General features: G+C 54.3%; 206 protein-coding genes, 1 tRNA gene, 1 other RNA gene and 1 pseudogene (1 of these 209 running past the window's edge). 84 read left to right on the top strand and 125 right to left on the bottom strand.

The features are described 5' to 3' along the window. Positions 1-142: 142 nt before the first annotated feature. Together E3E37_RS07925 and glmM are read left to right on the top strand one after the other, a co-directional pair. On the top strand, positions 143-553 hold the full coding sequence (locus E3E37_RS07925) for a UPF0146 family protein (RefSeq protein ID WP_167716250.1): 411 nt from the start codon (positions 143-145) through the stop codon (positions 551-553). Between the two features lie 13 nt (positions 554-566). Next, entirely contained in the window at positions 567-1,931 is a 1,365-nt protein-coding gene (gene glmM / locus E3E37_RS07920; RefSeq protein WP_167716248.1) for a phosphoglucosamine mutase, read from the top strand. A gap of 17 nt (positions 1,932-1,948) precedes the next feature. Here the strand turns inward: glmM and E3E37_RS07915 are convergent, their stop codons facing one another. Further along, positions 1,949-2,170, bottom strand: a complete 222-nt coding sequence (locus E3E37_RS07915; RefSeq protein WP_088865679.1) for a hypothetical protein — start codon at positions 2,168-2,170, stop codon at positions 1,949-1,951. A gap of 9 nt (positions 2,171-2,179) precedes the next feature. Then, positions 2,180-2,995, bottom strand: coding sequence for an MBL fold metallo-hydrolase (locus E3E37_RS07910; protein WP_167716246.1), 816 nt, complete (start codon positions 2,993-2,995; stop codon positions 2,180-2,182). Between the two features lie 115 nt (positions 2,996-3,110). Here E3E37_RS07910 and E3E37_RS07905 point away from each other — a divergent pair, with 115 nt between their 5' ends. The 3 genes from E3E37_RS07905 to E3E37_RS07895 all read left to right on the top strand — a co-directional run bounded on the left by E3E37_RS07905 (position 3,111) and on the right by E3E37_RS07895 (position 6,502). Beyond that, positions 3,111-4,376, top strand: a complete 1,266-nt coding sequence (locus tag E3E37_RS07905; RefSeq protein ID WP_206204074.1) for a M20 family metallo-hydrolase — start codon at positions 3,111-3,113, stop codon at positions 4,374-4,376. A gap of 81 nt (positions 4,377-4,457) precedes the next feature. Then, positions 4,458-5,729 carry a serpin family protein gene (locus tag E3E37_RS07900; protein ID WP_167716244.1) on the top strand — a complete coding sequence of 424 codons (1,272 nt, stop codon included), beginning with the start codon at positions 4,458-4,460 and terminating at the stop codon, positions 5,727-5,729. 29 nt (positions 5,730-5,758) lie between these two features. After that, positions 5,759-6,502, top strand: coding sequence for an RlmF-related methyltransferase (locus E3E37_RS07895; protein ID WP_167716241.1), 744 nt, complete (start codon positions 5,759-5,761; stop codon positions 6,500-6,502). A 4-nt stretch (positions 6,503-6,506) separates the two neighbouring features. On the opposite strand, the gene E3E37_RS07890 is transcribed toward E3E37_RS07895, so the two are convergent. The 7 genes from E3E37_RS07890 to E3E37_RS07860 form a co-directional block, all read right to left on the bottom strand. Continuing rightward, the gene (locus tag E3E37_RS07890) at positions 6,507-6,740 is read right to left on the bottom strand and encodes a lipoyl domain-containing protein (protein WP_167716239.1); all 234 of its coding nucleotides are present in this window, start codon (positions 6,738-6,740) and stop codon (positions 6,507-6,509) included. An 8-nt stretch (positions 6,741-6,748) separates the two neighbouring features. Continuing rightward, positions 6,749-7,753: an alpha-ketoacid dehydrogenase subunit beta gene (locus E3E37_RS07885; RefSeq protein ID WP_167716237.1), complete on the bottom strand. Its 1,005-nt coding sequence runs from the start codon at positions 7,751-7,753 to the stop codon at positions 6,749-6,751. Between the two features lies 1 nt (position 7,754). Next, the gene (locus tag E3E37_RS07880) at positions 7,755-8,759 is read right to left on the bottom strand and encodes a thiamine pyrophosphate-dependent dehydrogenase E1 component subunit alpha (RefSeq protein ID WP_167716235.1); all 1,005 of its coding nucleotides are present in this window, start codon (positions 8,757-8,759) and stop codon (positions 7,755-7,757) included. 62 nt (positions 8,760-8,821) lie between these two features. Then, positions 8,822-9,265, bottom strand: coding sequence for an OsmC family protein (locus E3E37_RS07875; protein WP_240921936.1), 444 nt, complete (start codon positions 9,263-9,265; stop codon positions 8,822-8,824). Next, a complete protein-coding gene (locus tag E3E37_RS07870; RefSeq protein ID WP_167716233.1) occupies positions 9,265-9,567 on the bottom strand; it encodes a DUF6506 family protein in 303 nt (100 codons plus the stop codon). The genes E3E37_RS07875 and E3E37_RS07870 overlap by 1 nt, the downstream gene beginning before the upstream one ends. Before the next feature lie 24 nt (positions 9,568-9,591). After that, positions 9,592-10,575, bottom strand: a complete 984-nt coding sequence (locus E3E37_RS07865) for an alpha-ketoacid dehydrogenase subunit beta (protein WP_206204043.1) — start codon at positions 10,573-10,575, stop codon at positions 9,592-9,594. After that, complete coding sequence (locus E3E37_RS07860) at positions 10,563-11,567, bottom strand: thiamine pyrophosphate-dependent dehydrogenase E1 component subunit alpha (protein ID WP_167716231.1); 1,005 nt, start codon at positions 11,565-11,567, stop codon at positions 10,563-10,565. The genes E3E37_RS07865 and E3E37_RS07860 overlap by 13 nt, the downstream gene beginning before the upstream one ends. 161 nt (positions 11,568-11,728) lie before the next feature. On the opposite strand from E3E37_RS07860, the gene E3E37_RS07855 reads away from it, so the two are divergent. From E3E37_RS07855 to E3E37_RS07845, 3 genes are read left to right on the top strand one after another with little or no spacing between them, the layout of a single operon-like run. Continuing rightward, positions 11,729-11,974, top strand: coding sequence for a biotin/lipoyl-containing protein (locus E3E37_RS07855; protein ID WP_167716229.1), 246 nt, complete (start codon positions 11,729-11,731; stop codon positions 11,972-11,974). Positions 11,975-11,978: 4 nt separating this feature from the next. Further along, complete coding sequence (locus E3E37_RS07850) at positions 11,979-12,797, top strand: dihydrolipoamide acetyltransferase family protein (RefSeq protein WP_167716227.1); 819 nt, start codon at positions 11,979-11,981, stop codon at positions 12,795-12,797. A gap of 11 nt (positions 12,798-12,808) precedes the next feature. Further along, complete coding sequence (locus E3E37_RS07845; RefSeq protein ID WP_167716224.1) at positions 12,809-13,789, top strand: ATP-NAD kinase family protein; 981 nt, start codon at positions 12,809-12,811, stop codon at positions 13,787-13,789. Here E3E37_RS07845 and E3E37_RS07840 read toward each other — a convergent pair. Together E3E37_RS07840 and E3E37_RS07835 are read right to left on the bottom strand one after the other, a co-directional pair. Beyond that, positions 13,752-14,588 carry a biotin/lipoate A/B protein ligase family protein gene (locus tag E3E37_RS07840; RefSeq protein WP_167716223.1) on the bottom strand — a complete coding sequence of 279 codons (837 nt, stop codon included), beginning with the start codon at positions 14,586-14,588 and terminating at the stop codon, positions 13,752-13,754. The two genes, E3E37_RS07845 and E3E37_RS07840, sit on opposite strands and share 38 nt — an antisense overlap. 142 nt (positions 14,589-14,730) lie before the next feature. Then, positions 14,731-15,921 carry a class I SAM-dependent rRNA methyltransferase gene (locus tag E3E37_RS07835; RefSeq protein ID WP_167716221.1) on the bottom strand — a complete coding sequence of 397 codons (1,191 nt, stop codon included), beginning with the start codon at positions 15,919-15,921 and terminating at the stop codon, positions 14,731-14,733. 70 nt (positions 15,922-15,991) lie between these two features. Here E3E37_RS07835 and E3E37_RS07830 point away from each other — a divergent pair, with 70 nt between their 5' ends. Next, positions 15,992-16,300, top strand: coding sequence for a DUF5748 family protein (locus tag E3E37_RS07830; RefSeq protein ID WP_167716219.1), 309 nt, complete (start codon positions 15,992-15,994; stop codon positions 16,298-16,300). 8 nt (positions 16,301-16,308) lie between these two features. Here E3E37_RS07830 and E3E37_RS07825 read toward each other — a convergent pair whose 3' ends face one another. The 3 genes from E3E37_RS07825 to E3E37_RS07815 all read right to left on the bottom strand — a co-directional run bounded on the left by E3E37_RS07825 (position 16,309) and on the right by E3E37_RS07815 (position 19,399). Next, positions 16,309-17,436, bottom strand: coding sequence for a tripartite tricarboxylate transporter permease (locus E3E37_RS07825; RefSeq protein WP_167716217.1), 1,128 nt, complete (start codon positions 17,434-17,436; stop codon positions 16,309-16,311). Beyond that, the gene (locus E3E37_RS07820; protein ID WP_167716215.1) at positions 17,418-18,584 is read right to left on the bottom strand and encodes a hypothetical protein; all 1,167 of its coding nucleotides are present in this window, start codon (positions 18,582-18,584) and stop codon (positions 17,418-17,420) included. Before E3E37_RS07820 ends, E3E37_RS07825 begins: the two co-directional genes overlap by 19 nt. A 65-nt stretch (positions 18,585-18,649) precedes the next feature. Next, positions 18,650-19,399 carry an ATPase domain-containing protein gene (locus tag E3E37_RS07815; protein WP_088865670.1) on the bottom strand — a complete coding sequence of 250 codons (750 nt, stop codon included), beginning with the start codon at positions 19,397-19,399 and terminating at the stop codon, positions 18,650-18,652. Between the two features lie 277 nt (positions 19,400-19,676). On the opposite strand from E3E37_RS07815, the gene priL reads away from it, so the two are divergent. The 3 genes from priL to E3E37_RS07800 are packed head-to-tail and all read left to right on the top strand — an operon-like array spanning position 19,677 to position 22,772. Beyond that, on the top strand, positions 19,677-20,894 hold the full coding sequence (priL, locus tag E3E37_RS07810; RefSeq protein ID WP_167716212.1) for a DNA primase large subunit PriL: 1,218 nt from the start codon (positions 19,677-19,679) through the stop codon (positions 20,892-20,894). Then, positions 20,887-21,927, top strand: a complete 1,041-nt coding sequence (gene priS / locus E3E37_RS07805) for a DNA primase catalytic subunit PriS (protein ID WP_088865668.1) — start codon at positions 20,887-20,889, stop codon at positions 21,925-21,927. Before priL ends, priS begins: the two co-directional genes overlap by 8 nt. Next, positions 21,924-22,772 carry a DMT family transporter gene (locus E3E37_RS07800; protein ID WP_371731702.1) on the top strand — a complete coding sequence of 283 codons (849 nt, stop codon included), beginning with the start codon at positions 21,924-21,926 and terminating at the stop codon, positions 22,770-22,772. Before priS ends, E3E37_RS07800 begins: the two co-directional genes overlap by 4 nt. Here E3E37_RS07800 and rnpB read toward each other — a convergent pair. The 4 genes from rnpB to E3E37_RS07780 all read right to left on the bottom strand — a co-directional run bounded on the left by rnpB (position 22,758) and on the right by E3E37_RS07780 (position 25,461). Continuing rightward, an RNA gene (gene rnpB / locus E3E37_RS07795) (RNase P RNA component) lies at positions 22,758-23,079 on the bottom strand. The genes E3E37_RS07800 and rnpB overlap by 15 nt on opposite strands. 40 nt (positions 23,080-23,119) lie before the next feature. After that, the gene (locus E3E37_RS07790; RefSeq protein ID WP_167716210.1) at positions 23,120-24,730 is read right to left on the bottom strand and encodes a hypothetical protein; all 1,611 of its coding nucleotides are present in this window, start codon (positions 24,728-24,730) and stop codon (positions 23,120-23,122) included. Positions 24,731-24,772: 42 nt separating this feature from the next. Continuing rightward, positions 24,773-25,048 carry a hypothetical protein gene (locus tag E3E37_RS07785; RefSeq protein ID WP_167716208.1) on the bottom strand — a complete coding sequence of 92 codons (276 nt, stop codon included), beginning with the start codon at positions 25,046-25,048 and terminating at the stop codon, positions 24,773-24,775. Between the two features lie 5 nt (positions 25,049-25,053). Further along, positions 25,054-25,461, bottom strand: a complete 408-nt coding sequence (locus E3E37_RS07780; protein ID WP_088865664.1) for a DUF61 family protein — start codon at positions 25,459-25,461, stop codon at positions 25,054-25,056. A gap of 220 nt (positions 25,462-25,681) precedes the next feature. On the opposite strand from E3E37_RS07780, the gene glnA reads away from it, so the two are divergent. Beyond that, a complete protein-coding gene (gene glnA, locus E3E37_RS07775; RefSeq protein ID WP_167716206.1) occupies positions 25,682-27,013 on the top strand; it encodes a type I glutamate--ammonia ligase in 1,332 nt (443 codons plus the stop codon). Here the strand turns inward: glnA and E3E37_RS07770 are convergent. The 8 genes from E3E37_RS07770 to E3E37_RS07735 form a co-directional block, all read right to left on the bottom strand. Further along, positions 27,010-27,894, bottom strand: coding sequence for a DMT family transporter (locus tag E3E37_RS07770; RefSeq protein WP_167716204.1), 885 nt, complete (start codon positions 27,892-27,894; stop codon positions 27,010-27,012). The two genes, glnA and E3E37_RS07770, sit on opposite strands and share 4 nt — an antisense overlap. Positions 27,895-27,903: 9 nt before the next feature. Continuing rightward, positions 27,904-28,665 (bottom strand): NAD+ synthase, encoded by a 762-nt coding sequence (locus tag E3E37_RS07765; RefSeq protein WP_167716202.1) that lies wholly within the window; start codon positions 28,663-28,665, stop codon positions 27,904-27,906. Beyond that, positions 28,662-29,144: a hypothetical protein gene (locus tag E3E37_RS07760; protein WP_232460715.1), complete on the bottom strand. Its 483-nt coding sequence runs from the start codon at positions 29,142-29,144 to the stop codon at positions 28,662-28,664. Before E3E37_RS07760 ends, E3E37_RS07765 begins: the two co-directional genes overlap by 4 nt. Before the next feature lie 25 nt (positions 29,145-29,169). After that, a complete protein-coding gene (locus E3E37_RS07755) occupies positions 29,170-30,177 on the bottom strand; it encodes an ABC transporter ATP-binding protein (RefSeq protein ID WP_088865659.1) in 1,008 nt (335 codons plus the stop codon). Positions 30,178-30,187: 10 nt separating this feature from the next. Beyond that, positions 30,188-31,147, bottom strand: coding sequence for an ABC transporter ATP-binding protein (locus E3E37_RS07750; RefSeq protein ID WP_088865658.1), 960 nt, complete (start codon positions 31,145-31,147; stop codon positions 30,188-30,190). Between the two features lie 10 nt (positions 31,148-31,157). Further along, positions 31,158-32,618 carry an ABC transporter permease gene (locus E3E37_RS07745; protein WP_088865657.1) on the bottom strand — a complete coding sequence of 487 codons (1,461 nt, stop codon included), beginning with the start codon at positions 32,616-32,618 and terminating at the stop codon, positions 31,158-31,160. Positions 32,619-32,629: 11 nt separating this feature from the next. Further along, the gene (locus tag E3E37_RS07740) at positions 32,630-33,685 is read right to left on the bottom strand and encodes an ABC transporter permease (protein ID WP_088865656.1); all 1,056 of its coding nucleotides are present in this window, start codon (positions 33,683-33,685) and stop codon (positions 32,630-32,632) included. Positions 33,686-33,867: 182 nt separating this feature from the next. Next, positions 33,868-36,288, bottom strand: a complete 2,421-nt coding sequence (locus tag E3E37_RS07735) for an ABC transporter substrate-binding protein (protein WP_232460714.1) — start codon at positions 36,286-36,288, stop codon at positions 33,868-33,870. Positions 36,289-36,682: 394 nt separating this feature from the next. Here E3E37_RS07735 and E3E37_RS07730 point away from each other — a divergent pair, with 394 nt between their 5' ends. The 7 genes from E3E37_RS07730 to E3E37_RS07700 all read left to right on the top strand — a co-directional run bounded on the left by E3E37_RS07730 (position 36,683) and on the right by E3E37_RS07700 (position 43,591). Continuing rightward, the gene (locus E3E37_RS07730; protein WP_167716200.1) at positions 36,683-37,915 is read left to right on the top strand and encodes a dihydroorotase; all 1,233 of its coding nucleotides are present in this window, start codon (positions 36,683-36,685) and stop codon (positions 37,913-37,915) included. Further along, positions 37,893-38,594, top strand: coding sequence for a dihydroorotate dehydrogenase electron transfer subunit (locus E3E37_RS07725; protein ID WP_088865653.1), 702 nt, complete (start codon positions 37,893-37,895; stop codon positions 38,592-38,594). Before E3E37_RS07730 ends, E3E37_RS07725 begins: the two co-directional genes overlap by 23 nt. Positions 38,595-38,641: 47 nt before the next feature. Continuing rightward, positions 38,642-39,547 carry a radical SAM protein gene (locus E3E37_RS07720; protein WP_167716198.1) on the top strand — a complete coding sequence of 302 codons (906 nt, stop codon included), beginning with the start codon at positions 38,642-38,644 and terminating at the stop codon, positions 39,545-39,547. Positions 39,548-39,587: 40 nt separating this feature from the next. Beyond that, positions 39,588-40,271 (top strand): hypothetical protein, encoded by a 684-nt coding sequence (locus E3E37_RS07715; protein ID WP_167716196.1) that lies wholly within the window; start codon positions 39,588-39,590, stop codon positions 40,269-40,271. A 32-nt stretch (positions 40,272-40,303) separates the two neighbouring features. Continuing rightward, the gene (locus E3E37_RS07710) at positions 40,304-41,128 is read left to right on the top strand and encodes a 7-cyano-7-deazaguanine synthase (protein ID WP_167716194.1); all 825 of its coding nucleotides are present in this window, start codon (positions 40,304-40,306) and stop codon (positions 41,126-41,128) included. Between the two features lie 142 nt (positions 41,129-41,270). Further along, positions 41,271-42,338, top strand: coding sequence for an ABC transporter permease (locus tag E3E37_RS07705; RefSeq protein WP_167716192.1), 1,068 nt, complete (start codon positions 41,271-41,273; stop codon positions 42,336-42,338). Beyond that, positions 42,335-43,591, top strand: a complete 1,257-nt coding sequence (locus E3E37_RS07700; RefSeq protein WP_167716190.1) for an ABC transporter permease — start codon at positions 42,335-42,337, stop codon at positions 43,589-43,591. The genes E3E37_RS07705 and E3E37_RS07700 overlap by 4 nt, the downstream gene beginning before the upstream one ends. On the opposite strand, the gene E3E37_RS07695 is transcribed toward E3E37_RS07700, so the two are convergent. The 15 genes from E3E37_RS07695 to E3E37_RS07625 form a co-directional block, all read right to left on the bottom strand. After that, positions 43,580-44,761: an ABC transporter permease gene (locus E3E37_RS07695; RefSeq protein WP_167716188.1), complete on the bottom strand. Its 1,182-nt coding sequence runs from the start codon at positions 44,759-44,761 to the stop codon at positions 43,580-43,582. The genes E3E37_RS07700 and E3E37_RS07695 overlap by 12 nt on opposite strands. Then, a complete protein-coding gene (locus E3E37_RS07690; RefSeq protein ID WP_167716186.1) occupies positions 44,758-45,777 on the bottom strand; it encodes an ABC transporter permease subunit in 1,020 nt (339 codons plus the stop codon). Before E3E37_RS07690 ends, E3E37_RS07695 begins: the two co-directional genes overlap by 4 nt. A 139-nt stretch (positions 45,778-45,916) precedes the next feature. Continuing rightward, positions 45,917-47,140 carry a DHHA1 domain-containing protein gene (locus tag E3E37_RS07685; protein WP_167716184.1) on the bottom strand — a complete coding sequence of 408 codons (1,224 nt, stop codon included), beginning with the start codon at positions 47,138-47,140 and terminating at the stop codon, positions 45,917-45,919. Positions 47,141-47,188: 48 nt separating this feature from the next. Beyond that, a complete protein-coding gene (locus E3E37_RS07680) occupies positions 47,189-47,842 on the bottom strand; it encodes a V-type ATP synthase subunit D (protein WP_088865644.1) in 654 nt (217 codons plus the stop codon). Between the two features lie 27 nt (positions 47,843-47,869). Beyond that, complete coding sequence (locus E3E37_RS07675; protein ID WP_088865643.1) at positions 47,870-49,261, bottom strand: ATP synthase subunit B; 1,392 nt, start codon at positions 49,259-49,261, stop codon at positions 47,870-47,872. 5 nt (positions 49,262-49,266) lie between these two features. After that, positions 49,267-51,024 (bottom strand): ATP synthase subunit A, encoded by a 1,758-nt coding sequence (locus tag E3E37_RS07670; protein ID WP_088865642.1) that lies wholly within the window; start codon positions 51,022-51,024, stop codon positions 49,267-49,269. Positions 51,025-51,030: 6 nt separating this feature from the next. Then, positions 51,031-51,339 (bottom strand): V-type ATP synthase subunit F, encoded by a 309-nt coding sequence (locus E3E37_RS07665; RefSeq protein WP_167716182.1) that lies wholly within the window; start codon positions 51,337-51,339, stop codon positions 51,031-51,033. Then, the gene (locus tag E3E37_RS07660; RefSeq protein WP_167716180.1) at positions 51,336-52,436 is read right to left on the bottom strand and encodes a V-type ATP synthase subunit C; all 1,101 of its coding nucleotides are present in this window, start codon (positions 52,434-52,436) and stop codon (positions 51,336-51,338) included. The genes E3E37_RS07665 and E3E37_RS07660 overlap by 4 nt, the downstream gene beginning before the upstream one ends. A gap of 5 nt (positions 52,437-52,441) precedes the next feature. Then, positions 52,442-53,053: a V-type ATP synthase subunit E gene (locus tag E3E37_RS07655; protein WP_167716179.1), complete on the bottom strand. Its 612-nt coding sequence runs from the start codon at positions 53,051-53,053 to the stop codon at positions 52,442-52,444. Positions 53,054-53,093: 40 nt separating this feature from the next. Then, complete coding sequence (locus E3E37_RS07650; protein ID WP_088181426.1) at positions 53,094-53,582, bottom strand: V-type ATP synthase subunit K; 489 nt, start codon at positions 53,580-53,582, stop codon at positions 53,094-53,096. Positions 53,583-53,597: 15 nt separating this feature from the next. Next, the gene (locus E3E37_RS07645; protein WP_167716177.1) at positions 53,598-55,574 is read right to left on the bottom strand and encodes a V-type ATP synthase subunit I; all 1,977 of its coding nucleotides are present in this window, start codon (positions 55,572-55,574) and stop codon (positions 53,598-53,600) included. Between the two features lies 1 nt (position 55,575). Beyond that, the gene (locus tag E3E37_RS07640) at positions 55,576-55,887 is read right to left on the bottom strand and encodes a V-type ATP synthase subunit H (protein WP_088865637.1); all 312 of its coding nucleotides are present in this window, start codon (positions 55,885-55,887) and stop codon (positions 55,576-55,578) included. A 145-nt stretch (positions 55,888-56,032) separates the two neighbouring features. Further along, positions 56,033-56,725: a TrkA family potassium uptake protein gene (locus E3E37_RS07635; protein ID WP_167716175.1), complete on the bottom strand. Its 693-nt coding sequence runs from the start codon at positions 56,723-56,725 to the stop codon at positions 56,033-56,035. Next, a complete protein-coding gene (locus E3E37_RS07630; RefSeq protein WP_167716174.1) occupies positions 56,725-58,248 on the bottom strand; it encodes a preprotein translocase subunit SecD in 1,524 nt (507 codons plus the stop codon). Before E3E37_RS07630 ends, E3E37_RS07635 begins: the two co-directional genes overlap by 1 nt. Further along, entirely contained in the window at positions 58,245-59,150 is a 906-nt protein-coding gene (locus E3E37_RS07625; protein ID WP_167716172.1) for a protein translocase subunit SecF, read from the bottom strand. Before E3E37_RS07625 ends, E3E37_RS07630 begins: the two co-directional genes overlap by 4 nt. Positions 59,151-59,481: 331 nt before the next feature. On the opposite strand from E3E37_RS07625, the gene speD reads away from it, so the two are divergent. Next, entirely contained in the window at positions 59,482-59,904 is a 423-nt protein-coding gene (gene speD / locus E3E37_RS07620) for an adenosylmethionine decarboxylase (RefSeq protein ID WP_167716433.1), read from the top strand. A 76-nt stretch (positions 59,905-59,980) separates the two neighbouring features. Then, a complete protein-coding gene (locus E3E37_RS07615; protein WP_167716170.1) occupies positions 59,981-61,672 on the top strand; it encodes a DUF262 domain-containing protein in 1,692 nt (563 codons plus the stop codon). Here the strand turns inward: E3E37_RS07615 and E3E37_RS07610 are convergent, their stop codons facing one another. From E3E37_RS07610 to E3E37_RS07590, 5 genes are all read right to left on the bottom strand, one after another. Continuing rightward, positions 61,673-62,218 (bottom strand): hypothetical protein, encoded by a 546-nt coding sequence (locus E3E37_RS07610; RefSeq protein ID WP_088865632.1) that lies wholly within the window; start codon positions 62,216-62,218, stop codon positions 61,673-61,675. A gap of 19 nt (positions 62,219-62,237) precedes the next feature. After that, positions 62,238-62,984, bottom strand: a complete 747-nt coding sequence (locus E3E37_RS07605; protein ID WP_088865631.1) for a KaiC domain-containing protein — start codon at positions 62,982-62,984, stop codon at positions 62,238-62,240. 112 nt (positions 62,985-63,096) lie between these two features. Then, positions 63,097-63,600, bottom strand: a complete 504-nt coding sequence (locus E3E37_RS07600; RefSeq protein ID WP_088865630.1) for a PUA domain-containing protein — start codon at positions 63,598-63,600, stop codon at positions 63,097-63,099. Positions 63,601-63,645: 45 nt separating this feature from the next. Next, positions 63,646-64,218 carry a hypothetical protein gene (locus tag E3E37_RS07595; protein WP_167716168.1) on the bottom strand — a complete coding sequence of 191 codons (573 nt, stop codon included), beginning with the start codon at positions 64,216-64,218 and terminating at the stop codon, positions 63,646-63,648. Positions 64,219-64,245: 27 nt separating this feature from the next. Continuing rightward, complete coding sequence (locus tag E3E37_RS07590; RefSeq protein ID WP_167716165.1) at positions 64,246-64,761, bottom strand: YkgJ family cysteine cluster protein; 516 nt, start codon at positions 64,759-64,761, stop codon at positions 64,246-64,248. A 124-nt stretch (positions 64,762-64,885) separates the two neighbouring features. Here E3E37_RS07590 and E3E37_RS07585 point away from each other — a divergent pair, with 124 nt between their 5' ends. Then, on the top strand, positions 64,886-65,530 hold the full coding sequence (locus E3E37_RS07585) for an HdeD family acid-resistance protein (protein ID WP_088865627.1): 645 nt from the start codon (positions 64,886-64,888) through the stop codon (positions 65,528-65,530). A 7-nt stretch (positions 65,531-65,537) separates the two neighbouring features. Here the strand turns inward: E3E37_RS07585 and E3E37_RS07580 are convergent, their stop codons facing one another. After that, positions 65,538-66,065: a hypothetical protein gene (locus tag E3E37_RS07580; protein WP_167716163.1), complete on the bottom strand. Its 528-nt coding sequence runs from the start codon at positions 66,063-66,065 to the stop codon at positions 65,538-65,540. Positions 66,066-66,069: 4 nt separating this feature from the next. Next, positions 66,070-66,639 carry a hypothetical protein gene (locus E3E37_RS07575; RefSeq protein WP_371731701.1) on the bottom strand — a complete coding sequence of 190 codons (570 nt, stop codon included), beginning with the start codon at positions 66,637-66,639 and terminating at the stop codon, positions 66,070-66,072. A 144-nt stretch (positions 66,640-66,783) separates the two neighbouring features. Here E3E37_RS07575 and E3E37_RS07570 point away from each other — a divergent pair, with 144 nt between their 5' ends. Next, the gene (locus tag E3E37_RS07570; protein WP_167716161.1) at positions 66,784-67,341 is read left to right on the top strand and encodes an HdeD family acid-resistance protein; all 558 of its coding nucleotides are present in this window, start codon (positions 66,784-66,786) and stop codon (positions 67,339-67,341) included. 5 nt (positions 67,342-67,346) lie between these two features. Then, a complete protein-coding gene (locus tag E3E37_RS07565; protein ID WP_167716429.1) occupies positions 67,347-68,114 on the top strand; it encodes a TrkA C-terminal domain-containing protein in 768 nt (255 codons plus the stop codon). On the opposite strand, the gene E3E37_RS07560 is transcribed toward E3E37_RS07565, so the two are convergent. Continuing rightward, positions 68,111-69,883 (bottom strand): tRNA uridine(34) 5-carboxymethylaminomethyl modification radical SAM/GNAT enzyme Elp3, encoded by a 1,773-nt coding sequence (locus tag E3E37_RS07560; RefSeq protein WP_167716427.1) that lies wholly within the window; start codon positions 69,881-69,883, stop codon positions 68,111-68,113. The two genes, E3E37_RS07565 and E3E37_RS07560, sit on opposite strands and share 4 nt — an antisense overlap. 101 nt (positions 69,884-69,984) lie before the next feature. Between E3E37_RS07560 and E3E37_RS07555 the strand changes: the two genes are divergently transcribed. Continuing rightward, the gene (locus E3E37_RS07555) at positions 69,985-70,737 is read left to right on the top strand and encodes a Nif3-like dinuclear metal center hexameric protein (protein WP_167716159.1); all 753 of its coding nucleotides are present in this window, start codon (positions 69,985-69,987) and stop codon (positions 70,735-70,737) included. On the opposite strand, the gene E3E37_RS07550 is transcribed toward E3E37_RS07555, so the two are convergent. The 10 genes from E3E37_RS07550 to E3E37_RS07505 all read right to left on the bottom strand — a co-directional run bounded on the left by E3E37_RS07550 (position 70,724) and on the right by E3E37_RS07505 (position 79,233). Beyond that, a complete protein-coding gene (locus E3E37_RS07550) occupies positions 70,724-71,089 on the bottom strand; it encodes a hypothetical protein (RefSeq protein WP_371731699.1) in 366 nt (121 codons plus the stop codon). The genes E3E37_RS07555 and E3E37_RS07550 overlap by 14 nt on opposite strands. A gap of 16 nt (positions 71,090-71,105) precedes the next feature. Next, positions 71,106-73,847, bottom strand: coding sequence for an alanine--tRNA ligase (gene alaS, locus E3E37_RS07545; protein WP_167716157.1), 2,742 nt, complete (start codon positions 73,845-73,847; stop codon positions 71,106-71,108). A gap of 65 nt (positions 73,848-73,912) precedes the next feature. Beyond that, a complete protein-coding gene (locus E3E37_RS07540) occupies positions 73,913-74,947 on the bottom strand; it encodes a DUF5305 family protein (RefSeq protein ID WP_167716154.1) in 1,035 nt (344 codons plus the stop codon). Further along, positions 74,928-75,857 carry a signal peptidase I gene (locus E3E37_RS07535; protein WP_167716152.1) on the bottom strand — a complete coding sequence of 310 codons (930 nt, stop codon included), beginning with the start codon at positions 75,855-75,857 and terminating at the stop codon, positions 74,928-74,930. The genes E3E37_RS07540 and E3E37_RS07535 overlap by 20 nt, the downstream gene beginning before the upstream one ends. Before the next feature lie 3 nt (positions 75,858-75,860). Then, positions 75,861-76,463 (bottom strand): SipW-dependent-type signal peptide-containing protein, encoded by a 603-nt coding sequence (locus E3E37_RS07530; RefSeq protein WP_088865618.1) that lies wholly within the window; start codon positions 76,461-76,463, stop codon positions 75,861-75,863. A gap of 1 nt (position 76,464) precedes the next feature. Beyond that, positions 76,465-76,803, bottom strand: coding sequence for a hypothetical protein (locus tag E3E37_RS07525; RefSeq protein WP_088865617.1), 339 nt, complete (start codon positions 76,801-76,803; stop codon positions 76,465-76,467). Between the two features lie 12 nt (positions 76,804-76,815). After that, entirely contained in the window at positions 76,816-77,571 is a 756-nt protein-coding gene (locus E3E37_RS07520; protein ID WP_167716150.1) for a hypothetical protein, read from the bottom strand. 34 nt (positions 77,572-77,605) lie between these two features. After that, entirely contained in the window at positions 77,606-78,187 is a 582-nt protein-coding gene (locus tag E3E37_RS07515; protein WP_167716148.1) for a SipW-dependent-type signal peptide-containing protein, read from the bottom strand. Between the two features lie 152 nt (positions 78,188-78,339). Beyond that, positions 78,340-78,615 (bottom strand): winged helix-turn-helix domain-containing protein, encoded by a 276-nt coding sequence (locus E3E37_RS07510; protein ID WP_167716146.1) that lies wholly within the window; start codon positions 78,613-78,615, stop codon positions 78,340-78,342. 351 nt (positions 78,616-78,966) lie between these two features. Continuing rightward, positions 78,967-79,233 carry a hypothetical protein gene (locus E3E37_RS07505; protein WP_088865613.1) on the bottom strand — a complete coding sequence of 89 codons (267 nt, stop codon included), beginning with the start codon at positions 79,231-79,233 and terminating at the stop codon, positions 78,967-78,969. Positions 79,234-79,485: 252 nt separating this feature from the next. On the opposite strand from E3E37_RS07505, the gene E3E37_RS07500 reads away from it, so the two are divergent. The 8 genes from E3E37_RS07500 to E3E37_RS07470 all read left to right on the top strand — a co-directional run bounded on the left by E3E37_RS07500 (position 79,486) and on the right by E3E37_RS07470 (position 87,457). After that, positions 79,486-81,036, top strand: coding sequence for a sodium:alanine symporter family protein (locus E3E37_RS07500; protein WP_088865612.1), 1,551 nt, complete (start codon positions 79,486-79,488; stop codon positions 81,034-81,036). A 42-nt stretch (positions 81,037-81,078) separates the two neighbouring features. Continuing rightward, a complete protein-coding gene (locus E3E37_RS07495) occupies positions 81,079-82,461 on the top strand; it encodes an acetyl ornithine aminotransferase family protein (protein ID WP_167716144.1) in 1,383 nt (460 codons plus the stop codon). Positions 82,462-82,540: 79 nt separating this feature from the next. Continuing rightward, complete coding sequence (locus E3E37_RS11730) at positions 82,541-82,663, top strand: hypothetical protein (RefSeq protein WP_256366115.1); 123 nt, start codon at positions 82,541-82,543, stop codon at positions 82,661-82,663. Positions 82,664-82,842: 179 nt separating this feature from the next. Further along, positions 82,843-85,731, top strand: a complete 2,889-nt coding sequence (locus tag E3E37_RS07490; RefSeq protein ID WP_167716142.1) for a hypothetical protein — start codon at positions 82,843-82,845, stop codon at positions 85,729-85,731. A gap of 12 nt (positions 85,732-85,743) precedes the next feature. Next, positions 85,744-86,040, top strand: a complete 297-nt coding sequence (locus E3E37_RS07485; protein ID WP_167716140.1) for a hypothetical protein — start codon at positions 85,744-85,746, stop codon at positions 86,038-86,040. Positions 86,041-86,141: 101 nt separating this feature from the next. After that, positions 86,142-86,375 (top strand): hypothetical protein, encoded by a 234-nt coding sequence (locus E3E37_RS07480; protein ID WP_167716138.1) that lies wholly within the window; start codon positions 86,142-86,144, stop codon positions 86,373-86,375. A gap of 39 nt (positions 86,376-86,414) precedes the next feature. Beyond that, positions 86,415-86,942 (top strand): hypothetical protein, encoded by a 528-nt coding sequence (locus E3E37_RS07475; RefSeq protein WP_167716136.1) that lies wholly within the window; start codon positions 86,415-86,417, stop codon positions 86,940-86,942. A 248-nt stretch (positions 86,943-87,190) separates the two neighbouring features. Continuing rightward, complete coding sequence (locus E3E37_RS07470) at positions 87,191-87,457, top strand: hypothetical protein (protein WP_167716135.1); 267 nt, start codon at positions 87,191-87,193, stop codon at positions 87,455-87,457. Between the two features lie 366 nt (positions 87,458-87,823). On the opposite strand, the gene hisS is transcribed toward E3E37_RS07470, so the two are convergent. The 5 genes from hisS to E3E37_RS07445 all read right to left on the bottom strand — a co-directional run bounded on the left by hisS (position 87,824) and on the right by E3E37_RS07445 (position 92,714). After that, positions 87,824-89,137, bottom strand: coding sequence for a histidine--tRNA ligase (gene hisS, locus E3E37_RS07465; RefSeq protein ID WP_167716133.1), 1,314 nt, complete (start codon positions 89,135-89,137; stop codon positions 87,824-87,826). A gap of 66 nt (positions 89,138-89,203) precedes the next feature. After that, entirely contained in the window at positions 89,204-89,818 is a 615-nt protein-coding gene (locus E3E37_RS07460) for a MarC family protein (protein WP_088865594.1), read from the bottom strand. 51 nt (positions 89,819-89,869) lie between these two features. Beyond that, positions 89,870-90,994: a cation:proton antiporter gene (locus E3E37_RS07455; protein ID WP_167716131.1), complete on the bottom strand. Its 1,125-nt coding sequence runs from the start codon at positions 90,992-90,994 to the stop codon at positions 89,870-89,872. A 1-nt stretch (position 90,995) separates the two neighbouring features. Continuing rightward, the gene (locus tag E3E37_RS07450) at positions 90,996-92,138 is read right to left on the bottom strand and encodes a cation:proton antiporter (protein ID WP_167716423.1); all 1,143 of its coding nucleotides are present in this window, start codon (positions 92,136-92,138) and stop codon (positions 90,996-90,998) included. Between the two features lie 30 nt (positions 92,139-92,168). After that, complete coding sequence (locus E3E37_RS07445) at positions 92,169-92,714, bottom strand: HPP family protein (RefSeq protein ID WP_371731698.1); 546 nt, start codon at positions 92,712-92,714, stop codon at positions 92,169-92,171. Between the two features lie 157 nt (positions 92,715-92,871). On the opposite strand from E3E37_RS07445, the gene E3E37_RS07440 reads away from it, so the two are divergent. The 4 genes from E3E37_RS07440 to E3E37_RS07425 all read left to right on the top strand — a co-directional run bounded on the left by E3E37_RS07440 (position 92,872) and on the right by E3E37_RS07425 (position 96,609). Beyond that, entirely contained in the window at positions 92,872-94,326 is a 1,455-nt protein-coding gene (locus E3E37_RS07440) for an NAD(P)/FAD-dependent oxidoreductase (protein ID WP_167716419.1), read from the top strand. Positions 94,327-94,402: 76 nt separating this feature from the next. Continuing rightward, on the top strand, positions 94,403-95,011 hold the full coding sequence (locus E3E37_RS07435) for a DUF257 family protein (protein WP_167716129.1): 609 nt from the start codon (positions 94,403-94,405) through the stop codon (positions 95,009-95,011). Continuing rightward, on the top strand, positions 94,998-95,609 hold the full coding sequence (locus E3E37_RS07430; protein WP_167716127.1) for a DUF257 family protein: 612 nt from the start codon (positions 94,998-95,000) through the stop codon (positions 95,607-95,609). The genes E3E37_RS07435 and E3E37_RS07430 overlap by 14 nt, the downstream gene beginning before the upstream one ends. Before the next feature lie 64 nt (positions 95,610-95,673). Further along, positions 95,674-96,609 (top strand): TIGR00269 family protein, encoded by a 936-nt coding sequence (locus E3E37_RS07425; RefSeq protein WP_167716417.1) that lies wholly within the window; start codon positions 95,674-95,676, stop codon positions 96,607-96,609. Positions 96,610-96,657: 48 nt separating this feature from the next. Here E3E37_RS07425 and E3E37_RS07420 read toward each other — a convergent pair whose 3' ends face one another. Beyond that, positions 96,658-98,616 (bottom strand): alpha-amylase/4-alpha-glucanotransferase domain-containing protein, encoded by a 1,959-nt coding sequence (locus E3E37_RS07420; RefSeq protein ID WP_167716415.1) that lies wholly within the window; start codon positions 98,614-98,616, stop codon positions 96,658-96,660. Between the two features lie 127 nt (positions 98,617-98,743). Here E3E37_RS07420 and E3E37_RS07415 point away from each other — a divergent pair, with 127 nt between their 5' ends. Beyond that, positions 98,744-101,383 carry a CARDB domain-containing protein gene (locus E3E37_RS07415; RefSeq protein WP_371731697.1) on the top strand — a complete coding sequence of 880 codons (2,640 nt, stop codon included), beginning with the start codon at positions 98,744-98,746 and terminating at the stop codon, positions 101,381-101,383. Positions 101,384-101,415: 32 nt separating this feature from the next. Here the strand turns inward: E3E37_RS07415 and E3E37_RS07410 are convergent, their stop codons facing one another. Next, positions 101,416-102,069, bottom strand: a complete 654-nt coding sequence (locus E3E37_RS07410; protein WP_167716125.1) for a diacylglycerol/polyprenol kinase family protein — start codon at positions 102,067-102,069, stop codon at positions 101,416-101,418. After that, positions 102,041-102,739: an HAD family hydrolase gene (locus E3E37_RS07405; RefSeq protein ID WP_088865586.1), complete on the bottom strand. Its 699-nt coding sequence runs from the start codon at positions 102,737-102,739 to the stop codon at positions 102,041-102,043. The genes E3E37_RS07410 and E3E37_RS07405 overlap by 29 nt, the downstream gene beginning before the upstream one ends. Positions 102,740-102,813: 74 nt before the next feature. Between E3E37_RS07405 and E3E37_RS07400 the strand changes: the two genes are divergently transcribed. From E3E37_RS07400 to E3E37_RS07385, 4 genes are read left to right on the top strand one after another with little or no spacing between them, the layout of a single operon-like run. Next, positions 102,814-103,065, top strand: a complete 252-nt coding sequence (locus tag E3E37_RS07400) for a DUF131 domain-containing protein (RefSeq protein WP_167716124.1) — start codon at positions 102,814-102,816, stop codon at positions 103,063-103,065. A gap of 1 nt (position 103,066) precedes the next feature. After that, on the top strand, positions 103,067-104,242 hold the full coding sequence (locus E3E37_RS07395) for a cation:proton antiporter (RefSeq protein WP_167716122.1): 1,176 nt from the start codon (positions 103,067-103,069) through the stop codon (positions 104,240-104,242). A gap of 37 nt (positions 104,243-104,279) precedes the next feature. Further along, complete coding sequence (gene mfnA, locus E3E37_RS07390) at positions 104,280-105,434, top strand: tyrosine decarboxylase MfnA (RefSeq protein WP_167716120.1); 1,155 nt, start codon at positions 104,280-104,282, stop codon at positions 105,432-105,434. 24 nt (positions 105,435-105,458) lie between these two features. Continuing rightward, positions 105,459-106,823, top strand: a complete 1,365-nt coding sequence (locus tag E3E37_RS07385) for an ATP-binding protein (protein ID WP_167716119.1) — start codon at positions 105,459-105,461, stop codon at positions 106,821-106,823. Here the strand turns inward: E3E37_RS07385 and E3E37_RS07380 are convergent. From E3E37_RS07380 to E3E37_RS07345, 8 genes are all read right to left on the bottom strand, one after another. Next, complete coding sequence (locus E3E37_RS07380) at positions 106,813-107,673, bottom strand: cation diffusion facilitator family transporter (RefSeq protein ID WP_088865581.1); 861 nt, start codon at positions 107,671-107,673, stop codon at positions 106,813-106,815. The two genes, E3E37_RS07385 and E3E37_RS07380, sit on opposite strands and share 11 nt — an antisense overlap. Before the next feature lie 240 nt (positions 107,674-107,913). After that, complete coding sequence (gene glmA, locus E3E37_RS07375; RefSeq protein ID WP_167716411.1) at positions 107,914-110,262, bottom strand: exo-beta-D-glucosaminidase; 2,349 nt, start codon at positions 110,260-110,262, stop codon at positions 107,914-107,916. Positions 110,263-110,267: 5 nt separating this feature from the next. Further along, complete coding sequence (glmD, locus tag E3E37_RS07370; protein WP_167716118.1) at positions 110,268-111,248, bottom strand: glucosamine-6-phosphate deaminase; 981 nt, start codon at positions 111,246-111,248, stop codon at positions 110,268-110,270. Next, positions 111,249-112,214, bottom strand: coding sequence for an ABC transporter ATP-binding protein (locus tag E3E37_RS07365; protein ID WP_167716117.1), 966 nt, complete (start codon positions 112,212-112,214; stop codon positions 111,249-111,251). Next, the gene (locus E3E37_RS07360; RefSeq protein WP_167716115.1) at positions 112,211-113,176 is read right to left on the bottom strand and encodes an ABC transporter ATP-binding protein; all 966 of its coding nucleotides are present in this window, start codon (positions 113,174-113,176) and stop codon (positions 112,211-112,213) included. The genes E3E37_RS07365 and E3E37_RS07360 overlap by 4 nt, the downstream gene beginning before the upstream one ends. A gap of 1 nt (position 113,177) precedes the next feature. After that, entirely contained in the window at positions 113,178-114,116 is a 939-nt protein-coding gene (locus tag E3E37_RS07355) for an ABC transporter permease (RefSeq protein ID WP_167716113.1), read from the bottom strand. Between the two features lie 2 nt (positions 114,117-114,118). Then, entirely contained in the window at positions 114,119-115,111 is a 993-nt protein-coding gene (locus E3E37_RS07350; RefSeq protein ID WP_088865576.1) for an ABC transporter permease, read from the bottom strand. Positions 115,112-115,155: 44 nt separating this feature from the next. Next, positions 115,156-116,973 (bottom strand): ABC transporter substrate-binding protein, encoded by a 1,818-nt coding sequence (locus tag E3E37_RS07345; RefSeq protein WP_088865575.1) that lies wholly within the window; start codon positions 116,971-116,973, stop codon positions 115,156-115,158. 207 nt (positions 116,974-117,180) lie between these two features. Between E3E37_RS07345 and bgaS the strand changes: the two genes are divergently transcribed. From bgaS to E3E37_RS07330, 3 genes are read left to right on the top strand one after another with little or no spacing between them, the layout of a single operon-like run. Then, complete coding sequence (bgaS, locus tag E3E37_RS07340; protein WP_167716111.1) at positions 117,181-118,653, top strand: beta-galactosidase BgaS; 1,473 nt, start codon at positions 117,181-117,183, stop codon at positions 118,651-118,653. Continuing rightward, positions 118,634-118,843 carry a hypothetical protein gene (locus tag E3E37_RS07335; RefSeq protein WP_088865573.1) on the top strand — a complete coding sequence of 70 codons (210 nt, stop codon included), beginning with the start codon at positions 118,634-118,636 and terminating at the stop codon, positions 118,841-118,843. The genes bgaS and E3E37_RS07335 overlap by 20 nt, the downstream gene beginning before the upstream one ends. Before the next feature lie 3 nt (positions 118,844-118,846). Next, positions 118,847-119,296 carry a type II toxin-antitoxin system VapC family toxin gene (locus tag E3E37_RS07330; protein WP_088865572.1) on the top strand — a complete coding sequence of 150 codons (450 nt, stop codon included), beginning with the start codon at positions 118,847-118,849 and terminating at the stop codon, positions 119,294-119,296. Here E3E37_RS07330 and E3E37_RS07325 read toward each other — a convergent pair. Next, complete coding sequence (locus tag E3E37_RS07325; protein ID WP_167716410.1) at positions 119,293-120,093, bottom strand: PIG-L deacetylase family protein; 801 nt, start codon at positions 120,091-120,093, stop codon at positions 119,293-119,295. The genes E3E37_RS07330 and E3E37_RS07325 overlap by 4 nt on opposite strands. 125 nt (positions 120,094-120,218) lie before the next feature. Here E3E37_RS07325 and E3E37_RS07320 point away from each other — a divergent pair, with 125 nt between their 5' ends. Then, positions 120,219-121,454 (top strand): flippase, encoded by a 1,236-nt coding sequence (locus E3E37_RS07320; protein WP_167716408.1) that lies wholly within the window; start codon positions 120,219-120,221, stop codon positions 121,452-121,454. Here the strand turns inward: E3E37_RS07320 and E3E37_RS07315 are convergent. The 3 genes from E3E37_RS07315 to E3E37_RS07305 all read right to left on the bottom strand — a co-directional run bounded on the left by E3E37_RS07315 (position 121,400) and on the right by E3E37_RS07305 (position 124,590). After that, the gene (locus tag E3E37_RS07315; protein ID WP_167716108.1) at positions 121,400-122,266 is read right to left on the bottom strand and encodes a bifunctional 2-polyprenyl-6-hydroxyphenol methylase/3-demethylubiquinol 3-O-methyltransferase UbiG; all 867 of its coding nucleotides are present in this window, start codon (positions 122,264-122,266) and stop codon (positions 121,400-121,402) included. The genes E3E37_RS07320 and E3E37_RS07315 overlap by 55 nt on opposite strands. Then, entirely contained in the window at positions 122,259-123,401 is a 1,143-nt protein-coding gene (locus E3E37_RS07310) for a glycosyltransferase (protein WP_167716106.1), read from the bottom strand. Before E3E37_RS07310 ends, E3E37_RS07315 begins: the two co-directional genes overlap by 8 nt. A gap of 280 nt (positions 123,402-123,681) precedes the next feature. Next, entirely contained in the window at positions 123,682-124,590 is a 909-nt protein-coding gene (locus E3E37_RS07305) for a glycosyltransferase family 2 protein (RefSeq protein ID WP_240921935.1), read from the bottom strand. Positions 124,591-124,659: 69 nt separating this feature from the next. Between E3E37_RS07305 and E3E37_RS07300 the strand changes: the two genes are divergently transcribed. The 4 genes from E3E37_RS07300 to E3E37_RS07285 are packed head-to-tail and all read left to right on the top strand — an operon-like array spanning position 124,660 to position 128,896. After that, positions 124,660-125,943, top strand: coding sequence for a UDP-glucose/GDP-mannose dehydrogenase family protein (locus E3E37_RS07300; protein ID WP_167716102.1), 1,284 nt, complete (start codon positions 124,660-124,662; stop codon positions 125,941-125,943). Beyond that, positions 125,940-126,818, top strand: coding sequence for a UTP--glucose-1-phosphate uridylyltransferase GalU (gene galU, locus E3E37_RS07295; protein WP_167716100.1), 879 nt, complete (start codon positions 125,940-125,942; stop codon positions 126,816-126,818). The genes E3E37_RS07300 and galU overlap by 4 nt, the downstream gene beginning before the upstream one ends. Further along, positions 126,811-127,713 (top strand): glycosyltransferase, encoded by a 903-nt coding sequence (locus tag E3E37_RS07290; protein ID WP_167716098.1) that lies wholly within the window; start codon positions 126,811-126,813, stop codon positions 127,711-127,713. The genes galU and E3E37_RS07290 overlap by 8 nt, the downstream gene beginning before the upstream one ends. Positions 127,714-127,762: 49 nt before the next feature. Next, the gene (locus E3E37_RS07285) at positions 127,763-128,896 is read left to right on the top strand and encodes a site-2 protease family protein (RefSeq protein ID WP_088865557.1); all 1,134 of its coding nucleotides are present in this window, start codon (positions 127,763-127,765) and stop codon (positions 128,894-128,896) included. On the opposite strand, the gene E3E37_RS07280 is transcribed toward E3E37_RS07285, so the two are convergent. Continuing rightward, on the bottom strand, positions 128,897-129,655 hold the full coding sequence (locus E3E37_RS07280) for a hypothetical protein (RefSeq protein ID WP_088865556.1): 759 nt from the start codon (positions 129,653-129,655) through the stop codon (positions 128,897-128,899). A gap of 69 nt (positions 129,656-129,724) precedes the next feature. Between E3E37_RS07280 and E3E37_RS07275 the strand changes: the two genes are divergently transcribed. From E3E37_RS07275 to E3E37_RS07255, 5 genes are read left to right on the top strand one after another with little or no spacing between them, the layout of a single operon-like run. Next, complete coding sequence (locus E3E37_RS07275; RefSeq protein WP_167716405.1) at positions 129,725-130,696, top strand: TIGR00269 family protein; 972 nt, start codon at positions 129,725-129,727, stop codon at positions 130,694-130,696. 41 nt (positions 130,697-130,737) lie between these two features. Next, positions 130,738-130,938, top strand: coding sequence for a TIGR04140 family protein (locus E3E37_RS07270; protein ID WP_167716096.1), 201 nt, complete (start codon positions 130,738-130,740; stop codon positions 130,936-130,938). A gap of 9 nt (positions 130,939-130,947) precedes the next feature. Then, positions 130,948-131,592: a lysostaphin resistance A-like protein gene (locus E3E37_RS07265; protein WP_371731694.1), complete on the top strand. Its 645-nt coding sequence runs from the start codon at positions 130,948-130,950 to the stop codon at positions 131,590-131,592. A gap of 31 nt (positions 131,593-131,623) precedes the next feature. Beyond that, positions 131,624-132,238: a hypothetical protein gene (locus tag E3E37_RS07260; RefSeq protein WP_167716094.1), complete on the top strand. Its 615-nt coding sequence runs from the start codon at positions 131,624-131,626 to the stop codon at positions 132,236-132,238. Positions 132,239-132,242: 4 nt separating this feature from the next. Beyond that, the gene (locus tag E3E37_RS07255) at positions 132,243-132,551 is read left to right on the top strand and encodes a transcriptional regulator (RefSeq protein WP_167716092.1); all 309 of its coding nucleotides are present in this window, start codon (positions 132,243-132,245) and stop codon (positions 132,549-132,551) included. On the opposite strand, the gene E3E37_RS07250 is transcribed toward E3E37_RS07255, so the two are convergent. The 3 genes from E3E37_RS07250 to pcp are packed head-to-tail and all read right to left on the bottom strand — an operon-like array spanning position 132,532 to position 135,829. Further along, a complete protein-coding gene (locus tag E3E37_RS07250) occupies positions 132,532-133,146 on the bottom strand; it encodes a hypothetical protein (RefSeq protein ID WP_167716089.1) in 615 nt (204 codons plus the stop codon). The genes E3E37_RS07255 and E3E37_RS07250 overlap by 20 nt on opposite strands. A 25-nt stretch (positions 133,147-133,171) precedes the next feature. Beyond that, positions 133,172-135,214, bottom strand: coding sequence for a DUF460 domain-containing protein (locus tag E3E37_RS07245; RefSeq protein ID WP_167716087.1), 2,043 nt, complete (start codon positions 135,212-135,214; stop codon positions 133,172-133,174). Between the two features lie 12 nt (positions 135,215-135,226). Then, complete coding sequence (gene pcp / locus E3E37_RS07240) at positions 135,227-135,829, bottom strand: pyroglutamyl-peptidase I (protein ID WP_167716085.1); 603 nt, start codon at positions 135,827-135,829, stop codon at positions 135,227-135,229. Between the two features lie 60 nt (positions 135,830-135,889). Here pcp and E3E37_RS07235 point away from each other — a divergent pair, with 60 nt between their 5' ends. Beyond that, on the top strand, positions 135,890-137,002 hold the full coding sequence (locus E3E37_RS07235; protein ID WP_167716083.1) for an NAD(P)/FAD-dependent oxidoreductase: 1,113 nt from the start codon (positions 135,890-135,892) through the stop codon (positions 137,000-137,002). A 9-nt stretch (positions 137,003-137,011) separates the two neighbouring features. Beyond that, complete coding sequence (locus E3E37_RS07230; protein ID WP_167716081.1) at positions 137,012-137,359, top strand: ASCH domain-containing protein; 348 nt, start codon at positions 137,012-137,014, stop codon at positions 137,357-137,359. Here E3E37_RS07230 and E3E37_RS07225 read toward each other — a convergent pair. The 3 genes from E3E37_RS07225 to E3E37_RS07215 all read right to left on the bottom strand — a co-directional run bounded on the left by E3E37_RS07225 (position 137,352) and on the right by E3E37_RS07215 (position 139,492). Then, complete coding sequence (locus E3E37_RS07225; RefSeq protein WP_167716079.1) at positions 137,352-137,720, bottom strand: type II toxin-antitoxin system VapC family toxin; 369 nt, start codon at positions 137,718-137,720, stop codon at positions 137,352-137,354. The genes E3E37_RS07230 and E3E37_RS07225 overlap by 8 nt on opposite strands. Continuing rightward, positions 137,690-137,929, bottom strand: a complete 240-nt coding sequence (locus E3E37_RS07220) for an antitoxin VapB family protein (RefSeq protein WP_167716077.1) — start codon at positions 137,927-137,929, stop codon at positions 137,690-137,692. Before E3E37_RS07220 ends, E3E37_RS07225 begins: the two co-directional genes overlap by 31 nt. A 69-nt stretch (positions 137,930-137,998) precedes the next feature. Then, positions 137,999-139,492 (bottom strand): carboxypeptidase M32, encoded by a 1,494-nt coding sequence (locus tag E3E37_RS07215; protein ID WP_167716075.1) that lies wholly within the window; start codon positions 139,490-139,492, stop codon positions 137,999-138,001. A 156-nt stretch (positions 139,493-139,648) separates the two neighbouring features. On the opposite strand from E3E37_RS07215, the gene E3E37_RS07210 reads away from it, so the two are divergent. Then, positions 139,649-140,482 carry a carbohydrate kinase family protein gene (locus E3E37_RS07210; RefSeq protein WP_167716402.1) on the top strand — a complete coding sequence of 278 codons (834 nt, stop codon included), beginning with the start codon at positions 139,649-139,651 and terminating at the stop codon, positions 140,480-140,482. Here E3E37_RS07210 and E3E37_RS07205 read toward each other — a convergent pair. From E3E37_RS07205 to E3E37_RS07185, 5 genes are all read right to left on the bottom strand, one after another. Beyond that, positions 140,479-140,901, bottom strand: a complete 423-nt coding sequence (locus tag E3E37_RS07205) for a hypothetical protein (RefSeq protein ID WP_167716072.1) — start codon at positions 140,899-140,901, stop codon at positions 140,479-140,481. The genes E3E37_RS07210 and E3E37_RS07205 overlap by 4 nt on opposite strands. After that, on the bottom strand, positions 140,898-142,124 hold the full coding sequence (locus tag E3E37_RS07200; RefSeq protein ID WP_167716400.1) for a DUF58 domain-containing protein: 1,227 nt from the start codon (positions 142,122-142,124) through the stop codon (positions 140,898-140,900). The genes E3E37_RS07205 and E3E37_RS07200 overlap by 4 nt, the downstream gene beginning before the upstream one ends. A gap of 78 nt (positions 142,125-142,202) precedes the next feature. Then, complete coding sequence (locus tag E3E37_RS07195) at positions 142,203-143,156, bottom strand: MoxR family ATPase (protein WP_167716070.1); 954 nt, start codon at positions 143,154-143,156, stop codon at positions 142,203-142,205. Then, positions 143,125-143,577, bottom strand: coding sequence for a hypothetical protein (locus tag E3E37_RS07190; protein WP_167716068.1), 453 nt, complete (start codon positions 143,575-143,577; stop codon positions 143,125-143,127). Before E3E37_RS07190 ends, E3E37_RS07195 begins: the two co-directional genes overlap by 32 nt. Then, complete coding sequence (locus E3E37_RS07185) at positions 143,567-144,418, bottom strand: DUF4129 domain-containing protein (protein WP_167716066.1); 852 nt, start codon at positions 144,416-144,418, stop codon at positions 143,567-143,569. The genes E3E37_RS07190 and E3E37_RS07185 overlap by 11 nt, the downstream gene beginning before the upstream one ends. A gap of 69 nt (positions 144,419-144,487) precedes the next feature. Here E3E37_RS07185 and E3E37_RS07180 point away from each other — a divergent pair, with 69 nt between their 5' ends. Together E3E37_RS07180 and E3E37_RS07175 are read left to right on the top strand one after the other, a co-directional pair. After that, positions 144,488-144,982 (top strand): DUF2118 family protein, encoded by a 495-nt coding sequence (locus E3E37_RS07180; RefSeq protein WP_167716398.1) that lies wholly within the window; start codon positions 144,488-144,490, stop codon positions 144,980-144,982. 79 nt (positions 144,983-145,061) lie between these two features. Further along, positions 145,062-145,556, top strand: a complete 495-nt coding sequence (locus E3E37_RS07175; RefSeq protein ID WP_088865540.1) for a peptidylprolyl isomerase — start codon at positions 145,062-145,064, stop codon at positions 145,554-145,556. Here E3E37_RS07175 and E3E37_RS07170 read toward each other — a convergent pair. From E3E37_RS07170 to E3E37_RS07150, 5 genes are read right to left on the bottom strand one after another with little or no spacing between them, the layout of a single operon-like run. After that, a complete protein-coding gene (locus tag E3E37_RS07170; protein WP_206204042.1) occupies positions 145,533-146,435 on the bottom strand; it encodes a type II secretion system F family protein in 903 nt (300 codons plus the stop codon). The genes E3E37_RS07175 and E3E37_RS07170 overlap by 24 nt on opposite strands. A 5-nt stretch (positions 146,436-146,440) precedes the next feature. After that, positions 146,441-147,505 carry a type II secretion system F family protein gene (locus tag E3E37_RS07165; protein WP_088865538.1) on the bottom strand — a complete coding sequence of 355 codons (1,065 nt, stop codon included), beginning with the start codon at positions 147,503-147,505 and terminating at the stop codon, positions 146,441-146,443. A gap of 11 nt (positions 147,506-147,516) precedes the next feature. Beyond that, positions 147,517-149,382 carry a CpaF family protein gene (locus E3E37_RS07160; RefSeq protein WP_167716062.1) on the bottom strand — a complete coding sequence of 622 codons (1,866 nt, stop codon included), beginning with the start codon at positions 149,380-149,382 and terminating at the stop codon, positions 147,517-147,519. A gap of 6 nt (positions 149,383-149,388) precedes the next feature. After that, positions 149,389-150,369, bottom strand: a complete 981-nt coding sequence (locus E3E37_RS07155; RefSeq protein ID WP_167716061.1) for a hypothetical protein — start codon at positions 150,367-150,369, stop codon at positions 149,389-149,391. A 10-nt stretch (positions 150,370-150,379) separates the two neighbouring features. Further along, positions 150,380-151,816 (bottom strand): DUF515 domain-containing protein, encoded by a 1,437-nt coding sequence (locus E3E37_RS07150; protein ID WP_088865535.1) that lies wholly within the window; start codon positions 151,814-151,816, stop codon positions 150,380-150,382. A gap of 92 nt (positions 151,817-151,908) precedes the next feature. Between E3E37_RS07150 and E3E37_RS07145 the strand changes: the two genes are divergently transcribed. From E3E37_RS07145 to trm14, 3 genes are read left to right on the top strand one after another with little or no spacing between them, the layout of a single operon-like run. Continuing rightward, positions 151,909-152,250, top strand: a complete 342-nt coding sequence (locus E3E37_RS07145; protein WP_088865534.1) for a TIGR04076 family protein — start codon at positions 151,909-151,911, stop codon at positions 152,248-152,250. Then, positions 152,198-153,271: a GTPase gene (locus E3E37_RS07140; protein ID WP_167716059.1), complete on the top strand. Its 1,074-nt coding sequence runs from the start codon at positions 152,198-152,200 to the stop codon at positions 153,269-153,271. The genes E3E37_RS07145 and E3E37_RS07140 overlap by 53 nt, the downstream gene beginning before the upstream one ends. Positions 153,272-153,276: 5 nt before the next feature. Continuing rightward, on the top strand, positions 153,277-154,374 hold the full coding sequence (gene trm14 / locus E3E37_RS07135) for a tRNA (guanine(6)-N2)-methyltransferase (RefSeq protein WP_167716057.1): 1,098 nt from the start codon (positions 153,277-153,279) through the stop codon (positions 154,372-154,374). Positions 154,375-154,400: 26 nt separating this feature from the next. Here the strand turns inward: trm14 and E3E37_RS07130 are convergent, their stop codons facing one another. The 5 genes from E3E37_RS07130 to E3E37_RS07110 form a co-directional block, all read right to left on the bottom strand. Beyond that, positions 154,401-154,919, bottom strand: a complete 519-nt coding sequence (locus E3E37_RS07130) for a cell division protein (protein WP_240921934.1) — start codon at positions 154,917-154,919, stop codon at positions 154,401-154,403. 4 nt (positions 154,920-154,923) lie between these two features. After that, the gene (locus E3E37_RS07125; RefSeq protein WP_167716054.1) at positions 154,924-156,675 is read right to left on the bottom strand and encodes an OPT family oligopeptide transporter; all 1,752 of its coding nucleotides are present in this window, start codon (positions 156,673-156,675) and stop codon (positions 154,924-154,926) included. A gap of 349 nt (positions 156,676-157,024) precedes the next feature. After that, positions 157,025-157,216 (bottom strand): hypothetical protein, encoded by a 192-nt coding sequence (locus E3E37_RS07120; RefSeq protein ID WP_167716052.1) that lies wholly within the window; start codon positions 157,214-157,216, stop codon positions 157,025-157,027. A 163-nt stretch (positions 157,217-157,379) separates the two neighbouring features. Continuing rightward, positions 157,380-157,727, bottom strand: coding sequence for a hypothetical protein (locus E3E37_RS07115; RefSeq protein WP_088865528.1), 348 nt, complete (start codon positions 157,725-157,727; stop codon positions 157,380-157,382). A 45-nt stretch (positions 157,728-157,772) separates the two neighbouring features. After that, complete coding sequence (locus E3E37_RS07110) at positions 157,773-158,450, bottom strand: fumarylacetoacetate hydrolase family protein (RefSeq protein ID WP_167716050.1); 678 nt, start codon at positions 158,448-158,450, stop codon at positions 157,773-157,775. A gap of 95 nt (positions 158,451-158,545) precedes the next feature. Here E3E37_RS07110 and E3E37_RS07105 point away from each other — a divergent pair, with 95 nt between their 5' ends. Continuing rightward, positions 158,546-159,505 (top strand): hypothetical protein, encoded by a 960-nt coding sequence (locus tag E3E37_RS07105; protein WP_167716394.1) that lies wholly within the window; start codon positions 158,546-158,548, stop codon positions 159,503-159,505. Here the strand turns inward: E3E37_RS07105 and E3E37_RS07100 are convergent. Both E3E37_RS07100 and E3E37_RS07095 read right to left on the bottom strand, forming a co-directional pair. Next, the gene (locus tag E3E37_RS07100; RefSeq protein WP_167716048.1) at positions 159,498-160,649 is read right to left on the bottom strand and encodes a tryptophan--tRNA ligase; all 1,152 of its coding nucleotides are present in this window, start codon (positions 160,647-160,649) and stop codon (positions 159,498-159,500) included. The two genes, E3E37_RS07105 and E3E37_RS07100, sit on opposite strands and share 8 nt — an antisense overlap. 120 nt (positions 160,650-160,769) lie before the next feature. Then, positions 160,770-162,179, bottom strand: coding sequence for an acetate--CoA ligase family protein (locus tag E3E37_RS07095; RefSeq protein WP_088865523.1), 1,410 nt, complete (start codon positions 162,177-162,179; stop codon positions 160,770-160,772). 202 nt (positions 162,180-162,381) lie between these two features. Here E3E37_RS07095 and E3E37_RS07090 point away from each other — a divergent pair, with 202 nt between their 5' ends. The 5 genes from E3E37_RS07090 to E3E37_RS07070 all read left to right on the top strand — a co-directional run bounded on the left by E3E37_RS07090 (position 162,382) and on the right by E3E37_RS07070 (position 166,259). Then, the gene (locus E3E37_RS07090) at positions 162,382-162,957 is read left to right on the top strand and encodes a winged helix-turn-helix domain-containing protein (protein WP_088865522.1); all 576 of its coding nucleotides are present in this window, start codon (positions 162,382-162,384) and stop codon (positions 162,955-162,957) included. 24 nt (positions 162,958-162,981) lie between these two features. Next, positions 162,982-163,287: a DUF211 domain-containing protein gene (locus E3E37_RS07085; protein ID WP_014788876.1), complete on the top strand. Its 306-nt coding sequence runs from the start codon at positions 162,982-162,984 to the stop codon at positions 163,285-163,287. After that, positions 163,288-163,845 (top strand): winged helix-turn-helix domain-containing protein, encoded by a 558-nt coding sequence (locus tag E3E37_RS07080; RefSeq protein WP_167716046.1) that lies wholly within the window; start codon positions 163,288-163,290, stop codon positions 163,843-163,845. A gap of 149 nt (positions 163,846-163,994) precedes the next feature. Then, a complete protein-coding gene (locus E3E37_RS07075) occupies positions 163,995-165,368 on the top strand; it encodes an alpha-amylase (protein WP_167716044.1) in 1,374 nt (457 codons plus the stop codon). A gap of 162 nt (positions 165,369-165,530) precedes the next feature. Next, complete coding sequence (locus E3E37_RS07070) at positions 165,531-166,259, top strand: TasA family protein (RefSeq protein WP_167716042.1); 729 nt, start codon at positions 165,531-165,533, stop codon at positions 166,257-166,259. Positions 166,260-166,300: 41 nt separating this feature from the next. Here E3E37_RS07070 and E3E37_RS07065 read toward each other — a convergent pair whose 3' ends face one another. From E3E37_RS07065 to E3E37_RS07050, 4 genes are read right to left on the bottom strand one after another with little or no spacing between them, the layout of a single operon-like run. After that, positions 166,301-167,743 (bottom strand): NAD(P)H-hydrate dehydratase, encoded by a 1,443-nt coding sequence (locus tag E3E37_RS07065; RefSeq protein WP_167716392.1) that lies wholly within the window; start codon positions 167,741-167,743, stop codon positions 166,301-166,303. 25 nt (positions 167,744-167,768) lie between these two features. After that, on the bottom strand, positions 167,769-168,470 hold the full coding sequence (locus tag E3E37_RS07060) for a hypothetical protein (RefSeq protein WP_167716040.1): 702 nt from the start codon (positions 168,468-168,470) through the stop codon (positions 167,769-167,771). Continuing rightward, positions 168,460-168,723 (bottom strand): hypothetical protein, encoded by a 264-nt coding sequence (locus tag E3E37_RS07055; RefSeq protein WP_167716038.1) that lies wholly within the window; start codon positions 168,721-168,723, stop codon positions 168,460-168,462. Before E3E37_RS07055 ends, E3E37_RS07060 begins: the two co-directional genes overlap by 11 nt. A gap of 55 nt (positions 168,724-168,778) precedes the next feature. Continuing rightward, positions 168,779-169,330 carry a [protein ADP-ribosylglutamate] hydrolase gene (locus tag E3E37_RS07050; RefSeq protein ID WP_167716391.1) on the bottom strand — a complete coding sequence of 184 codons (552 nt, stop codon included), beginning with the start codon at positions 169,328-169,330 and terminating at the stop codon, positions 168,779-168,781. A 137-nt stretch (positions 169,331-169,467) separates the two neighbouring features. Here E3E37_RS07050 and E3E37_RS07045 point away from each other — a divergent pair, with 137 nt between their 5' ends. Further along, positions 169,468-170,259: a hypothetical protein gene (locus tag E3E37_RS07045; protein ID WP_167716037.1), complete on the top strand. Its 792-nt coding sequence runs from the start codon at positions 169,468-169,470 to the stop codon at positions 170,257-170,259. Between the two features lies 1 nt (position 170,260). Here E3E37_RS07045 and E3E37_RS07040 read toward each other — a convergent pair whose 3' ends face one another. From E3E37_RS07040 to E3E37_RS07025, 4 genes are all read right to left on the bottom strand, one after another. After that, complete coding sequence (locus E3E37_RS07040) at positions 170,261-171,535, bottom strand: amidohydrolase family protein (RefSeq protein WP_167716388.1); 1,275 nt, start codon at positions 171,533-171,535, stop codon at positions 170,261-170,263. A 70-nt stretch (positions 171,536-171,605) separates the two neighbouring features. Next, positions 171,606-172,073 (bottom strand): thermonuclease family protein, encoded by a 468-nt coding sequence (locus E3E37_RS07035; protein ID WP_371731693.1) that lies wholly within the window; start codon positions 172,071-172,073, stop codon positions 171,606-171,608. A 90-nt stretch (positions 172,074-172,163) separates the two neighbouring features. Further along, positions 172,164-172,937: an S-methyl-5'-thioadenosine phosphorylase gene (locus tag E3E37_RS07030; RefSeq protein ID WP_167716384.1), complete on the bottom strand. Its 774-nt coding sequence runs from the start codon at positions 172,935-172,937 to the stop codon at positions 172,164-172,166. A gap of 67 nt (positions 172,938-173,004) precedes the next feature. Continuing rightward, complete coding sequence (locus E3E37_RS07025; protein WP_167716035.1) at positions 173,005-173,373, bottom strand: hypothetical protein; 369 nt, start codon at positions 173,371-173,373, stop codon at positions 173,005-173,007. A 376-nt stretch (positions 173,374-173,749) separates the two neighbouring features. On the opposite strand from E3E37_RS07025, the gene E3E37_RS07020 reads away from it, so the two are divergent. Together E3E37_RS07020 and E3E37_RS07015 are read left to right on the top strand one after the other, a co-directional pair. Further along, on the top strand, positions 173,750-174,478 hold the full coding sequence (locus E3E37_RS07020; RefSeq protein ID WP_088865509.1) for a proteasome assembly chaperone family protein: 729 nt from the start codon (positions 173,750-173,752) through the stop codon (positions 174,476-174,478). 9 nt (positions 174,479-174,487) lie between these two features. Further along, on the top strand, positions 174,488-174,868 hold the full coding sequence (locus E3E37_RS07015; protein WP_088865508.1) for a DUF473 domain-containing protein: 381 nt from the start codon (positions 174,488-174,490) through the stop codon (positions 174,866-174,868). Here the strand turns inward: E3E37_RS07015 and nucS are convergent. The 3 genes from nucS to E3E37_RS07000 form a co-directional block, all read right to left on the bottom strand. Further along, positions 174,865-175,617 carry an endonuclease NucS gene (nucS, locus tag E3E37_RS07010; protein WP_088865507.1) on the bottom strand — a complete coding sequence of 251 codons (753 nt, stop codon included), beginning with the start codon at positions 175,615-175,617 and terminating at the stop codon, positions 174,865-174,867. The two genes, E3E37_RS07015 and nucS, sit on opposite strands and share 4 nt — an antisense overlap. A gap of 35 nt (positions 175,618-175,652) precedes the next feature. Next, the gene (gene radA / locus E3E37_RS07005) at positions 175,653-176,717 is read right to left on the bottom strand and encodes a DNA repair and recombination protein RadA (RefSeq protein ID WP_088865506.1); all 1,065 of its coding nucleotides are present in this window, start codon (positions 176,715-176,717) and stop codon (positions 175,653-175,655) included. 187 nt (positions 176,718-176,904) lie between these two features. Then, positions 176,905-177,921, bottom strand: coding sequence for a TrkA family potassium uptake protein (locus E3E37_RS07000; RefSeq protein ID WP_167716382.1), 1,017 nt, complete (start codon positions 177,919-177,921; stop codon positions 176,905-176,907). Between the two features lie 686 nt (positions 177,922-178,607). Here E3E37_RS07000 and E3E37_RS06995 point away from each other — a divergent pair. From E3E37_RS06995 to E3E37_RS06970, 6 genes are all read left to right on the top strand, one after another. Beyond that, positions 178,608-179,231 (top strand): DNA-binding protein, encoded by a 624-nt coding sequence (locus tag E3E37_RS06995; RefSeq protein WP_167716380.1) that lies wholly within the window; start codon positions 178,608-178,610, stop codon positions 179,229-179,231. 146 nt (positions 179,232-179,377) lie between these two features. Further along, entirely contained in the window at positions 179,378-179,989 is a 612-nt protein-coding gene (locus E3E37_RS06990; protein ID WP_167716032.1) for a DNA-binding protein, read from the top strand. A gap of 278 nt (positions 179,990-180,267) precedes the next feature. After that, positions 180,268-181,515 (top strand): ORC1-type DNA replication protein, encoded by a 1,248-nt coding sequence (locus E3E37_RS06985; protein ID WP_088865501.1) that lies wholly within the window; start codon positions 180,268-180,270, stop codon positions 181,513-181,515. Further along, entirely contained in the window at positions 181,515-183,623 is a 2,109-nt protein-coding gene (locus E3E37_RS06980; RefSeq protein WP_167716030.1) for a DNA-directed DNA polymerase II small subunit, read from the top strand. Before E3E37_RS06985 ends, E3E37_RS06980 begins: the two co-directional genes overlap by 1 nt. Next, positions 183,624-187,523: a DNA-directed DNA polymerase II large subunit gene (locus E3E37_RS06975; RefSeq protein ID WP_167716028.1), complete on the top strand. Its 3,900-nt coding sequence runs from the start codon at positions 183,624-183,626 to the stop codon at positions 187,521-187,523. Between the two features lie 49 nt (positions 187,524-187,572). Continuing rightward, entirely contained in the window at positions 187,573-188,259 is a 687-nt protein-coding gene (locus tag E3E37_RS06970; RefSeq protein ID WP_167716378.1) for a hypothetical protein, read from the top strand. 687 nt (positions 188,260-188,946) lie between these two features. On the opposite strand, the gene E3E37_RS06965 is transcribed toward E3E37_RS06970, so the two are convergent. From E3E37_RS06965 to coaD, 3 genes and pseudogenes are all read right to left on the bottom strand, one after another. After that, positions 188,947-189,022 (bottom strand) — tRNA-Gln (locus E3E37_RS06965). 72 nt (positions 189,023-189,094) lie between these two features. After that, a complete protein-coding gene (tpiA, locus tag E3E37_RS06960; RefSeq protein WP_167716375.1) occupies positions 189,095-189,775 on the bottom strand; it encodes a triose-phosphate isomerase in 681 nt (226 codons plus the stop codon). Between the two features lie 70 nt (positions 189,776-189,845). Further along, positions 189,846-190,310, bottom strand: a pseudogene (gene coaD, locus E3E37_RS06955) (phosphopantetheine adenylyltransferase); the annotation flags it as partial. A 71-nt stretch (positions 190,311-190,381) separates the two neighbouring features. Here coaD and E3E37_RS06950 point away from each other — a divergent pair. From E3E37_RS06950 to E3E37_RS06930, 5 genes are read left to right on the top strand one after another with little or no spacing between them, the layout of a single operon-like run. After that, positions 190,382-191,581: a hypothetical protein gene (locus tag E3E37_RS06950; RefSeq protein ID WP_167716026.1), complete on the top strand. Its 1,200-nt coding sequence runs from the start codon at positions 190,382-190,384 to the stop codon at positions 191,579-191,581. Next, a complete protein-coding gene (locus E3E37_RS06945) occupies positions 191,582-192,898 on the top strand; it encodes an acetate--CoA ligase family protein (RefSeq protein ID WP_167716024.1) in 1,317 nt (438 codons plus the stop codon). 47 nt (positions 192,899-192,945) lie between these two features. Next, a complete protein-coding gene (locus E3E37_RS06940) occupies positions 192,946-193,467 on the top strand; it encodes a flavin reductase family protein (RefSeq protein WP_088865490.1) in 522 nt (173 codons plus the stop codon). A 39-nt stretch (positions 193,468-193,506) separates the two neighbouring features. Then, the gene (locus E3E37_RS06935) at positions 193,507-194,484 is read left to right on the top strand and encodes a bifunctional N(6)-L-threonylcarbamoyladenine synthase/serine/threonine protein kinase (protein ID WP_167716022.1); all 978 of its coding nucleotides are present in this window, start codon (positions 193,507-193,509) and stop codon (positions 194,482-194,484) included. Continuing rightward, complete coding sequence (locus E3E37_RS06930) at positions 194,475-195,263, top strand: DUF835 domain-containing protein (protein ID WP_088865488.1); 789 nt, start codon at positions 194,475-194,477, stop codon at positions 195,261-195,263. Before E3E37_RS06935 ends, E3E37_RS06930 begins: the two co-directional genes overlap by 10 nt. Here E3E37_RS06930 and E3E37_RS06925 read toward each other — a convergent pair. The 8 genes in view from E3E37_RS06925 to E3E37_RS06890 are tightly spaced (at most 50 nt apart) and all read right to left on the bottom strand, a layout consistent with a single transcriptional unit that may run on beyond the window. Then, entirely contained in the window at positions 195,247-196,083 is an 837-nt protein-coding gene (locus E3E37_RS06925) for an NAD(+) kinase (protein ID WP_088865487.1), read from the bottom strand. The genes E3E37_RS06930 and E3E37_RS06925 overlap by 17 nt on opposite strands. After that, positions 196,080-197,159 (bottom strand): lysylphosphatidylglycerol synthase transmembrane domain-containing protein, encoded by a 1,080-nt coding sequence (locus E3E37_RS06920; protein ID WP_167716020.1) that lies wholly within the window; start codon positions 197,157-197,159, stop codon positions 196,080-196,082. Before E3E37_RS06920 ends, E3E37_RS06925 begins: the two co-directional genes overlap by 4 nt. Before the next feature lie 20 nt (positions 197,160-197,179). Beyond that, the gene (locus E3E37_RS06915; protein ID WP_167716018.1) at positions 197,180-198,238 is read right to left on the bottom strand and encodes a lysylphosphatidylglycerol synthase transmembrane domain-containing protein; all 1,059 of its coding nucleotides are present in this window, start codon (positions 198,236-198,238) and stop codon (positions 197,180-197,182) included. A gap of 2 nt (positions 198,239-198,240) precedes the next feature. Continuing rightward, a complete protein-coding gene (locus E3E37_RS06910; protein ID WP_167716016.1) occupies positions 198,241-199,398 on the bottom strand; it encodes an RsmB/NOP family class I SAM-dependent RNA methyltransferase in 1,158 nt (385 codons plus the stop codon). A 9-nt stretch (positions 199,399-199,407) separates the two neighbouring features. Further along, positions 199,408-199,926, bottom strand: a complete 519-nt coding sequence (locus E3E37_RS06905) for a DUF3201 domain-containing protein (protein ID WP_167716373.1) — start codon at positions 199,924-199,926, stop codon at positions 199,408-199,410. 42 nt (positions 199,927-199,968) lie between these two features. Continuing rightward, a complete protein-coding gene (locus E3E37_RS06900; RefSeq protein ID WP_240921932.1) occupies positions 199,969-200,889 on the bottom strand; it encodes an LEA type 2 family protein in 921 nt (306 codons plus the stop codon). 50 nt (positions 200,890-200,939) lie between these two features. Beyond that, positions 200,940-203,309 (bottom strand): COG1361 S-layer family protein, encoded by a 2,370-nt coding sequence (locus E3E37_RS06895; RefSeq protein WP_167716014.1) that lies wholly within the window; start codon positions 203,307-203,309, stop codon positions 200,940-200,942. Then, positions 203,306-203,696 carry the 3' portion of a hydrophobe/amphiphile efflux-3 (HAE3) family transporter gene (locus E3E37_RS06890; RefSeq protein WP_167716011.1) on the bottom strand. The gene runs 1,877 nt beyond the window's last position, so only the last 391 of its 2,268 coding nucleotides appear in the window; its start codon lies off the right edge, out of view; it ends in the stop codon at positions 203,306-203,308. The genes E3E37_RS06895 and E3E37_RS06890 overlap by 4 nt, the downstream gene beginning before the upstream one ends.

Genomic DNA, 203,696 nt, shown 5'->3' with positions numbered 1-203,696 from the left:
AGCATTCAGGTCGGAATCAAAAGTCAGGGAAGGTCAAGAAGTCGACGTCGTCTTCGACATGCGGAAAGCCCACACCTTCGAAAAGAAAAACGGAAAGGCAATATTCTGAAGCTTTTTAAACCCCCTTTCCCCATTTTCTCCCATGCCACTCGAGGACTTCGCCGAGTTTCTGGCCAGGGAGGTTCCAAGGGGAAAGATAGTCGAACTGGGCATAGGCTTCCAGTTCAAGGTCGCGCTCAAACTGAAAAGCCTGGGCTACGACGTTCTGGCCATCGACTGGAACCCCGAGTCTGTTGAACGGGCAAGGGAGCTGGGCGTAGAGGCGGTGCGAGACGACCTATTCAGCCCGAGGCTCGAACTTTACAGAAACGCCCGCGCGCTCTACTCAGTCAGGCCAACGCCCGAGATAGTGCAGCCCATCCTCGAACTGGGACGGAAGCTGGGCGTTCCAGTTTACATCCTTCCGCTGACGGGGGATAGCATGCCCAGGGGGATGAGGCTGGTTAACCACCGCGGACTGGCGATATACGTTTATAACCCCCGCACCAAATAGTTCCGGTGGTGACATGAGGCTCTTCGGTACCGCTGGAATTAGGGGCACCCTCTGGGAAAAGGTCACTCCCGAGCTCGCGATGGACGTAGGAAAGGCAATGGGGACTTACATCGAGGGAGAGAGCATCGTGGTCGCGAGGGACGGGAGAACTTCAAGCGTGATGCTCAAGAACGCCCTCATCGCGGGGCTCCTCTCGACCGGGAAGGAGGTTCTCGACGCGGATTTAATCCCGACGCCAGCCCTGGCCTGGGCGACGAGAGAGCACGGCGACGGCGGGGTTATGATAACGGCCAGCCACAACCCGCCGATCGACAACGGGATAAAGGTCTTCAACGGCGATGGAACCGAGTTCTACGTCGAGCAGGAGGGGGAGCTGGAGGAGCTCGTCTTCTCCGGAAACTTCAGGAAGGCCAAATGGAACGAGATAAAGACGGTGAAGTCCCTCGATGTCATAGATGACTACATCGGGGCTGTTCTCGACTTCGTGAACCACGAGACGGGCTTAAAGGTCCTCTACGACGGCGCCAACGGTGCCGGGAGCGTTCTGGCTCCTTACCTCCTGCGCGAGATGGGGGCGAAGGTCATAAGCGTGAACGCCCACGTGGACGGCCACTTCCCGGGAAGGAAGCCCGAGCCTCGCTACGAGAACATAGCCTACCTCGGAGAGCTCGTGAGGGAGCTGGGCGTTGATATTGCCATAGCGCAGGACGGCGACGCGGACAGGATAGCGGTCTTCGATGAGAGGGGCAACTACCTCAACGAGGACACCGTCATAGCGCTCTTCGCCAAGCTCTATACCGAGGAACACGGGGGCGGAACGGTTGTCGTTTCGATAGACACGGGCTCGAGGATAGACTACGTCGTCGAGAAGGCCGGCGGAAGGGTGGTGAGGATTCCCCTCGGCCAGCCCCACGACGGAATAAAGAAATACAGGGCCATCTTCGCCGCCGAGCCCTGGAAGCTTGTCCACCCGAAGTTCGGGCCCTGGATAGACAGCTTCGTGACGATGGGGCTCCTGCTCAGACTCATCGACGAGGAAGGCAAGTCCCTCTCGGAGATAGTGAAGGAGAACATCCCCGAGTTCCACCTGACGAAGAAGAACGTCCCCTGCCCGGACGAGTTCAAGGGGGCGGTAATGGAGAGAGCGTACAGGGCCCTTGAGGAGAAGCTGGGAAGCGAGACCCGGGAAGTTCTGACGATTTCCGGCTTCCGCTTCAACCTGAAGGACGGCTCGTGGGTTCTCGTGAGGCCGAGCGGGACGGAGCCGAAGATTCGCGTTGTTGTTGAAGCTCCCAGTGAGAAGAGACGCGACGAGCTCTTCGAGCTGGCCTACGGAACGGTCAAAAAGGCCGTTGAAGAAGTCATGAAGAAGGGCTGAGCCGCCATTTTCCACTTTTAGACCGCAACCCCTAGAAGCCAGCCGGCCGTTCCGATGAGGAAAATCAGCCCAAAATCCCTGAGAAGAATCGGGAGTTCGGGCCTCCGTCCGGTTACGGTTAGATAGAACCAGTAAACGAGCAGGGGAACGAGAAGACCGAGCGACAGACCGGATTTTCCAAGAAAAACGTTGAAGATAAAGGAAAAAGTCAGGATGAAGGCGAGAACCCCTCTGCCCATGAAACCACCTCAGACGAATCTTGCGGGCCTAAGCGTCCTGACAGCTATCTCGTTCTTTTCCACCATGACCTTGAAGCCCTCCTTGGCCACGTAGGTCTTCACTCCCGTTACCGTCTCGATGTATTTAGCCTCCTTGTAGGGGTTCGCGAAGTGCATCTTCATTCCGATGTGGCTCATCACTAGGGCATCGGGTTTATGCTCCATGTTCTTGAGCATCATAACGACGTCGTCTGTGCTCAGATGATAGGGAATGCCCATATCCCTGGGCCTCGTTACGGCCGCGATTATCAGCCTCGAACCGTCGTGCCACTCCAGGAGTTCATCGAAGTAGGCCGTGTCGGGGATGTACGATATATCCCCGTAGCGGGTCTTCATGCGAAACCCTATGGTGGTCGGATCGGAGTGAACCGTTGGGGTTATTACGAACTCCTCCTCCCCGATTGCTATCTTGCTCCCTGGTTCGGGAATGTGGATGCTCTCAAGGACATCCATGTGGTACTTGCTGACTGCGGGAGTGTGGGTCTCATCGCCGTAGACGACGCTCTTTGATGCGATGAGCATGCCGCGCTTCTTGAGTGCACCACCCGTCATGGCCTCGATCAAAACTTCGACGTCGTTGCAGTGGTCAACGTGCCTGTGTGAGACGAATATGGCATCGAGCTTTCTGGGGTCGAGCTTGTAGCGCCAGGAGCGAACCAGCGCACCCGGACCGGGGTCAACGTAGATGTTCCTGCTGGCGCGTATGTGAAAGCCACCGGTGGAGCGGAACTGCGTTATGGTTATGAACCTGCCGCCGCCGCTGCCTAGGAAGGTTATCTCAATCACCAATACACCCCCGGTTTCTTTTGCAGACGTAGGGGTATCACAGTGAGGGTATATAAGGCATTTGGGATGCAAAAACCGTTTAAGATGCCCACCAATAAAATCTATGGTGGTTGTGATGTCGAATCTCGAAAGAATCTCGAAGGAAATCGAGAACCTCCAGGACGAGATGGTCGAGACGCTCGTCGAACTGATTAAAATCCCGGCCATAAGCCCTGACTACGGCTACGAGGGCGAATACGACAAGGCCCAGAAGCTGCTTGAGATAATAAAGGACTGGCCCTTCGACAAAGTTGAGGTCTACAACGCGCCGGACGAGAGGGCCAAGAACGGTGTCAGGCCGAGCATTTTAGCGTACTACTACGGTGAGAAGGGCGAAGAAAGTCCGAGGCTCTGGATACTCACCCACATCGACGTTGTACCGCCCGGAGATTTAAGCAAGTGGACGGTCACGGAGCCGTTTAAGCCGGTCGTCAAGGACGGAAAGGTCTACGGGCGCGGAAGCGAGGACAACGGACAGAGTCTCGTGGCTTCACTTTACGCGGTAAAAGCTATGATGAACCTCGGGATAAGGCCGAAGAGGACGGTAATCCTCGCCTTCGTCAGCGATGAAGAGACCGGGAGCAAGTACGGCGTCGAGTGGCTGATGAAAGAACACCCGGAGCTGTTCAGGAAGGACGACCTGGTTTTAGTCCCGGACGGGGGAAACGAAGACGGAACCTTCATTGAGGTGGCTGAGAAGAGCATCCTCTGGCTCAGGGTGAAGGTCAGGGGTAGGCAGGTTCACGCCAGCATGCCGGACAAGGGTTTAAACGCCCACCGTGTGGCTCTGGACTTCGCCTACCACCTCGACAGAGTGCTCCACGAGAAGTACGGTGAGAGGGACGAACTCTTCGACCCGCCGGAGAGCACCTTCGAGCCGACGATGGTCAAAAACCCGGCCGACAGCCCGAACATAGCGCCCGGCGAGCACGAGGTCGTCTTTGACTGCAGGATTCTGCCGAGGTACAGCATAGACGATATCCTGAAAGACGCCGAGAGGCTTGCCGAGGAGATCAAGGAGAAGTACAGGAAGGAGTTCAATGGAAAAGTCCTGCCGGAGATTGAATTCGAGGTTCTTCAGCGTATGGACGCTCCAGAGCCGACGGACCCGAACAGCGAGATAGTTCTCCTGCTCAAGGAGGCCATCAGGAGGCTTCGCGGAAAGGAGGCGAAGGTCGGCGGAATAGGGGGCGGAACCTTCGCGGCCTACTTCAGGAAGCTCGGAATCCCGGCGGTTGTCTGGGCGACGCTCGACGAGACCGCCCACCAGCCCAACGAGTACGCCTGGATAAAGAACATGGTCAATGACGCGAAGGTCATGGCGGCTTTAGCCCTTCTCTAATCCCCCCTTTTGTTTCAAATCCGTTTGAATCGAACGACAGACGTTTATATTCTCCCGCCGAAAGTAATCGTGGTGAACTTCATGAGGCGTTTCGTATCGGTCCTTATCGTCATAATGGTAATCACCTCGGGGTGCATAGCCGGGGGAAAGGGAACCCCAACCGCTCCGGAGAGTTCCCCTGCCGAAACCTCGCATCCAACGAACAGCGACGTTTTGAACCCGGTTCAGACTGATGAGGCCATGAACGTCGTCAGCGCCAGCAACCTCTTTGGCACCGAACTGTATCTGAAGCTCTCAGGGGAGAAGGGAAACGTCCTCATATCCCCATTCAGCGTTTTCACGGCGCTGGCGATGGCATATGAAGGGGCCAGAGGAGAAACCGCGAAGGAAATGGGCCTGGTCCTCCATCTGCCGGCGAACGATTCCAAACGGAGGGAGGCCTTCAGGACACTCCTGCTCAACATGGAGAGGCTGGGGGGCATAAAACTCACCGTGGCAAACGCCCTCTGGGTTCAGAGAGGCTATCCCGTTAGGAAGGACTACGTTGATGTTATCCGTAGGTACTACCTTGGAGAGGCAAGGGAACTCGACTTCCAGAACGACCCAGAGAGTGCGGAGAGGATCATCAACGAATGGGTGAGAGAGGAAACCAACGGAAAGATTGAGAACATAGTGGGCAACCTCGACCCCCTGACGAGGCTGGTAATAACGAACGCGGTCTATTTCAGGGCCAACTGGTCGAGCAGGTTCAGACCGGAGGACACACGGAACGAGAGATTCACGCTCCCCTCCGGAGAAAAAATCACCGTGCCCATGATGCACCAGCTTGGAGAGTTCAACTACACGGAAACCGAGGAAGTGCAGGTTCTTGAGATGCCCTACGAGGACTCCAGCTTCTCCATGGTGATAATTCTGCCCAGAAAAATGGATGGGCTGAGCGGGGTGGAGAGGAGCTTAAGCCCGGCCTTTATCGGAAACCTCCTTGAGAAACTGCACCCCGAGAACGTCAGCGTCGCTATTCCCAAATTCGAGTTCAGGGAAAGCTACCCGCTAAGCGACGTCCTCAGGGAGATGGGCATTAGGAGCGCGTTCACAGACAACGCGAACTTCTCGGGCATCTCAGAAAAGCCAATTGCAATCAGCGACATCCGCCACAAGACCTTCATCAGCGTCGCCGAGAACGGCACCGAGGCGGCGGCCGCGACGGCAGTGACGTTCACTGTCGTTTCTGTCCGGGAAGAGGGGCAGGAGTACAAGGTCTTCAGGGCAGACCATCCCTTCCTGTTCCTCATAGTGGACAGGGAGAGCGGGCTGGTACTCTTCCTCGGGAGGCTCGAAGACCCGAGGGGTTGAACTTTTAAGCCCCTCACCCAACCCTTTTCATGCCCACATGGAAGGACGGAAAGCTCGGACTGCCCGTGAGGGAAGCCGTTAAGCTCTTCCCCGAGCTTGAGCGATACCTTGATGAACGCGGCAGGCTCGACTTCTCGAACAGGGAAGCGAGGATACTCTACAACAGAGCGATAGCGAAGGCCGTTTTTGGGCTGGACATAGAGTACCACCCGCACGGGCTGGTGACTACTCCGGTTTCGCGTTACATCTTTCTCAAGACCTTTCTCAGGGGAGGCGAGAGGGTTCTGGAGATTGGAACCGGACACACTGCAATGATGGCACTCATGGCGGCGAAGCTCTTCAACTGCGACGTCACCGCGACGGAGCTCGACGGGGAGTTCTTTGAGTACGCGAGGAAGAACATCGAGAGGAACAGAGCTGGAGTTAAGCTCATCAGGAGCAACAGCGGGATAATTCGAGGTGTGATCCCGGAGGGAGAGTTTTTCGACGTGATCTTTTCTGCCCCTCCCTACTACGAGGAGCCGACGAAGGGCGTTCTGACCGAGCTTGAAGGCGTCGGTGGGGGAAAACACGGCGAGGGCTTTTCAGTTAGGCTCATCGAGGAGGCGCTGGACTATTTAAAGCCGGGCGGAAGGGTGGCCCTCTTCCTTCCCGACAAGGGGCCGCTGATAGAGGCCGTGGAAGAGAAGGGAAAGGAACTGGGCTACTCCGTCAGGGACGTACGCTTTAAGGTGGGGACAAGGTGGAGGCACAGTTTGATACTGAAAAAATGAAAGGTCAGGTCACGATGAGCCCTATGACCTGCCCCTGCGCCACCTCCTCATTCTCCTTAACCAGAATCTTAAGCTTCCCTCTCGCCGGGGCCTTAACGTGCATGGTGACCTTCTCTATCATGACTTCCGCTATCTCCTCGCCCTCTTCGACGGAATCGCCGTCGTTCTTGTACCAGCTCAGCAGGACGCCGGTTTTATCCTCCTTCGTCGTCCGGGGTACCTTGACCTCTACCTCCATTCTGCCGCTCACCCGACCATGTCCTTCACTGTCCCCACTATCTTCTCCCTGTCGGGCAGGACAAACCTCTCCAGTACCCTGCTGTAGGGAACAGGAACGTCCGGATAGGCTATCCTTCTCGGAAGGGCCTTGAGCTCGTTTCCTATCCTTTCGACGACGGTGGTTATTATCTCACCACTCATTCCGTAGCTCATGTAGTCCTCATCCACGACGAGAAGCCTCCCAGTTTTCCTGACAGAGTTTATGAGGGTCTCCCTATCGAGGGGAACGAGGGTCCTCAGGTCAATGACCTCCGCACTTATTCCGCTCTTCTCAAGCTCTTCCGCGGCCCACAGGGCCTCATAGACTGTTCTTGATACAGTTGCTATCGTAACGTCGTCACCTTCCCTCACGATTTTCGCCTCCCCTAGGGGGACGGTGTAGGGCTCTTCGGGCACTTCAACCGCGGCTTCGTCCGGGGAGGGCATCCATCCGAGTCCCATCAGCCCCTTGTGGAAGAAGTACATGACGGGGTTATCGTCCCTTATAGAGGATATCATCAGCCCTTTGGCGTCGTAGGAGTTGGAAGGGATGACTATCTTGAGTCCCGGGACGTGGGCAAACAGACCGTAGAGGCACTGGGAGTGCTGGGCCGCGTCGCTGTAGCCCCCGCCGATAGCGGTCGTTATAACTATGGGCATCCTGACCTGCCCGCCGGACATGTAGTGCGCCTTGGCGATGTGGTTGTATATCTGGTCCATCGCCACGCCGAAGAAGTCCACGAACATCAGCTCGACTATCGGCCTCATACCCTTCGATGCGGCTCCAAGGGCGGCGCCTATGAAAGCCGACTCGCTTATGGGAGTGTCTCTGACCCTTTCGGGGCCGAACTTCTCAAGTAGACCGTTTGTGGCCCCAAAGATTCCGCCGTAGGCTCCTATGTCCTCACCCATAACGAAGACGTTCTCGTCACGCTCCATCTCCTGAGCTATTGCCTCCGCTATCGCCTTGTACATGGGGAGCTTTCTCGCCATCTCACTCACCCCCTGCAAAAACGCCCCTTAGGGCCTCTTCTGGTTCGGGATACGGGCTGTTAAGGGCGAAGTCTATGGCTTCCTGAACTTCCTTCTCGTTCTGCTCCTCGATTCTCGCCAGTTCCTCCTCAGTGGCGATTCCCTTCTCAAGGAGCAGTTTCCTGAAGTTGGCCAGGGGATCTTTCTCCTTCGCCAGTTCGAAGTCCTCCTTTGGACGGTATAGCTGGGGATCCCCTTCGAAGTGCCCTCTGAGCCTGTAGGTTCTAACCTCTATGAGGCTCGGCCCCTCCCCGCGTCTGGCTCTCTCAACGGCCTCCTTGGCGACTTCATAGACGGCTATAACGTCGGCACCGTCGACACTAACCCCAGGGATGCCGTAGGCCTTGGCCCTTTCGCTGTTCTTTGCCACGGCGGTTGATTTGTCCTTTGGAACCGAGATAGCCCAGCCGTTGTCCTCTATCAGGAATATAACCGGCAGCTTCCAGACCGCCGCGAGGTTGAGGGCCTCGTGGAAAGTCCCCTGATTGGCCGCTCCGTCACCGCCAACGGCAACTGCCACGTAGTCCTCGCCCTTCAGTTTGGCAGCGATGCCAACTCCAACGGCCTGGGGAAAGCTCGCACCGACTATACCACTGCAGCTGAAGTTTTTGGCGGCATCAAATAGGTGCATGTGTCCGCCCTTGCCTCCGGAGAGACCGGTAGCCTTGCCGAATATCTCAGCAGTCATTCTCTTCAGGTCAACACCCTTGGCTATTGCAAAGTGGTGGGCCCTGTGGGTTCCTATAACAGCGTCCTCATCCTTCAGGTGTATGCAGACACCAACCGCAGCGGACTCCTGTCCCGAGGAGAGATGAAGCTCTCCCGGAATCGGGCCGGCAGATATGTCGAAGCGCGGACTCTTTCCCTCATAGTACCACTTGGCCAGGGTCTCCTCGTACGTTCTAATCTTATGCATCGCCCCGTATATCTCCAGCAGGGTTTCCTTTGGTATTTCCTCAACTTCCATTCTCCCACCTGCCTTTTCCGTTTGTTTGACTGGAGTGATTCAATCAGCAAAAAAAGAAAGTCTCACTCCTTCAGCACTATACGCAGGGGAGTTGCGTTTTTCAGGTTGTCAGTGACCGGACAGCGCTCCTCCACTTCCCTCAAAAGTTCCTCGATTTTCTCCTTAGGGGCATCAGCCTCCAGATAAACCGAGACCGTCACCTCGGTGAAGCCCGCACGTCCCTCTTTCGAGATGCCCTGAAACTTCGCGGGATCCAGTTTTCCGGTGATGGCCAGATCAAGGGCCTTCACGGGTATCCCCTTCTCCCCCGCGACCCCCCTGATGGTGACGTTCAGACAGCCAGCCAATGCCACGAGGAGGTATTCAACGGGATTTGGGCCCTCATCCGTTCCACCTATCTCTGCCGGCTCATCAACGATGACATCGAACTCCCTGACCTTCGCGAGCAGCTTCGTGTCAGATAGGGACTTCCCGGTTACGTAGAACGTCCACTCATCCAAGGCCATCACCCGAAGATACTGTCTCCGCTCTTTCCCTCCAGACCGGGATGGATGTCGAACCTCACGGCTCCCACGGGAACCTTTCCTCCAACGGCCTCAACGACCCTGGCCACACCGAGGTGACCGAAGCCCCCACACAGCTCTATCGCGGCAATCCCATCTTCCACGAGCTTTTTCGCGACTTCGCAGGCCTCATCGTAGTTTTTGACACCGACAACGTGAAGCTCCACCATTGGAGTCCGGATGACGGCTTTGTGCTCCCCCGGATTCGCTTCAGGTGTGACGAACATGAAGGCGGCCTTAAGCATGTTTTCACCTCCAAAAATGAGAGGTCAGATAACCTCCCTGACTGCGCTCTCTATTCTCTCCGTGCATGGTATCCACTCGTTTTCAAGGGCCGGGCTGAAGGGCACAGGGGTTGCTGGGGGCGTTATTATCTTAATCGGAGCTTTTAGGTGCTCAAAGGCCCTGCTGGCGGCGAGTGCAGCTATGTCGGTGGCAAAGCTCGCCCTTGGATAGCCCTCGTCAACGACTACCAGCCTTCCGGTCTTCTTTATGGAGTTCAGGATCGTCTCGGTGTCCAAGGGCACGAGCGACCTCGGATCAACAACCTCGACACTTATACCCTCTTCCGCGAGCTTCTCCGCCACTTCTAGGGCCCTGTGAACCATAGCTGCCGTTGCAACTATTGTCGCGTCCTTTCCTTCCCTCTTCACGTCTGCCTCTCCAAGTGGTATGGAATAAGGCTCCTCCGGAACAGGACCCTTAACCGCGTAAAGTCCCTTGTGCTCTATGAAAACAACCGGGTCGTCATCCTCTATCGCCGAGATCAGCAGTCCTTTGGCGTCATAGGGGGTGGAGGGCATGACAACTTTAAGACCCGGCACGTGGATGAAGAGTGCATGAAGCGACTGGGAGTGCTGTGCGGCGGCCGAAAAGCCGGCTCCACAAGTTGTTCTGAGAACCAGTGGTATCCTCGCTTTCCCGCCGAACATGTACCTCATCTTTGCGGCTTGGTTGTATATCTGGTCGTAGGCGACTCCAAGGAAGTCTATGAACATAAGCTCCACAACGGGTCTCAGCAGTCCAGTAGCCGCAGCCCCAACTGCAGTACCTATGAAGCCACTCTCCGCTATCGGTGTATCCCTGACCCTCTCCGGCCCGTACTTCTCGTAAAGTCCAGCGGTAACCCTGTATATCCCTCCATAGAGTCCGACGTCTTCGCCCATTACGACGACCTTTTCATTCTTCCCCATTTCGTAGTCCAGCGCCTCGTTGAGTGCCTGAGCGAAGGTTATCTCCCTCACCACTGCCATACGAGCACCCCCTTGGTGGGCGTGGAGAAGACATCCTCAAGGAGTTCCTCCCCCGACGGCCATGGGCTTTCCTCTGCAAACTTTACAGCCTCCTCAATCTCCTTCCGAGCCTTCTCCCAGATTGCATCGAGCTCTTCCCTTGTGGTTATCCCCTTGGCCAGGAGTTTTTCCTCGAAGAGCTTTATCGGGTCTTTGTTCTCCTTCCACCATTCGATTTCCTCCTTTGACCTGTAGACCTGTGGGTCGCCCTCAAAATGTCCCCTGAACCTGTAGGTCTTGGCTTCTATCAGGGTTGGCCCCTCACCCCTTCTGGCGCGTTCGATGGCTTCCTTAGCCACCTCATAGACTGCCAGAACATCCTGCCCGTCAACACTCACACCGGGAATTCCATAGGCTTTGGCCCTCTCGGCCACGCTCTTTATCGTCTGCTGTTTCTCGTAGGAGAGGGATATCTGGTACTGGTTGTTCTCACAGACGAATACAACGGGCAGCTTCCAGATGGCCGCGAGGTTTATCCCCTCATGGAAGTTCTGCTGGTTCGAGGCACCGTCACCGAAGAAGGCAACGGCGACGTTATCGAGGCCGTTGAGCTTTATGCCCAGGCCCGCACCGACCGCGTGGGGAATGCCACCCCCAACTATGCCGTTGGCTCCCAGCTCACCGACGTCAAGGTCGGCTATGTGCATTGAACCGCCCTTTCCCTTTCCGCTTCCGGTCTTCTTTCCGAATAGCTCGGCCATAGAGGCCTTGATATCCCCTCCCTTGGCTATGTAGTGGCCGTGCCCCCTGTGGGTGCTCGTTATGAAGTCCTCCCTCCGGAGATTGGCCATCACACCAACGGCGACGGCCTCTTCCCCGACGTATAGATGTACGAAGCCGGGTATCTTGCCCTGGGCAAAGAGCTCTGCAACTCTTTCTTCATGCACTCTAATCCTCACCATAGTTTCATACATCCACAGCAGGGTTTCCTTTGGTATTTCCTCAACTGGCATGGCATCTCCTCTCCCAAAACTTAGATTACTCATCAGGTTATTTTTAAGAAGAGATTCGAACACTATACTAATGAAAAAACCCCTATATACGTATTTCGCAAGTATTATATAGGTTAATCCAGTTATTGCCCTTGTAATTTGTGAAGTTGGGAGGCAATAGCATGAAGAAAGTAAAAGTGATAATGCCAAAACTCGGGATGACCATGAAGAAGGGGGAGATAGTGGAATGGAAAAAGAAAGCAGGGGATCATGTCAGAAAAGGGGAGGTCATCGCGATAGTTCAGTCCGAGAAGCTAACCGGTGAAATAGAGGCACCGGAAGACGGCCGTCTGGCCGAGATACTCCACGACGTTGGTGCGGAAGTGCCCGTTGGGGAGGTCATAGCAATAATAGAGGCGGAAGAGTGATCGCATGACGGACGAAGAGGTCAGGCTGATAGCGGAGCAGTACGAAATAGACCTCTCGAAGCTTGAAGGCTCAGGACCGGATGGCGAGGTGACGATAGAAGACCTCGAGAGATACATCAAGGAGCACTTCTACCCAAAGGTTCTGCGGGAGGTCAAACTCATTGGGATAAGAAAAGTGATAGCTGAAAGGCTTTCTGAGAGCTATCGAGAAGCAGTTCACGTCACCATCAACATGGATGTTGAAATGGATCGGCTCATTGACGTGAGGAAAGAACTGACCGGAAAGCTCGGGAGAAAGCCGTCCTACACGGTACTCATGCTGAAGTGCATAGCAATGGCAATCAGAGACTTTATAGATATGAACGCAGTTATTGAAGGGGATAAGATAACGATTTACAAGGATATAAACATAAACCTGGCCATTGACAGCCCTGTAGGACTGATAACCCCCGTGATCAGAAACGTTGATGAGAAAAGCCTTGAGGAACTTCTTGATGAGTACTTTAATCTCATGGAGAGAACAAAAAAAGGTCTTCTGAAGGAAAAGGACTTCATTGGGGGAACATTTACGGTCACTAACCTAGGGATGTTAGGGGTCGACTCGTTCACCCCGATAATAAACCCACCTCAGGTGGCGATTCTAGGCCTAAACAGAATAGCCGAAAGGCCTGTTGTGAAAGACGGGGAGATAAAACCGGCCATGATCATGACCCTGTCCCTGAGCTTTGACCACAGAGCTATAGACGGAGCTCCCGCCGCAAGGTTCCTGGGGCGGGTAAAGCATTACCTGGAAAACCCCGAAGAAGTATTCGGAGGCCTGTGAAGGGCTGAAAAATGAAGAGGGGCGTCGTTGGGATAATAGCCAACCCAGAGTCCGGAAGGGATATACGGCGACTGGTCGCCCACGCCAGCGTCTTCGACAACATGGAGAAGGTCAGCATAGTCGAGAGGCTCCTCCTGATACTCCAGGAACTGGGCGTAAAGAGAGTAATCGGAATGCCCGAAACCTTCGGAATAATTCCGGGAGCAAAGCGAGCCGTTGAGGAACACCTCAACATCGAAGTCGATCTGATTGACATGAAGATATTTGGGGACTGGCGCGACACATACAAAGCGACCGAAATCCTCAGAGAGGAAGCCTCGGCCATAGTGGTAATAGGCGGCGACGGAACCAACAGGATAGTGGCGAAGGCCTGCGGTGATACTCCAATAATGCCCATCTCCACCGGAACCAACAACGTTTTTCCGTACATGATTGAGGCCACGATAGCAGGGGAAGCTGTGGCAGCGATAGCGACCGGGGTTGTAGCGCCGGATGAAGGAACCTACAGGACGAAGAGGATAGAGCTCTTTGAAAACGGCAAGCTGAGGGATATAGCCCTCATAGATGCGGCCGCAACGACCCATTCCTTTGTCGGCTCAAAGGCCGTGTGGAAGCCGGAGTATCTCAGGGAACTCGTTGTTACCAGATGCTCCCCCTCCAACATAGGTCTCAGTTCCATCGCAGGAGTTCTGAAGGAGGTGAGAGAAGAGGACGATTTCGGCTTGTACCTGGAGATAGGAGACGGCAGACCAGTTAAGGCCCCAATAGCGCCGGGCGTTTTCAAACGGGTTCATATCGGGGGGGTCAGAGAAATAGCCATTGAGGAAGAAGTCGCGATACACACTAGTCCCACCCTCTTTGCCCTTGATGGTGAGAGAGAGGTTGAGATGAGCGGCAAAATAACCGCCAAGCTCACGAGGAGAGGTCCAAGGGTTATAGACTACCGAAAAACCCTCAGACTCGCGGCGGAGAGGGGCTTCTTTGAGGGTTAGAAACCCAGCTCCTTAGTTCTTTCTCTATGCCCTCCTCAATACTTCTTAGGTGATAAGAGGGAAGCCGGAGGTTCCACTCATCGCGGGAGTACTTGAACCCGTGGAGAATCTCAGCGGCGTTAAGCTCCTCTTCCATCGGCTCATCCATGTAAAATTTCTCTGAAAGTACCTCAGAATATCCGCGTACTAAAGCGTCCATGACGTCTCCTGCATCAATGCTATCAGTGAACTCGGAGAGGTTTGCCACGAGATACTTCACGGGGTCAACGGAGGGCTTGAGTCTCTCCGGAACCCTGAGCAGGCCCCGGAGCATTCCTAAATCGGCATCAAACAGAATGGAACCATGCAGGAAGAGAACCCCCCATCTGATGCTTGCAGCGGTTCCTGAAACCTTTCTTCCGCCCACGACAACGTCATTCGCGTTCCTCAGGTATGGAGAGAAGCCTAGGGATTCAAGTGCGGCAAGTGTACCCCGGAGGATGGTGCCGTAGAGATACGATACCGGGAACTCAACGTCCTTCTTAATGACAACGGAATAGTTCACGCAACCCCTGTCAAGGTACACCGTACCCCCGCCCGTAAAGCGTCTGATTATCGGAACGCCTTTCCTACCGGCAAGGTCAAGATCGACGTCCTCCTCGGCACTTCTGAAGTATCCCAAAACGACAGAACGTGAAGTCCTCCAGAGACGGAGGGTGTCCGGAATCATGTCCTTTGCACGTAACCTGGCCAGGGCCTCCTCAAAGGCCAGGTCAAATTCAGGGTCACAGCTATCGAACATGACGACTCTGAGAGCCATGATAGATAATTCTCAATGGACGCTATAAAGTTGGGGGTGGAAAAAGCCTTAATGGTGAGCCCCCAATTTTTAATGGCCGCAATGAGGAGAAAGCACCTCCTCTGAGCCGGCGTACATGCTGAGACGCCCACGGACTGAGCGGCTATTTCATATCCTCCACGTAGAGGAAGAGCGCCTTGAGGTACTCCGTGTCCTTCGAGGCCATGAGTATCGGGTGGTCCGGCGCCTGAGTCCTGTAGGGCTCAAGCATCTTAAGGAACTTCCCGGCCTTGGCCGCTGCTGCAATAACCATGTCCTTGAAGGCCTGCATGTCCACGTGCTGGGAGCAGGAGGCGGTCACGAGTATCCCACCCTCTTTGACGAGCTGTAAGCCGGCGTAGTTCACGTTGAAGTAGGCGCGAAGGCCCCGCTTTAGGTCCTTCTCGTGCTGGACGAAGGCGGGGGGATCGAGGATGACGATGTCAAACTTCTCGCCGCGCTTTATCATCTCCTCCATAACCGGGAAGGCGGAGCCGACGGTGTACCTCATCCTGTCCTCAACGCCGTTGAGCTTGGCGTTCTCCTTCACCATGTTGATTGCCCAGGGAGACTTGTCAACGGCCACGACCTCTTCCGCCCCGGCGACGGCGGCGTGAATGGCGAAGCCACCTGTGTATGTGAAAACATCAAGAACCCTCATTCCCGGCCTGACGTACTTCTCAAGGGCTATCCTGTTCTCCCTCTGGTCGAGGAAGAAGCCCGTCTTCTGTCCGCGCATGTCAACGATGAACTTGGCCTTTCCTTCCTCGATTATTGTGCGATACTTCTCCTTGCCGAGGAGGACGCGCTCTATCTCGGGTAGGCCCTCCCTCCTCCTTGAGCGCCCGGTGTTCTTCTCGAAGACGGTCTCTATCTCTGGCTCGGCCTCCATTATGGCCTCGGCAACGTCGAGCTTGAACCTCTCCATCCCGACGCTCGATATCTGGAGTGATGCTATCTCGTTGAAGCGGTCAACTATGAGGCCAGGAAGGTAGTCGGCCTCGCCGTAGACCATGCGGTAGGCCTTATCGTAGCCGAGAACCTTCTTGCGGTACTCGTTGGCCTTCCTAATCCTCTCGCGAAAGAGCTCCTTGTTTATCTCCGTCTCGCGGTCCTTGGTGACTAGCCTGATCATGATGTTGGAGTTCGGGTTCACAAAGCCCTTTCCAAGGAACTTGCCCCCGCGGGTATAGACCTCAACTATATCTCCAGGCTCGAACTCACCCTCCGTTCTCACGACGCCCTTCTTGAAGACTATCATCGCGCCCTTTCCTATGGCTCTCGCCGCCTGAGCGTCAACTACCACCTTTGCCATCTCTCACCACCGGTTGAAGTTCGGCGATAGGTATATAACCCTTAGCGTCCTATATTATGCCGGTGATTCTATGCACTTCGAGGTAGTGAAAGAGTTTCTCGAGGAAATAGGGGCGGACTGGATAGAGATTGACGGCGAAATCCACCTGGAGCCGGAGGTCTTCTACGAGGTCTGGAAATACGTGGGCCAGCCAGACCTCGGCATGTACACGATTGAAGACGAGGTCGTGGAGCCCGGTTCTTACGATCCGCCCGAGAAGAAGTACGTAAGCACGAAGAAGATTCGAGTCAAGAAGGCGTACTTCACGACGCTGGACGGCAAGAGGATAGTGACGGACTACAGCGAGCTCCAGAGGATTCTGAAGGAGAAATCCCCCTGATTCTCTTCTTATCCGATTATTATTTGGAGCATCAGCACTCCCATGCAGTTCGTTCTTTTGACTCCTAAGGCCACAGCGAGCAGTCCTATCATCGCTCCCCCCGTGAGGACGAGGAGTCCTAGGAAGCCGTCAAAATACAGGGACAGGAGTACAAGGATGGCCACAACCGCACCGTTCAGGAACCTGTAGGGTACACGGTTCAGTGCACCGAGTATAGTGGCCGCCAGCAGTTCACCGTAGCTAAGAACGAGGAGGGAAACGAACAGGGCCGCCAGGGCGTAGTACGGGAGGAAACCCCTGGGGTCCGATTCCATCAAAGCCACGATGCCGTTTCTTATCCTCCCGGTTTCCAGAAAGTTCATGAAGGAGAACAGGAAATTGGCGGTGTTGACGGAAAAGACCACCACAAGGAACGAGCGCTCGTCACGGGAAAGAAAGGAACCTATGAGGGCCGCCTGGGAAGCGGTAAACGCTGGAACCAGCGAAGCTATCATCCCCAGAAGGGTCCCTAGGAAGGAGAAGCCCAGGAAACGTTTTGGGTTCATCCTGATCTCTCCATCCTCCTTCGAAATGTTTGAGGTCCCTTCAACGAAAGCCATTAAAAGCACGGGCAGACCAAAGAGCCCCGTGAAGAGGTGATAGTACGGCTGATCCAAAGGGAGCCGAAAAGTGAGGACTCCAAGGATTCCCGCGAGGAAGAACACCAGCGCTGCATAGAGTTTCTTCAAACCCTTCTCCGTGAGGATTAAGAGGAGGGCCAGTAAGCATACGACTGCCCTTCCGGTTCCTGGAGTGTAAGCACCGGCCAGCACTGGATAGATGGGGGAGAGAAGAATCACCATGAGAACCGCCAGAAAGCTCGCCCACAGCGCTATTCTGATGACCTCCATGGCCCTTCCGCGGAGGACGAGCCTGTGTGCCGGAAGTATGCCAAGGGCTGTCCCCTCATCTGGAACGCCGAAGAATGCAGAGGGAACGACGTCGAGGAAGGTGTGCGTCAGGCCCATCGAAAAGAGCAACAGGTTCCCGCTTACTCCTTCCATTGCCAGGAAAGCGCCCAGCGTGTTCACGTGGATTCCGGGGAATATACCGCTGAAAGTCCCTGCGAGGATTCCGCTCAGCAGTTCCCCGAGCAAACATCACCACCCGATTGAATCTCAAAGGCGGGCATGTCTCTATAGGTTGTGAAGAACCCGTAGGCGGTGACCGTCTGGTTTGGGCTCAGAGAAACGTTGAGGGACTTTCTCAGCTTTAGGAGAACCCAGCAGTTGCCGTTTGTGAGGTTCGCCAGCCCAAAGCCGTTCCTGTAAATCCTCACCCAAGTCACTGCCCCATTGACCCTGGCGAATGCTCCCTCGGAAAAGGCACATATTTCGTTCGGCAGTTTTTCCCTGGGCTTTATGACGTCACACTTCAGGCAGTAGAGGGAAGACTTCCTCCTGACGGCCTCAAAGTGAATCACGTCACCAGCTCTCGCCCGAAAGTTGGTGAGTTTCAATTCGGTGCAGTCCAGCTTTAGGGAGCTGCCAGCTCTTACTACAGTGCAGTTTCCCGTTGCGATGTCCCCGATGGATGCCTCCGAAACCGGAACCCTTCTAGCGTGGCCCTTTACAACAACGTCCTCGGCTGAATCAACGATGAGGGAGAGCTTTGAGTAGAACCTGACTACCCCAACCACCCTCACAAGCTGTCCGGCTTCGAGATGCGTTCCATACGGAAGGTAAAGAACTATCTCCTCACTCCCGTTCCAGAGCACGGTTCTCGAACCGCTGTAAATCACAGCCCCCTCAACGACCCAGGGCATTCCATCGCTGGGTTCCCTGGGAAAGCCCAGAACCCTGTACTCCAGGGGATAGAACATATTCCGGTACCAGATGCCCCTGACCCTTACAGTTATCCTCTTTTCCACGGGGAGAGCGGTTGCAAGCCTCACCCTCTCCGGCGTCAGCAGGTAAAACCCGGATGATGGCCAGTAGGCACCCTCCACGGTGGACATGGGAAAGCCCGGTTCGGCCGGCTCTATCCGAGCGTTTCTGAGTTTTGCTCCGGATGTCGTGTTGTACATTCTCCCCACCGCCCGGTAAACCTTTCCAACCTGAAGGGATGCATATACACCCACCGTGCTCCGTCCGTCGCTCAGGAGCGAGAATGAATCCGAGGAATACACGCAGACCCCTGTGAACTCGTCGAGATTCTCGGTTGTGGCTCCTAGGTGGGCCATTACCAGCAGAACCACTACCGAGCCAATCAAGAGAACAACTACCAATCTTTTATTTGTCACCATGTTTAATAGTAATAACGGAACCTTAAAAATCTTACCCTATTGAGGGTAGGGGAGAAAGAAGAAGATCAGTAAACCTCGCCGCTCGGGTAGACCACGATGCCCTCCTCGTTTATCTCGAAGGGGTACTTCTTCATGGAGTGCTTGGTCTCGCGCATCTTCCTGATTAGGAGGTAGCGCTTCAGCTCAACCTCCTTCTCAACGAAGTCCAGAAGGACAACGCCCCTTGCTATGTACTCCTCCATTCCGTAGCGGCTTATTCTACCCCTACTGGGATCGGGAGCCTCAGTGGTTAGTATGGACGTGACACCCATCTCAAGGAGTATTGTGTTGAGCTGGAGAAGAACTTCCCTTATCTTGCTTTCTTCCTGAAGTCTGAAGGCTATGGAGGGAATCGAGTCTATAACCAGCCTCTTGGCGTTTATCGCCTTGACGACGCGGTATATGTAGCGGAGAAAGTCCTCGGCGTTGAGGTTGCCCTCAAGGACGTACTGCTCCTCAGAGGGTAGCCCGACCACGGCGCTAACGCCATCCACTATGGCTATCATCCTCTCCCTCTCGTACTTTTCAAGGTCCCATCCGAAGGCCAGCATCTCCCTTCTAAGGTCCTGTGCCCTCTCCTCAAGGGTGACTATGACTCCGGGTTCATTATACTCAGAGGCCCCTTTGTAGACGAACTGAACCCCAAAAGTAGTCTTACCGCTTCCTGTTGGTCCTGTAACCAAGACTGTCGTCCCCGCGGGAAAACCGCCTTCGATTAAATCGTCAAAACCAGGGATACCGCTTTTCACTCTTTTGACAGTGTATTTCATGACCATCCAAATCACCCGTGAAATCTTTACGAACTCTCTCTTTTGTCTAATATAACATCTGGAACCAAAGAGATATAAAACTTTTGGGGTGCGAGTGGCCACTCACGTTTAAATGAATATATCACGGGGATTGTTCGGGAGTTCACGCTATTTGGGACAGCAAACGCCACAAATGACCCTCCAGAGGGTTTTTGAAGAATTCAGCCAAGCAAGGTACAAGATCACCAACCACCATGGAAACCGTTTTATGTCCCCACCCCGACTATCAGTAAGAGGTGAAGTCATGCTCGATCCCTTTGGAGATGAAGCCAAGCGGCTCGTCAGGGAGGAGTTCGGTGGAATAAACGAACTGCTCTCAATCATTCCCTCATACGTGGGAATAGACCAGGCCATAGAGAGGGTATCATGGATTAAATCTGGCGAGATCCCTGAGGAGATTCTCAAACTTGGAGACGTTCAGGATCTGCTGACGTTCTACGCCCTCCTGGGTGCTCTCGCGTTCTCACCCTACGGCATAGAAATGGAACTCGTGAAAGAAAGCAACGCAAGGATATACTCCGAGAGACTCAGAAGGGCAGGGAGAATAGAGGGAACATCGATTGCCCTGGAGAGCGTGAGTAGAAACGAGATACCCATCAGGGACAGAACCATACTTGAGAGAACCCACCACCAAGAACTCCCGCCAGTGGAGAGGGAGAGGCTAAGACTGAAGTATAAGATACCCCTGGGAAAACTGCTCGAACTGTGGGACGGGAGCCTCAAGGAGGTGTACATCAGAAAGGGATACGCCTACCTCACGGAGGAACAGGGGTTGAGGCTCTGGGAGAGGTCCTTTGAGAGGAACTTTGAACGGGCTGTGAACCTGCTCTACGAGGTGCGGGATGAGCTTCCGGAGTACTACCTCAGGCTCTACGAGAGACTCGGAGAGATTGCAAGGGAGCACTTCAAGGAAAGGCTCGAAAGGATGGGCTCGGCGGAGGCGCAACCCCTGCGCTTCGACCTGTTCCCGCCGTGCGTCAAAATCGCTCTCGGCGGGGTCCCGGCTGGACTCAGGAACTATGCGATAACGGTTCTCCTCACGAGCTTTCTGAGTTACGCGAGACTGTGCCCCAACCCGCCCAGGAGGGACGTCAGAATAAGGGACTGCGTGAGTGACCTGAGCATCGTTGAGAAGGAGATACTTCCGGTCATCATAGAGGCCGGCAACCGCTGCAGTCCGCCGCTGTTCGAAGACCAGCCACACGAGGTTAAGAACATCTGGTACCACCTCGGCTTCGGTTTAACCGACAAGCCAACCCTTGAGGACAGCGGGAACTCCACGTGGTACTTCCCGCCGAACTGCTCCAAGATACGGGCAAACGCCCCCCAGCTCTGCAGGCCCGACAGGCACTGCAGGAACATAAAGAACCCTCTCACGTACTATCTGAGGCGCCTCTACCTTGAAAACAGAGGGAAAGCCGGTGGAGATGAAAGCGCCGAGGGCGGTGAGGAGAATGGCTGAACTGTTCAGGGAGGCCACGCCGAAGGAGCGGAAGCTCTACTACTCACGGGAATGGAACCCTGGGAAACTCCCCGACTTCATCGTCAAGACCCTGGAGAACAGGGAGTTCGGCTTCGACCACACGGGGGAGGGGCCGAGCGACAGGAAGAATGTCTTCATGGACATCCAAGACCTTGGGGACTACATACGGGCAACGGCGCCCTACGCGATATACTCCAGCGTCGCACTCTACGAGGAACCTAAGGGTATGAGCGGCTGGCTGGGAGCGGAGCTGGTCTTTGACATAGACGCGAAGGACCTCCCGCTCAGAAGGTGTTCCCATATCCACGAGCACGGGCAGGTGTGCCCGCTCTGTCTCGAAGACGCCAAGGAGCTGGCGAGGGACACGCTGGTTGTTCTCAAGGAGGACTTCGGCTTCGAGGACGTCCACGTGATATACTCCGGAAGGGGCTACCACATCCGCGTTCTGGATGAATGGGCTCTGGCCCTCGATGGAAAGGCCAGGGAAAAGGTGCTGGCGTACATCAGTGCGGCGGAGGAGGTTAGCTTTGACGACATAATGAGCAGAAGGATTATGCTCTCCTCCGGCTATTACAGGGTTTTTCGTCTGAGGTTTGGGTATTTCATAAGGCGGATAAACGAGAGCCACCTCCTCAACATAGGGCTAAGAAAGGGACAGATTGAGAAACTCCTTGAGAACAGGGAAGAAATTTACGAGGGCTTCGTGAGGAAAGGACTCCTCACCGCGTTTCCCCAGGGAATAGGATATAAAACCCTGACGAAGTTGTTTGCTCTTTCGAGCACGTTCTCAAAGGCATACTTTGACGGAAGGGTTACCGTAGATGTTAAAAGAATCCTCCGCCTCCCGTCGAGCCTCCATTCCAAAGTCGGCCTCATAACGACGTACATAGGTCAGGACGAGAGAAAGCTCGAACGGTTTAACCCATTCAAGGACGCGGTTCCAAGGTTCAGAAGGGAAGAGGTCAGGGAAGCCTACGGGGAGTGGCTGGAAAGGCATGGGGATGAATTGTGAACGGAAGAATAAAAATAGCCACGGCGATGCTGATATGGGGCAGCGTGGGAATATTCGCACGCTTTTCGAACCTGTCCGGCCTAGGGGTGGCCTTCTACAGGGTATCCCTTGGGGCCCTTCTGCTCCTTCTCATTCTCGCAAGGAATAGGGAATCGCTCCTATCAATTTCCCCTCTCCTGAAGGACAGATGGAAGCCCCTCCTGGCGCTGGGAATTTCCCTTGGGTTAAACTGGGCCTTCCTGTTCACGGCGTTTAACTACACCACCATAGCGAACGCAGTCCTTGTCTACTACCTAGCCCCGATAATAGCGACGGTTATCTCATGGCGCTTCCTGGGGGAGAGACTGAGCCTGAAGAGCTGGCTCCTTATAGGCACGGCCTTCGCCGGACTCATCCTCATCATGAGCGGCCAGAACGTTGATCTGGGCGACAGGGACTTCATAGGCATCTTGCTCGCCCTTGTGGCGGCTTTCTTCTATGCCCTGATACCGAACTTCGGCAGATTTCTGCGTGGAATCGATGGTAAAACGCTGACGTTCCTTCAGCTCGCCATAGCATCGCTGGTACTCGCTCCTTTCATGATTGCCTCAGGTGCCGGGGAACCTGTCTGGTGGGCGATTTTCGTTCTCGTGGCCGTTCACACGGTACTTGCGCTGTTCCTTTACATGGACGGGCTGAAGGAGGTCGAGGTCAACGAGGCGGCGTTGCTGAGCTACCTGGACCCGATGAGCGCGATAGTATACGCCTTTCTGATATTTGGAGAAGTTCCGGGAATGAGAACCGCGATTGGAGGGGCCCTGATATTACTCGCATCCCTGCTGGATGTCAAGGCGAGGGGGTCATAGCCCGCCTTCTGTATCAGGGGGACATTCGACTGAGCGGCCTACCACGGGGCTCCCACCGGGAACTCATCGCCCCTTCCTCGGCCTTGCACCCCGCGGGACGGCCGTTTCACCGGTCCCCGACGGGTCGTCTGCGGGTTATCTCGGGCACCGTCGCCGGGCCCTTCGCCGCTTTCATCCCCATATCCGCCGGGACGTGTCGTTTCTGCGCCGTTGCCCTCCCTCTCGGGAGGTGCCTTGCGGCACCGCGGCCCCGGTGCGGTGGGCGGAACTTCCTCGGGAGCACCCCGAGAGCCCCCGACCCCCTCGCCGAGGAAAGTTAGAAAAGGAGGGATAAAAAGGTTTGGTGTTCACCTCTTCTTGGGGAGTTCCTTGTTCTCCTTGAACTCCGGCCTCTTGGGCCTTCTGAATCTCCCAAGGGGCGAACGCCTCTTTGGTTTTGGTCTGGTGCGTCTTTTGGACCTTTCACCCTTGCGGGTGTAGTAGAACGCTCCCGCAACAAGCAGGAGAAAGACTATGATAACGAGACCCATCCAAAGGCCTCCAGAGGTTCCGGATGAGGTCGTTGTGGTGTTCGAAACCGTGGTGGTCGTGGTGGTAGTGGTTGTCGTGGGAGGTGCAGGAGGCTGCAGGTACAGCTCTCCTTTGGAAGTGCTGGTCTCACCCATGGCGCTCAGGGTAAACTCGTACTCAACGACCTTCCCAACTGGCAGTTGGAACTTGAGGGAGACTTCGTTGATTCCGGGATGGAGCACACTCTGGAGCGAATCCTTGTAAAGGACGTTGCCATTTGCAACGATTCTGTATCCGAATTCGCCTTGAACTTCCTCATAGTTGGGGTTCTCTATTGCAATCTTAAACAGAACCTCCTCACTGGAGACCCTTTCGTAGGTTACGTTGCGGATGAGAGGCGGGGCCTGCACCTTGTAGGAGACCTTGCCGCTCCCGATGAGTCGTCCATCAAAGGTCAGCTCTATGACCGAGGTTAGGTTCCCCGCTACGTTAGTTGGAAGGTTTGCCTCGATTACGTCCGTACCTCCCCTAACGGTAACTGGAGTCGTGGTGTTCGAGACAAGGCTTCCGTTCCTGTAGGTCTCCACGGTCAGGTTTAGGTCAACGTTCCTCTCGGAGAGGAGGGTGAGATAGGCGCGGTTTTCTTCACCGAGCTTCACGACGTCTGACTGAAGGGAAATAGCAACGAGTTTAACCCCGAAACGAACCGGGATTTCGCGGGAATATCTGTAGCTTCCGTCCTCGTACTCAATGCGATACTCAAGTCTGTAAGTTCCCTCCGGAAGGTCATAGCCAACTGGAACCTCGAAGCGTATCAGGTTGTCCCCGGGTTTCATCGTCAGTGTTCTGTTCTCGGAGAAGTAGACCCTACCGTCAGCTGAGAGAGAAACGGAGGCCCTAACGGTGACGTCCGAGTGACCGATGTTGTCAACGTGGGAAAAAACCACTATGGTTTCTCCATTGAGAGCATAGGTCGAGCCGGGTCTCTCCTTCACATAGGCGTCGGCAACCCCGAAGTTCAGGGCACTTTCGATTATGTGGAGCGGAACCGCGGCGTGGACTATGTACATCGAATTGTCGGCAGTATACGCCAGAAAACGCAGATATAGGGTGTATGTGCCCCCTGAGACGTTAGAGGCACAGGATATATTGTAGGAGACGGAGTAAGTTTTCTGGGATGTCCAGTCGGCGAATATCGTTGGCTTGATCGTCAGATTGAAGCCCGGAATTTTGTTTCCGTCCGCATCCTCTACCCAGAACTTCTGGTAGCTGACCACCTTAAAACTGAAGCCACCGGCGTTCGTCAGCATTATCGTTCCACTACTGTAGTCGCCGCGAAGCAGGGTTATCTCATCGTTCGTCGTGAAACTTACGAACTGGGCCGAGGTAGGGGGAAGAAGCGTCATGGCCAGCATCAAAAGGATAAACGCCATTACAGTCTTTCTCATGCGTTCCCACCATCGATAGTTGTGTTTTCACCCATATAAAGTCTACTCCCCATAGAGCAGAATAAAGACACCAACGACCATCAAACCGGCGAAGGCGGCCATCATGAGCCTGTACCATATGAGCCTGGAGAGGTGAGTTCCTATGACGAGACCCAGCACAAAGAGCATAAGGCCGTAGAACACCGCAAATATCCCGAGGGCCGTGTTAACGCTCACGCCAAGTATCAGGAGCACCCCAAGGAGGGCGCCGGCGAGCACCGTGACGTGGGGAACCGTGAAGGCCAGGTAGTCCCTCAAAACTCTGAGATCTTCGTCCATACCCATCACTCCGTTATGAACGCGTAGGTCGTTGTCGTTGGAAGGGCTTTTCTTATTTTCGGAAGAAGGTACCTGGGATACAGCTCCTCTGCTTTATCAGCAAGGATATCGTAGGTGCCGAGGATTTTGTCCACGACCTTAACCTCCAGCCGGCCCCTCACCCTAAAGTAGCCCCTGTAAAGGGTGCTTATCTCAAGCACTATGGGTATCCTGAGACGCTCTTCCTCACCCCTGTCAAGGAGGGAGAGAACGTACTCCAGCTCGGAGCGCTTGAAGTAGTGGTAGCTCCCGTCCCGCAGTTTGACCTTCGGCTCATCCTCACTGAGCAGTTCCCCCAGCGTGGGCCTGCTGGCTGGGAGATGGAGGTTCACTCTGGCTATCTCCCTGTTGAGTATGTCCTCAGCCTTCGGCATGTTCGTGCCTACTCCTGAATCCAATAAACCTTTGCTTAACATTAATCTGTTAAAAATAGGCAGAAATAGCGAGCGGAATGACAATTTTTTGTCAATCGTTGGAGTGTTCAATCTCACCGTCGTCATAATGACAAAGACTCAGTAAAAAGGCTTTTATTGCATTAATCGTTCAGTAAACTGGTATTAATACTGAACATTCAAGTAATGATGGGTGATAAAGATGAACAGTTTGAGCATGTCCGGCGTGAAGCACGCACTTGAATCTAAAGGGGTAAGGTTCATCCAGCTCATTTTTGTGGACATAAACGGCGTTCCTAAGGGCATGGAGGTTCCCATAGAGAGATATGACGAGGCCATAGATGACGGCATAGCCTTTGACGGCTCCTCAATTCCCGGATTCGAGGGGATAGAGGACAGCGATTTGATTTTCAAAGCAGACCCATCAACCTACGCCGAAATCCCATGGGAGGGCGTATCCAGGGTCTACGGGTATATCTACAAGGGGGATAAACCCTACCACGCGGATCCCAGAGGAGTTCTCAGAAACGCCCTTGAAGAGCTTGAAAAGGCAGGCTTCAAAGCATACATTGGACCGGAACCCGAGTTCTACCTCTTCAGGAAGAACGGCTCCTGGGAGCTTCAGATACCCGACAGCGGCGGCTACTTCGACCTGGTGACCCTGGACAAGGCCAGGGGTATTCGCAGGGAAATAGCGCTCCGTATGCCTTCCCTTGGACTCATCCCGGAGGTTCTTCACCACGAGGTTGGAAAGGCCCAGCACGAGATAGACTTCCGCTACGATGAGGCGCTCAGAACGGCCGACAACATCATCAGTTTCAAGCACATAGTGAAGGCGACCGCAGAGGCACATGGCCTCTACGCCACATTCATGCCCAAACCCCTCTACGGATTTCCCGGCAACGGGATGCACCTCCACATAAGCCTCTGGGAGGACGGAAAGAACGCGTTCATCGGTGAGGACGGGCTGAGCGAGACGGCACTGCACTTCATAGCCGGGATATTGAAGCATGCAAAGGCCCTGACTGCCGTAACGAACCCGACGGTGAACAGCTACAAGCGCCTCGTTCCGGGTTACGAGGCACCGGTCTACATAAGCTGGGGATACCGGAACAGGAGTGCACTGATAAGGGTTCCCGCGTTCTGGGGCAACGGGGCGAGGATAGAGTACCGCTGTCCGGACCCAAGTGCAAACCCCTACCTGGCCTTCGCCGCGATACTGATGGCGGGCTTGGACGGTATAAGAAGAAAACTCGAGCCCAGCGCTTACGTGGAGGAAAACGTCTACGAGATGGACGGCTCCAAGCGGGAAAGCCTCGGGATAGATACGCTTCCAGAAAGTCTCGGAGAAGCCTTGGAGCTGCTGGAGAAAGACAAAGTTGTACGGAAAGCGCTGGGTGGGGCGTACAGGAACTTCCGGACCTACAAGGAACGCGAGTGGGAGGAATACTTAGAATACCTCGGCGCCAAGGGTCTTCCCGAGGGGACGAAGAAGGTAACGGAGTGGGAGATGGAGAGGTACTTCCACGTCTAATGAACCTCCTCAAGCACTTCCTCGATAACCGCTTCCCCAGGCTTTTCTTTCTCCTTCAGATGCACCAGCATTGAGCCTCCTATTATCAGAACCGCCCCGATGAGCTGTTCGGGGGTGAGGGTCTCACCGAAGAGCAAGAACGCCAGGGTTATCGCGACCACCGGCTCGATCGTGGCTACTATGCTGGCTCTGCTGACCTCTATTTCCTTCAGCGCGTGATTGTAGAGTATGTAACCGAGAAACGTTGGAAAGAACGCCAGGGCAAAGAGATACGGAACGGCACCAAAGGGCACCGAGAAGTCGGCGAAGGGCAGGAGATAGAACATGCCGAAGAGGAGAGTATAGAAGAGCGCCTTTTCGGGCTCATCGTCCCTGACGGCAAACTTTGCAAGAACACCATAGAGTGCGTAGGTCAGACCGGTCAGCAGTCCGAAGACCAGCGCCTTGGTGGAGAACTGCATATCACCCCAGTTCACGAGGACAACGCCCAGCATAACCATGAACAGAGCTGTTATCTTCTCCCGCCTCAGGGGCTCGTTGAACACTAGTCTGCCGAGGATTATGGAGTAAACGGGGGCGGTGTAGAGGAGCAGAACCGCGAAGGAGACAGAGGATATCGTCACCGTGTAGAAATACAGCGTGTAGAAGAGGAAGATACTGAAGAAGCCGTAGAGGGCGTAGAACCTCAGGCGGGGGCGCTCAAGGGCGAATCCTATCCCCCTGAGCCGAAGGTAAATCGCCAGAAGGAGGAGGGCAAAGAAAACACGGTAGAAGACCATCGTGAATGGAGTCAGTCCAAAACCGTCGAGGTACTTGGCGAATATCCCCAGGGTTCCCCACATGGACGCGGCAAGAAAAACGAAAAGGTATCCTCGTTTCATGGACTCACCTCAGAAGACGGGGCCAACCGGAAGGCGTCTCTTGTGCTCGCTCTTCTTAACGAGATTCTCGACGTACTCGACCATCTCGATTCCTATTCCGAGCTCTCTCGCTATTTCGGCGTTTCCCATCCCAAGGTCAACCATGCGCCAGAGGATTTCATCGAGCAGGCGGTAGCTTATTCCCAGTTCATCTTCGTCCGTCTGCCCCTCCCACAGGCCTGCCGACGGCTTCTTCTCGATTATCCTCTCGGGAACACCAAGGAGCTTCGCTATCTCCCAGACCTCGGTCTTGTAGAGGTTTATCAGCGGAGCGTAGTCGCTGGCACCATCGCCCCACTTGGTGAAATAACCGGTCAGAAACTCGCTTCTGTTGCTGGTTCCAAGGACGAGCCGGTTCATGGCGTTAGCATGGGCGTACAGCAGAACCATCCTCGTTCTGGCCATGACGTTTCCCCTGCTCCTTGTATCGAGCCCTCCAACGGCACTCTCAAACTCGTCCACAATGGACCTTATGTTGATAACTTTGTAGTCAATTCCCAGGCTCTCGCAGACCAGCCTGGCGTCGTCAAGGTCGCGGTTCTCGTAGTAGGGCATTATCAGGCCAAGAACCCTCCTCTTTCCAAGGGCCTTTACGGCGAGGTAGGCAACGGTGGCGCTGTCTATTCCGCCGCTTACACCTACGACGACTCCGTCCACACCGGTCTCCTCAGCCTTCTCCCGGATGAATGTAGTGAGTCTCTCAATTGCAAAGTTGTAATCAAGCTCCCTCATTTCTTACCCTCCTTTACGTCCCTCAGGAACTGGGTGTAGCCCAGGAACGCCATGACAACCCCCACCAGCATCAGCACGAAGGCAAATAGGGAATAGACCGCGTAGGGGTAGTCAACGGCGGTCGCGTTGTAGGTATAATTCACGCTCCCGTTAAAAACATATATCACCGGTCGCTCCTCCGGGTGGAGCGTTATCTCTCGATCCACCAGAGTGTAGTTCGTCATTTCAGCCCCTTGAAGGAGTGAGAGGTTCGCGTTGGAGGAATAGAGAACGAGGGTTCTATTGTGGTACAGGTACTCGTTCTCGAACTTGTCGTCTCCCAGATAGTGCATGCCCTCTCCCAGGGTTCCGCTCGCGGAGTAGGTCTTATTAACGCGGTAGAAGCCGGCAATGGAGATGAGCAGGGCAAGGATGAGCATTATCAGTCCAACCCTCAGAAGGGGATAACTCATGGCATCCCTGAACGTTCCCATAGTCATCACCCAGAGAAAGAAAAGAAGGGGGTCAGTACTTGCCGACGAGGTGGCACTCTGCCCAGTGGTTGTGCTCGTACTCGACGAGCTGCGGGTGCTTGGTGTCGCAGAGTCCCTTCTGGGCGTAGATGCACCTCGGGTGGAAGCGGCATCCCGGAGGGATATCAACGGCGTTGGGCACCTCACCCCTGATCGGTAGCTCCTTGATGATGTTCCTGCGCTCCGGTTTGGGTTCCGGAACGGCTGCCAGGAGGGCCCTCGTGTACGGGTGAAGCGGGTTGTCGATGACCTTCTCGACCGGCCCCATCTCGACTATCCTTCCGAGGTACATGACCGCCATCCAGTCGGCGAAGTACCTTGCCGTGGACATGTCGTGGGTAATGTAGAGGTAGGTAACGCCCATCTTCTCTTTCAGTTCCTTCATCAGTTCAAGGATTTCGGCACGGATGGACACGTCAAGCATCGAGACCGGCTCGTCGGCAACGATGAAGGTCGGGTTGAGGATGAGGGCCCTTGCTATGGCGACACGCTGCCTCTGACCGCCGGAGAGCATGTGCGGGAACCTGCCGACGTAGTCCTCTGGCGGGGTTATCTTGACCATCTCAAGGGCCTTGTATATGAGCTCCTCGCGTTCGGCCTTGGTTTCGCCTATGCCGTGTATGAGGAGCGGTTCCTCGAGGATGTCGAATATCCTGAAGCGAGGGTTCATCGAGCTGAACGGGTCCTGAAAGATTATCTGCACGTGCCTTCTGTAGTCAAGTATCTCTTCCTTGGTGCTGATGTTCGTGACATCCTTGCCCTCCAAGTATATCCTGCCGTCCGTCGGTTCCAGGAGCTTGACGATCAGCTTTCCGGTGGTTGACTTTCCACAGCCGCTCTCACCGACGAGGGCAAAGACCTGCTGTTTATATATCTCAAAGCTGATGCCGTCCACCGCGTGTACCTTCTTCTGCGGAGCGCCCTTGATGGTGTCTATGAATCCCCTCTTGATCGGGAAGTACTTCTTCAGATTTTCAACTTTAAGTATCGGCTCGGCCATTTCTCACACCTCACAGCAGCCAGCATGCGGCGTAGTGGTCCTTATCAACTTCCTTCAGCTCGGGTTCCTGCTCCTTACAAACCTGCATCGCGTAGGGGCACCTCGGGTGGAAGCGGCATCCCTTCGGCGGCGTGATGAGGTTGGGCGGCTGTCCTGGGATGAACTCCAGCTTCTCGACGTCCTCGTGGAGCCTGGGTATTGCCGCGAGGAGCTTCTGGGTGTAGGGATGGGCCGGCTCATAGTAAACCTTCTCGCTGTCGCCTATCTCAACTATCTTACCCGCGTACATTATCGCAACCCTGTCGCTGATCTCAGCCAGGATGCTGAGGTCGTGAGTGATGAATATCATCGAGAGACCGAGTTCCTTCTTCAGCTTCTTCATGAGGTTGATGATCTGGGCCTGAACAACCACGTCGAGTGCCGTTGTCGGCTCGTCGGCAATGACGACTTCTGGCTCAAGGAGGAGTGCCGTTGCGATGATGACACGCTGCTTCATGCCACCAGAGAGCTCATGTGGGTAGCGGTAGACTATCTCTGGGTCGAGGCCGACGAGTTCGAGGTACTTCTGGGCTCTGTCGAGGGCTTCTTCCTTGCTCATTCCCTTGTGAAGTATGAGTGGCTCGGTCATCTGGTAGCCGACAGTGTAAACGGGGTTGAGGGCGTTCATCGCACCCTGGAATATCATCGAAATTTTCTGCCAGCGAATCTCCTTCCTGAGAACGTCCTCGGGAAGGCCGACTATCTCCCTGCCGTCAATCTTCACGCTTCCACTGACTATCTTGCCAGGAGGAGTCGGCATTCCCATAAGGGTAAAACCAAGGGAGGACTTGCCGCATCCGCTCTCACCGGCAAGTCCCAGCACTTCACCCTTTCTGAGGTTGAAGGATATGTTGTCGACGGCCTTGACGACACCCTTGCTGGTGAAGTAATACATCTTGAGGTCTTTAACTTCAAGCACGTTCTTAGCCATTCATACCACCTCACAGCCTCCTGAGTCTCGGGTTGAGTATCTTATCGAGGGCCGTACCGATGAGGACGAAGGTAAGGCCGACGACGGCTATCCCAAGTCCGGGCGGAAGGACCCACCACCAGTAGCCCTTGGTGGTCGCCGATTGCGCCTGTGCCGCGTTGAGTATCTGTCCCCACGTTACCGCGCTTGGATCACCTATACCAAGAAAGCTCAGCGAAGCCTCGGCTATAACCGCACCCGGAACGCTGAGTGCTATGACAGCGAAGGCGTACGGCAGTAGCTGCGGGAGGATGTGCTTGAAGATAATCCTTCCGTTGCCCGCTCCGAGGGCCTTGGCCGCCTCGATGTACGTCTGCTCCTTGATCTGGAGGGCCATACTTCTCGCAATCCTGGCTATTCCCATCCATCCGAAGATGACCAGCAGCAGTACTATGAACCAGAGAGTAACGTGGCCGAGGGTGGCTCCAATGAGGATAAGTATCGGCAGGCTCGGAATTGAGGCGAATATCTCGTTGATACGCATCATGATCTCGTCGGAGTTTCCTCCGAGGTATGCACTGGTGACTCCGTAGATTAGGCCTATAACCGTGCTGAGGACTGAAACGAGTATACCTATCGTCAGTGAAACCCTGCTACCCCAGATGATTCCGGCCCATAGATCCCTGCCGAGGTAGTCGGTACCCATCGTTCCATAGCTCCTGCCGAGGAAGGTGACCTTAAGGTTATCGTAGATGACCTGATTGTACTTAGGAGCAGGGTTGTTAATCTTGAGTATGAGCTTGTACTGGCCGTGAAGTGGCTGCGGGTTGGCTATTATGTCACTCACGTTCATTCCCGGCTCAACCTTGGCGAACATCGGAGCAACCATGTCGCTGATGAGGATTGTTTCAAGGGGTACCTCGAACATCGTTATCTCCCTTCCCTCAGTAACGTTCACGAGCCATATGTACACGTTGGTTGAAATGGTACTGTCCCTGCCGATGGAGATAGTGGTGCCCGAGCTGAGCTGCTTGTTGGTGAGGAGCGGGATGGTCTTTCCATCGGGCCTGAGAAGGTACACATCCATGGTAGGCGCTTTGGAAGGAGCGTTGAGCGTGACGTTCAGACCTCTAATGATGATTCCCTGGGGTCCAAGGATGTGCTTTTCGGGGAAGAGGTAGTCCGCCTCTATCACGGTTAGGGTATCGCTCGGGTGGCTGATCTTAAGGTCGTTGGCATAGTAAACCTCCTGGGGAACGAGCTTCTGGGAAGTGAACATGTTGTACCAGGTGGGAGGAACGTTCTTCGGATTGTCCTCCCAGTAGGCTGAACTCCTCCACTTCTCAGGGAGGTCAGGCATAGTGGTGTACGGTGCCGTGAGTGCGACCAGGACAAGAATGACAAGGAGAATGACGCCGGCTATACCGGTCTTCTCCCTCTTAAACTCTTCAAGGAATTCCTTAAATCCTTCTTTGACGTCGACCCATCTCATCGTGAATCACCTCACATCTTGGCGGAAGCACCGACCTTGACACGCGGGTCGAGGAATCCGTAGACCATGTCGGCGAGGACGACTCCCGCAAGGTAGAGCACCGTGAAGAAGTACGTCAGGCCTATGAGGAGGTTGGTCTCGTTCTGCTGAAGGGCGACCCAGTAGAGCCTGCCCATTCCAGGGTAGTTGAAGACGAGCTCACTGATGATGGCACCGCCGAGCGAACCGAGGAGGGCGAAGATGATCATGGTGACTATCGGCGGGGCAGCGGCACGGAGGGCGTGTCCGTAGATAATCTTGTGCTCGGGAACACCCTTGGCTCTGGCGGCCATGATGAAGTCCTCCTGGAGGGTGCCTATCATGATGTTCCTGGTAGTCCAGGCCCAGCCACCAAAGACGACGAAGACGTAGGTGAAAACCGGAAGGGCAAGCTTCCAGAGGACATCCTTAACGTGCTCCCATCCGGTGAGCTGCGGGTCGAACATTGAACTGAGAGGGAACCAGCCGAGCTTGAATGCAAATATCAGGAGGAACATCATTCCGGTCCACCACATCGGCAGACTGTAGGTGAGCAGTGCGAAGATTGACAGTCCCCTGTCGAAGACACTGCCCGCGTGCCTTGCCGCCCTAACGCCCAAGAAGATACCCAGAATGATAACAATTATTGTCGCGGTTGTGAAGAGCAGAATACTCCTTGGAACGGCTACCTTGATAATGTCAGAGACACTATTAGTTCCGAAGATAGGCATGCTCGTTGTTCCGAAATCGAGTTTTAGGGTACGAATGGACTTTCTGTAAACCTTCTGCCAGTATGGAATGTTCAGCTCGTACTTCTCCTCAAGAGATGCCTGTTTTTCGGCTTTGGCCTTTTCAAAGGCCTCTAAACCCTGGCTCTGCTTGATTTTAGCACCTTCCGTTCGTTCCCATTGCATCAGTTCCTCGTACATCTTGGAGCGGTTGCTCTCCTCGGCGACCTTGACGAAGAGCGCCGAGATAATAAACGTCACTATCAGTAGAACGAGAATGGCGTTCAGGATCCTAAACACCAGGTACTTTAGATACCCCATTTTTCCACCCCCACGTAGGTTGCTCGTGTTTAATGTATCTTTTTCAGCATTGTAAAACCGGCTTTATATATCTTACTGCATAGATGTGCACATTTTCATGGAAGTGCACTAAGAAGCCCAGAAAGAACCGTCAAAAACCATAAGAGTAAAATTTCAAAAAAGAGGGAAAGAACGAAACTACTTCACTTCTTCTTGGTGAAGTACCAGGCGGCCGCGGCTATGATGATTATCACCAGGCCAACGACGACGTAGGTGGTCGTGTTGCCTCCGCCGCTCGGGGTCGTGGTGGTCGTGGTTTCACTCGGCGTGGTGACTGTCGGCCCGGTCTCGCTTGAGGTCGTTGTGGTGGTAGTGCTGGTTATGTCATCCCAGGTGAGGCCTGAGATCTTCAGCATGACCTTGGCGAGGTCGTCGACGTGCTCCTTGGTCAGGAGGTCGAGCCAGAGGACACCCTCGGCACCGCTGCTGAAGGAGTAGGTCTTGTCGATGCCGTACTCCTTGCTCTTGGCGACGAGCTCACCCATGGCCCAGTAGAGCTCCCACGGGAGCTGTGGGTAGAACACGTAGAAGCCAGCGGTCATGTCGTCGGCCAGCGGGTGCTCGTAGGTACCGTAAACGACGTAGCCGTCGTCGGTCCACTGCCAGCCGAGTATGTTGGAGAGCGTTCCAGCGGTTCCACCGAGTGAGCTGTCGTAGTACGGGTCGTCGGCACCGTCCTGGTAGGCCCAGGTGTAGAGGAAGGCTATGTAGTACTTGAGGTCGTCGATGTTGCCCTTAACGCCGTTGTGCCACTCGCCGAAGTCGCAGGTGACCTTAACCTTAACGACAGCCTTCTGGCCAGCGTTGGCTGGGATCCAGCCCTGTGTCTGGTTGTAGATGACGGCATCGTCCGGAACGGTAAACTCACCGCGCTCGAGCTCCCACTTGCACCTGTACGGGCTGACGATACCGTCGAAGTTCGTGGTGGCACCGTAGTCCCTGATGAGGTTCCAGACGCGGACGCTGTAAACGTCACTCAGACCGCCGACTGGGTTGAAGGCGCTCATGAACATGGCACCGGTTGAAGCGAACTGGGCGATCTTAAGGTGCTTGTCCGGGGTCTCGGCAGTCATAATGCTCCAGCGCTGGCCGATACCGGTGCTGGCCTCGGGGGTAATCTTAACAACCCTCTGCTTGTTGGCCGGGTAGAACTCCCAGGTCTCAATGAGGAAGACCCTCTCGCTCTCGAGGATTCCAATGAGCATGCTGATCTTCTGGAGGTCCCAGTACTGGTCAGCGTTGGTTATCTTGATCGGCTCGTCCGGAATGAGGTCGTCGTGGATGTACGGAGTGCCCTTGGCGCCCTTGGTGGTGAAGTAGGTCAGCAGGTAGGTGAGCTCCTCCTCGGTCCACTTGAGCATCGGCCCGAGGCTGTCGGCGCTCTTGTAGTAGGTGGTTCCGATCTTCTGGAGTCCTGCATCAACGTCACCGTCTCCAAGGTACTTGAGAGCATCCTCAACAGTGACGGTGTTTATGTGCTTCGGATCAACGGCGCCGGGGACGTAGCCGTACCAGGCGGCGTAGAACCAAGCTGTGTAGTCGTCAATCCAGACGCTCGGGATACCGCTGGTACCCCATCCACCGGTGTAGATGTTCCACTCGTAGTTGCTCGGCGGCTTGGCGAAGACGACCTGACCGGCCTTCTGCCTGTCCCACTCAAGCCTGTCAACCTTGAAGCCAACCTTCTTCTCAAGGAGGTCGGCAACGTAGAGACCAATCTCGTGCCTCTCATCCTCGATACGGATGATGAACTTGACCTCAACCGGCTCGCCGTCGAAGTACCACATTCCCTCCTTCTTCTCGAGGGTGTGTCCGTACTTGGCAACTTCCTGGGCTGCCTCCTGCATAGCGTTGCCGATTATCTTGAGAGCAAGCTCCTCGTTGCCGGCACCGCTGAGACCAAGGGCCTTGTAAACGGGCTCGAAGTACTTGTCGGCGGGGTGGCTGGGCCTTATGCATCCGAGCATCGGGGCACCGCTACCCTGGTAGATGTTCTGGACGATGTAGTCCCTGCTGATGAGCCAGTTCATGGCGAACCTGACCTGCCTGATGGCGAACGGGTTGAAGTAGACCTTGTCACCCACGGTGACGAGGGGGGCGTCCTTGTCCGGGTCGTGGTAGGTGTTGAAGGTCAGCTCGTTGTACGAGCTGGCGCTCTTGTACAGGTTGAGGTTGGCGAGAACGTCCTCACCGAGACCCTGGTACTTTCCTGCGGGGAACGAGAACATTCCGAGGTCGTACTCGCCCTTGGCGATCTGGAGGATAACGTTCTCAGGGTTCTGGACACCCTGGTACTCAATAACGTCGGCGTAACCGTCCTTTGGAAGGGTGTCGGTGAATATCTTCCTCGGGCCAGTAAACTTCTCAAGCTTGAGGTAGAGGTTCTCCGGAGAGTACATGACGAGCATGTACGGACCGTTGCTGATGACGAAGTGGCCGTACTTGAGGTACCACTGGAGGTCGGCCTTAAAGCGGGCCTTGGCCTCGTCGCTATTCAGCGGAATGTCCTTTGGAGTGTAGTCCGCTGCACTAACTGCATGGACTGAAAAAATACTAAACAGCATCAAACCCATAATAAACAATCCCAAAGCCTTCTTCATACTCCACTGCCTCCTTCACTTTTTGGCAATGTTGCCACATATGGTGTATAATGGCATGAAGATATACATTGAAAGCCTATTTAAGGGTTACGTTCTTGTAAAAGTCGCATTTTCAACAGAGGCATAACAAGGTTTGGATAAGCAATTTAATACTTGTTGAATCCCAGTTCTAGCATTGCGTTGTTAAAAATAGCGTGAAAGCCCTGTCTGCCACACTTATAGCATATTCGACCATTTACAGACTACATATAGTTGAGGAAAGCCCCAAAAATCGTTAGCGGCCAGTTTTATATTATCCTCTCCAGAGGAATATGCAAAAAACTTAAAATGGGCTAGCATCCATCCCAGTGCGGGCGCTATGTACGACTTCGTCTTAAGAGGGCGGCTCTTAAAGGATGGGAAAGTGATAGAAGGAAGCGTAGGCGTTCTTGATGGAAAAATTTCTCGAATATCCCTCGGTGAATTAAAAGGAGAAGAAGAGATTAAGATCGGCCGTGGGAACATCATCCTCCCGGGACTCATAGACGTTCACGTCCACCTGAGGGACTTCAAACAAAGAAGAAAGGAAACCGTGGAAACCGGTACGATGGCTGCCCTGCACGGGGGGATAACGGTCGTCTTTGACATGCCCAACACGGATCCACCCGTGGTTGATTCCGAGACCTTCCGAAGGCGGGCAGAGCTTTTCGCCAGAAAATCCTACGCCGACTACGCCCTGGGCTTCCTCATGAACGGTAACTGCACCGAGGCCAGAAGGGCCAATGCCGACTTTTACAAGATATTCATGGGTGCATCAACGGGCGGAATCTTTTCGGAGAACTTTGAGTCGGACTACTCCTGCTCTCCGGGCGTCGTTAGCGTCCACGCGGAGGACGCCGAGATCATCTCCTCAAACCCAGAGAGACCACCTGAGGCCGAGGTAAGGGCAATAAACAGGGCCCTGAACGTGGCGGAAAAATTGAAAAAGCCCCTCAACGTCTGCCACGTATCAACCACCGGCGGAATCGAAGCGATACTGCGGAGAAACCTTCCGTGGGTAAGCTTCGAGGTTACCCCCCACCATCTGTTTCTCACGAGGAGGGACTACGAGGGGAACCCGCTCCTCAAAGTTTATCCTCCGCTGAGGGACGAGGAGCACAGGAGGGCCCTCTGGGAGAACCTCTCGCGGGTTCCGATAATAGCGAGCGACCACGCACCCCATACGCTGGAGGACAAGGAATCGGGGGCGGCCGGGATACCGGGGCTAGAAACGGAGGTGGCACTTCTCCTCGACGCGGTGAACAGGGGAATGCTTGAGCTTTCGGACATCGTAGAGAAGATGCATACCAACCCGATTAGAACATTTGGAATAAGAAACAAGGGGTTCGAGGTCGGGAGGGATGCAGATTTTACCGTGGTAGATCTCAAGAGGGAATGGAAGGTAAAGCCGGAGGAGTTCTACACCAAAGCAAAGTGGAACCCCTGGGAGGGAAGAACGCTAAGGGGGAAGGTCGTGATGACGATTCTCCGCGGGAAAATCGTGATGGAGGAAGATGAAATCGTGGGAAAGCCGGAGGGGGTCAGGATAAATGCTGGAAAGGGTAACCCTTAGGGAAGTCTGGGACGTTGCCAGGGACGTTAAAGCCTTCCGCTTCGATAAGAGGCTCGAATTTACCGCCGGACAGTTCATAATGGCCTGGCTTCCGGGAGTCGGTGAGAAGCCCTTCAGCCTGGCCTGGAGGGACTTGATAGTCGTCAAGCGCGTTGGCCCCTTCACGTCGAGGCTCTTCGAGCTGGCTGAGGGAGACCACCTCTGGATCCGCGGGCCCTACGGCAGGGGCTTCGAGCCAGAGGGGGAAAAGGTAGCGCTCCTCGGCGGCGGCATAGGAATTCCACCACTCTACGCCTTCGCGAGGCAGTACCGGGGGATATTCGAGGGAGTGAGCCTGATATACGGTGCGAAAAGCCGGGAGGAGCTTGCGCTGATGGACATTGAAGAGTACGTGGACGAAGTTATAATCACCACCGACGACGGCTCCGCTGGCAGAGAGGGCTTCCCAACGGACGTGCTGGCGGAGAGAAAGAGCGAGTTTGACCAGGTCTACGCCTGCGGTCCGGAGCCGATGCTCAAAGCGGTGCTGGAGGTTATGAACTACGAGAACGTCCAGGTTTCGGCGGAGCGCTACATGAAGTGCGGGATAGGTATCTGCGGCTCCTGTAACCTCGGAAAGTACCTCGTCTGCCGCGACGGGCCGGTTTTCGACGGCTTCCAGCTCAGGGGATTGTTCTGACCAATCAGGTTTTTAAACCCCTTTTCCCACCCCCGGCCGGTGAGAGAATGAAGAAGATGAGCTGGGAGGAGTTCGCGAGGAGCATGGGTGTGGAGCCGCAGGTTCTTGAGAACAGGGAGGCGAGACTTCTAAAGAGGTTCGTGATGGATCTGAAGTTCCCCACCCACTGTCAGGGCTGTCAGGGTCTCGACCTTAGCAACCCCAACCCCGTTCACCATCCGAGCTACGAGCTCACGCCGGCGTGCAACCACGACTGCATATTCTGCTACTCAAACGTCGCGGTGAAGCTCGGAAAGGCCCCAAAGCCCGGCTACTACGGCTGGGAGAGGCCATACGCCATAACCGTTTCACAGTACGGCGAGCCGCTCATAAGCCCGCGCATAGTCGAAGTGAACAGGATGCTCCGCGAGCGCTTTCCGGAGGCGAGGCTCGACCTCCAGACGAACGGTTCCCTTCTCACCGAGGAGCTGTGGGAAAAGCTCGACTTCGACCTCGTGATGATAAGCCTCGATGCATCGACGAGGGAAAAGCACCTCAAGATCACCAACGCCGACACCTTCGATGCCGTCGTGAACGCCCTCAGGATAGTCGGAAGAGACAAGAGCGTCCGCTCGGCTGTGAGGACCATCTTCATGCCGGGCATAAACGACGAGGACATACCAAGGATAGCGGAGCTTGCCTCTTCCCTCGGAATAGACGAGATGATGCTCCAACCCCTCACGATTCACGAGCTGAACGTCGAGCGATTGAAAAAGGCCGGCCTCGACTTCGAGCGGGCAGAGAGCATAAGGTACTACCTGAAGGTCGCAATGGAGGCGAAGGAGTACATAGACGTCCGCATAAGCGGCTGTCAGCTCGCGGTGTACCGGACGATGGACCCGCTCACGCTCTTCAGCGCGCGGCGAGTGGCCAGAGACGTCGCCCCTGCGATGAAGAGGGAGAAGGCCGAATAAACCTTTTATCCCCAAACGCCCTAACGTACCAGGGGATAACATGGTTAGGGAGCTGTTCGCGTTCCTCCTCCTGACGGCGTTTCTCTTCATCAACCTATCCCTGATGCTGATGAGGGCCCTCGGAAGCCTGACCGGGATGGCCTGGAGAAAGGTCCTGAGGCTGGACATCCCCGAGAACGAGAAGAAGGGCATCGAGAGGCTCTACACCCTCGTCTGGATAGCCGTTGGAATCTGGGGGGCATGGAAAGCTTGGGGGGCCAGCTGGAGCGCGGCCGTTTTCGCCTTCCTCGCCTTCAGGAGCGGGGCAAACATCACGAGAACCCTCGTCTACGGCCTCCACGACCAGAGGGTCATAGAGAAGTACACGGAGGACAGCAGGATACTCGGCATCGTTGGAACGGCTACCAAGCTGTCGATACTGCTCGAAACGGTCTTCGTCGTCGCCTTCGCCCTCGCCTACAAGGCCCTCTCGGCAACGCTCAGCCCGAACGGCATGGGCGCCAACACCTTCATCCTCTCGCTCTGGCTGGTTGGTCTGGCGTTTGGCCTCATTTTCGGCTGGTTCATAGCCAGGAACAACCGCGGAATACTCCTGAGGAACGCCATAGCGACGGTCGGCTTCTTCGCCACCCGGAAGGGTAAGAGGAAGACCGATGAGACCGTGAAGAAGGCGAAGGGCACCACGGGGAAGCTCAAGTCTAAGGTGCCAAAACTGCCCAGATAAAGCTTTTAAGAGCTTTCTTCTCCCTCCCCATCATGCTAAGGTGTTCACTCTGCGTTCACGACGAGAGGACGGCGAAGATAGACATCATCGACGGAAGGCCGATATGCAGGGAGTGCCAGGTTTACCTGAGACACCCGGTGGACCGGGAAAGGATCCGCGCCGAGCTGGAGGAGCTTATGAAGGACGTGGACAGGGCAATAGTTGCCTACTCCGGCGGAAAGGACAGCGTTGTGGCTCTCTATCTGGCAAAGGAGGTTTTCAAGGTCCCGGAGCTGGAGGCGGTGATGATAGACCACGGGCTGATGGCGGGGGAGGCCATAGAGAACGCCAGGAGGATAGCCAGGGCGCTGGACGTTCCGTTCACCGTTCTTCGCTACGATTACTCCGACATCTTCCGCGAGGCCCTTCTCAAGGCAGAATCGCCCTGCAGGCGCTGCTCCAAGAGGACAATGGAGAAGCTGAGAAAGTACGCCCTCAAAAACGGCTATAAGTACATCATCACCGGGCACGAGCTTCCCTTCGGCCACCACCCCTACAGGCTCATGAGCGGGGGAGTGGTTCAGATACGGCTCCTCTCCATGATGACCGAGGGGGAGAGGCTTAGGATACTTGAAAGGCTCCCCTTCGAGTTCCCCGAGCTGCCTGGCTACACCACCAACTGCCTCGTCCTCGGGCCGGCCCTTGAGCGCTACTGGGAGAAGCACGGCCACAGCTTCGAGCAGAGGCGGATAGCCGCGCTGGTGCGCTACGGCCTGATGGACAGGGAGAGAGCGGAGAGGGAGCTCGCAAGGCCCACCGTGCCGGAGGAGCAGTGGAGGCTTGTGATGGAACGGCTGGGTATAGACCTGATGCCATAGGGCGGATATTTTAGGGCACCATCTGGAACCCATTGTTACGATTCTCGCTTTAAAGTTTCTCCGTCAATTAGTTGTTAGAAGGTTAACACCCATATGCATCAGATTTTTAAAGGTTTACACCAACGTAAAACAGGGGGTATTGATGAGCGGAAGATGGCATCTGTACCTTAAGGTGCTCATTAAAAACCTGGCCCTGTTCGTAATCGGTGTGCTGATTCTTGATTATCTGGCCGTGCTCGGACACGTCAACGCGGAGCTGTACAACAGCGATGTCTACGGGGACTACCTCGACATGGTCAGCCACCTTCCGGAGAGCGTCAAGAAGGTCATAGAAAAGCACGTTAGCCTCGAACAGCTGGCAAAGGAGATGGCGATGGAGGCTCTGGGAATATCCAGTAAGAGGGAACTCATGAAGGACCACCTCGAGGTGGTGTATCACTTCTTCGCCAATCCCCACGAGAAGACCAAGGCCGGCTACGAGTACTATACGTACATCCTGAAGAGCCTCCTCCTGGTTATCTTCACGGAGCTGTTCATACTGACTTTCGGCCTTTATCTGGGCCTCCGGGCCGGCTACAGGGGTGGGTGGGCCGATAGATTCTTGTCCGTCCTTACCCCGCTGTTTTCGGCCATACCCTCCTGGTTCATAGCAGTGGTACTTCTCTACACGCTTTACTGGAAAGCTTCCCTCCTCCCGATAGATTTCGAGGGCCACCTCAGGAACGTTTCAATAAACGGAGGTTCCCTTCCATTGGCGTACCTCATGGGACTTCTCCTGCCGGTTCTGACGTTGGTGGTTGCAATGATATGGGAGTACGCCTTCAACGTGAGGAACCTCATCAAGTTCGAGAGCAACGAGGGACACGTCCTGTACGACAGGGCGAGGGGCCTGCCTGACAGAAGGATAATGAGGAAGCTCCTGAGAATGGCTTTGCCAGCTTTCCTCACCTTTACTACTTACAACTTCCTGGAAATCCTGATGAGCGCGTTCGTTGTGGAGATTATATTCAACATTCACGGCGTGGGCTGGATACTCGTAAGCTCGTTCAGGATGGGGCACGGCGTGAACGGTGTGACCTTTTATTACAGCAGCTACGGTGTTTTCTTCGCGGCCTTCGTGATGATGCTCTTTTACTTCATAAACGCGGTCGTCATGGAGTCGCTCTACATACACCTCGACCCCAGAACCGGAAGGGAGGGGCGCAGATGAAACGCGTATCCCTCAAGATAAAAATCGCCACCGCTATACTCCTGTTCTACCTCCTGGCCGCCGTAATGGGGCCAAACGTGGCCAACAAGGAGGCGATAGACAATTGGAACAATAAGATGTACTGGTCGGACAATCCAAAGCTCGTGCCTCCGGAGTGGATCAACCTCCTCGGAAAGAATCTCCCTCCAACCGAGAACATGGAGCCCTCAAGGATTGAGGGGAACGTTTACACCTACGAGTACAACTTCCACTATTCCGAGGCGCCGCAGGACATAATCGTTTACAGCGAGTTCCCCCAGGAGATCACGATAAACCTGACCCTCCCCAACGGCAGGGAGTACACGCTGTATCGGGGAATCTCAAGGAGCAAAATAAGGCTCGGCATGATGTTCGTGACCATGAAGATGATAGCCCAGGAGAGGGGGCTGAACTACACCGACTCCGACCTGATCTTTGGGGGAGGTTTAGATCCAATATTCATCGGCAAAGATGGCCCTGAGGAGGGCACCTACGTGCTTGAAATAACGGCCGAGAGGAAACCAGAGGTTCGGGTGCTTGGGAAGTCCTACGGAATTCTCGGAACGGACTCAATTGGAAGGGACATCTGGCAGGGTTTCATTTGGGGCCTCCGGGAGACGATGGTCATGGTGGTCGCCGTTGGCCTAACCGCCGTTGTTGTGGGTGCTACACTTGGCGTTCTGAGCGCCCTTTCGGGCATTGTGGGGGTAATAACGGACGGTCTTACGAAGCTTTCAACCATACTGCCCCTGGTTCCCGTGATGGTGATGATGGTTCCCATCACCGGTAAGGTCACCTACGGGGGACACCTGGAGGTGCCCTTCTGGAGCTTTGTCCTCGTAATGGGACTGCTCCTGTTCGGTAAGATCGCAAGGAACGTCAGGGCGCTCGTTGAGACCGAGCTGAGCAAGGAATACGTTGAGTCCGCGGTAAGCCTTGGGGGTTCGAGATGGTGGATACTGAAGCACCACATATCCAGGGCCGTTCTACCCTACAGCGTCTACCAGTTCTCGATAGTCATGCCGAAGGTCGTTGCCCTGGTATCCCTGCTGGGCTTCTTTGAGGCCGTACCTGGTTTCAACTGGGGAACACTGCTTGGAAGCATGATAACCGAGAACCAGCTCTTCAGCATGGCGTGGTGGATAGTCCTGCCCATCGGGGTGGCGCTGGCGTTCTTTGCCATGGCGTTCGTGCTGATAAACCTGCACATGGAGGAGGAGTTCTCAGTCAGATGAGGGACCCGACAAAAGCGTCAGCCCCACGCTCAGCAGGGTTATGGCAATGGAAGGGGAGAGCGGCCACCACCACAGGGTGTAGATGGCGTTCTGGGAAAAGGCTTCCGCCACGAAGGAGCCCCAGTTAACGCCCGGGATTATCTGGAAGAGGCCGAGTATTGAAATAACCGCTATCATCTGGGCGAAGAGCAGGGTGGAGTAGGAGAGCGCGTAGGGGAGAACGGCCCTCATCACGTGCCGCAGGATTATCTGGAGGTCACTTGCCCCCAAGGCCCTGGCGGACTCTATGTACTCCTGAACCTTCTCATGCATGACGATGCCCTTGACGGCGCTGGCGAACTTGCCCACCAGCAGGAGGGCGAGTATTGAGGCGAGTTCAACGGTTCCCATCTCAAGCTTTCCGTGAAAGCCCGTCGAGGAGAGGACGAAGATTATCGCTATCGCCAAGGGAAGGTAAGGGACCGCGTTGAGTGCCTCAAGAACCACCGAGATCACGTCGCCGAGCTTCGTCTCGTAGTAACCAGACCCGACCCCAAGGGCTATCCCCACGACAATGACGAGAACAGTTGTCAGGAACGCAAGAATTAGCGTGTTCACGGTCGAGCCCACGAAGCCGACCCAGAGATCCCTGCCCTTGTAGTCCGTTCCAAGCAGGCCGTAGGCATCCCCGATTAGCTGTGCCTCGATGCCGGCCGGGTGCACCTGGACGGTGTAGTTTCCGGGGAGGGGGTTTCGGTTTTCATCCATGAAGAGTGCCTGTGTGGGGGTTAGGAAGGCCATGTCCTCCCGCCGGAGGCCGAGGACTTCAAGGGCAAAGCGCCTCGCCTGGAGGGCCAGTTCGGTGTTGGAGTTCACGCTTGTGGTTCCGTTTATCTCCGCACTCAGACGAACCACCCTGCCGTCCGGCCGGAATATCGTGATGGAAACGTCCCCGGTGCCCCTGAGGATAAGGTTAACCGGTGCTTTTTGCGTCACGGTGTACTCAATTCCCCCTCTGAACTCAACGGAGCCCGAGTCGCCGAGCCACGCCGGCCTGGCCCCCTTCGGGTAGTCCACCCAGAAGAGGTAGTTGTCCCAGTTGGCGAGCTTCTCCATGTCCAGCGTGGCGTAGGACAGGGCTGTGAAAATCATGAAGGCAGCGACCATCAGCGCACCCAGCCTTCTCTTCATGCCACTCCCCTCGGCTCAAGCTTTATCGCCAGTAGCTCCACGGTCAGGGAAACCAGAAAGTTCAGGAGAACCAGGGTAACGACCACGAAGGCGAACGTCTTGGGGTAGAAGAACACGCTGTCGGGGGTTATCACCAGGGCGGAGGCGAGGATAGTCCCGAGGCCGTTGAGCCTGAAGAGGTAGTCAACGACGAGGATGAGCGTCTGTATCTCTATGAAGTTCTGAAGCCAGACGTGGAGCACCGGGACGATGGATGCCCTCACCACGTGCCTTTTGACCCTCCTCTCGGGAAGGCCCATGGCCTTCTTTGCCTCAACGTAGGGCTGTGCGAACTCCTCCCTCATTACCACCGTTATTCCCTCTGCCAGCCCCCATGACGCCACCAGTAGAACGGAAAGAACCGGGAAAATGAAGTAAGCGAGGGTCTCCACGCCCGAACCCTTGAGGCCGTTGGCGAGGTCTGAGGGAATCGGGGAGTAGATTATGATTAGGAAGAAGAGAACAACGAAGAACCAGACAGGGATTCCGTTGAAGGTTCTCGCCGCCATCTGAAGGAAGCCGTAGAAGCGTTCGCTCCTCACGGCCTTGAAGGAGAGAAGAAGTGCAAGAAAAACGACCGATACATCTGCCAGGAGCAGGAACAGCAACGTTCTGTATATGTACCCCCAAGAGGGCGTGGCAGTTCCATAGAGATAGTTCCACGAACTATGTCCCCCGGAGGACAGAAAGAGGTCCCTTAGGGTGGCAGCCATGTACTTCAAACCCACGTGGAGCGAGGACATACCAAGCTCGGGATGGTTCCTGGGGGCAATGTATCTGACGTAGTACTCCATCGGATCCATACCCAGCTTTTCCGCCGCGGCTATTACCTTGCCGGCGTTTGGGTTGTACTGAAAGAAGTCAATGGCCTCAAGGTACGCCCTCTTCTCGACGACACCCTTCACGGCATAGCCGAGCACGAAGGCAATCAGCAGCGTCACCACGGCGTACCTGATTACTATCCTCCTCAGGGACAATGCCCCACCCCCGGCTGAAGGAGTGAGTACGTTGTCTAACGCATGATGGTAAAAATTCCCAACAACGTTTATAAAGTTTTATCATTAACCAAACACTGCGCAATAAGTTCTACAACTGAAAAACGATAGAAAGGAGATGTCACTTAATGTAATCCATGACCATCCTGCGGGCGAGGTTTAGGACTTCTTCCCGTGACACTTTGAAACCACCGCCCCTCGCCAGAACCTTGCTGCCCCCACCGCCGCCTCCGACCTTGGATAAAACGGTCCTCAAAAGGTCGTTCATGGAGATGCCTTCTACTGCTCTGTTCTTGGCGAATATCACGTAGTTCTCACCGGCCACGAGGGCAATGGTCCCCGGATTCTTGTCAACGAGGTGGACGACGAACGCCTGGGCGTCCTTCATGGGGGCGTCCTCAAGGTAAGAGACCACCCTGATCCCGTTGATTTCTTTGGCGTCCCTCAGCAGCGCCCTGGCCTTCCATCTCCACAGCTCCCTTCTGAGGGCGTCCTTCTCCCCTTCCAGCTTCTCAAGCTCTGCCTTCAGCTCTCCCACGCGCTCGGCCAGCGGGCGGTTCTTGTTGGGCATCTCATCAAGGCTCAGCCAGTAATCAGCAATGAGCTCATCCAAGTACTTCAGCGCCCTGTTTCCGCAGGCGAACTCTACCCTCCACAGCTTCTTGCTCTTCCGGTAGAAGTTGACGACCTTTATCAGGCCAACCTCGCGGGTACTTTTCACGTGGGTTCCACCGCAGGGGATGACGTCAACCCCTGGAATTGAAACTATCCTTATCGGGGGCTTTACCTTGTCGGATAGCTCCTTTCTGAGTTTCCTTCTCAGCTCCTCGGGAAGCTCATCGTAAACCTCCACCTCCACCGGGAGGTCTGACCAGACAACGGCGTTCGCTTTCCTCTCGACTTCAAGAATTGCCTCCCACGTGAGCTCGCCGGGATAGTCAATCTCTATCTTGTTGTATCCCTCAAATATCTGGAAGCCAGTCGTGTTGGCGTCGTGGAGCTCCTTGAAGACCGCCGACAGTATGTGCTGTCCCGTGTGCTGGCGCATGTTCTCGTAGCGCCATTCAGCGTCGAGGAGAAGCCTGACCGGCTCGCCCGGCTCGGGAAGACGGCCCCCAAGCCTGCCCTCATGCCATATTTCGTCCTTGCCGTAGACCTTTTCAACGATTATCCTGAAGCCCTCGCCGGCTATTACCCCTCTGTCGGAGAGCTGGCCGCCGCCCTCGGGGTAGAATATCGTCCTGTCGAGCAGGACTCTCACCTTTCTACCGGCCCTCTCAACACTCTCGACGGTCGCACCTGCCTCCCAGAGGTAGGCGTTCTTGTAGAACAGCTTTTCCGTCATGTCACCACCGCAAGAAAAATGGAAGCCGAAGATAAAAGGCTTGTTGCCTCACGAGCCCTCGGCCTGGGCCCTGGCCTCTATCAGGGCCTTGACCCTCTTCAGCCTGAAGAAGTTCTCGCGCTCCATCTCGTCCAGCCTCTGCTTGATGAACTTCACCGTTGCCTCCATCCTCGGGATTATGATGTATTCGAGGGCATTGACGCGCCTCTTGGTGACCTCTATTTCCTTTGCCAGCCTCTTGAGGGTCTCCTCCACCTCGGCCAGGCGGACGGCTAAATCGAGAACCTCTTCGAACTTCTCGGCCGCGAGGTCCACCCTGGCCGAGCTGGACACGAGTGCGTAGCCGCGCTCGTTGGTGCTCCTCCTGAAGGATTCCGCCTCGATTAGAGGAACAGGAACGCCCATCACGTTCCTTCTCTTTATTTCAACCTCCCTGTTGGGCTTGACGGAGAGGCCTATTTCCCTGAGGCGCAGCGTTCCGACGTCTATCTCTGCCGCCTGAAGAGCCGCGAAGGCCTCGGCCATCTTCATACCCAGCTCCTCGCGCAGGCTAAGGGCCTCGTCGTATATGGTGAAGAACTCCATGACGAGGGCGTCCTGCTTGTCCTTGAGGAGCTTGTGGCCCTTCTTGGCCAGCTTGATGCGCCTCTTGAGGTTCAGGAGCTCCATACGGGTGGGCTTGACGTTGAGCAGCTCTGCCATCTCGACCACCTAAGGGTTGAAGGGAGGTCAGCCCTCCCTCTTCCTGTACTTGGGGTGGTACTTGAGGATGTACTCCTTCCTCACACGCTTGAGCTCGCTCTCCGGAAGCTCAGCGAGAAGCTCCCAGCCGAGGTCAAGGGTCTCGAAGATGCTCCTGTCCTCGTCGTAGCGCTGGGCGACGAACTCCCTCTCAAACCTGTCCGCGAACTTGAGGTACTTCCTGTCGGTCTCGCTGAGGGCCTCTTCACCGACCACCGCAACGAGGTCTCTAAGCGACCTCCCCTCGGCGTAGGCGGCGTAGAGCTGCTGGCTGAGCTGCGGGTGGTCCTCCCTGGTCATTCCCTTACCGATACCGTCCTTCATCAGACGGCTGAGTGAGGGAAGGACGTCAATCGGCGGGTAAATTCCTTTTCTGTGAAGCTCCCTGCTGAGGACTATCTGGCCCTCGGTGATGTAGCCGGTGAGGTCTGGAATCGGGTGGGTAATATCGTCGTCCGGCATCGTTAGGATGGGCACCTGGGTTATGCTTCCCTTCCTGCCCCTGACACGGCCGGCACGCTCGTAGATGGTAGCCAGGTCGGTGTACATGTAACCTGGATAACCGCGCCTGCCTGGAACCTCTTCACGGGCGGCCGATATTTCACGCAGAGCTTCCGCGTAGTTGGTCATGTCCGTGAGGATGACAAGCACCTGCATGTCGTAGTCGAATGCGAGGTACTCCGCAACCGTGAGCGCCATGCGCGGGGTGATGATTCTCTCTATTGCCGGGTCGTCGGCGAGGTTGAGGAACAGGACTGCCCTCTCTATCGCACCGGTCTCCTCGAAGCTCTTCTTGAAGAAGTTGGCCTCTTCGTAGGTGATACCCATCGCTGCGAAGACCACCGCGAACTGCTCCTCCTCACCGAGAACCTTTGCTTGCCTCGCTATCTGCGCGGCCAGCATGTTGTGTGGCAAACCCGAACCGCTGAATATCGGGAGCTTCTGGCCGCGGATGAGGGTGTTCATGCCGTCTATGGCCGAAACACCGGTCTGGATGAAGTCCCTCGGGTAGGCTCTCGCGACCGGGTTGAGGGGAGCGCCGTGAACGTCGCGCCTGTCCTCCGGGATGATCTCGGGCCCGCCGTCTATGGGCTTTCCGATGCCGTTGAATACCCTGCCGAGCATGTCCATGGAAACCGGAACCTTGAGGGTCTCTCCGGTGAACCTGACGCGCGTCGTCTTGACGTCCAGATCGCGCGTTCCCTCGAAGACCTGGACTATGGCCATGTCCTCTCTGGCCTCAAGCACCTGGCCCTTTCTCTTCTCACCGCTTTCAGTTTCGATCTCGACAACCTCACCGTAGGCGACGCCCTTGACCCCCTGGACTATCATGAGAGGCCCGTAAATCTTGCTAACGGTCGAGTACTCCATTCCAGGCATCAGCATCACGCCCCGTACTTCTTAAAGAGCTCTTCAAACTGAGCGTTGGTCTCGTCTATGAGTGCGGCAACCTTCTCGATCTCCGGCTCGAACTTCATACGGCCTATCTTCTCCCTCACCGGGAGCTTGGCTATCTCGTCAACCGGGACTCCCCTGTCAACGGCCTCCATTGTCTTCTCGTAGAAGTTGAGTATAACGCGCATCATGGTGACCTGCTTCTTCGGTGGGCAGTAGGTGTCAACCTCATCAAACGCATCCTGCTGGAGGAAGTCCTCACGGAGCATCCTCGTGACTATGAGCACTGCCTTCTCCCTCTCGGGAAGCGCGTCGGGACCGACGATCCTGACTATTTCCTGGAGCTCGGCCTCCTTCTGGAGGAGCGCCATTGCCTGGTCGCGCATCTTCCTCCATTCTGGGTCAACGTTCTCGTGCCACCAGTCCTGGATGGCATCGATGTAGAGGGAGTAGCTCCTGAGCCAGTTTATTGCCGGGAAGTGCCTCCTTCTCGCGAGGTCAGCGTCGAGCGCCCAGAAGACCTTGACGACACGGAGGGTGTTCTGGACGACCGGCTCGCTGAAGTCACCGCCGGGCGGCGAGACTGCACCGATGACGGAGACACTGCCTATCCTCTCGTCGCTTCCGAGGGTGACGACGCGACCGGCACGCTCGTAGAACTCGGCAATCTTGCTCGCGAGGTAGGCCGGGTAACCCTCCTCACCGGGCATCTCCTCAAGCCTTCCAGAAATCTCACGGAGCGCTTCCGCCCACCTGCTCGTCGAGTCGGCCATCAAAGCCACGTCGTAGCCCATGTCCCTGAAGTACTCGGCTATGGTGATTCCAGTGTAGATGGAAGCCTCACGCGCAGCGACGGGCATGTTTGAGGTGTTAGCGATGAGAACGGTTCTCTCCATGAGGGGCTTTCCAGTCTTCGGGTCCTTGAGCTTGGGGAACTCCTCAAGGACATCGGTCATCTCGTTACCGCGCTCACCGCAGCCGATGTAAACGACCACCTGCGCGTCGCTCCACTTGGCCAGCTGGTGCTGGGTGACGGTCTTGCCCGAACCGAAGGGGCCCGGAATTGCAGCGGTACCGCCCTTGGCCTGGCTGAAGAAGGTGTCTATCGTTCTCTGTCCGGTGATGAGCGGAACCTCCGGCGGGAGCTTGGTCTTGTAGGGCCTCTTGACACGGACCGGCCAGCGGTGGTACATCTTGAGCTCCTCGATGCTTCCATCGGGCTTCTTGACCTTGGCTATGACCTCCTCGATGGTGTAGTCGCCCTCCTCGGCGATCTCGACAATCTCACCCTCCACCCATGGCGGGACGAGGATTCTGTGCTCGATGATGCTGGTCTCGGGAACGACACCGAGGATGTCACCGCCGACGACCCTGTCGCCGACTTTAACCTTCGGCGTGAAGTGCCACTTCTTGTCCCTCGGCAGGGCCGGGGCGGTGAGACCCCTCGCTATGAAGTCTCCGCTCAGCTCCCTGAGAACCTCAAGCGGCCTCTGGATTCCGTCGTACATCGCGGTGAGCAGTCCCGGGCCGAGCTCGACGCTCAGCGAAGCACCGGTTCCCTCAACCGGCTCGCCCGGCCTTATGCCTGCCGTTTCCTCGTAGACCTGGATGACAGCCCTATCACCCTCAAGGCGGATTATTTCTCCTATGAGTCCCATTTCGCCGACGCGAACGACCTCGTACATCTTGGAGCCCTTCATTCCGTCGGCAACGACGAGCGGACCGGTAACGCGAATTATCCTTCCCATTTCCCTTCACCTCTTAAGCTCAACACCAATTGCCCTTCTAACTATCTCCTTGATGGCCTCTTCACCGAGCCTGGAGCCGGACTTGTCCGGCACCTGAAGGATGATTGGAACCGTAACCTCCGGAAGTTCAACCTTCTGGACAAATCTCTCGGTTATCAGGATTATTCCGATGTCGTCCCTCTCAACGAGCTCCTTCAGCTTGTTCCGGAGCCTCTCCATATCAAGCGGTGTATCGTCGAAGGAATAAACCTCGTGGGCACCGGCCAGCCTGAAGCCGAGCGCGGTGTCCTTATCGCCAAGCACGGCTATCTTCATGCAACATCACCCGCGAGTTCCTTTATCCTCTCAGGGTGAACACCGTCCTCGATGAGCTTCGCTATCGCCCTGAGCTTTCTGACCTCCCTCTCCCTCTGAAGGATGTAGCTGAGGGGAGCGGCAACGCTGAGCGGATAGAACCTGTTGAGCTCGTTCATCCTCTCGAGTATGTGCCTCTCAAGGGCCCTCTCAAGGACGCTTAGATCCCTCTCGACCTCTTCCCTGACGTCCCTGATGACCTTTCCGTACTTGGTGGAGTCCAACTCGGCCAGCGCCATGCTCAGGTCATCGACGTGGAGGAGCGGGTCAAGTTTTATGCTCCCACCAGGAATTACCAGGGGCCTTATCTCCTCCGCGGTCATTCCGGCGGCTTTGGCCCTGAGAACGGTGAGAATGTTGGTCTTGTCTATTTTGAGCCTGACGAACTCCTCAAGGATAACGCGCTCGTCCTCCTTCCTCGACAGGGCGTAGCGGAGGAGCTTTCCATAGTGCATCCTGTATAGTTCGGTTTCGAACTCCTGGAGCGATATCTCCCCGAGGAGCAGCCTCTGGTAGGGTTCCTCGTAGGGGGTGCCCTCAAGGATTACGAGGATTTCCTCCATTGTCTTTGCCTCTGCCATCGCCCTGACCTTCGGGAGCATCGGACCTATCTCCATGACGTAGTCGCCGGCAACATCACCAGCGAACTTGGCCTTGACGACGCTCGCTATGTTCCTGACGTCCCACTCCTCGAGCATGAGCCCGAAGAACGGGCTGACCCTCTTCGGGAGAATCTTAATCATCAGCTCGTAGGTTCCGGCGAGGGCCTTCTCAAGCGCCCTCTCTATCTCCTCGATGGTGTACGCTGAAACGTCGGTGAGGTAGTCCTTGTAGTCGGTGTCTTCGAGGTTTACCACGAAGTTCTGCAGGGTTCTGCTCTCAGCCAGCTCGTTGAACCTCTGTTCCGTGAGGAGCTTCGCTTCCATCGCCTTTATTCTGGCGTTGGGATAGGAGTAGGGTGTGTATTTCCAGACTATCTTGGCCGTCTTGTATCCCACCCACACGAATACGACCGCCAGCGTTGTGTTGAGGATTCCGCTTACGGCTCCTGCTTCCATTAACCTCACCCGAAGAGAGCCTTGGCTATCTCTGCCCTGAGCTCGCTCTCAAACCTATCTATTCTGGCCTCAAAGGTGTTGTCCACCCTCACCGCCCCGTCGGGAGTCTCGACCAAGACACCGCCTATGGTGCTTATCGGCTCACCGAGGCTTATCTCCACGTCCCTTCCGAGCCTCGCGGCGACGGTCTTTCTGAATTCCCCGAGCTTGCTCTCAAGGAGCTTTAACGTCTTCAAGTTGGAGCGCACGACCACGCTCTCCGCGCCGAGCTCTTCGAGGGCCTTGACCGTGAGATCGATGAGCATCGGGAAGTACTCCTCCTCGGGGAGCTCAGCGAGTCTCTCCCTCAGGGCGGTTATCACCTCTTGAATGAGTCCTTCCTGAACCTCAAGGCGCTTCTTCCTGACCTCAAGGCGGGCGTTGGCTATTATGCGCTGCTTTTCGGTCTCCGCCTGGGTCTGGGCCTTCCTCAGTATCCACTCGGCCCTCGCTTCGGCCCTCTTTCTCGCCTCTTCCTTAATCCTCTCTGCCTCCTTCTGGGCCTCGCTGAGTATGTACTGTATCTTCTGCTCCGCTTCCCTGTTTATCTCCTGAATGATCAGCTCTGCTCCATCCATCCTCCTTCCTCCTTGGCCTATAAAGAAAGTTTGTTGGGAGTCAGAAGCCGACTCCGGTGACTATCATGATCAGAGCGCCGACGAGACCGAAGATGGCCATTGTCTCCGCCATGGCGGAGAATATAATTCCCTGGGTGAAGGTCTTCGGGTTCTTGGCGACGGCACCGATGCTTGCGCTGGCGATGATTCCCTGCGGTATTGCGGAAAGGCCGGTGAGGCCAACCGTGAGACCTGCACCGAGGAGGATGGCGCTCTTAACGATGTTGTCCATGTTGGTCGGGTCGGTGAACTTGAAGCCGCCACCGAGGATTCCGGAGACCATCAGAATGAGGAACAGCGTAATGAGGCCGTATATACTCTGGGTCATTGGCAGACCCTCAAGGATGAGGGCGTTCTTGAAGTTCCTCTCGTCCTCGGCGACGACTCCGGCGGCTGCGGCACCGGCTATACCGACACCGAAGGCCGAAGCTGCTCCAGCTATTCCCGCGGCAAGGGCCGCACCGAGGGATACGTAAACTATCGGGTCCATCTTTCATACACCTCCTTAAGCTTCAAATTCCAACTCGGAAACTTCTCTTTTTGCCCTGAAGGGCTGGAAGGGTTTACCTTCACCTGAGTAGAACGTCCCGAAAAATTCAACGTACTGCAGACGGAGCGAGTGGACGAACGCTCCGAGGGCGTTGATGGCGACCGAAAACAGCTGGCCGCCGACAAAGAGGATGAGACCTATGAGTATGCCTATGGGAACGGGACCGATGCTTATGCCCCAGACCATCTGGACGAGGATGTTGATGACCATTGCTATTCCCGCCGTTGCCAGAGCAAGCGCCATGAGCCTTGCGTAGCTGAGCCAGCTACCCACGAAGCCGAAGAAGTCCGAGATGACCAGCAGGACTGCCAGTGCTCCGTTCTTGAGCTCGCTGAGTATGAAGAGCACCAGGCCGACTCCAAAGAGAGCCTTGCCGGGCATGTCGAGGGACGGGTTCCTGCCCGCGAGGAACAGGAAGGTTATTCCGAGTATTATGAGCATCCATGAGAGCTGGTCGAGTACTGCATCCTTGGTCTCACCGTTCCTGAGCTTAACTATGAAGCCAACCGTGTAGCCTGTGAAGAGATGGGCTATGCCTATCGCCAGGGCCAGCTGGAGCACAACGAGGGCATCCTGGAAGGTGTCCCAAACGCGCGGAACGGTGAAGCCGGCCAGATCAAGGGCGTTGCCGAAGTAGCTGCCGAAGATAACTCCCATCGCCATCGTGAAGAACGAGCTTATAAGCAGGGTGTAGGCGAACTTGTAGGTGCCGTCGTTGAACTTTTTGTGTCCCTTGACAAGGAGGGCCGCTATTATGGCTATTATGAGACCGTACATGAAGTCGGTGAGCATGAAGCCGAAGAAGAAGGAGTAGGTGAATGTTATTATCGGCGTCGGGTCTATCTCGTTGTACTTGGGAACGCCGTACATCTCCGTGAGCATCTCGAACGGCCTGGCCCAGCCGGGGTTCTTGAGCTTTATCGGTATCTCGTCGAGCTCCTCCTCGGTCGGCTCCCTGATGTTGATGTACGCCGTGCCGTTGGTTACCCTCTTGATGCCCTCGAGTATCTTTGGAACGTCGCCCCTGGGAAGCCATCCCGTTAGGGCGAACGTCATGTTGGTCCTTGCCAGCATGGGGAGCACGGTTGACTTGTCGCGCTCGTTCTCCATCAGCTCCTGGTAGAAGACAATGTCCTCGTAGTACTTCTCAGCCAGCATTTCGGCGTCTTTCTTGGCGCTCTCAAGCTCCTCTTTCCTGGCGCGGAGCTTTTCCTCGTAGACCGCTATGAGTTCTCTGGGGGTTCCCTCGCCCTCTGGAACCTCCAGCCTTTCGAGGGAGTGCTTCGCCAAGATTGGATTGGCCTTCTCGTAGTCCTTCTTCAGGAAGACGAAAACCGCCAGAACCTTGTCCTTCAGCTCCTTCGAGACTATCACCGCCCTGTTCTCCGTGGCCTTAGTGACCTCCTCAACGAGGGGCTTGAACTTGTTCCTGTCCACGGTCCCAACGACGATTTCAAGCATGTCGGTGGATTTGAGGTACGAAACGTCGAGGTTGAGCGCCGAGAGGAGCTCCAGTATCGCTATGTCCCCCTTTATCCTCTCAATTTCAGTCTGGGTGGCGGTTATCTTGCCCTCAACGGCTTTTATCTCGGGCTCAACCGTGCTTAGGAAGTCTTCAACGTCCTTTATCAGCCTCTCGATTCCCTCGTACCGGTACTTCTTCCTCGCCTTCTCCCTGGGGAAGATGAACTCCTTTATGCCGCCTCCGCTGGACTTCCGGTAGGCCTTCAGAAAGTCGGCGAGCCTTGAGATTGTTATGCTGTAGGAGGCTGCCTTCCTGTGATACTCGTTGGGAGAATCCTTCTGGGCTATTTTGACGTTCAGCTCCCTTATTTCAACCATACCGTTCTCGTGGAGGTACGTTAGAAGGCTGTCCTTGTAGCGGTTAAGGGTGATGACCTCTATCCTGACCATCTCTTCAGGCTTGAACATCTCAGCTCCCTCTCACGAGCGCTATCCCCGCGGAGATGGCCTTCTCAAAGTTGTTCGTGGCCCTGACCTTTAGCTCCTCGATCTCGGAATCGCCCTCCTCAAGGATCCTCCTGGCCTCCTCCTCACCCTCGAGGCGGGCCTTCTCAATGAGGGATTGGGCGTTCTTCTCGGCCTCTTCAACTATGCTCTTTTCGAGAAGCTTGGCCTCCTCGCGGGCCTTGAGGACTATCTCCTTGGCCTCCTCCTTGGCCCTCTCGATCCTCTCCTCGGCCTGCTTCTCTGCATCAACAATCTGCTTGATGACGTCCTCCATGATTAGCCCCCCAATGACCCGAAAACAGTTGAACCTCACGCCACCTTTGGCTTCCCTAATCGGTTTAAATAGTTTTTGGCCTACAAACCGAGGATTTGACGAGGAAGGAACAAAAATGAACATAAAAGTTGAAAAAAATGTCATATTAATTTTCGTTGCTGGGTTTTTTCTTTTCCAGGAGCCTCTTCACGTCGTCCAGAACGCTGTTCTTGGCAAATATTATAATCTGTCCGCTCTCTGGAAGCTTGGTATCGCCGGATGGGATTATGAGGTTGCCCTTCTCATCGTAAACCGCCACCATGAGCGCGTCCCTCGGCAATTTGAGGTCTTTGACAAGCTTGCCGGCTATTTCGCTGTCGCCGTTGATGCTGAAGCGGACTATCTCGGCTCCCTCCTTCGGGAAAAGCACCCTGTCAAAGCCCGGAGTGACTATGTTCCTGCTGATGTACTCCGCTGCTATCTCCTCAGGCGAAATCACGAAGTCAAAGTAGCGCTTGAGGTCGGTAACCTCCTCAAAGATACGCCTGTTCTGGGGGTTGCTTATCCTGAGTGAAGTCTTTATCTTCGGGTTGAGGTGCTTCGCCAGTATGCAGGCGAGCAGGTTCGCGTCGTCCTTACCGGTCAAAGCCGCGAAGGCATCTGCCTGCTTTATGTTGGCCTCCTCAAGAGTCTTCGGGTCTGTTGCGTCGCCCTCAATGACGAGACCGTTGATGAGGAGGGAGAGCTCCTTTGCGCGCTCCTTGTTCATCTCTATTATGGTGACGTCGTGCCCCTCCTCCTCCAGCATCTTGGCCACGAGGTAGCCGACCCTTCCGGCACCCATTATCACGACGAACATCAGTCCTCACCGAGGAGGTATTTGGCTATTTCAGCGTAGGCCGGTCTGGTTATCAGGATTCCTATCAGCACGCCCAGTATCGTCGTGAAGGCGAAGCCCTTGAGCGTCCCGACGAAGTACACCAGCAGGAAGCTCATGGCAGCTATCGTCGTTGCCGCCGAGGCGAAGATAACGAAGAACGCCCTTCCCATCCTCTTGAGCACGCTTGAGCGCCTGCTTATCTTCGTGGTTTTCTCCCCGCCGAGGAGCTCGTCGGTTATGACTATCTGCTGGTCAACGCCCGTACCTATTGCCGCGATGATACCGGCTATACTCGGGAGGTCCAGGTTCCACCTGATAAGTGCCGCGAAGCCCAGGATGATTATCGCCTCAAAGAGGCTGGTTGAGGCAACGGGGATGGCTATCTTCCAGTTCCTGTAGTGGAAGTAGACGATGAGGAGCACAGTTATGAGCGCGCCTATTCCAGCATAGACGGCCTGCGTCCTGAAGCCCTCTCCGAGTCTCGGAGAGATGAACTCCATGCCAACGACCGTGAGCTTGACCGGGAGCGAACCGCTCTTGAGGACGGTGTATATCGTGCTTGCCTCCTGCTCGGCCGTAAGTCTGTCCGGGGCGCTTCCGGTTATCTGGACGTCCTGCTGGGGCTCCCCAACCGTGAGCCCCTCACCGAGGGAGTACGGGCCATAGAGACCGAGAACGCGGACTATGAGGGCGTGGTCGCTCTCGCCCTGGGCTCTCGGGACGTACCTGACGGTGAGGTTCATCCCTTCGAGCTGGGTCTGGAGCTCCTGCGGGACGTCAACGAGGACTATCTTTTCCTTGCCCTGGGCGAGCTTGGCTATCTCGTCGGCGCTCTGGTTGGCGTAGGCGACGACGCTTATGTTGAAGGCCTTAGCTATTCTTTCCATGAGCGTCGGTGCCTCCGGTGCTTCTGCGTTGAACTCCGAGCTGTTCATGGCCTTGTAAACGCTCTCTGGAACGACCATCAGGGAGTTAACCGGCGGGTCAAGGAACATATCAACGGGCCAGCCCTTCTTGCCGTAGGCCAGCTCGGCGAACTTCTCGGCGGCGCTCTTTGAAATCCTGAACGGGACGCTCCAGCTGTTGTCGGGCTTTATCTGATAGATGCCAACGTATTCAACGTCGTTTCCTGTTCCAAAGATCACCCCGCTGAACTCCATATAGAAGACACCCTGGCTCTCAATGACGTTCTTTATCCTCTCCGCTTCCTCCGGCGACGTGACGTTGGCAACCTTGATGAGGACTATCTGGTCTCCCTGGGCTTCAACGGTTATGTCCCTCAGGCCAAGGGTGTTCAGCCTCTTCTGAAGGGAATCGACGACGAGCTGCATGGTCTTGGTATCAACGGGATGCTCCGTCTGGGCAACGAGAGCAACACCGCCGCTTATGTCTATACCGAAGGTGAGGGGTTTGAGAGCGAGGGTCGCTATCGAGCCTACGAGGAAGAGAGTGAGCAGGATTATCCTCCAGTTGAGGAGAAGCTTTTTGGTTCTTCTCTTCATGATTTACCACCCCTGGCTAGGTACCACTCGAGCACGCCCGCGTTGAGAATCCAGGTGTTCATGAAGTCCGCGAGCAGACCGAAGATGAGGACTATGGCGATGTTGTCTATCGTCTGTGAGGTCGAGATTATCCAGAGGATTAGCAGGGCACCCAGCGTTGTGGTGCTCATCGTAAAGCCCGTTGAAACGGCCGAGAGATAGGCCTTCTCCACGGAGTCCTCCTTTCTCCTCAGGAGCTTGGTTGTCAGGAGGATGTTACTGTCAACGGTGTAACCTATGAGCATGAGCAGGGCCGCTATCGTGGCTGTGGTGAGTTCGATGCCGAAGATGCCCATCAGGGCAACGGCTATCGTCATGTCCGAGAGCGCGGAGAATATTATCGTGAGCGATGGCACGAGGTTCCTGAAGAACAGAAAGACCACAACCGCCATCGCGAGGAACGCAAATACCAGCGCCCGTATTCCCTGCTGCTGGGCTATCTCTCCAAAGGTCGGCTGCACCTCGCTGTGTGTGTATTCGGCGTTTGGATATTTCTCCTTCATCACCTCGATTATCTTGAGCGGGTCGGTGCCTATCGGTGCGTAAACCCTGACGCCACTGGCTTCCACGCCGGTGAATTTCTCGACCCTTACCTCCATCCCGATTTTATCGCTTATGTACCTTCCAAGTTCATCAGGGTTTGCGTTCACCCCGTAGGCGGTGACTACGACACCACCCCGGAGGTCTATTCCAAGCGTCGGAAAGTTGACCGCGAGAAGTATCAGTGCTATCACGAAGACCGCAAGGGGGTACATTATCATCTTCTTGTACTCAATCCGCGCTAGAAAGCTCAGTTTTTCCTGTTTCTTTGCCCTTACGGCATCCCCTGCCGCGGGCCTGTACTTCGGTTTGGACTTCGACATACCTTCACCCCTTCGTGAGTTTTCGTAAACTTGTCGTTAGTTGGAGGTATGAGTTTTAAAATTAGTGGTTCACGCTTAAAAACGGCCATCGGTGAGCAGGATTAAACGGAGTGGAGAGGGACTTTAATCCATGAAAGAGCCTTCAAATCGGTACTGGGAGGAATCCACCATAAGCTTTCGGAAAATTTCGATAACGACCAGAACACAAACGTTCAATGCATTCCAGGCCAATTAAGAGCCGTTCAACGCCAGAACAGCCCGTTCACAGCTCTCTACTTTGGGGCTTAACTTTAAAAAGGGTTCGTAATAGGAGCAACAAGAGGTGAGAGCCATGACTGAGATAGAGACGATCGGGTTCCACTACGTTGTTGAGGCTGCCGGTTGCGATCCCGAAATCCTCGGTAACGCTGACAAAATAAGGGAGATATTCCTAGAGGCGGCGAAGATCGGCAACATGGAGATAAAGGCGAGCTACTTCTTCAAGTTCTCCCCCACAGGGGTCAGCGGCATGGTCATCGTCGCGGAGAGCCACATCTCGATACACACCTGGCCGGAGAAGGGCTACGCCGCTCTCGACGTGTACACCTGTGGAACCACCGCCGACCCGGAGAAGGCCGTTGATTACATCCTCGAGCAGCTCAGGGCCAAATACGCCCATGTCTCCGAGATAAAGAGAGGCATAGAGGAGGATGACGACACCTTCACCCACATGATACTGACGTGGGAAGAGGCTCTGAGGAAAAACGGAAAATAATTGCCCATATTTCCCTGTAACTTCTTTCACAAATGTTATATAACCCTTCCCAGTAAGTTCTCCGGGTGCCATCTGAATGGAGGCACGAAATCGCTCTATTAAGGATTGGTTCACCAAGATAAGAACACGACAATTAGTTCTCCCAAGATTTCAAAGATTTGAAGCTTGGGGTTCAAAGGAAATATCGGAGCTACTAACCAGCATTATTCGGGACCTTCCAGTAGGCTCTGCATTGGTTCTTGGTGTTGGGGACAGGGTTCCTTTTGTTTACCGACCTCTGACAAGTGCGCCGGAAGAGGGAGAGAGTATAAATGAACTCCTTCTCGATGGCCAGCAACGCTTAACTGCCCTGTGGAGAAGTCTAAAGGATAACTATCCTGACAAAACATATTTTGTAAAAGTTCCAGGAGAATACAACAGTGTTGATGAGATACCCAAAGATGAGTTCCAAGTGATATACGTTTCAAGATGGGTCCGGAACGGAAAGAGATACCCCATGTGGGTTGAGAATCCTGAGGAGTGCTGGAAAAAGCGACTAATACCGGTAAGACTTCTCGACCCAGAACTCAGAGAAAGAGAATACCATGAATGGGCTGAAAAAGCCACAGATGGAGACGCCAAGAAAATGTTGAAGCTGGTATCGTTAATTTCGAAAATAAGGGAACAGGTAGCTCACTATAACCTCCCATACCTGTACTTACCCCCAGAAACTCCACCAGAAGTGGCCATAGAAGTGTTCCTTAAGCTGAATACCAACATGGCACCACTAAAGCCGTTTGACATCGTGGTTGCCCAGCTTGAAGGCGCCACTGGAGAGTCGCTACATGAACTAATAGGGTCCCTCAAAAGGGAAGTTCCGAGAATATCTGAATACGTTGATGTACCAACCTTTGTGCTGTCCGTTGTTGCCCTGTTTCAGAACAAACCGCCTAATCAACGCGGATTCTTTAGCATCGATTTTCAGAGGTTTGAAGATGACTGGAGAAAAGTAGTGCGCGGGACCAAGTTGCTCGTCCAGTTCTTGGAGGAGGAAGGAATCCCCGACCGCCAAAGACTTCCAACTGAAAGCCCATTACCCGTAATAGCGGCAATATGGGGTGAAGCCCCAGACATCGGAAACGAGGGAGGCAACGTGAGGATAACGCTCAGGGAATACCTGTGGAGAGCGTTCTTCACGGAGAGGTATGACAGGGCTGTCCCCACTGCAATGCTCCAGGATTACAGAGGATTAAAAGCCATGCTGATAAATGAAGAAGGAGACGAAAGCAACGTTCCGATTTTTAACGAAAATTCATATCCTCTTCCGCCTGAAGAGGTCATTCAAACAGCGAGATGGCCAAAATACAGGGATAGACTCGGAAGAGCAATTCTTCTCATATCATTCAGAGGTGGGGCTGAAGACATCTCAGACGGAAGCAGAATCACACCACAGAACATAAGACTAAGAGAATACCACCATGTATACCCTGTGGCGTGGCTTCGCGATAATGGTATCAAAGAAGAGGACGCGTACAGAGCTGTGAACTGCATAATGATAACATGGAAGACCAATCGCAAGATTGGTGCAAAACCCCCTCTTGAGTACTTAACCGAAATCAGCGACGCCATAACTTTGGGGGAGTCCGAACTCCGCAGGCGCCTTATGACCCACTATGTGGACTATGACTTCCTCGTAAGTGAGAATTACGAAAAGTTCATAGAGCAGAGAGCAAAAGATATTGCCAAAGCAATGCAAGAACTCTCAAAAGGGAAAGCATGGCGGCCATAATCACAGAAGCTTTTCTATTTCCCTTATCCTCTCCATCGTGTCGGCCAGAATTCTTCTAACGTTCTCAAGCTTTGCCCTGAGCTCCCTGTTCTCCTCTTCGAGGCCGCTGGTCTTCTCCTCAAGCTCTTTGAGTTTTGCTTCAAGTTCTTCTTTCTCGCGCTTCAGCCTCTCGTACTCCTCTGCGGCAACGAGCTGGCCGCCACTGGTAAGGACTTCAACGTTCCTGACGAGCTCGTCGAGCTTGCCCTGCTTTATCAGCTCGTAGGTTTCTCTGACGAGCTGGCCCGCCTTGGTTTCTCCCTTGAGGTGCTTCCGTATCGTTGCCTCGGTCCTGCCCAGTTCCTCGGCAATCTCGCTAACGGTCATCCCTGCCTTTTCCCTCGCTATGGCTCCAGCTGCAACTGCAAGACTGTCAACCCAAGTCAGCCTCTCTGCAGGGTCCTTTATCAGCTCTATGACCTCGGGCCTGAAGAGGGTCGCGAAGAGGAGAACGCTCTCAAGCCTGTGTATCTCCTCCCTCCCGAGGGGATTCAGTGGAACCTCCATGCCATCACCCCCTTCGTTTTTATTCGGCCTCAACTATTGCCTTTCTCCTGAGAACCTTGTCGGGGTAAACGACGATTCCCTCGTCGGTTATCTCAAAGGGGTGCCTCCTCATGCTGTGACTCGTCCCGCGCATCTTCCAGACTATCAGTGAGCGCTTCAGCTCGCCGTCTATCTCGTCCAGATCGAGGCGGATTATGCCATCAACGCCGTGTTCGACACCGGGCCCGCCGAAGCCCCTTTCGCCAACGCTTATCTGGCTCACGAGAATGCTCGTGACTCCGAGACCCGCCAAAACCCTCTTCAGCTGCATCACGATGCTCCTCGCCATCGCAGGCTTGTTGATGTAGAGCGTCGTTACCGAGTCTATGACGACCCTCCTGGCCCCGATGTCCTTAACCGCCGTTCTCAGGACGTCTATGAACTCCCTGATGTCTGTTAAATCGTGGACTATGTACTTCTCGTACTCCTTGCTCTTGCCTATTCCAGCCGTGAAGGCATCAACCATCGCGAAGAGGCCTTCCTCCTCGTACCTCCTGACGTCCCAGCCGAACTGAGCCATGTTCTGCCTCACCTGAACGGGGTGCTCCTCAAGGGCGACGTAGATTCCGGGCTCGCCCATCTGGAGACCGTTCCAGAGGAACTGCTGGCTGAAGATGGACTTGCCGGTTCCAGGTCCACCGCTCAGAAGAACCACGTTTCTCTCAGGAATTCCCCCGTGAAGAACATCATCCATTCCGGGGATGCCCGTCTTTACCCTCCTGATCATCGGGCATCACCTCCTTTAGTTACCTTTTGTTATCAATATGTGCTACGCAAAAGGCCTTAAAAAAGTTACGGACGGTAAGGAAAAGGTTGTGAATTTCAGCCATGCCGAGGATTCACATCTTTCGTCTCAGAAACTCCCCTATGTCGGTGACGTTCAGGATGAACTTTCTCCGGCTTTCCGGGTTAATCCTTCCGATGCCGAGGAGAACCCCGTTTTCATCGTAGATGACAAGCTTCTTCGTCCCCTGCCAGCTGTACCTCCTCACCCCGCTCCTCGGCACGTCCTTGCCCGTGGTGAAGAGGAAACCGGCCTTCGGGGTAAGCACTGCGTAGTTCCTCTCAACACTCACAAAGTAGAAGAACTCAACGTTGGGATAGAACTTCTCCACCAGGTTGTCCACCTTTATCGTGCCGACGAAGGTCCCGTAGGCGTAGGGCTTAAGCCTTAACCCCTCAATCTCGGCCCAGACCCTCTCATTCACCGCGTAAACGTCCCGAAACTTGCCCTCCACTACCGCGAAGAAATGATGCTCCAGCTCCCCGTACTTCTCGGCCTCGCGGAGGATCAAATCGTACTCCCACGAGGAGGCTCTCCTATACCTAAGCTCACCCTCCATGAACCCACCGTTTGAGAGTCTCCCGCCTTCCTTAAAAGCCTTAGCTCAGCTCGAGTTCGTGAAGTTCGGAGGAGGCACCTCTACCGGGTGTCCTACGACAGCCGTGGCGTTCTCAGGTATGCCACTGCCGGCGTGGACGTAGTAGTCAGCCACTACCCACTGGGCCGTTGCGGCGCTGATGAGCGCTGAGATGCCGAAAAGGGCCACCATCACAGCCGCAGGAAGGGCCGGAAGCTTTTCCTCCATCAGCCAGAGGGCGGCGATTCCGACGAGGGAAGAGATCAGCCAGACTCCGAAGACTATGGGAAGCAAGGGAGTTTCTACACTGGAGATGGTGGAAATCACCCAGGCCGAGCCGAGGGAGCCGATGACGAAGTACGCCGAACCAAAGAGCCTGCCCCTTTCGAGCCTTGGAGAGATTCCGAGGTAATAGAGGGAGGCAATTGCCAGGAGAAAGTAGGCAAAGATTAGGAAGGGCAAACTCCATGCGATTTTGGGGTAGAGGGACTCCGGGACTATGGCCGAGAAGAGTATGGCAGGAAAACCGTAGAAGACCAGGTTGATTACCAGCTGGAGGGCGAAACAGCCGAGCAGGAGGATGACCTTCCAGTCCCTCATGTTTAATGATAGTCGCCGGGAATATATCTACCTTTCGAGCTCATCCATGAGCCTCGCGAGGCCCTCCATGTCGGTCCTTTCGAACTTCCTCTCAAACTCAAGACCGAGCTCCGCTATCTCCTCAGGCGTTATCTCAACCTCCGGCTCTTCGGCGTTTATCCCTGGACAGCTCTCGTCGTAGTAGAGCCACAGTTCTTGCCCCTTGTAGTGGAAGGGCCTCTCACCCTCGACGCCGAGGGGCTTCCTAGATACCATGAAGGGGTAGATGCGGCAGATTATCGGGTTGACGTCGTGTATCCTGCACTTCCCTGTCTCAGGGTCGTGGAAGACGCATCCCAGGTCCCACTCCCTCACCGCGAGGACGAAGCGGATTTTGTTGCCTTCGATGGAGAATGTCACGAACTCCTCGGGGTCGTACCCGGCCCTCGCTATCCTCTCTATGTCATCAAGGGTGAGGTAAATGTGCCTCCCCATGCAGCAGTCGAGGCAGTAGAGGCACCTGAAGGGCACTGGCCCTGTGAAGGGTCTCGGTTCGAACCTCATGAAATTCCATTCAGAAGAAAGGTTAAAAATGCATCGGAATATCCTCGAAAACTATTCGACGAAAGCTTTTTATCAGTTCGAAGTGGATACCTTATTTGCAAAAGGCGTTTTGGAGGTAGTACCTATGGATGATGTTAAGGAACCTTCTGGGGTTGAGGAAGGAAAGAAACCAATGACCCCAGAAGAGTATGAGGAGTACAAAGAGGAGATGGCAAAAAAGCAGATGGCCAGCGTGATGGCCCACTGGCCCTGGTATCTGATACTCGGTATCGTGCTGACCGTCCTTGGTATCGTTGGCCTGGGAATGCTCCCGTTCGTAACGCTCGCCAGCATATCCGTCTTCGGAGTGTTCCTGATAGTCGGCGGTATAATGCTGATATTCGCCGGTCTCTTCGGTCGCGGCGAAACCGGTGGCACGAGGATATTCCAGCTACTGCTCGCGGTTCTTTATCTAGCCGTGGGAGTCACCATGATTGAGGAGCCCCTTCTGTCAGCCCAGATACTGACCTTCATACTCGGCGGGGCGTACTTCGTCTTCGGTATCATCAAGGTGCTGATGGGCTTCAAGGTTCAGAACGGCGGAATCGTCATATTCTCGGGCGTTATAGACTTCTTCATCGGCGCCATGATCCTCGCCAACTGGCCCGAGTGGAGCCCCTGGGTCATAGGAATCTTCGTGGCGGTGGAGCTGATAGTGGCGGGTGCAAGCTTCATAGCAATGTCCCTCGGGGCGAGGTCGATGAAAAACAACCCCGAGCTTCAGGTTTGATCCCCCTTTAACTTTTTCCGTAGGCAACCTTAAAGGCACCCCAGTCGGTCTTTTCGCCATACGTCACTGTGAAGTTGACCAGCTCGTACTTTTCCGGCTTCCCCTCAGGCTTGTAGAATATCAGGTGGTAGCCGCTCTCGACGTACCAGTAGAAGGCGCTCGTTATCATGAAGAGGTACTTGGGAATCGCGAGTTCCCTGACGCACCTCTCACTCACGACGTACCTCTGGCCGTCCCAGAAAGCCACGTCCGCACACCAGCCCGGCGTCTGAATCCTGAGCAGCACGGAGTTCCCGTAGTCCTCACTGCCCTTGAGGATGAGGTGCTCCCCCATGTCCACGGCGTTCTGCCAGCTGTGATTGCCGAGGGTTATGTTTTCAAGCAGGATTATCTGGCCCTTCGGGGCTGCGACTCCGTAGGGGACGGATTTGTGAAAGATTATGGGGCTGAGAAGGTAATAGAGAACCACACTCGACACAACAAGGATGATGACGAGAATCTTGAGCCTGCTCTCGGTCTCGTAGGAAAGCTTCATACAATCACCCCTTGAAGCCCACCTTAAAGGCTCCCCAGTCCGTCTTCCCGCCATATGTGATCGTGAAGTTCACCAGCTCGTCCTTCTGAACCTCACCGTCCTTGTGCAGGACTATGACATAGCCCGATTCGAGATACCAGTAGAGTATCTCGTTTGCCTCGTGGGTTGGGAGCCTCTTGAAGGCGTACTGACTCATCTCGATCTCCCGCGCGCACTCGTACTTTCTCTGCCATCCGCTGGACGAGCCACCCCAGACCCAGAGGTCGATGCACCAGTCTGGGGTGGTGACCCTCATCGTCAATGTTTCACCCATGTCATCGTTGCCCTTGAGGACGAGGGCGTTGTTGCTGGAGGTGAAGGGAATCGCGTTGGTGTAGCTAACCCCGTCCAGGGAAAAGTTCTGGGCGAGGATTATCTGGCCCTTGGGTGCAGCGACGCCCCAGGGGTTGGTCTGGTGGCTCAGCAGGGGATAATACACAATCATAAAAATCGCAATTCCAAAGATGAGGGCAATTATGAGAACCTTGATCCTGAAGCTCGTCTCGTAGGACAGCGACCGCCTACCACTACCCACTAAAAGTCACCTCACTCCACGATTGTCCATCAGTGTTTAAAAGTTTTACTGCATTGAAAAAGTTTTGGGTTTTAGTTACCTTTTCATAGAAAAGTTTTTAAGCACTTAAAGTTACTTTTTGTGAAAAAATCGGGAGGTGGTTAGATGGAATACGGTGAGCTTGGAAAGAACTGGGTTTGGCTGCTCGGCCTTGGAGTAATATTCATAACACTCGGCTTTGCCGGACTGCTCCTCCTGCCGTTGCTCAGTATTACGAGCGTGGCAGTCTTTGGTGCCTTCATGCTCGTCGGGGGAGCACTTCAGATGGGGCAGGGAATCTTCAAGGCCAGGGAATGGAAGAGCAGAACGCTTCACATCCTGATGGGGCTTATCTACGTCATCGGAGGTATAGCGACGCTTGAAAACCCGGTTCTGGCCACGACGGTACTCACACTCGTCCTTGGGTTCTCGCTAATAACAATAGGCGCGATAAGGATCGCGGTGGCCCTGCAGAACAAGGAGGTTAACCAGTGGGCTCTCATGACGCTCTCTGGAGTTCTGAGCATCTTCCTCGGCTCTATGATAGTCCTCCAGTGGCCGTGGTCGAGCCTCTGGGCGATTGGCCTCTTCGTGTCCCTCGACCTGATAATGAGCGGCGCCAACTTCATAGCCATAGCACTGACCGCCAAGATGTCCGGAAGCGCTGTCCCAGCGAGGGGGTGAAGGGGCTGATAGCCCTCCTTTCCCTTATTCTGGTCATAACTCTGTCCCTGATAATAGTCCGAATCGGGGCGACGGCCCTTGAGATGACCGGCCTTTCTAAGGAAGTCGCATCGTTTCAGGCACAGTCGGCCTTCTCTGGCACAGGTTTCACAACCAGCGAGAGCGAGTACGTGGTCTCCCATCCAGCAAGAAGGAAGATAATAAGGACGCTGATATTCCTGGGGAGTGCGGGCATTACCTCGGCAATGGCCACCCTGGTACTGACGTTCCTGGGAAGGAGCCGGGGAGAGGCAACGGGCTACCTGGTGATCCTCGCGCTCAGCCTCGGGGGACTTTACGTCACCTTCACATCAAAAAGGGTTGAGCGCTGGATGAAAAGGTGGATCAGGCGCTTTCTCAACAGGGCCTTCCCGGAGCTGAGGGTCTACGACTACACCCAGTTGCTGGGAATAACCCATGGATACTCGATATCCCAGATCCGCGTGAAGGAAAACAGCTGGCTCGCCAACAGGACGCTGAGAGAGCTTGAATTGGACAGAGAGGGAATACTCGTCCTGGGAATATACAGGAAAAAAGGCGATAGGGAGGTTTACATAGGCGCACCCAGAGGGGACACCCTTGTAAAACCGGGCGATGTTCTCGTCTGCTACGGGCCAGAAAAGGTGCTCCTTGAACTTTCCAGGAGAACGACGGGCAAAAAGGGCGATAGGGAACATGAGATGGCCGTGAAGGAAGCGGAAATAAGAAGGATACATGAAGAACTTGAGGCCTAGGTGTTCAGATGTGCGTCGAACTTCCTGCTCTTTTTGTAATCCCCATAGCTTTTGTCGAGCCTCTTGGCGACGTAGGGCCCGTTCTTCCGGTAGCCGAACTTTCTGTAGTACTCCCTCACGCCGACGCCGCTTATAACTAGCATCTTCTTGACGTCAAACTCTTCCCTTGCTATCCTCTCGGCCTCGCTCAAAAGCTCCCTTCCGTAACCGCGGTGCTGCCACTCGTACCTCGGTTTACCGCCGATGGGCACGAGGGGACCGTAAACGTGGAGCTCCCTGACTATAGCGGAAGGACAGCAGTTTATCTCCTTCCTGTGGGCTTTCTCGCTCGGAATTCTAAGCCTCAGAAAGCCTATCAGGATGTCGTTCTTGACGTCCTCGAAGCTCAGGAAGATTTCCCTTCCGCCAGATGCCTCGTAGTCCTCGCGGAGGAGCTTTATGTGCTCCACCTCGGGCTGGATTCCAAACTTCTCCATCATGTGGCCGACTTCTCTAAAGCGGATTTCCCTCGGCCTTATACCGCGCTTTATCAGCTCGTTGAAGACCAGCTGTCCGAGGTTGGAGTGCTTGACGCCGTCAACAATGAGCTGGACGGGAATATCGCGCTGGATCCTCATGACGCGAACCCACTTGGGGAAGAGCTTGTAGGCCTCGACAAGGAGCTCAACGGCCTCCTCAGTGCGATAGGGACGATATTTACCCTCCTTCCACCAGCGGTAGAGGGGAGCGTCTTTGGTTACGAGCGTTGGATAGATCTTCAGCATGTCAGGGCGGAACCGGGAGTCTTCGAAGATAGCTCTAAAGGTGTACAAATCCCTCTCGAAGTTGCTCCCAGGAAGGCCGGGCATTATGTGGTAGTTGATTTTAAGGCCCGCATCGCGGAGAAGTTGAGTGGCCTTAACTATCTCCTCAACGCCGTGGCCGCGCCTGGTTCTCTCATGAATGAAGTTGAAAATCGTTTGAACGCCGAGCTCAACCCTCGTTGTTCCGAGCTTCAGCATCCTGTCTATGTGCCTCTCAAAGGCCCAGTCGGGGCGCGTCTCTATCGTAAGCCCGACCATCCTGACCTTAGCCCTCTCGTTCCTCCTCTGCTCGTCCTCAAGGTAGTAGTAGGGCTTTGCGTGCGTCTTAAGCCACGCCCCCCTGAACTTGGGATCCTCCTCAAGAACGGACTCGTCTCTTTTCACTATCAACCTGACGAGCTTCTCCTCAAGGTTCTCTATATCCCTAAAGTGAGGGAAGTCGTTCATCGCCTTGAAGGCCTCTTTAACGAACCACTCCTGATAGTCCAAGTCAACGGCCGGGAAGGTTCCTCCCTGGATTATGACCTCGACCTTGTCCACGTCGTGCCCGATGTCAGTGAGCTGCTTTAGGCGGCGCATCATGATTATGTAGGGGTGGTAGGCGCTCTGAACGGCCCTCAAGGCTGAAGGCTCCCTCCCGGTGTAGCTCTGAGGCGAGCCAACGCTCGGACCGCCCGGACAGTAGATACAGCGCCCGTGGGGGCAGGGAAAGGGCTTGGTCATCATGGCAACTACCGCAACGCCGCTTATCGTCCTCGTCGGCTTCCTTCTGAGCAGTTCCCTGAACTCCTCGCGCCTCTCCTCCGGAATGGCCTTCAAGATGTCCGAGTTGCCGGGAATCTTGGATAGGTGATACTTACGCGAGACCTTGATCTTCCAGCGGTTGAGCTCCTCCCGGCTCTTAATCTCACCCGACATAACCAGTCTCGCGAGCTCCTCCACAGCTTTTCTGAACCTCTCCTCCATCTTCACACCTCTCAGCCAATCTAAGGCGGGGTTTTAAAAGGGTTTGCAGGGCATATTCAGGTAGTGAATTATTCAATAGGTGAAACAATTGGGTGATAACCATGAACCGCGACGAGCTTGTGACCTTCCTCGACGGGTACCTGAACATCTCCGCTTTCCCGGATAAGTCGAGTAACGGCCTTCAGGTCGAGGGTAAGGAGGAGATAGAGAGGGTGGCCTTCGCCGTCGATACGACGCTGAGAACCATCGAAAGGGCCATCAAGAGCGGAGCGGAGATGCTGATAGTCCACCACGGCATGATATGGGGCGGTCTGAACTACATAACCGGGGTTCACTACAAGCGTTTAAAGGCCCTCATAGAGAACGGCCTGAACCTCTACGTCGCCCACCTGCCCCTCGACGCCCACCCGGAGGTAGGAAACAACGTTGGACTGTTGCAGCTCCTCGGACTCGAGCCGAGGGGGCCCTTCGGGGAGTACAAAGGGCTGAGCGTGGGCTTCTACGGCGAGTTCGAAGAGGCACAGCCGATCGAGAAGGTGGCGCAGATGATAGCCGAGAAGCTCGACACGACCGTAAAAACCTACGAGTTCGGGGAGAGAAACATCAAAACCGTTGGAGCAGTGAGCGGGGCCGGTGCCTTCGCTTTGGAGGAGGCCTACCGGAAGGGGATTGACATCATCATCACGGGCGAGTTCACCCACGCGGATTACCTGACGGCCGTTGATTTACCCCAGAGCGTCCTCGTTGCGGGCCACTACAAGACGGAAACCTTGGGCGTCAAGGCGCTGATGGAGCTCATCAGAGAGCGCTTTGGATTGGGAGTTTTCTTCATAGACGAACCTACCGGGCTTTGATGCCTTTTATTTTCTCTCTGAATTCCTCAGGCTCAAGGACTCTCAGCTCAACGCCGAGCTCAAGTGCATACTCCTTTATCCAGCCGAGGGGAGGTGCCTGAAACGGATACACCACCCATAGCTCCGAAAATCCTGCACGGGAAGCCTTAACGATGTTGTAGAGGAGTCTCTGGCGAATCCACTTGTAGGAGTTCTCGAACTCTATGGCGAGCAGCTTCTGCCCTCCGTTCAGTATCGCAAGGTCTATCCTCGTTCCGTCTGCGGTTCTGTACTCTTGAATGGCGGTGAATCCCATTCTACCGGCTATTTCAGCTGCTTCCCTGGTTAGGGCCTTCACCCTGATTTCAACCACCCAAAAAGTTTTTGAATCAGCCGAGGCTCTTCTTCACCTCGGCTATAGCCTCTTCCGCCTTCAGCGGGTTCTTTATCCTGCCCTGCGCCAGTTCCTTCCTTCCGCCGCCTCCACCGCCGGCGACGCTTGTTATCACCTTCGCGAGCTCTCCAGCCTTAAGGTCGAGGCCATCGCCCACTGCAACGACGAAGTGCCCCTCCCTGCTTATGAGAACTACTACTCTCTTCTCCTTCCTGAGTCTGTTTGCCGCCTCGCGGAGGTCGTCCATGGTCCCTTCAACGACCGCACCGATGAACTCCACCTCGCCGACCTTCTCAGCTTTGCCCTCAAGCTCGTAGACGAGTAGCTTCGCCAGCTCCTTCCTGAGCTTCTCTACCTCCTTCTTAGCTTCCTTCCACTCGTTGAAGAACCTCTCCGCCGTTTCAGGAACCTTCTCCGGCGGCACGCGGAAGATTTCAGCGGTTCTCTTGAGCAGTCTTTCCGTCTCCTGCATCCAGTTAATTGCAGCTTCTCCAGCGGCGAAGATAATCCTCTCAACGCCGTCCTGTATGCGCTCCGTTCTGAGGATTTTAATCGGGCCTATCAAACCTGTGCTCGGCAGGTGCGTTCCACCGCAGGCCTGGACGTCCCAGTCCTCTATCTTGAGAACCCTGATGACCCTTCCCGGAACGACACCACCCTGGTAGAGCCTGAAGCCGTACTTCATCTCCGCCTCAGTCCTCGGAAGCCACTCCCACGTTACCTTCCTGTTCTCCATCACAACCCTGTTGGCGAGCCTCTCAATCTCCCTGAGCTCCTCCTCGGTTATGCGCTTGTAGTGGCTTATGTCGAGCCTCGCCCAGTCGGTGTGGAGCTGGCTTCCAGCTTGCCAGACGTGCTTTCCGAGAACCCTTACGAGGGCACCCATGAGGACGTGCGTCCCGGTGTGGTGGCGCATGTGCTGTATCCTCCTCTCCCAGTCGAGCCTCCCGTGAACCTTAGCTCCGGGCTTGAAGGGCTCCGGCCTCTCAACCCTGTGGAGTATGACCTTCCCGACCTTCTGAACTTCAGTAACCTTGACTTCCTCCCCATCAACCACAAGAACGCCGGTGTCGTAGGGCTGGCCGCCGCCCTCAGGGTAGAAGGCCGTCTGGTTCAAAACCACCCAGTCCTCTATAACCCTGAGCACCTCGGCATCGAACTCCCTCATGAACGGGTCCTCGTAGTAGAGCGTCCTCGTCTCTGGAAGGTCCTTGACGAGTTCGAAGTCAACGACATACTTGACGGCCTCTTCCTTCGCGGTCTTCTCGGCATCCCTGGCGACGAGGGTGTAGAAGTTGTCGGGGATGTTAACCTTAACCCCCTCCTCCCGGGCCACTTCCGCCACTATCTCCGGGGTAAGGCCGTGGCTCTCGTAGAAGAGGATGAGCTTTTCGAGGGGTATCTCCTCCTTGCCGGACTTCTTGAGCTTGGCTATCTCGCGCTTCACCAGGTCGCTTCCGCGCTTGAGCGTCTCATGATAGCGCTTCTCCTCGACGCTTGTGATGTCGAGGATTACCTCCTCCATCTCCTTGAACTCCGGAAACGTCGGCGAGAGCTCCTTGATGTGCATGGCGACGATTTCAGCCAGCGGTATTTCAAGGCCCAGCTCGCGGAGGTGCCTTATGCTCTTCCTTATGAGAAGTCTCGCCAGGTAGCCGGCCTTGACGTTAGAAGGAATTACCCCATCGGCGAGCATGAATGTTAAAGCCTTCGTGTGGTCTGCTATGGCGTAGATCAGCTCGTAGGGCCTGATCGCTTTCTCAAGCTCCTCAACGCTTATGCCGACGCGCTTGGCAACCTGCTCGCGAAGATAGCGAAGGTCGCCCATGTCCTCGATGTCGAACATTCCAGCCAAGCGGGAGTTCTCCATCAAAATGCGCTCGTCTATCTTTTCAACCCCTGCCATCTTCTTGAGCGGCTCGACCACGTAGCCGAGGACGGCGTCGTAGGCCGTTGGAGTGCCCTGGCTCATCCATACGAGCCTCTCAAGGCCGTAGCCGGTGTCAACAACGCGGGTCTCCATCGGGACGTAGTAGTCGCCCTTTATCTCCACCACCTGGCTCGGGTCGGCGTTCTCCGGGGCCTTCTTGTACTGCATGAAAACGAGCGTGGCAACCTCTAAACCGCGGTAGAGCACTTCGAAGGCCGGCCCGGCGTTTCCCCCACCGGCCCAGGGGTTCTCCTTGAAGGTTATGTCCTCACCCTTCATGCCCAGCTCCTTGGTGAAGAACTCGAAGGCGAGCTCTACCGTCTCGTCCATCCAGTATATCGGCCTGCCGGGGTAGTTGAAGGCGTGGTGGGCCATCATTTCGAAGATCGTGAAGTGCCTGCCGGTGATCCCGACGTTGTCTATGTCTGTGAACCTTATCGAGGGCTGGCTTATCGTGAGCGGGTTCGCGGGCGGGTCGGCCTCGCCACTGATTACCCAGGGCTGGAAGTCCATTATGCTCGCTCCAACGAGGAGTACATCATCTCTCCAGCGCGGCAGAACGGGATAGCGCTTCACCCTGCCGTGGCCGTGCTTTTCAAAGAAGCTCAGGAACTTCTCGCGCATCTCTTCGAGGGTGTACTTCCTCGGTATGCCCGGCTTTCCTATGAACTGATATTCGTCACAGGGCGGGTCGCCGCAGGTCTCCCTATCCGGGTCGAGCGTCCAGAAGAACTTCCCGCACTTCGGGCACTGCTTTCTAATCCATCCTTCCTCCTTAAACATCCTGGTCGTCATATCCATGCTCATAATCCTCACCTTCTTACTCCTAAGCCTATCCTACGGTGATGCTAAAAAAGACTTTCGTTTGAAGTTCATTCCTCCCCTTCGGCGCTCTTTTCCTGGAAGTGATAGAGCACCCCCTCGTTCAGGAAAAAGTATACACCCTTTTCGGCGTCGTGGATGACCCTCTTGTTCATGTCTATTGCTGCTTCAACGAGGTCCGTGAGAGAGGCCAGTTCTATTCTCTTCGCGGGAAGGCTCTTGGGGAGCTTTCCGGAGCTTATCCACTTGGCGAGCTTCTTCCTCTCCCTCTCGGCCATCAGCTTCTCCACGCTGTACGCATCGGGGTCAAACTTCCAGCCTATGAGAACGGTGGCAGCTGCGAGAACTCCAAAGAGCACCGACAGTGACAGGAACAGAGCACGCTTCCCCTGATTTACAGCCCGGGTCTCGGTAACAGTTTTGGTGAACGTCTGGGTACCGTTCTTTGACTCACCTTCAATTTTGTAGAACCCCTCGTAGGGGAAGCTTATACTCCCCCTGAACTCCTGAACCCCTTTCACAGGCTTTCCGTCAACCGTACCGGAGTACCTAATTTTTCCAATGACTTCTACTCCAGTGCTCTCCCTCGGAAGCTTCAGGATGTTCCTTGCCATCTCTATGCGGTTGAAAACGTCGCTGACGTTCAAAAGCAGGTGATCCGTAAAGAACCACCCTGTTGAGGAGTTGGAGACCGAGAGGTAGGTTTCCTCAATCACCCTCTCCTTGTCGTAGGAGATGTAGTAAACCACCCGCATCTCCCGTTCAAACTTGAGATTAACGTCCTTTCCACTCACGTTGAAGCTCAACGCAATCTCCGCCACGGGCATTATGGAAACGGGATATATCGGGAGCTCCACCCTTTTTCCGAGATCCCATATCGGGTTCGGACGGCTCACAACACCCTTTCCGGCGATTTCACCGGACCAGTGGTACAGTGTCTTTGAAACGGTGGCCTTCGTCGTAACCGTCGTCGGGGTTGTACCATAGACGTAGCCAAAACCGGCCGCCAGAAGCAGGAAGATCACGGTTAAAGGAATCCAGCGCCTTTTTACCATGGAGAGCAGATTATACTCCCAGAGTTCCATGGTGCCGCCTCCTTACCCGGCTCTTTATGTCCGGAAACTCCCTTACCCACAGGGGGAACGTTACGAGCGTTAGCAGGAGTGATATTATAACGTTTAGCGATTTGAGTATAAAAGGGTTGACCTCGTAGGCGCGAACTAGCCACATAACGGGAAGAACCGAGCTAACGGCGATTTCATAGTTTCCGTCGTAGGTCTCACCAGGAGGGAGGTAAACGTAGTCCGGCACGTCGTCTCTGAGGAGAAGAACGGGAAGCCCACCCGAGTTGATAACCCCTGAGGGAGTTCTCTCAATGGATGGGTGAAAGAGCAGGGTCAGGGCTACCAAGGAGATGACGAATATCGCAGCCATCCTCCCCGGCAGAATTTCTTCCACGGCCCTCGATCTCCAGCGTTTCAGTTTCTCTTCCATCCTCTCGATCCTTGGGGAGTAGTTCCTCAGATAGACCAGCTCACTGTAGAGCACGATAAGGCCCGGTAGGACTATCAGAAAAACGTACGTCAGAAACTTGACCGTCCTGTTGGGATTGTGCCTCGTAAGATAACCAAGGTACGGGAGAGAAAACACTGCCTTCCCGACGACGTTCTCCAGAGGAACCAGATAGGGGTCTCTGTCCTCGTTGTTGTCGCCCTTCGTTTGGAAGTACGTCCTGCTCCCGTTATGGATAACCTCAACGACCCTGTGGGTTACCAGCGTTTTCTCGTCCTTAGCGTTGGGGGGATGGAAGGCAATAACGTCCCCGACTGTGACTGCGCTCGGTTCAATCTTCTCGATGACAACCATATCTCCGGGGTTGAAGAGGGGACTCATACTCCCGCTGAGAACCACAAGGAGGTCAAGCCTACCCAGACTGGGCAGGAGAACGATAGCTGGGACAACGAGGATTAAGAGCACGAGGTATTTTACCCTCATCCGCTACACCCACTTGAACTTGACACAGGGTATAAAGTATATGTCCTCAACGTGGTCATCGAAGATGAAGGTTATTTCAAAGACCGGAGAGATTATCGATTCAAAGCCAAGCTCAACACTGTGGTACCCGCCCCCCAGCGTCACCCCAACTTCAACCTCCGCGGGGGATGTGGAGTTGGACTCAAACGTTCTGTTATCTATCTTCAGATAGTTAAGCTTTCCGCCGCACCACCATCTCACGATGATTCCCTCAAGAACCACGTCCCTTCCATCGTTTTTTATGTAAATCCCGTCGAGGACAGCCTTGTTGCACACTTCCCTAAAACATTGGGGAGCGTGCTCAAGGCTTTTCGGGTTTTCCTTCGCCCTGGACATGATATCATTCAAGCCGGACGTCCCTGAACCTCCGCAGTGATGGCAGCAGGGGACGTGGCAGAAGAACGTAAGGGTGGCGTTTTCGTACAGGACGGTGACGCTGGAGGGCGGGATCGCGGCGGCCAGTTCAGCGGTTATAGTCTCGGTATCGGAGAAATAGGAAAAAGACGCCTGGGAAACGTAGAGAGAAAAGAGGGCAACGAGGAGGGATATGAGCAGGAGCTTCCTCATTTCACCTCACCACCAGCGTCGAGACCAGCGACAGGAACATCACGAGTGCAACGGCCAAAAGGCTCAGCTTTGCTGCGAGCTCGATTGCCTTAAGCATCTCTTCATAGCTTATCTCCCTAACCGTGAGGCGCTCGGCCAGCGCCACTATCCTGGAGGAGTTTGAGACGGTGAAATTCGGAATACTGAGCCTTGAACTCACCCTCTGGGATTTGAGCATGTTCTGATCCCCACCCACCAGGGGAGATTCCAAGGGAGCGTTTTGGCTGGCCCCCATCATCAGGGAACTGTAGAGCAGGAAGCCCATGAGAACAAAAAGAAAGACAATGGAGAGCGACCTCATCGGCCTTCGACCTCATGGTTCATTCTGCAGTAACCTTACGTGCACTGTCATCTCACATACATCCCCTTGCCAATAGCTCTGCGAATGGTCCAGCCACATTACCTCGAAGTCCCCCATTGAAAGAGTGGTATGAGGTTGGTTGAGATAGTATTCATTCACACCAAGACTGCCATCTAGGGCTTCTGGGGCTGTGAGACCCACGAAGTGCATCTGACTAAGGTTGTATAGAGAAATGCTGTCTCCTGGACTAAAAAGTGCCTTCGACGCATCATCGAGATAAGTATATCCAGTTAGTGTTAACTTACCCTGATTTATGAGAACTTCAGTAGTTCCATGGATGTACTTTAGGTATCCAGTTTTGATCTCTCTTAGCATCATATAGGCACTGGCATCGTCTTTCCATGTGTCAGATTCAGGACCGGGGTTAAATCCATTGGTCACATTTCCATCATCGTCCTCATGGCACTCAAAGGTGAACCAAATCTCCACGCTGGCATCTTCATACGAACCGTTATTGAATATGTTTATGTGCTCCTGTCCTACGATATATCCGCCATTCACCCCGGGGGAAACACCGGGGGCCAGTAAAAAGTACCCCCACTGTGCGTTTGGGTCCCACGTGCTATCAGTAAGTACTAGATCCAGAGTATGGGTGGTCAAATAGTTCCCGCTGCTGGTCTCAATGTCGTAGAACTCTGCCCACGTACCGTAGCCTATCCCTGCCACTATAAGGCCGATGAGGAGGAATGTTGCTGCAATGCTCCGCATCTCTGGTCACCCCTGTAAAGAAGTAAATAGAGCGTCAAGGTTCATTCTGCTTGAGGTAGAGGCCAAAGTTGAAGGTGATCTCGTCTCCCTGAATATCGTTCCCAGCTTCGTCATAGGGTATCCAAGCGTGTACCTTTATCTCCTCTGAAGTTCCCCCGGGCAGTGAACCAAGCTCCAACTTGGTGTCAAACCCCTTGTGATGCCAATTGCTGAGAGTGTCATTGAACTTAAGCTCACCGCCATACCAGACCTCCACATGGATAACGTCTTCAAGAGTTTGTCCCCCATTTGTCTCAGATTCTGGATTGACGCCCTCATCCAAACTCCAGTTCACCCACAAATAGAGGGTTCCGCTAAGTTCTCCTTCATTTTTTACGTATAGTGACTGCATTCCACTGTCCCACCCAGGATACACAGTCCCCATGAAAACATTTTTCCAGTCGTCTGGAACAGTATCATACCATGTTGAACCATCAAGGCTCAATTGGAGATCCATGATTGTCGTGGTCAAGTAGTTCCCGCTGCTGGTCTCGGTGTCGTCGAAGTACGCCCAGGTCCCTGCTCCAATGCCGAACAGAACAATCCCTACCAAAACCAAACTTGCCAACATCTTCATTTCCCAACACCTCCGGAAGGGGCCCTTCATACCAGGACCCTTAGTAAATATTGCCCTCCCGATATTTAAGCAAGAAGAAACGTTCTTCCTTAGTGAAGTTACGGAACTATGTTACGGAACAGAGGTCAGGTGATTTGAGAACTGATTGGAGTCTAAAATGCCTTTTCCATACTGAAAATGTCCTCCAGCTCACGGGCTATGGTGAAGAACTCTCTGAGAAAGGCCTGTCCCTTGTCCGTGGCTTTGTAAACCCGCCTGTTGTTCTCAACAACCTCAACGAGGTATCCCTTCTTTAAAAGATACCGGATGTATCCCGTGGCAAGCTTGAAGTTCAGGTTGGCCCTATAGACGATCTGGGTCTTGGTTGCACCGGTTCCGTTCGTCGAACGGAGGATATCGGCTATTATCTCAACCTTTGACCGCCGCATACCGGACACCTCACAGGTGCAATCGAAGACATTTGAATTCAATGGATTATACAAAACAGATTGTGGCATGTTATTGTTACGCTATCTAGACTAGTTTGTCATGTTATTTAAGCTTTGCGTATCTCGTAACTATTTGAACCCTTTTCAAGTTCTCACGTACCGAAGAAAAGCCTAATGTTGAAAAGAATATAACAAAGTTTGCCGAAAAATGATACACATTTGTGTAACCTTACGGAAACAACAACACCGTAACCCTGTTACTGAACAATATTACTTCAAACATAACAAAACTTTGTAGTTATTCCAACAATTTACCGAGGTGTGGGAGAAGGACATACCCTGTAATAGGTGTCACACATCGTCCGTCTCTTCGTCGTTCAGTATTATTATCGGGAACTTGATCTTCTTTAACAGTTCTACCATTCGGTTGTAGGTACGCCGTTGAACCTCCAGTCTGTGCCTCAAACTCGCGTTCTCTATCGCGAGACGGTTGGCCTCGTCCACCTTCATGTTGAGCTGCATGCGGAGTTCAATTATCTCGTCCTCCAGCTCCCGTATGGAGCGTTCGAGTCGCTCAATTTCCTCCAGGTATTCCCGGCAGAGGCGCTTCCTTATCATCTCGGTCAGCCCCGCGAAACCTCCTCACCGATCAGGGGGCTCCAGACTCATCATCCCCTATAATTAACGCACCCAAGCTCATAAGCCTTTGCCCGTGAAGTTTTTTCAAAAATGAAATGCTTTTCTTTTATAAACTCCAAAGTCAAACTTTAAAAGGATAAAAGCACATAGATGTACTGGCCAGTAACGTTGTGTGCAGTATACGCGGTAGTAGGCCATCAACCCCCATATCTGGCTTGAGAGGTGTTGGAAATGAGCGCCATCGTGGACTTTATAAACTGGCTCGATGGGGAAGTCTGGGGCATACCCATGATAGTGTTGCTGCTGGGCACCGGCATTCTCCTGACAGCGTTTCTGAAAGTTATACAGTTCAGGCGCTTGGGCTGGTCCATCAGATTCACCCTCTTTGAGGGCAGGAAGAAGACCGGTGAGGGTGACATCACCCCGTTCCAGGCGCTGATGGCAACTATCTCAGGAACCGTCGGTATTGGAAACATAGCCGGTGTCGCAACGGCAATCCATTTCGGTGGCCCCGGAGCCCTGTTCTGGATGTGGGTAACGGCACTCGTGGGAATGGCCACGAGGTACTCTGAGGGACTCCTCGGAGTTGCCTTCAGGGACACCCTTCCAGACGGAACCATGATAGGAGGAACCTTCAACTTCCTCGAAAAGGGCTTCGCCATGGAGAACATACCCAAGACAGGTAAATACATAGCGGCGATCTTCACCCTGCTCTTCGCGGTCTTCGTAGGCTACGACGCCACCAAGCTGGCAGGGGCGACGCAGATAGGCGCGATAATAGTCGCGGTGCTCTTCGGTATCCTCGGCCTCTTCCTGCTCAAGGACGACGCCTACCCAACGCTCGGAAAGGTGCTGGCGATACTGTTTGCGCTCTTTGCATCCATAGCGGCCTTCGGAATAGGCAACATGACCCAGTCGAACTCCGTTGCCGATGCTATGAAAACCGCCTTCAACATCCCGATGTGGGCAACCGGATTGATCCTGGCAGTTCTTACGTTCATAGTCATCATAGGCGGTATCAAGAGGATCGGTGAAGTCGCGGAGATGCTGGTGCCGTTCATGGCAATAGTGTACTTCCTCTTTGCCATAGGCGTCTGGATAAAGTTCGCAGGAAAACTGCCGGCTGCCTTTGCGACTATATTCGAGGATGCCTTCACCGGAAAGGCCGTCGCCGGCGGTGCTATCGGCCAGGTGATTCTCTGGGGTGTCAAGAGGGGACTGTTCTCCAACGAGGCCGGTCTCGGTACCGCAACCCTCGCCCACGCCGCAGCTAAGACAGACCACCCGTCAAGACAGGCCCATGTTGCCATGCTCGGTCCGTTCATAGACACCCTGATCATCTGTACCCTCACCGGTGTCTCGATAGTGGTCACGGAGGCTTATCTCAACCCGGAGCTCAACGGCGCACCGCTCACCCAGGCGGCCTTCGCAGCAGCGTTCGGACACGCGGGAGAGATAATGGTCGCCATAGGCATAGTCCTCTTCGCCTACTCGACGATACTCGCGTGGTCGTTCTACGGCAGGCAGAACGTCATGTACCTCGCCAAGTGGCTCGAGCAGGACCCCGAGAAGTTCGCCAAGCTCTATCCAAAGCTGCACCTCATCTACAACCTGCTCTTCGTCATCTTCATCTACGTGGGCTCAGTGACCAAGCTGGAAACCGTCTGGAACTTCTCGGACATGATGAACGGACTGATGGCGATACCGAACCTGATAGGCCTGCTGGTGCTCTCGTGGTACGTCAAGAAGAAGACGGACGAGTTCATCTCCGCCAACCCGTGACATTTCCTTTTTTCAACTTTTTAGCTCTTTGAGGCGATAGAAATGACTTCTGAGTATCCCAAAATCGTTGTTAAGCCCCCGGGACCAAAGGCGAGTGAGCTAATCGAGAGGGAAAAACGGGTCATCTCAGCCGGCCTTGGGGTCAAGCTCTTTCCAGTGGTTCCCGAGAGGGGCTACGGTGCGCTGATAGAGGACGTTGATGGGAATATCTTCATAGACTTCCTGGCGGGGGCGGCCGCCGCCTCGACCGGCTACGCTCACCCCAGACTCGTGAAGGAGGTTCAGGAACAGGTCGCGAAGATACAGCACTCGATGATAGGCTACACCTACAGCAAGAGGGCCATAGAGGTGGCGGAGAAGCTCGCGGAGAAAGCACCCGTGAAGGAGCCGCTGATACTCTTCGGCATGAGCGGAAGCGACGCGATGGATTTAACGATGCAGGCTGCCCGCTTCGCCACGAAGAGACCGTGGATGATAGCGTTCATCGGGGCCTACCACGGACAGACCTACGGGGCAACCTCGATAGCGGCCTTCCAGAGCTCCCAGAAGCGCGGACTGTCCCCCCTGATTCCGGGCGTTGTTTGGGTCCCGTATCCTAACCCGTACAGAAACGTGTGGGGAATAAACGGCTACGACGAGCCGGACGAGCTGATAAACCGTTTCCTCGACTACCTTGAGGGTTATATCTTTGCCCATGTGCTCCCGCCCGATGAGACGGCCGTCCTCATAGCCGAACCCATCCAGGGTGACGGTGGAATAGTCGTTCCGCCGGAAAACTTCTTCATCAAACTCAAAAGACTGCTCGACGAGCATGGAATACTCCTGGCAATGGACGAGGTGCAGACCGGGATTGGAAGAACCGGGAAGTGGTTCGCGAGCGAGTGGTTCGGGGTGAAGCCGGACCTCCTGGCCTTTGGAAAGGGCGTCGCCAGCGGCATGGGGCTGAGCGGCGTTATAGGGAGGAGAGACCTCTTGGAGAACCTCACTAGCGGCTCCGCACTTCTGACTCCCGCCGCAAATCCCGTGGTCTCGGCCGCCGCCCACGCGACGCTGAGAATAATCGAGGAGGAGAACCTTCTCCAAAACGCCCTGCGCGTAGGGGAGTTCATCCAGAAACGCCTGAGGGAGATGCAGGAGGAGTACGATGTAATCGGAGACGTCCGCGGAAGGGGTCTCATGATAGGGGCGGAGATAGTCAAAGCGGACGGAAAGCCCGACCCAGAGCTGACGGGGAAGATATGCTGGCGCGCCTTTGAGCTCGGGCTCATACTGCCGAGCTACGGCATGTTCGGAAACGTCATCAGGATAACGCCGCCCCTCGTGATAACCGAGGAGCTTGCAGAGAGGGGACTGGAGATAATGGAGCAGGCTTTGAAGGACGCCTTTGCCGGGAAAGTTACCCACAGGGTTGTGACGTGGCACTGATGACCCCTGAGTTCTTTTTAATATTTGTTCATCCGTCAGTGATTTAAACCCCCAGCTCGGAAATATGAGGGGCGTAAAAATGCTCGAATCCCTAAGAAAAGCCTACCTGCACTGGCGCTCCCGCTGTCCCTTCGTCAGGCGCTTCGAGGAATGGAGGATGAAGAGAAAGGCGAGGGAATTTAAAGTTGAGGCCAGAAGGTAACCTCCAGAATTCCATACTTTTAGGAACTCCCTCTAACACTCCAAAAAGCTCCAACCCCTAAATTTATGCCGCTCAGGTAATTTTCCGTTTTTTGCTTACTATTTTTAGTAGTTTGTAAAATTTGAATACGAAAAGTATTTATACCCCTTGGGGGTGTTACTTCTTTCGGTGATTAGAGAATGAAGCGTATGGGTGGAATCTGGTTAATATTTCTGATTGTCGGGATGAGTTTGAGCATGGCAGTTTCCAGCAAGCCAGTGATGGCAGTAAGCAACGACCCCTACCAGGCTTTTTGGGAGATTCTGAACAGGGAAGCAGAGCTTGTAGTCCAGTTTAACGAGACTGGTAACGCATCCCTCGCTGTGGAACTGATTCAAAACTCTCTCCTCGGAGCAGAGAATGCGGCAAACATTTCAGCCCTGATCTGGGAATCCCTGAACGAGTTAAAGACCTCGGGAATCAAAACCTATTACACCGCGCAGGAACTTCGCGAGATGGCTCAAAACATCAGTCAGAACGGCCTGCCGGAGGAAACGGTTCAAGCTTTGAAATCTCAGGGCTGGACCGACGAGCAAATCCAAGCATTGGAAGATTACATAGCACAGAACGCCGATAACATCAACGAGGACTTTAACATGACAGCATTCCTTGAGGATTTCTCGATGGCATTCATCGACGTTGCCTTTAAGTACAACCATTACGAATCCTGGACGCTGGAGAAATGGAAGTGGAGTCAGCCTGCTGAACCTCCCCAGGCCACGAACAACGAGATGGTAAATCCAATCCTCGCCAAAGAGTGGGTTGAATTTTACAGGGCCTACTTGTCCGGAGATTATAATGACATGAAAAGCAAAGTTTACAGGCTGAAGGGTTCAATGTACAAATTACTGAGCAATGAGAAGAGGAATTGTACCTTGACTTTTCTCAGAGATGGAAACCTTGTAACTCAGAGAGGGATTATCCAGGGCATTAACCATACCACAAACGGTTCTTTGGTTTTCACGACCCTAGTCACATCCTCAAAAGGTAAGTACATAATTTGGAATGTTACCACATATTACTGGCCCGATGCTCTATACGCCTATGAGTTATCAAGCAACATTCTTGCCTTGGTAACTGCTATGGAGTCTGGGAACGAGAATGATGAGCTCGTGAGTATTTTGAATCAGAAGGTTGCCGAATTAAAGGATACCATGAAAGTCCTAATTATTGAAAACAAGGTCTTAAAAAATCCAATCAGGGATGACCCAATAAGACCCATAGAACCAATATACCCCATAAATCCAAAACTCCCCGCACAACCTGTATCTACCATTTCTACAAAAGAATCAACAACATCATTACAATATCCAACAAGCACAATTACAATAACTCCAGCTGATGATGTTACCGCAACCGCTCTCGAGCCCAATGATGGGGATGGACGCTTAGTTATTGACAGTGTTGGGGTGGAAGTTGTTGAGGTAACCTCAGATCATGCCACTTACAGGGTTGTGGTTCATATCCACGCTGAAGATAACGCTGTCTCAAACGTGAATGTAGAGTTTCGAGGAACTAAACTGAGTGATTCTCAGTCTGTGGGCTTCCTTTATCCAGGTGACAGCCTCATAGTAAAGAGTGCAGTCAGTGGAAAGGTGTATGGAAGTGGTCAAGTGACTGTGAGCGGGACTGTTAAGATAACTTACACTCCCAGTTCTGGCCCAACGCCGAACAGTGTTGGTCCGGCTAATGACGAGCGTGAGATAACCAAGAGTTATTCAAAGACGATAACGCTGGAGGACAACTTTGACCCCGGTAAGATTCACATAAGCATCGGGACTCACGATGAGAATGGTGATGGGGTCATTACTGCCGGGGAGGACGTTACCTTCAAGGTTGTCGTGGAGAATGATAATAGTGCTAATGTTTCAGGATCCTGCAGGATTGACGTGGTTTATCCAATAAGTAGCAGTGATAAGAGCAATCAGAGCTTTAACGTTGACGTAAGCGTTCCAACTGACGGGAACGTGGAGAAGACTTTTGGTATTGTGCATTATGCTTGGTCCGGAACCTTCACATACACTGGAGAGTGCAGTTTTGACCAGTACACAAAAAGCTTTAGTGGTTATGTGACGGTGGAGGATGGTGACTCCACGGATCCCGTTGTTGTGAAGACGATCAATGTTGTTCCAGTAACTTGGCCCAGCACAGCTCGTCTTGGTGATTCTGTTGAATTTAATGTAGATTTGGAGAATATGTATTCGATAGATAAATCCGTGAAGATTGAGTTAAAGGTTGATGGAGTTACTGTTGACTTTGCCGAGACTACTATTATCGCAGGACGCGTTACAAGTGTTATCCTAAACTGGAATGTTCCCCATGACTTCACTGTGGGGGATCACATTATAAAAATACAAGCCTTCTCAAGGAATCCCAACTCAAACGACCCTTGGAACCCCGAAGACAGCGAAACGGACTCTATTGAGATCAAGGGTGTCGAAATCCTAAACGTCGATTGCCCCCAAAGAGCGGGTCTTGGTGAAACCATTGAATGCAGGATTTACCTAAAGAACACGTTAGATGACAGAGTTGGCACAAATACTAAACAGGTTATTTTAATTGGCTATCCTTATGACGAGTACCTCCATGAAACCAGAACAGTCAGTATCGAATATCCTATTCAGGATTCCATTAATATAGACCCAGACCATACTGAGATCCTGTTAGTAGCTCCCATTGAGATCCCCGACGATCGGAAAATTCTTGATTATCGCTACACTTGTGATCAGATAGCCGGAGACTGTTCTTTTGAGTGGGCAGACACCAACTACACACTCCAAATCAAACTTGACATGCCTTATCCCCAAGAGGACATAACCATTAATAGGATCCTAACTCTCTACTACTTTGGTAGCTCAGCAATGCAAGAAATATCTGGAGGTCTAGTGACCGAATATGGAGTACCTGCCGCTACAGCAGGTCTAACAGGACTATTACTTGCAGCCGCTGGGTTTAGCGCATTTGCTACGTTTGGACTCTCATTAGCTGTTGGAGCAATAGTCTATGTAATACTTAAAGAAACAAGTTAGGGGTGGATTGAAATGGATGTTGTTACCCACGGCATTATAGTGATGTTCCCCCACGCTTTCCTATTTTTAATGGTCATAGTAATGTATCTGCGGTTAAGGGAAGGCAGAATTCAAGTTGCAAAGAGAATAGCATTACTGGCGCCGATGACATGGTTGTACTGGAGGTGGTTCTTTGATAACCTGCCATTTTTAAGGGCTCCCACTAATTTGATGGCCTTCGTTACGTTTACAATGTCCATGGCAGGATATACCACAGTCGTAATGAGGCTATATCCTGAACCTGCCAATTCTAGAGAGGGCTTAAAATAAATCAGCTATCTTTTATTTAATTATCGAATGTCTTCAATCCTGTGTTAATGGTGAAACAAATGACTTGTGATAACAATTTGATAATTGGAGGGTGATGAGACATGAAAGTTCGTCGGTGTTATGGGTTCTATCTCCGTTGTGTCCTTGAGACCTACGCTATTTCTATTTTTTTAGTCTATCTCCTCACAGATTTCAAAGGATTATCAGGTCAAGCTCTCCTCGTGACCTTGGGCATTTCTTTCGTACTGGCCACAGTGCTCGTGTACATCTGGGCATTGATATATCCTTCAGATGACTTCATAGCCTTGAAAAGAGAGAAGGAGAAGAGAAATTAATAGAACGCAAGAGACAGCCATACCACAGAGGGATGAGTCATGAACCTTGGGAATCTTGTTGGGTTCTTTTTAATTTTTCTTCCTGCAATGCTGCTGATTTTCATAATAGCCTACGTTGTAGTGATCAATTCGCTTGAAGAGAGCAGAAATGAATACTTCATTAGCATATACGTTGGAGTGCCATATCTTGTGCTTTTCTGGACGGCTATAATGTCAGAGACAAAAAATGGCCTGCTAGGATGGATGTTAATATTTGGATTTTTGATAGCCAGCAAGGCAGTAAAACCACGGGCATTGATAGACGGATTGACATTAGGCTCACTCGTGTACTTGACTCTTACGTCAATAGTTGCCATCGTAGGGTTATTAGCTTATATTCTGATCCAACTCAAAAGTGAATTAAAAGAGAAGGTATTAGTGTACATAATCCTACTATGGGGTTCGTTAGTGCTTGTCACTCTACCTTCGGTATCCCAAGCAGGGACAGTAACCTTTGTAGGTGCGGTTCATGTTATCACATCAATGAGGCTCCTAGGAGTTTCAGGGACGCAAATAAATTCTAATTAGTCGTGGGGATGAATGATGCAATTGAGCCTGACTACTGAGTGGAAAGATCCAAAGAATCTTTTTAAAATATATTTAATTTGCTTTTTCCTATCTATCCTAGCATGGCCAAAAGGAACTACACTCAAAGAGATTTTGGGGCTAAGTACTGCGGCGTTCATAATAATGTTAACACTACTGTACATTTGGAATCTCCTAGCACCCACCGAAGACCTGTGACAAGAATCCGGTATTACATGAGGGTGGTACTGATGAAGCGTGAACTTTGTAAACTAGGTCTCAATAGGGCATGTATAAAGGATCTCGCTTTAAAAGAACGGCGTTTTGACAAAAGTCTCCAGCAGACAGGCAGCAATTTGATTGGGGATGTTGAATCGACCGTTAATCTTGAGGGCCTCTCTTCCTTTCTTTTAATCGTCATCTCCCTCTACCTTGGATACTCTTTCAACATACTGGGAGAGATACACAAGAAAGCTGTAAAAATTCTTCAGAATTCGAGAGCCTTGGAACCACAATAGCAATCAAAGCCTATCTGAACCAGCTAAATGAACCAGTGATGTATGTGGTGAAAATGAATCCCAGAGACCTAACCGGACTTCAAGTACCAACAGAATTTGCAATTAGTGAAACTACAGGTGCTATAGTTGGGGCTGCAGGATACTGCTAACTACTGAAGCGATAACAGCAATGGGAATTTTTATAGCGGCGGGAGAGGTGCATTGGCCGGCATTTCCGCAACTCTAGTTGGTCTCTGGCTGTATGAACTAAAAGTCGGACTCTTCGATCTTATAGCTCCAGATGACCCTGGTGATAACAATTTCATGCTTGAATTGGAAACGCAAATAAAGTCCCAAAGCGAGCCATATAAAAAGAAGACGGGAGAATTAGACCCCCAACAGCGCCACCAGCTCTTTAACAATCTCCTCCTTCTTTACCGTTCTCTGCTCGCCGCTCTCCATGTCCCTTATCGTTACTTTGCCCCCGGCGAGGTCCTTCTTTCCGACGAGAATCACGTAGGGGACGCCGAGTCTCCCTGCATAGTCGAGGGCCTTCCTCAGCTTCCTCCCCGTCAGCTCGACGTCGGCCTTAACTCCGGCCCTCCTGAGGGCGGAGACGATCTCAATCGCGGCCTTCTTGAGCTCGGCCCCCTTTCCAATCGGAATCACGTAGACATCGGGCCTGAGCTTGACCTCCGGGATGAGGCCCTTCCACTCGAGGATTGGGATGAGACGCTCTATCCCTATGGCAAAGCCCGTCGCTGGAGTCGGCTTTCCGCCGAAGACCTCTATGAGGTTGTCGTACCTCCCACCGCCACCGATTGAGCCGATTCCGAGGTCATTGGGCGCTATGGCCTCGAAGACTATGCTGGTGTAGTAGTCAAAGCCCCTTGCGATTCCGAGGTCGATGAGAATCCTGTCCTTGACACCGTAGGCGTCGAGAAGGTCAACAAGCTCATAGAGCCTTGCTATCTCCGTCTTGGCTTCATCGCTCGTGAGGAGTCCCTCCGCAAGGGGAAGAACCTCGTCGGGTTTGCCCTTAATCTCTATGAGCCGAAGAACCTTCTCAACTCCGTCATCCCTCAGCCCGAAGTCCCTCAAAGCTTTAACGAATTCCTCCCTGCTCATCTTGTCCTTCTTGTCTATGAGCCTCATCAGGCCTATGTCATCTTTAACACCGAGCATCTTGGCAAACTCATCGAGGAGAACGCGGTCGCCTATGTTCACTGTGAAATCTTCTAAGCCCGTCGCCAGGTAGCTCTCGACGAAGAGGGCTATGACCTCCGCGTCGGCCTCAACTTTATCGCTTCCTATCAGCTCAACCCCCGCCTGCCAGAACTCCCTATAGCGGCCGCTCTGGGGTTCTTCATACCTGAACATGTTGGCGATGTAGTACCACTTGATGGGCTTTGGGGCGGTCTGGAAGGAGTTCACGTAGAGCCTTGCGACGCTTGACGTCATATCCGGCCTGAGCGAGAGGTTCCGCCCGCCCTTGTCGTCGAAGGCGTAGAGCTGCTCCACCACCTCCTCACCGCTCCTGAGCTGGAAGAGGGTGGTGTACTCAAAGGTGGGGGTGAGAACCTCATGAAAGTTATAGCGCTCGAAAACATCCCTTATCCTCTCGAAGACCCATCTCCTTTTGGCCATCTCCTCGGGCAAAAGGTCTCGCGTTCCCTTAACTTTCTCCAGCCGAACTTTCATTCTCAACCCTCCTTTCCCTGGGAAAAGCGGAAGGGGTTAAAAGGTTAGCCCATGAAACTTTGACGTTTATCCAGCGGATGTCATGAGCAGGTATATTCCGACGACACCCTGCACCATCATCTGCGCTCCGATAGCCATCGTGAACATACCGATTATCCTTATGAAGACGCCGAGGGTGGTCTTGCTGACGTTCTTGATGACGTAAAGAGTCACGAACATCACGAGGGCCGTCAGGAGTATGGCGATGAAGATTGCCGCGGTCGCATGGTAGAGGCCCTTCTCTGCGGTGAGGGTTATCGCGGTGGTTATGGCTGCAGGCCCGGCTATGAGAGGTGTCGCAACGGGAACGGCCGCCAGGGCGAGTATGTTCTTCTCCCTCTTGAGCGTCAGCATTCCACCGCTCTCCAGAGCTTCAAGGCCTATCTTGAAGAGCACGAAGCCCCCGGCAACGCGCAGGGCGTTTATGTCTATGTGAAAAACCTCCTGCAGGATTATCTGGCCGGAAACCGCGAACAGGAAGAGAAGCAGAAAGCCGATGAGGTTCGCCCTCACGATGAGGGTTCTTATATCCTCTATGTGGAAGTCCTCACGGAGGAGGCTGACCAGGAGTATCTTGTCGCTCGGGTCTATCATGATGAGCATGAACAGCGCCGAACTGAGTATCGAAAGCCACTCGCTCATGTCCGCCACTGCGGTGAGGGTTTTATAAACCTATGCCCCAAAGTGTGCATCTTACCTGGAGTAGAGCCACTTGAGGAGCGGCGGCGTTATCACGGTTGTGACGAAGACCATGAGGATGGCCACCGTTAATGCATCCGGCCCGATTATTCCGCTGGCCATTGCAACGGCGAGCATTGCGAGCTCCACTCCCAGGCGGGGCACCATCCCGACGCCAATCTTGAGGGAGGAGTTCCAGTCGAAACCGGCAACCCTGGCACCCATACCGCATCCGAGGATTTTGCTCATTATCGCCGCCAGGGTGTAGAGAACCGCGAAGGTTCCCGCGTGAAGGATGTAGTCTATCTCGATTCTCATCCCCACCTCAACGAAGAAGAGAGGGATGAAGAGGGAGTAGCCGATGACGTTCACGTGGTCCATTATGCCCTTCTTTTTGGTGCTCTGACCGAGGGCCAGACCGGTCAGGTAGGCGCCTAAGATAGAGGCGAGGTTCAGATGCTCGGCGAGGTAGGCAAAGACTATCAGAAAGACGAGGGCAAAGGCGGTCTCGGCCTCGGGGAGGTCGATACGGGAGATAAGCCTAAACGCCCTGTCCGCAAGGCCGGGGCCGAAATACAGAAAGAAGAAGAGAAGGAACGAAACGGAAATGAGAACCTCCCCCAGACTCGCGTAATTGACCTCTCCACCCTTTATCATTGAGATGGCCACAGTCAGGATTAGGATTCCAAGAACGTCGTCGACGACCGCGGCAGCCAAAATCGTCGTCCCCTCCCTGGTGTTCAGGCGTCTCAGCTCCATGAGAACCTTCACGGTTATGCTGACGCTCGTGGGGGTCATCATCGCACCGTAGAGGATGGCCTCGTGGAAGGGAACAAAGAACTGAGCTACAGAAAAGCCGAAAATGAAAGCCATGAGAACGCCGATGCCGGCCACGACGACGCTCTGACGGCCGACGCGCTTGAACTCCTCCAGCTCACTCTCAAGGCCCGCTATGAAGAGGAGCAACAGAACTCCCAAGTTAGCGAACTGTCCGATGACAGGGTTGGTGTCAAAGAATATTCCTATGAGAAGTCCTCCGAATATCTGGCCGAGAACCACGGGCTGGCCGATGCGCTCGAACACGTATCCCATCAGTTTTGCCGTTGCAAGCATCAGGGCCATCAGGAGCAGTATTTCCATATCACTCCCTCGAAAACGCCCACTTGAGGAGGAAGGGCGTTACCAGCGTTGTTATTATCACCATGCTCACCGGTATGGAAAACGTCCCCCTGTCGAAGACGCCCTCTCGCAAACCTATGTTGGCCATGATTAGGGCGACCTCCATCCTCGGGACCATTCCAACGCCTATCTGAACCGCTTCCCTGCCCTTGAATCTCGTCAGTAGGGCCCCGATGCCGCAGCCGACTATCTTTCCGACTATCGCCAGGAAAGCGTAGAGCCCCGCGAAGGCCCCGATGTGGGCCAGAACGTGGATGTCCGTCTCGACGCCTATGCTGACGAGGAAAACGGGGATAAAGAGGGAGTATCCGATGGTCATGGTCTTGCCCGTCACCTCCCGGGCCTCGGCACTTCCGGCAACGAGGAGACCGGCCAGGTAGGCACCGGTTATGCCCGCCAGCTGGAATTTCTCGGCTATGTACGCGAAGATCAGCATTATGGCTATCGCAAAGGCCGTTATCGTCTCGGGCAGGTTTATCCTCTCCGACGCGCGGAGGGCTTCTTTTATGGTGGGACTGCCGAGGAGGAGCCCCAGGAGGAAGAACAGCGCGACCTCACCGAGGATTATAATGACATCCATCGGGGAGACGCTCCCCTTGGTGTTCATCGCAACGAGAACCGTCAGAATTATTATGCCGAGCACGTCGTCAACGACCGCGGCAGCTAAAATCGTCGTTCCAACGCGGCTTCTCAGCTTCTTCATCTCCATCAGTATGCTCGTTGTCAGCCCAACGCTCGTGGCCGTGAGGATTCCCCCGAGGAACAGCGCCTGAATATCAGAATAGCCCCATGCCAGGGCCGCGATGTAGCCCAGGACGAAGGGAATCATGACACCGAGAACCGCCACTATGAAGGCCGAAACTCCGACGTGCTTGAACTCCTCAATGTCGGTCTCAAGGCCGGCCAGGAAAAGCAACATAACAACACCAAGCTCGGCAACGAGCTTCACTCCCTCGTCGTAGGTCACTATACCCAGAATGGAGGGACCTATGATAATCCCCCCGATGAGCTGGCCCAGGGCCGCTGGAAAGCCGAGGCGAAGGGTGAGGTAGCCGAACAGCTTTGCGACTATGAGTATCAGCGCCAGCTCCAGGAAGACGTCCATGATTATCATCCCGTTTCCGTTTTGAGCAACTCATGCCGAGACTATGCGTATGAGGCGTATTATATCCTTGACCTCCAGGACACCGTGAACTCTACCGTTCTCATCAACAACGGGGAGATGGTGCTTTCCCGTTTCGATCATTATCTTTATCGCCCGTCCAAGGTTGTCATCAACGTGAATGGTTATGGGCTTGCGGACCATTATGTCCCCAACGCGCGAGGCATGGCTTATCGAGTACTTCTTGAGAAGGCCTATCCCAACTATGGAGTACCTCCTCGGCGGCTCGAAGAAGTGGAGAAGGTCCTTCATCGTGATGAAGCCCATGAGCCGACCTTCCTCGTCAACAACAACCGCGGAGCTTTCCTCATCCCTGAGGTTCTGCACCAGCTTTGAGATTGAATCCTCCGGGTGAAGGATGAGGAACTCCCTGTCCATGACTATGCTGACGGGAACCTTGGAGATGTAGCGGATGTTGTGGCTGAGCTCCTCCTTGCGCTGGAGCTGGAAGAGCCTTCGCTTGCTGTGGATTATCTTTATCTTCTTGGCCTTCGCGCTCTTCGATTTATCGCTCATCATGCTCCCACTGAGTATTCTATTACCCAATTCTGTTTAAAGGTTTCGGGAAATCTATAATCAAATTTGCGTCAACTAAGTGGGCATAAATAAACCATGTTAACCAAAAACTTGCCAAAAAGTTTTTAAGGTGTTGGCCATAAACACCGGCAAGGGAAATATGGTTTCTGGAAAAACCTACGACGTTGTCATAATCGGTGCCGGCCCGGCAGGCCTTTTTGCGGCATACGAGCTGGTCGAAAGGAGCGATTTTAGGGTTCTAATAGTCGATGAGGGCGGGGACATCGAGCAGAGAATCTGCCCGATGTACGAACTCGGCTACTGCATCGGCTGCCAGCCCTGTCATATCATGAGCGGTGTGGGCGGTGCTGGTGGGCTCAGTGATGGCACTATAAACCTCCGGCCGGACATTGGAGGCGACTTAAGCGAACTCACGGGGGATGAGAACTACGCCTGGCAGCTCGTCTGGGAAGTGGACCGGATTTTCCTGAGGCACAAAGCCCCTGGGAACCTTTTCAAGGGCAACCCTGAGGAGGTTAAGTACTGGGAGCAGAAGGCTGCCCAAGCAGGTGTTAAGTTCATACCCATAATCCAGCGCCACATAGGCTCCGACAGGACACCCGAGGTGATAGGGGACATAAAGAAGTACCTTGAGAGCAAAGGCGTCGAGTTCCTCCTCTGGACGAAGGCGCTGGAATTCGGGCAGGGATGGGTGAAGGTGAAGAAGGGCAAAGACGTCTTCGAGATTAAGGCCCGATACATCGTCGTCGCCCCAGGGAGAGGTGGGGCCGACTGGTTCCACGAAGTGGCCGGGAGGATAGGGCTCAAAGCCAGACACGGGCCGATTGACGTGGGAGTTAGGGTAGAGGTTCCGGCCATAATAATGGAGCCGATAACGGGCATAAACCACGACCCCAAGTTCCACATCTATACAGATACCTACGACGACTTCGTTAGAACCTTCTGCACCAACCCGAATGGCTTCGTCGTTGAGGAGCGCTACGACGGCTACGTTGGCGTGAACGGCCACTCGATGCATGAGAAGAAGAGCAACAACACTAACTTTGCCTTTCTCACGAGAATAGAGCTGACCGAGCCCGTGGAGGACACAACCGCCTACGGCAGGAGTATAGCCCAGCTGGCGACGACGATAGGCGGTGGGAAACCGCTACTCCAGCGCCTAGGTGACCTCAGGCGCGGGAGAAGGAGCACATGGGCGAGGATAAGGAGGAGCGACGTCGAGCCAACGCTTAAGCACGTTACACCCGGCGACATAGCCATGGCTCTCCCGCACCGCGTCGTTACCAATATCCTTGAGGGTCTTGAGAAGCTCGACCGCGTTCTTCCGGGCGTTGCGAGCGACCACACACTGCTCTACGCGCCGGAGATCAAGTACTACGCCATGAAGGTCGAGGTCGATGAGAACCTGGAAACAAGCATCGAGAACATCTTCGCCGCTGGAGACGGAGCGGGACTGAGCAGGGACATCGTGAACGCCGCGGCCACAGGACTTCTGGCCGCCAGAGGGATACTCAAGAAGGAGGGCCTCTACACCGAGAAGGACTTTAGAAAGCCTGACAACTGGAAGGCAAAGATTAAAGGCCTTGAGTCATGAAAACTTCAAACTCTTCCCTTTTCTTGGCAAAAGTATATTTAGTCGAAGTTCAATATGCTAAACGTGGGATGATACCATGACGAGCCTATTGAAACAGCTCCCAAGGATAAAGGAGGGCATAGTGCTCGTTGAGTACTCCTCGACGGATCATCCGGAGAGGGCCATGGCGGAGATATTCACCGAATGGATGAACATGGGGATAGTTCCGCTGATAGTGGACATAGGGGATGCCCTCCACGTCTTCATTCAGAACCTGCGGTTCCAGGGCATCGAACTTCCAGTAGAGAACGTTCCGGTGATAAAGGAGAAGGGAACCGTTAAAGTTGGAAGCGTAATCGGAACCGTGGACGTTATAGAAGACTTCGACCACCACCTGGCCGTCTACTCCAGGTTCGCCAGGGAGGTTCCCCTGGAAAGCCGGAACCACACCATTGTATTGGGCATGGAGAGGTTCTCATTTACTTTCATCTCAGATCCCCCAAAGCTCGAAAGGTACTTCGAGAAGATAACAAGGCTTTACCTCCCAGTTGAGGAGAGGGTAAGTTTCCTCTTCCTTAACGTGGACATAGCATCGGAGTACCTTAGAAAAGGCCTTGAGCAGGATTCGGACTACGTGATTAAGATAGCAGGCAAGACGGCCAAGCTCCTGAAGTCTCCGGGAGGGGTGGGATATGCGGTTCTCTGAGTACCTGAAAAGGATTAAAGATGGAGAAAACGTGCTGATAGAACACACATCGCTTTCCCCGTATCCCAAGCTGTTCTACGAAATAGGCAACGCATACGGCTGGGAAAGGCTTCTCCTGATCGACATACTGGACTCAAGCATGCCGGTAATCAGGTGGCTCCGCCTCGCGGGCCTTATGGTGCCCACCCATGTGAAGAGAATAAAGGCAGGTGGAGTCTCCGAATGGGGTGAGGTTATCTTTGAGATTGACCCACACAAGGACCCTGGAATTTTCTTAAGCCGCTTCTCCAACTGGGCCGCCAGGTATTATTTGAACAACCCTGGAACCGTCAGCGTGGTCATGAACCCGGAGAGGCTCATTCCGCTCCAAAACAACAATCCCCGCTTCATCATAAGCCTCACCAACTTAGGAGTGGCCTTCATCGGAAATCCCAAGAGAAGAACCTTCTACTTTGTAAACACCGACCTCGCGGATAGGAGATACGTAGCGCTCCTGGAGGAGGCATTTATACGTGTCATGAGGATTGATGACGACGGAAGAACGATGATAGTAAAATCACCGGAAGAAGATGAGGGAGCGAGTCTGGAACCGGTGTAAGCTGGATTGGCATTAAATTAATATAACCAACTTCCCCGTTTTAATCCCGGTGAGCAAGATGCCGATGCGCTGCAAGTTCTGCGAGAGAAACGCGTTTATCAAGCTCCATTACCCGAGAATGTACCTGTGCCCTGAGCACTTCACGGAGTACTTCGAGAGGAAGGTAAAGCGAACGATAGAACGCTACAAACTCATAAGCCCCGACGAGAGAATCCTGGTAGTCGTCAGCGGCGGGAAGGATTCTGCCGTTACCGCTTACGTCCTCAAGAAGCTCGGCTACGATATCGAGTGCCTCCACATAAACCTCGGCATCGGCGAGTACAGCGAGAAGAGCGAGGAGTACGCAAAGAGACAGTGCGAAAAGCTCGGGGTTCCTCTCCACATCGTCCGCGTTAAGGAGCTCCTCGGGAGGGGCATCGGAGAGGTAAGGACCCGGAGGCCGACGTGCTCCTACTGTGGCCTGACCAAACGCTACATCTTCAACAAGTTCGCCTACGACAACGGCTTTGACGCCGTCGCTACCGGTCACAATCTCGACGACGAGGCGAGCTTCATCTTCGCCAACCTGATGAACTGGAACACGCAGTATTTAGCGAAGCAGGGGCCGGTGACGCCGAGTGAATTCAACGGCAAGCTCGTAAAGAAGGTGAAGCCCCTCTACGAGCTGACCGAGAGGGAAGTGGTGGCTTATGCCCTCGCCAACGGCATAGAGTACCACATTGAGGAGTGCCCGCACGCCGTAGGAGCTACGACCATAGAGTACAAGGAAATCCTGAACGAGATGGAGGAAAAGAGGCCGGGGACGAAAATCAACTTCGTCAAGGGCTACCTGAGGAAAAAGCATCTCTTTGAGGCCGAGCTGGAAAAGACCGAGCTGAGGGAGTGTAAGGTCTGCGGCATGCCATCGAGCGGAGAGGTTTGCTCCTTCTGCAGGTTCTGGAGGCTTGAGGAGCCGCTGGACTTCAGGGTGAAAAGGGGTGAAGGCAGGCCGATGAGGTGAGCCTTTCGGGCCCTGAGGGGTGATGATGGCCACCCTAGCTGAGGCCCGTTAAAGCTCCCTAAAGTGGAGCCTGAAGCGAAGCTCACCCTCGACCGGGAAGAGGATTGTATAGCTGACTCCCTGCTGAATGAAGTCCCAGCCGCTCTCGCTCTGGCTGAGGGTCTTTATGGGGTACTTCCAGACCTTCGCTTTTTTGTCCAGCTCTATCGCAACCCTCCCGATGCCGTGGGGGTCGTTCACCTCGAACCTCTCAGCCTCGAACTCTCCAGGGCTTTCCATGACGCTGTGGACGGCCAGGTTAAGCTCGACGCCGAAGAGGGCTTTGGTTTCACTCCTCACGGTGTAGTCCACGATGAAGCCGTCCCCGGTTAGGCGGAAGGACTTCTCAACGCGCGCGGGTCTTCCTGAAACGGTACCGTCGCGCCAGAGGGTAATCCCCCCTTCGAAGGTGCTGTAATCGTAGGCCCCCGTCAGGAAATCGCCAAGTTCAGGGTACCTCGCAAGCCTGTAGTCATCGAGTGAAGTCCCGGTGTCGAGGAAGTGGTCTTGGAGGATGGCCCTGAGGTGGTCATCGTATGCCATCTCCCGCTTTATTTCGTCGGGAATTCTCCTGCCAACCTCGTGTATGCTGGCGACACCCTCGTCGCCGCCTTCCTCGGGGGTAGCCGCCCCCGGAACCTCGTGGTAGTGCTCCCAGCGCCTCGCGAGAACGTTGTTGTAATTGACCGCCCTTCTCTTCGAGCTGAGCTCAAAGAGCCCCCCGCCATAGCCCGGTTTGAATACGGCGTAGAAGCTCCCGTTCTCCATAAAAACCTCGTCCCGTCCGTCGAAATCTATGTCCCTGACGAAAGTCCCGACCTCCATGTGGCTGTTCGCCCGGATGAGGTTCTCCCATACTGCGGAGCGGAGGTGGGGAAGGTACACGCCGCCAAAAACTCCATGCCAGTAGGCGTCGTTGCACTGGGCCCTGAGGAGAAAGCGCCTCGCCTCGGGGTTGTTCCTCACCAGCCTGCTTACCATCAGCATGCGCTTGTGCATGTAGTTGCTCTCGGGGTATTTGAAGAAGAAGTTCTTCCAGATGCCACCGCGGACGAAGACGCGGTAGCGCTCAAACTGACCCTGCTCCTTAAGCTTTTCAACGAACTCAACGAAGAGCTTCGCCTGCGGTGCCGGCAGGGACCACTCGCTCATCTCGAAGTACGAAGCTATTGGAAGGTACACTATGCCCCTTGGCTTGAACCTGGAAAGGTATTCCGAATAGAGGGTGAGGTTTATCCTATCATCGCTGGAGATTTCCTCGAAGAACTCTCTGAGCCAACCCCTTTCGTAGACCCACTCGTGGGTTCCCGGCCAGACGCCAAACTTCTCACCGTCGTCGTGGAAAACGGCAACCTTGCTCTCGTCGCCATCATCGAGGGAGTGGAGGTATTCTATCGTTTTCTCCACCGGACGGAACGGTATTAGGTAACGCAACTTCTCGTCTATCGGAAAGACTGCTATAACCTCCCCGCCGTCCTCCGTGTAGTACGGCCAGAAGAGTTCCTCCTTGCTCAGCCCGGCGCTCATGAAGTGGTAATCGTCAACGATGACGTACTCTATTCCCGCCTGCCGGAGGCTTTTTACCAGCTCCGGCTGCCACACACGCTCGGTCAGCCAGACACCCTTGGCATCGTAGCCGAGTTTTTTCGCGAAATCCTTGAGGAGCTTAATCTGCTCTATCCTATCCTCCTTTGGAATCGCCGCCAGAACAGGTTCGTAAAAGCCGGCGACGACGATCTCAAGCTGCCCCTTCCTCACAAGGGATTTGAGAAGATCAATGTACTCGGGCCTGTTTTCATTAAGCCATTCAAGGAGAGGACCGCTTATATGAACTGCGACCTTCATGTTCGGGTACTCCTCAAGTATCTCCATGAACGGCCTGTAGGAGCGCTCGTAGGCGCTCTCCAGAACCCAACCGAAGTTACCGAGAGGCTGATGGTTATGGATCCCGAATATGAAGTTCACCATGGCAACCACCCCTGTTATCACTAGCAGTGATATGGAAAGAAAAGCATATAAACCTTTTTCTCCAAGTATTCACTACCGGTGATTACAGAACACCCTTGGGGATTGAACATCACCGGAGGTGTTTGATGTGAAAAAAACGGCAGCCTTTGTGTTGATAACCGTTCTTCTGCTTAGTCTAGTGCCCTTTGGGAAGCTCGCCAGTGCAATGTACGGGGAAAAAATCCTCGACGGGAGCATTGCCGAGTGGGGTACTCTGGATCACATCGCCACGGCAGAGAATAACGGCCTTGCTGGAGCTAATCTCCGCGATCTTTACATAGCATGGGATGACGAGCACCTCTACATCGCCATCACGACAAGGAACTCCCAGAGCTGGAATGTTGCATATGGGATAGGGATAGACGTTGACCCAGGAAGCGGAAACGGCTACACCGGCACCAGCGATGCCTGGGGAAGGAGGATAAGCTTTGGAGGCGGATACGCCGCTGATTATGAGCTGTACTTCTGGTGGTCTGGTGGTGATGGAAAGATAACATCGGACAACTTCATAACTTGGACCGGAGGGGGATGGGACTACAAGGGTGTCAAAGACGTTGGAGGAGATTTCGTCTATACTGGCGACTCCAGCACCGGGCTTCAGCTCATGGAAATAAAGATACCCTGGAGTGCACTGGGCGGGAAGAAGGATAAGATAGCGATAGTCGCATGGATAGCGGGTGGGGGTGACTCTTCCGCGGTCAGTGCCCTGCCCTGGGACAGCGCAATGGAAAGCCTTGACGCCCCCTATGCCAACTGGTATAGAGGAGACGAGTGGGGCGACACCGATTACTTCACAGAGCTCGCCGAAGTGGCGATAGCCCCCAAGGCCATAGACGGAAACCTCGACGACTGGGAGAGCTATGAAGTTGTCGGTGTCAGCAGCTTAGATGGCCCCGACGGCGCCGATCTGGACAAACTTTACGTGTCCTACGACGACCAGTATCTCTACATAGCACTCACCACAAACAATACCGCAAGCTGGAATGTTGCCTATGGGATAGGAATAGACGTCAAGGATGGTGGATACACCGGGGATACCGATGCTTGGAATAGGAAAATAGGATTCTCTCGGGGAATTGATTATGAAATATATATGTGGTACAATGCCGGTGGCGACTTCATTGGAGGCGGAAACTTTATAACTTGGACAGACAACGGCTGGGACTACAAAGATATCAGAAGTGTTGTCACATACGCCACTATCACTGGGGCTGGCCTACAGGTTCTTGAAATGGCAATCCCATGGGATGCGATTGGAGGAAAGGTCCCCGAGGTTGCAATAATAGCCTGGGTAGCAGGGGGTTATGAGGGGGATTCAGCAGTTGATACCGTACCCTTTGATCCGGAAGTTAATGGAAACGACTGGACCGATCAAGACTACCTCACAAACTTTGCCGTCATAGAAATACCCATTCCAAAGCCCGAGCTTACGGTCAAACTGACATCCAACGTATTGGATGTTGAGCCGAGGAAGCCGGCCAACTTAACCATCGACGTCCGGAACCTCGGAACCGTCGAGGCAAAGAACGTAACCGTTGCCCTCTATGACAACGACAGACTGCTGGCATCGTGGATTGTGAACCTCTCCGCAGGGGGCAACGCCAGTTTCTGGTACATCTACGAGTACCCGGGCATGTGGGGAACCCACGTTTTCAAAGCAGTAGTTGATCCTGAGAACACAATCGAGGAGTTCAACGAGGACAACAACGTTGATACCATCACCCTTGATGTTGGACGGCTACCAAAGCTCCAGAACACATTCGTCATGCACAACATGTTCTACGGAACCAGGCACTTTGAGAAGGACTATCCCAAGTACAAGGAGCTCGACCAGCAACTCAGGAACATGCCTCTTCCGGAGGATGCGAAGGAAAGACTCGACGAGCTTCAGGGCGAAGTTCTTGACCTGGTAAAGCTCTACAACGAAGGCAAGGACATGATCACCCAGCCTAACTATGCATTCATGGGGGCAATAAAGATATACCGTGCCTACACTGGACTCAGGAAGATTATCAGAGAGATGGAAGAGATGCTCAGAAAAGCCCAAGAAGGAGAGTACGAGCGTGAAAAATACCTTGAGGAGCTCGCCAAGAACCTCACGAAGACAATAGATGGAAACCTCGACGACTGGGACGTCCAGCCGGTGGCCATCGATGAGACTGGCTTCGGTCAGGACGGGGCTAACCTCAAGGCACTCTACGTTGACTACGACGACCAGTTCCTCTACATAGCCCTCACAACCGAGAACAAGGCCTCATGGAGGGTCGCCTACGGCATAGCCCTTGACTACAAGGACGGCGGGTACACGACCGGAACCGATGCATGGGGCAGAAAGGTGGGCTTTACAGAGGGAGTTGACGCCCAGCTCTACTTCTTCTGGAACGGGGAGTTCTTTGGAGACCTCGGAACCAGCAACATAACCAGCGCCCAGCTCGTGCTGTGGAACGGGACGGCATGGAAGTACGAGGACCTCAAGTGGGTGGGATTCTACAATTACACCGGTGGCGCCGAAAACGGACTTCAGACCCTGGAGATAGCGATTCCGTGGATGGTCATCGGGGGCGAGCCTAAGAACCTGAAAATCGTGGCCTACGTGACTGGACAGGGCAGCGGTGATTCAGCTGTGGACGTACTGCCCCTCCAGGAGGCCGTTAAGGACAACGCGCCGGGCGATGAATGGGGAGACGCGGACACCTTCTCGGAGTTCGCGGTGGTCACAATTGAGTGACCATCCCCTGCGTTCTTCCTCTTTTTAAGCTTTCAAAGGGAGATAATCCCCGCAAGGTACAGTGCCACCGCTATCGCCAGCTGGTTGGAGAAGTTATCGTCCAGCTGACTGGCGGGGTTTCCTCCGGGAGGGAAGCCATAGAGTTCAACCAAGGCCCCAGTTAGGGAACCGACAACCGCCAGAAGGGGACCAACCAGGGGGTACAGTATCAGCACGCCGGAGATAAAGTAGGCGAGGCTTCCTTCGAGGCTCTTTCCGTTGCTGAAGCGGTGCCTGCCAAGGGATTTTCCTATTATCGCCGCGAGAGCATCCCCCACGGTGGCAACCGCTATGGCACCGATGGCTATCTCCTCCGGGAAAAAGTAGACCACTATGAAGGCCGCCGCGGCAAAGTATATGTGAGCCGCCACACGATAGCGCTCGTGTCCCCGGGTTATCTCGTCGATCTGCTTTTCAAGAACCTCCATGCGCTCCATGACGTCGTTGTCCATGTATATCTTGAGCCTCCTCTTTATGTTGTCCCTCAGCTCCTCGATTATCCTGAAGGGTTCGAGCACGACGAAGATGAAGAACGCCAAGCCAATGAAGGTGAGCGTGAGGTCGCGCCCGAAGAGCAGGTAGGAGACCGGAACCAGCAGTCCGGTGAGATGGAGGGACTTACGCTTCAGCTCGCTTTTCATGCTCATTCCTTATCACCTCCAGCGCCTCCAGCAGGTTGTTAACGGTGTAATCCGCATGTCTCGCACGTCTTCCCTTGAAGTAGCCCCTTCTAACCAGCACGGTGGTTGCACCGATCTCCTTTCCGCCCCTCATGTCGGTATCATCCCTGTCGCCAACCATATAAACCTCGTCCTCGTGGGGGAAGAGCCGCCTGGCCAGGCGGAAGTTGTGCGGGTCTAGCTTGCTGTGCCCGGTCTCGCCGCTTATTATGAGGGCATCAAAGTAGTCCTTTATGCCCAGATATTCGAGCTTCTTCCTCTGCCAGCGGGTGGAGGAGTCAGTTATGAGCACCACCCTGGCCCCCATCTCCTTCAGAGCCCTCAGAAACGGGAGGGCATCCGGGAAGAGCCTGAGGTTCGAAAAGAACACCCTGTCTATGAGCTCCTGCATCTCCTCAAGCTCCCAGGGAGAGATTTTCGCGTAGACCTTCTCCAGGAGATTCTCCACGATTTTGTCAAGGTCCATCATGTGGAACTCCCGCGACTGCTCAAGCTCCCGGTAGCGGGCGGTGAGTATGTAAAAGAAAGCCCTGAACTTTCTCCTTTTCAGCAGAAAGGGAACCAGACGGAGTATGGTGTACTTCCCGGCCTCCCACGTGTTGCACAGGGTATCGTCGAGGTCAACGAGCACGAGCATATTAGAGAATCCCTCCCACGGATTTAAATCCTTTGGGTTAAGTTTTAAAAAGATGACTGGGAAGTCTCCAACGTATGGACAAGGGAAGCCTGCTCATAATGACGGGTATGGGAATGATAATGCTCGGATTCTTGCTAGTCTTTATTGGAACCATCGTCTCTGCCCTCGGCGGGGAGGGGGATGTTGAGAGCGGCGGGGTTATAATGATAGGGCCGATACCGATAATCTTCGGAACGAGCAGAGGCGCGGCCGGGATGGCCCTGATACTGGCGATAATCCTCATGGCGCTGTGGGTAATAGTGGCTCTACTCGCGAGGAGGGGATGACGTGGACTTCCTGCTGGCCCTGGCAATTCTTCTTGTAGTTGCGAAGAGCATCGAGTGGCTCTTCGAGAAGGTCGAGATCCACCCCATAATAGCCCACGTACTGACGGGTGTCCTTTTGGGACCCTTTGTACTGGGGATTATTGAGCCAATCGAAGAACTCGGGGTTCTGGCCGAGTTCGGCCTGATAATGATGATGCTCTACATGGGCCTGACGAGCAACTTCTCGGCCATAGCCCAGAACACCAAGAAGGCCGTCGTAGTTGCAAGTCTTGGAGTCGCGTTCTCCTTTATTCTCGGATTTATCACGGTAATGTACTTCGGTAAAGGGACAACGGCGGCCATATTCGTTGGAATCACCCTCGGAAACACCGCAATAGAGGTTACCAGCGGAATCCTCGTTAAGGAGCGCGTTAGGAGAGAGGTCTCCTCAATCCTCATGGGGGCGGCTTTCGCCGACGACATAATGGCCGTTTATCTCATTGGCATTATAACCGCGATGGCCGGCGGGAGCTTGGACGCACTGTCCTTTGGAATCCTGACCGTCAAGATATTCACCTTTATCGCGGTGACGCTCCTCATCTCGGAGTACGTATTCAAGAGGGCGAGGTGGTTCTACTCGATAGTTAGGAACCTCAACGTCTTCTTCACCTTCACATTAATCCTCACCTTCGCCCTGGCGATAATAGCGGAGAAGGTAGGCCTGAACCAGATAATCGGCGCCTACCTGGCGGGACTCACGATAAGCAGGCTCCGTGAGAGGAAGGACCCCCTCGTGGTAACGAGGATAAAGCTCAACGAGCTGATCGAAGACCTCCAGGTCGTCCTCACGGAGTTCTTCATTCCCCTGTTTTTCATCTACGTCGGGCTTATGTTCAACCCACCGCTGGCCAGCATAAGCCTGGCCCTCATAGCGGCCCTCTACATGGCGGCGGTTCTCGGTAAGCTCCTCGGCTGTGGCATGGGAAGCAAGCTCTTTGGCCTTGGGTGGGGGGACTCAATACTTGTGGGCATTGGAATGGGTGGAAGGGGAAGCCTGGAGCTGGCCATACTCACCTTTGGCCTCACAACCGGGTTGATAGACCAGGTTCTATTCGCCAGCGTTATAGTGGTTTCCATGCTCACGGCATTGACGACGCCACTCTTCTTTAAGACGTATATCAAAAGGGCAAAAGCTTAAATTCGTCCGGGAGGACTAGTGCCAGGCTGGTGAGAGGATGTTCCCACGGAGAGGTGCGAGCGAGAAGGAGGTTCTGGAGGAGCTTGAGGAGAAAACGTCAGAAGATCTCACCTTCGATTCGGGAAGGATCCTCGGTTCGATGTGCACCCATCCCCATCCATTCGCGGTTGAAATCGTCAGGCGGTACATAGACAGGAACCTCGGCGACCCCGGACTACACGTCGGGAGCAGAAAGGTCGAGGAGGAAGCGATAGAGATGCTCTCAAATCTCCTCGGCCTCGAAAAGGGCTACGGACACATAGTCTCCGGGGGGACAGAGGCCAACATCCTGGCCGTGAGGGCCTTCAGGAACATCGCCGGGACTGAAAATCCGGAGCTGATTCTGCCTGAGAGCGCCCATTTCTCCTTCCTCAAGGCGAGCGAGATGCTGGGCGTTAAGCTTGTGTGGGCTGAGCTGAACAAGGACTACACCGTCAACGTAAAGGACGTCGAGGATAAAATTACCGAAAACACGATTGGAATAGTGGGCATAGCCGGCACGACCGGTCTCGGCGTTGTGGACGATATCCCCGCCCTGAGCGACATGGCCCTGGACTACGGCCTTCCGCTACACGTTGATGCCGCCTTCGGGGGCTTCGTGATACCCTTCGCCAAGGAGCTCGGCTACGAGGTTCCGGACTTCGACTTCAGGCTGAAGGGAGTTAAGAGCATAACCATAGACCCCCACAAGATGGGAATGGTTCCGATTCCAGCGGGAGGGATAATCTTTCGCGAGAAGAGGTACTTGGAGGCGATAAGCGTCCCCGCGCCTTATCTGGCCGGTGGGAAGGTGTGGCAGGCAACCATAACTGGTACGAGACCCGGGGCGAGCGCTTTGGCGGTCTGGGCGATGATAAAGCACCTCGGCTTTGAGGGTTACAAAGAGGTCGTGAAGAAAGCTATGGAGCTGAGCAGGTGGTTCGCCCGGGAGCTGAAGAAGATACCCGGGGTTTATCTGATACGAGAGCCCGTCCTCAACATAGTCTCCTTTGGAACACCAAATCTCGAGGAAGTCGAGGAGGAGCTCAAGAGAAGGGGCTGGGGTATAAGCGCCCACCGCGGTTACATAAGGATAGTCATGATGCCCCACGTGAGGAGGGAGCATTTGGAGGCGTTTCTGGGGGATCTGAGGGAGGCAATCCGAAACGTTTAAATTAATAACGCGATATTAAATATCATGATATTAAAGTTCATCGACCGTGAGGATGAGCTGAAAGCGCTGGAGGAGCTTTATTCCCAGGGAAAGGCCCAGTTCGTGCTGATATACGGGCGTAGGCGCATCGGAAAAACAGAACTCGTTAAGAGGTTCATAGAGGGAAAAAAGAGCTTCTACTTCCTTGCCAGGAAGGAGCCCATGGAGCTCGAACTCGAGCGTATCGTAAGGAGCTTCAATCGAAGGTTCAACGTCTTCATCGAGGCCAAAAACCTTGAGGAGTTCTTTGAAGAGGTTGCAAACTTTGGAAGGCTGGTCTTCGTGATAGACGAGTTCCCCTACTGGGTGGAGGAGGACAGGTCAATCCCCTCGACCTTCCAGTACATATGGGACGAAATCCTCAGGGAGTCACAGGTCATGCTGATCCTTCTCGGCTCGTCGATATCGACCATGGAGGGCCTTATGAGTTACAAAAACCCCCTCTACGGAAGGAGGACGGCACAGCTCAAACTGTCAGCCCTCGGATTCTTCCACCTGCGGGATGCCTTCCCCAGTTATTCTTGGGAAGAACTCGTCAAGGTTTACGGAACGATAGACGGTATCCCTGCTTACCTGGGGTACTTCGATGATTCGTTAAGTGTTGAGGAAAACATAGAGCGCAACTTTTACAGAAGGGTCAGCGTTCTCTACGAGGACGCCGAGAGGCTACTGAAGGACGAGCTCAGGGAGCCCATCACGTACCTCAACATACTGAAGGCAATAAACGACGGTAAGACCAAGCTGACGGAGATAGCCAACGAAACGAAGGTGGCCGTTACGAACCTCCCAAAGTACCTGAAGACCCTCGAAACGCTCGACCTGGTTTACAGGGAGTTCCCGGTAACGGTCAGGGAGAGGAAGCGCTTTGGCGTGTATCGGGTCAGGGACTTCTACTACCGCTTCTGGCTCCGCTTTGTCTATCCCTACAGGGACGATATCGAGATAGGCGCCATAAGGTTCGAGGACTTCAGGGACGACTTCAACAAATACCTCGGGGAGGTCTTTGAGAGCGTCGCCAGGGAGTTCCTCATAAGGCTCAACTCAAAGAATGAACTACCCTTCCGCTTCACAAAAATCGGAAGATGGTGGGACAGGAGAGAGGAGATAGACCTCGTCGCTTTAAACAGTCTGAACGGTGAAGCGGGTCTCTTTGAGGTCAAATGGAAGGAACTCTCCAGGAGGGGAGTCCTCAAAGTGTTGAGGACGCTTGAGAAGAAGGGTGAGAAGGCAGAACTTGGAAAAAGAAGGTACTACGGGCTGATAGCGAAACGCGTTGAGGGAAAGGAAGAACTCCAGGAAATGGGTTACCTAGTCTTTGATTTGAAGGACTTTGGGGGGGCTACTCGGTGACCCCCTTTATGTCCACGTGCACGAAGGCCCTCTCGACCTCTGGAATTTCCTCTATGCGCCTCTTCACCTCCTCGCTGATGTCGTGGGCCTCCTTCAGGGAAAGCTCCGGCGGGACCTCGATGTGGAGCTCGACGTGGAGCTTGCTACCAACGTAGTGTGCCCTTAAATCATGAACGCCGAGGACGTTGGAGACGCCTAGGGCGCGCTTCTTTATCTCCTCGCACACCTCGAAAGATGGGGCCTTTCCGGTAAGGTAGCCGACGTTTTCCAGAATTATCTCAAGGGCAACCTTGACGAGGAAGACGGAAACCACGAGACCCGCGAGGGAATCGCCATGCTGAAAGCCGAGTTTCTGGGCACCTAAACCGATTAGAACCGCAACGCTGCTCAGGACGTCGCTCCTGTGGTGGTAGGCGTCGGCTATTAGGATCTGACTGTTGAGCCTTTTTCCAACGTGAACGGAGTAGCGGAACATGAGATCCTTGGCGAGTATGGAAACCACCGTGACCGCGAGCATGAGACCGTTTACCTCTATGGTCTCCCCTTGGAGGAGCCTCATCAGGGAATCCCTTCCAATTTCGTAGGAGACCACGATGAGGGCTTCACCGATCAGGAAAGCCACCAGAGGTTCAAAGCGCGAGTGGCCGAAGGGGTGGCTTTTGTCGGGCGGTTTCGAGGAGATTTTTATCCCCGCATAACCTATGACGCTCGTTACGACGTCGCTCAGCGAATGAACGCCGTCCGAGATGAGGGCTATGCTGGAATAAAGGAAACCCACGATTAGCTTGAGGACTGCGAGAAGAACGTTGCCAATTATGCTGACCCATATCGGCTTGTAAATCTCCTCCACGGTACCACCCGTTGCAATGATTAAAAGGGAGCGGTCAGTCCGTCACTCCATCATCACGAGCCTCAGACAAGGCTGAAATCATCATCCCGAAAAAGGTTGAGGATGGGCCTTAAAAGGCTTGCTCAGCGATCACCTTTCCGTCCTCATCCATCGGTTCGCCCATCAATCATCATCGCGTTTCCCAGTTCTCGCCGGGACTTAAAACGGTTGCCCAAAAATAAAGTGAAGGAGGCAGTGGAGTCAGAACTCCAGCTCGAAGTTCCCAGGTTCATGCTCAACAACGACCGTCAAGGTATTGCCGGAGAGGGATTCGTCCACGATTTCACCGCCGATGACCCTGACGTCTTCAACGTTTCTCAGGGCCACCTCGCTCGTGCCCGATAGGTGGTTGCGGAGGTAAAGTACATCCCCCTCCCTGCCCAGCACCGTTGCTGTGGAGTAAACGACCTCGACATCGCCGTACGCGACCCCGAAGGGCAGGAAGAGGACACCGCGCTTCCTCATCTCTATCCCTTCCATGAGCCCCGGAACCTCAACGCCCCTATATTTGACCTTCCCAGAGAGCCTGTGCCCGCGCGGGTTGGCGAGAACCAGGTAGTTCCCGTGGGGAATCACTATCATGTCCCTATCCGTCACCTCAACGTCCCGCTCAACGCCCTGCATCTCCAAAAGTCTCCCAACGAACTTCCTGTGGAGGTCGTGGTGGCTGCTGAAGTACTGGAGCCTGAAACCAAGGATTACGGCACTCCCCTTCCCCTTCCGAACGAGCGCCCCGACGGGCTTACCGTTGGCGAAGGCTATGGGAGTTCCTCCCCTAACTTCCCTGACGACGTTTCGGGTTATCATCCGGTCTATCCCGTCCGAGGAAACGCTGATGAAGGGTATGAGCCTTGGGCTGTCCCTCGCCTCGACCCTCTCAACCTCCACCCCCAGGAAATCCGCCAGAGCCGAGTAAGGACTCAGGCTCTCGTCGAGGTGGGGGAGCATCGGGAGGATTACGAGGTTCCCGCCTCTGGCAACGAACTCCACGAGCTTGTCCTGAACGTCCCTGGCCATGAAGTCGAGGCTGTAGACCCAGAGCTGGTCGTAGGAGAGCATCTCCTCAACGCTCGCCTCCTCAAGGTCGAGGACGTCAAAGGGGACGTTGCTCATGGCCAAAAGCGTCAAAAGCCCGCGCTCTCCAAGCAGGTACTCGTTGAGGTTGACGCTCTCCTCAAGGTTCCTCCTGAGGCCGAACAGCGAAACCGCCTCGTAGGGCTCGTAAGCCCCGAAGGCAACTCCCGGCTTTAGCTCGGAGGTGATGAATTCAGGGTTGTTGAGCAGGAACTCGCCGAGCCATTTAATCGGCTCGACGTGGGGCCTTTCGCTTCCATCGAGGCCTATAGGCGAGTAGACGTCCCAGGTGATTCCGTTGTGGGACTCGTAGCCCCTCGGATTTTCACCGCCGACATAGAGGTAGTAGTTGACGTTGTGAATGCCCAGGGCGGGCAGGAGGGCGTAGAGTAACTCCGCCTCGTCGGGCTCTATCGTGTGGGCCAGCGAGGCCTGGGTCTCTACGCTGAGGGGCGGCGTTCCAAGTCTCTTCTGGTAGAAGCGGTAGATTCCGGTCTTGTAGTAGAGGTGCCCGAGCCTGTCCTCCTTGAAGTCGAAGGAGCGGTAGAAGGAGTACCAGAACTCGGTCCAGAGGTGTATGTCGAGGTTCCTCTCCCTCACGTAGCGGTAGAAGTGTTTCCACGCCGCCAGGAGAAGGTAGGGGTCGAGTATGCTAATCGGAACGTCGATATAGCGCTTGAGGTGGGCGTAGAGAACCTCGACGTAGCGGTTTATCATCCATATCTTGAAGCGGTGCCAGTCGAGTATCTTCGGCAACGGTTCGTTCTCGCTCGCCGGCGCATAGACCTCGGAGTAGTCCCCGATTGGCCTTCCGTAGCGCTCGCTCAGCTCATCGAGGGAGTAGTTGGACCTGAGCCACTCCTCCCAGAGGCCGCCCGGGCGGGTGATGACCTCGTTGTAGTCGGTCAGGAAGGGCTGAAAGATGGTCTCCCAGTAGGAGGGCTCGTCGTCTATGGAGACGCTTATTATCGGCCCCCCGCTGGTGTACAGGTAGTCCCTGATCACGAGCAGAACGGCATCGTACCACCTTGAGACGGCCTCAAGGTAAGTCGGGTGGAGGTATGTTATCGGCGGGTAGTAGATGTCCCCGGGCAGGGGGCCGTTCGGCCCCTTGGCGAGTATCTCGGGGTGCTCCTTGATAAGCCAGTCTGGGATTCCGCCGTTCCTCCACTCGCCGCAGATGTAGGGGCCGGGCCTGACGATTGCGTGCATCTCCAGCTCCTGAACCAGCTCAAGGAAGCCGACCAGGTCCCTCTCCGGGACCGTTTCGCCCGTGAAGTCGAGCTCACCCTTCGAGGGCTCGTGCCAGTTCCAAGCGACGTAGGTATCAACGGTGTTGAGGCCGTGCCTCTTCATCCTCTCCAGTCTGTCCCGCCAGTGCCTTTTCGGAACGCGGAAGAACTGGAGCGTTCCACCGTAGATTACAACCCTCTCGCCGTTGATGATGTAAACCCTGCCGTCGTGCTCGACCCTCATTCTCATCACCACGTCACCACCTTGCTCAGAAACCTCGGCCTGTCCGGATTGAGTCCACGCTCAACGGCCTTGTAGTAGGCGAGAAGCTGGATAACAGGGAGGTAGAGAACCAGGTTCACCGGCGGACTGAGCTCGGGAACCTCTATGAAGTAGTCCGCCCCCGTGTCACGCCTCCCAACGGTGAGAACCCTTGCTTTTTGCCCCTGGAACTCTTTTGTAAGCTTCTCGTGCCACTCGAAGGGCTCATCGACGAGGAGAACGACCAGTGTACCCCCGTCCGCTATGGACTTGAAGCCGTGCCTCACCTCGAAGGTCTGGTAAGCCTCGCTCCAGAAGAGGGCCATCTCCTTCATCTTGAGCATGGCCTCTAGGGCCACCGGATAGAGTATGCCCGAGCCGAGGAAGATGACGTTTCTGAAGTCAAAGCCGTTGACGATTTCCCTGATGTGTTCCTCGCGCCCCAGGACTTCCTCAGTCAGCGACTTGACAAGGCCAGCGTCGTAGGTTTCAAGACCGCGGGAGTGCAGGAGGAGCTGAATGAACGCGAAGTAAAAGGCAGTAAAGGAGTGGGTCATGACGACGCTCTCCTCCGTGGCTGGAACTATCAGCGCGTAGTCGGCTTTCTTCGAGAGTGTGCTCTCGTAGGCGGTGAGCGCAAATCGGGGAACATTCAGGGCGTCGAGGGCCTTTATGGCTTCGGTGGTCTCGCCGGAGCGGGAGATGGCGACGAGGAGCTCAGGCCTTCCTATCGGATACCACTCGCGCGAATACAGAAGTTCGGAGCAGGGGGTGCTGAACCCCCTGCCCCCGAGGCGGGTGGTTGCCATGGCCAGCGGCTGCGACAGGAAGTGTGAGCTGCCACAGCCCGTGTAGAGTACCTCTCTCGGTAACCGGAAGTCGTGACTGGTTACGAACTCCTCGAAGGCCCTCTGGGCAATGAGTATTCCCTCGGGGTTTCTCCTTATCTCCCTCAGAGTCGCGTGCATTCAACCACCCCCGTGAAGATGACAGGCAACCCAGTGGTTCTTCTCGACCTCGCGAAGCCCGGGGCGGGATTTCCAGCAGGCCTCCATGGCCCTCGGGCACCTCGGGGCATAGCGGCAGCCGGCTATCTCGTAGATGCCGCGCTCCTCCTTCTCGGGCTCGATGCCCCTGAACTCCCACTTCACGTTCAGGTCGGGAACGCTCTCAAGGAGCATCTTGGTGTAGGGATGCAGCGGGTTGTGGAAGACCTTCTCGGTGTCGCCCATCTCAACGATGGTTCCGCGGTACATGATTATCGTCGAGTCGCTGATGTAGTAGCCGAGCGCGAGGTCGTGGGTGACGAAGAGGACGGAGGTGCCGTACCTGTCCCTGAAGTCGCCGAGGAGGTTGAGAACGTCGATTCTGGTCGAGGCATCGAGCATTGAGACGGCCTCATCGGCTATGAGGAGCTTCGGCCTCACGAGGAGGGCCCTCGCGATGAGGATTCTCTGGAGCTGACCGCCGCTGAGCTGGTGGGGGTACTTCCCCCTGACCTCCGCGGGGTTCAGGCCGACCTGCCTCAGCGCGTCGTCTATCATTTCCTCGCGCTCGTCCCGGCTGACATCGGGGAAGAAGGAACGGAAGACGAGGTCAAAGGCCCTGTCAATCTCGTGGAGGGGGTTGAAGCTCGCGAATGGGTCCTGGAACACCGCCTGAACCTGACGGTAGTAGTTTTGCCTGAGCTCCCTTTTGCTCATCTCCAGAAGGTCCCTGCCCTCGAAGAGTATTCTCCCCGATGTGGGCTTTATCAGCCTGAGTATGAGCTTGCCCACCGTCGTCTTCCCGCTGCCGCTCTCGCCGACGAGGGAAACTATCTCGCCCTCTCCAACGGTGAAGCTGACGTCATCGACGGCCCGGATTTCAAAGCCCCCGACAAGGCCGGAGCGGAAGATTTTGGTGAGATGTTCAACTCTGAGGAGTTCGCTCATTGGCCCTCACCCCCGAGAAGATGGCAGGCGGCGTAGTGGTCCTTTCCCACGCGGACGAGCGGCGGCTCCTCGTCTGGGCATTTCTCGATGGCACGGGGACAGCGGGTGTGGAAGCGACAGCCCTTAGGGGGGTTCAGGAGGCTTATTGGATAGCCAGGAATCCCTTTGAGCTTCTGCTTCCTGTACTGCACGCCCATCCTCGGGAGGGAGTTGAGGAGGAGCCGGGTGTATGGATGAACCGGGTTGTTGATTATCTCCTCCGTGGGGCCGATTTCGACAACTTTGCCAGCGTACATCACCATTATCCTGTCGGCTATCTTGTCGAGTATCGCAAGGTCGTGGGTGACGAAGATCATTGACTTGACTATGCCTTCCTCCATGAAGTGGTGGAGCAGCTCAATGACCACGCGCTGAGTCGTTACGTCGAGGGCGGAGGTTATCTCGTCCGCTATGAGCAGGTCGGGGTTGAGCAGGGTTGAGACCACCATAGTCGCGCGCTGTCTCATTCCGCCGCTCAGCTCAACGGGGTACATGCCCGCCACGCTGGGGCTGAGCTTCACCATCGCCAGCCTCTCGCGGAGGAGCCTTTCCACCTCCTCCCTGTCGCTGTAGCCGTGCTCCCTCGCGAGATCCCAGACTATATCCCGGATTTTCTTCGTGGGGTTCAGGGCGTTCATCGCGTACTGGGGGATTATCGAGAGCTCGGTGTAGCGTATCCTTCTCGCCTCCTCCTCACTCAGTCCCATCAGGTCCCTGCCTTTGAAGAGCGCCCTCCCGCCCATGTGAACCATCGGCCGCTTGCGGAGGATGAGGGAATGCACGAGGGTTGATTTCCCGCATCCGCTCTCGCCGGCTATGCCGAAGACCTCACCCTCCCTAACGTCAAAGCTGACGCCGTCAACGGCCTTTACGTGGCCGACGGGAGTCGCGTAGTAAATCCTGAGGTTCTCAACGGTGAGCATGTCATTCCCTCCTCAGCCTCGGATTGAACACCTCTTCCATTCCCAGGTTGATGAAGAACAACGCGGTGATTATGAGGGTGATTATCAGTCCGGGCGGTATGAACCACCACCACCAGCCGAACTGAAGGGCATTGTGGGCTATCGCCTTCTGGAGTATCGTTCCCAGCGATACCGCCGTCGTTGGGCCGAGGCCTATGAAGTCGAGCGTCGCCGAGGCGAGTATCGCGCCACTGAACTGCAGGATTCCGACCATGAAGATGTACGAAACCATGTTGGGCATTATCTCCTCGAAGATTATCCTGAGGTCGCTCAGGCCCACTATCCGGGCAAGGTTAACGAACTCGCGGTTCTTCAGCGAGAGCGTCTGGGAGCGAACGGCTCTGGCAACCCAGGGCCAGCCGGTCAGACCTATGATGACCGCCTGAACCTCGGGGCTTCTAGCTTCAAGGTAAGCCGCCACGAGGATGAGGAGAACTATCGAGGGGATGACCAGCATTATGTTGACGAACATCATGAGGAGTTCGTCGGTCAGCCCGCCCTTGTAGCCCGCGATGAAGCCTATCGTGATTCCCAGAACGGTCCCTATCACGGCTGCGAGCAGGGCTATCCAGAGGCTCGTCCTCAGGCCGTAGACGAGAAGGGCGTAGAGGTCCTTCCCGAGCTTGTCGGTTCCCAGGATGTGGAGAACCTCCACCTGCCTGCCGGTGTAGGTTGTGAGCACCTCCCTCGTCATGGGCGGGAGGGTCTTGGTGGAGTACGTCGCCACGGTGATGTTCGTTCCTGGTATGGTCTCGTAGTAGAGCCCATCGCTCGCGAAGGAGGTGAACAGAGGCCCGACTATGGCGAACACAACGAAGAAAAGGAGCACTCCAAAGCCGAAGCGGAACTTGTTGTTCTTCATTGCGAGTTTGAACTTGTAGAGTCTGCTTTCCCTGACCATCTTCAACCCTCCGTGTAGCTGGTCCTGACCCTCGGGTCAATGAAGGCGTAGACTATGTCTATGACGAAGTTCGCGGCCAGGACGGAGATAACCACCATCAGGAACGCTCCCTGGAGCAGGAAGTAGTCCTGGCTCAGCGCCGCGTTCATGAGGAGTATGCCTATCCCAGGGTAGTTGAAGACTATCTCCGTCGCTATAGCTCCAGCTACCATCAGGCCGAGCTGAAGCGCCAGCCCCGTGACCTGGGGGAGGATGGCGTTCCTGTAGGCGTGTTTCGTCATGAGCTTCTCACTTGCACCGAGGGCTTCGAGATAGCGGACGTAGTCGGCCTCAAGCTCGTAGATTATCATGTTGCGCATTCCAATCGCCCAGCTGCCAATCATGACCGTGAACAGGCTCAGGAATGGGAGTATCCAGTGGGAGAGGAAGCTCTTTATGAACTCCCACGAGAGGCCGGGAAGCAGGGAAGGGTCGTAGGCGCCCTGGTAGGGAAGCCACCCGGCCCTGACGCCGACAAAATAAACGAGGAGCATGGCGAACCAGAAGTAGGGCATGCTCGCGAGGAAGTAGAAAACCGGCATCATATAGCGGTCGTACCTCTTATTCTTACCCGCTATCGCGCCCAGCCAGTTGCCAACGAGCCAGCTGAGCGCTATGGCGGGCAGCAGGAGGGCAATGTCATAGGGAAGGGCGTGCCTGATTAAATCCCACACGGGGGCCTTGTAGAGAAGGCTGTAACCGAGGTCACCGTGGAAGAGCCTCACCCAGAAGTTGAGGAACTGCCTCCAGAGGGGCTCGTTGAGGCCGTAAAGGTCCTCGTAAAATTTAATCAGAATCTCCCTCTCGCCGGGGGAGAGGTTTAGGGTCGAGTCTATCATGGCCTCTATCGGGTTGCCCGGCATGAGCCTGGGCAGGAGCCAGTTGAGTGTGACCGCGAACAGAAAGGTTATCGCGTAAACGAAGGTCTTCCTGGCGAGATACTTCCTGAACCCCATCCTTTTCCCCCCGATTATAAACCGTCAAAAGGAAGAAAAAGGTATCAGCGCCTCCTCCTCAGGAGGAGAGGCACAGCCGCCAAAAGCAGCAGAGCGGCCGGACCGCAGATTCCTCCACCTCCGCCGGTGGTCGTCGTTGTTCCGCCCGGACTGCCCGTGGTTTCGCTCGGCGTCGGGGTCTGGGCGGGCTCTACTCCCAGCATGGCGAGTGCCGTTCCCCAGGTTCCAAAGCCGGGCCAGAATATCGGAACGCCGTAGGGGTTCTTCTCGTTGGGCCAGTTCTTCCAGTACTGCGTGTTGGCCTCGTAGAATACGGTTCCCGTGTACACAGGAACCGCCGGGACTTCTTGGAGCCATATCTGCGTGAGCTCCTTGAGGTATTCCACCTGCTCATCGGCGTTTGGAGTAGCCGCCAGCTTCTGAAGGAGTTCATTTGCCCTCTCGTTGTGGTAGTTGCCGAAGTTTGCAGCGCCCTTGTCGGTCTCGTTCTTGTAGTACATGAGGTTGTAATAGACGCTGTACGGGTCGGGCTTGAATGTTCCTGCCCAGTGGAGCGCGAGGTCGAAGTCGCCGCTGTTGAGCTTCTGCATGAAGAAGTTGGTCCAGTCGCCCTTGTCTATAACGACCTTTATTCCCAGGGGCTTGAGCTGGTTGGCGATTATCTCGCCCGCCTGTATCCAGTCGGAACAGCCCGAACATGTGACAAAATGCAGCTCAAGTGGTTTTCCGTTGTACTCCCTGATGCCATCTCCATCGGTGTCCTTGATACCCAGCTGGTCGAGAATCTTCATGGCGTCCTGAAGGTCACCGTACTTCCAGCCGTACTCGTTGATGAGGTCCTTGGCGCCTATCTTGTCCTTCCAGCCCTGCATGATGGGTCCGAGTGGGGTTTGATCGGGAACCGCACTTATCGGTCCCTGCTGGACTATCTGCTCCGGGTTGATCGCCATCGCAATGGCCTTTCTGAAGGCGGGCATGTTCATGGGCTCGTGCTGGGTGTTGAAGTAGAGAACCACCGGAACCACCGGCGGGAAGTAGGGCTCCTTGTCGAGCCAGCTGACGATGTTGGGGTTCTGCTTCTTCAGCTCCGCTATGTCGAGGTAATAGGTGGCGACGTCGAGGTCGCCCTTGAGGAACATGTTGGCGGCCTGATCGTTGCTCGAAACGTAGAGCTGGATTATGTACTTCGCAGCCGGCTTGTTGAAGTACTTCGCACCCCACCAGTCCTCGTTCCTTTCGAGGATTGACTTCTGTTGCTCGACGACCTCCTTGAGCCTGTAGGCACCGGAACCAACGAGGTACTTCTTGTCGTCTCCCGTGAAGGTCATGGTCTTGACCTTCTCCGGATCGAGGTTCTCGAAGATGTGCTTGGGTATTATGAGAACGGAGTAGAGGTTCTGGTCCCAGACCCAGACGTTGGGCTGGCCGGAGAAGATGAAACGAACCGTTCTGTCGTCAACGACCTTGATTTCGCTCAGCCCCTCGAACTTCTTCAGGCCGAGCTTTTCGTAGTACTCAAAGGAGAACTTGACGTCCTCAGCGGTCAACGGCTTTCCGTCCTGCCACTTGGTTCCCTCGCGGAGCTTCACCTCGTAGGTGGTGCTGTCTACCCATTTTCCATACTCCGCGAGCCAGGGTTTGAGTTCTGTTGTCATGAAGTTCAGCATGAAGAGCGGCTCAAAAACGAGACCGTCTATACCTATTATGTTGCCACCCTGGAATGGATTGGCGCTGGTCGGTGGAGCGCTGTTGGCGGTGTATATCGTCTCATTTCGGGGGAAGTCCTCAGCGCGCACGGAGGCAAAGCTCCAGAGGCTTACCAGCAGAAGAGCCACCAGAGCTACGGCAAGGTGCCTTTTCATAGTTTCCCACCTCATTATAAACAATGTCAATTTTATAACACAGGCCAAATCTATATAAGCTTTTTGGTGAACAGGATGGGTATGCAATGCACACTCATGTGCACATGAACGGTGATTGTCTCAATTCTCACGGGCACGCGGGCTCATATGCCAGTGATAGGAAAATTATAAAAACACCAAAATCTATAACTGCCGTAGGTGAAACTAATGGGGGACTTTTACTGGGGCGTCGTTCAGTCGGCCTTTCAGTTCGAAATGGGTGACCCCTACAGGAGGAACATAGACGCGAGAACTGACTGGTGGCGGTGGGTTCGTGACCCGTTCAACATCAAGAACGACCTCGTCAGCGGAGATCTGCCAGAGGACGGCATAAACAATTACGAGCTGTACGAAATCGACCACAGACTGGCCAAGGATTTGGGCCTGAACGCCTATCAGCTCACGATAGAATGGAGCAGAATCTTCCCGTGCCCAACCTTCGGCGTCGAAGCCGAGGTGGATAGAGACTCTTACGGCCTGATAAAACGGATTAAAATCAAGAAGGAAACCCTGGAGGAGCTTGACGGGCTGGCCAGCCGTTCCGCAGTGGCCCACTACCGGGCAGTGCTTAAGAACCTCAAAAAGCTCGGTTTCTCGACCTTCGTGACCCTCAACCATCAGACCCTTCCCCTGTGGCTCCACGACCCGATAGAGGTGAGAAGCAACCCCGACGGGGCGAGGGCAAGGGGATGGATTGACGAGAAAAGCATAGTCGAGTTCGTCAAGTTTTCAGCCTACATCGCCTGGAAGTTCTCAGACTTGGTCGATTTCTGGGCTACCTTCGACGAACCTATGGTCACCGTTGAACTCGGCTACCTCGCGCCCTACGTTGGCTGGCCGCCGGGAATACTGAGTCCCAGCGCGGCCAAGAGGGTAATAATCAACCAGATGGTCGCCCACGCGAGGGCCTACGATGCGATAAAGGAGTTCTCCAAGGCGCCGGTTGGGATAATCCTCAACATAATCCCCGCCTATCCCCTGAACCCGAGGGATGAGCGGGACGTCAAAGCCGCGGAAAATTACGACTACTTCCACAACAGGCTGTTCCTCAACGCCCTCAATGACGGCCGGGTTGACCTAGAACTGAACTGGGAGGAGGTTAAGATCAACCACCTGGCCAGAAACGACTGGATAGGGAACAACTACTACACGAGGGAGGTTGTTAAGTGGGTCGAACCGAAGTTCAAGGAGCTGCCGATGGTCAGCTTCGTCGGCGCGGAGGGATACGGCTATTCCGGCAATCCGATGGGTGTCTCGCCCGACAACAACCCGACCAGCGACTTCGGCTGGGAGGTGTATCCGAAAGGTATATACGACTCCACGATGATAGCCGCAGAGTATGGAAAACCCGTCTACATCACCGAGAACGGTATAGCGGACTCGAAGGACATACTGCGGCCCAGATACATAGTCAGCCACGTGAGGGAGCTCTTCAGGGCGATTGAGAACGGCGCCGACGTCCGGGGCTACTTCCACTGGGCGCTGACGGACAACTACGAGTGGGCCATGGGATTCAAGATACGCTTCGGCCTCTACGAGGTCGACCTCATAACCAAGGAGAGGATCCCGAGGAGAAAGAGCGTGGAGACCTACAGGAAGATCGTTACGGAGGGATTGGGGTATGAAAACGATAGCGGTTGATGAGAGCACGTGGAAGAAGATAAAACTCCTCAAGGACAAACTTGACGCCCGCTCCTACGACGAGGTGCTCCAGAAGCTCATAGAGACCTGGCACCTCGTCGAGCTCGACAAGAAGGTTGACAACGTCATAATGGACGACGAAGAGGCAGATATGCTCATCAATCTGCTAGAAAAGAAGAAGGGGAGTTGAATCATGCCGCTACCAGCGGAGATAACCTTCGACAGCAGGACACTCCTCAAGATGCACACCGCCAGCAGAAAGAGACAGCTTGAAATAACCCTCGCCAAGTTCAACGTCTCACTCTCAGTAATCACCCTCTACCGCTACCTTTCGGTCAGGGCGTACCTGAAGAAAAACGTTGAGAGGGAGCTTGAGGTTCTGAAGGACATATACACCGTCGTGCCGCTTGGCGATGAGATACTGGTGAAAGCGGCACAGATAGAGGCCCACCTTCTCCAGAAGGGAAGAATGCTCGACCTTGAGGACGTTCTGACGGCCGCAACCGCCATCTGCACCGGCAGTTTGCTCGTTACGGACGACCCAAAGAGGTACGAGGTCCTCAGGCAGTTCGGCCTCGACACCATGCCCCTTGAGAAGTTCCTGAAGGAGCTTGAGGTAATGGTGAAGATGGAGCTGGGCTAAATCAGCTCCGCGAAGGGGGTTATGTGAAGGAATAGCCCGGGCATGAAGCGAAGCCCCTCCGCGTACTTTACCCCTGCCTTTTTACCGTAGTAAAGCGCCACCGTCCTCAGGAACGGCTCCCACTTCTCCCAGACGTCATCGGTGAACTGGCTCCTGTGGGCCCTTAGCGCCTTCAGCTTTAGCTCCATGACGTCGGTTATGTCAACGAAGTAGTTGGGCCTGGCGGTGTAGTAAAAGCCGAAGACATCAACCTGATGTGGCTTCAAACCCGCGACACCGTCCGTGCTCGCGAAGTTGGGAAGGGGGGAGAACGCAACGGCGTCTATCGAGAGGAATCCGGTAACCCTGTGGTCAGGATGCCCCTCGTATGGCAGCCAGGGGTCGGGGGCGAGAACAGCGTCCGGTTTCTCGGCGCGGATGATTTTCACCAGCTCCCTCCTGACCTCCCCGGTGTAGGGAAGTTCCGTGTCACGGTATCCCATCCAGATGACCTTTTTGACCCCCAGCAGAGAGGCGCTCTCTTCTTCCTCCTTTCTCCGGATCATCGCCAGCTCGTGTGGGTTCAGGTCATCATCGAGGGTTCCCATTGAGCCGTCGGTCATGCAGACGTAAACGACCTCGATTCCGCCCTCAGTCAGCTTTTTTATCGTGCCACCCAGGCCTATGACGCAGTCGTCCGGGTGGGGCTCGATGCAGAGAACCTTTTCAACATCCTCAAAGGGGTTTGAAAGGTCGAATTCAAGCTCTTTGAGGAGCCTTTCGAAAGCCTCATCAAAGTTATCGATGTTTTCGAACATCGCGGGCACCTCTCGGTGATACACATCAATACTTATAAATCTGGCGGTATTTATAGGTTTGGAGGGAAATATAAACCGTATTCAAAAAGGCTTTTTAACCCAGCACCGTTTCGAAAGTGAGGATTATGCCGGAGACGCTAAAACTACGCCTGATAAAGAACGCAGGGTGGCTGTTCGGTGCGGAGATAATCTCAAAGCTACTAGCGTACGGTGTAGTGGTTCTCCTCAGCAGGACTCTCGGCCCGGAGGGGCTCGGCCAGTACTCCTTCATATTTTACTACGTGGGTCTCCTCGGGATATTCTCCGACCTAGGTGTCGGATTCTATTTTATGAGGGAGGTCGCGAGGGACAGGGAAAAGCTAGTGAAGCTCCTCCCCGATGTCCTGGGCTTCAAGATAGTTCTGGCGGTTGTTAACTTCCTGATAATCGTCGGGATAACCTTTTTCCTTCCGAAGCCGGGATGGATGAAGCTCCTTATAATACTGGCGGGCGCGGAAGCCATGTTAACCTGGGTCTCCTACATCTTCGTTAGAATCATGTACGCCCACGAGGTTACCAAGTACGAGGCCATAGCGAGAACGGTTGAACGGTTTTGGGCGTTCTTTGCAGGTGGGGTTGTCCTTTACCTGTATCCCTCACTGACACCCTTCATCATCACCCTCCTTGCGGGCTACGTTATCAGGGAACTTCTGAGGATAAAATGGGGGCTGAGATTCGTCGAGAATATCGCGATACGCTTCAACCCGGTTGCGTGGAAGGAACTGCTCAAGAAATCCTATCCCTTCTGGCTCATAGGGCTTTTCACCCTCATATACTACCGCACCGACATGGTGATGCTGAGCCTTCTCAGGGGTGACTACGAGACCGGAATATACAGGGCGGCGTACATGTGGATCCAGGTTGCCATGCTTGTTCCAAACGTTGTCATACCCACGACCCTGCCCTCCATGGCTCGGCTCTGGAAGGAGGACAAAAGAACCCTGGAAGTACTTTTCAGGAGGAGTTTTCAGACGCTGAGCCTCTTGGGCGTTGCAGGGGTCGTTGGGTACTATCTACTCGCGGAGTACGGAATATTGCTGGTCTTCGGAGAGAATTTCATTCCAAGTATACCGGTTCTTAAAATACTGGCCTTTGCACTGCCTTTCATGTTCCTCAACTCCCTCTTCGGCAGTTTCCTCAACGCGACCGGGAAGGAGCTGACGTTCACGAAGATAACCGGCTTCACAGCGTTGCTGAACGTCGCCCTCAACTACATCCTCATACTGAACTACGGGGCGAGCGGTGCGGCCGTGGCGACGGTGGTGAGTCAGGGGACAGCACTTTTACTTGCTACAACCAAAATTAGTGATGAGTTTAAGTAGTTATCTACTGGTTTTGCTTTTTTAAACTTGAGTTGGAGATATTTTTCATACGAAAGTCTCTTCATAATCTCACCATACACCTTCCAAGGAGAGAAAACTGAAACCAAAAGATACCTTATAATTTTTTTAATAAGTGATAACTCATTCTTTTTGTTACCTCTCCTTGCTACTAAATTAAAGAATTCAAGTGATCTAACTAAAAAAGGATGCTTAGTGTAAGATCCGAAAATATAGATAGGAGAAAATCCTGTCATTTCTAATTTCCTCAAAAATTGTTGAGGAGAAACTTCATTCACATGGTCCGGAGTGTATGCGTCGGTATCGTATATTCTCTTGTTAGGAGTTGATATGAAAAGAAGTCCATCCTGTTTTAAAAGGAGACTTATATTATTAAGAAAAGTATCTGCAGTCTCTGGTTTAATATGCTCATAAACTTCGAAGCAAGTAATAACATCAAAAGGGCCATACGTTGAGAGAAGATACTCTACGAAGTGCTCGTTGGTTATATCCCCAGACAAACAGACAATATCCTGAAAATCTGAAAGTAATTCCTTAGCCGTTTTAATGTCATCTCCATTTAAATCCACTCCAACAAAATGACAAGTTGGGCATATTAGTTTCATAATATACACACCATATCCTTTTGAACAACCCACATCTAATATCTTAAGCTCTGATGTTTGATAGTGCTCCATAGCAAGATTAATGCCATATCTGTAAAACCATATGCTAGGGAGCAGGTGTTCTATTCTTGGAACCCCAAAGTTTTGAACAGTTTTAAGTAATTCAAGCGCCCCCAAATCATTATCCATGAGTATAACCTCCTACTAATAAATCTTCATAAATCTGCAACAATTTTTTTGATTCATTCTCCCAATTATATTTTCTTCCAATGGAATATGCCCTTCTTCCAAACTTAATTACCAATTTGGGGTTTTCAATTAAATACATTAATGCGTTTAGAATCTCGTCCTCGCTACAGGTAACGGCCAAACCAATTTTGTACTCTTCAACAAAATTTCCACTAGCAGTATCTTTACCAGCTAAAGATGCCCTACCTGTGGCTATGGCCTCGAAGAGTTTATTTGGCATACCAATTTTATACAATGGGTTGGAACATTTAAATACGTAGTAAACAAGACTAGAAGTTAAAGTGGTTGGAATAACTTTCGATTTGGGGATATACCCCAAATAGTTAACTCCACAATTTTCCGAATCTTTAAAGAGATTTACATATTCTTTTTGATTTGGACCAGCAATAATTAAAGACACCTGAAACTTACTGTTACATATTGATTTAATGAGCTCATTTATACACCTAAAATCATTGAAACCTCCGATATATACAATTGTTAAAGGTTTTGTTTTCGGAGCTTTCCATGGGAACTTTCGCCTCTTGGCATTTAAAACAAGCTTGATGATACCCTTGTATCGCAAAAAATACTTTTTATATCCACTCCCAACAGTTATAAGAGCATCCACGTACTTTAGCATCGCTCGCTCTCGCCATACTACCTCCCATATCCATTCAGGCAACTTATTGGTGAAAACCATATAGTTCCAAATTTCGTGGGAATCATAAATTAAACGGATATTTTGGATCTTTTGTTTTAACTTAACCCCTACTGGTAGATCAGGCCAATCATGAACATGAACAACTTGAAATTTCTGGGTTTCATACAACTCTTTAGCTTTTTTATAAGCCATCACTTGCCACACAGGAACTTTTAGAATTTCGAATGGAAGTAGGCGATCCAAAAACCACGGTACTCTTATCCTAACTATCTCCACACCATTTATGACTTCATAAGTAGGATACTCTCTTTTTCTATCCCACGCAATAACTTTTACTGTGTATCCGTGTTTAACCAGGCTTTCTGCTTCTTCAGTCACCCGAGGATCATGAGTATAATGGTTGTTGAGTATCATAAGGACATTTCTCTTCACATGTCTCCCCCCAATATTTACTTCGTTACAAGCTCCCTTGACTATTAGATACTATCAACCGTTTCTTTGAAGGTTTATAAGAGTATGTTGAAATCTTAAGATTAAAACTCAGATATTATCTCATAACACTTTTACCAGGTTGTGGTACCAATATCTTTTCAACACATCCAATTTTTAAGTCCATAAGTCCAATAACTAATAATAATAGAGAATCACCTCTGTAACTCCATCATTTACAATCCTAGCTTCGTTATTTTGATACGGGTTATTACAAAATCCCTTACTCATCAAAAACCCTCCACATGTGCATAACTTTAAAAAAATTCTGTTTAATGCTCATGTCTTGCCTCGCAAACTCCACGACTTTTCTCGGTAGAGGCCCCCCCAATGAGATATTTACTAAAAAATATCCCTCAAGAAACCCAAATGCTTTGAGAGGTGACTCAAAAAGAGCCATAAACATGGCTCTTAAGAGTGCAGACAACGGAGAGACTCCCAGATAGAAGTTTATGAAACCCTGTTTTTTAGACCGATTTAAAATGCCGTCTCTACCTCCGGTGGGCCTGAGTTCCACCCCAATAGCACTTTTCACCTGGAGAGTTTCCCATCCCTTAATTCTTGCCAAATAGTATGAAAATAAATCTGGAGCTGGCTCAGCTGGATAACCCCCTATGTCAAAAAAGCATTCAAACCTGATTAACCGCGGGCTCCCCCTGGGAAATTTAGGATTAGATCGTTCCCAAACTAGCTTATTCTTTTTTAACACATAAACTCCTCCACTAGCCATGCCCAAACGAGGGTTTTCAATAAATTTCTTGATCAACTTTTCAAAAAACCTGCGTTCTAGAACGAAATCTGCATCTACTATCCCAACATACCCAAATGGCATGTGATTCTCCTTAGTGTACTCCAACGCCATTTTTAATCCGGCTCGGTAAGTAATTGCATTTCTGAATATTGCATCATATTCTCCCGGCTCATTTAAATCAACACCAATAATCCATTCATGCTGAGACTCCAATTCTTTTATTATTTTACCAGTGTTATCGGTACTATTATCGTTGACTATAACCCAAAGACGGGGTCGTATACTTTGATTAATAATGCTCTTGGCTAGCAGCGGAAGGTTATTCTCCTCGTTCTTAGCAGGAGTCACCAGTATATAGCTCTTTGTTTTCATGCTTCTCATACCTATCAAAAAAACGACGCACATGAAGTTTATAAGACTCACGGGATACGATAGTTAAGGGGGTACAAAATGAAGGTTTCGGTCATCGGCTCCGGCTACGTGGGCCTTGTCACTGGAATGGGGTTTGTCAAGCTTGGCAATGAAGTAATCTTCGTGGACGTTGACGAGAAAAAAATCAACACGATAAACAACTCACAACCACCCATCTACGAGAAAGGCCTCGCGGAACTCATGGAGGAGTTCAAAGGAAAGTACTACGCGACCAGAGATTACCGCGAGGCAATCCTTAACTCCGACGTGACGTTTATAGCCGTTGGAACTCCCTCAAGAGAAGACGGTTCAATCGACTTAACCTACGTTAAACAAGCCTCCAGAGAAATCGGGAAAATCCTGAAGGAGAAGAATTCTTACCACGTTGTCGTCGTCAAGAGCACGGTTTTGCCAGGAACCACAGAGGGAGTCGTCAAGCCAATTCTTGAGGAGGAATCCGGCAAAAAAGCCTTTCAAGACTTTGGTTTGGCAATGAATCCAGAATTCCTGCGCGAGGGCGTTGCCTTGGAGGACTTCCTCAACCCGGACAGGATTGTTATCGGAGTCATGGACGAGCGGACGAGGAAAGTTCTTGAGGAGCTTTACGCGCCAATAAGTGCTCCCAAGCTCTTCACGGACATCAAAACGGCTGAGATGATTAAGTACACCTCGAACGCTTTTCTCGCAACCAAAATCAGCTTCGCCAACGAGATTGGGAACATTTGCAAGAAACTCGGTATCGACTCGTGGAAAGTCTTCGAGGGCGTTGGCCTCGACCACCGGATTAGCCCGCACTTCTTCCGGACTGGAATCGGCTGGGGCGGTTCCTGCTTCCCCAAGGACACGAGGGCGTTGATCAGGAAGGCTGAAGACCTCGGGGAAGACCCGATAATCCTCAAGGCTGTCGTTGAAGTGAACGAGAGGCAACCTCTCAAACTCATTGAACTCCTCAAGAAGCACATTCCCGAGCTGAGGGGAAGAACGGTTGGAGTTTTAGGCTTGGCTTTCAAGCCCAACACTGACGACGTTAGAGAAACAGGGGCTTACGTTGTGGTTAAAAAACTCTTAACGGAAGGTGCCAGGGTTATTGCCTACGACCCGCAGGCGATGGAGAACTTCAGGAAGGCTTATCCCGACGTTGGGGAGAGGATTGAGTTCGCTGACTCAGCCACTAATGTTCTTAAAGCTACCGACATTGTCCTGATCGTCACGGAGTGGAGTGAATTCGAGGAACTGGATTACTCGGGTAAGATTGTCATTGACGGCAGGCGCGTGAGGAAGGCGGAGGAGACGGCGAGAGTTTACGAGGGGGTGTGCTGGTGAGGGTTAGGAAGGCTGTCATCCCAGCGGCCGGGCTTGGGACGAGAATGCTTCCGATAACGAAGTCAATGCCCAAGGAGATGCTCCCCATAGTTGACCGTCCGGTTATTCACTACGTAGTTGAAGAGGCCATCAGAGCAGGAATCGACGATGTTCTCATCATCACGGGGAAGGGCAAGCGTGCAATTGAGGACTATTTTGATAGGAGCTTCGAGCTGGAGTATTATTTGAGGGAGAGGGGCAAGGTTAACGAGTTAAGGCAGATTGAAGAGATTGGGGAAATGGTGGACATCTACTACGTCCGGCAGAAGAAGCCTCTTGGCCTTGGTGATGCAATACTCCACGCGGAAAAGCACGTGAACGGGGAACCCTTCGCAGTTCTTCTCGGAGACGACATAATAATAAGCCAGCGGCCAGCGATAGGTCAGCTCATGAGAATCGCCGAAAGGAGGAACGCGGCTGTCATTGGTGTGGAAGAGGTCCCCCCTGAACTCGTGAGTAGGTATGGAATCGTTGATGGAGAAAAAGTTGAGGACGGCCTTTACAGGGTTAAGGGCCTCGTGGAGAAGCCCTCGCCTGAGGAGGCACCAAGTAATATGGCAATAATAGGAAGATACGTCCTACCACCGGAGGTGTTTGATGCTCTTAAGGATACACCTCCTGGGAAGGGAGGCGAGATACAGCTCACAGATGCCCTTGGAATCCTTTTAAAGAAAAGAAAGATGTTTGCGAGGAAGATTGAGGGTAAACGGTACGATGTGGGGAGTAAGCTCGGATTTATACTGGCCAACCTCGAGCTGAGTCTTGCGAGGGAGGAGTTAAGAAACGATGTAACCAAACACCTGCAGAAAGTACTCCAGGAGGTTCTTGATGGTTAAACCAACAGTATCCGTCGTAATACCCACGTACAACCGCTCGAATCTGTTGAAAAGGGCAATAGAGAGCGTACTTAGCCAGGAGTTTGAGGACTTCGAGCTGATAGTCGTTGATGATGCATCCTCTGACAACACTCCAGAGGTTGTGGAGAGTATAGAGGACGGGAGAATAAGGTACGTACGCCTCAAGAGGAACTCCGGTGGGCCAGTCACGAGGAACACCGGAATAAAGAAGGCCAGGGGAAAGTTTATAGCCCTCTTAGATGACGACGATGAGTGGCTCCCTAACCGACTGGAAACCCAGGTAAGGAAGCTCGAAGACCTCGGAAGGGAATTCGGGGTGGTCTACGGAGGATTCTATTACGTCTCACAGCGGGATGGCAGAATATTAGGTAAGAGACTGCCAAAGTACAGGGGGGATGTATACGAACGGCTCCTCCGGGAGAACTTCATAGGAAGTCCCACGTTGCTCATAAGACGAGAATGCTTTAAGAGGACGGGACTCTTCGACCCAAAGCTGACCAGCTCCCAAGACTGGGATATGTGGCTCAGGATAGCAAAGCACTACAAGTTTGAGTACGTCAGCGAAATCGTTGCTAAATATTATGTTCATGGTAGGCAGATATCCTTTAACATGGGGAAATACATCCCCGGAAGGGAAAGGTTCATTAGAAAGCACCACGACATCTGGAGAAACCCGGAAGTTCTCAGCATTCATCTGAGCCAGATGGGACTGCTCCTCCTACTTAGCGGCCATCCAGAAAAGGGATTAAAGTACCTTATCCATTCAATAGCAATGGCCCCATTCAACCTTGAAAATTACAGAAAGTTGATGGAACTGGCCTCTGACTCACGCTCCCTGGAATACATCAAAAAAATACTGCACTTTAACAGATAGCGCACTACATTTTTAAACCCCACCGGAAAGCCTTTATTAGGTGGCCCAAATGAACAGCACCCTCATCGCAGCCATCATCGGCATCGCTGCATTCTGGATAATCCTCTACGCCCTCTTCGGAAGAAGGGAGGAGAAGGAAGAGGGCCTTACGGTTGACCTCTTCATCGCCATGTGGCGGACAAAAAGGTTGCTTGGCTTCATAGACAGCCTCGCCCAAAAATCCAAGCGCTTCTGGAAGGTTTATGCTGATGTGGGAATAGTGCTGGGCTTTGCGGGAATGGCCTACGTCTTCTACGCCCTCCTCAGGACGGCGATGAGAACCATACAAACCGGCGGCGAGCAGTCGGGAGTCCAGCTCGTTATACCCGGCGTGACCATACCCCTCTGGTACGGCCTCATTGCCCTCGCCGTCGTCATGGTGGTTCACGAGCTGAGCCATGGAATAGTGGCAAGGGCGGAAAACCTGCCCCTGAAATCAGTGGGCTTGGTTCTCCTCGCGGTGATACCTGGTGCCTTCGTTGAGCCGGACGAGGAGGAACTGGAGAGAGCCCCGCTTCGCTCAAGGCTAAGGGTCTACGGCGCGGGTTCCTTGGCCAACATAGTAACTGCCTTCATAGCCCTTCTCATAATAAACTTCGCCATAACTCCCGTTCTTCAGCCAGCGGGCATACTCGTTTCGGGGGTTCTGGAGGACGGACCCGCCTTTGGCGTTCTCCAGGAGGGAGACATCATAATCGCAATGGACGGGCATCAGATAAAGGACATGGAAGAGTTCATCAACTTTATGAACACCACCAAGCCGGGTCAGGTTGTGACCCTCACGGTCCTGCGCAACGGGGAGGAGCTGAACCTCCAGCTGAAGCTCGGGGCTCATCCTGAGAACCCAGAGAAGGGCTATATTGGCATTTACCCTGCCCAGCACGTCGTATCAAAGATAGGCTACGAGAACATCGTACTGCCCCTGTTCTTCACGTTCTACTGGATATACGTTCTCAACATAGGCATCGGCCTTATGAACCTCTTCCCACTCGTTCCCCTTGACGGCGGGAGGATGCTGGACGACGTTGTCAAGGCCTACCTGCCGGAGAACGTGGCCAAGCCAGTGCGGTACTTCACAATAGGCGTTGGCCTCTTCCTGCTGGCGCTGAACCTGTGGCCCGCGCTGGCGAATCTCGTCGGCTGACTAAACCTCCAGCCGCTCTGGGACTATTCTTATCTTTCCCCTGGAGAAGCGGAATTCTGCGGTGCACGGCTCAAAGTCAGGCAGCAGGGACTTTCTCACGACCATCTTTTCAACGCCCGGAGCCTCTCCGTGGCTGAACTCTATAATGTGCTCGGAGTACTGTGATATCCAGGAAATGAAGCGTTCCGAAACCCTGTCCCTGTTGAGGAGGAATATGTTGACGGGCCTCTTTCTATGTTCAGAAATCCTGGCTGATTCCTTCATCACAAGGTTCTTCTGCAGGAGCTTCATCGTGGATTCCTCTCCGAAAAGGTACGCGAAGCCGTCCAGAGTTATTGTGAGGCCGATGGGCTTTCGTTCCCCGATTTCACCGAGTATCTCGTAGTAAACGGAGACCATCTTCGGAAGGTACGTGCTGGCGTCTATCTCCCCCGGAGAGTATACGAAGGGAAGATCGGAAATTATGCCGTTAACTGCACTGAAGACATCGATTATGGCCATGTCCCTTGACTCCCCAAGCTTCTTCACATCGAAACCGAGCATTCTACCGTACTTCTGTAACAGGCTCAGGGGAAACGAGTAGTTGGTGACGACACCGAAGCCGTTCCTGCCGACCAGACTCCTGAAGACCTCTACACCCAGCACCCATCCAAAGGAGTTCGTGTCGTAGATTACCAGCACCAGACTGTCGTCGAGAATGCCACCTCCGAGCATGGAATCCAGCTCATCTATCCCAGTCTTGATAACGTCTCCATTCATACGCCCCACTCGTTTAATGTAAGCAACCAACCTTTTTAAACGATGTCCCGACCTTTCATCGGTGAGGTCATGAAGTGCTCCAAGTGCAACCGGCCAGCGGTCTATCACGCGCGCTACACCGGGCGGTACTACTGCCACAAGCACTTCAACGAGATGGTTGAGAAGAAGTTCAAGGAGACGGTGAAAAAGTACCGCCTCATTGAAAAGGGCGAGAGAATAGCGGTCGGCGTTAGTGGGGGCAAGGACAGTGTCGTCCTGCTTCACCTCCTCGCGAAGCTCCGCGAGAAGTTCCCCTTCGAGTTAGTTGCGATAACGATAGACGAGGGCATAGCAGGTTACAGGCCGCCCAGTGTGGAGATAGCGAGGAGAAACGCGGAGAAGCTTGGAATAGAGCACCGGATTTATTCCTTCAAGGAATACATCGGTTTTACCCTCGACGAGACTGTTGAAATAATGGGGAGCTTCGAGAGGGGCGAGCGCGTTGGTGCCTGCTCCTACTGCGGCGTCTGGAGGCGCTGGCTTCTGAACTACGCGGCCAAAGATGTCGAGGCCGATAAGCTGGCCGTCGGACACAACCTCGACGACGAGGTGCAGATGTTCATCATGAACGTTCTCAGGGGAGACATAGCGAGGTTGGGCAGAACAGGGCCCTACTACGAGGAGATACACCCGGAGCTCGTCCCGAGAATAAAGCCGCTCCGCGAGATTCCGGAGAAGGAGATAGTCCTCTACGCGGTTCTGAACAACATAGAGGTCGACCTGAGCGAGTGCCCCTACGCGGTCGAGGCCTTCCGGGCCGAGATTAGAGACTGGCTCAACGAGATGGAGGAGAGGCACCCTGGCACCAAGTACCAGATCCTCAGGAGCTACGACAAGCTCTTCCCGCTCATAGCAAAGACTTACACGAAAAAGACGAGCGAGCTGAACCGCTGCAGGATATGCGGCCAGCCGACGACGGGGGAGATATGCAAGGCCTGCCAGTTTAGGTTACAGGTCGAGAGGAAGGCGAGGGAGAGGGGACTGAGGTTCAGGGTGGATTAAGCGAACGGGTGTTTATAAAAGGTCCTTCAGCGTGTTGAACGATGAGACGGGAACTGCTAACTCCCATTCCACTCAGCGAGCTTGAGGAACTCGCCAAGAGGGCCGGAGCAGACGTTAAGCTCACCCTCCTCGGAAAGAGCGGGAGGAACGGCATCGTCCTCAACAGGGTTCTCATTGAAGGTCCGGAGGAAGACGTGGGACGCTTCATGGAGAAGCTCAGGCTCGCGAGGGCCGGGGGTTGAATAAAGGAAGTGAGGGAAATTCCGGAGGCCTCTGCCATGATTGAGTTCGTCCTTGCACTCCTCCTCTGGCTCGCGGTCTTCGTGCCCTCTTCCGTTATAGCGTCCATCTCCGCCAGAAAGAGCCCGAGAAGAGGGGGCTTCATGATGCAGCTGACAATGCTCCTCCTCTCTCTGACGGCCATGAAGCTTCTCGGCGGGTTCGAAAGGTTTGGCTTCCTCTGGAGTGATGCCTATATAGGCCAAGCCTTCGTCCTCGGTTTCGCCGTATCGCTCATCCTCAACCTTTTTGCACCCTCCGAACCCATGACCGGGTTTCTGCCCGAAGGTGCGTGGAAGTTTTTCCTCCTCCTGCTCCTGGCACCGCTGAGCGAGGAGACCCTCAACAGGGGACTCCTTGAGGGCTACCTCCTGAACCACGGCCACTTCTGGGGCGCGATAATGTTCTCCGCAACCCTCTTTGCCCTCCCCCACTGGATGGCCTTCAATGGGCTCAGGGAAAAGGCCATCGTCCTGACCGGGGCGTTCGTCCTCGGCCTCCTCACAGGCTATATCTTCGCCCTGGGCGGTATAGTGCCGGCCTTTGTTTTGCACTCCTCGGCCAACCTTGCCGGATTGGCCGTTCTGAAGTTCAGAGAAAGTCGGGGGTATAAATAGGTGGGCCACCAAGGTATCATGGGTGATGGGTATGGAAGACGTTAAGGAACTCAAGGAGGTTCTCGAACGGGTTGAGGGCAGGCTCATCGCGGCGGGAAAGATGTACGGCGCGATGAGCTTTGGAGCATGGCTCTCGGTGATGCTGTTATACTACGTGATCATCGGCGTTTTTGACCTTCCCTGGCAGTTCAACATCGTTTACTGGCCCGTAGCGTTCATGCTGGCGATGGGCTTCACGGGAAGGATATGGAGGAGGCTTCAGAAGCTGGGAATGGTCACCGGGAAGGAAGTGGAATCATCGACCACCGGCGGAATCCTCATAGCCGTTTCATGGATAACGGGAATCGCCCTCGGGTGGGGGGTTATTCCGAGGCTGAACCCCGGTGTGAACCCAGAAGCCAGCCTGGCGGTGGGCTTTTTGAGCTTTATAACCTTCTCGATCTTCGGCATGTGGCTGGTCTTCGCAAAGTACAGCGGAGTGGAGCGCGAGATTATACCATCGTTTCTGATTCCCGCCCTGGGAATAGCCCTTGCGGCCAAGATGGAAAGCGGTGCCATGGTCTGGGCGGGCTTTCTCGTGGCGCTGGGATTCTCGCTCTCTGTAATGCTATACATCTACTCCGCCTTCAAGGCGATAGAGCGGTGATAGAATGGAGGCCCTGAGGGAGCTGAGCAGAAATCACACCCTGGGAAATCCCATAAGGCTAGGGATTATGCTCTACCTTCTCCCGAGGGGAAAGGTTCTGTTCAGGGAACTTCTGGACGTTCTCGATGTAACCCCAGGAAACCTCGATTCACACCTCAAGGCCCTGGAAAAAGCAGGCTACATCGAGCTCTACAAGGTCTTTGCAGACAGGCCGAGAACCGCGGTGAGGGTAACCGAGAAGGGGGCGAAGGAAACCGGGGAGTACCTGAGGGCCCTAAAGGAGGCTCTCTCGCTCATTTCCGGGGGAGACTGAAGGGATAGCTTCTCTTCTTGACCATCCAGAGTCCGAGGATGGCCCCCAGCTGTTCCATCAGGACGTCCCTTGTCTTGTTTGTTATCGTCTCCTTCAGAATGCCTTCGGTGAACCTGCTCCCGTACCACTCCGCGAGCTCCCAGCCCACCCCGATTACCAGCAGGAGCGCAAAGGAGTATACTACCACCCTTTCCCACGACGTCTCACCGAAAAGTTCCCGAAGGATGCTCACGAGAAACAGCCAGAGCACCAGTCCCCCGAGGAAGTGGCTTATCATGTCAACGTCCCTGAAGGCCACGTTGAAAAGGTCAACATCCGTGAAGGGGACGTTCACGAGGGAGGCATGCACTGCAAGAAACACCGACGTTACCTCGGCGATTCCATCGTTGTAGAAGGGGCTGAGGAGAGCTCCGAGGGTCCCACCGGGTTTTCGAGACTTCCTTTGAAGCCACAGGAGGGCAAGGAGGTAGGACATCATCCACGAGGTTCGAAGGATATGGTCGAATCTCCGGTAGTGGACCCCCGTGAGAAACCCGATGAACAGCACGAACACTGAGGCCAGGACGACCCGTTCTTTTCGGTCTATACCAACCACCTGTTTAGGGCGATTTTCGGACTACTTAAGCCTTTCGATGCTCCGCCCTGGCCTCCTCCTCCGCTTTTCTCCTGAGCTCTTTCATGCGCTCTATCCTGTACTCTTCCACGAGGCGGAGGAGCCTCTCCGCTTCCCTCTCGCGGTCTTCTTCCTCCCACCTCGCCAGCAGTTCCTCGATGGCCCTCTCCAGGGTTTCCCTCTCGACGACGGCGAATTCATCAACCCTCTTGACGTCCAGCTCATCACCAGTAAAGAAGGGCACGTGGGCCTCCCTGAGGACATTCCTGACAGGCCCGGGGAGGGGCTTCTCCGTTATTAAAGCCTTTATTCCCTTCTCGACCAGCTCCTCGGCTATGGCCCTGCCGGCACCGGCCGGGTTCACCACGAACAGGACGTCCCCCCTCTTGATTCCGATTTCGCGTTCCAGCCTCTCAAGTTCGCGCCAGCTGAGAACGTTCATGACCTTGAGGGGAACCGCGCTGCCGCGGATTTCAACCACGTTCATGCGCTTGACCTGAACCAAATCCCTGCCCAGCCTCTCTATGACCGCCTTGGCCTCTCTCAGCTGCTTTTCCAGAACCTCTATGCGCTTCACCTTCGCCTCAAGCTCCCTCTCGCGGAGAACTTTCCTCCGAATCTCCTCGTCGTAGTCAGCTATGCGCCTCTCAAGCCGTCCGATTACCCGCTTCTGCTCCTTTATGACCTCCCTCAGCTCGGCATTTTCCCTCTCAAGGAACTCTATCCTTCTCTCCAGCTCGCGGATGCGCCTTATGTAGGGCCTCACGTCAAAGCTCGGCCCCTCTTCGTGCTCTTCCTCCTCCCTCGGCCTTTCCCTGAGAGTGACCCTCTGCATGGCCTCACCGAGGTTGTAGCCCTGAATGACCAGCGCCTTAACCTCGTCGGCCTTTCTGCTCAATCCGGCCTCGCGGAGCCTTGCCTCGACGTGTTCAAGCTTGGGCTTGAGCCTGAGATAGGCCTTGTACGCTGCAGCCAAAGCGTCTCGCTGATGGTCGTCGTCAACACTTATCCCAAGGTTTCTCAGGAGCTCGTTCTTCTCCTCAACCCGGAGGCTCTCCCTCGGGACGAAGAGGCTGGCCTTGAAGGAGCGGGCTATCTTCTCAACGAAGCCTGGCGCGGGTTTCACGTCCGTTGCAACGATAACCGGATGGCCAATCTCGCTTATGAACCTGAAGACCTCACCCACGGGCATGTTCCTCTGGCTGTGAAGGGCCACTATCCTTCCGCTCAGGTCTATGGCGGCTATGCCGACGGTTATGCCCGGGTCTATGCCGACTATGATGCTCTTCCTCTCCCTTACCGCCTCCTCACCCTTCAGCGGAGCGAAGCCCAGCTCGGCCCTCTCCACAGGCTGGATTCTCACCTCAACGTCCCCGCCCCTCATGGGTCGTATCAGGCCTGCGAGCTCCTCTCTGCTCGCATAGACCTTGAACTCGCCCTTAGCTAAGCCGTAGTCCTTCTCCTCTGTCTCAAGGTCGAAGGGTATGTCCGCCCTTCTCAGGCTCTCCTCTATCTCCCTGACCTTGTCGCGGACGAGGTTGTGAACCCTCTTCCTATAGCGGTCCTGGCTCCAACCGCCCTTGCCGTGGCTTCTTCCCCGGGTTACCCTGATTATCACCTCGTCCTCGAAGGCCAGAACCTCGTAGCCAACACCCTTGCTGGCCAGGAGGGCTGAGAGCTTCGCCTCCTCGTAGGGGTCGAACCTGTCAAAGGTCCTTATCCCGTGCTCCCTCGCGAGGCTCTGGAGGCTCCTCTGCTCTCCGGGCCTCCCCGTGACCTGAACGAGCTTCGTCCCGCTCGGAAGGGCGCGGAGGAACCTCCTCAGGTCGTCGCCGAGCTCGGTGATACTGTCCATGGCCACTATATCCGGTCTCTTGCTCTGGATGAAGCGGATGAGGCGGTAGAGGGTAAACTCACCCTTTCTCTCAAGTCTGCCGTTGAACCAGCTCACGACGGCAAACCTTTTCGGATGCTCGCTTATTACGTCCACTCCGAGGATTAGAATAGGCCTCACCCTCTGCGGGTTCTGTAGGAAGGTTGGAGGGGGCATTTAAAAAGCTTATCAGCCCCGCAGGGAGATTCTAACCGCGACCTCAAGGGCCCTCTTTATCGTCTCAATGGCCATTGAGGACCTCGGCTTGTCAAGGGCCTGCTCGTGGCTGAAGGGCACGTGGATGAAGCCGGCCCGGGTTTCCATACCAGCCACGGCTATCGTATGAAGCGTCGTGAACATCGCGGCGTTGCAGACGTAGGTTCCGGCTGTGTTTGAAACCCCCGCCGGTATCTTCGCCTCCCGCAGGGCGCTCACGATGGTCTTTATGGGGAGCGTTGCGAAGTATGCAGCCGGTGCGTCTTCAAAAACCGGCTCATCCTCGGGGGCAAAGCCCTCGTTGTCGGGCATTTTCGAGTCCATCACATTTATTGCAACCCTCTCGACGGTGATGTTTGGCCTTCCTCCAGCCTGGCCGGCCAGGATAACAACGTCGGGCTTCTCCTTGATTATAAGCCTTGGAAGGAGCTCCCTAACACCGTTGAAGGTCACAGGGAGCTGGCGCTTGACTATCGAGGCGCCCTCGATTTCGTGCGGAAGCCCCGAAACTGCCTCCCAGGAGGGGTTTATCCCCTCACCCCCAAAGGGCTCAAATCCCGTCACGAGCACCTTCATGGTACCACCGGAAAGGTTAGGTTTTTAGGTTTTAAAACGCACTCCCTCCGGTGGGAGAGAATGAGGTACGACGTTCTTATCATCGGTGGCGGACCGGTTGGCAACTACCTCGCCAATCTGCTCGCGAGGGACTTCAAGGTGGCGGTTGTGGAGAGAAAGGGCTCCTTCGGTGGAAAGGCCTGCACCGGCATAATAGGGGCCGAGAACTATGAGAGGCTGGGCCTTCCTGAGAGTGCAGTTTTGAACAAGCTCCGGGGGGCGGTTTTCTATTCCCGGATACAGAGCTTTGAGATAGAGAGAAAGTCGCCGCAGGCCTATCTCGTGGACAGAAAAGCCCTGGAAAGGTGGCTGGCCGAGAGGGCCGTGAAAAAGGGCGTGGACTACTACATGTCGACCACGTTCCTCGCCTTCAGGGACGGAAGGGCCCTCCTCCAGAGGCTCGGTGAGAGGATTGAGATTGAGGCGGACTTCTACGTTGGCGCCGACGGGGTGGACAGCACCGTCGCCAAGGCGATGGGGGTTCAGACAAAGGCCGAATTCCTGAGCGGTTATGAAGCTGAGGTGGTGGGGGAATTCAACCCGGACTTCGTCGAGGTCTGGGTGAACCGGGAGATAAACCCCGAGTTCTTCTTCTGGGTGGCACCCGTGAGCGAAGGGGTTGCACGTGTTGGAACCTTCGGAAGCCTGGATTCATTCCACAGGTTCCTGAAGATAAGGATGCTGAAGCCGACCTCAATAGTTGAGTTCAAGGCTGGCTCGGTGGGCTTTGGCGTGAGGAAACCCTGGGTCAGGGAAAACGTGGCCCTGCTCGGGGATGCCGCGCTTCAGATAAAGCCAACCACCGCGGGGGGAATAGTCTACGGGATGTACTGCGCCCACGCGCTTAGAAAAGCCCTCCTGGACGGGAAACTCCAGGACTACGAGAAGGGGTGCTCCTTCGTCAAAAAACAGGTGAGCTTTGGCCTCCGCTTCAGGAGGGTATTCCTGGGCCTGAGCCAGGACGACATCGAGAGGGTCTTTGAGGTTCTCGGAAGCCCTGAGGCAAGGGAGGTCATAGAGGAACAGGCCGATTTTGATGACCACCTCAGAACGGCGAAGGCAATCCTTAAGAGGCCCAAGCTCCTCGCGAGGCTGATAAAGATAAGCCCGGCCATAGTCAGAACCCTCCTGTGAGGTGGTTCCATGGCAAGATGGAGAATGGGCCTTCAGGAGGAGTACCTCAGGGCAATAGCCGAGGGGCGGAAGAGGATCGAGGGCAGGCTCTACGACGAGAAGAGGCAGGCCATAAAGCCCGGCGATGAGATAGTCTTCGAGAACAAACTGGTATGCGTCGTTAAGGATTTGAGGGTATACCCCTCCTTCAGGGAGATGCTGGAGAGGGAGGGTATCGAGAACGTCCTCCCCGGAGTTGAGAGCATCGAGGAGGGCGTTAAGATTTACAGGCGCTTCTACTCCGAGGAGAAGGAGAGGAAGTACGGCGTCGTTGCCATAGAGGTTGAGCCGGTGGCATGGATAGGGGAGCCTAAATGATGTGAACCTCAAAGCCCAATTCCTTCAAAACCTCGAAGTCGCTGTCCAAGGTTATTATCGGCAGACCGTTGACAATCGCAGTTGATGCTATGAACAGGTCTCTTAGGGACATAGGAGTTCCTTTTTCTTTCAGTTTCTTGTGGAGATACGCCGCCATCTCGGCGCATTTCCCGTCAAAGGGTAGCTCTATGAGGGCTTTGAGCCATATCAGCTCGTCCTTCCTCGGCATCCCAAGAAGGATTTCGAACTTGGTTATCGATGTTATGTAGAAGGTGCTGTCCAATGACGTTACCCTGTCGAGAACCTCCCCGTTTCCCCGGGCAATCTCGATTATGACGTTCGTGTCAAGGACCGCTCCCATCTCTCGAACTCCCCTTCGATTTCCTCAAGCTTCTTTCTGGCCTCCCTATACTCTTCCGCACTCAGGATTCCGTAGAGGTGACGAAGGGCATCAGCGTTCCCCTTCCTTTCCCTTAACAGCTCGCGGAACAGCTCGCTGAATGATTTTTTGCCCTTGATTCGAAGGAGCTCCTCATAAACGTCGTCAGAGATAGTGATGGTCTTTACCATGACACCACCAATACACTGAATGCATGCATCATATTTAAGCATTACGAAGGATGCAAAGAGGGAGAAAACTCAGAGGTACCTCTCCCTCACCCACCTAATGAAGTACTCCGGATCCAGCTCCTCGCCGATGGCCTTCCTGAGGAGCTCCTTCGGCGGGTAGATGCTGCCCCAGCGGTGTATCCTTTCCCTGAGCCACTCCTTTATCGGGCCGAAGTTGCCCTCACCCACGAGCCCCTCGACGTCGAGGTCGCGCTTCATGTGGTAGTAGAGCTGAGCAGAGAGGAGGGTTCCGATGCTGTAGGTCGGGAAGTAGCCGACCGTCCCGTGGGCCCAGTGTATGTCCTGCAGGATGCCCTCGCGGTAGGTCTTCGGCCTTATGCCGAGGAGGTTCTCCATCTCGTCGTTCCAGAGCTCCGGTAAATCCTTCGCCTTGACGCCCTCGTTGAGCATCATCCTCTCGAGCTTGAAGCGGAGGAGTATGTGGAAGTTGTAGGTGACCACATCAGCCTCGGTCCTTATGAAGTCCGGGCGCACCATGTTGAAGTACAGGTAAACGTCCTCCGGCGTGTAGTTGGCCATGAAGGGCAGGTTCTCCCTGAGGGTTGGGTAGATTAGTCCGGCGAACTCCCTGGAGCGGCCGATGATGTTCTCCCAGAAGCGGCTCTGGCTCTCGTGGATTCCGAGGGAAACACCTCCGGCTATCGGGCTGAACATGAACCTCTCGTCCTGCTGGAGCTCGTAGAGGGCATGACCGAACTCGTGGACGGTGCTCAGAACCGTCATCCTGAAGTCGTGGCCCTCGTAGCGCGTGGTTATCCTCACGTCCCTTATGCCGAACTCTGTTGTGAATGGATGAGCCGAAACGTCAAGCCTTGAGCGAACTCCCAGTGGAAAGCCGAACTTCTCAAGTATCCAGCGGTTCACGCGCTCCATCTGGGCTCTGTCATAGCTTTCCTTTTCGAGCGGGTGGCTCTGAGGAACTTTACCCTCTTCCATGATCTTCTCAAGGAGCGGCTTCAGCTCCTTCTCCAGCTTGTCGAACATCCTCTCGACGTCCCTGGTGGTTGTGCCCTCCTCGAAGAGGTCGAGTAAAGCGTCGTAGGGCTCGTTTTCGTAGCCGAGGTACTCGGCGGCCCTCTTGGCAAGGTCTATAATCCTGTCCAGCCAGGGCTCGAACTTGGAGTAGTCGTTGCTCTTCTTTGCTTCTTCCCAGGCCTTGGTGGCCTGACTCGTTACCTCACTCATCTCCCTGAGGAACTCGGGCGGGAAGGATTTGTTTATCCTTATCGAGCGGTCGAGGACGCGAACGACGCCGCGCTCGTACTCGTTTAGCTCAAGCCCCTTCGCCTTCTCGACCAGCTCGACGAAGTCTGGCTTGAGCAGAAACTCTTGACTGAGAACACTCAGCTCGCCCTGAGCAACGGAGCGCTCGAGGATTCCCTCCTTAGGCATGTTAACCTCCATGTCCCAGCCGAGGACGCTCTGAGCGTGGCCTATTGCCCAGATACGCCTGTACCTCGTGAGTATCTCCCTGACGGTCTCGTTCTGGAAGACGCTTTCCATCGAAACCACCCCTCCTTTTTGTAGAACTTTCGGACACCGCGTTTTTAATCTTTTCGATGTTCATCTAAACGAGAGGGTAGAAGTCTGTTACTCCCACCGGAAACGGCTTAAAGGGAGAAGCTTAAGTCCGTGAAAGAACGAGGGCTGGTGATGACCATGGAACTCGACTTGGCGGTGCTCGGTCACGTCTCAATAGACCATATAAGGTTCCCCGGGAGGGAGGAAATACTGTATCCCGGCGGAGCGGCGGCCGCCGTTGCCACCTCGGCGGCTTTGGCAGGCGCGAGGGTTGGCCTGGTAACCAAAGTCGGGGAAGACTTCCCCCGGGAATGGCTCGAAAAGCTCGCATCTCTACTCGACGTCAGGGGCGTTCAAATCCTGCCTGGAAGAACGATTCACATCTACATGATATACCACGAGGATGGGACCGTGGATGCCCCTGTTGAGATGGGCGTGGCCCAGAATATGGGGGAAACCCCGATTCCGGAGGAATACCTGGGGGCAGAAATCTTCCACATAGCCCCTATCCCGCCCGAGGAGCAACTCAAGGCCCTGGAGAGACTGGAGGGCAAAAGGATAAGCCTGGACTTCAACCCGACCTACATGGAGGACTACACCAAGAGAACAGGGCTCATGAGGGAGATAGTATCGCGGGTTGAGGTTCTCTTCCCCAACGAGAGGGAGGCCCTGACGATAACAAAAGCCAAGAACGTGAAGGAAGCCGCGGAAACACTGCACGGATGGGGAGCAAAGCTGGTGGTGATAACGCGTGGCGAGAGGGGAGTTCTCGTCTACGATGGCGAGTTCAGGGAGTTTTCGGCACTCCCGATAAGCCCCGAGGAAATAGTTGACCCCACCGGTGCGGGAGATGCCTTCGCGGGTGGATTCCTCGCAATGTACTCCAGGGGTGCGGCGCTCGAAGAGTGCGTGGAAAAGGGCCTGGAGAGGGCGAGGGAGGTTCTGAAAAAAACGGGAAGCTGGAGCGTTTAAGAGCTCACGAGCCGGGCAAAGAGGTAGAGCACCACCAGTAGCAGGGCCGCCAGGGCCGTTACCTCAAGCCTCGGAAGCACAGGGGATAGGGCGGACATCAGCAGGTAAGTCGGGAACGCCATCGCAACCGCCGCGATGAGGATTAGGTAGTGCTCCCCCGGGGCGCGCTCCCTGTCAAGGTAGCCCATCTCCACCGCAAGAAGCGCCAGTGCCATCACGGTGAGACCGTAGAGACCTCCCGTTTTCGTGTAGATGAGGAACGCCGCCGTCGTCAGGAGAAATAGAGCGCCGATGAAGTACCACTGGATTGCCATGAGGGCCAGCGGGATTAGCAGGAGGGTTCTGGAATCCATGGTTCCAAGGAGTACGAAAAGGGGAACCAGCGGTATCAGGGAGTAGAGCCTTCTTCCGAACTTCATAGGCCAACCACCTCCGCTATCGCTGCCTCAAGGGGTTTTCTGACGTCCCAGTCGATGACGATGCCATGGGAGGACATCTTCATCAGCATGGCCTTTCGCTGGAGGGCCAACAGTCTCAAAGCCAGCTCCTCCTCCCGGCTCTTGGGTTCAACCGCCGTGTAGGGGTCCGGGCTTATGACGACGACGTTGTAGCCGTACTGAGCCATTATTCTGAGGGCCTCCCTGCTCTCCTCGGTCAGCAGGGGGGAGAAGTACAGCAGCTGGGCCTTGGCCGGGAAGCGCGCCTTTATGAGGTGCTCGACCTGATAGGCTATCATGTTGTTTTTGTCCGGTCTGGCCGTGCTCAGGAAGTCTATGCACTTGAAGAAGTGCCTCTTGCCGTAGTCAACGCGAATCCAGAGCGGAACGTCCTCCGCCAGAAGGAGGCCAAAGCTTGTTCCGTTGTTGAGGGCGTTGAGCATGAGGGAGGCGGCGGCGCGAATGAGGTGGTCGAAGACGAGACTGCCGGTGTAGGAAGCGTCGACTATGAAGACAACGTCAACCTTCCGCTCGCTCTCGTACTCGTTGGCCATGATTCTGCCGGTTCTCGCTGTGGCCTTCCAGTTGATTATCTTGAGGGGATCCCCCGGCTGATACTCCCTGACGGCGTGGAACTCAACCCCCTCCCCGACCCTCGGCGAGGGAAGAGGACCGACTGTTATCTTTGTCCCCTTAGTGGAGTATGGCGTCGGGACGTCCGTGATTATCGGAACGCCCACTATCTCGCTGTAAACCTCCACATTCCTGTCAACTCTAAAGAAGCCGAAGGGGTCGCGGTAGCTCAGCCTCACCCAGTTGAACTCGTGGATTCCCCTCTTAACCCGAACCCGGTACTTTATCTCCCTCTCCTCCCCCGGCCGGAGCGAGAGAACGTGCTCCTTTCGACCCTCCACCAGCTCCAGACCCCGTGGAATATCCTCGATGACCTTCAGGGTGGGAATCCGCTCGTGCGATTTGATTCTGAGGACTATATCCAGCTCGGTCCCCTCAAGGAAGCGGTTATGAGGTATCACTCGCTCTATCTCAACGTTGAGGGCCGGTTTGAAGAAGAAGGCCGCCACGAAGAGAAGCCATATCACCGGAAGCGTCAGGTACACGAGCTCCCACCGCAGGAGGAGAAAGGCCAGCATGACTATTAGCCAGAGAACGAGGAGAATCTCCTCTGCCTTCTCAGTCGGATACATCCTGTCGGTTGGTTCCTCCTTCTCCTCAACCGGAACGGAGTGGCCGTAGAGTGGGGGCTGGGCCTGCACCTTTTCACCTCACTCAAACTTGGGAACCGGAACGCGCTCAAGGAGCTTCTCCATTATGGTCTCCTGGCTCACCTTTGTGTACCACAGCTCGCGCTTGAGGATGAGCCTGTGGCTCAGCGCCGGAACTGCCACGGCCTTAACGTCGTCAGGGATGACGTAATCCCTTCCCTCAAGAGCGGCATATGCCCTGGAGAGCTTGAGCAGGGCGAGGCTTCCCCTGGGCGATGCCCCGACCTCTATCTCCTTCCTGTCCTCCCTCGTCGCCAGAACTATGTCGGTTATGTACTCAAGGATTGCATCGCTGACGTAGACGTCTTCCACTGCCCTCTGCATCTCCACGACCTCCTCGGGGGTCAGGACAGGTTTTATGTCAACCTCTTCCTTTTTCCTCGCCATTCTCCGGCGGAGTATCTCAATCTCCTCGCTCCTGCTCGGATAACCGACGCGGAGCCTGATGAGGAACCTGTCCAGCTGGGCCTCCGGAAGCGGATAGGTTCCCTCCTGCTCTATCGGGTTCTGGGTGGCGACGACTATGAAGGGTCTCTTCAGCTCGTAGGTGTTCCCCTCAACGGTAACCTGTCTCTCCTGCATGGCCTCCAGCAGGGCGCTCTGGGTCTTGGGCGGGGCACGGTTTATCTCGTCCGCCAGGAGTATGTTCGTGAAGACCGGCCCCTTTTTGAACTCGAACTCAAGGGTTTTCTGGTTGAAGACGCTGACACCGAGGATGTCGCTGGGGAGAAGGTCGGGCGTGAACTGGACGCGCCTGAACCTGACCCCCAGAGCAGTTGCGAAGCTCTTGGCCATGAGCGTCTTTGCAAGTCCCGGAAGGTCTTCCAGAAGTATGTGCCCGTCCGCCAAAATCGTGGTCAGTATGAGTCTCAGCACCTCGTCCTTTCCGACTATCGCCTTCTTGACCTCCTCAAGGACGGCGTTACCCTTGGCGCTTACCTCTTCTATTTTCATACAGATCCTCCTCCACAATTTTTAGGGCCTTTTCAAGGTTATCGAGAAAATCCCCCTCCGAGCGGAGGACTTTGAGAGCATCGTTCGGCTCGGAGATGAGGGAGTGAAACGTCCTGTTGTAGTCCTCCGAAATGGTGGCGTAGATTTCCACTATCTTTTCCTCAATGAGTGAGCGGGCCACCTTTCCCTTCTTTGCGCGTTCTATGAGGGTCGTAACCCTTTCGACGTCGGTTTTCCTCTCAGCCCTCATCAGCCTCTCCCTCTTGGGGAGGGGAACGCGTATCTCAAATCCAAAGAGGAGAAAGGCCAAGACACCTCCCAGTGCCAGAACGGCGAGCCACCTAACCAGGTACGAGCCGGCGATTATGGCCACGGCCAGAGGAATCATGGCTATCACAAGCGCATGCCGGTTAAACTTCATCGACGCCCCTCCTCATTCCGCGGTAAACTTCGAGGGCCTTCTTGGCATCATCCCAAGTTATTTTCTCGGGGGCGTATTTGGCCTTTTCGAAGAGTCGCGTGAGCTCGACGAATGCATCGTGCATGTACTTCACGCGCTCGGCGTGCTCCCAGTGCGTCCAGCTCTCCCTGTAGGGTATCCCAAGGTAGTCCAGCCAGAGCACGGCGTTCTTGTATATGCCCACGATGGCCTCCCTTGGATTATCAAACATCTCAAGGCCGAGTTCGTCGAGTTTCCTGTCAAAGAGTTCGGCCCTGAGCTTCATCTCCTCCCGCTCCTTCCTCCTCATGTACGTCCTGTACTGGGTCACGGCGAGATAGGCAAACACCGCTATCGCGAAGAGCAGTACGATGTAGAGAAGATACTGTGAGGGCAGGGAGTGCCTCGTTGGCGCTATCTGAGTGCCGTTGTAGTAGCTGGAATCATGAACGATAACCGAGCCGTTGACAACTCCGGAAGCATTCAGAGAGGTGCTGTTGTTGGAGACATGTTTCACGGCGGAGTTTTTCCCAAGTAAACGCCCCACTGATACAACCCCAAGAATGAGAGCAATCGCCACAAGGTACTTGACGATAATACCCGTCCCACGGGATTCGAACCGCTGAAAGGGATCCCTCCACCCGAGGAATATGCCGATGAGAACCAGCAGGCCGACCACAGCGAGAACCATCATGAGGACTCCGGCCCAGTGGGCAGGGCTTTTCTGAGAAGTCTCGGAAGTAGATGCGCTGTAGTTGACCATCAGGGTCATCAGCGAAAACAGGAGTCCAGAGAGGGCCAGCAATTTTACCCTGGTGGACATTTTTATCGGGTTCTTTAGAGAGGGCAGGTTTAAAAACTTTTACCCCCAGGTAAAGGTCAGGTGGTGGATATGGAAAGGATTCCGAGGCTTTACGTTGAGACTCCTCCAGAGGAGTGCCTTGAGGGAAGAAATGTCAAGAGGGACTGCGTGGTCATCAGCGGGAACGTTGAGGTCTGGCTCCGGGAGGGTGAGAGCGTTCCGGACTTCATCGACATCGAAGGTGCCAAATTCCTCGCGAAGGAGGTTTACGACAGGTTCTACCTGTACGTTGACAGGATGGAGGGAAGGATGCTTGCCGACGCCATCCTCGTCCTTCCCGACGGGAGAACCAGGATATACCTGAAGAAGGATGACGAACTGCTCGTCCTTCCCGTTGAGGGATACACGAAAACACTGATAGCGAACGTTGGCAACAGAGTGCGGACCGGAGATGCCTTCGCGGCGATAACCACCAGAAAAGGCGAGGTTCACTACCTCAAACCGCCCAGAACAGGGACCGTTGTCTTCATAGACGAGGTGACCAACCGGCCTCACTACGTTTACTACATACTCCCCGAGGAGTGAGCATTCTTTCCCACTTTTGTACAAACCTTTATAAACCGCCGGGCCAACTCTCCCTGAAGCAATTTTGGAGTTGAAGGAAATGAAGATTGAAGCCGGAGATTTTGTGGTGTTTCACTACGTCGGGAAATTCGAGAACGGCGAGGTTTTTGATACCAGTTACGAGGACATTGCCAGGGAGAACGAGATATACGTGGAGGAAAGGGAGTACGGTCCCCTTGGCGTCAACGTCGGTGTTGGCGAGATAATCCCCGGCCTTGACGAGGCTCTCATCGGCATGGAACTCGGGGAGAAGAAAACCGTCACGATACCCCCGGAGAAGGCCTACGGAATGCCCAACCCGGAGCTTGTAATTGAAGTGGCAAAGACCGAGTTCTCAAACGTAGGCATAGAACCCATAGAAGGAATGTACGTCATGACGGACTCTGGAATCGCCAAGATACTCAAGGTCGGCGAGGAGAACGTCACCCTCGACTTCAACCACCCGCTGGCCGGAAAGACCCTCGTCTTCGAGGTGGAGATAGTCGACATACAGAAAGCTAAAGAAGAGGCCTCAGACGGCGAGATTGAGAGCTGAGGCCCCCTGGAAGACCGCCACGCCCATTACCACGAGCAGCAGGCTGTACTTTATGCCTGCTGAATATTTCCCTTCTCTTATAACGCCTATTCCAAGGCCCGAAACAATCGCCTGGAGGGCGACGAATCCAAGCAATATTGCCCTCACGGTCTCCACAGGGAACTCCACGTTACCGGTGCTCATTGCCACCATTACCTGGGCAACTATGCCGAGTATGAGCGGCCCTATGAATCCGCTGGTTATTATGAAAAACATCACCTGCATGCCCGTTGAGGCCTTTCTCTCCTGCTTTATTCTGAGTATCTCCCTGACATCGTTTCCAACGAAGACAAGGACATCGCTCATTGGGGCACCCCTTTCGAGGGCTTCTATGATGATCATCATTGAACGGTAGATTACTGGGGACTTTCTGTTCCTTATCGCAAACGCTCTGAGGGCATCGACGGTTGGACGGCCCTTCTTTATCTCGGCGACGGTCTTCTTGAACTCCTCAGTCAGCGAGCCGAATTTGGCTGTGGTCAGCTCTTCAAGGGCCTCAGAGAAGGATATGCCCGCCCTGAGTGAACTGGCCAGGTAGAAGAAGGCATCCGGGAGCATCTTTTCCATCTCATCAATGCGCTTGCTGATCCTCCAGTAGGGATAACCGAAGGCCATTGCCCCAAAGAGAGCTACAAAGGTTAGAACCGCGTAGACAGCAGTGGAGAACATGTCAACGATCACGGCACCTATTATCCCGACCAGAATGGAGACGATGAGGTACTCCGCCGCCAGAAAGTTTATTCCGGAGGAGTATATGAACACTTCATAGCGCCGCATCCATCGCTTTGGAACAATCCTTTCAATGAGAGTGACAAGAGCCCCTGACAATCCTCCCGCCATCACCGTCACCTCGGCTCTCCCTTCTTAATCATGTTGACCACTATGAACGACAGCGCCGGGAAGGCAAACAGCAGTATAATCGCAAGGGTCTCCGGAGGCAGTATGAGCTGCTGTGCCATCACCGAACCGGCGAGAATTCCAACGACGAACATTGTGGGCATGACTATGGTCATGAACATATAGATGAACGCTATACCGTTGACCCTCTGGACGTACTCTATGAGCTTCATCCTGTACTCGAAGGCAAAGTCCTCGGCCAGCTTGTAGAGTATCTCAGAGAGGTTTCCACCGAACTTTATCGCCCTGAGTATCTGCTTGACGACACGGCTGACGTTTTCAGAGCCCATCTTCTCGTCAAACTTGGTGAGGGCATCCTCAAAGGAGGAACCCGTCCTCATGTCTCTAAGGATTAGCTCGAACTCCTCTGATATGACACCGTAATCGGCACGGGCTACTGATAGCAGGGCCTCCGATATACCGACGCCCGCACTGAGGAGAGAGGCCATGTGCCTCAGGGCGTAGGGCATCGCCCTCTCAACCTCGGCCACCCTGCGCTTCCACACCATGCGTGGGTAGTACCTCATGTACATGAAGCCGCCAACGAAGCCAAGGAATCCAACGAGGACCGACATATCGAGGGGAATGTACAGGAGGTATGCAAACAGGAAACCAAAGATGCCAGAGAACACCGCAACAGCCAGCATCAGTGCAACGTACTTTTCCTGGGGCATCAATATGCTTGCCCGGTAAAGCTCTTGGTCGAGACCCTTGAGGGAGCCCGTGAGAGCTTGGACAGGTCCTTTGAAGTAGCGGAGCACGGTCTCGGCCAGTCTCTCGGAGAAAGGCTTCTGGATTTCCTTTCTCCTCCACTCCAAGATTTCCTCTATTTCCTTCTCCCTTTCCTCTTCGGTTCTCTCCTTTTCGATTTCCTTCTGCAGTTCTTTGAGCGCTCGGAGCCTCTCCTGCACACTTTTGCCCTGGGGGATTCTACGCAGAGGCTTCTCGGCAACCTCTACAGTCTTCCCCCCTAGGCGCTCCAAAAAGTCGGTGATGGCTTTAACGACGCCCACGATTATCACCCTTAGATCAGATTCTTAACCTGCTTGCTGGTTTCAATGCTGCTTTCGGCCTGAATCCTCTTCAGCAGCGCCTCCTCATCTATGTAGAACTGCCTTATGTAGTGGCCAACCTTATCAATGCTTCTGATGCCCTGCTCTATCATCCAGTCAAGGATTATCTTGCGCTTCTCCTTTTCAAACTCGAGTTCGGATATGCTCATACCCGTATGGTGGGCCAGCGTGTTCAGGGTTCTGCTCGGGACTCCTGTCGGTATCAGCTCATCCTTGGCTGGGTCATATTTGTAGAGCTTGTTGAGCTGGACGCTCTCGGCCTCGATTCCAGATACCTCAGCTATCTCGGTTATGCGCCTTATGGTTCCCTTCTTTCTGCTGTGGAACCTGACCTGCATTATAATGATGTCCAGTGCGGGTATCATTATCCTGGGAACGTTCATGGGCGGACTTTCAAGCCTCACTATCGTCTCCCTCGCGCTGTTGGAGTGGATTGTTCCCATACAACCGTCGTGTCCCGTGTTCATCGCGGTGAACATGGTCCTCGCCTCTGGCCCACGAACCTCACCGACGATAATCCTGTCGGGACGCATACGGAGGGTGTTTTTAACGAGGTCGTCCATGGTAATCTCGCCCTTACCCTCGACGTTGGGTGGCCTCGTCTCAAGCCTTATCCAGTGCTCAACCGGAAGCTGGAGCTCGGCCGTGTCCTCTATCGTTATCACACGCTCGCTTGGCGGAATGAACATTGCAAGGGAGTTCAGAGTGGTGGTCTTACCGGAACCAGTGCCCCCTGCAACGAGAACGTTGGCCGGCTTAACTCCAAGGCCGTCCACGAATATCCATAGCAGGGCCGCTATCTCTGTGTTCATGGTTCCGTACTTGATGAGGTCGATTATCGTGAGCGGATCCTTCTTGAACTTGCGGATGGTTATGGTGGGGCCGTCTAGGCTGATGGGTGGAATGGTCGCGTTGACACGGCTTCCGTCAGGAAGGCGGGCATCCAGGAGCGGACTCTGCTGGTCTATTCTCCTGCCCACTTCCCTCGCTATCCTCTCGATGATGTTGAGTATCTCCTTCTCCTCCGGGAAGAGTATGTTGGTCTTACACATATTGAAGCGCCTGTGCCAGACGTAAACCGGCCTGTTGGTCCCGATGACCATGATTTCCTCAAGATTGTCGTCCCTAACCAAGGGATCGAGCTTACCGTAACCTATCATGGACTGAACTATCATCTCGGTGAGGACCTCGATCCTGCCCTCCGAGAAGTGGGGAGCCTCGTCCTTTATCATCCTTCTGACGGCGTTCATGAAGACACGCCTACGTTCTTCCAGGTCCGGAAATGCGGACGGATCTATCTGAAGCTCGGTTATTGCTCTGTCCTTAATCCTCTTGAAGAGCTCTTCCTCCTCGCGGCTCAGCTTGGGGAGGCGTATTTCATATATGGGAACGGGTTCACCCTTAATGCGAAGTATGCGGACGTTTCCATAGGCATCAAGAACCTCGGCCTTCCCCGCGTAGGTGGTCTCCTCCGCAGGAACCGACGAGCCGAGGATATCCTGAAGGGTGGTCGGTGGTTTGGGCTTGGGAGCGGGTTTGGGTTCCTCCTTGGGGGCCTCTTCCTTGGTGGTGAGTATCTCGCCGAGAATATCGGCACCGGTAGGTCTGTTGGTGAGGGCTTCCTCCGGGGATGGCCTACTGAGGATCTCCTCTAAATCAACCCCTCCCTCTTCCTTCACAAAGGGAAGGTGTTCCTCCTCTTCTTCCTTGGTTTTATCCTCCTTTTTAAGGACGTTCTCAAGGAGGTCATCCTCTCCACTCAGGATCTCATCAATCCATGAGATTGTTTCTTTCTTCTTTTTCTTCTCATCCGGCACCAACGCTCACCGCCCCTCATTCTTCCAGCTGACGTGATAGGTTATATCAACATCCCTACCCATGAATATTATCCACACTGGGAAGTCGAAGCCTGCCTGCCTGGGCGGGTTGATCTCTGGACTCCCGACGGAAACCCCACTGATTAAACTGCTCGAAAGCTGGAACATTCCCGGCATCGTTGGAAACGGCTGCGGCTGGCTCTTCTGAGGCGGGTTAAGGCCCTTGTATTTCCACACGAACTCCTCCATGTAGTCCCTGTATGTCATCGTGTAGTTTGGAGTGAAGTTCGTCATGCTGGCACCATCGAATATGACCGGTATCGAGGCGGCGAAGAAGGTGTTGAAGGTTCCCGCCTCGTTGGGAACGTTTGTGAGGCGGAAAGTAACGTCACCCTCGTACTGGAGGATCCTGATGTGGGCATCAACCATTGGGAACATGCTCCTCAGGTAGAGAACCTTGGGCGTGTTCACGAGCTGAGGATACATAACCCCGCAGCTTATTATCCCAATATCATCCAAGTCCTCGATTACACCGCTGACACTACTCCCGTTGTACTCAACGGTGGTTATTTTAGCCGTGTCGCCGCAGACCGTTTTGTAGTCCACGGTTGGAACTATGTACGAGTAGTGGGAGGTTATCCTGAAGTTGACAACAACGGTTTCATAGGGCATTATCCAGAAGCCCGTGTAGTAGTTTAGGGTGGTCCTCTGGACGTTTGATATGTTATGAAGAACAGTGTTTCCAACAAGTATGGCATTCATAGTCTCGCTGTTGTCCAGCCTGTAAACGGTGAAGTCGTAACGTGGATTCACCACTATAAACTTGGGGAAGGGGGCAGTGTTTACCATGGTGACGTTCAGGTTTATCATAACCTGCCCCATAATACCTATGTTGTTGTACGTATCGCCGGGAAGATGGTAGGTCGTTGCACTAACCAGAGAGGAGGCTAACAAAAGAATAAAGAGAGATGCTGCGAGGCGTTTCATTGCTATCACCTCAGGTGGCGACCTTAGCGATGTAAATGTACTGCTGGTTGGAGAGTATGTCAGGCACGAATATTGACGGAACCTTCACTATAACCAGGAACTGGGTGTTCGGGTCGAGTACGAGCATACCGGATTCCTTCTCAAGGTCAACTATTTCCCATCCATAGGCCCTGAGCTGCTCCTTGACGTCCTCACTGGCCTGTATCTTTCCGGCCGCTATTGCCTTGAGTATCTCCGTCAGGTCGACGTTATAGGTGTAGCTGGCGGAGGCGCTCTGGCTGGCGGTCTGGGAGTTGGAGTAGATGTCACTTATGGCCTGGCCGTTGGTTATGGACGCATCCCCCGGCGTGTACTGGGTGTCGTGCTGCTCGGAGTACTGGGTTGACGAACTGGTGCTCGATGAGCTGGTCTGGGTCTGCGCCTCGTTTACTGAAATCGTTCCGGCCTCCGTTGGGAGGAGAACCAGTTCTACGTAGCCCTCGTTCACTATCTCCTTGAACGGTGCGTTGGTCGCGTTCTTGGCAAATATCATTATCTTGTCACCCGGAGCCAGGAAGGCACCGTTTATCTTGTCCCTTGAGAGGACAAGGGCGATGTCAACGAACTCCACCTTGTAGACCTTGTAATGCATAAGTTCCCTGTAGTCCAGTATCCCACCCAGAACGGCCTTTGCGTCGGATTTGCTGACTATTCTCTTAACGTTATCCTTCTCCAGGATGACGTTCTGTGTCGGAATTGTGTCGATGATGTAGTAATAGTACTCCCTCCAGAGCTCAAGGAGGTACGGATCCGCGTTAACGGCCTCGACCTGCTGCTCGCTGGTTGCACTCATAATCTGCTCCTCAATACTGTTCATTGAATCAACAACCTTCTTCTTAAGGCTGTCCGGCAGTGGCATCGCAAGGAGCTGGCTGAACTGGGCCTCTATCTGGCTTATCTTTTCCTTCTTGGTCTGGTTGAGTTGTCTCTCCATCTCAAGGCGGTGCTGTTCCTCAAGGTAAGCCTGATACTGGTTCCAAGCATTCTGATACGCGGCTTTAACGTCTATTGATTCGACCTCCTCAACCGTCTGGGCCGCGTTTATCTTTCTGATCAAATCATCCCTAGCGTTCTTTCCAAACGTTGTGTTCATGAGCTCGCTTCCCGGCTTGAAGTAGTAGTTGACCTCGGCGAGTTTTTTGTTTTTGGCCCGGGTAAGCTGCTCGGCGGCACGGTTTTCCATGTAGATGTAAGCTCCTATAGAAATTATTAAAATCACGATGATGACTATCGATGCACCAATGAGAATGCGTCTCCTTCTTTCCCTCTCCCTTATGCTGCCCACGGGACGGGGCTTTTTGGGAGGTTTCTTGACAGGGGGCTTGGCCGTTTTGGGGGTTTCAGGCTCTACGCTGGCTTTACCCAGCTCTCTAAGGCGGCGGATTTTCGCCTCAATATCCTCGGACACGTTGAGCACCACCATCAATCGTTATCATAACCAGCTTCTTATGTCGAATAGTTTTTTGAACTTCAATCTTTATTTAGGTTTCGGTGAGAAGTATGGAGCGGTTAGAGATTGCCGTAATAGAAATCCGGGGAAAATGTCCCGTTTTTAACCTGGGCGACAGAATCGTGATAGAGGGGCCCCATGTCAAACTCGACGAGACCGATGCGATCTGCACCCATGCCTTCGCATCTCTGCTCCCGTACATCGTGGCCCTCCGAAAGGGTATTAAGCCCAGTGAACTAGGCCTTGGCAAGGGGGAGAAGGCGTACGTTCAGTGCCTCGACCCGGGACCGCCCTACACCGAGGGGGGAACGGTAATCTTCGAGATAACGGTGGTGCGGGATGAAGCAGAGGAAAGCCTGGAGGGTGGTGAGGGAGGTAATAGACGAGGCTGACATAATCGTTGAGGTAGTTGACGCCCGCGATCCGATTGGAACAAGGAACAGGAAACTTGAGAGGCTCGTCCAAGAAGAAGGAAAGCCGCTTCTCATAGTCATGAACAAGGCGGATTTGGTTCCCAAGGAATGGGCCGAGGAGTACAAGAGAAAAAGCGAGATACCCGTTGTTTTCATCTCCGCAAGACAGAGGAAAGGGACGGGAATACTAAGGAAAGAAATCAAAAGGCTCGCAAAGCGGCTCCTCGATGAAAGAGAAAAGGTCAAAGTGGCCCTCATCGGCTATCCCAACGTGGGTAAGAGCACAATAATCAACACACTGAAGGGTAAGAAAGCCGTTGGTACCGCCCCCATCCCTGGCTACACGAAGGGGAAGCAGCTAATAAGGCTGAGCAAAAGAATATGGCTCCTCGACAGTCCCGGAGTGGTTCCAATAGACGACTTCGACGAGCTGGTGATTAAGGGCGGCTTCCCGGCGGACAAGATAGATGAGCCCGTCAAGCCCGCCCTCAAACTCGTCGGCAGGATTCTTGAGACGAGGAAGGAGGCGCTGACCGAAAAGTTCGGCATTGAAGAGTTCGAGAGCGAGGAGGATATCCTGAGGAAGATAGGTGAAAGGAGAGGGCTGATAAAGTCCGGCGGCGAGGTCGACCTGGAAGAAACTGCCCGCTGGTTCCTCAGAGAGTGGCAGACTGGCCGCTTTACACTCTTTGGGAAGGAAGAAGAGAAAGCCCAGGAGTTCGTCCTTGACTTTGAGGATGTCCTGGATGGGATAGAGAGAGACCTGCTCCTCGATCCGCGCAGGATTCTGTGGAAGTACGGGGACGAGTTAAGGAAAAAGCTTGACAACACAAAACGCGTTGGAATAAGGGAGATAGAGGGCTTCACCGTCGGCATAGCAACGGGATTCAAGAAATGTGACGGCGGGATTAAGCTCCTGGAGAGGCTCACCGGCAGGCACGTTCTCGCGAGCGAATGCTTCGGCAAGAAGTGGAAGGGTGTAGTGGTCATAATGGAGTGATGGGTATGCGGTTTTTAATGACTACTTCGAAAGGAATTGAGGATCTCGCAAGGGCTGAGGTGGAAAACCTGCTCTCCGCATTGGGAGTTCCGTTTCGAGTGGAGGAAAAGCCGCTCGGCGTGGAAGGACGGGTTCTGGCCGAGGTCGGTGAGGCTTATTACACCAATGAGAAGGGAAGAAAGCGTGAGTTAAGCGTTTCAACCTATCTAAACGAGCGCTCAAGGCTCCTCCACCGCGTAATCATGGAAATAGCGAGCTATAGGTTTGAGGGAATCGAAGATGCCGAGCCGGAAAAAGCCCTCAAACGGATCGAAGATTTTGTCTCAGAGCTTCCAGTGGAAAGGTTCGTCAAGGTGAGCGAGAGCTTTGCCGTGCGTTCCTTCAGAAAGGGCGAACACAGGATAACGAGTCTCGACATCTCAAAGACCGTCGGAAAGGCCATCTTCGACAGGCTCTCGCGCTTTGGAACACCGAAGGTGAACCTCGACCATCCGGCGGTCATCTTCCGGGCGGAGCTGATTGGGAACGTCTTCTTCCTAGGGATAGACACAACGGGCGATTCTTCCCTCCACAAGAGACCATGGAGGGTTTACGACCATCCTGCGCACCTTAAAGCCAGCATAGCCAACGCACTGATAGAGCTCGCGGAACCTGACGGAGGTTCGTTCATAGACCCCTTCTGCGGCTCTGGGACGATACCAATAGAGCTCGCCCTGAGGGGATACGATGGGAGGATAATCGGCCTCGAAAAGTACCGCAAGCATCTGCGCGGTGCCGAGATGAACGCACTCTCCGCAGGGGTTCTGGAAAGTATAGATTTCGTTTTAGGAGACGCAACCAGGCTGAGTGAACACGTCGAAAGCGTGGACTTCGCGGTAAGCAACCTGCCCTACGGGCTGAAGATCGGTCGGAAGAGCGCGATTCCAGGCCTTTACATGGAGTTCTTCCGCGAGCTTTCGAAGGTTCTGGAAAAGCGCGGCGTCTTCATAACGACTGAGAAGAGGGCGATAGAGAGGGCTATAACTGAAAACGGCTTCGAAATCGAGCACTACAGGCTCATAGGACACGGTGGTCTGATGGTACACACCTACGTGATAGAATAGCCAGAGGAGAAGAAAAGAAAGAGAGCTCAGACCTTCAGGGTCTTGAGGGCCTGAAGGGTCTCCCTGAGGTCGTCGTAGCCGTAGCGGAGGTAGCGCCTTCCCTCGTTTTCATAGCCGTCGGCGAAGGCGCTCCAGGCCCTGTTGAGGGCCCTCTCGCCCCTGCTGAAGACGCTCATGATGGTTCCGTAGGTCATGAGCCCCTCTATCCTGAGGGGCTGCGCCTTCTCGGCGAACTCGTCGAGCTCCTCCAGGATTTCGGTGAGTTCCTCAACGACCTTTTCCCTCGGGGCGTCCATTATCTTCTCAAGCTTCTCAAGGCTCTCTTTGATGAGCCTTTCGAGCTCCCTAACTCCACCGGTTCCGCTCTGGGCCGCCCTGTGGAGCTCCTCCTTCGCACCCTGGCGCCTGAGGAAGATGCCCGCCCCCATGACGACCAGGGAAGCGGCTAAGCCGCCCCACATCGGCGGTATCCTGGCCGCGGTTATCGCTCCAGCAACGAGACCAGCAGTGAGCAGTACGTTTCCGATGAGCTTCTTCATTTCCATCACCTCATGGGTGGAGCACTCCTAGCACTGTGAGGACCGCGAATAGGAGCGTCATCGCGGCCTCTCCGACCATGAGTCCAGCTGCCACTGGAAGCACCTTCTCGGTTATGAACTCGTGGCCCTTCTTCCTCTTGGCTATCTCGTGGACGATACAGCCCAGTCCGTAGGGGAGGATGTAGAGCATCGGCAGGTACATTGACAGGCCGACGAGGACGCCGAGTCCCGGTATTCCGCTCATGGAGAGGGCGAAGCCGAGTATTCCTCCGGCGATGAACTTGTCAACCGGAACGTTGCCTCCGAGGATGGCCTCGACCATGGACTTGAGGGCCATGGCCTGCGGTGCCGGGACGGTCTCGTTTCCTATTCCGTAGGCCTTCCAGATGAGGCCAACGACGGTGAGGGCTATTATCGGCCCTATCCAGGCGGTGAGGAGCTCAACCTTCTGCTGCCTGGAGGGAATACCGCCAACGAGGTGGCCGGTCTTGAGATCCTGCATCATGTCGGCCGCACCGGAGATGGCGACACCGACGGTAGCGCCGAGAAGTATGGTCAGCGGTACCTGCTTGCCGGTAAGGTAGAGGAGTATCATGACCGACACGAGGGAGAGACCTGAAACCGGGCTCCAGTCGGTCATTCCGGTGGACATGGCGACGAGCAGGGCCGCCACGAATATCCAGGCGACGCCGATGAGGGCCGTAAGCAGGCTCCTGCCGATGCCGAGGTTGCCGAGCTGGTAGGTGGTAATGAGGAGCAGCAGGAATGCAAGGGCTATTCCGGCGTAGAGGTACTTTATCGGGAGCTCCTCGTTCCTGCCGGTTCCGAGCTTGCTCGCGTTGGCTATGCTCTTAAGGGCGACTATGATGACGGGCATCGAGAGTATCAGCCCGGCTATCGAGCCGCCGAGGAGCATTCCGATACCGAGCGGCCTGGTCATGTTGGCGTAGACGAAGCCGCTGACGGCACCGCCGGTGACGTCGCTCGGGAGCCAGCCGAGGGCCTTAACTATGGGCGTGATGATGTAGTAGGAGAGTATTCCACCGGCGAGGACTATGAGACCGTTCCTTCCGGTGATGAGACCCATTCCAAAGACCATCAGCGAGAGGGCCATGGCAAAGCTGACCCACTCAGGAAGGTGGAGCATGGCGCCGAGGTCGATGTACTCGGGGATTATCTCCGGAAGGCCGAGAACCGGGAACTGCTGGATAAGGTAGACGGTTGCACTGACGGCCATGCCTAGGAAGAGCAGCCTGGCCTTCTCGATTCCGCTTCCGGGGGTCTTCAGGACGGTGGCAACGGCCGTTCCCGTCGGGAAGCGAAGCCTGTCAATCTCGATCATCTGCTTCCTCAGCGGAATTATAAAGGTGATTCCAAGTATCGCTCCGGCCGCGGTGGCGAGGAAGAAGTAGGTCGTGTTTATCTCCTCGTGGAGGCCCATAATGTAGAGCGCCGGGATGGTAAAGATGACTCCCGAGACCGAGATGTTGACGGCAGAGGCTATGGTCTGGACGATGTTGTTCTCGACGACGGTTCCCTTCTTGAGGATTCCCCTCAGAACTCCCCAGCCAACTATAGCTGCTATCGCCGAACCGCCTGAGGTGAAGCCCATTATCATTCCAGCGTATGTGAAGCTGGCCGCCATGAAGGCACCCCAGATGACGCCGAGAATTATTGCCGCTGGAGTCACCTCACGGTAAGTTTCGTCGGAATCCCTACGCTTCCAGTTTGCTTCTCCCAACTTCCAGTTGGCATCGGCCATCTCTCAACCCCCTGTACAGTTGTGAGCATTCATGTCCATGTTTCTTGGGAATGTGCATTCCTGGGAGATTGGCCTGTTTGATAATATAAAGTTTTTCAGCCCTGTAAATGCCAAGAACGCGGATTTAAAACCAAAGACGAGTCAAAACAGACTTTTATGCAGTTTTCAGTATCAGCATGAATAAAAATTCATCAAGAAGATGAACAAATGGGCACTAACGCACATTACGACACTGGCATCTCGAAAAAACCTTGATTACCGGTGGGATGATACGAACGATGATATGTTGAATGTCATATTTTGAAAGAGGTTTAGGAAAAATCCACAGCAAGCCGAACGGAACTCGAACCTACGGGGACATTGAGAGCCTTGCACTGACGGTTCCGGTTTCGTTTCCGGGGTTGGATATGATCAGATACCACCTGCCCGAGGAGACCCGCAGCCTTGTGCTCACGTTCCGGGTCATTCCGAAGTCCTTCAGAACATCCCCTCCCTCAGACACCAGCTTCACATGAACGGGTATCTCCGAAACGACCTCCACCTCCAGGGTCCCCGGTCCTTCCGTGGAGAGGGCTATCTCCCCCCGGCACCTATGGTCTCGCTGAGGCGGATCGAGTGTCCCCCCACGTCTCGAAAAACACAGCCGGAACCCATGAGCCCAAGTGCTATTACCAGGAAGATAAATACACGCACAGGCCTCATGGTCATGTCCCCCCGGCCCTCAGGCTCACGTCAATGACCGCGGTCTCGTTGCCCGGATTGCTCACCGCGACCTTCCATACGCCCTTGGGAAGCTCAACTACATCGTTCACCTCCTTAACGGTCCCGAAGTCCCTCAGCACGGTTCCGTCGGAGGAGACCACTTTCACCTCGACGGGGACGCTGGAGCTTATCTCAACCGTCAGGTTCGCCGGGCCTTTGAAGGGCCATTCCCTGGTTTCCCCAGGCGGAACGCTCTTCCCCCGGGCATAAACGAAGTTGTTGTCCAGGCAGGCGGCGCTGAAAACCACCAGGGCCAGGAGGAGAACCACCAGCGAACGGAGCGGCTTCATAGCACCACCACAAATAGTTAAAAAACAAAAACTTAAAAAAGTTTCTCAGCACAGTATCGATTCCTCGGCCAGAACATCCTCCTCCAGAGTGCCGATGCCCTCTATCCAGGCCTCAACCTTATCGCCGTGCCTCAGCGGGCCGACTCCGGCTGGAGTCCCCGTCGCTATTATGTCGCCGGGTTCGAGTGTCATTATGTTTGAGACGTACTCGATTATCTCGGGGACCTTGAATATCATCTCACTCGTCTTGGCGAGCTGTCTTATTTCGCCGTTGACCTTTAGGCCTATCTCCAGGTCTTCGATGTTAAGCTCGCGCTTATCAACAGCCCTCGGACCGATTGGAGCGAAGGTGTCGAAGCCCTTTGAGACGGTCCAGGGAAGGCCTTTCCTCTTTGCTTCCCACTGCAAGTCACGGGCGGTTATGTCCATCAGGATTGTATAGCCCAAGACGTAGTCCATGGCCTTTTCCATTGGGATTCCCCTGCCCCGCTTTCCGATTACCACGGCAAGCTCGACCTCATGGTCAACATGCTTGCTTCTCCTCGGCAGAATTATCGCCTGTCCGGGCCCTATGAGAGAACTCGGCGGCTTGAGGAAGATTACTGGCTCCTTTGGAATTTCATGGCCAAGCTCCTCGGCATGAGCCGCGTAGTTCCTTCCAAGGCAGATTATCTTGCTGGGCCTGACTTCGTAAAAGCCGTCGCGGAAGGGGAGGCGGATCATTTTGGCAACACCATGTAAAGTTCGGGGCTTCGGTTATAAACCGCTCGCGAGAAAGGTAATAAACCACTTTGCCCAAACATTCACCGGTGAAACCCATGAAGCTCGTCGTCCTCAAGGAGAGGGGGAGCACGTTTGTCCTCGTTTTCCTGGTGATTTTCATAGTGCTCTTCACGGTGCCCCTGATATACATGCTCATCAACGTTCCCGAGGGAAGGGTGTTCCTAGTGGGGTTCTTCATCTTCTTCCTGCTGTTGATGTCCCTCGGGGCCTACGCCCTGCTCAAAACGCGGAGGGAATACCGGCGCGCCGAGAACTTCGCGAGTCTGGTCAGTTTCTCAGAGTCGGGGATAGCTTTTCCAGAGGAACTTGAATTCGAGACCGGAACGCTCGAGATGAAGGGCTACTGGGTCGGGAGCGGAAGGAATCGGAGCTATCACGTGGAGAGAAAGTTCATCGCAGAGAAGCGGGACAGGGCGTCAGGGGTTTCGTTTCCCAGGGCGGGTTTCAAAGTGGCCGTTTCACCGGACGGCACGGGCTTTGTTAGGGCTCCAGCGGTTCGTATAACCGACGAGCTTTACAAGAACATCCTGCTGCTCTTCTTCACCGACGAGGGAGAGGTCAGGGGAAGCGGCACGGTGGCGGTTGCCACGGAGAGCGATTCGGCCCAGATAAACTTCAGGGGGGACGGAAAGTTCATCGCCGGAACGGTCTATTCCACCCTGGCCAAGGCGAGGCGCGTAAAGGTCGCCCTCAGCGTGGATGGCTTTGAATACGAGAAGATAATCGAAGAAGGGCAGAGCTTCGAGTTCAGGGAGAGAATGCTCCCGGAGGAGAAGGTCATAATGGTCGGCTCCTACAACACGGTGAGCCCAAGACTCCTTGCAGGGAAGATTTGGAGAGGAACGGTGGTTCTCGGCCACGGCGAGTTCATAATCCGGGGAATTCTGGACATACGGCTGAGGCCGGACGTTAAGGCTGAGGAGACCTTCAGAGTAGAGCTGGAGGAAGAAGCCGAGGAAGAAAAGGAGTTCGAGGAGGGGTGGGGGTTCACCTGAGAGGCTCAGGAATCGCCCTATCCCACTGCTCCCTTGCCAGCTCACCGGTGTACTTGAACTTCTCTACCTTCTTTTCCGCCTCTTTGCGCTTCTTCTGGTGCTCCTTCAGGAAGGCCTGAACCCTCCCAATCAGCTCGCGCTTGCACTGGCCGCAGAGCAGCTCACCGCTCTTGCAGGCGTGGTAGCGCTCCATGAGCTTCTTGTCGTCCGGCTCGAAGAATATCTCGAACCACTTGAAGACGACGCACTTCTCAGGCTGACCGCCCTTCTCGCGCTGCTCCTTCGCCGTCGCCCTCCCGCCGGTGAGGGCGTACTTCCATATTTTCTTGCCAGCCTCTTCTGGGTCATCGGTGAGGTAGACGGCAGTTTCGGGCTTGCTGGCGCTCATCTTGCCCTCAAGGCCCATCAATCCCGGAACGAACTTGGAGTGAATTGCGGCTGTCTTGTAGTAGCCGAGGCTCTCGGCGAAGTCCCTCTGCAGCCTCCAGTAGGGGTCCTGGTCTATGGCAGCAGGAATCAGGCAGCGCTTCCTCTCGAAGAAGGTCGGAGCGGCCTGTATGGCCGGGTAGAAGATCATTCCAATCTTGCTCTGCTCGGTGAAGCCGAACACGGCTTTCGCCATCGAGTAGTTTATCTTCTTCGCTATCGGGATTGCCATCTCGTATATCTTGGTGAACTCGCTGTCCTGGAAGATGAACGTTTTATCCGGGTCGAAGCCGACCGCTATGATGTCCAGTATGTTGTCGTAGGCCCATCTCTTGGTATCGTCGAAGGTGAGCTTCTCCTTGAAGAGGAACTTCTCGTCGTCGGTTATCTGGATGTAGAGGTTCACGCCAAACTTCTCCTGGAGCCATTTGGTAGCGAAGAAGGGAATGATGTGGCCTATGTGCATCGGCCCGCTCGGGCCCCTGCCGGTGTAGAGGAAGAAGCCCTTTCCGGACTCGTAATCGGCCAGCACCTTGTCGTAGTCCCTGTGGGAGAAGAAGAACCTCCTCCTGAAGTACATCGGCAGCTCGCTCCTCGTAAGCTCCGCGGTCTTCTCAAGCAGCTCGTCCGTCAGAGGACTCGTTCCGAACTCCTCTATAAGCTTCGCGTAGTCCACCATTCCTTCAACGTCCCATGGGGTGACCTTAAACTCGTCCATTCAAAACACCTCCATTTCCAGTGGAAACGAAACCCAGGGCTAAGCCGGGGCAGAAGAGGAAGGCTTCACCAAGGCCAAAAGCAATCACCAGGCATGGGAAGAGAAAGGAAGGAAGGGGATTTAAAGTTTTCCATTCTCCCTCAGCCACTCGCCGTACTTGACGAGGGCATAAACGGCATCAACGCCGTCTTCAACTGTCTCGTAGACGGGGACGCCCTTGAGCTCGATGTTCCTAGCCATTTTGTGCGGGTAAGCTCCACCAGGGGCCACGAAGACTATCGGCTTGCCGTAAGCTTGCATTCTCTCCATGGCCTCGACGATTCCCTCGTCCAAAGCTGGGCTCTGGAAGAGCGCTATGACCACGAGGACGTCGACGTTCGGGTCTTCGAGGGCATAGCGCATGGCTATCTCGTACCTGCTCGACGGGGCGTCGCCTATGACGTCTATCGGGTTTCTGTAGCTCATGTGGTGCGGGAGCTTGCCTTCCTCGATGTCTTTCCTAAAGCGTTCGTTGGTCTCTTCGCTCAGCTCGGCGAGCTTCATTCCCCTCTCAAGCAGACCGTCGCTCATCATAACTCCCGCTCCACCGCCGTTGGTGACTATCGCCACGCGGTTCCCTTTGGCCGGCTTCTGCATCGCCAAGGCTTTGGCGTAGTTGAAGAGCTGGCGCATGCTCTTGGCCGAGAGAACACCGGTCTGCTCGAAGGCGGCCTCGTATATCTTGTATGACCCCGCGAGGGAACCAGTGTGGGAAGCGGCGGCCTTCGCTCCGGCCTCGGTCCTGCCGGCCTTGAGGATTATGATGGGCTTCTTGAGCGTGACCTCCTTAGCAACGTTGAAGAACTTCCTCCCGTCCTTGACGCCCTCGATGTAGCCGGTGATAACTCCTGTCTTCTCGTCCTCGCCGAGGTACGCTATGAAGTCGCTCTCGTCGAGGTCGGCCATGTTGCCGAGGCTGATGAACTTGCTCATTCCTATCTTGTGGCTGGCCGCCCAGTCGAGGATTGCCGCGCCGAAGGCACCGCTCTGGCTCATGAAGGCAACCTTTCCAAAGGGCGGCCTGGCCTGTCTCTCCGGCGGGTTGAAGTTGCAGTCAAAGCCGTTCTCAAGGTTGGTGACGCCGAGACAGTTGGGGCCAACAACCCTTATACCCCATTTCCTTGCGCGCTTCACGAGTTCCTCTTCAAGCTCGGCCCTTCCGGCCTCCTTGAAGCCGGCGGAGATGACGACGGCACCCTTAACGCCCTTCTCGCCGCACTCATCAATAACGTCAGGGACAAACTTGGCAGGGACAGCTATTACCGCAACATCGACCTCGTCCGGAACGTCCTTGATGCTCCTGTAAACTGGGAACTTCCTTCCGTTGACCTCTATCTCGCCGCCCTTGACGTTGACTGCGTAGACCTTTCCGCTGAAGTTGAGGGTTATGGAACGCATTATGGCGTTTCCAACCTTTCCGGGGACGTTCGATGCCCCGATGACAGCGACACTCCTCGGGTAAAACAGGAAATCGAGCCTTGGAGCCTCCATCTTGTCCACCTCCGAAGGTTTTTCGGGAGCCCATATTTAAGCCTTCCTCCACAGATGGGTACATCCAGTAACTGGATATTTTGTCCAGCAACGGCTCCAATGAACCATAACCTTTACATATATAAACCTACCGAAGAAAGCAAAAGGGTTATATGCCATAACGTTAAAAGAAGCGTTAGAACGTTTAAATTGGGTGGTGGAAATGGCGAAGGTCAAGGTCATAACAGATCCGGAAGTTATAAAGCTGATGCTTGAGGACACGAGGAGGAAGATACTCGGACTGCTCCGCAACAAGGAGATGACCATATCTCAGCTGAGCGAGATACTTGGAAAGACGCCCCAAACGATATACCACCACATAGAGAAGCTCAAGGAAGCTGGTCTGGTAGAGGTCAAGAGAACGGAGATGAAGGGCAACCTGGTGGAGAAGTACTACGGAAGAACGGCCGATGCATTCTACATCAACATGTACCTCGGGGACGAGGAGCTCCGCTACTTCGCCCGTTCAAGGCTCAAGATAAAGCTGGAGATATTCAAGGCCCTTGGCTACGAGTTCGATGGTGAGGAACTCCTCGACGTCATGGACAGCCTCCTGGCAAAGGAGCACGAGTACAAAACCGAGATATCAAAGGAAATAGAGGCCAACGAAGAGGCCCTCAAGGACTTCTCCAACGAGGACATAATTCACGCCATCGAGTGGCTGGCCATGGCAAGGATGGGCCGCGACGAGGAGACCATAAAGCTCCTGAAGAAGCTGGGAGAAATACTTAAAAAATGACGCCGAAAGGAGAAGCGATGGGACATGGCGAAGGGTATACGACTTCTAGTGCTGGACGTGCTCAAGCCGCACCAGCCGATGGTGACGGAGCTGGCGCTCGGACTCAGCGAGCTTGAGGGCGTTGATGGGGTCAACATAACCCTCGTGGAGATAGACAAGGAAACCGAGAACGTCAAGATAACCATGGTGGGCGACAACCTCGACTACGACGAGATAGTCAGGACCATCGAGGAGTTCGGGGGCGTGGTGCACAGCATAGACATGGTCGCGGCCGGAAAGAAGATTGTCGAAGAGGGCGAGACTCCCCAGGACAAGCTGGAGGAGTACTGAGTGAAGGAAGTCTTAATAATAACCGAGCCTGAAAGAGTTAGAGTACTCTCCGATGAAACCCGCTTTAAAATTCTTCAACTGCTTAGGGAGCACCCCATGACGATCAATGAACTCAGCGACGCCACCGGGAAGGACAGAACAACGATATACAGGCACGTAAAGATTCTGGAGAACGCTGGCCTCGTGGAAGAGCTTGAAGTTCACGGGAACGAGCGAGTTTACGCGAGAAGTGCCAGACTGTTCCTCATAAAGGCAGACCCGGATGAAAGCGTCGAGGAGTTCCGGCAGGCCTACCTCCAGGTGGAGGCCGAAAAGCTAGTTCGTGTCCTGGAAAAGGCTGGGTTCAAGATAGGGGACAGGAATAAGCTCAAAAAGCTGGCCAAAGAAGTCCTGAACGAGATAGAGCTAAACTCCCAGCCAATAATCAAGAGAATATCTCAGGCAAACATAGACCTGACCGAGATAGAGCTCTTTCATCTCCTCAACATGCTGGTCTTCCTCCAGAGCTGCGAGCTGTGTGAGAAGGCAGAGATGGCAAAGAGGCTGATTGAGTTTTAGGCTATTCTTTTACTCCCCAGATATGAAACATGACGTTTCATTTTTAGCCCAGGTTACAGTGAACAATTACGGACTCCAATGTACATTAACGACAAAGCTTAAATATTTCACCTTCGGTGATATATTATGATCACCCGGTGGTGATTGCCATGGCTAGGAAAGGGTTGGTTGCCATCCTAGTACTGCTGGTTCTTGTCAGTGTCTCCGCGGTTCCAGTCAAAGCAGAGACCCTCGAAAACGGCGGCGTCATAATGCAGGCCTTCTACTGGGACGTCCCCGGGGGAGGGGTATGGTGGGACACGATAGCGCAGAAGATACCCGACTGGGCGAGCGCAGGAATTTCGGCAATATGGATTCCCCCCGCGAGCAAGGGCATGAGCGGCGGCTACTCCATGGGGTACGACCCCTATGATTTCTTCGACCTCGGCGAGTACGACCAAAAAGGAACCGTCGAGACCCGCTTCGGCTCCAAGGCCGAGCTGGTGAACATGATAAACACGGCCCACGCATACAACATGAAGGTCATAGCCGACATAGTCATCAACCACCGCGCCGGTGGAGACCTCGAGTGGAACCCCTTCGTGAACGACTACACCCGGACCGACTTCTCCAAGGTCGCCTCCGGCAAGTACACCGCCAACTACCTCGACTTCCACCCGAACGAGGTCAAGTGCTGCGACGAGGGGACCTTCGGGGACTATCCGGACATCGCCCACGAGAAGAGCTGGGACCAGTACTGGCTCTGGGCCAGCCAGGAGAGCTACGCCGCCTACCTCAGGAGCATCGGCGTTGATGCCTGGCGCTTCGACTACGTGAAGGGCTACGGCGCTTGGGTGGTCAAGGACTGGCTCAGCTGGTGGGGCGGCTGGGCGGTAGGAGAGTACTGGGACACCAACGTCGATGCCCTCCTGAGCTGGGCCTACGACAGCGGCGCCAAGGTCTTCGACTTCCCGCTCTACTACAAGATGGACGAGGCCTTCGACAATCAGAACATTCCCGCGCTGGTAGATGCCCTCAGGAACGGTGGAACGGTTGTGAGCCGCGACCCATTCAAGGCCGTTACCTTCGTCGCCAACCACGACACCGACATAATCTGGAACAAGTATCCTGCCTACGCCTTCATCCTCACCTACGAGGGACAGCCGACAATATTCTACCGCGATTATGAAGAGTGGCTCAACAAGGACAGGCTCAAGAACCTCATCTGGATACACGACCACCTCGCGGGAGGGAGCACCGACATAGTCTACTACGACAGCGACGAGCTGATCTTTGTCAGAAACGGCTACGGGGACAAGCCAGGACTGATAACCTACATCAACCTCGGCTCAAGCAAAGCCGGAAGGTGGGTCTACGTTCCGAAGTTCGCCGGCTCCTGCATACACGAGTACACCGGCAACCTCGGGGGCTGGGTTGACAAGTACGTCTCCTCCAGCGGCTGGGTCTACCTCGAGGCCCCGGCCCATGACCCGGCCAACGGCTACTACGGCTACTCCGTCTGGAGCTACTGTGGGGTGGGCTAAAGGTTGTGCCATACCTATTCTTTTATATAAATCCAGTAACTTTGTTTCGAAAGTTTGTTACGGATTCTTGTTACACAAATTAAATATAAGATGCAATACTATAAACTTTTGCCAGTACATTGGGCAAATACCACAACATAAAAATTCGAGGGGGCTTATATTATGGGAAAACTGTCGTTGACGCTTGCGATTGTGCTGGTCATGGTAGCCGGAATTCTGGGTGGAGCCGGTACCTTTGCAGTATTCTCTGACACAGAAACAAGTTCGGGCAATGTTATGGCAGCCGGAACTTTGGACCTTAAAGTATGGAACGGAAGCCACTGGACGGATTCTCCAAACGTAATACATTTTGAAGTCTCCAACATGAAACCCGGAGACGTGAAGATATGGAAATTTATACTCAAAAACAACGGTACTTTGCCCGGAAATCTCTCATTCAAGTTCTTTGACATAGTCAGTTACGAGAATGGCCTTATTGAACCAGAGATAGAGAACGGAGATGTCGAAGGAGAACAGGTAACAGAATGGTACACATACTACAAATATTCTTCAGATTATGGGGACGGAGAGCTCTGGGATCAGCTCTCGATATATATCTACGAGGATGACGGCAATGGAAACTTGGATTGGTGGGACCGCACAATACTTGGAGCATATCTTACAGATTATTCTGAGTACTACTCAATAAAGAATAACACAGAAATTCCGACAGGTATTACACTAAATCCCGGGGAGAACGTGACAATCTTCATAAAAATAAAATTCAAAGGTGAGGGCACGATTCTGGGATATACCGAAAACTGGACAGATTACGGCATAAACATCAACGACGTCGCCATGAGCGACAGTGTGGAGTTTAACATTGAATTTAGGCTTACGCAAACTGACTGATTTTTTGTTATATTTTTGACACTCCCAAGATATATTTTATATTAAAACTCCATCACCCACCTGACCGCGTGCGGGACTTTTTCCGCAACCTCCAGTGCGGTGAAGTTCTCACCGAGCTCTTCCTTCACCATGTCCCCTGCAAGGCCGTTGAGAAAGGCTCCAGCGGAAGCGGCCCTTAACGGTGCGTTGCCGAGGGCGAGTAGAGCGCCGACGAGGCCCGCCAAGACGTCCCCGGTCCCGCCGGTGGTCATGCCCCTGTTGCCCGTCCGGTTGTACTTCCATGCCGTTCCATCGCTGATGATGTCGTAGGCACCTTTGAGCAGGATAACGCCGCCAATTTCTCTTGCCTTTGCCCTCACGAGCTCTGCTTTTTCCTGGAAGGAACCCTCGGGCTTCACGCCAAAGAGAACCCCGAACTCACCGGTGTGAGGTGTGAGAATGAAGGTCTTGCCCTTGAGAACGCTCAAGTCTCCGGCTATGGCCTTCAGGCCGTCGGCGTCTATGACCAAAGGCTTTTCGCAGTGCTTTACAAATTCCCTGACGAACTCCTTCGTCTCCTCCGCGAGACCGATTCCCGGGCCGATGACGACGGCGTCAGCCTTTTCAGCCATGCTCAGGAGTTCTTCAACGTGCCCCGGCGAGAAATTCTTCCCTTCGATCGGCCTGATGATCAGGTCGGGGTCGGCTATGCGCCTCGCCGGATACTCGGGCATGGCCAGGTAAACCAAATCCACGAGATAAGATGCCGCCTTTGCCGCCAAATAGGGCGCGCCGTAATAGTCCCCGCTGCCACCTATGATGAGCAGTTTGCCGTTCTGACCCTTGTGCTCGCCCTTCTTCCTTAAAGCGAACTTCGCATCACCGGGACCGACGAGGTGGTAGAGCTCCTTCGGATAGCCTATCTTAACCACAACGCGCTCGAAGCCCCCATACTCCTCCTTATCCCACTGGAAGGTTACCGCGAAGTCGGCCTTAACTTGAACCTGTGAAGGATAGCCGCTCGGCAGGTCAACGCTGACTATCTTGGCCTTTCCGGCGTACTCGTTTATCTTCTCGATGGCCGAGCGGATCGGCTCGCGCGGCTCGCCCTTTGTGCCGGCTCCAAGGAGGGCGTCAACGATGACGTCAAAACCGCTGAGGTCAAGGCTCCTGATGTATGTAGAGTCCTTGAGAACCCGGATTTTCACGAAGTCCAGGCCTTTGAGTATCTCCCAGTTGTGCCTCGCCTCCTCGCTCCTTATCTTGACTTCGTCCCCAACCAGGAAGAGGGTAACGTCGTTGTCGAAGCTGAGATGCCGGGCAGCAACGAAGCCATCGCCGCCGTTATTGCCGGTTCCGGAGAAGACGGCTATCTTGAGTCCTTTCCCAAACCTCTCCTCAATCACCCTTGCAACGCCAGCCCCTGCGTTCTCCATGAGCTGGTGAGGAGTTATGCCGAGCCACTTGGCGTTGATATCCCAGATGTAAACGTCCTCGATTCTCACGGGCACCACCGGAAAGACTTCGGGTTTAATGGTTAAGGGGTTTTCGTGAGAGGCGCACTAAAGACAGAGCCAGGAAGGAAAGGAAGATCGCCACGTTTAGCTCCTCTCCAAGCGGGAGTCCAAGGATGAACCTGGCAAAGAGCAAATCCGGAAGAAGAACCAATACGGCGTAGGCACCGTACCCCCTCAGCCACAGGAGAGGCGAGAGTAATCCCAGGCCGAGGAGAGCGTAGGAGAGAACAAGGCAGAAGGAGAGGAAGGCTCCAGCGTAGGCTGCCCCACATATCCAGCGGAAGTAAAGGAGGTAACTAACGGCAGAAACAAGAAAAATCAAGAGAACGATGGAATAGAAAACGAGGACGAATGAATTCCATATTGATCCAGAAGGGGAAACTTCGTCAGCGCATACGAAGGATAACAGACCGGAGGAAAGCAGACCCACCAGTGCCAGGGCTTTGACACTCAGAACCCAGCTCCACGAGGCAAAGAGGGTGATTCCAAAATACAGCGAGGCGAGGAGAAGGGATGTTCTCACCCTCCCGGCCTTTGAAAGGGCCAAAGCCACAGTCCCGAGGAAGAACATTCCAAGGGAGAAAACCCTGCAAGGAGTACCGTAGAAAACCGTTCCAAAGAACGGACACTCGCCCATGCCGTAATTCGCAAAGTAGCCAACTTCGAAGTAAAGAAGAAGCAGGAATGGCAGGAACCTCAGGCCTTTAGCTTTCATTTCCTTTCCCACCGTAGGAGGAATACCATACAAAGGATATGAACAGCACTGTGACCACGAAAGCCACCACAAGCATGTCAACACTATTTATAGCTGGGGTCTCAGTCCAGTGACTTACAGAACAGAGATTGGTTGAGACACAGGCCAGTTTTCTAATGGCATAGTAGAGGATTAGAAAACCCGAAACGAACATCAACGCAAACCCAAGCGCGAGCTTCCTGATGAGTTCTTCACATGCCATGGAGGATCCCATCAACTTCAACCTTGTGAAGTTATATACTTTCCCATCGCAGAACGTGGTATGATGCCTACCGCAATCCCATGACTTCAAGGGGCACCCCATAGGTTTCTTCCGAGTACAGCACGAGGTAGACCTTCTCGACGCTCCTCGTTTCCCGCGAGAACTCTTCTACCGTCTCCCTGAACGTCCTCACGACCTCCTCAAGCGGACAGCCGTAGATGCCGGCGCTTATTGCCGGAAAGGCTATGGTTTTGACACCGAGCTCGTCGGCCTTTCTCAGTGCGCCGAGGATGGCTTTCCTGAGCTTCTCTTTCCTCTCGCCGTCCCAGACTCCGCCGCAATAGGGACCAACGGTATGGATGACGTACCTGATTCCGTATTGCTCCAGCCTCAACGCCGGTGTTACAACGACCTCGCCGTGTTCTATTGAGCTTTTTCCGAGCTGCTCGCGCATGGCCTCCTTGCTTATCCTGATGTACTCGGCAACGTTTCCAGCGGCGGCCCTGGCTATCACGTAGGCGACACCACCGCCGTGCTCAAGGTATTTGTTGGCGGCGTTGACTATGGCCTCGGCAGGGAAGCGGGTGATGTCCCCGCGGACGATCTCAAAGGACAGCATCACAATCACCGTCCAACCGATTACTCACGACAGATTTTAACGGTTGCGCGAGTTATTACTCTGGAAACTTTTTATGACGTACAACTTAAAACAGTAACAGTTAAATATGGGCAAAACCCATGAACGATGGTGGTGGAATGAGGGCTTTTGAGGCACTGGGGGAAACCCTTACGGCGATATCAAAAGACAAAAAGCTGTGGAGGTATCCAGTCATAGCATTGGGGATGGCCAGGGTACTTATTAGCCTATCCGACCACGTTCTCAACCGGAACATCTGGATCGCAATTCTCATCGCCCTGTCGAGTCTCCTGCTCCAGCTCACGGTGGTGTACTATCCCACCAGGGCCTTCTACTACCACCAAAAGAAGACACCCTTCGAGGAGTCGGCCCTCGTGATGGAATCGATAACCGGGGGAATAAAGGTTCTCCTGGTGAGCATTGTTTACGGACTTGTAGTCCTCATAGTCGGCGGGCTCTTCCTCCTTCCAGCGATACTGGCGTACTACATCCTCTCAGGAACGGCGAGGTATGTCCTGGCGGGACTCCTTGGCCTGCCCCCGGCGATCCTCCTTATGGGAGTAATCGCCATGATGATTCCTGCGTACGTATGGACCAGGGATTTCGGAGAGGGGTTGGGGGTTATAGGTGTCGCGCTGGACAACGCCAAAGAGGTCTTCGTCTTTGGAGCCCTAATGGCAGCGGTGAGTGTTGGCCTCTGGGGAGCAGCACAAGGGCTTGTTTTCATCGCATCTCTCGTTGCAGAGGGCATCACCGGAGCCCTGCTCGCGGGTCTGCTCGACGGATTAATAACGGGCCTGTCAAGCGTAATCTCCGGTGTCGCCGGGGCGGCCATGTACCGGAAGCTCAGGGTATGGGTGGAAAAGGAAAGACCTGTCCGGGTCGATCCCGACTGGCTGGCGAGCCTCTGAGCTAAGCCAGCTTTTCTATCGTTTTTTCAGCCTCATCAATTATCTTCTCCTCGTCAAGGGTGAGAACTTCACGATCCAGCATCAGAATCTTTCCATCGACTATCGTCGTCTCCACGTCACTGCCGCTGGCCGAGTAAACGAGGTGACTGATTACATTGTTGATAGGCCTCAGGTGGGGCCGGTTAAAGTCCACAATGACTATATCAGCCAGATAGCCCTCCTTTATCACACCGGCCTTGAGGCGTAGTGCCTTTGCACCGTTGAGGGTTGCCATCCTGAATACCGTCTTTGAATCGGCAACCGTCGGGTCGAGGTTGTGAACCTTGTGGAGTAAAGCCGCCAGCTTCATCTCGTCGAGCATGTCGAGGTTGTTGTTGCTTGCACTCCCATCGGTGCCGAGGCCGACGTTTACGCCCGCATTGAGGAGCCTCTGGAGGGGCATAACACCGCTCGCGAGCTTCATGTTGCTGGCCGGGTTATGAGCCACTGTAACCCCGTTCCTTGCGAGAATCTGAATGTCCCTGCTGTCGAGCCAGACGCCGTGCGCTATTATCACGTCGTTTCCAAGGAAGCCGACCTCATCGAGCAGAACGACGGGGCTCTTGCCGTAGCGCTCGGTTATCTGGCCTATCTCAGCCATCGTCTCGCTGACGTGAATCGTTATCAGCTTCCCGTGCTCGTTTGCCAGCTTCCTTACTTCCTTCAGCAGAGCAATCGAGCAGGTGTAGGGAGCGTGGGGGCCGAAGACGAAGTGAACGCGCTCCGAGTTGAGCTTCTCGATGAACTCCATTGTGTGGAGGGCTTCCTTTATTTCCTTCCCAGTCTTCTCGGGGTCGCCAAGGTCTATCATTCCATAGGAAAGGTAGCCCCTCAGCCCCGACTCCTCGACGACCTCGGCAACCGCGTCCATGAAGAAGTACATGTCGAGGAAGGCCGTTGTCCCGGTCTTTATCATCTCCAGCGCTCCGAGGTAGGCCCCAACCTTGGTATACTCGCGAGTTAGCTTCGCCTCCCTCGGCCAGATGTGGTTCTGGAGCCAGTCCATGAGGGGTAAATCGTCAGCCAGGCCGCGGAAGAGGCCCATCGGCGAGTGTGTGTGAAGGTTTATGAAGCCGGGAGAAACGACTTTTCCCTTGGCGTCGATGACCGTGTCAGCGGCCTCGTTTATTTCCTTAGCAACCTTGACAACGCGGTTTCCCTCGATGAGGACATCAGCCTTTACCACTTCAAAGTTCTCGCCGTAGATAACGTGACCGTTCTTGATGAGAATGCTCATGAGCATCACCCCATTTTAAAGGGTTGTGTTTCCGGTGGAAGTTAAAAAGGTGTCGGAGAAGAGAAAAGCCTCAAATGGGAACCCAGAGGCTCCAGGAGTATGGGTCGAACTCGTTGTAGTGGTCCCAGATGCTCGCGTAGCCGCTCTCGACGAGCCACTCATTGACATTCAGGGCGTAGCCATAGTACCAGAATGGAAGGTAAACCACCGCGACCACGCGGCCGTAGCGGTCGGTTTCATAGATGTCATCGACGTCGAGGTAGACGTAGCGGCCGTACGTATCGAGGAGCCACTCCAAAGCTGCCTTCGATTCCTTGCCCTCATCGGTGTATATCTCGGGCGTGTTTATGTCGGCGAAGCGGACCTTGAAAGTTTCTCCAGCTTTGTAGCCGTAGTAGGAGTGGAACCACACGGTGTCGCCATCGACCACCTTGGTAACGTATCCGTAGGCCTGGAACTCGTAGGCGCTGGCAACGGGTAACAGGAGGGCAGATAGCATGGCGAGAACAAAGAGCATCCTTCGGGTCACGGCACTCACCGAAGACGGTAGGTAGTGGGACTTTTAAAATTTACTAAAAGAAGTCAAAAGCATAGGAAACAGAAAACAAAAATAACATTTCTACGTCACTCAGACGAACATGCTCTTCAGCACGTCGGCGCAGCCGCACTTCCTCTCCTCTGGAATCCTCGGGATGGCCTTTCTGAGGAGCTCCTGGACTTTGTAGTTGTTCTCGGCCATAACGCGGAGGACTTCCTGCGCATCAACCGGCTTGTCGGCCCAGACGTCGTAGTCGGTGACGGTCGCTATGTTGGCGTAGCACATGCCCATCTCGCGCGCGAGGTTTATCTCGGGGACGAGGGTCATTCCTATTATGTGGGCGTACTGCCTGAACATGAAGCTCTCGGCCCTCGTTGAGAACCTCGGGCCCTCGATGCAGACGTAGGTACCCTTCTCGTGAACCGGGAAGCCGAGCTCCTTGGCCGTCTCGTAGAAAATCTTCCTCATCTCCGGGCAGAAGGGGTCGGCCATGCTCACGTGGGCAACCCTCGGGCCGTTGTAGAAGGTGTAGTCCCTCTTCTTGGTGAAGTCTATGAACTGGTCGGTTATGACGATGTCGCCCGGCCTGTATTCCTCGCGGAGCGAGCCGACGGCGGTAACGCCTATAATCCTTTCAACACCGAGCTCCTTGAGCGCCCAGATGTTGGCCCTGTAGGGAACCTCGTGGGGTGGAAACTCGTGGTGCTTGCCGTGGCGCGGTATGAAAGCTACCTCAACGCCCCCTATCTCCCCGATTTCCACTGGAGCCGAAGGCCTGCCGTAGGGGGTGTGAACCTTGACCGTCTCCTTCGGCTCGAAGACTCCGTAGACTCCAGAACCGCCTATTATCCCAATCCTCGGCATGGTCATCACCGTGTTAAATGCTCGCTCCACTCATATAAGGGTTGCCGTTCCAGTGGAAATGGAGCCGCTATCCACGCCCCTGGGAGATCAAGAGCAGGCTTAACAGCAGCAGTGACCCGTACCAGAGAACAAGCCACGGCATGAAAACGAGCGCCGTGGAAAGGTAAACCCCACCCAGGAAAACGCTTGGGAACTCAAGGAAAAGAGTAATGACCACGTAGGCCGTTAGGAGGGGCTTTAAAGGCAGGTGATTGCCGGCAACGCCGGTGGTAATTTCCCAAAGGGCCATAAGGACTATGTACCCCCACCACGCGACGGCCGGCAGTTTTTCAAAGATCCAGAAGTTGTACATAACCGTCAGAAAGAGCGGGTAAGCGAAGGCAAAGACCCTAAGGAAAAGTCTCAAAAGGAAGAGAAGGCGAATAGAGTACCTCATATCTCACCACCCCCAGAATAACAGTGCCCCCAGTTGGTAAAGGCACGACGAATAACATCACACGGCATGAAGGGAAGGGTCGGGCGCTCCATGGTTTCACCACGAGAGTTTTTGAGTTCTTGGGATAAAAGCTCTTCTGATATGGGATATAGGCGTACTGACATCTTCCCGCCCTGAAGGGCAAGGCTTGAGGAGAGAAAAAGTCAAACTTCGAAGAAGAGGGTGTGTAAGTCCCCCACAAATTAAGGATCTCCATGAAAGAGTATAACGGCCTTTTCAGGAGGAGTAGCATCGGCTCTGATTTCAATAGCCACTCTAGATGAACGGGCAAAACTTTAATAACCTTTGGGAACTAAATATTTCGGGGGGTGGTGTGATGGAGAACGGAAAGCCTGTCAAGCTGGTCTTACCGGAGATAAAGAATCCCATATTCATCGAGGGCTACCCGGGGATAGGCCTGGTAGGTCACATAGCGGCGAACTTTCTGGCCAAAGAGCTTGAAATGGAGATGATAGGCTACGTGGAGAGCCCCTTCATCCCGCCGATGGCACTCATTCTCGAAGGAAAGCCCAACCCGCCACTGCGCTTCTACGGAAAGGACAACATTATACTGGCCGTGGCAGACATATACGTGCCCCCAACGCTGGTAAGCGAGATAGCAAAGGAACTCGTGAGGTACCTCAAGGAGATGGGTGCCGGCAAGGTGGTATCCCTCGGCGGCATAGGCATAGGCCTCTTCAAGGAGAAGATGGACGTCTGGGGGGTCGGAGCCAGGGACGAGCTGAACAGGGAGCTTGAAAACCTGGGAGTGAAAATCCTCCAGTACGGCTCGATAATGGGGATGAGCGGAAAGCTCCTCTGGGAGGCCAGCAGGGAAGGGCTGGACGCCTACGTTCTCCTTGGAGAGACCTTCGGGGACAGGCCGGATCCGAGGGCTGCTGCAAACGTCATAGAGGTTCTGAAGAAGCTGACACCGATAGAGGTCTCAACGGAGCCCCTGCTCAAGGAGGCGGAGATGATAGAGGCCCAGCTGAGGAAGATGCATGAGCAGATGGAGCAGGCAAGGAGAAAGGCAGAGAAGCAGTACGAGAGCATATACCTGTGAGGTGATAACATGGAGGCGATAACCCTCGCCGGAATCGCGAGACGGGTTCTTGACGAGCTTTTAAGGAGCCCCTACAAGACTCTGGAGCTAAGGAGCGCGAGAAACGTCATCGCCCTGGAAAGGGCGCGCGAGCTCGGAAGGGTCTTCCTAACCTACGAAACCTATCAGGATGTTACCATCGGCACAGAGGGCCTGCTCGCGGAGATACTGAGGCTTGAGAGCATGGAGCAGAGGATTCCATGGGAGGAGAGCGACGAGAGGGAGATGACTGTGTGCAGGGCACAGGTGAGGCTCCTCGGCCTCGGCAGAATAGTTGAAGTGAAGAAGAGGAACACGGTGCTGGTCGTCAGGGTCAGGGAGATGCTTCCACAGGAGATGGACATAGGCTAAAACAGCGTTTTCTGTCTGCCCTTCCCTGGCTTTTCCCTCTTCGGTGGCTGAACCTTCCTGAACTCAAGGCCCTCCTTTTCAAGGAGTTTTTTGGCACCAGAGGTCAGGGACGGGGCAACGAGTATTCCCCTCACGTCTCCGTGCTCCCTGGTCAAGGCTTCAACGTAGCGCTTCAGCTGGCTCACGGCGTGAAGGTCGGCCTTCCTGCGCTTCAGCTCAAGGACGACGAGGTTACCATCCCTGTCGCGGCCGAGAATGTCAACTATGCCGTGGCCAATCTGCTTCTCCCGGAAAAGGGGCTTGAAGCCGGGTTCGATCAGCTCGGGATTATTGAATATCATCTCCGCCATCTCGGCCTCACTGCCGGTTAAAGCAAGCTCCTCGTAGTCCTCCGCCCGGAACATTGAAACGAGGTAAACCTCCTCAAGCTCGACCTCAAGTACCTCCTTCGGCTTCCTCCTCACGGAACGGAGAATTACCACCCCATCCCTTTCTTCGACGGTCACGAAGCTCCCCGGCGGCTGCCAGTTCACGGGCTCCCTCTTCCTGCTCTGGTGAATGAGAAAGGCACCGTCGGGCTTGATTATTATAACCCTGTCCCCGGAGCCGAGCTCGCTCTTCGCCCGGCCGTCGTAGTGAACTTTACAGCGGGCGAATATGGTCAGCATCGCCTCCGACGAGAGGGCGGAGTCGACTATCCTCAGAAGCTCATCGCGGGAGGGACTCTGAACGGCTTCAATTTTCGACATGAAATGGGGTAAAGAAGAGGGGTTAAAAAGCTAACTCAGTCCTCAACGCCCTTGTCGGTTATCCTGAAGATCGCCTCACCCTCCGGGAGGTGCGGGCTGTCTATGAGCCGGGCAACCCTCTTTCCGGCCTTGCCCTTCCGGAGGTAAATCCTGAGCGTTGCGCTGTGGGCCAGTATGTGGCCACCAACCGGCCTCGTGGGGTCACCGAAAAAGGCATCGGGTTTGGCCTGAACCTGATTGGTGACGAAGACCGCTATGTCGTAGAGATCCGCTATCCTGTGGAGGTCCGAGAGGTGCTTGGCGAGCTTCTGCTGCCTCTCTGCCAGCGTTCCCCTCCCAACGTACTCGCTCCTGAAGTGAGCCATGAGGGAATCGACAACCAGCAGCTTCACCGGCCGGTCCGTCTCGGCCTTTTCCTTGATTATCTCCTCCGCCTTCTCAATGAGAAGCATCTGGTGGTTGCTGTTGAAGGCCCGGGCCACGTAGATGTTCTTAAGTGTCTCATCCGGATCAAGGCCGCGGTTTTCTGCAATCTGCCGTATCCTCTCAGGTCGGAAGGTGTTCTCCGTGTCTATCCATATGACGGAACCGTGAAGGCCGCCCTCCTCCTCAGGGAGCTGAACCATTACCGCCAGCGTGTGGGCCAGCTGGGTCTTTCCGGATCCAAACTCACCGAAGACCTCGGTTATCGCCTGCGTCTCAACCCCACCACCGACGAGCTTGTCCAGGCTCTTGCTTCCAGTGGAAATCCTGCCGATGGTTCTGCGCTTCTCCATGTACTCGTCGGCACGCATAAAGGTTCCTATGTTTGCGGCCTCCCTCGCGGCCTGGATTATCTTGAGCGCCGCACCCTCGCTTATCCCGGCAATCTCCTTGAGTTCCATTGGAGAGGCGACGGCTATGGCCTCTATGCTGTCATAACCTGCCTCACGGAGCTTTTCTGCGGTGGCAGGACCAACACCCGGCAGATCCTCAAGGGTCTTTATCCCCTTTTCCTTAGTTTTCTTGGTTGAGCTTGATGGGGACTCCTCAACGACATCGAGCTCCTCAAACTCTTCGAGCTCTTTTATTTCATCCTCAGCCTTCTTTTTCCTCGGCATCTCACTCACCCGCTACGGCTACCTTTCATAGGGGTAAAAAGCCGAAGGGTTATATACTTTTCTTTCCGATGGAGCGCAAGATAAAAGTGCCAGATATCTAGAGATGCCAGGAATTCACGCCCTTGCTGGACCGTTTTAGTAGGGATTGGATACACAATCTGGCGGTAAGGATAATGGGGCAACACTCTCACCTTTTTCCACTGGAAGAGCCGGGCTTTATGACGATCAGTTTGGAGCCTTCGGGAATCTCCTCATCCAGCGCAGGACTGAGGACCGGCTTCTCCAGATAGTACCCCAAGAGGAAGTAACCATCACTGCGGAGGCGTTTCATGGCCTCCACGTACGGGACGCCCCATAAATCCCTGCGCTCCAGAACGGAGATATCGTAGCCGCCGGTGGCGGTTGTCAGGTCATCTATGACGTCCACCACCTCGGGCTCAAAAACGGAGCTCGCGAGAAGCCTTCCAGCCAGGCTCCTGCTGAGTATCACCCTGTCAGCCCCGGCCTGCCTCAGCAGCTCAAGGCTCTCCCCGCGAAGGGCCTCGACGAAGACCTTCGCTCCGGACATGCGCTTCACCATTAGGGTGGTGAAGACGGACTTCGAGTCGTCCTCAAGGGCGAGGATAACGTAGGACGCCTCCCGCACGTGGGCGCGTTCAAGTGTCTCGGGGTTGGTTGGGTCGCCAATGAGGACCTCCACCTCCTCTGGAAGCTCGACCTTCTTCCGCTCCCCTTCGTCGGGGAAGACCACAACTATGGGCCGCATCTCCACCTCTCCACTGGAAATCGCGGCCATGAGCTCATCCACGCAGCTTGGAATGCTGCTCCCGCGACCGATTATCACGTAGTGTCCAGAATACCTAACCCTGTGCATGCCCATCATCCTCCTCAGAGACGATGAAATGAAGTATTCAGCCAGAATCGAAACGAGGGCAGTGAAAGTTGAGATTCCAGCAACGGCGGCAACCATAGCCACGGCACGGCCGGCCTCAGTCTGAGGGGTTATGTCGCCGTATCCGATTGTGGCCATCGTTATGACCGCCCAGTAAAAAGCCGTGTAGAAGCTCACGTTCTCGAAATACATAAACAGAAACGCAAAAATGACCGCGAGCAGGAGGACAAGCGTGGCTATTTGAAGTAGCCGGTTCCTGCTGACCTTAACTTTCATCCTGAGAAGTCTTCTAACCACGGGTACCGGGATCATGATGTGCACTATGACCCCTGCCTTAATAAAATTATCACCCATGCCCAGGCCCATTCACGGATGGACTCATTTTTCCAGTGGAAACAAAGGTCTTTTTCGATGTCCATCTAAAAGACCCCCCAGAGTTTCATTTCCACTGGAACCCAGTTTTGACGATGGACGGAGCTATAGTCTGTGAATATGAAAAGAAGGGTTTATAATACAGATTACAAAGAGCAATGAGACTACTTTTAAACAAGGTTCACGATACGGTGAACTATCATTCATCACTATTCCAAATTACATCCTTTTTATGAACATTGTTCATAAAAACATATAAATACTAAAAGTTGAAAAAAGGATGGGAGAGTTTCACCAGGAGATCAGTCCAAATATGGGAGTAGCCCAAAACCCCGCTCCACAGGAAACAAAACTCCCTGGGGGTCAATTTTGTTAACGTTTTCTCTAACACGTTAATGCAACTGTTTTCTCAAAATGTGTATTCTCGTGCTCCAATGTATCTCTTTTGATGTTCGCTCCTGTTCATTCTCCTTTCAGTGGAAGCCGGTCGATGACTTTCTCTGTCCGTTTACAAACAGCAATTTTTGGTGTACACAAGTGTTCTAAGAACTCCCTGGTTTCCTGTGGAAGTTTGTTTTGGGTGTAACGTTATTAACCCCTTTGTCCAATTTTTAGTGGTGGTTAACATGGAGGGTATCGAAACGCAGGTTCTTGAGTGGCTTAGGGCAGGCAATGATACTGCCGAGGATATAGTTGACCTTCCCTGGTCCGTGCGGGAGATGAGGCCGGGTATGTACGTGGCAGAACATCCGAGAATGCCTTTCTCGTTGCTGGTGGCTTTTTCTGAGGATTTTATCCATTTGCTTGTCCCGCTGGGGCTGGAAACATTCTCTATGACAAAGGACGAGAAACTCAGGGTGTATCATACCCTCCTTCGTCTCAACGACCAGGTGAACCTGATGAAATTCACCCTCTCAGGAATGGACGATGACGTCTACCTTCGCGTGGATCTTGACAAGAAGACTCTGGGCAAGGACGAGTTTAACGATGCGCTGACGGCATTGCTAATAGGCCTTATGTCTGCGGTTTCAGCCCTGGGGCTGGAGGAGGCTTTTGCGAAGGAAATCTTTGACCGCATCGTTGGAATGGTTCTGGAGAGGGTTGAGCGCGGCGCCAGCAGGGACGAGCTTATGAGGTTCCTGACCGTCAAGGTCGGAATGAGAGTTGAGGACGCAAAAAACCTGCTCGACGAGGTGTTCGCGGCCAAGAAAGAAATTGATGGGCAGGGGGAAGACGTTGGGTACTTCTGATGTACCCAGGTTTTTCTTTTCAGCCTTCCAGTCGATGTATCGGTGTTAATGTATACGTTTTTAGAACCTTGTAGTCCGAGATTAGGATCTCTTACTACCGGCATGTTTATAAACTCTTTCTCATTTAGAACCTTGAGGTGATTTTTGTGACTGATATTGAAACGCAGGTTCTTGAGTGGCTTAGGACTGGCAGAGAGGATGCCGCCGACATAGTTGACCTTCCGTGGGAGGTTAAGGCGGTTGACGAGTCCATGTACGTTGCTGAGCATCCGAAGATGCCTTTCACCCTCGTTGTCATGTTCTCCGACGAGTTTGTTCACCTTGTGATTCCCACGAGCCTTGAAACCTACGGCATGAGCGATGAGGACAGGCTCTACGTTTACCACACCCTTCTTGAGCTAAACGATAGGATATACATGATGAAGTTCAGCCTTGGGAGGCCCAACGACGTCGTTAACATCCGTGTTGACCTCGACAAGAAGACTCTCGGCAAGGAGGAATTCAACGACGCCCTGACCGCTCTGGCAGTTGGCCTTCTCTCGGGAGTTTCTGCCCTCGGTCTCGAGGAGGAGTTCGTTGAGAGAATATTTGACCGCATCGTCGTCATGCTCCTTGAGAGGATTCAGAAGGGCTACACCTACGAGCAGCTCATGGAGTTCCTCACCATCAAGGTCGGGCTTAAAGAGAAGGACGCCAAAGAGCTTCTCGACGCTGTCCTTGAAGCTGTGGAAGAAGAGCCTACGGATGAAGAAGGCTGATTTCGCCTTCTTTTCTTTGATTATCCCTTCCATTTTCTGCTTGGCTTTTTACATCCTCCTGTTCAATAAGGCATATAAACCCCTCAGCTCGATTATCTATGCTTTCCTCTGCATCCGGTGCTTCCTCTGGAGCACATGTTTGATGTTCAAAATCTCTTCGATTAAATTGGTCGATTGGCAACTGTAAACTTTAAAATTATCACATGTTCGGCAAATTAGAAATTTATTGAATGAAAATCAGCGACAGGGCTGGATTTCCAGTGGAGTGGGTGGTGTCGATGGACGACAATTACCTCGATTCAATCTTTGAGAAGTACCTTCACGCCAAGAAAATCTTTAAGAATAAGGAGGTTCTCAGGCACAGCTACACGCCCAAGGAGCTACCGCACAGGCGTGAACAGATTGAGAACCTCGCCCACATTTTGGTTCCTGTTCTCCGTGGGGAGACTCCCTCCAATGTTTTTGTCTACGGCAAGACTGGTACCGGTAAGACCGTCACGATAAAGTTCGTTACGGAGGAACTCAAGAAGATATCCCAGAAGTACAACGTCCCGGTGGATGTCATCTACGTTAACTGTGAGATAGTGGACACGCAGTACCGCGTCTTGGCCAACATCGTGAACCATTTCAAGCTTGAGAGCGGCATTGAGGTCCCTCTCGTCGGCTGGCCGACCGATGAGGTCTACGCCAAGCTCAAGGAGGTAATAGACGCCAAGGAGCGCTTCGTCATAATAGTTTTGGACGAGATAGACAAGCTAATCAAGAAAAGTGGCGATGATATCCTGTATTCCCTCACAAGGATAAATACCGAGCTTTCCTTGGCCAAGGTGAGCATAATCGGAATATCCAACGACCTCAAGTTTAAGGAGTACCTCGATGCGCGTGTCCTCTCCAGCCTGAGCGAGGAAGAGGTGGTCTTTCCGCCGTACGACGCCAATCAGCTCAGGGACATACTCATGCAGCGTGCCAAGGATGCATTCAACGAAGGCGTTCTGGACGATGGTGTCGTTCCCCTCTGTGCCGCACTCGCTGCCCGCGAGCACGGTGACGCGAGACGTGCCCTCGACTTGCTCCGCGTTGCGGGTGAGATAGCCGAGCGCGAGGGTGCCAGTAAAGTTACCGAAAGGCACGTCTGGAAGGCGCAGGAAAAAATCGAACAGGATACCATGGAGGAGGTCATAAAGACCCTTCCGCTCCATTCAAAGGTTCTGCTCTACGCGATAGTTCTCTTGGATGAGAACGGTGAGCTCCCGGCCAACACCGGCGACGTTTACTCCGTTTACAAGTCTCTCTGCGACCACATCGACCTCGAACCCCTCACCCAGCGGCGTGTGAGCGACCTGATAAACGAGCTTGATATGCTCGGTATCATCAACGCCAAAGTGGTCAGCAAGGGCCGCTACGGGCGGACCAAGGAGATAAGGCTCAACGTAACCCCTTATAAGGTCAAGAACATATACCGTCATGACCACCAGCTCCAGACGGTGCTTACCATAAGCATGTCCCGCCAGAGGAGGCTGCTCTGATGGGTCTGATCGAGGATTTGATGGCCAACAAATATCTAATCACCCCATCCGCCTATTACCTTCTCGTTGACGGCTATAAGAAGGACTTCACCCTCGCGGAGCTCATAAAGTTCGCCAAGGCACGGGGGACGTTCGTGATAGACTCCTCACTTGCGAAGGACTTCCTGTCCCAGAAGGGTGCCTCTCCAATGGAAAGCCCCGCTTCCTCTTCAGCCGTGGAAGGGTCCACCGCCGGGGAGCAGATTCACGTGGAAACGCCTTCTGGTGAGGAAATCCCAATGAAAATATCTAATTCTGTGGAATCCGGCGATTCGGTTGCATCAATATCTGAAATTGCGGAGGATACGGCTTCTTCATATGATGCCCCTCAAACATATATTTCCACTGGAACTCCCCTTGAAAGAGGTGAGGAAACTCCTGAAATAGCATCATCGGGGGAAGAAGAAAGCAGTTTGTCTGAGGGGGAGAGTTATATTTCCACTGGAAATGTGGGTGATGTGGGGGCCAGCGGGAGCTTTGAATCCAAAACGGCAGTGGGGGAGGGTACTTCTTCGGAGGTTCCTGGGGAAGTTCTTCCCGTGGAAGGTGAGACCATCGTTGAAGAAACATCGGCTGAAAACGGTAACGGCTACGATAACGGCTATGCAAACGGGGAGGAGAACGGAAACGGGGTCAAGCCCAAGATTGTGTACGGGGATTACGGTGTTCCCATAGCGTACGTGGGTGAGGAAATTCCCGAAGAGGAGAAGAGCTACTCCGTTTACGCTGACTTTAGGCTCTCTCCAAGGGAGGACTTCCACTACAGAGCCAAAGAGATCCCCGACGACTACGAGATAACATTCGACGTGAAGAACGTCAAGTTCACCCTACCCAAGGCCAAGAATGCCGCTGGTAAAGAGGGTGACGTTATAATTAAGGTATACTCCGACTACTTCAGGAGCCGGCTCAAGAAGATGCGCAGAATCCTCCGCGAGAACCCGGAGATAGGCGGTGTGATAGACATAGCCAAGCTGGGCTACGTCAGGGACGAGGATGAGGTGACCATCATCGGCCTCGTTAACAGCAAGCGCGAGACTGCAAAGGGTTACATGTTCGAGGTTGAGGACAACACGGGCGTTATCAAGGTATTCATAAACCGGAACAACGAGGAGAGCAAAAAGTTCTTCCAGATAATGCCCGATTCGGTCATAGCCTTCCGTGGAAGGTACTCTGGCAGGGGTATATTCTTCGCCAACAAGATATTCCTCCCCGATGTCCCCAAGTTCAAGCGCGAGAAGCCTCCCCTGGAGGAAAAGGTCTACGCCGTTCTTCTCAGCGACATCCACGTCGGCTCAAACAAGTTCTGCGAGAAGGCCTTCATGCGCTTCCTGGAGTGGCTCAACGGTGAGGTGAACAACAAGGCTGAGGAGGAGTTCGTCAGCAGGATCAAGTACATGGTGATCGCCGGTGACGTCGTTGACGGTATAGGCATCTACCCCGGCCAGTACAACGAGCTGGCCATTCCGGACATATTCGACCAGTACGAGGCGCTCGCAAACCTGCTGAGCAATGTACCCGACCACATAACCATGTTCATCGGCCCCGGCAACCACGATGCCGCGAGAACCGCCATTCCCCAGCCGGGCTTCTACGAAGAATACGCCAGGCCCCTTCTCAAGCTCAAGAACGCCGTTATAATAAGCAACCCCGCGGTGATAAGGCTCCACGGCAGGGACTTTCTCATAGCCCACGGCAGGGGAATCGAGGACGTGGTCAACTTCATCCCGAACAGGAGCCACCACAGGCCGGCCGAGGCTATGCTCGACCTGCTGAAGCTCCGCCACCTCGCACCGACATTTGGCGAGAAGGTTCCCATAGCTCCCGACCCCGAGGATACTCTCGTCATAGAGTCGGTTCCCGACCTCTTCCAGGCCGGCCACGTCCACGTTATGCAGTACAAGATGTACAACGGCGTTTTTCTCATAAATACGGGCACCTGGCAGGCTCAGACGGAGTTCCAGAAGATGGTGAACATCGTGCCGACCCCGGCAAGGGTTCCGATAATAGACGTTGAAACCGCCAGACTGAGGGCGGTTATAAGGTTCGACCAGTACTGTGAGGGGGTTTGAATGGGAGAGGAGCTCTACTCGCCCGGGATGAAAGCTTACTTTGAATCCCTCCAGCGCGAGATTGACAGGGCCTACGAGGTTGCGAGAAAGGCCCGCGCTCAGGGCAAGGACCCGAGCCTGGAAGTGGAGGTGCCCCAAGCCACGGACATGGCCGGCCGTGTGGAGAGCCTCGTCGGGCCGAAGGGTGTGGCAGAGAGGATACGCGTTCTCGTCAAGGAGTACGGTAAGGAGCTGGCCGCGCTTAAAGTGGTGGATGAAATCATCGAGGGCAGGTTCGGTGACCTTGGGAGCAAGGAGAAGTACGCTGAGCAGGCCGTCAGAACTGCCCTGGCGATTCTCACAGAGGGCATCGTCTCGGCTCCCCTTGAGGGAATAGCCGACGTTAAGATCAAGCGCAACGAGTGGGCCGACAACAGCGAGTACCTGGCGCTCTACTACGCGGGACCGATAAGGAGCTCCGGCGGAACGGCCCAGGCTCTGAGCGTCCTCGTCGGGGATTACGTCCGTAAAAAGCTCGGTCTCGACCGCTTCAAGCCCAGCGAGAAGCACATTGAGAGAATGGTCGAGGAGGTAGACCTCTACCACCGCGCCGTCACGCGCCTGCAGTACCACCCCGAGGCCGACGAGGTAAGGCTGGCCATGAGGAACATCCCCATCGAGATAACTGGCGAAGAAACCGACAAGGTCGAGGTCTCTCACAGGGACGTTCAGGGGGTGGAGACCAACCACCTGCGCGGCGGCGCGATACTCGTCCTGGCCGAGGGAGTTCTCCAGAAGGCGAAGAAGCTCGTCAAGTACATAGACAAGATGGGTGTGGACGGCTGGGACTGGATAAAGGAGTTCGTCGAGGCCAAGGAGAAGGGAAAATCCGGAGATGAAAAGAAAGCCTCAGACGAGTCCAGGGCCGAGGAGGTTCCGAAAGACGAGGTAAAGGAAAAGGTCGAGAAGGGCTTCTACTACGGGCTTTACGAGCGCTTTAGGGCCAATGTAGCCCCCAACAAAAAGTACACGAAGGAGATAATCGGTGGAAGGCCGCTCTTTGCCGAGCCATCAACCAACGGCGGGTTCAGGCTCAGGTACGGAAGGAGTCGCGTCAGCGGGTTCGCCACATGGAGCGTCAATCCAGCCACCATGCTCATTCTCGACGAGTTCATAGCGATTGGAACCCAGATGAAGACGGAGAGGCCCGGCAAGGGATGTATTGTAACCCCCGCCACCACCGTCGAGGGGCCGATAGTAAAGCTCAAGGACGGGAGCGTGGTGAGGGTAGAGGACTACCAAACGGCCCTCAGAATCAGGGACAAGATCGAGGAGATACTCTACGTTGGCGATGCCCTTGTGAACTTCGGCGACTTCGTCGAGAACAACCAGACGCTTCTTCCAGCCAACTACGCCGAGGAATGGTGGGTTCAGGAGTTCGTCAAGGCCATGGCGGAGACCTACGAGGTCGAGCTTAAGCCCTTCTCCGACAACCCGCGCGAGGCGATCGAAGAGGCGGCGGAATACATTGAACTCGACCCCGATTTTCTGGAGAAGCTCCTTAAGGACCCCCTCCGCGTGAGGCCGAGCGTCGAGGAGGCGGTGCACATCTCAAAGGTTCTCGACGTTCCCCTTCACCCGTACTACACCCTCTACTGGAACACGCTGGAGCCGGAGGAGGTTGAGGAGCTCCAGAGGGCCCTTGTGGGTGCTCAAATCGAGTGGGACGAGTTCAGAAAGCTCAAGTTCGCGAGGAAGGTAGTCCTCGACAACGACCCCGAGATAAAGCGCTACCTTGAACTCCTCGGCCTCCCCCACAGGCTTGAGCGGACCGAGGACAGGAAAAAGGTCATCGTGATAGACTACCCCTGGAGTGCAGCTCTGCTCACACCCCTGGGCAACCTCGAGTGGGAGTTCAAAGCCAAGCCCCTCTTCACGGTCATCGACATCATCAACGAGAACAACCGGATCAAGCTCCGCGACAGGGGAATCAGCTGGATCGGCGCTCGTATGGGCAGGCCGGAGAAGGCCAAGGAGAGGAAGATGAAGCCGCCGGTACAGGTTCTCTTCCCCATAGGCCTCGCCGGTGGAAGCTCGCGTGACATAAAGAAGGCCGCCGAGGAGGGAAAGGTCACCAGCGTGGAGATAGCCTTCTTCAAGTGCCCTGAATGCGGTCACACAGGGCCTGAGCACATCTGCCCGCGCTGTGGGACACGGAAGGAGCTCCTCTGGCACTGCGCCAAGTGCAACGTTGATTACTCGCAGGGTGAGGCCGAGAACTTTGACTTCCGCTGTCCGAAGTGCGGAACCGAGCTTAAGCCCTACGCGAGGAGAACCATAAAGCCCTCCGAGCTTCTCCGCGCCGCGATGGAGAACGTCAAGGTCTACGGCATCGACAGGCTGAAGGGCGTCCAGGGTATGACCTCCGGCTTTAAGATGGCAGAACCGCTTGAGAAGGGCCTTCTAAGGGCCAAAAACGACGTCTACGTCTTTAAAGATGGTACCATTCGTTTCGATGCCACCGATGCCCCCATAACCCACTTCAAGCCGAGGGAGATAGGCACGAGCGTTGAAAAATTGAGGGAGCTCGGCTACACCCACGACTTCGAGGGCAAGCCCCTTGAGCGGGACGACCAGATACTCGAGCTTAAAGTCCAGGACGTCATCCTGCCCTATGAGGCAGGAAAGTACCTTCTCAAGGTGGCTCGCTTCATAGACGACCTCCTTGAGAAGTTCTACGGCCTTCCAAGGTTCTACAACGCCGAGAAGATGGAGGACCTCGTCGGGCACCTCGTTATAGGTTTGGCCCCGCACACCTCGGCCGGAATCATCGGCAGGATAATCGGCTTCTCTGACGTTCTCGTTGGCTACGCTCACCCGTACTATCATGCAGCTAAAAGGCGCAACTGTGACGGGGATGAAGACGCCGTCATGCTCCTCCTCGATGCACTGCTCAACTTCAGCAAGTACTACTTGCCCGAGAAGCGCGGCGGTAAAATGGACGCTCCGCTCGTCGTTACCACGCGCCTCGACCCGCGCGAGGTGGACAGCGAGGTCCACAACATGGACGTGGTCCGCTACTATCCCCTTGAATTCTACAGCGCCACCTACGAGATGAAATCGCCCAAGGAGATAAAGTTCATCGAGCGCGTCGAGGACCGCCTCGGAAGGCCGGAGATGTACGAAGGCCTGAAGTTCACCCACGACACCGATGACATCGGCCTCGGCCCGAAGATGAGCCTGTACAAACAGCTCGGCGATATGGTCGAGAAGGTGGAGCGCCAGCTCGCCCTCGCTGAGCGCATCCGCGCGGTGGACGAGCACCACGTTGCCGAAACGATAATCAACTCCCACCTCGTCCCCGACCTGAGGGGCAACCTGAGGAGCTTCACCCGTCAGGAGTTCCGCTGCGTCAAGTGCAACACGAAGTACCGCAGACCGCCCCTCACCGGCAAATGCCCGAAGTGCGGCGGTAAGATAGTCCTCACCGTCAGCAAGGGTGCCATAGAGAAGTACCTGCCAACGGCCAAGATGCTCGTCACGAAGTACAGCGTCCTCGACTACACGAGGCAGAGGATATGTCTGACCGAGAAGGACATAAAGTCCCTCTTCGAGAACGTCTTCCCGGAGAGGCAGAGGACGCTCATGGGATTCTCCGCCGACGTATGCGAGAAGATGATAAAGGAGCGGACAGGCAAATCTAACGGCAGGAACGGCTACCTGGACGAGCTGAAGGCCAACGGGAAGCTCAAGAAAAAGGCCGAAAAGTCAAAGGCCGGGACGAAAACTGAAAAGAAGTCCAAAAAAGCCGATAAGAAAACAAAACCCTCCGAGGGTCTGGAAAAGGCAGTCAGGAAGGAGAAGTCAAAGATGAAGAAGCCCAAGAAGGGCATCAGCCTCGACGAGTTCTTTGGCTCCTAGCTTTTCCGTTAATCATATATATCATTACGTCCCTCTTTCTTTGATGGGAATGAGCCCCAGGTTCAAATTGCTCCCCAGCGTGGCCTACCTTCGCGTCCAGAGGCAGGCGTTCATCGGCTATTCCATGCCCCTGGCCGGCTGGGTAGGTGAGTATCTGGTAAACTATGGAAAGCTCCCAAGGCCCAACTTCCTCGGGAGGGCCTTTGGTAAGCTGGGCTTTCGCCTGGCCGGTGAAGAGAGGGATGAGCGCTATATTACCCAGTTCTTCACGAAGGGGAGCGTTTCGGTAAGCGCGAGCTGGGACGTTGAAAGGGAAAGCCTGTTCCTCCAGCTCATTCCCCTCCGCTCAAGGCTCTCGCGGGGACTGACGGTTAGGGCAGAGCACATCGAGTTCTACGACCAGTACGTGGTGAGCATAGAGCCTGCCGGGAAGCTCCCGCCAGGAATAAGGGGCATCGGGATTAAAGCGCTCATCCTTGAGGACTTTTACCCGGCCGAGGTTCCGTACTGGGGCATGCTCCACGAGGACTGGGAGAGCGAGCTGAACCTGCTCGTTATGAAGGACGAGGTTTACGATAGGCTGAGCCGCGAGGAGTACCGCTGTCCGGTCTGCTTTTCCCCGCTCCACGAGGAGAACGGCGTCCTGAAGTGTTCCTCCTGCGGGTTCACTTACGCTCCAGAGAATGACTTCGAGAGGGTCATCGAGGAGTTCAGCGTGGAGGAGTTCGCGTTTTAGGAAACTTTGCCTTTGCAAAGTTTCATCAAAGTTCGTAGCTCTTTTTAAATGCTTCTTTGGAAGTGGTTTTCCCTTAATTTGGTCTTAGTTGTGGGAAGAATCTTTTTGTTGAGCTTCCTTTGAAGGGGTTTAACTCGGTAAAGACGCCCGAAGGGCGTCGGAAGAGTGCAAACCCGTGGTGGCATGCAATGGAGTTTTATTCTCCTGTTGTAGATTACAAAGTTAGTTGGGAAATCAGCTCCAAGTAGTCCATTACGAAGAGCTACAAACTTTTGGCCAAACTCAAACCCCATAGTGAGAGCTTTGTCTCGACAATCCTTAAATTTCGTCTGCGTGAAGTTTGTTTGGGAGTGCGGGAGTGTTAGCTCCCAAAAATCTTACGAAAGGATTCACCAAACCGCCTTGGGGGAGGCTAGCGAAAAGTTCGTGATTCCTGTAAAAGGATTTTTTATGGGTATTTCATTAAAGAGGGCCCGTTAAGAGCTTAAACAACTTTTATGGTGCTCTTTGATAGAGGATTCTCTTTTTAAGCGTCCGAAGGACGCAGTTTGGAGTGAATCCTGGATTAAAAGCAAGTTTTAACAGGTTTGTGTCACCAGAGGGCACTTTTGGGAAATGTCACGCTAAAAGGAGAATCTAAAAGGAATCACCAACTTTGATGAAACTTTTGCTCGGTAAAAGTTTCTATGGTAGCCCCGCCGGGATTCGAACCCGGGTCGCGGGATCCAAAGTCCCGCATGCTTGGCCACTACACCACGGGGCTGCCCGATAGAAAGAGCCGGGTACGGGCTTATAAATCTTAAGCCTTGTTTGTGGTAGAAAAGTGGGAAAAGGCTCAGATTATCAGGGACACCAGATCCCTTATCGCCTTCTCCGGGTCCTTTGCCTTCGTCACGCCGCTCGCAAGGAGAACGCCAACGCTTCCGAGCTCCAACGCCTTCTTAACGTCCTCGCCGGTGCTTATTCCTGCTCCTGTTAAGACCTTGACGTCCGGGTTGACCCTCTTGACCAGCTCGACTGTGTTGGTTATGACTTCCGGCTTGGCCTTGCTCACGGGAATGCCTGTCCCGATGAGCTCGGGCGGCTCCACCGCCACGTAGTCCGGGCCGAGGGCGGCAACTGCCGCCGAAACGGCTGGATTGTTGGAGCAGACCATCGTCATAAGCCCGACTTCCTCGGCGCGCCTTATGGCCGCCTCAAGATCCGCCAGAACCATTCTGTTCTCTGAGTGGTTGAGGAGCGTTCCCACCGCTCCGGCTTCCTTCACGGCCTCCGGCAGAACGTGGCCGGTGTGGCTTCCGGGCTTTATCGGGTCGATGTGCTGGGCAAAGACCGGGATCTCGACCTCCTGGGCTATTCTATAGAGATCGGCCAGCTGCGGGGCAACAACGATGGTTATACCGGTTTCCCTCCACACCTTCTCTGCCGCCTTGGCTATCCTTAAAGCCCCTTCACCGGTTGCCTGGGCGTAGGTCTTGAAGTTTATCGCTATAATCGGTTCCTTCAGCTTGGGCATTGGTATCACCGTAGGTGTTACGTTTTTGTTCCTTAAACGCCTTTCCCTCAGGAGTCCCGTTTCCACTGGAGAGTGGCCTCCCGAATGGATCTATCAGGCCGGCCCGTATGAGGGATGAGCTGATTTTGGGGCCAAGGGAACTTTTCACGAGGCCTATGGTGACTATCTCAAGCGGCCTTAGCCCGTTCTCCTCCCGCGCGCGGTTCACTATGAGCGCCCCCTTGTAGGTCTCCTCGCTAACTACTATCGCCTCCAGGCTTTTCATCTTATCGGCGAAGCCTATCGCAGTCTGTATCTTGATAACGCGGTAGTTGGAATAGCCGTTAACCTCGAAGAACTTTAGCAGATCCCTGAGTCGGAGCTCGTAGGGGAGGATTTTATCCGCGTAGGGCTTGTCCCTTATCATCTCGTCAGAGGTGAGGCCGACGTAAACGTACTCCCCCACCTCGAAGGCCTTCCTAAGCAATGCCTTGTGCCCGAGGTGAAGCCTGTCGAAGGTTCCGCCGACGACCACTTTCCGGTATCTTTTCCCCATGGCGGGAACTTAGGCGGCCGAACCAATAAGCTTTTTTATCGCCGATGGAAGATTTCCGTGGAGGTGATTTAATGAGGCGATTCGTGACGCTTATGCTCATAGTTATCCTCATCACTCCTCTCCTTGGGGAGGTCGGAGCTGCCAATAACGCCCAGCCGGTCTTCAAGATAGACATGACGATCAAAGTTGCCCCCGTGGTCATAGAGAACACCTCAACGTGGCTTGGGACTTTTAAGATATACGTTGTTCTCACGGATCCACACCAAAGGGCGTACTTTGACTATCTGGCCTCCAACAACACAACAGCCGCCAACGATGAGTTTAAGAGCTTTGTGAAGGAGCTTATCTACGACAACATAAAGAACAACCTCGAAAGGAGGTACGAAGGGGCCAACATAAGCAGCACCATATACCTCCCGTCGGGGGGACCGGTTAAGGTCCTCGATAACTGGTCTGCCGTTGTGACTTTTGCGGTTACGAACTTCTTGGTCAGCGACGGGAAAAAGCTTAGATGTCCCGTGGCCGGTTCTCTGGACTTCGTATACAGAGGACACGTCTTTGACTACACCTGGGACAGGCTCACTTTGATCCTTCCGAAGGATTATGAAATAGCCAATCTGGCACCGGTCCCCGATGACCTGAGCGAGAACGTTGCCGTGTGGAACAACGGGGACTTTATACCCCTGATAGAGCTCTACACTCAGCTGTACTCCTATGTGAGATTTCTCAACGCCACTAGAAAGGAGATATCCCTCCGGTACGATCCCCACGAGGGCTACGTCCAGTTCAACGCAACCTTCACCGGAGCCAACGCAACCCGTGTAATAATCAGCCAACTCCTCAAGAGCTTCAGGGCAACGATGAACATAATGAGCATCGATACCCGTCAGGAAAATGGCTCCTTGGTGGTTATAGGCGTGGCCAGGCCAGAGGTCGCCTACAAGGAGACGTCCTCCGAGAGGATATGGAAGGCCATGGTAAAGCTTCCCGGTGCCTTTGACAGCATCTCGGTTCAGGGTGGTAGCTACGTTGTTGCCCCTGACTACACCCTCATAATTACGGTGACTGAGAAGAAGTCAACCTACAGGCTATACGCCTACGGAATCGCGGCCGTTCTTGTCGTGATGGCGGTCTTCATGTTGATGAGAAGAAAGAAGGCCGGAGAGGAAACAAAAGAAACCGAGGTTGGCCCTGAAGGATCCGAGGAGAAACATCCCGCTGAATCTGAAGGAGAAGAATCCCTCAAGGAGGCGGAGAACGGAGGTGAGTGAATGGATTTTTTCTTTTATCCATCCAGCGTTGCGGTGTTCGGCTCTTTCAGGAAGGGGGCCATAGCCTACGAAATCCTGAGGAACATCGTTGAGGGTGGCTTTGAAGGGAGGATAGTACCTGTCAACCCGAAGGGTGGAACCGTTGAGGTCGCAGGGAGAACCTTCCAGATCCGTGAGAGGCTCGATGAGCCGGTTGATACCGCCATAATTGTGGTTCCGGCCAAGATAGTGCCGGATCTCATCGACGAGATTGGGCCCCTCATCAAGGGCGCTGTGGTGATAAGCGCCGGCTTCTCCGAGGTTGGGAACGAGGAGCTGGAACGCAGGCTGGTTGAGAAAGCCCGGAAGCACGGCGTTCGCCTGATAGGTCCAAACTGCGCCGGGATCTTCGGCGTCCACGGGAAGTTCTTCGGCTCCTTCGAGGTTCGGGTCAAGTTGGGGGGATTGGCTCTCATCAGCCAGAGTGGGGCCTTTGGGGGGGCAGCTTTAGCTATGGGCAACGACGAGGGGATAGGCTTCTCTGCCTTCGTTTCCTATGGAAACGCCACCGATTTAAACGAGAGCGACTTCCTGGAGTACTTCGCCGACGATGAGAACACGAAGGTCATCGCTCTTTACATCGAGGGGGTTAAGGACGGGAGGCGCTTCCTCAAAGCCCTCCGCTACGCTGCATCCAAAAAGCCGGTGATAATCCTCAAGGCGGGGAAGAGCGCGGGCGGTGCCAGGGCGGCCGCTTCCCACACCGGCTCTCTGGCCGGCTCCTATGAAATCTACCGCGCGGCCTTCAAGCAGGCGGGAGCCATAGAGGTCGAGGAGATGGAGGAACTCTTCGACGCTGCGAAGGCCTTCGAGATGTATTCAACGGCCGGAAAGCGGGTGGCCGTTATAACCAACTCCGGCGGACCGGGCGTTCTGGCAACGGACAAGCTTGAGAGGCTTGGCCTCCAGATTGCAGAGCTGAGCGATGAGACCGTCGAGGAGCTTCGCTCCTTCCTCCCGCCCCAGTGCTCCGTGAGGAACCCGATAGACCTCATAGCCGACGCCGACTACGAGCGCTACAAGAGAACCATCGAGATTGCCTGCAAAGACAAGAACGTCGATTCCATCCTCGTCATCTGTGTACCGCCGATTTTCATACCGAGCGAGGAGATAGCCAAAGCCGTTATCGACGCCGAGTGCAACAAGCCTGTTGTGGTCAACTTCATGGCCGGCGAGCTGGTCGGGGAAGGTGTAAAGCTCCTTGAGGAGCACGGCATAAAGAACTTCCCCACACCGGAGCGCGCGGCCAAAGCCATTGCCTGGCTCGCAAGGCGCTGAACTCTACACTTTTATAACCTGAAGTCTGATTCATTTTTGGTGGTGTCATGAAGCCCTACAGGCTTCTCTATCCTATGAGGACGTACCTTGTGGTGGCTGGTAGGGGCAGGGGGACTAACGTCATGGCCGCCGATTGGGTTACCATCGTTTCGGCCAAGCCCTTCATGGTGGGTGTGGCAATAGCGCCTGAGAGGTACACCTGGAAGCTGATCAGGGAGCATCGCGAGTTCGTGGTGAGCGTTCCTGGCTTGGACATGCTCAACGATGTCTGGGTGGTCGGCACGAAACACGGCCCTGAAAAGCTGAGGAAGACGTCCATTGAGTTCGTACCATCAAAGGCCGTTGAGACACCGGGCATAAAAGGTGCCCTCGCCAATATTGAGTGCAGGGTCGTGGACGAGAGAACCTACGGGGACCACACCTGGTTCGTGGGAGAGGTGGTGGCCAGCTCTTACCGGGAAGACGCCTTCAGCGGGGACAGTCCCAGAATCGGGGCTGGATTCCTTGCCCATGCTTCGTGGACGGACTTCGTGACCTTTGAGAAACGGTTGTACAGGCCTGGCTCGTAGCCGGCAACCTTTTTATATCCAACTTCAGAGCGTCCAACGATGATAGCGTTAGGCATAGAGGGTACGGCCCACACTCTCGGCGTAGGCATAGTTACCGAGGAGAAGGTTCTCGCCAACGTATTCCATACTCTCACCACCGAGAAGGGCGGAATCCACCCGAAGGAGGCCGCCGAACATCATTCGAAACTCCTCAAGCCCCTCCTTAGGAAGGCCCTCGACGAGGCAGGAATAACGATGGAGGACGTCGATGTGATAGCCTTCTCCCAGGGACCGGGGCTTGGGCCCTGTCTTCGCGTCGTTGCGACCGCCGCGAGGGCGCTGGCGATAAAATATGGGAAGCCCATAATAGGAGTGAACCACTGCATAGCCCATGTCGAGATAACCAAGATGTTCGGGATTAAAGACCCCGTTGGACTGTATGTCAGCGGGGGCAACACGCAGGTTCTGGCTTTGGAAGGCGGCCGCTACCGCGTCTTCGGCGAGACCCTCGACATAGGCATCGGCAACGCGATAGACACCTTCGCTAGGGAGCTTGGCATAGGCTTCCCCGGAGGACCGAGGATAGAGAGGCTCGCATTGAAGGGCGAGCGCTACATCGAGCTCCCTTACGCTGTGAAGGGAATGGACCTGAGCTTCTCCGGAATCCTCACCGAGGCCGTGAGAAAGTACAGGACGGGTAAATACCGCGTCAAGGACCTGGCCTACTCCTTCCAGGAGACGGCTTTTGCGGCCCTGGTTGAGGTTACCGAGAGGGCCCTGGCTCATACGGGCAAGGATGAGGTAGTGCTCGTCGGTGGCGTCGCGGCTAACAATCGCCTCCGCGAGATGCTCAGGATAATGGCCGAGGACAGGGGGGTTAGCTTCTTCGTCCCGCCCTATGACCTGTGCAGAGATAACGGGGCGATGATAGCCTACACGGGGCTCAGAATGTATCTCGGCGGGGTGCGCTTCTCGCTCAATGACACAGTTGTCAAGCAGAAGTTCAGAACCGATGAGGTGGAGGTTGTATGGGACTGAGGGTACCTCCGTTGGTCTTTGTCTCCGACGTTATCCTCCTGCTGGTTATAGGCTATGCGGCATTCTATGCCCTCAGGCGGATCAACCGCTACGAAGAGCCTCTGAACCGTTTTCTGGTTGTTACGGCTTTTTCCCTCCTGTTGGCATCCATTGGGCGGCTTATTGATGTGTTTGATGACTTTGCTGTCAATCCAGAATCCGTTACACCGCTGGAGGGAGCTCTCTACTTCTTCTCTATAGTTGGGATAACCTACGGCCTCATCAACTACATCCGAAGTGTCGAGCGGAGGATATTCCCCCTTCCGTCCGGCGAGATAAATGGTGGAAACCTCCCACCTGGAGGCTTTCTGTACCTCGGTGAACCCGATGAGGTCTTTGAGTTTCTTGGGAGATGTGAGGTTCCTGCCCTAATAGTGACCAGAAGCCCCTGGAAGTACAAGGAGTTCTGTGAGCGCGTTCAGACCCTCTGGATAACCCAGGCAAGTGAGAGTGGCGTCGGTCCCACGAAGCTCCACGTAATCCTGGACAGTGCAGTGAAGTTCTTCCAGGGCGGTGGAAGGCTGGTTATCATTGACTGTCTTGAGATTCTGATACTCTACAACGACTTCCATTCGGTGTTCCGCTTTCTCTCGACGCTCAGGGACTACGCCGTGGAGGCCGGTTCGACTGTGCTCCTTCTTATGGGCAAGTCGACCGTGGGGGATAGGGAGCTCATGATGCTGAAAAGGGAGTTTGCCCCCATAAAGGATCTGAAGGAACTCCTCAGAACTTCCTCTTGATCTTCATCGTGTACTTGGGGTACACCTCTCGGGTGAACCTCACGAACTTGGCCCTCCTCGGGGAGAGCTTCACTGTTATCTTTGTTCCAGGCTCTAAGTAGGTGTAAAACTGCCCATCTATGGCAAGGATTATCTCCCTGGTCAGGGCTATGTTCTTAATCTCTATCTCGCTGTAGGACGGCACTATCATTGGCCGGGAGCTGAGGGCTATCGGTGCTATCGGGGCAATAACCATCACGTCCAGCCGAGGGTCGACGAAGGGCCCGCCAACGCTCATGGCATAGCCTGTTGAACCTGTCGGTGTCGAGACTATAAGTCCGTCGGCCCTTATCTCGTCGGCAAGTCCCCCGTCAATGTAGTACTTGAGGTGGATTATCTTGCCAGGTATTCCGGTCAGAACCGCAACCTCGTTGAGGGCATCTGGAACGATGTTTCTGCCGTTCAGGTACGTCCTCAGCTTTATGCGCTCGTCCAGGTGATAGTCCCCTTCGAGGAGTTTGCTGAGGGCAAAGAACGCCTCGTGAGGCTCGACCTCGGTGAGGAAGCCGAGAGTACCCATGTTGATTCCAAGGATGGGTATGTCCTTTCTGGTTCTGTGCTCCACCCTTAGTATCGTTCCATCGCCGCCTATGACAATTATGAAGTCAACGTCAAATTCCTCGAGGGGACAGACGTCCTCCTCCTGGAACTCCGGCAGATGCCTGTGGGTCTCGCTGTCCACGCACACATCGTATCCGCTAACCTTGAGGAAATCGTAGACGCGGTAGGCGAGCTTGAGAGCCGCTTTCTTGTCCCTTCTGGCCACTATCCCGAACTTCATAGTTCGTTTTCCTCCTTATCTTTTATCTCCTTCTTTAGGGTTTCCTCGTCGGGGGCAGCGAGAGGAAGTCCCTCCTTGGGAACCTCGGTCTCAGACTCTGCGGTCACGAGGGAACCTATGACAGTTGGGCCCCAGTAGGAGATAAGCCTTTCAAGAAGAACCCCCGTAACCGCATGCTCGGGGTTTATCCCGAGGGCAACAAAGACCGCGGAGTTGACGGCCTCTATTATTCCAGCCCCACCGGGCACTATTGCAAACATTCCCACGACCATCGACACTACCAGAACGACGGTTATGTCCATCGGGACTATCGGGTATTTTATCGCCAGGAAGACGAAGTAATAGCGAAGTATCGTCAGTCCCCAGTAGACGAAGGAGTGGAAGAGTGCCACGATGGTTGCTATCTTGTCCTTTGAGAGGTTCTTGAAGTCCGACTGGAGCCTTGGGATGGTCACATCGGCAATGTTCTGGAAGGAATCCTTGCGCTTCTCGGCTCTTCCCGCGGATATCCTGTGGTAGAGCCGGTATATCCACCAGACTGCTCCCGGGGCCTTGGTCTCGCTCATGAGTAGCCATATCACGAGGGCTGAGAACGCCATGAGAACAGCGTCGAGCACTATTATAAGGATCGTGAGACCAATTTCGCCGAGCCGGTAGACGTGGATGGTTGCGATTACCATCATCACGGCGATAGGAACCAGGTCGAGAATCCTGTCCATCATCACGCTCGCCGTCATCGGTCCGTAGGGGCTTTTCACTCTCTTGGCGAGGTAGTAAACCCTTATGAACTCGCCCAGCCCCTTGGCGCCTGGACTGATGTTATTGAAGAACATGCCAACGAATATCGCCGAGAAAACTGCCCTGAACGGGGCCCTTATCCCGAGCCCCCTGAGGAGAACCTTCCAGCGTAGGGCCCAGGCGACCAGTGTGAGGATGTAAACGAGAATGGCAAGGATGAAGTACTCGATGTCCGAATCCCTGAGGATTTCAGCTATTCCTTGGGCTCCAGCCCAGTTTATCAGGGCACCTATGACTATAAGCGCTCCGATGAAAAAAACTCCTTTTTTCCAGTCCATGATGTGCACCGTCAAACCCGTTATTGGGGATTATTGTTTATATCCTTGTCGTCCTCCCCTTCCAGCTGCCTCCTGTCTTGGCTCACCCTGATGCCGAAGTGGGTCATTATCCCTGCCCCTATGGCGGTTGGAGCCCAGTAGGAGATGAGCCTCTCAAGGAGCGTCGCCGTCACCGCTATCTCCTTGTCTATGCCCAGGAGAACGTAAACGGCCGAGTTTATGGCCTCTATTACCCCCGCCCCGCCCGGGATTATCATAAACATCCCGACGACGATGCCTATCATCTGGACGACCATGACGTCGAGGAGCCTTATCGGGCTGTTTATGCTGATGAAGATGAAGTAGGAGCGGAGCAGGACGAGGAACCAGAAGGCGAAGGAGTAAATCAGGGACAGCGTGAAGGCCACCTTGTGCCTCATCAGAATTTTGAAGTTCTCCTGGAACTGCGGAACGCTCACCTCCACCGCGTGGACGAACTTCTCCTCGTACTTCTTGGCCTTCTTGGGCATTATTCTTCCGAAGAGGCGGTAGAACCAGTAGAGTATTCCCTTCGTCTTCTTCTCGCTCAGGAGTATCCCGACGGTGGCCAGGGTTATTATGGCGAAGAAGATGTCCAAGAGGAGCAGGGTCAGGGTAAGCGAGAAGGAGCCGAGGTTGTAGACGTAGACCGTGGCGAGGAGGAGCATCACCACGACCGGGATGACGTCCATAATCCTGTCCATCATTATCGTTGCAAAGACGTGGCCGTAGGGTTGCTTCGTGTGCTTGGATATGTAATACATCCTGACGGGCTCGCCGCCCCCCCTTGCCCCCGGCGTTACGTTGTTTATGAAAACGCCCACGAAGAGCCCCGCGACTATCGTTCTGAATGGGGCGTTTATGCCGAGGCTCTTGAGCAGGACACGCCAGCGCAGGGCCCACATTATGACCGCGGCTATGTAGGCCAGAACCGCTAGGAAGAAGTAGTCCAGCCTGGCCGTCTTGAGTATTTCAATAACGTCCTCTACCCCCGCCCACCATAGGAGCAGGATTATTATGACCAGTCCAAGCCCGAGGAGGGAGTACTTCTTCCAGTCCATCGCTACACCTTCCTGAGCTTGGCTATGAAGAAGCCCTGAGTCAGATGCCTGTTCGGGTAGAACCTCTGAACCTCATCCATCCCCATACCGCTCGAACCTATGAATAGGCTCTGCTCTTCGAGCTTTAAACCTTTGCCGAGCATGTACCTCACGTTGGCCTCATTCTCCTCGTAGCTGAGCGTGCAGGTCGAATAAACCAGAACGCCGCCCCTTCGGAGGGACTTTATGGCGGCGTTTATGAAGTGCCTCTGGTAACGGGCGGTGGCCTCGATGTCCCTCGGGGTTCTGCTCTCCCACAGCTTCGGCCTTATACCCAGGGCGGTGCAGGGGGCATCGAGCAGTATCTTGTCAGCCTCGATTCCCAGCTCGGGGAGCCTCCTGGAGTCCATGTGTATCAGCTTGACGTTTTTAACCCCAAGCCTCTCCAGCTCCCCTTCCATCTTTTTCAGCCTGTTGCGCGACTTGTCGATGGCCATTATCTCGCCCCGGTTCTGCATGAGCTGGGCTATGTGGCTGGTCTTTCCACCGGGAGCGGCCGCCATGTCGATTATCAGCTCCTCTTCGCTCGGCTCCAGAACGTGCGCGACCACCATTGACGGTAAGCTCTGGGCGTAGAAGAGGCCCTCCTTAAAGCTCTCAAGCTCGCTGAGGCTCGGAAGCCTGAACTTCGGAAGAGTAACCTCGACTGCCAAGCCCCTAGTCGAGACTACCATCTCCTTGACGCTCATTCTGGCGATGCCTATCCCCACGAGCAGTCCCCTCGGGTCCCTTATCTCGACCTCGTCGCCGGGCTTGATTTTCTTGTCCGCCTGCAGAACCCCTGGCGCGTAGAGCATCGCCCCCTGGTAGACGCTCTCGGCCGCGAATTTGTTGGCCCTCACCACGGGAAGGCCCGGCTCGTGGTCATCGGGAAAGTTGGGGCCTTCGCGCTCGAAGTATATTCCCTCCTTGAGATAGGGACTTCTCTTCGGCTTTAGCCCCTCCCTCCGGAGGATTCGCATGAGCTTCTCCCGGCTCGTCTTGAGGGTGTTAACGCGGATGTAGTACTTCTCCACCGGCGTTCTGAGCGAGGCCATTATCTCCCCGGCCTCTTCCCCAAAGAGCTTCCTGTAGTACTCCCTCAGCTCCGCCGGGAAGGCCTCCTCGTAGCCACTGACCATGGGGACACCTCAGAGGTCGAAGATTTCGAAGCGTCTTCCGATGTCTATGAGCCTTATAAGGCCCTTCTTCAGCGCCCCGACGCTTCCAAAGTTCGCCTCGAACTGGAACACCTTCTCGTCGCTCTTCTCGATTCTCTCAAGTATCTCGGTCGGAGAAGCCCTCCCGTCGCGCCTCCAGTTGTAGACGTCGCTCAGGAAGTCCTCGCTCCCGTAGATGAAGCTCCTCGGGAAGAGTTCAACGAAGAGGCCGACGAAGTTCTCGCTTATCCTCTCCCTGGGAACTGCCACGACGAAGTAGTGGCTCTCAGGTGTTGCTCCCACCTCTATCTGGGGTTTTATCTCAAAAGCGGGGTGGGGGTAGTTCATGAGCCTCCACTCGCCGTCGAGGAATACGTAGGCCCCGAAGACCTCCTCCACGTCCTCTACCTTGAACCCCTTCTCCGGCAGCTCGCGCTTTAGCTCCTCGTTGAGCCTGAAGATGCCCTCCCACATTTCGTTGAGGAACTCGTGAATCTCCCTCACGTTCATCCCTCTCACCAGAAATGGAAAAGATGGGGGCCTTAAAAACCTTCATCCGGAGATGAGGCCATCCAGCATCTCGTTGAGGCCGCCCATTATGTCTGTTTTTACTGTTTCCTCGTAGCTCGCCAGCTTGATGCTGTACTCCCTTCCAAGGACCGTTATATCCAGGTATATGTCCGCCCTGACCTTGCTCACCTCGCCGTTCTTCACATGGGTCGCCCAGACCTCTGGAAGGGCGTCCTCCTCTATGAAGGTCTCGACGTCCAGCGTTGCATAACCCTTGGGCGGAAGGATTACAGTCTCGACGGTTTTTCCGTAGCCGATTTTCACGTCGTTGGCGTACATGTCGAAGCTCACGTTTCCTATCGGAATCCTGTAGGAGTTGGGGTTGTAGAACTTCATGTGGGCTATGAGAACGGCCTTTCCGTCCTGCTCCCCGGCCCAGTCAAAGGTGGTCTCGACCAGCGCCGGGCTCTTAACGAGTCCGCCCGCCAGTTCCTTGCTCTCGGCGGTGAAGTTGAGGTACGCGAGGATGTCCTCGCTGATGACCTGCTTTATGTCGGCGTTGATGGGAATGACTTTGAGGAGGCTTCCCTTGAGGTGGAACTCGGCTTCTCCGGTCTGTCCGTTGTCAAGGTATGCCACGAGGGAGCGTATGAGGTTGTGGTTGTCGATGACTATCGCCATACTCACGTCCGTTTTCGTTGCTCCATAGTCGAACCTCGCGACCCTCGCTATGGGGATTCCCATGAAGCTCAGGCTCAGGTTCTCTATCTCTGCCGGAACGAGCAGGGGTTTGCTGAGCTTTGCGTCCACCCATATCTCCGTGCTCTTTTCGTCCACGTAGCCCCAGCTGGCGTGTACCGTGGGACTCGCCGTCACGGCGGCATAGACCACGTACCCAACCCAGACGATAAGTATCAGCACGATCCCGAGTATTACCAGCTTCCAGTTCATTCTTTCCACCATAACGTTTCATTCTTCGAAGTGCGTTTAAAGGTTTCCAAAGTCCGATGAAGTCATCCCGACCTCTTCCTGTAGGTGTAAACCACAGCTATGACGACCAGCACGCCAATGACTATCGCGAGGTTCCGGAGGTTCGTTCTCGTCTTTGTGTTCTTCTCCACCGTGACTGTGACGGTTCTCTCGAAGACGTAGACGTTGTCATCGCCCTGGCTGGGGTCTCCCACGGCCCTTATGCGCAGCTGGATGTTGTAGTCCTTTGGGATGGCGTTTCCGTCTATCCTCAGGACGATTACACCCTCACCGGTTGCCCCCGGGGCGAGGTCTCCGACGTAGTCGGTTCTCTTGTCCAGTGTGAAGGGTTGGTCTGCCTTTACAACGCCCTCGATGAGCACGCTGGTGGCCTTCTCGCCCCCGGTGTTCTTCAGCTTGACGTAGACGTTGACGGTCTCCCCCTGAAGGGGTTCGGGGTCAAAGCGCACGCTGACTACCTCGATGTTCGGCTTCGATCCTATTATGACAGGAACCTTAAGGGTGACGTTTTTCTGCATGCCGAGGTCGTTGGTGTAGGTTACGAGCAGGGGTATCTCGTAGGTCCCGGAACTGGCGTTCTCGGCAACGTTTATCTTGAACGATGACTGCGCGGAGTCCCCCTTCCCAAGGCTTCCCAGACCTATGATTTGCTCGCTGCTCTCGCTGAGGGAGAAGGGCCACTCCGGCATGGGTTTGACGATGACCGTCCTCGCCGTGCCGGTTCCGACGTTGTCCACCTGGAAGTCAACTTCCACGTTGTCCGTTCCCGGGATTATCTTGCCGGGCGACGTTGAGACCTTCGAAAGTATCAGCTGGGCCTTTCCGGTCACGTCTATCCCCACGAGCCTCTCGTCGGTTATCTCCTTTTCGTTCGGCTCCGTGAGGTACTTGAGCTCTATCCTGAGGGGATATATGCCGTTCTCCAGCCTCTCGTTTGCTTTGATCCTGAACTCAAGGGTGGTCTTTTCTCCCGGCTTGAGCTCGGCAACGTACTTCACGTTGTCCTCCCCGACCGGCAGGAAGGCCTCTATGTTCTGCTTGGCGAGCTGTGCCATTATCTGGTTGAGGGCATCCTGGAGGCTCCCGCTGAGCTGTTCGCTCCCCTGGATAGGGAGCTGCGAGAGTGCGGAGAGGTCAACGTTCTTTATTTCTCCCTGGACCGGCACCCTGTAGGAGCTTATCTTGAGGCTGAGAGCCTTGACCGGCTCAGCCCCCGTATTTTCCAGCGTGAAGCGGACTCTAAAGGTGTCCCCGGGACTTATCTCCATCGGTTCGGTCTCCACCTTGGTTATCTCGACAAAGGCTTCCCTGGGCTTCTTGACCGTGAGCGCCACGAAGTTGTAGCTCTGAACCATGCGCATGTTCGCTCCAAGTCCGGTGAAGTAAACGACCCCAACGTAGAGGGGATACGTTCCAACGTCGGCGTTTGGGTTTATCCTCACCCTGAATGTCAGTGTTGCGTTCTCTTTACCCTCCAGATACTCGATGTACTGCACGGCGCTTCCCTCGGGATAGAAGACGCTCTGCGACACCCCGCTCTGGCTGAGGGCCATTGAAACCGCACTCGCTATCGAGGAGCTGTCGTTGAAGCTCATAGGCGTGGGCGTGACGAAGACGTTGATGTAGCGCACCTTCAGTGCTCCCTCGTTTCTCAGGTGAACCCTGACCGTAACGGTGTCTCCCGCCTGAACCGTGTCAGGCATCTCGACGTTTGATATTATCATCCCCGGGGCTGTTGCGGCCCTCCACTCGGGGGGCCCGCTTATGCTTATCCTGACACCGTTCGGGTAGACTTCGTTGACTGTCACGTAGACAGTCCGGTTGTCAACGCTGACCTCCACGGTTTCTCCTTCCCGTACTGGTGTTATGTCGGGGTATGTTATCTCCATCAGGATGTCCTCTTTACTTATCCCGAGTTCAGGGTGCTCTTCTATTGTCTTTACGACAGCCTCTCCTATCTCTTCCGGTGATGCCGAGTTAAGCCACTGGTAGAATCCGTAGGCGTTGGCAATAAGGCAGGCGTTGAACTCGGCGCTGTTGTTTACGTACTGCTCGCACTGTGTCACGTCGTAGCCTTGGGTCTCAGCCATCGCCATCAGGAACTCCGGGTCAAGGAGGAGCGTTCTTATCTTCTGAGGATCGGGCACGAGTATTGTCTTGTACTCGGCGTTGAGTATTTTTCCGTCCTGCATTATCAGAAGAAAGGCGTAGTAGTCTCCGCTTCCGTAGTCCTTCTGGGTGTCCGTGAGGGTCACTATGAGGGGGCCGACGAGAATCGCCTCGCCCTTGCTCAAGTAGCCCTCAAAGAGAGGGCTTCCGGTTGATGCACCCACGCCCCAGGGGAGCATTGCTGTGATGAGCATCAGGCCGAGGATCAATCCAATCTTTTTCATACTCCATCACCTCCAATATTCTTTCCGTAAAAGACCTGCAGCAGTGCAGGGGTTACGAGGTAAGCGGCAAACATTGAGGCGAATATTCCAAAGGCCAGGGTCGTTCCAAAGTCGTGTATGGTCGGTAGCTCGCCGGCAAGGAGCGCCAGAAAGCCGCCGGCCGTTGTGAGGGCACCGGCGAGTATGCCCGGGCCAACACTTTCAACTGACGTGACTATCGGCCTTGGATTGCCCTCGTTCATCTCTTCCAGGAAGCGGTGGGTGAGGTGCATGCCGTAGTCAACGCCAAGGCCCACTATCATCGAGATGACTCCGGCTAAGCTCTGGGTGAAAGGTATCCCGGCCCATCCCATGAAGCCGACCGTCCAGAGGGCACCCAGGAACATC

Source organism: Thermococcus sp. ES12 (assembly GCF_012027515.1).
GTDB classification, from domain to species: Archaea; Methanobacteriota_B; Thermococci; order Thermococcales; family Thermococcaceae; genus Thermococcus; species Thermococcus barossii.
Note: the sequence above shows the minus strand (reverse complement) of the source record. Positions and strands in the feature narration are given on the sequence as shown.

What these genes read in the sequence shown, in the direction of transcription:
- E3E37_RS07925 (WP_167716250.1), top strand. Translation starts at nt 143, where the DNA reads ATGCCACTCGAGGACTTCGCCGAGTTTCTGGCCAGGGAGGTTCCAAGG.
- glmM (WP_167716248.1), top strand. Translation starts at nt 567, where the DNA reads ATGAGGCTCTTCGGTACCGCTGGAATTAGGGGCACCCTCTGGGAAAAG.
- E3E37_RS07915 (WP_088865679.1), bottom strand. Translation starts at nt 2,170, where the DNA reads ATGGGCAGAGGGGTTCTCGCCTTCATCCTGACTTTTTCCTTTATCTTC.
- E3E37_RS07905 (WP_206204074.1), top strand. Translation starts at nt 3,111, where the DNA reads ATGTCGAATCTCGAAAGAATCTCGAAGGAAATCGAGAACCTCCAGGAC.
- E3E37_RS07900 (WP_167716244.1), top strand. Translation starts at nt 4,458, where the DNA reads ATGAGGCGTTTCGTATCGGTCCTTATCGTCATAATGGTAATCACCTCG.
- E3E37_RS07895 (WP_167716241.1), top strand. Translation starts at nt 5,759, where the DNA reads ATGCCCACATGGAAGGACGGAAAGCTCGGACTGCCCGTGAGGGAAGCC.
- E3E37_RS07890 (WP_167716239.1), bottom strand. Translation starts at nt 6,740, where the DNA reads ATGGAGGTAGAGGTCAAGGTACCCCGGACGACGAAGGAGGATAAAACC.
- E3E37_RS07885 (WP_167716237.1), bottom strand. Translation starts at nt 7,753, where the DNA reads ATGGCGAGAAAGCTCCCCATGTACAAGGCGATAGCGGAGGCAATAGCT.
- E3E37_RS07880 (WP_167716235.1), bottom strand. Translation starts at nt 8,759, where the DNA reads ATGGAAGTTGAGGAAATACCAAAGGAAACCCTGCTGGAGATATACGGG.
- E3E37_RS07875 (WP_240921936.1), bottom strand. Translation starts at nt 9,265, where the DNA reads ATGGCCTTGGATGAGTGGACGTTCTACGTAACCGGGAAGTCCCTATCT.
- E3E37_RS07870 (WP_167716233.1), bottom strand. Translation starts at nt 9,567, where the DNA reads ATGCTTAAGGCCGCCTTCATGTTCGTCACACCTGAAGCGAATCCGGGG.
- E3E37_RS07865 (WP_206204043.1), bottom strand. Translation starts at nt 10,575, where the DNA reads ATGGCAGTGGTGAGGGAGATAACCTTCGCTCAGGCACTCAACGAGGCG.
- E3E37_RS07860 (WP_167716231.1), bottom strand. Translation starts at nt 11,567, where the DNA reads ATGCCAGTTGAGGAAATACCAAAGGAAACCCTGCTGTGGATGTATGAA.
- E3E37_RS07855 (WP_167716229.1), top strand. Translation starts at nt 11,729, where the DNA reads ATGAAGAAAGTAAAAGTGATAATGCCAAAACTCGGGATGACCATGAAG.
- E3E37_RS07850 (WP_167716227.1), top strand. Translation starts at nt 11,979, where the DNA reads ATGACGGACGAAGAGGTCAGGCTGATAGCGGAGCAGTACGAAATAGAC.
- E3E37_RS07845 (WP_167716224.1), top strand. Translation starts at nt 12,809, where the DNA reads ATGAAGAGGGGCGTCGTTGGGATAATAGCCAACCCAGAGTCCGGAAGG.
- E3E37_RS07840 (WP_167716223.1), bottom strand. Translation starts at nt 14,588, where the DNA reads ATGGCTCTCAGAGTCGTCATGTTCGATAGCTGTGACCCTGAATTTGAC.
- E3E37_RS07835 (WP_167716221.1), bottom strand. Translation starts at nt 15,921, where the DNA reads ATGGCAAAGGTGGTAGTTGACGCTCAGGCGGCGAGAGCCATAGGAAAG.
- E3E37_RS07830 (WP_167716219.1), top strand. Translation starts at nt 15,992, where the DNA reads ATGCACTTCGAGGTAGTGAAAGAGTTTCTCGAGGAAATAGGGGCGGAC.
- E3E37_RS07820 (WP_167716215.1), bottom strand. Translation starts at nt 18,584, where the DNA reads ATGGTGACAAATAAAAGATTGGTAGTTGTTCTCTTGATTGGCTCGGTA.
- E3E37_RS07815 (WP_088865670.1), bottom strand. Translation starts at nt 19,399, where the DNA reads ATGGTCATGAAATACACTGTCAAAAGAGTGAAAAGCGGTATCCCTGGT.
- priL (WP_167716212.1), top strand. Translation starts at nt 19,677, where the DNA reads ATGCTCGATCCCTTTGGAGATGAAGCCAAGCGGCTCGTCAGGGAGGAG.
- priS (WP_088865668.1), top strand. Translation starts at nt 20,887, where the DNA reads ATGGCTGAACTGTTCAGGGAGGCCACGCCGAAGGAGCGGAAGCTCTAC.
- E3E37_RS07790 (WP_167716210.1), bottom strand. Translation starts at nt 24,730, where the DNA reads ATGAGAAAGACTGTAATGGCGTTTATCCTTTTGATGCTGGCCATGACG.
- E3E37_RS07785 (WP_167716208.1), bottom strand. Translation starts at nt 25,048, where the DNA reads ATGGACGAAGATCTCAGAGTTTTGAGGGACTACCTGGCCTTCACGGTT.
- E3E37_RS07780 (WP_088865664.1), bottom strand. Translation starts at nt 25,461, where the DNA reads ATGCCGAAGGCTGAGGACATACTCAACAGGGAGATAGCCAGAGTGAAC.
- glnA (WP_167716206.1), top strand. Translation starts at nt 25,682, where the DNA reads ATGAACAGTTTGAGCATGTCCGGCGTGAAGCACGCACTTGAATCTAAA.
- E3E37_RS07770 (WP_167716204.1), bottom strand. Translation starts at nt 27,894, where the DNA reads ATGAAACGAGGATACCTTTTCGTTTTTCTTGCCGCGTCCATGTGGGGA.
- E3E37_RS07765 (WP_167716202.1), bottom strand. Translation starts at nt 28,665, where the DNA reads ATGAGGGAGCTTGATTACAACTTTGCAATTGAGAGACTCACTACATTC.
- E3E37_RS07760 (WP_232460715.1), bottom strand. Translation starts at nt 29,144, where the DNA reads ATGACTATGGGAACGTTCAGGGATGCCATGAGTTATCCCCTTCTGAGG.
- E3E37_RS07755 (WP_088865659.1), bottom strand. Translation starts at nt 30,177, where the DNA reads ATGGCCGAGCCGATACTTAAAGTTGAAAATCTGAAGAAGTACTTCCCG.
- E3E37_RS07750 (WP_088865658.1), bottom strand. Translation starts at nt 31,147, where the DNA reads ATGGCTAAGAACGTGCTTGAAGTTAAAGACCTCAAGATGTATTACTTC.
- E3E37_RS07745 (WP_088865657.1), bottom strand. Translation starts at nt 32,618, where the DNA reads ATGAGATGGGTCGACGTCAAAGAAGGATTTAAGGAATTCCTTGAAGAG.
- E3E37_RS07740 (WP_088865656.1), bottom strand. Translation starts at nt 33,685, where the DNA reads ATGGGGTATCTAAAGTACCTGGTGTTTAGGATCCTGAACGCCATTCTC.
- E3E37_RS07735 (WP_232460714.1), bottom strand. Translation starts at nt 36,288, where the DNA reads ATGCTGTTTAGTATTTTTTCAGTCCATGCAGTTAGTGCAGCGGACTAC.
- E3E37_RS07730 (WP_167716200.1), top strand. Translation starts at nt 36,683, where the DNA reads ATGTACGACTTCGTCTTAAGAGGGCGGCTCTTAAAGGATGGGAAAGTG.
- E3E37_RS07725 (WP_088865653.1), top strand. Translation starts at nt 37,893, where the DNA reads ATGCTGGAAAGGGTAACCCTTAGGGAAGTCTGGGACGTTGCCAGGGAC.
- E3E37_RS07720 (WP_167716198.1), top strand. Translation starts at nt 38,642, where the DNA reads ATGAAGAAGATGAGCTGGGAGGAGTTCGCGAGGAGCATGGGTGTGGAG.
- E3E37_RS07715 (WP_167716196.1), top strand. Translation starts at nt 39,588, where the DNA reads ATGGTTAGGGAGCTGTTCGCGTTCCTCCTCCTGACGGCGTTTCTCTTC.
- E3E37_RS07710 (WP_167716194.1), top strand. Translation starts at nt 40,304, where the DNA reads ATGCTAAGGTGTTCACTCTGCGTTCACGACGAGAGGACGGCGAAGATA.
- E3E37_RS07705 (WP_167716192.1), top strand. Translation starts at nt 41,271, where the DNA reads ATGAGCGGAAGATGGCATCTGTACCTTAAGGTGCTCATTAAAAACCTG.
- E3E37_RS07700 (WP_167716190.1), top strand. Translation starts at nt 42,335, where the DNA reads ATGAAACGCGTATCCCTCAAGATAAAAATCGCCACCGCTATACTCCTG.
- E3E37_RS07695 (WP_167716188.1), bottom strand. Translation starts at nt 44,761, where the DNA reads ATGAAGAGAAGGCTGGGTGCGCTGATGGTCGCTGCCTTCATGATTTTC.
- E3E37_RS07685 (WP_167716184.1), bottom strand. Translation starts at nt 47,140, where the DNA reads ATGACGGAAAAGCTGTTCTACAAGAACGCCTACCTCTGGGAGGCAGGT.
- E3E37_RS07680 (WP_088865644.1), bottom strand. Translation starts at nt 47,842, where the DNA reads ATGGCAGAGCTGCTCAACGTCAAGCCCACCCGTATGGAGCTCCTGAAC.
- E3E37_RS07675 (WP_088865643.1), bottom strand. Translation starts at nt 49,261, where the DNA reads ATGCCTGGAATGGAGTACTCGACCGTTAGCAAGATTTACGGGCCTCTC.
- E3E37_RS07670 (WP_088865642.1), bottom strand. Translation starts at nt 51,024, where the DNA reads ATGGGAAGGATAATTCGCGTTACCGGTCCGCTCGTCGTTGCCGACGGA.
- E3E37_RS07665 (WP_167716182.1), bottom strand. Translation starts at nt 51,339, where the DNA reads ATGAAGATAGCCGTGCTTGGCGATAAGGACACCGCGCTCGGCTTCAGG.
- E3E37_RS07660 (WP_167716180.1), bottom strand. Translation starts at nt 52,436, where the DNA reads ATGGAAGCAGGAGCCGTAAGCGGAATCCTCAACACAACGCTGGCGGTC.
- E3E37_RS07655 (WP_167716179.1), bottom strand. Translation starts at nt 53,053, where the DNA reads ATGGATGGAGCAGAGCTGATCATTCAGGAGATAAACAGGGAAGCGGAG.
- E3E37_RS07650 (WP_088181426.1), bottom strand. Translation starts at nt 53,582, where the DNA reads ATGGACCCGATAGTTTACGTATCCCTCGGTGCGGCCCTTGCCGCGGGA.
- E3E37_RS07645 (WP_167716177.1), bottom strand. Translation starts at nt 55,574, where the DNA reads ATGTTCAAGCCTGAAGAGATGGTCAGGATAGAGGTCATCACCCTTAAC.
- E3E37_RS07640 (WP_088865637.1), bottom strand. Translation starts at nt 55,887, where the DNA reads ATGGAGGACGTCATCAAGCAGATTGTTGATGCAGAGAAGCAGGCCGAG.
- E3E37_RS07635 (WP_167716175.1), bottom strand. Translation starts at nt 56,725, where the DNA reads ATGTTCGTCGTGATAATGGGTGCCGGAAGGGTCGGCTACCTCGTGGCC.
- E3E37_RS07630 (WP_167716174.1), bottom strand. Translation starts at nt 58,248, where the DNA reads ATGAAGAGAAGAACCAAAAAGCTTCTCCTCAACTGGAGGATAATCCTG.
- E3E37_RS07625 (WP_167716172.1), bottom strand. Translation starts at nt 59,150, where the DNA reads ATGTCGAAGTCCAAACCGAAGTACAGGCCCGCGGCAGGGGATGCCGTA.
- speD (WP_167716433.1), top strand. Translation starts at nt 59,482, where the DNA reads ATGACTGAGATAGAGACGATCGGGTTCCACTACGTTGTTGAGGCTGCC.
- E3E37_RS07615 (WP_167716170.1), top strand. Translation starts at nt 59,981, where the DNA reads ATGGAGGCACGAAATCGCTCTATTAAGGATTGGTTCACCAAGATAAGA.
- E3E37_RS07610 (WP_088865632.1), bottom strand. Translation starts at nt 62,218, where the DNA reads ATGGAGGTTCCACTGAATCCCCTCGGGAGGGAGGAGATACACAGGCTT.
- E3E37_RS07605 (WP_088865631.1), bottom strand. Translation starts at nt 62,984, where the DNA reads ATGATCAGGAGGGTAAAGACGGGCATCCCCGGAATGGATGATGTTCTT.
- E3E37_RS07600 (WP_088865630.1), bottom strand. Translation starts at nt 63,600, where the DNA reads ATGGAGGGTGAGCTTAGGTATAGGAGAGCCTCCTCGTGGGAGTACGAT.
- E3E37_RS07595 (WP_167716168.1), bottom strand. Translation starts at nt 64,218, where the DNA reads ATGAGGGACTGGAAGGTCATCCTCCTGCTCGGCTGTTTCGCCCTCCAG.
- E3E37_RS07590 (WP_167716165.1), bottom strand. Translation starts at nt 64,761, where the DNA reads ATGAGGTTCGAACCGAGACCCTTCACAGGGCCAGTGCCCTTCAGGTGC.
- E3E37_RS07585 (WP_088865627.1), top strand. Translation starts at nt 64,886, where the DNA reads ATGGATGATGTTAAGGAACCTTCTGGGGTTGAGGAAGGAAAGAAACCA.
- E3E37_RS07580 (WP_167716163.1), bottom strand. Translation starts at nt 66,065, where the DNA reads ATGAAGCTTTCCTACGAGACCGAGAGCAGGCTCAAGATTCTCGTCATC.
- E3E37_RS07570 (WP_167716161.1), top strand. Translation starts at nt 66,784, where the DNA reads ATGGAATACGGTGAGCTTGGAAAGAACTGGGTTTGGCTGCTCGGCCTT.
- E3E37_RS07560 (WP_167716427.1), bottom strand. Translation starts at nt 69,883, where the DNA reads ATGGAGGAGAGGTTCAGAAAAGCTGTGGAGGAGCTCGCGAGACTGGTT.
- E3E37_RS07555 (WP_167716159.1), top strand. Translation starts at nt 69,985, where the DNA reads ATGAACCGCGACGAGCTTGTGACCTTCCTCGACGGGTACCTGAACATC.
- alaS (WP_167716157.1), bottom strand. Translation starts at nt 73,847, where the DNA reads ATGAGCATGGATATGACGACCAGGATGTTTAAGGAGGAAGGATGGATT.
- E3E37_RS07540 (WP_167716154.1), bottom strand. Translation starts at nt 74,947, where the DNA reads ATGGAACTCTGGGAGTATAATCTGCTCTCCATGGTAAAAAGGCGCTGG.
- E3E37_RS07535 (WP_167716152.1), bottom strand. Translation starts at nt 75,857, where the DNA reads ATGAGGGTAAAATACCTCGTGCTCTTAATCCTCGTTGTCCCAGCTATC.
- E3E37_RS07530 (WP_088865618.1), bottom strand. Translation starts at nt 76,463, where the DNA reads ATGAGGAAGCTCCTGCTCATATCCCTCCTCGTTGCCCTCTTTTCTCTC.
- E3E37_RS07525 (WP_088865617.1), bottom strand. Translation starts at nt 76,803, where the DNA reads ATGAGGTCGCTCTCCATTGTCTTTCTTTTTGTTCTCATGGGCTTCCTG.
- E3E37_RS07520 (WP_167716150.1), bottom strand. Translation starts at nt 77,571, where the DNA reads ATGCGGAGCATTGCAGCAACATTCCTCCTCATCGGCCTTATAGTGGCA.
- E3E37_RS07515 (WP_167716148.1), bottom strand. Translation starts at nt 78,187, where the DNA reads ATGAAGATGTTGGCAAGTTTGGTTTTGGTAGGGATTGTTCTGTTCGGC.
- E3E37_RS07510 (WP_167716146.1), bottom strand. Translation starts at nt 78,615, where the DNA reads ATGCGGCGGTCAAAGGTTGAGATAATAGCCGATATCCTCCGTTCGACG.
- E3E37_RS07505 (WP_088865613.1), bottom strand. Translation starts at nt 79,233, where the DNA reads ATGATAAGGAAGCGCCTCTGCCGGGAATACCTGGAGGAAATTGAGCGA.
- E3E37_RS07500 (WP_088865612.1), top strand. Translation starts at nt 79,486, where the DNA reads ATGAGCGCCATCGTGGACTTTATAAACTGGCTCGATGGGGAAGTCTGG.
- E3E37_RS07495 (WP_167716144.1), top strand. Translation starts at nt 81,079, where the DNA reads ATGACTTCTGAGTATCCCAAAATCGTTGTTAAGCCCCCGGGACCAAAG.
- E3E37_RS11730 (WP_256366115.1), top strand. Translation starts at nt 82,541, where the DNA reads ATGCTCGAATCCCTAAGAAAAGCCTACCTGCACTGGCGCTCCCGCTGT.
- E3E37_RS07490 (WP_167716142.1), top strand. Translation starts at nt 82,843, where the DNA reads ATGAAGCGTATGGGTGGAATCTGGTTAATATTTCTGATTGTCGGGATG.
- E3E37_RS07485 (WP_167716140.1), top strand. Translation starts at nt 85,744, where the DNA reads ATGGATGTTGTTACCCACGGCATTATAGTGATGTTCCCCCACGCTTTC.
- E3E37_RS07480 (WP_167716138.1), top strand. Translation starts at nt 86,142, where the DNA reads ATGAAAGTTCGTCGGTGTTATGGGTTCTATCTCCGTTGTGTCCTTGAG.
- E3E37_RS07475 (WP_167716136.1), top strand. Translation starts at nt 86,415, where the DNA reads ATGAACCTTGGGAATCTTGTTGGGTTCTTTTTAATTTTTCTTCCTGCA.
- E3E37_RS07470 (WP_167716135.1), top strand. Translation starts at nt 87,191, where the DNA reads ATGAAGCGTGAACTTTGTAAACTAGGTCTCAATAGGGCATGTATAAAG.
- hisS (WP_167716133.1), bottom strand. Translation starts at nt 89,137, where the DNA reads ATGAAAGTTCGGCTGGAGAAAGTTAAGGGAACGCGAGACCTTTTGCCC.
- E3E37_RS07460 (WP_088865594.1), bottom strand. Translation starts at nt 89,818, where the DNA reads ATGAGCGAGTGGCTTTCGATACTCAGTTCGGCGCTGTTCATGCTCATC.
- E3E37_RS07455 (WP_167716131.1), bottom strand. Translation starts at nt 90,994, where the DNA reads ATGGAAATACTGCTCCTGATGGCCCTGATGCTTGCAACGGCAAAACTG.
- E3E37_RS07450 (WP_167716423.1), bottom strand. Translation starts at nt 92,138, where the DNA reads ATGGACGTCTTCCTGGAGCTGGCGCTGATACTCATAGTCGCAAAGCTG.
- E3E37_RS07445 (WP_371731698.1), bottom strand. Translation starts at nt 92,714, where the DNA reads ATGATGAGCGATAAATCGAAGAGCGCGAAGGCCAAGAAGATAAAGATA.
- E3E37_RS07440 (WP_167716419.1), top strand. Translation starts at nt 92,872, where the DNA reads ATGGTTTCTGGAAAAACCTACGACGTTGTCATAATCGGTGCCGGCCCG.
- E3E37_RS07435 (WP_167716129.1), top strand. Translation starts at nt 94,403, where the DNA reads ATGACGAGCCTATTGAAACAGCTCCCAAGGATAAAGGAGGGCATAGTG.
- E3E37_RS07430 (WP_167716127.1), top strand. Translation starts at nt 94,998, where the DNA reads ATGCGGTTCTCTGAGTACCTGAAAAGGATTAAAGATGGAGAAAACGTG.
- E3E37_RS07425 (WP_167716417.1), top strand. Translation starts at nt 95,674, where the DNA reads ATGCGCTGCAAGTTCTGCGAGAGAAACGCGTTTATCAAGCTCCATTAC.
- E3E37_RS07420 (WP_167716415.1), bottom strand. Translation starts at nt 98,616, where the DNA reads ATGGTGAACTTCATATTCGGGATCCATAACCATCAGCCTCTCGGTAAC.
- E3E37_RS07410 (WP_167716125.1), bottom strand. Translation starts at nt 102,069, where the DNA reads ATGAGCATGAAAAGCGAGCTGAAGCGTAAGTCCCTCCATCTCACCGGA.
- E3E37_RS07405 (WP_088865586.1), bottom strand. Translation starts at nt 102,739, where the DNA reads ATGCTCGTGCTCGTTGACCTCGACGATACCCTGTGCAACACGTGGGAG.
- E3E37_RS07400 (WP_167716124.1), top strand. Translation starts at nt 102,814, where the DNA reads ATGGACAAGGGAAGCCTGCTCATAATGACGGGTATGGGAATGATAATG.
- mfnA (WP_167716120.1), top strand. Translation starts at nt 104,280, where the DNA reads ATGTTCCCACGGAGAGGTGCGAGCGAGAAGGAGGTTCTGGAGGAGCTT.
- E3E37_RS07385 (WP_167716119.1), top strand. Translation starts at nt 105,459, where the DNA reads ATGATATTAAAGTTCATCGACCGTGAGGATGAGCTGAAAGCGCTGGAG.
- glmA (WP_167716411.1), bottom strand. Translation starts at nt 110,262, where the DNA reads ATGAGGGTCGAGCACGACGGCAGGGTTTACATCATCAACGGCGAGAGG.
- glmD (WP_167716118.1), bottom strand. Translation starts at nt 111,248, where the DNA reads ATGCACGCGACTCTGAGGGAGATAAGGAGAAACCCCGAGGGAATACTC.
- E3E37_RS07365 (WP_167716117.1), bottom strand. Translation starts at nt 112,214, where the DNA reads ATGAGCGAACTCCTCAGAGTTGAACATCTCACCAAAATCTTCCGCTCC.
- E3E37_RS07360 (WP_167716115.1), bottom strand. Translation starts at nt 113,176, where the DNA reads ATGCTCACCGTTGAGAACCTCAGGATTTACTACGCGACTCCCGTCGGC.
- E3E37_RS07355 (WP_167716113.1), bottom strand. Translation starts at nt 114,116, where the DNA reads ATGGTCAGGGAAAGCAGACTCTACAAGTTCAAACTCGCAATGAAGAAC.
- E3E37_RS07350 (WP_088865576.1), bottom strand. Translation starts at nt 115,111, where the DNA reads ATGGGGTTCAGGAAGTATCTCGCCAGGAAGACCTTCGTTTACGCGATA.
- E3E37_RS07345 (WP_088865575.1), bottom strand. Translation starts at nt 116,973, where the DNA reads ATGAAAAGGCACCTTGCCGTAGCTCTGGTGGCTCTTCTGCTGGTAAGC.
- bgaS (WP_167716111.1), top strand. Translation starts at nt 117,181, where the DNA reads ATGGGGGACTTTTACTGGGGCGTCGTTCAGTCGGCCTTTCAGTTCGAA.
- E3E37_RS07335 (WP_088865573.1), top strand. Translation starts at nt 118,634, where the DNA reads ATGAAAACGATAGCGGTTGATGAGAGCACGTGGAAGAAGATAAAACTC.
- E3E37_RS07330 (WP_088865572.1), top strand. Translation starts at nt 118,847, where the DNA reads ATGCCGCTACCAGCGGAGATAACCTTCGACAGCAGGACACTCCTCAAG.
- E3E37_RS07325 (WP_167716410.1), bottom strand. Translation starts at nt 120,093, where the DNA reads ATGTTCGAAAACATCGATAACTTTGATGAGGCTTTCGAAAGGCTCCTC.
- E3E37_RS07320 (WP_167716408.1), top strand. Translation starts at nt 120,219, where the DNA reads ATGCCGGAGACGCTAAAACTACGCCTGATAAAGAACGCAGGGTGGCTG.
- E3E37_RS07315 (WP_167716108.1), bottom strand. Translation starts at nt 122,266, where the DNA reads ATGGATAATGATTTGGGGGCGCTTGAATTACTTAAAACTGTTCAAAAC.
- E3E37_RS07305 (WP_240921935.1), bottom strand. Translation starts at nt 124,590, where the DNA reads ATGAGAAGCATGAAAACAAAGAGCTATATACTGGTGACTCCTGCTAAG.
- E3E37_RS07300 (WP_167716102.1), top strand. Translation starts at nt 124,660, where the DNA reads ATGAAGGTTTCGGTCATCGGCTCCGGCTACGTGGGCCTTGTCACTGGA.
- E3E37_RS07290 (WP_167716098.1), top strand. Translation starts at nt 126,811, where the DNA reads ATGGTTAAACCAACAGTATCCGTCGTAATACCCACGTACAACCGCTCG.
- E3E37_RS07285 (WP_088865557.1), top strand. Translation starts at nt 127,763, where the DNA reads ATGAACAGCACCCTCATCGCAGCCATCATCGGCATCGCTGCATTCTGG.
- E3E37_RS07280 (WP_088865556.1), bottom strand. Translation starts at nt 129,655, where the DNA reads ATGAATGGAGACGTTATCAAGACTGGGATAGATGAGCTGGATTCCATG.
- E3E37_RS07275 (WP_167716405.1), top strand. Translation starts at nt 129,725, where the DNA reads ATGAAGTGCTCCAAGTGCAACCGGCCAGCGGTCTATCACGCGCGCTAC.
- E3E37_RS07270 (WP_167716096.1), top strand. Translation starts at nt 130,738, where the DNA reads ATGAGACGGGAACTGCTAACTCCCATTCCACTCAGCGAGCTTGAGGAA.
- E3E37_RS07260 (WP_167716094.1), top strand. Translation starts at nt 131,624, where the DNA reads ATGGAAGACGTTAAGGAACTCAAGGAGGTTCTCGAACGGGTTGAGGGC.
- E3E37_RS07255 (WP_167716092.1), top strand. Translation starts at nt 132,243, where the DNA reads ATGGAGGCCCTGAGGGAGCTGAGCAGAAATCACACCCTGGGAAATCCC.
- E3E37_RS07245 (WP_167716087.1), bottom strand. Translation starts at nt 135,214, where the DNA reads ATGCCCCCTCCAACCTTCCTACAGAACCCGCAGAGGGTGAGGCCTATT.
- pcp (WP_167716085.1), bottom strand. Translation starts at nt 135,829, where the DNA reads ATGAAGGTGCTCGTGACGGGATTTGAGCCCTTTGGGGGTGAGGGGATA.
- E3E37_RS07235 (WP_167716083.1), top strand. Translation starts at nt 135,890, where the DNA reads ATGAGGTACGACGTTCTTATCATCGGTGGCGGACCGGTTGGCAACTAC.
- E3E37_RS07230 (WP_167716081.1), top strand. Translation starts at nt 137,012, where the DNA reads ATGGCAAGATGGAGAATGGGCCTTCAGGAGGAGTACCTCAGGGCAATA.
- E3E37_RS07225 (WP_167716079.1), bottom strand. Translation starts at nt 137,720, where the DNA reads ATGGGAGCGGTCCTTGACACGAACGTCATAATCGAGATTGCCCGGGGA.
- E3E37_RS07220 (WP_167716077.1), bottom strand. Translation starts at nt 137,929, where the DNA reads ATGGTAAAGACCATCACTATCTCTGACGACGTTTATGAGGAGCTCCTT.
- E3E37_RS07215 (WP_167716075.1), bottom strand. Translation starts at nt 139,492, where the DNA reads ATGGAAAGCGTCTTCCAGAACGAGACCGTCAGGGAGATACTCACGAGG.
- E3E37_RS07210 (WP_167716402.1), top strand. Translation starts at nt 139,649, where the DNA reads ATGGAACTCGACTTGGCGGTGCTCGGTCACGTCTCAATAGACCATATA.
- E3E37_RS07205 (WP_167716072.1), bottom strand. Translation starts at nt 140,901, where the DNA reads ATGAAGTTCGGAAGAAGGCTCTACTCCCTGATACCGCTGGTTCCCCTT.
- E3E37_RS07200 (WP_167716400.1), bottom strand. Translation starts at nt 142,124, where the DNA reads ATGTATCCGACTGAGAAGGCAGAGGAGATTCTCCTCGTTCTCTGGCTA.
- E3E37_RS07195 (WP_167716070.1), bottom strand. Translation starts at nt 143,156, where the DNA reads ATGAAAATAGAAGAGGTAAGCGCCAAGGGTAACGCCGTCCTTGAGGAG.
- E3E37_RS07190 (WP_167716068.1), bottom strand. Translation starts at nt 143,577, where the DNA reads ATGAAGTTTAACCGGCATGCGCTTGTGATAGCCATGATTCCTCTGGCC.
- E3E37_RS07185 (WP_167716066.1), bottom strand. Translation starts at nt 144,418, where the DNA reads ATGTCCACCAGGGTAAAATTGCTGGCCCTCTCTGGACTCCTGTTTTCG.
- E3E37_RS07180 (WP_167716398.1), top strand. Translation starts at nt 144,488, where the DNA reads ATGGAAAGGATTCCGAGGCTTTACGTTGAGACTCCTCCAGAGGAGTGC.
- E3E37_RS07175 (WP_088865540.1), top strand. Translation starts at nt 145,062, where the DNA reads ATGAAGATTGAAGCCGGAGATTTTGTGGTGTTTCACTACGTCGGGAAA.
- E3E37_RS07170 (WP_206204042.1), bottom strand. Translation starts at nt 146,435, where the DNA reads ATGGCGGGAGGATTGTCAGGGGCTCTTGTCACTCTCATTGAAAGGATT.
- E3E37_RS07155 (WP_167716061.1), bottom strand. Translation starts at nt 150,369, where the DNA reads ATGAAACGCCTCGCAGCATCTCTCTTTATTCTTTTGTTAGCCTCCTCT.
- E3E37_RS07145 (WP_088865534.1), top strand. Translation starts at nt 151,909, where the DNA reads ATGGAGCGGTTAGAGATTGCCGTAATAGAAATCCGGGGAAAATGTCCC.
- E3E37_RS07140 (WP_167716059.1), top strand. Translation starts at nt 152,198, where the DNA reads ATGAAGCAGAGGAAAGCCTGGAGGGTGGTGAGGGAGGTAATAGACGAG.
- trm14 (WP_167716057.1), top strand. Translation starts at nt 153,277, where the DNA reads ATGCGGTTTTTAATGACTACTTCGAAAGGAATTGAGGATCTCGCAAGG.
- E3E37_RS07130 (WP_240921934.1), bottom strand. Translation starts at nt 154,919, where the DNA reads ATGGAAATGAAGAAGCTCATCGGAAACGTACTGCTCACTGCTGGTCTC.
- E3E37_RS07125 (WP_167716054.1), bottom strand. Translation starts at nt 156,675, where the DNA reads ATGGCCGATGCCAACTGGAAGTTGGGAGAAGCAAACTGGAAGCGTAGG.
- E3E37_RS07115 (WP_088865528.1), bottom strand. Translation starts at nt 157,727, where the DNA reads ATGAAGCCGCTCCGTTCGCTGGTGGTTCTCCTCCTGGCCCTGGTGGTT.
- E3E37_RS07110 (WP_167716050.1), bottom strand. Translation starts at nt 158,450, where the DNA reads ATGATCCGCCTCCCCTTCCGCGACGGCTTTTACGAAGTCAGGCCCAGC.
- E3E37_RS07105 (WP_167716394.1), top strand. Translation starts at nt 158,546, where the DNA reads ATGAAGCTCGTCGTCCTCAAGGAGAGGGGGAGCACGTTTGTCCTCGTT.
- E3E37_RS07100 (WP_167716048.1), bottom strand. Translation starts at nt 160,649, where the DNA reads ATGGACGAGTTTAAGGTCACCCCATGGGACGTTGAAGGAATGGTGGAC.
- E3E37_RS07095 (WP_088865523.1), bottom strand. Translation starts at nt 162,179, where the DNA reads ATGGAGGCTCCAAGGCTCGATTTCCTGTTTTACCCGAGGAGTGTCGCT.
- E3E37_RS07090 (WP_088865522.1), top strand. Translation starts at nt 162,382, where the DNA reads ATGGCGAAGGTCAAGGTCATAACAGATCCGGAAGTTATAAAGCTGATG.
- E3E37_RS07085 (WP_014788876.1), top strand. Translation starts at nt 162,982, where the DNA reads ATGGCGAAGGGTATACGACTTCTAGTGCTGGACGTGCTCAAGCCGCAC.
- E3E37_RS07075 (WP_167716044.1), top strand. Translation starts at nt 163,995, where the DNA reads ATGGCTAGGAAAGGGTTGGTTGCCATCCTAGTACTGCTGGTTCTTGTC.
- E3E37_RS07070 (WP_167716042.1), top strand. Translation starts at nt 165,531, where the DNA reads ATGGGAAAACTGTCGTTGACGCTTGCGATTGTGCTGGTCATGGTAGCC.
- E3E37_RS07060 (WP_167716040.1), bottom strand. Translation starts at nt 168,470, where the DNA reads ATGAAAGCTAAAGGCCTGAGGTTCCTGCCATTCCTGCTTCTTCTTTAC.
- E3E37_RS07055 (WP_167716038.1), bottom strand. Translation starts at nt 168,723, where the DNA reads ATGGGATCCTCCATGGCATGTGAAGAACTCATCAGGAAGCTCGCGCTT.
- E3E37_RS07050 (WP_167716391.1), bottom strand. Translation starts at nt 169,330, where the DNA reads ATGCTGTCCTTTGAGATCGTCCGCGGGGACATCACCCGCTTCCCTGCC.
- E3E37_RS07045 (WP_167716037.1), top strand. Translation starts at nt 169,468, where the DNA reads ATGAGGGCTTTTGAGGCACTGGGGGAAACCCTTACGGCGATATCAAAA.
- E3E37_RS07040 (WP_167716388.1), bottom strand. Translation starts at nt 171,535, where the DNA reads ATGAGCATTCTCATCAAGAACGGTCACGTTATCTACGGCGAGAACTTT.
- E3E37_RS07030 (WP_167716384.1), bottom strand. Translation starts at nt 172,937, where the DNA reads ATGCCGAGGATTGGGATAATAGGCGGTTCTGGAGTCTACGGAGTCTTC.
- E3E37_RS07025 (WP_167716035.1), bottom strand. Translation starts at nt 173,373, where the DNA reads ATGAGGTACTCTATTCGCCTTCTCTTCCTTTTGAGACTTTTCCTTAGG.
- E3E37_RS07020 (WP_088865509.1), top strand. Translation starts at nt 173,750, where the DNA reads ATGGAGAACGGAAAGCCTGTCAAGCTGGTCTTACCGGAGATAAAGAAT.
- E3E37_RS07015 (WP_088865508.1), top strand. Translation starts at nt 174,488, where the DNA reads ATGGAGGCGATAACCCTCGCCGGAATCGCGAGACGGGTTCTTGACGAG.
- nucS (WP_088865507.1), bottom strand. Translation starts at nt 175,617, where the DNA reads ATGTCGAAAATTGAAGCCGTTCAGAGTCCCTCCCGCGATGAGCTTCTG.
- radA (WP_088865506.1), bottom strand. Translation starts at nt 176,717, where the DNA reads ATGCCGAGGAAAAAGAAGGCTGAGGATGAAATAAAAGAGCTCGAAGAG.
- E3E37_RS07000 (WP_167716382.1), bottom strand. Translation starts at nt 177,921, where the DNA reads ATGATCCCGGTACCCGTGGTTAGAAGACTTCTCAGGATGAAAGTTAAG.
- E3E37_RS06995 (WP_167716380.1), top strand. Translation starts at nt 178,608, where the DNA reads ATGGAGGGTATCGAAACGCAGGTTCTTGAGTGGCTTAGGGCAGGCAAT.
- E3E37_RS06985 (WP_088865501.1), top strand. Translation starts at nt 180,268, where the DNA reads ATGGACGACAATTACCTCGATTCAATCTTTGAGAAGTACCTTCACGCC.
- E3E37_RS06980 (WP_167716030.1), top strand. Translation starts at nt 181,515, where the DNA reads ATGGGTCTGATCGAGGATTTGATGGCCAACAAATATCTAATCACCCCA.
- E3E37_RS06975 (WP_167716028.1), top strand. Translation starts at nt 183,624, where the DNA reads ATGGGAGAGGAGCTCTACTCGCCCGGGATGAAAGCTTACTTTGAATCC.
- E3E37_RS06970 (WP_167716378.1), top strand. Translation starts at nt 187,573, where the DNA reads ATGAGCCCCAGGTTCAAATTGCTCCCCAGCGTGGCCTACCTTCGCGTC.
- tpiA (WP_167716375.1), bottom strand. Translation starts at nt 189,775, where the DNA reads ATGCCCAAGCTGAAGGAACCGATTATAGCGATAAACTTCAAGACCTAC.
- E3E37_RS06950 (WP_167716026.1), top strand. Translation starts at nt 190,382, where the DNA reads ATGAGGCGATTCGTGACGCTTATGCTCATAGTTATCCTCATCACTCCT.
- E3E37_RS06945 (WP_167716024.1), top strand. Translation starts at nt 191,582, where the DNA reads ATGGATTTTTTCTTTTATCCATCCAGCGTTGCGGTGTTCGGCTCTTTC.
- E3E37_RS06940 (WP_088865490.1), top strand. Translation starts at nt 192,946, where the DNA reads ATGAAGCCCTACAGGCTTCTCTATCCTATGAGGACGTACCTTGTGGTG.
- E3E37_RS06935 (WP_167716022.1), top strand. Translation starts at nt 193,507, where the DNA reads ATGATAGCGTTAGGCATAGAGGGTACGGCCCACACTCTCGGCGTAGGC.
- E3E37_RS06930 (WP_088865488.1), top strand. Translation starts at nt 194,475, where the DNA reads ATGGGACTGAGGGTACCTCCGTTGGTCTTTGTCTCCGACGTTATCCTC.
- E3E37_RS06925 (WP_088865487.1), bottom strand. Translation starts at nt 196,083, where the DNA reads ATGAAGTTCGGGATAGTGGCCAGAAGGGACAAGAAAGCGGCTCTCAAG.
- E3E37_RS06920 (WP_167716020.1), bottom strand. Translation starts at nt 197,159, where the DNA reads ATGGACTGGAAAAAAGGAGTTTTTTTCATCGGAGCGCTTATAGTCATA.
- E3E37_RS06915 (WP_167716018.1), bottom strand. Translation starts at nt 198,238, where the DNA reads ATGGACTGGAAGAAGTACTCCCTCCTCGGGCTTGGACTGGTCATAATA.
- E3E37_RS06910 (WP_167716016.1), bottom strand. Translation starts at nt 199,398, where the DNA reads ATGGTCAGTGGCTACGAGGAGGCCTTCCCGGCGGAGCTGAGGGAGTAC.
- E3E37_RS06905 (WP_167716373.1), bottom strand. Translation starts at nt 199,926, where the DNA reads ATGAACGTGAGGGAGATTCACGAGTTCCTCAACGAAATGTGGGAGGGC.
- E3E37_RS06900 (WP_240921932.1), bottom strand. Translation starts at nt 200,889, where the DNA reads ATGGTGGAAAGAATGAACTGGAAGCTGGTAATACTCGGGATCGTGCTG.
- E3E37_RS06895 (WP_167716014.1), bottom strand. Translation starts at nt 203,309, where the DNA reads ATGAAAAAGATTGGATTGATCCTCGGCCTGATGCTCATCACAGCAATG.